199 protein-coding genes, 5 tRNA genes, 1 pseudogene and 2 riboswitches (1 of these 207 cut by a window edge) are annotated in these 228873 nt (G+C 71.4%); of the genes and pseudogenes, 58 read left to right on the forward strand and 147 right to left on the reverse strand.

The genetic code is table 11. From position 1 onward, the window contains the following. The 8 genes from QOM21_RS10785 to rpsB all read right to left on the reverse strand — a co-directional run. Positions 1–672: the beginning of an ABC transporter permease gene (locus QOM21_RS10785; RefSeq protein ID WP_407555628.1), read on the reverse strand. It extends 1089 nt beyond the left edge of the window; only the first 672 of its 1761 coding nucleotides appear in the window; the start codon lies at positions 670–672; the stop codon falls past the left edge of the window. Then, on the reverse strand, positions 648–1727 hold the full coding sequence (locus QOM21_RS10790) for a thiamine ABC transporter substrate binding subunit (protein WP_407549692.1): 1080 nt from the start codon (positions 1725–1727) through the stop codon (positions 648–650). The genes QOM21_RS10785 and QOM21_RS10790 overlap by 25 nt, the downstream gene beginning before the upstream one ends. A gap of 104 nt (positions 1728–1831) precedes the next feature. Beyond that, positions 1832–1952, reverse strand: a riboswitch (TPP riboswitch). A 33-nt stretch (positions 1953–1985) separates the two neighbouring features. Next, entirely contained in the window at positions 1986–3092 is a 1107-nt protein-coding gene (rlmN, locus tag QOM21_RS10795; RefSeq protein WP_407549694.1) for a 23S rRNA (adenine(2503)-C(2))-methyltransferase RlmN, read from the reverse strand. A gap of 280 nt (positions 3093–3372) precedes the next feature. Next, positions 3373–4548, reverse strand: coding sequence for a phosphatidate cytidylyltransferase (locus QOM21_RS10800; protein WP_407549696.1), 1176 nt, complete (start codon positions 4546–4548; stop codon positions 3373–3375). Continuing rightward, positions 4548–5105, reverse strand: a complete 558-nt coding sequence (frr, locus tag QOM21_RS10805) for a ribosome recycling factor (protein ID WP_393895633.1) — start codon at positions 5103–5105, stop codon at positions 4548–4550. The genes QOM21_RS10800 and frr overlap by 1 nt, the downstream gene beginning before the upstream one ends. A gap of 175 nt (positions 5106–5280) precedes the next feature. Then, complete coding sequence (pyrH, locus tag QOM21_RS10810; protein ID WP_393895634.1) at positions 5281–6051, reverse strand: UMP kinase; 771 nt, start codon at positions 6049–6051, stop codon at positions 5281–5283. A 162-nt stretch (positions 6052–6213) separates the two neighbouring features. Continuing rightward, positions 6214–7050, reverse strand: a complete 837-nt coding sequence (tsf, locus tag QOM21_RS10815; protein WP_407549699.1) for a translation elongation factor Ts — start codon at positions 7048–7050, stop codon at positions 6214–6216. Positions 7051–7157: 107 nt separating this feature from the next. Next, complete coding sequence (rpsB, locus tag QOM21_RS10820; RefSeq protein WP_407549701.1) at positions 7158–8063, reverse strand: 30S ribosomal protein S2; 906 nt, start codon at positions 8061–8063, stop codon at positions 7158–7160. Between the two features lie 733 nt (positions 8064–8796). Between rpsB and QOM21_RS10825 the strand changes: the two genes are divergently transcribed. Continuing rightward, the gene (locus QOM21_RS10825) at positions 8797–9630 is read left to right on the forward strand and encodes a murein hydrolase activator EnvC family protein (RefSeq protein ID WP_407555629.1); all 834 of its coding nucleotides are present in this window, start codon (positions 8797–8799) and stop codon (positions 9628–9630) included. A gap of 382 nt (positions 9631–10012) precedes the next feature. On the opposite strand, the gene QOM21_RS10830 is transcribed toward QOM21_RS10825, so the two are convergent. The 17 genes and pseudogenes from QOM21_RS10830 to QOM21_RS10910 form a co-directional block, all read right to left on the reverse strand. Beyond that, positions 10013–10552: a TetR/AcrR family transcriptional regulator gene (locus tag QOM21_RS10830; protein ID WP_407555630.1), complete on the reverse strand. Its 540-nt coding sequence runs from the start codon at positions 10550–10552 to the stop codon at positions 10013–10015. A 104-nt stretch (positions 10553–10656) separates the two neighbouring features. Then, positions 10657–11493, reverse strand: a complete 837-nt coding sequence (gene whiG, locus QOM21_RS10835; RefSeq protein ID WP_407549703.1) for an RNA polymerase sigma factor WhiG — start codon at positions 11491–11493, stop codon at positions 10657–10659. Between the two features lie 360 nt (positions 11494–11853). Further along, positions 11854–13158, reverse strand: coding sequence for a DNA-processing protein DprA (gene dprA / locus QOM21_RS10840; RefSeq protein ID WP_407549705.1), 1305 nt, complete (start codon positions 13156–13158; stop codon positions 11854–11856). Positions 13159–13257: 99 nt separating this feature from the next. Next, positions 13258–14868, reverse strand: a complete 1611-nt coding sequence (locus QOM21_RS10845) for a YifB family Mg chelatase-like AAA ATPase (protein WP_407549707.1) — start codon at positions 14866–14868, stop codon at positions 13258–13260. Further along, positions 14868–15224: pseudogene (locus QOM21_RS10850) on the reverse strand (YraN family protein); the annotation flags it as partial. The gene QOM21_RS10845 and the pseudogene QOM21_RS10850, both read right to left, overlap by 1 nt. A gap of 782 nt (positions 15225–16006) precedes the next feature. Next, positions 16007–16315: a DUF2469 domain-containing protein gene (locus QOM21_RS10855; protein ID WP_003980220.1), complete on the reverse strand. Its 309-nt coding sequence runs from the start codon at positions 16313–16315 to the stop codon at positions 16007–16009. A gap of 38 nt (positions 16316–16353) precedes the next feature. Further along, complete coding sequence (locus QOM21_RS10860; RefSeq protein WP_407555631.1) at positions 16354–16872, reverse strand: NUDIX hydrolase; 519 nt, start codon at positions 16870–16872, stop codon at positions 16354–16356. 76 nt (positions 16873–16948) lie between these two features. Further along, the gene (gene lepB, locus QOM21_RS10865) at positions 16949–17677 is read right to left on the reverse strand and encodes a signal peptidase I (protein ID WP_407549709.1); all 729 of its coding nucleotides are present in this window, start codon (positions 17675–17677) and stop codon (positions 16949–16951) included. 54 nt (positions 17678–17731) lie between these two features. Continuing rightward, on the reverse strand, positions 17732–18505 hold the full coding sequence (lepB, locus tag QOM21_RS10870; RefSeq protein ID WP_407549711.1) for a signal peptidase I: 774 nt from the start codon (positions 18503–18505) through the stop codon (positions 17732–17734). A 94-nt stretch (positions 18506–18599) separates the two neighbouring features. Beyond that, a complete protein-coding gene (lepB, locus tag QOM21_RS10875) occupies positions 18600–19658 on the reverse strand; it encodes a signal peptidase I (protein WP_407549713.1) in 1059 nt (352 codons plus the stop codon). Continuing rightward, positions 19651–20415 carry a signal peptidase I gene (gene lepB, locus QOM21_RS10880; RefSeq protein ID WP_407549714.1) on the reverse strand — a complete coding sequence of 255 codons (765 nt, stop codon included), beginning with the start codon at positions 20413–20415 and terminating at the stop codon, positions 19651–19653. The genes lepB (QOM21_RS10875) and lepB (QOM21_RS10880) overlap by 8 nt, the downstream gene beginning before the upstream one ends. 96 nt (positions 20416–20511) lie before the next feature. Further along, positions 20512–20859 carry a 50S ribosomal protein L19 gene (gene rplS, locus QOM21_RS10885; protein WP_393895657.1) on the reverse strand — a complete coding sequence of 116 codons (348 nt, stop codon included), beginning with the start codon at positions 20857–20859 and terminating at the stop codon, positions 20512–20514. A gap of 132 nt (positions 20860–20991) precedes the next feature. After that, a complete protein-coding gene (trmD, locus tag QOM21_RS10890; protein ID WP_407549717.1) occupies positions 20992–21801 on the reverse strand; it encodes a tRNA (guanosine(37)-N1)-methyltransferase TrmD in 810 nt (269 codons plus the stop codon). Further along, a complete protein-coding gene (gene rimM, locus QOM21_RS10895; RefSeq protein WP_407549719.1) occupies positions 21801–22346 on the reverse strand; it encodes a ribosome maturation factor RimM in 546 nt (181 codons plus the stop codon). The genes trmD and rimM overlap by 1 nt, the downstream gene beginning before the upstream one ends. 84 nt (positions 22347–22430) lie before the next feature. Further along, positions 22431–22670 carry an RNA-binding protein gene (locus QOM21_RS10900; protein WP_033266910.1) on the reverse strand — a complete coding sequence of 80 codons (240 nt, stop codon included), beginning with the start codon at positions 22668–22670 and terminating at the stop codon, positions 22431–22433. Positions 22671–22672: 2 nt separating this feature from the next. Further along, entirely contained in the window at positions 22673–23116 is a 444-nt protein-coding gene (rpsP, locus tag QOM21_RS10905; RefSeq protein WP_398557210.1) for a 30S ribosomal protein S16, read from the reverse strand. A gap of 156 nt (positions 23117–23272) precedes the next feature. Beyond that, positions 23273–23863 (reverse strand): hypothetical protein, encoded by a 591-nt coding sequence (locus tag QOM21_RS10910; RefSeq protein ID WP_393895661.1) that lies wholly within the window; start codon positions 23861–23863, stop codon positions 23273–23275. A gap of 571 nt (positions 23864–24434) precedes the next feature. Between QOM21_RS10910 and QOM21_RS10915 the strand changes: the two genes are divergently transcribed. Continuing rightward, positions 24435–25292, forward strand: a complete 858-nt coding sequence (locus tag QOM21_RS10915; protein ID WP_407549722.1) for a methyltransferase domain-containing protein — start codon at positions 24435–24437, stop codon at positions 25290–25292. 105 nt (positions 25293–25397) lie between these two features. Here the strand turns inward: QOM21_RS10915 and ffh are convergent, their stop codons facing one another. From ffh to QOM21_RS10940, 5 genes are all read right to left on the reverse strand, one after another. Further along, positions 25398–26948 (reverse strand): signal recognition particle protein, encoded by a 1551-nt coding sequence (gene ffh / locus QOM21_RS10920; RefSeq protein WP_407549724.1) that lies wholly within the window; start codon positions 26946–26948, stop codon positions 25398–25400. Between the two features lie 128 nt (positions 26949–27076). Further along, on the reverse strand, positions 27077–29590 hold the full coding sequence (locus QOM21_RS10925) for a [protein-PII] uridylyltransferase (RefSeq protein WP_407549726.1): 2514 nt from the start codon (positions 29588–29590) through the stop codon (positions 27077–27079). A 256-nt stretch (positions 29591–29846) separates the two neighbouring features. Beyond that, entirely contained in the window at positions 29847–30185 is a 339-nt protein-coding gene (locus tag QOM21_RS10930) for a P-II family nitrogen regulator (protein WP_393895665.1), read from the reverse strand. Then, positions 30182–31522, reverse strand: a complete 1341-nt coding sequence (locus QOM21_RS10935; protein ID WP_407549728.1) for an ammonium transporter — start codon at positions 31520–31522, stop codon at positions 30182–30184. Before QOM21_RS10935 ends, QOM21_RS10930 begins: the two co-directional genes overlap by 4 nt. Positions 31523–31835: 313 nt before the next feature. Then, positions 31836–33329, reverse strand: a complete 1494-nt coding sequence (locus QOM21_RS10940; RefSeq protein WP_407549730.1) for a hypothetical protein — start codon at positions 33327–33329, stop codon at positions 31836–31838. A 463-nt stretch (positions 33330–33792) separates the two neighbouring features. Here QOM21_RS10940 and QOM21_RS10945 point away from each other — a divergent pair, with 463 nt between their 5' ends. Further along, the gene (locus tag QOM21_RS10945) at positions 33793–34461 is read left to right on the forward strand and encodes a bifunctional DNA primase/polymerase (RefSeq protein WP_407549732.1); all 669 of its coding nucleotides are present in this window, start codon (positions 33793–33795) and stop codon (positions 34459–34461) included. Positions 34462–34638: 177 nt separating this feature from the next. Here the strand turns inward: QOM21_RS10945 and ftsY are convergent, their stop codons facing one another. After that, positions 34639–35856, reverse strand: coding sequence for a signal recognition particle-docking protein FtsY (gene ftsY, locus QOM21_RS10950; protein ID WP_407549734.1), 1218 nt, complete (start codon positions 35854–35856; stop codon positions 34639–34641). Between the two features lie 581 nt (positions 35857–36437). On the opposite strand from ftsY, the gene QOM21_RS10955 reads away from it, so the two are divergent. Further along, the gene (locus QOM21_RS10955; protein ID WP_407549735.1) at positions 36438–37913 is read left to right on the forward strand and encodes a purine-cytosine permease family protein; all 1476 of its coding nucleotides are present in this window, start codon (positions 36438–36440) and stop codon (positions 37911–37913) included. A gap of 105 nt (positions 37914–38018) precedes the next feature. Next, positions 38019–39005 carry an LLM class flavin-dependent oxidoreductase gene (locus QOM21_RS10960; protein WP_407549736.1) on the forward strand — a complete coding sequence of 329 codons (987 nt, stop codon included), beginning with the start codon at positions 38019–38021 and terminating at the stop codon, positions 39003–39005. A gap of 155 nt (positions 39006–39160) precedes the next feature. Here QOM21_RS10960 and QOM21_RS10965 read toward each other — a convergent pair whose 3' ends face one another. From QOM21_RS10965 to QOM21_RS10980, 4 genes are all read right to left on the reverse strand, one after another. Further along, positions 39161–40579, reverse strand: a complete 1419-nt coding sequence (locus QOM21_RS10965) for a sugar porter family MFS transporter (protein ID WP_407549737.1) — start codon at positions 40577–40579, stop codon at positions 39161–39163. A 234-nt stretch (positions 40580–40813) separates the two neighbouring features. Continuing rightward, positions 40814–44743: an AAA family ATPase gene (locus tag QOM21_RS10970; protein ID WP_407549738.1), complete on the reverse strand. Its 3930-nt coding sequence runs from the start codon at positions 44741–44743 to the stop codon at positions 40814–40816. Between the two features lie 304 nt (positions 44744–45047). After that, positions 45048–45251 (reverse strand): hypothetical protein, encoded by a 204-nt coding sequence (locus tag QOM21_RS10975; RefSeq protein ID WP_393895674.1) that lies wholly within the window; start codon positions 45249–45251, stop codon positions 45048–45050. Between the two features lie 380 nt (positions 45252–45631). After that, complete coding sequence (locus QOM21_RS10980) at positions 45632–45913, reverse strand: acylphosphatase (protein WP_407549739.1); 282 nt, start codon at positions 45911–45913, stop codon at positions 45632–45634. A gap of 131 nt (positions 45914–46044) precedes the next feature. On the opposite strand from QOM21_RS10980, the gene QOM21_RS10985 reads away from it, so the two are divergent. Next, positions 46045–46965 (forward strand): CAP domain-containing protein, encoded by a 921-nt coding sequence (locus QOM21_RS10985; RefSeq protein WP_407549740.1) that lies wholly within the window; start codon positions 46045–46047, stop codon positions 46963–46965. A 49-nt stretch (positions 46966–47014) separates the two neighbouring features. Here the strand turns inward: QOM21_RS10985 and mutM are convergent, their stop codons facing one another. The 9 genes from mutM to QOM21_RS11030 form a co-directional block, all read right to left on the reverse strand. Then, a complete protein-coding gene (gene mutM, locus QOM21_RS10990; RefSeq protein ID WP_407549741.1) occupies positions 47015–47977 on the reverse strand; it encodes a bifunctional DNA-formamidopyrimidine glycosylase/DNA-(apurinic or apyrimidinic site) lyase in 963 nt (320 codons plus the stop codon). A gap of 73 nt (positions 47978–48050) precedes the next feature. Beyond that, positions 48051–48893 carry a ribonuclease III gene (gene rnc, locus QOM21_RS10995; RefSeq protein WP_407549742.1) on the reverse strand — a complete coding sequence of 281 codons (843 nt, stop codon included), beginning with the start codon at positions 48891–48893 and terminating at the stop codon, positions 48051–48053. A gap of 19 nt (positions 48894–48912) precedes the next feature. Beyond that, positions 48913–49086 carry a 50S ribosomal protein L32 gene (gene rpmF, locus QOM21_RS11000; RefSeq protein ID WP_003951102.1) on the reverse strand — a complete coding sequence of 58 codons (174 nt, stop codon included), beginning with the start codon at positions 49084–49086 and terminating at the stop codon, positions 48913–48915. Positions 49087–49088: 2 nt separating this feature from the next. Beyond that, on the reverse strand, positions 49089–49730 hold the full coding sequence (locus QOM21_RS11005) for a YceD family protein (RefSeq protein ID WP_393895837.1): 642 nt from the start codon (positions 49728–49730) through the stop codon (positions 49089–49091). 152 nt (positions 49731–49882) lie between these two features. After that, the gene (locus QOM21_RS11010; RefSeq protein ID WP_407549743.1) at positions 49883–51049 is read right to left on the reverse strand and encodes an ATP synthase F0 subunit B; all 1167 of its coding nucleotides are present in this window, start codon (positions 51047–51049) and stop codon (positions 49883–49885) included. Between the two features lie 128 nt (positions 51050–51177). After that, entirely contained in the window at positions 51178–51660 is a 483-nt protein-coding gene (coaD, locus tag QOM21_RS11015; RefSeq protein WP_393895838.1) for a pantetheine-phosphate adenylyltransferase, read from the reverse strand. A 26-nt stretch (positions 51661–51686) separates the two neighbouring features. Then, positions 51687–52286 (reverse strand): 16S rRNA (guanine(966)-N(2))-methyltransferase RsmD, encoded by a 600-nt coding sequence (rsmD, locus tag QOM21_RS11020; RefSeq protein WP_407549744.1) that lies wholly within the window; start codon positions 52284–52286, stop codon positions 51687–51689. 173 nt (positions 52287–52459) lie between these two features. Next, positions 52460–55630, reverse strand: a complete 3171-nt coding sequence (locus tag QOM21_RS11025) for a helicase-related protein (RefSeq protein ID WP_407549745.1) — start codon at positions 55628–55630, stop codon at positions 52460–52462. Between the two features lie 152 nt (positions 55631–55782). Then, positions 55783–57450 (reverse strand): DAK2 domain-containing protein, encoded by a 1668-nt coding sequence (locus QOM21_RS11030; RefSeq protein ID WP_407549746.1) that lies wholly within the window; start codon positions 57448–57450, stop codon positions 55783–55785. A 233-nt stretch (positions 57451–57683) separates the two neighbouring features. Between QOM21_RS11030 and rpmB the strand changes: the two genes are divergently transcribed. After that, positions 57684–57869 carry a 50S ribosomal protein L28 gene (gene rpmB / locus QOM21_RS11035; RefSeq protein ID WP_018087178.1) on the forward strand — a complete coding sequence of 62 codons (186 nt, stop codon included), beginning with the start codon at positions 57684–57686 and terminating at the stop codon, positions 57867–57869. A 133-nt stretch (positions 57870–58002) separates the two neighbouring features. Here the strand turns inward: rpmB and thiD are convergent, their stop codons facing one another. Next, a complete protein-coding gene (gene thiD, locus QOM21_RS11040; RefSeq protein ID WP_407549747.1) occupies positions 58003–58824 on the reverse strand; it encodes a bifunctional hydroxymethylpyrimidine kinase/phosphomethylpyrimidine kinase in 822 nt (273 codons plus the stop codon). Between the two features lie 74 nt (positions 58825–58898). Further along, the gene (locus tag QOM21_RS11045; protein ID WP_393895684.1) at positions 58899–59867 is read right to left on the reverse strand and encodes a thiamine-phosphate kinase; all 969 of its coding nucleotides are present in this window, start codon (positions 59865–59867) and stop codon (positions 58899–58901) included. 161 nt (positions 59868–60028) lie between these two features. On the opposite strand from QOM21_RS11045, the gene QOM21_RS11050 reads away from it, so the two are divergent. Continuing rightward, positions 60029–60262: an Lrp/AsnC ligand binding domain-containing protein gene (locus QOM21_RS11050; RefSeq protein ID WP_407549748.1), complete on the forward strand. Its 234-nt coding sequence runs from the start codon at positions 60029–60031 to the stop codon at positions 60260–60262. Positions 60263–60271: 9 nt separating this feature from the next. After that, complete coding sequence (locus QOM21_RS11055; protein ID WP_407549749.1) at positions 60272–60760, forward strand: DUF3515 domain-containing protein; 489 nt, start codon at positions 60272–60274, stop codon at positions 60758–60760. A 30-nt stretch (positions 60761–60790) separates the two neighbouring features. On the opposite strand, the gene QOM21_RS11060 is transcribed toward QOM21_RS11055, so the two are convergent. From QOM21_RS11060 to QOM21_RS11070, 3 genes are all read right to left on the reverse strand, one after another. Then, on the reverse strand, positions 60791–61927 hold the full coding sequence (locus QOM21_RS11060; RefSeq protein ID WP_407549750.1) for a D-alanine--D-alanine ligase family protein: 1137 nt from the start codon (positions 61925–61927) through the stop codon (positions 60791–60793). 150 nt (positions 61928–62077) lie between these two features. Beyond that, positions 62078–63079 (reverse strand): NAD(P)H-dependent glycerol-3-phosphate dehydrogenase, encoded by a 1002-nt coding sequence (locus QOM21_RS11065; protein WP_407549751.1) that lies wholly within the window; start codon positions 63077–63079, stop codon positions 62078–62080. Continuing rightward, positions 63076–63957: a lysophospholipid acyltransferase family protein gene (locus tag QOM21_RS11070; RefSeq protein ID WP_407549752.1), complete on the reverse strand. Its 882-nt coding sequence runs from the start codon at positions 63955–63957 to the stop codon at positions 63076–63078. Before QOM21_RS11070 ends, QOM21_RS11065 begins: the two co-directional genes overlap by 4 nt. A 138-nt stretch (positions 63958–64095) precedes the next feature. Here QOM21_RS11070 and cofC point away from each other — a divergent pair, with 138 nt between their 5' ends. Further along, entirely contained in the window at positions 64096–64821 is a 726-nt protein-coding gene (gene cofC, locus QOM21_RS11075; RefSeq protein WP_407549753.1) for a 2-phospho-L-lactate guanylyltransferase, read from the forward strand. On the opposite strand, the gene QOM21_RS11080 is transcribed toward cofC, so the two are convergent. From QOM21_RS11080 to leuC, 5 genes are all read right to left on the reverse strand, one after another. Further along, a complete protein-coding gene (locus QOM21_RS11080) occupies positions 64802–65005 on the reverse strand; it encodes a hypothetical protein (protein ID WP_407549754.1) in 204 nt (67 codons plus the stop codon). The two genes, cofC and QOM21_RS11080, sit on opposite strands and share 20 nt — an antisense overlap. Before the next feature lie 115 nt (positions 65006–65120). Beyond that, positions 65121–65792 (reverse strand): HU family DNA-binding protein, encoded by a 672-nt coding sequence (locus QOM21_RS11085; protein ID WP_407549755.1) that lies wholly within the window; start codon positions 65790–65792, stop codon positions 65121–65123. Positions 65793–65917: 125 nt separating this feature from the next. Next, positions 65918–66163 carry a hypothetical protein gene (locus tag QOM21_RS11090; protein WP_393895693.1) on the reverse strand — a complete coding sequence of 82 codons (246 nt, stop codon included), beginning with the start codon at positions 66161–66163 and terminating at the stop codon, positions 65918–65920. 135 nt (positions 66164–66298) lie between these two features. Then, positions 66299–66892, reverse strand: coding sequence for a 3-isopropylmalate dehydratase small subunit (gene leuD, locus QOM21_RS11095; RefSeq protein WP_407549756.1), 594 nt, complete (start codon positions 66890–66892; stop codon positions 66299–66301). A 5-nt stretch (positions 66893–66897) separates the two neighbouring features. Next, positions 66898–68328, reverse strand: a complete 1431-nt coding sequence (leuC, locus tag QOM21_RS11100; RefSeq protein ID WP_407549757.1) for a 3-isopropylmalate dehydratase large subunit — start codon at positions 68326–68328, stop codon at positions 66898–66900. A gap of 172 nt (positions 68329–68500) precedes the next feature. Between leuC and ndgR the strand changes: the two genes are divergently transcribed. Then, positions 68501–69217, forward strand: a complete 717-nt coding sequence (ndgR, locus tag QOM21_RS11105) for an IclR family transcriptional regulator NdgR (protein WP_350254233.1) — start codon at positions 68501–68503, stop codon at positions 69215–69217. Positions 69218–69283: 66 nt separating this feature from the next. Here ndgR and QOM21_RS11110 read toward each other — a convergent pair whose 3' ends face one another. Continuing rightward, a complete protein-coding gene (locus QOM21_RS11110) occupies positions 69284–69763 on the reverse strand; it encodes a DUF4188 domain-containing protein (protein WP_407549758.1) in 480 nt (159 codons plus the stop codon). Between the two features lie 78 nt (positions 69764–69841). On the opposite strand from QOM21_RS11110, the gene QOM21_RS11115 reads away from it, so the two are divergent. Then, positions 69842–70483 (forward strand): MerR family transcriptional regulator, encoded by a 642-nt coding sequence (locus QOM21_RS11115; RefSeq protein WP_407549759.1) that lies wholly within the window; start codon positions 69842–69844, stop codon positions 70481–70483. Between the two features lie 70 nt (positions 70484–70553). Here QOM21_RS11115 and QOM21_RS11120 read toward each other — a convergent pair. The 9 genes from QOM21_RS11120 to QOM21_RS11160 all read right to left on the reverse strand — a co-directional run bounded on the left by QOM21_RS11120 (position 70554) and on the right by QOM21_RS11160 (position 74566). Next, positions 70554–70626: transfer RNA gene (locus QOM21_RS11120), tRNA-Glu, on the reverse strand. Between the two features lie 42 nt (positions 70627–70668). Continuing rightward, positions 70669–70740: transfer RNA gene (locus tag QOM21_RS11125), tRNA-Gln, on the reverse strand. A 16-nt stretch (positions 70741–70756) separates the two neighbouring features. Then, positions 70757–70829: transfer RNA gene (locus QOM21_RS11130), tRNA-Glu, on the reverse strand. A gap of 63 nt (positions 70830–70892) precedes the next feature. Further along, a tRNA-Glu gene (locus tag QOM21_RS11135) sits at positions 70893–70965 on the reverse strand. A gap of 49 nt (positions 70966–71014) precedes the next feature. Further along, positions 71015–71086: transfer RNA gene (locus tag QOM21_RS11140), tRNA-Gln, on the reverse strand. An 87-nt stretch (positions 71087–71173) separates the two neighbouring features. Continuing rightward, complete coding sequence (locus tag QOM21_RS11145; protein WP_407549760.1) at positions 71174–71899, reverse strand: HAD family hydrolase; 726 nt, start codon at positions 71897–71899, stop codon at positions 71174–71176. A 139-nt stretch (positions 71900–72038) separates the two neighbouring features. After that, a complete protein-coding gene (gltX, locus tag QOM21_RS11150; RefSeq protein ID WP_407549761.1) occupies positions 72039–73526 on the reverse strand; it encodes a glutamate--tRNA ligase in 1488 nt (495 codons plus the stop codon). Then, positions 73519–74292, reverse strand: a complete 774-nt coding sequence (locus tag QOM21_RS11155) for a fumarylacetoacetate hydrolase family protein (protein ID WP_407549762.1) — start codon at positions 74290–74292, stop codon at positions 73519–73521. Before QOM21_RS11155 ends, gltX begins: the two co-directional genes overlap by 8 nt. A 79-nt stretch (positions 74293–74371) precedes the next feature. Then, the gene (locus QOM21_RS11160) at positions 74372–74566 is read right to left on the reverse strand and encodes a hypothetical protein (protein WP_407549763.1); all 195 of its coding nucleotides are present in this window, start codon (positions 74564–74566) and stop codon (positions 74372–74374) included. Between the two features lie 606 nt (positions 74567–75172). Between QOM21_RS11160 and QOM21_RS11165 the strand changes: the two genes are divergently transcribed. From QOM21_RS11165 to QOM21_RS11200, 8 genes are all read left to right on the forward strand, one after another. After that, complete coding sequence (locus tag QOM21_RS11165) at positions 75173–78850, forward strand: nitrate- and nitrite sensing domain-containing protein (RefSeq protein WP_407549764.1); 3678 nt, start codon at positions 75173–75175, stop codon at positions 78848–78850. Between the two features lie 9 nt (positions 78851–78859). Then, complete coding sequence (locus QOM21_RS11170) at positions 78860–79273, forward strand: roadblock/LC7 domain-containing protein (RefSeq protein ID WP_249636908.1); 414 nt, start codon at positions 78860–78862, stop codon at positions 79271–79273. Positions 79274–79367: 94 nt separating this feature from the next. Continuing rightward, the gene (locus tag QOM21_RS11175; RefSeq protein ID WP_030087818.1) at positions 79368–79778 is read left to right on the forward strand and encodes a DUF742 domain-containing protein; all 411 of its coding nucleotides are present in this window, start codon (positions 79368–79370) and stop codon (positions 79776–79778) included. Then, positions 79759–80343 carry a GTP-binding protein gene (locus QOM21_RS11180; protein WP_398557253.1) on the forward strand — a complete coding sequence of 195 codons (585 nt, stop codon included), beginning with the start codon at positions 79759–79761 and terminating at the stop codon, positions 80341–80343. The genes QOM21_RS11175 and QOM21_RS11180 overlap by 20 nt, the downstream gene beginning before the upstream one ends. Positions 80344–80744: 401 nt before the next feature. Continuing rightward, positions 80745–83849, forward strand: coding sequence for a nitrate- and nitrite sensing domain-containing protein (locus tag QOM21_RS11185; protein ID WP_407549765.1), 3105 nt, complete (start codon positions 80745–80747; stop codon positions 83847–83849). A gap of 10 nt (positions 83850–83859) precedes the next feature. Then, on the forward strand, positions 83860–84273 hold the full coding sequence (locus QOM21_RS11190) for a roadblock/LC7 domain-containing protein (RefSeq protein ID WP_098749732.1): 414 nt from the start codon (positions 83860–83862) through the stop codon (positions 84271–84273). Between the two features lie 84 nt (positions 84274–84357). Next, positions 84358–84981: a DUF742 domain-containing protein gene (locus tag QOM21_RS11195; RefSeq protein WP_407549766.1), complete on the forward strand. Its 624-nt coding sequence runs from the start codon at positions 84358–84360 to the stop codon at positions 84979–84981. Then, complete coding sequence (locus tag QOM21_RS11200; protein ID WP_073760799.1) at positions 84962–85540, forward strand: ATP/GTP-binding protein; 579 nt, start codon at positions 84962–84964, stop codon at positions 85538–85540. Before QOM21_RS11195 ends, QOM21_RS11200 begins: the two co-directional genes overlap by 20 nt. Positions 85541–86478: 938 nt before the next feature. Here QOM21_RS11200 and QOM21_RS11205 read toward each other — a convergent pair. From QOM21_RS11205 to QOM21_RS11220, 4 genes are all read right to left on the reverse strand, one after another. Beyond that, entirely contained in the window at positions 86479–87132 is a 654-nt protein-coding gene (locus tag QOM21_RS11205) for a DUF4360 domain-containing protein (protein WP_407549767.1), read from the reverse strand. A 239-nt stretch (positions 87133–87371) separates the two neighbouring features. Continuing rightward, complete coding sequence (locus QOM21_RS11210) at positions 87372–87581, reverse strand: acyl-CoA carboxylase epsilon subunit (protein WP_407549768.1); 210 nt, start codon at positions 87579–87581, stop codon at positions 87372–87374. A 56-nt stretch (positions 87582–87637) separates the two neighbouring features. Then, complete coding sequence (locus QOM21_RS11215) at positions 87638–89221, reverse strand: acyl-CoA carboxylase subunit beta (protein ID WP_407549769.1); 1584 nt, start codon at positions 89219–89221, stop codon at positions 87638–87640. Positions 89222–89416: 195 nt separating this feature from the next. Further along, positions 89417–91873, reverse strand: a complete 2457-nt coding sequence (locus QOM21_RS11220) for a polysaccharide lyase 8 family protein (RefSeq protein ID WP_407549770.1) — start codon at positions 91871–91873, stop codon at positions 89417–89419. A 204-nt stretch (positions 91874–92077) separates the two neighbouring features. Here QOM21_RS11220 and QOM21_RS11225 point away from each other — a divergent pair, with 204 nt between their 5' ends. Then, on the forward strand, positions 92078–92701 hold the full coding sequence (locus QOM21_RS11225) for a YceI family protein (RefSeq protein WP_407549771.1): 624 nt from the start codon (positions 92078–92080) through the stop codon (positions 92699–92701). A gap of 92 nt (positions 92702–92793) precedes the next feature. On the opposite strand, the gene cimA is transcribed toward QOM21_RS11225, so the two are convergent. From cimA to ureA, 6 genes are all read right to left on the reverse strand, one after another. After that, positions 92794–94434: a citramalate synthase gene (gene cimA, locus QOM21_RS11230; RefSeq protein ID WP_407549772.1), complete on the reverse strand. Its 1641-nt coding sequence runs from the start codon at positions 94432–94434 to the stop codon at positions 92794–92796. Positions 94435–94820: 386 nt separating this feature from the next. Further along, complete coding sequence (locus QOM21_RS11235; RefSeq protein WP_407549773.1) at positions 94821–96164, reverse strand: MFS transporter; 1344 nt, start codon at positions 96162–96164, stop codon at positions 94821–94823. 157 nt (positions 96165–96321) lie between these two features. After that, a complete protein-coding gene (locus tag QOM21_RS11240) occupies positions 96322–96930 on the reverse strand; it encodes a TetR/AcrR family transcriptional regulator (RefSeq protein WP_407549774.1) in 609 nt (202 codons plus the stop codon). Positions 96931–96962: 32 nt separating this feature from the next. Beyond that, positions 96963–98003 carry an agmatine/peptidylarginine deiminase gene (locus QOM21_RS11245; protein WP_407549775.1) on the reverse strand — a complete coding sequence of 347 codons (1041 nt, stop codon included), beginning with the start codon at positions 98001–98003 and terminating at the stop codon, positions 96963–96965. A 156-nt stretch (positions 98004–98159) separates the two neighbouring features. After that, positions 98160–99854: an urease subunit alpha gene (locus QOM21_RS11250; RefSeq protein ID WP_407549776.1), complete on the reverse strand. Its 1695-nt coding sequence runs from the start codon at positions 99852–99854 to the stop codon at positions 98160–98162. Beyond that, positions 99851–100561: an urease subunit gamma gene (gene ureA, locus QOM21_RS11255; protein WP_407549777.1), complete on the reverse strand. Its 711-nt coding sequence runs from the start codon at positions 100559–100561 to the stop codon at positions 99851–99853. Before ureA ends, QOM21_RS11250 begins: the two co-directional genes overlap by 4 nt. Positions 100562–100789: 228 nt before the next feature. Between ureA and QOM21_RS11260 the strand changes: the two genes are divergently transcribed. Continuing rightward, complete coding sequence (locus tag QOM21_RS11260) at positions 100790–102259, forward strand: cytosine permease (protein WP_407549778.1); 1470 nt, start codon at positions 100790–100792, stop codon at positions 102257–102259. Positions 102260–102344: 85 nt separating this feature from the next. Here the strand turns inward: QOM21_RS11260 and QOM21_RS11265 are convergent, their stop codons facing one another. Beyond that, positions 102345–103430, reverse strand: a complete 1086-nt coding sequence (locus tag QOM21_RS11265; protein WP_398557268.1) for a branched-chain amino acid aminotransferase — start codon at positions 103428–103430, stop codon at positions 102345–102347. A 361-nt stretch (positions 103431–103791) separates the two neighbouring features. After that, a complete protein-coding gene (locus tag QOM21_RS11270) occupies positions 103792–104832 on the reverse strand; it encodes a 3-isopropylmalate dehydrogenase (protein ID WP_407549779.1) in 1041 nt (346 codons plus the stop codon). 129 nt (positions 104833–104961) lie between these two features. Between QOM21_RS11270 and QOM21_RS11275 the strand changes: the two genes are divergently transcribed. After that, positions 104962–106569, forward strand: coding sequence for a purple acid phosphatase family protein (locus QOM21_RS11275; protein ID WP_407549780.1), 1608 nt, complete (start codon positions 104962–104964; stop codon positions 106567–106569). Between the two features lie 83 nt (positions 106570–106652). On the opposite strand, the gene QOM21_RS11280 is transcribed toward QOM21_RS11275, so the two are convergent. The 3 genes from QOM21_RS11280 to QOM21_RS11290 form a co-directional block, all read right to left on the reverse strand. Then, entirely contained in the window at positions 106653–106784 is a 132-nt protein-coding gene (locus QOM21_RS11280) for a hypothetical protein (protein ID WP_099055466.1), read from the reverse strand. A 365-nt stretch (positions 106785–107149) separates the two neighbouring features. Continuing rightward, complete coding sequence (gene pruA / locus QOM21_RS11285) at positions 107150–108781, reverse strand: L-glutamate gamma-semialdehyde dehydrogenase (RefSeq protein WP_407549781.1); 1632 nt, start codon at positions 108779–108781, stop codon at positions 107150–107152. A gap of 149 nt (positions 108782–108930) precedes the next feature. Beyond that, positions 108931–109857, reverse strand: coding sequence for a proline dehydrogenase family protein (locus tag QOM21_RS11290; RefSeq protein WP_407549782.1), 927 nt, complete (start codon positions 109855–109857; stop codon positions 108931–108933). A gap of 326 nt (positions 109858–110183) precedes the next feature. On the opposite strand from QOM21_RS11290, the gene QOM21_RS11295 reads away from it, so the two are divergent. After that, positions 110184–111584 carry a PucR family transcriptional regulator gene (locus QOM21_RS11295; protein ID WP_407555632.1) on the forward strand — a complete coding sequence of 467 codons (1401 nt, stop codon included), beginning with the start codon at positions 110184–110186 and terminating at the stop codon, positions 111582–111584. A gap of 31 nt (positions 111585–111615) precedes the next feature. Here QOM21_RS11295 and QOM21_RS11300 read toward each other — a convergent pair whose 3' ends face one another. The 8 genes from QOM21_RS11300 to QOM21_RS11335 form a co-directional block, all read right to left on the reverse strand. Beyond that, the gene (locus tag QOM21_RS11300; protein WP_407549783.1) at positions 111616–112227 is read right to left on the reverse strand and encodes a TetR/AcrR family transcriptional regulator; all 612 of its coding nucleotides are present in this window, start codon (positions 112225–112227) and stop codon (positions 111616–111618) included. Between the two features lie 166 nt (positions 112228–112393). Then, entirely contained in the window at positions 112394–113377 is a 984-nt protein-coding gene (locus QOM21_RS11305) for a PRC and DUF2382 domain-containing protein (protein ID WP_407549784.1), read from the reverse strand. A gap of 304 nt (positions 113378–113681) precedes the next feature. Further along, a complete protein-coding gene (gene serA, locus QOM21_RS11310; protein WP_407549785.1) occupies positions 113682–115274 on the reverse strand; it encodes a phosphoglycerate dehydrogenase in 1593 nt (530 codons plus the stop codon). A gap of 254 nt (positions 115275–115528) precedes the next feature. Beyond that, positions 115529–116527: a ketol-acid reductoisomerase gene (gene ilvC, locus QOM21_RS11315; RefSeq protein ID WP_393895731.1), complete on the reverse strand. Its 999-nt coding sequence runs from the start codon at positions 116525–116527 to the stop codon at positions 115529–115531. A 146-nt stretch (positions 116528–116673) separates the two neighbouring features. Next, positions 116674–117198 carry an acetolactate synthase small subunit gene (gene ilvN, locus QOM21_RS11320; RefSeq protein WP_393895732.1) on the reverse strand — a complete coding sequence of 175 codons (525 nt, stop codon included), beginning with the start codon at positions 117196–117198 and terminating at the stop codon, positions 116674–116676. A gap of 44 nt (positions 117199–117242) precedes the next feature. Then, complete coding sequence (locus tag QOM21_RS11325; RefSeq protein ID WP_407549786.1) at positions 117243–119111, reverse strand: acetolactate synthase large subunit; 1869 nt, start codon at positions 119109–119111, stop codon at positions 117243–117245. A gap of 208 nt (positions 119112–119319) precedes the next feature. After that, a complete protein-coding gene (locus QOM21_RS11330) occupies positions 119320–122247 on the reverse strand; it encodes a putative bifunctional diguanylate cyclase/phosphodiesterase (RefSeq protein WP_407549787.1) in 2928 nt (975 codons plus the stop codon). Positions 122248–122539: 292 nt separating this feature from the next. Then, complete coding sequence (locus QOM21_RS11335) at positions 122540–123517, reverse strand: 2-hydroxyacid dehydrogenase (RefSeq protein ID WP_407549788.1); 978 nt, start codon at positions 123515–123517, stop codon at positions 122540–122542. Positions 123518–123605: 88 nt separating this feature from the next. Here QOM21_RS11335 and QOM21_RS11340 point away from each other — a divergent pair, with 88 nt between their 5' ends. From QOM21_RS11340 to QOM21_RS11350, 3 genes are all read left to right on the forward strand, one after another. After that, complete coding sequence (locus QOM21_RS11340; protein ID WP_407549789.1) at positions 123606–124640, forward strand: aldo/keto reductase; 1035 nt, start codon at positions 123606–123608, stop codon at positions 124638–124640. 191 nt (positions 124641–124831) lie between these two features. Then, complete coding sequence (locus tag QOM21_RS11345) at positions 124832–126013, forward strand: PQQ-dependent sugar dehydrogenase (RefSeq protein ID WP_407549790.1); 1182 nt, start codon at positions 124832–124834, stop codon at positions 126011–126013. Between the two features lie 64 nt (positions 126014–126077). Beyond that, positions 126078–126266 carry a DUF6191 domain-containing protein gene (locus tag QOM21_RS11350; protein ID WP_407549791.1) on the forward strand — a complete coding sequence of 63 codons (189 nt, stop codon included), beginning with the start codon at positions 126078–126080 and terminating at the stop codon, positions 126264–126266. A gap of 41 nt (positions 126267–126307) precedes the next feature. Here the strand turns inward: QOM21_RS11350 and QOM21_RS11355 are convergent, their stop codons facing one another. The 5 genes from QOM21_RS11355 to QOM21_RS11375 all read right to left on the reverse strand — a co-directional run bounded on the left by QOM21_RS11355 (position 126308) and on the right by QOM21_RS11375 (position 135357). Next, a complete protein-coding gene (locus QOM21_RS11355) occupies positions 126308–129487 on the reverse strand; it encodes an AAA family ATPase (protein ID WP_407555633.1) in 3180 nt (1059 codons plus the stop codon). A gap of 129 nt (positions 129488–129616) precedes the next feature. Then, positions 129617–129817, reverse strand: coding sequence for a hypothetical protein (locus tag QOM21_RS11360; RefSeq protein ID WP_407549792.1), 201 nt, complete (start codon positions 129815–129817; stop codon positions 129617–129619). Positions 129818–130003: 186 nt separating this feature from the next. Next, positions 130004–130675: a hypothetical protein gene (locus QOM21_RS11365; RefSeq protein WP_407549793.1), complete on the reverse strand. Its 672-nt coding sequence runs from the start codon at positions 130673–130675 to the stop codon at positions 130004–130006. Between the two features lie 96 nt (positions 130676–130771). Continuing rightward, complete coding sequence (locus tag QOM21_RS11370; protein ID WP_407549794.1) at positions 130772–133009, reverse strand: MMPL family transporter; 2238 nt, start codon at positions 133007–133009, stop codon at positions 130772–130774. 236 nt (positions 133010–133245) lie between these two features. Next, entirely contained in the window at positions 133246–135357 is a 2112-nt protein-coding gene (locus tag QOM21_RS11375; RefSeq protein WP_407549795.1) for a phosphocholine-specific phospholipase C, read from the reverse strand. A 258-nt stretch (positions 135358–135615) separates the two neighbouring features. Here QOM21_RS11375 and QOM21_RS11380 point away from each other — a divergent pair, with 258 nt between their 5' ends. From QOM21_RS11380 to QOM21_RS11390, 3 genes are all read left to right on the forward strand, one after another. Continuing rightward, positions 135616–135891 (forward strand): DUF2087 domain-containing protein, encoded by a 276-nt coding sequence (locus QOM21_RS11380; RefSeq protein WP_407549796.1) that lies wholly within the window; start codon positions 135616–135618, stop codon positions 135889–135891. 265 nt (positions 135892–136156) lie between these two features. Then, positions 136157–136822, forward strand: coding sequence for an LPXTG cell wall anchor domain-containing protein (locus QOM21_RS11385; RefSeq protein ID WP_407549797.1), 666 nt, complete (start codon positions 136157–136159; stop codon positions 136820–136822). A 263-nt stretch (positions 136823–137085) separates the two neighbouring features. Continuing rightward, positions 137086–138819, forward strand: a complete 1734-nt coding sequence (locus tag QOM21_RS11390; protein ID WP_407549798.1) for a chitinase — start codon at positions 137086–137088, stop codon at positions 138817–138819. Positions 138820–138911: 92 nt separating this feature from the next. Here QOM21_RS11390 and QOM21_RS11395 read toward each other — a convergent pair whose 3' ends face one another. The 14 genes from QOM21_RS11395 to gdhA form a co-directional block, all read right to left on the reverse strand. Then, positions 138912–139817 (reverse strand): LLM class F420-dependent oxidoreductase, encoded by a 906-nt coding sequence (locus tag QOM21_RS11395; protein ID WP_407549799.1) that lies wholly within the window; start codon positions 139815–139817, stop codon positions 138912–138914. A gap of 175 nt (positions 139818–139992) precedes the next feature. Beyond that, positions 139993–141501 (reverse strand): Asp-tRNA(Asn)/Glu-tRNA(Gln) amidotransferase subunit GatB, encoded by a 1509-nt coding sequence (gatB, locus tag QOM21_RS11400; protein ID WP_407549800.1) that lies wholly within the window; start codon positions 141499–141501, stop codon positions 139993–139995. Positions 141502–141517: 16 nt separating this feature from the next. Continuing rightward, positions 141518–141751 carry a hypothetical protein gene (locus QOM21_RS11405; RefSeq protein ID WP_398557371.1) on the reverse strand — a complete coding sequence of 78 codons (234 nt, stop codon included), beginning with the start codon at positions 141749–141751 and terminating at the stop codon, positions 141518–141520. An 11-nt stretch (positions 141752–141762) separates the two neighbouring features. Further along, positions 141763–143256 carry an Asp-tRNA(Asn)/Glu-tRNA(Gln) amidotransferase subunit GatA gene (gene gatA / locus QOM21_RS11410; protein WP_407549801.1) on the reverse strand — a complete coding sequence of 498 codons (1494 nt, stop codon included), beginning with the start codon at positions 143254–143256 and terminating at the stop codon, positions 141763–141765. Positions 143257–143261: 5 nt separating this feature from the next. After that, positions 143262–143558, reverse strand: coding sequence for an Asp-tRNA(Asn)/Glu-tRNA(Gln) amidotransferase subunit GatC (gene gatC, locus QOM21_RS11415; protein WP_407549802.1), 297 nt, complete (start codon positions 143556–143558; stop codon positions 143262–143264). A gap of 361 nt (positions 143559–143919) precedes the next feature. Beyond that, on the reverse strand, positions 143920–144417 hold the full coding sequence (locus QOM21_RS11420) for a hypothetical protein (protein ID WP_407549803.1): 498 nt from the start codon (positions 144415–144417) through the stop codon (positions 143920–143922). A gap of 200 nt (positions 144418–144617) precedes the next feature. After that, a complete protein-coding gene (locus tag QOM21_RS11425; RefSeq protein ID WP_407549804.1) occupies positions 144618–146726 on the reverse strand; it encodes a putative bifunctional diguanylate cyclase/phosphodiesterase in 2109 nt (702 codons plus the stop codon). Positions 146727–146882: 156 nt separating this feature from the next. Then, positions 146883–149099, reverse strand: a complete 2217-nt coding sequence (gene ligA / locus QOM21_RS11430; RefSeq protein ID WP_407549805.1) for an NAD-dependent DNA ligase LigA — start codon at positions 149097–149099, stop codon at positions 146883–146885. Between the two features lie 31 nt (positions 149100–149130). Beyond that, complete coding sequence (locus QOM21_RS11435) at positions 149131–150144, reverse strand: methionine synthase (RefSeq protein ID WP_407549806.1); 1014 nt, start codon at positions 150142–150144, stop codon at positions 149131–149133. A gap of 139 nt (positions 150145–150283) precedes the next feature. Beyond that, positions 150284–151702, reverse strand: a complete 1419-nt coding sequence (locus QOM21_RS11440; RefSeq protein WP_407549807.1) for an MFS transporter — start codon at positions 151700–151702, stop codon at positions 150284–150286. A 149-nt stretch (positions 151703–151851) separates the two neighbouring features. After that, entirely contained in the window at positions 151852–152292 is a 441-nt protein-coding gene (locus tag QOM21_RS11445; RefSeq protein WP_407549808.1) for a MarR family winged helix-turn-helix transcriptional regulator, read from the reverse strand. 70 nt (positions 152293–152362) lie between these two features. Further along, positions 152363–153052 carry an SDR family oxidoreductase gene (locus QOM21_RS11450; RefSeq protein WP_407549809.1) on the reverse strand — a complete coding sequence of 230 codons (690 nt, stop codon included), beginning with the start codon at positions 153050–153052 and terminating at the stop codon, positions 152363–152365. Positions 153053–153118: 66 nt separating this feature from the next. Further along, entirely contained in the window at positions 153119–153661 is a 543-nt protein-coding gene (locus QOM21_RS11455) for a TIGR00730 family Rossman fold protein (protein WP_407549810.1), read from the reverse strand. Positions 153662–153805: 144 nt separating this feature from the next. After that, positions 153806–155182 carry an NADP-specific glutamate dehydrogenase gene (gdhA, locus tag QOM21_RS11460; protein ID WP_407549811.1) on the reverse strand — a complete coding sequence of 459 codons (1377 nt, stop codon included), beginning with the start codon at positions 155180–155182 and terminating at the stop codon, positions 153806–153808. Positions 155183–155399: 217 nt separating this feature from the next. Between gdhA and QOM21_RS11465 the strand changes: the two genes are divergently transcribed. After that, a complete protein-coding gene (locus QOM21_RS11465; protein ID WP_407549812.1) occupies positions 155400–156122 on the forward strand; it encodes a hypothetical protein in 723 nt (240 codons plus the stop codon). Here the strand turns inward: QOM21_RS11465 and QOM21_RS11470 are convergent. The 11 genes from QOM21_RS11470 to QOM21_RS11520 form a co-directional block, all read right to left on the reverse strand. After that, positions 156089–156694 (reverse strand): shikimate kinase, encoded by a 606-nt coding sequence (locus QOM21_RS11470; protein WP_407549813.1) that lies wholly within the window; start codon positions 156692–156694, stop codon positions 156089–156091. The genes QOM21_RS11465 and QOM21_RS11470 overlap by 34 nt on opposite strands. Beyond that, positions 156691–157875: a chorismate synthase gene (gene aroC, locus QOM21_RS11475; protein WP_407549814.1), complete on the reverse strand. Its 1185-nt coding sequence runs from the start codon at positions 157873–157875 to the stop codon at positions 156691–156693. Before aroC ends, QOM21_RS11470 begins: the two co-directional genes overlap by 4 nt. Beyond that, positions 157872–159059, reverse strand: a complete 1188-nt coding sequence (locus tag QOM21_RS11480; RefSeq protein ID WP_407549815.1) for a 3-hydroxybenzoate 6-monooxygenase — start codon at positions 159057–159059, stop codon at positions 157872–157874. The genes aroC and QOM21_RS11480 overlap by 4 nt, the downstream gene beginning before the upstream one ends. 1 nt (position 159060) lies before the next feature. Further along, positions 159061–160404: a 3-phosphoshikimate 1-carboxyvinyltransferase gene (aroA, locus tag QOM21_RS11485; RefSeq protein WP_407549816.1), complete on the reverse strand. Its 1344-nt coding sequence runs from the start codon at positions 160402–160404 to the stop codon at positions 159061–159063. Then, complete coding sequence (gene tkt, locus QOM21_RS11490; RefSeq protein ID WP_407549817.1) at positions 160401–162566, reverse strand: transketolase; 2166 nt, start codon at positions 162564–162566, stop codon at positions 160401–160403. Before tkt ends, aroA begins: the two co-directional genes overlap by 4 nt. Beyond that, complete coding sequence (locus tag QOM21_RS11495) at positions 162566–163294, reverse strand: SDR family oxidoreductase (RefSeq protein ID WP_407549818.1); 729 nt, start codon at positions 163292–163294, stop codon at positions 162566–162568. Before QOM21_RS11495 ends, tkt begins: the two co-directional genes overlap by 1 nt. Positions 163295–163505: 211 nt before the next feature. Further along, on the reverse strand, positions 163506–163841 hold the full coding sequence (locus QOM21_RS11500) for a hypothetical protein (RefSeq protein ID WP_407549819.1): 336 nt from the start codon (positions 163839–163841) through the stop codon (positions 163506–163508). Continuing rightward, positions 163838–165730: an anthranilate synthase family protein gene (locus QOM21_RS11505; protein WP_407549820.1), complete on the reverse strand. Its 1893-nt coding sequence runs from the start codon at positions 165728–165730 to the stop codon at positions 163838–163840. Before QOM21_RS11505 ends, QOM21_RS11500 begins: the two co-directional genes overlap by 4 nt. Next, positions 165723–166370: an isochorismatase family protein gene (locus tag QOM21_RS11510; RefSeq protein ID WP_407549821.1), complete on the reverse strand. Its 648-nt coding sequence runs from the start codon at positions 166368–166370 to the stop codon at positions 165723–165725. The genes QOM21_RS11505 and QOM21_RS11510 overlap by 8 nt, the downstream gene beginning before the upstream one ends. A 30-nt stretch (positions 166371–166400) precedes the next feature. Then, positions 166401–167174 (reverse strand): 2,3-dihydro-2,3-dihydroxybenzoate dehydrogenase, encoded by a 774-nt coding sequence (locus QOM21_RS11515; RefSeq protein WP_407555634.1) that lies wholly within the window; start codon positions 167172–167174, stop codon positions 166401–166403. A gap of 53 nt (positions 167175–167227) precedes the next feature. Next, on the reverse strand, positions 167228–168397 hold the full coding sequence (locus QOM21_RS11520; RefSeq protein WP_407549822.1) for a 3-deoxy-7-phosphoheptulonate synthase: 1170 nt from the start codon (positions 168395–168397) through the stop codon (positions 167228–167230). A 265-nt stretch (positions 168398–168662) separates the two neighbouring features. Between QOM21_RS11520 and QOM21_RS11525 the strand changes: the two genes are divergently transcribed. The 3 genes from QOM21_RS11525 to QOM21_RS11535 all read left to right on the forward strand — a co-directional run bounded on the left by QOM21_RS11525 (position 168663) and on the right by QOM21_RS11535 (position 171781). Next, on the forward strand, positions 168663–169679 hold the full coding sequence (locus QOM21_RS11525; protein WP_407549823.1) for a 3-oxoacyl-ACP synthase III family protein: 1017 nt from the start codon (positions 168663–168665) through the stop codon (positions 169677–169679). Between the two features lie 67 nt (positions 169680–169746). Next, positions 169747–170538 carry an arylamine N-acetyltransferase family protein gene (locus QOM21_RS11530; RefSeq protein ID WP_407549824.1) on the forward strand — a complete coding sequence of 264 codons (792 nt, stop codon included), beginning with the start codon at positions 169747–169749 and terminating at the stop codon, positions 170536–170538. Between the two features lie 43 nt (positions 170539–170581). After that, a complete protein-coding gene (locus tag QOM21_RS11535; RefSeq protein ID WP_407549825.1) occupies positions 170582–171781 on the forward strand; it encodes an MFS transporter in 1200 nt (399 codons plus the stop codon). Positions 171782–172369: 588 nt separating this feature from the next. Here QOM21_RS11535 and QOM21_RS11540 read toward each other — a convergent pair. Beyond that, complete coding sequence (locus QOM21_RS11540; RefSeq protein WP_407549826.1) at positions 172370–173827, reverse strand: MFS transporter; 1458 nt, start codon at positions 173825–173827, stop codon at positions 172370–172372. A 217-nt stretch (positions 173828–174044) separates the two neighbouring features. Between QOM21_RS11540 and QOM21_RS11545 the strand changes: the two genes are divergently transcribed. The 5 genes from QOM21_RS11545 (at position 174045) to QOM21_RS11565 (ending at position 178015) form a co-directional block, all read left to right on the forward strand. Beyond that, positions 174045–174803, forward strand: a complete 759-nt coding sequence (locus QOM21_RS11545; RefSeq protein WP_407549827.1) for an SDR family NAD(P)-dependent oxidoreductase — start codon at positions 174045–174047, stop codon at positions 174801–174803. Positions 174804–174817: 14 nt separating this feature from the next. Continuing rightward, positions 174818–175306: a cupin domain-containing protein gene (locus QOM21_RS11550; protein WP_407549828.1), complete on the forward strand. Its 489-nt coding sequence runs from the start codon at positions 174818–174820 to the stop codon at positions 175304–175306. A 117-nt stretch (positions 175307–175423) separates the two neighbouring features. Next, entirely contained in the window at positions 175424–176392 is a 969-nt protein-coding gene (locus QOM21_RS11555; protein ID WP_407549829.1) for an amidohydrolase family protein, read from the forward strand. 124 nt (positions 176393–176516) lie between these two features. Further along, positions 176517–176789, forward strand: a complete 273-nt coding sequence (locus QOM21_RS11560; RefSeq protein WP_393895776.1) for a response regulator transcription factor — start codon at positions 176517–176519, stop codon at positions 176787–176789. Next, complete coding sequence (locus tag QOM21_RS11565; RefSeq protein ID WP_407549830.1) at positions 176789–178015, forward strand: MFS transporter; 1227 nt, start codon at positions 176789–176791, stop codon at positions 178013–178015. Before QOM21_RS11560 ends, QOM21_RS11565 begins: the two co-directional genes overlap by 1 nt. A gap of 86 nt (positions 178016–178101) precedes the next feature. Here the strand turns inward: QOM21_RS11565 and wrbA are convergent, their stop codons facing one another. Then, positions 178102–178722, reverse strand: coding sequence for an NAD(P)H:quinone oxidoreductase (gene wrbA / locus QOM21_RS11570; protein ID WP_407549831.1), 621 nt, complete (start codon positions 178720–178722; stop codon positions 178102–178104). A 305-nt stretch (positions 178723–179027) separates the two neighbouring features. On the opposite strand from wrbA, the gene QOM21_RS11575 reads away from it, so the two are divergent. Further along, positions 179028–180143, forward strand: a complete 1116-nt coding sequence (locus QOM21_RS11575; RefSeq protein ID WP_407549832.1) for a transaldolase family protein — start codon at positions 179028–179030, stop codon at positions 180141–180143. A 210-nt stretch (positions 180144–180353) separates the two neighbouring features. Here QOM21_RS11575 and pabB read toward each other — a convergent pair whose 3' ends face one another. Together pabB and QOM21_RS11585 are read right to left on the reverse strand one after the other, a co-directional pair. Further along, positions 180354–182441, reverse strand: a complete 2088-nt coding sequence (gene pabB, locus QOM21_RS11580; RefSeq protein ID WP_407549833.1) for an aminodeoxychorismate synthase component I — start codon at positions 182439–182441, stop codon at positions 180354–180356. Next, entirely contained in the window at positions 182441–183148 is a 708-nt protein-coding gene (locus tag QOM21_RS11585) for a 50S ribosomal protein L11 methyltransferase (protein ID WP_407549834.1), read from the reverse strand. Before QOM21_RS11585 ends, pabB begins: the two co-directional genes overlap by 1 nt. Positions 183149–183428: 280 nt before the next feature. Between QOM21_RS11585 and QOM21_RS11590 the strand changes: the two genes are divergently transcribed. Continuing rightward, positions 183429–185369 carry a helix-turn-helix domain-containing protein gene (locus QOM21_RS11590; RefSeq protein ID WP_407549835.1) on the forward strand — a complete coding sequence of 647 codons (1941 nt, stop codon included), beginning with the start codon at positions 183429–183431 and terminating at the stop codon, positions 185367–185369. 25 nt (positions 185370–185394) lie between these two features. Here QOM21_RS11590 and QOM21_RS11595 read toward each other — a convergent pair whose 3' ends face one another. Next, the gene (locus QOM21_RS11595) at positions 185395–186744 is read right to left on the reverse strand and encodes an IS701 family transposase (protein ID WP_407549836.1); all 1350 of its coding nucleotides are present in this window, start codon (positions 186742–186744) and stop codon (positions 185395–185397) included. A 195-nt stretch (positions 186745–186939) separates the two neighbouring features. After that, a complete protein-coding gene (locus QOM21_RS11600; protein ID WP_407549837.1) occupies positions 186940–187227 on the reverse strand; it encodes a hypothetical protein in 288 nt (95 codons plus the stop codon). Between the two features lie 87 nt (positions 187228–187314). On the opposite strand from QOM21_RS11600, the gene QOM21_RS11605 reads away from it, so the two are divergent. From QOM21_RS11605 to QOM21_RS11615, 3 genes are all read left to right on the forward strand, one after another. Further along, positions 187315–188130 (forward strand): Scr1 family TA system antitoxin-like transcriptional regulator, encoded by an 816-nt coding sequence (locus QOM21_RS11605; protein WP_407549838.1) that lies wholly within the window; start codon positions 187315–187317, stop codon positions 188128–188130. Beyond that, the gene (locus QOM21_RS11610) at positions 188127–188381 is read left to right on the forward strand and encodes a DUF397 domain-containing protein (RefSeq protein ID WP_407549839.1); all 255 of its coding nucleotides are present in this window, start codon (positions 188127–188129) and stop codon (positions 188379–188381) included. The genes QOM21_RS11605 and QOM21_RS11610 overlap by 4 nt, the downstream gene beginning before the upstream one ends. Positions 188382–189162: 781 nt before the next feature. Next, positions 189163–189438 carry a hypothetical protein gene (locus QOM21_RS11615; protein WP_407549840.1) on the forward strand — a complete coding sequence of 92 codons (276 nt, stop codon included), beginning with the start codon at positions 189163–189165 and terminating at the stop codon, positions 189436–189438. Positions 189439–189450: 12 nt separating this feature from the next. On the opposite strand, the gene mnmA is transcribed toward QOM21_RS11615, so the two are convergent. Beyond that, positions 189451–190581, reverse strand: coding sequence for a tRNA 2-thiouridine(34) synthase MnmA (gene mnmA / locus QOM21_RS11620; RefSeq protein WP_407549841.1), 1131 nt, complete (start codon positions 190579–190581; stop codon positions 189451–189453). Positions 190582–190626: 45 nt separating this feature from the next. On the opposite strand from mnmA, the gene QOM21_RS11625 reads away from it, so the two are divergent. From QOM21_RS11625 to QOM21_RS11640, 4 genes are all read left to right on the forward strand, one after another. Beyond that, positions 190627–191325 (forward strand): N-acetylmuramoyl-L-alanine amidase, encoded by a 699-nt coding sequence (locus tag QOM21_RS11625; RefSeq protein ID WP_407549842.1) that lies wholly within the window; start codon positions 190627–190629, stop codon positions 191323–191325. Between the two features lie 356 nt (positions 191326–191681). Next, entirely contained in the window at positions 191682–192236 is a 555-nt protein-coding gene (locus tag QOM21_RS11630; RefSeq protein WP_407549843.1) for a hypothetical protein, read from the forward strand. Between the two features lie 123 nt (positions 192237–192359). After that, positions 192360–192833, forward strand: coding sequence for a carboxymuconolactone decarboxylase family protein (locus QOM21_RS11635; protein WP_407549844.1), 474 nt, complete (start codon positions 192360–192362; stop codon positions 192831–192833). A 149-nt stretch (positions 192834–192982) separates the two neighbouring features. Further along, the gene (locus QOM21_RS11640) at positions 192983–193270 is read left to right on the forward strand and encodes a hypothetical protein (RefSeq protein WP_407549845.1); all 288 of its coding nucleotides are present in this window, start codon (positions 192983–192985) and stop codon (positions 193268–193270) included. On the opposite strand, the gene QOM21_RS11645 is transcribed toward QOM21_RS11640, so the two are convergent. Further along, positions 193263–194432 (reverse strand): cysteine desulfurase family protein, encoded by a 1170-nt coding sequence (locus QOM21_RS11645; protein WP_407555635.1) that lies wholly within the window; start codon positions 194430–194432, stop codon positions 193263–193265. The genes QOM21_RS11640 and QOM21_RS11645 overlap by 8 nt on opposite strands. Positions 194433–194577: 145 nt before the next feature. Between QOM21_RS11645 and QOM21_RS11650 the strand changes: the two genes are divergently transcribed. Next, positions 194578–195408 carry an alpha/beta fold hydrolase gene (locus tag QOM21_RS11650; protein WP_407549846.1) on the forward strand — a complete coding sequence of 277 codons (831 nt, stop codon included), beginning with the start codon at positions 194578–194580 and terminating at the stop codon, positions 195406–195408. 49 nt (positions 195409–195457) lie between these two features. Here the strand turns inward: QOM21_RS11650 and QOM21_RS11655 are convergent, their stop codons facing one another. Continuing rightward, complete coding sequence (locus QOM21_RS11655; protein ID WP_407549847.1) at positions 195458–196306, reverse strand: thioesterase family protein; 849 nt, start codon at positions 196304–196306, stop codon at positions 195458–195460. Between the two features lie 139 nt (positions 196307–196445). On the opposite strand from QOM21_RS11655, the gene QOM21_RS11660 reads away from it, so the two are divergent. Then, the gene (locus tag QOM21_RS11660) at positions 196446–197078 is read left to right on the forward strand and encodes a trimeric intracellular cation channel family protein (RefSeq protein WP_407549848.1); all 633 of its coding nucleotides are present in this window, start codon (positions 196446–196448) and stop codon (positions 197076–197078) included. 19 nt (positions 197079–197097) lie between these two features. On the opposite strand, the gene QOM21_RS11665 is transcribed toward QOM21_RS11660, so the two are convergent. The 9 genes from QOM21_RS11665 to QOM21_RS11705 all read right to left on the reverse strand — a co-directional run bounded on the left by QOM21_RS11665 (position 197098) and on the right by QOM21_RS11705 (position 207765). Continuing rightward, complete coding sequence (locus QOM21_RS11665; RefSeq protein ID WP_407549849.1) at positions 197098–198507, reverse strand: M1 family metallopeptidase; 1410 nt, start codon at positions 198505–198507, stop codon at positions 197098–197100. Positions 198508–198643: 136 nt separating this feature from the next. After that, a complete protein-coding gene (locus tag QOM21_RS11670) occupies positions 198644–199675 on the reverse strand; it encodes an ABC transporter ATP-binding protein (protein WP_407555636.1) in 1032 nt (343 codons plus the stop codon). 113 nt (positions 199676–199788) lie between these two features. Next, entirely contained in the window at positions 199789–200877 is a 1089-nt protein-coding gene (locus QOM21_RS11675) for an ABC transporter ATP-binding protein (protein ID WP_407555637.1), read from the reverse strand. Between the two features lie 41 nt (positions 200878–200918). Then, the gene (locus QOM21_RS11680; protein ID WP_407549850.1) at positions 200919–201929 is read right to left on the reverse strand and encodes an ABC transporter permease; all 1011 of its coding nucleotides are present in this window, start codon (positions 201927–201929) and stop codon (positions 200919–200921) included. Positions 201930–202007: 78 nt separating this feature from the next. Continuing rightward, positions 202008–203759 (reverse strand): ABC transporter substrate-binding protein, encoded by a 1752-nt coding sequence (locus tag QOM21_RS11685; RefSeq protein ID WP_407549851.1) that lies wholly within the window; start codon positions 203757–203759, stop codon positions 202008–202010. Positions 203760–203840: 81 nt separating this feature from the next. Then, the gene (locus QOM21_RS11690; protein ID WP_407549852.1) at positions 203841–204839 is read right to left on the reverse strand and encodes an ABC transporter permease; all 999 of its coding nucleotides are present in this window, start codon (positions 204837–204839) and stop codon (positions 203841–203843) included. Positions 204840–205219: 380 nt separating this feature from the next. Continuing rightward, positions 205220–206023: an enhanced serine sensitivity protein SseB C-terminal domain-containing protein gene (locus QOM21_RS11695; protein WP_407549853.1), complete on the reverse strand. Its 804-nt coding sequence runs from the start codon at positions 206021–206023 to the stop codon at positions 205220–205222. A gap of 60 nt (positions 206024–206083) precedes the next feature. Then, positions 206084–206881, reverse strand: coding sequence for an enhanced serine sensitivity protein SseB (locus tag QOM21_RS11700; RefSeq protein ID WP_407549854.1), 798 nt, complete (start codon positions 206879–206881; stop codon positions 206084–206086). 179 nt (positions 206882–207060) lie between these two features. Continuing rightward, positions 207061–207765, reverse strand: coding sequence for an AAA family ATPase (locus QOM21_RS11705; RefSeq protein ID WP_407549855.1), 705 nt, complete (start codon positions 207763–207765; stop codon positions 207061–207063). A gap of 228 nt (positions 207766–207993) precedes the next feature. Further along, positions 207994–208088: riboswitch (glycine riboswitch) on the forward strand. 150 nt (positions 208089–208238) lie between these two features. On the opposite strand from QOM21_RS11705, the gene gcvT reads away from it, so the two are divergent. From gcvT to QOM21_RS11725, 4 genes are all read left to right on the forward strand, one after another. After that, positions 208239–209366 carry a glycine cleavage system aminomethyltransferase GcvT gene (gene gcvT, locus QOM21_RS11710; protein ID WP_407549856.1) on the forward strand — a complete coding sequence of 376 codons (1128 nt, stop codon included), beginning with the start codon at positions 208239–208241 and terminating at the stop codon, positions 209364–209366. A 109-nt stretch (positions 209367–209475) separates the two neighbouring features. Then, positions 209476–209853, forward strand: a complete 378-nt coding sequence (gcvH, locus tag QOM21_RS11715; protein WP_407549857.1) for a glycine cleavage system protein GcvH — start codon at positions 209476–209478, stop codon at positions 209851–209853. 110 nt (positions 209854–209963) lie between these two features. Then, the gene (glyA, locus tag QOM21_RS11720) at positions 209964–211223 is read left to right on the forward strand and encodes a serine hydroxymethyltransferase (protein ID WP_407549858.1); all 1260 of its coding nucleotides are present in this window, start codon (positions 209964–209966) and stop codon (positions 211221–211223) included. Between the two features lie 469 nt (positions 211224–211692). After that, a complete protein-coding gene (locus QOM21_RS11725; RefSeq protein WP_407549859.1) occupies positions 211693–213075 on the forward strand; it encodes an L-serine ammonia-lyase in 1383 nt (460 codons plus the stop codon). 37 nt (positions 213076–213112) lie between these two features. Here the strand turns inward: QOM21_RS11725 and QOM21_RS11730 are convergent, their stop codons facing one another. The 5 genes from QOM21_RS11730 to QOM21_RS11750 all read right to left on the reverse strand — a co-directional run bounded on the left by QOM21_RS11730 (position 213113) and on the right by QOM21_RS11750 (position 217889). Beyond that, the gene (locus QOM21_RS11730; protein ID WP_407549860.1) at positions 213113–213622 is read right to left on the reverse strand and encodes a hypothetical protein; all 510 of its coding nucleotides are present in this window, start codon (positions 213620–213622) and stop codon (positions 213113–213115) included. A gap of 91 nt (positions 213623–213713) precedes the next feature. Further along, positions 213714–214580, reverse strand: coding sequence for a phosphatase PAP2 family protein (locus QOM21_RS11735; RefSeq protein WP_407549861.1), 867 nt, complete (start codon positions 214578–214580; stop codon positions 213714–213716). A 53-nt stretch (positions 214581–214633) separates the two neighbouring features. Further along, entirely contained in the window at positions 214634–215239 is a 606-nt protein-coding gene (locus QOM21_RS11740) for a phosphatase PAP2 family protein (protein ID WP_407549862.1), read from the reverse strand. 336 nt (positions 215240–215575) lie between these two features. Next, a complete protein-coding gene (locus tag QOM21_RS11745; RefSeq protein ID WP_407549863.1) occupies positions 215576–217054 on the reverse strand; it encodes an ATP-binding protein in 1479 nt (492 codons plus the stop codon). A gap of 1 nt (position 217055) precedes the next feature. Next, positions 217056–217889 (reverse strand): response regulator transcription factor, encoded by an 834-nt coding sequence (locus QOM21_RS11750; protein WP_407549864.1) that lies wholly within the window; start codon positions 217887–217889, stop codon positions 217056–217058. Positions 217890–218207: 318 nt separating this feature from the next. Here QOM21_RS11750 and QOM21_RS11755 point away from each other — a divergent pair, with 318 nt between their 5' ends. The 4 genes from QOM21_RS11755 (at position 218208) to dgt (ending at position 221677) form a co-directional block, all read left to right on the forward strand. Further along, positions 218208–218762: a GH25 family lysozyme gene (locus QOM21_RS11755; RefSeq protein WP_393895817.1), complete on the forward strand. Its 555-nt coding sequence runs from the start codon at positions 218208–218210 to the stop codon at positions 218760–218762. A gap of 43 nt (positions 218763–218805) precedes the next feature. Continuing rightward, the gene (nadE, locus tag QOM21_RS11760) at positions 218806–219636 is read left to right on the forward strand and encodes an ammonia-dependent NAD(+) synthetase (protein WP_407549865.1); all 831 of its coding nucleotides are present in this window, start codon (positions 218806–218808) and stop codon (positions 219634–219636) included. Positions 219637–219900: 264 nt separating this feature from the next. Next, positions 219901–220260: a hypothetical protein gene (locus QOM21_RS11765; RefSeq protein WP_407549866.1), complete on the forward strand. Its 360-nt coding sequence runs from the start codon at positions 219901–219903 to the stop codon at positions 220258–220260. Positions 220261–220351: 91 nt separating this feature from the next. After that, a complete protein-coding gene (dgt, locus tag QOM21_RS11770; protein WP_407549867.1) occupies positions 220352–221677 on the forward strand; it encodes a dGTP triphosphohydrolase in 1326 nt (441 codons plus the stop codon). Positions 221678–221770: 93 nt separating this feature from the next. Here dgt and QOM21_RS11775 read toward each other — a convergent pair whose 3' ends face one another. The 7 genes from QOM21_RS11775 to QOM21_RS11805 all read right to left on the reverse strand — a co-directional run bounded on the left by QOM21_RS11775 (position 221771) and on the right by QOM21_RS11805 (position 228767). Then, the gene (locus QOM21_RS11775; protein ID WP_407549868.1) at positions 221771–222601 is read right to left on the reverse strand and encodes a cytochrome c biogenesis CcdA family protein; all 831 of its coding nucleotides are present in this window, start codon (positions 222599–222601) and stop codon (positions 221771–221773) included. Beyond that, positions 222598–223371: a DsbA family protein gene (locus tag QOM21_RS11780; protein WP_407549869.1), complete on the reverse strand. Its 774-nt coding sequence runs from the start codon at positions 223369–223371 to the stop codon at positions 222598–222600. Before QOM21_RS11780 ends, QOM21_RS11775 begins: the two co-directional genes overlap by 4 nt. Before the next feature lie 56 nt (positions 223372–223427). Then, a complete protein-coding gene (locus tag QOM21_RS11785; RefSeq protein ID WP_407549870.1) occupies positions 223428–223904 on the reverse strand; it encodes a hypothetical protein in 477 nt (158 codons plus the stop codon). A 438-nt stretch (positions 223905–224342) separates the two neighbouring features. Further along, entirely contained in the window at positions 224343–224870 is a 528-nt protein-coding gene (locus tag QOM21_RS11790; protein ID WP_407549871.1) for an ATP-binding protein, read from the reverse strand. Positions 224871–225145: 275 nt separating this feature from the next. Further along, on the reverse strand, positions 225146–225913 hold the full coding sequence (locus QOM21_RS11795) for an enoyl-CoA hydratase/isomerase family protein (protein WP_407549872.1): 768 nt from the start codon (positions 225911–225913) through the stop codon (positions 225146–225148). A 95-nt stretch (positions 225914–226008) separates the two neighbouring features. Next, complete coding sequence (locus QOM21_RS11800; protein ID WP_407549873.1) at positions 226009–227247, reverse strand: Ig-like domain-containing protein; 1239 nt, start codon at positions 227245–227247, stop codon at positions 226009–226011. Between the two features lie 224 nt (positions 227248–227471). Next, the gene (locus QOM21_RS11805) at positions 227472–228767 is read right to left on the reverse strand and encodes an Ig-like domain-containing protein (protein WP_407549874.1); all 1296 of its coding nucleotides are present in this window, start codon (positions 228765–228767) and stop codon (positions 227472–227474) included. Between the last annotated feature and the right edge of the window lie 106 nt (positions 228768–228873).

The following is a 228873-nucleotide window of genomic DNA, read 5'->3' on the forward strand; positions in this document are numbered from 1 at the left end:
CCCGAAGGAGGTGAAGGTGAAGAGGAAGACCATCAGGGCGGCGGCCGCGACGGCCGGTCCCAGCGCGGGCAGCGTCACCCGCCGCCAGGCCGCGAACCGTCCGGCGCCCAGCACCCGGGCGGCCTCTTCCTGACGGGGGTCGAGCTGCCCCCACAGGCCGCCGACGGTCCGTACGACCACCGCGTAGTTGAAGAAGACATGCGCCAGCAGGATCGCCCACACCGAGGTGTCCAGCCGTACGCCCCACAGGTCGTCCAGCAGGCCGCCCCGCCCGACCAGCGCGAGGAACGCCGAGCCGACGACGACGGTCGGCAGCACGAACGGCACCATCACGACGGCCCGCAGCAGCTGTTTGCCGGGGAAGTCGAAGCGCGCGAAGACATACGCGCCGGGCAGCGCGATCAGCAGCGTCAGCGCGGTGGAGGCGGCCGCCTGCCAGACGGTGAACCACAGGACGTGCAGCAGGTCCGGGTCGCCGATCACCTCACCGATCCGGGAGAGCTGCCACTGCCCGCCGTCCTTCAGCCCCCGCCCGACGATCGAGACGACGGGGTAGGCGAAGAACAGCGCGAAGAAGGCGAGCGGCAGGGCCATCAGGCCGAGCCGCACCGCCGTTCCCCGCGCGGTGTTCCCGCGGCGGCCGTGGGCTACTTCAGAACGAGCGAGGACCACTGCTTGATCCACTGTTCGCGGTTCTCGGTGATGTTCTCGGGGGCGAGCGTCGCCGGCTTGTCGATCGTCGCGCCGTACTTGGTGAACACCTCGGGCAGCTCGGCGTCCTCGCGGGCCGGGTTGACGAACATCTGCAGCGGCACGTCCTCCTGGAACTGCTTGCTCAGCAGGAAGTCCAGCAGCGCCTTGCCGCCCTTCTCGTTCCGCGCGCCCTTGAGCAGGCCGCCGAACTCGATCTGGCGGAAGCAGGTGCCGGTCGCGACGCCGGTGGGCGCCTGCTCGGGCTGCGGCTTCTTGTCGAGGACCTCGGCCGGCGGGCTGGACGCGTAGGAGACCACCAGCGGCTTGTCGCCCTTGCCCTTGGCGGCGGCGGAGCCCGTGAACCGCTCGTAGTACGCCTGCTCCCAGCCGTCGACGACCTCGACGCCGTTGGCCTTGAGCTTCTTCCAGTAGTCCTGCCAGCCGTCGGCGCCGTACTTCGCGATGGTGCCGAGCTGGAAGGCGAGGCCCGGCGAGGACGTCGCGGCGTTCTCCGTCAGCAGCAGCCCCTTGTACTCGGGCTTGATCAGGTCGTCGAAGCTCTTCGGCGGCGCGATCTTGTGCTTCTCGAACCAGGCGCGGTCGTAGTTGACGCAGGTGTCGCCGTAGTCGAGGGGGGTGACGCGGTGCTCGGCCTTGTCGAGCTGGAGCTCGCCCGGGACGCTGTCCAGGCCCTTGGCCTTGTACGGGCTGAAGATGCCCTCGTCCAGGCCGCGGGAGAGCAGGGTGTTGTCGATGCCGAAGAACACATCGCCCTGCGGGTTGCCCTTGGACAGGATCGCCTGGTTGACGGCCTTGCCGGCATCGCCGCCCTTGAGCATCTTGACCTTGTAGCCGCTCTTCTTCTCGAAGTCGGCGAGCACCGACTTCGACACGTTGAAGGAGTCGTGGCTGACGAGCGTCACGGTCTTGGCGTCCGTGTCGCTCCCACCGCCGGAGCCGCCGCATGCGGCGAGGGCGCTCATACCGACCGCGGCGGCGAGGGCGGTCGCGATGACCTTGCTGGTGGTGCTCACTGATTTCCTCCTGGCTGGCCAGGAAGAGACGCGGCCCCGCCCGGGGTCCACCGCCGGGGGCGTCGAAGGACGTACCGGGCAGCGACCGGGGCGGGGCGCAACAGCATGAGTGACGACCGAACTTCCTACCCGGAATGACCCGGGCGAGGTTCAAGGGTCTGCGGGCACCGTATGACTACGACGCGTCCGCACTCTCAGCGCTGTGGCGCTCCCCTGTCGGAATGTGCATTTGTTCGATCACACGGTACCAGCGAGCGGTCAGCGTTCCGAGGCCGCGAGCTGCCCGCAGGCCCCGTCGATCTCCTGGCCGCGGGTGTCCCGCACGGTCACCGGGACGCCGTGCGCCTCGATGGCCTGCACGAAGGCCCGCTCGTCCTCGGGCCGCGAGGCGGTCCACTTCGAGCCGGGCGTCGGGTTCAGCGGGATCAGGTTGACATGGACGCGCTTGCCCTTGAGCAGCCGTCCCAGCAGGTCACCGCGCCACGCCTGGTCGTTGATGTCCCGGATCAGCGCGTACTCGATGGAGATGCGCCGCCCGGACTTCTCCGCGTACTCCCAGGCCGCGTCCAGCACCTCGCGGACCTTCCAGCGGGTGTTGACGGGCACCAGTTCGTCCCGCAGCTCGTCGTCCGGGGCGTGCAGCGACACCGCGAGCCGGCACTTGAACCCCTCGTCGGCGAACCGCAGCATCGCCGGCACCAGGCCGACGGTGGAGACGGTGATGCCGCGCTGGGACAGCCCCAGGCCGTCCGGCTCGGGGTCCGTCAGACGCCGGATGGCGCCGACCACCCGCTTGTAGTTGGCCAGCGGCTCGCCCATGCCCATGAAGACGATGTTGGAGAGCCGCGCCGGGCCGCCGGGCACCTCGCCGTCGCGCAGCGCCCGCATCCCGTCGACGATCTGGTGCACGATCTCGGCCGTCGAGAGGTTGCGGTCCAGCCCGGCCTGGCCGGTGGCGCAGAACGGGCAGTTCATGCCGCAGCCGGCCTGCGAGGAGATGCACATGGTGACCCGGTCCGGGTAGCGCATCAGCACGGACTCGACGAGCGTGCCGTCGTGCAGCTTCCACAGCGTCTTGCGGGTGGTGTCGTCGTCGCACGAGATGTGCCGCACCACGTTCATCAGGTCCGGCAGCAGCTCCGCCGCCAGCTTCTCGCGCGCCGCCGCCGGAATGTCGGTCCACTGCGCCGGGTCGTGCGCGTAGCGGGCGAAGTAGTGCTGCGACAGCTGCTTGGCACGAAAGGGCTTCTCACCGATCGCGGCGACCGCCTCACGGCGCTCGGCAGGTTCAAGATCGGCAAGGTGCCGCGGGGGCTTCTTGGCCCCGCGCGGCGCGACAAAGGTGAGTTCTCCGGGTGCAGGCATGGTCCGTCCAGTGTGGCAGATCGCCCGCACCGCCCCGGTCCCCGGCGGAGTGGGGGCCGTCACCCCGGGCGCCGTGACCACCTCGGGCCTCATCGGACAGCGGCGCCAGGTCGGCCCCGGGCAGGACCACGGGCAGCCGGCACGCCATGGGCAAGCCCCCGGAAGCACCACCGCGCCCCGGACAACGAGAAACCGCCCGGGCGCTATCGCCCGGGCGGTTTCCCATAAAGCTGCTCTCCAGCCGCTTCCTGCCGCGTGCCGGTTGTCCTGCCCGTCCCCGTCAGCCGGCGCCCACGAAGATGACGAACAGGAGCCAGACGACCGGGGCGGTCGGCAGCAAGGAGTCGAGGCGGTCCATGATGCCGCCGTGGCCCGGCAGCAGGGTGCCCATGTCCTTGATCCCGAGATCGCGCTTGATCATGGACTCGCCGAGATCGCCGAGGGTGGCGCTGGCCGCGACCGCGAGGCCGAGCAGCAGGCCCTGCCACCAGGCACCGTCCTGGATCAGGAACTCCATGCACAGCGCGCCGGCGACCATCGCGAAGGCCACCGCGCCGAGGAGTCCCTCGCGGGTCTTGCCGGGGCTGATGCGCGGCGCGAGCTTGGTCTTGCCGAAGCGCCAGCCGACCGCGTACGCGCCGGTGTCGCTGACGACCGTCAGCAGCAGGAACGTCAGCACCCGCTGCGGGCCGTCGTCCTCGGCGGCGAGCATCAGGGCCACGAACGTCGCGAGGAACGGGACGTAGAACGCCGCGAAGATCCCGGCGGTGACGTCCCGCAGGTAGTTCTCGGGCGCGTCCGTCATCCGCCAGACCAGGACGGCCAGCGCGGTGAGCGACATCGCCACCCACGCGCCCTCGGCGCCCCGCACATACCCGGCGATCACCATGGCGGTGCCGCCGATCGCGAGCGGCACCAGCGGTACGCGGATGTCCTTGCGCTCCGCCAGCCGCGAGGTCAGCTCCCACAGGCCCACGACCACGGCGATCGCTATCACGCCGATGAACAGGGGCTTGTAGACGAAGAGGGAGGCGGCGATGACCACGCCGAGGCCGACACCGACTCCTATCGCGGCGCGCAGATTGCGGCCCGCGCTCTTCTTCTGCGGCTTCTCTCGGTCCTGCGAGCTCTCGGGCCCGGGAGAACCGGGGAAAGAGGTGGGCATGGGCTCCTGCGGCTTTTCGTCGCGGAACAGGGGGCCGCTCAGCCGAGCAGCCCCCCGGTCGTCCCGGTGATCCCGGTCGTCCCGGATGTCCCGGGGGTCCCGGTCGTCGTCCTGGTGTCCGCCTGCGTCGGGCACGATGGGCATGGGCCGAGTCTGCGCCGCGTCGCCCGCGTCGTGCACGGGACCCGCCGGGGCGGGGGGCGCGGCGCCGCGCAGTGCGGCGGCCGGGCCCTGATCGGGTGGTCCCCAGCGACCGGCGCCGGGCGGGGCCCCCCAGGATGACTCGTTCATCAGACCTCGAGGAGCTCGGATTCCTTGTGCTTGAGCAGCTCGTCCACCTGCGCGACGTACTTCGCGGTGGTGTCGTCGAGCTCCTTCTCCGCGCGGCGCACCTCGTCCTCGCCGGACTCCTTGTCCTTGACGAGCTTGTCGAGGGTTTCCTTGGCCTTGCGGCGCACGCTGCGAATCGAGATCTTCGCGTCCTCGCCCTTGGTCTTGGCGACCTTGATGTACTCCCGGCGACGCTCCTCGGTGAGTTCGGGGAACGTCACACGGATGATGTTGCCGTCGTTGCTCGGGTTGACGCCGAGGTCGGAGTCGCGAATGGCCTGCTCGATGTTGCGCATCGCGCTCTTGTCGAACGGGGTCACCACGGCCATCCGCGGCTCGGGCACCGAGAACGACGCCAGCTGGTTGATCGGCGTCATGGCGCCGTAGTAGTCCGCCACGATCTTGTTGAACATCGCCGGGTGCGCACGCCCGGTGCGAATCGCGGCGAAGTCCTCCTTGGCGACCACGACGGCCTTCTCCATCTTCTCCTCGGCCTCGAGGAGGATCTCTTCGATCACCACTTGCTCCTGGTCATATCGGTAAGAAGCAGAGCCTCGCCCCTGCCGCGCGTCTTCTCCTGCACGGTGTCCGACCGGCAGGCGGTTGTCCATCCCCGTACCGGGGTCTTCCCCCGGCCGGGAGTTGCCGCCCGTACAGGCCGATGCCCGTACGGAATCACGGCAGTTGGGGCCGTCAGGCCCGGGTGCCCTGATCGCTGACGAGCGTGCCGATCTTCTCACCCTTCACCGCGCGCGCGATGTTGCCCTCGGCGAGCAGTTCGAAGACGAGGATCGGGAGCTTGTTGTCGCGGCACAGCGTGATGGCGGTGGCATCGGCGATCTTCAGGTCGCGGGTGATGACCTCGCCGTATTCGAGGGCGTCGAACTTGACCGCGTCCGGGTTCTTCTTGGGGTCGGAGTCGTAGACCCCGTCCACGCCGTTCTTGCCCATCAGCATGGCCTCTGCGTCGATCTCCAGGGCGCGCTGGGCGGCGGTGGTATCAGTGGAGAAGTACGGCATGCCCATACCGGCGCCGAAGATGACGACCCGGCCCTTCTCCAGGTGGCGCACCGCGCGCAGCGGGATGTACGGCTCCGCGACCTGGCCCATGGTGATGGCGGTCTGGACGCGGGAGTCGATGCCCTCCTTCTCCAGGAAGTCCTGGAGGGCCAGGCAGTTCATGACCGTGCCGAGCATGCCCATGTAGTCGGAGCGTGCCCGGTCCATGCCGCGCTGCTGGAGTTCGGCGCCGCGGAAGAAGTTGCCGCCGCCGATCACGATGGCGATCTCGTATCCCTCACGCACCACGGCAGCGATCTCGCGGGCCATGGCGTGCACGACGTCGGGGTCGACGCCCAGTCCGCCGCCGCCGGCGAATGCCTCGCCCGACAGCTTCAGCAGGAAGCGTTGCCTGCCGCCGTGAACGGCTTTGTCCGTGTCCGCGCCATCGGCACCGTGATTCATTGAGCTCTCCTCGTGCACATACGAAGAAGGCCATTGCCGTGGGTCTGGGTCAGATCCCTGTGCGGCAATGGCCTCCTCGTCACATCTGCGGCCGGCCGGTGAGCGGCCGACTGCGTACGACCCTAGCGGGGTCGCAGGTCATTCGCTGACTTCGCGGCAGGCTCAGGCGCCGACGCGGATGCGCGCGAAGCGCTTCAGCGTGACACCGGCCTCGTCCAGAACCTTCTGGACGGTCTTCTTGTTGTCCTTGGCGAACGGCTGCGCGAGCAGCGTGTTCTCCTTGAAGAAGCCGTTGACGCGACCCTCGACGATCTTCGGAAGGGCGGCCTCGGGCTTGCCCTCCTCCTTCGCGGTGGCCTCGGCGACACGGCGCTCGTTCTCGACGACGTCGGCGGGGATGTCGTCCTTGGACAGGAACTTCGGGGCGAAGGCCGCGATGTGCTGCGCGATGTCCTTGGCGACCTCGGCGTTTTCCTTGTCCAGCTCGACCAGGACGCCGACCTGCGGCGGGAGGTCGGGCATGGTGCGGTGCATGTACGCGGCCACGAAACCGTCGGTGAACTGCGCGAAGCGGTCCAGGACGATCTTCTCGCCGAGGGTGGCGTTGGCCTCGTCCACGTACGCCTGGACGGTCTTGCCGGCCTCGATCTCGGAGGCGAGCAGCGACTCCAGGTCGGCGGGCTCGGTCTTGGCGACGTGCGCGGCGAGCGTGTTGGCGACGGCCTGGAACTTCTCGCCCTTGGCGACGAAGTCCGTCTCGCACTTCAGCTCGAGCAGAACGCCGGCCGACTTGTCCTCGGCGATCAGGGAGACGACGGCACCGTTCTCGGCCGAGCGGCTCTCGCGCTTGGCGACGCCCTTCTGGCCCTTGACGCGCAGGATCTCCACGGCCTTGTCGACGTTGCCGTCGGCCTCGTCCAGGGCCTTCTTGCAGTCCATCATGCCGGCGCCGGTGAGCTCGCGGAGCTTCTTGACGTCAGCGGCGGTGTAGTTCGCCATGGTCTGTGAATCTCTTCTCGAAATCTCGACAGTCGAAAGATCTACGGGTGGACGGCGGGGGCGGCGCTCGTGGCGCCGGCCCCCGCCGTCATCAACCTGTACTGAGGTCAGGCCTGCTCGGCGTCCGCGGCCGGCTTCTCGGCCTCGGCGGCCGGGGCAGCCTCGGCCGCGGGGGCCTCGGCAGCAGCCTCGGCGGGCTTGTCCTCGGCCTTGGGGGCCTCGTCGTCGGCCTTCTTCTCACCCTCGAGCAGGTCGCGCTCCCACTCGGCCAGCGGCTCGGCGGCAGCCTTCTCGCCGGGCTTCTGGTCGCCGGTGGCGGCACCGGAACGGGCGATGAGGCCCTCGGCGACGGCGTCGGCGATCACGCGGGTGAGCAGGGTGACGGAGCGGATCGCGTCGTCGTTGCCCGGGATCTTGTAGTCGACCTCGTCGGGGTCACAGTTGGTGTCGAGGATCGCGACGACCGGGATGTTGAGCTTGCGCGCCTCGCCGACGGCGATGTGCTCCTTCTTGGTGTCCACGATCCAGACGGCGCTGGGCACCTTCTGCATCTCGCGGATACCGCCGAGGGTCTTCTCCAGCTTGGCCTTCTCGCGGGAGAGGACGAGGAGCTCCTTCTTGGTGAGGCCGGAGGCGGCCACATCCTCGAAGTCGATCTGCTCGAGCTCCTTCAGGCGCTGCAGGCGCTTGTAGACGGTCGAGAAGTTGGTCAGCATGCCGCCGAGCCAGCGCTGGTTCACGTAGGGCATGCCCACGCGGGTCGCCTGCTCGGCAATGGCCTCCTGGGCCTGCTTCTTCGTGCCGACGAACATGACCGAGCCGCCGTGGGCGACGGTCTCCTTGACGAACTCGTAGGCGCGGTCGATGTACGACAGCGACTGGAGCAGGTCGATGATGTAGATGCCGTTGCGCTCGGTGAAGATGAAGCGCTTCATCTTCGGGTTCCAGCGCCGGGTCTGGTGCCCGAAGTGGACGCCGCTCTCCAGCAGCTCCCGCATCGTGACGACGGCCATGGCCGTACTCCTTGTTGTACTCGGTTCCACTGCGGCCGGTCGGCCGCGGTGCCTGACGCCCCTACGCGCCTGCCGAGGAGGGAACCTTGCGGAACCTTCCGAGGACCGAGGAGCGCGGCCACCGTGCTGCCCGAGAGGGACTGGTGCACTGATGGCGGGGCGTGCGAAGTCGACCCGGTGACCCGGATCGCCACAAGAAGTGTACGGGACAGCGGATGCACTGGGCGACACGCACCTTTTCGTGCCCCGGGCGAGTGACACCGTTGTCCACAGCCGCCAGGTTTTCCACAGCAACGGCCCAAGATCCACACGCCGCGGCGGAGTACGCCACCGTCGACACATGCAACAACATCCCAGCTCAAGCACCACCACGATCACGACCACGATCGCGACCGCAGCCATGGCCACAGCCACAACTGCAGTCACCTCCGGGGCCGGAAAGCACGGACTCCGGAGCGACTCGGGAAGCACTCGGACCGGCGCGGGGGATCTGGAGGTCGACTTCCACCCTTTACCGGGCGCGAGGCCGGCTCGGTTGCCGGGCACCTGGCCACCTCGGCGAAGCGCCATCCTGCCGCGCACCCCCGGTACAGGCGCGCCGACAAAAAGGTGGGCGCACGCTCCGGAACTCACCCGTTCTGGGGCCGGCTGCTCATTTCCCGTGCGCGGGACGACTGCCTGGGCGGTCGTAGCGGCAGGCGCGGCGCTCATAGCGGCGGGCCCGGAAATCGGGATGGGGGTGGGAGTGGTGCCCGCATCCGCCGCCCCCGCCCCCGCTCCTGCCCATGCCAGGGACGGCGCCACGGGTGGGGCTGTGGAGCCGACGGAACGCGTCGCCGGGGAACGTGTCGCAGGGGAACGTGTCGCAGGGGAACGTGTCGCAGGGGCCGGCTCCCCATCGACGCCCGCCCCAAGGCCGGCGGACCGAGCCTGGCCCGTCAACGGACCCGCGGGCTTGCAGCCCATAGTGGTGCGTGGGTGGGACCCACCTCCGTCGCCGTGGGCAGCAGGACATCGCGGAGTGGATCTCTCGGCATCCACCGGAGTACCGGTCCGCGCAGCAGCGCCCGGCAAAGTGGCCTTCGCCGGGACGGTCGCCGGGCGGGGAGTCCTCACCATCGAACTCCCCAGCTCAGACCGTCCCCCCTTGCGCACCACCTACGAACCGGTGCGCCCGACGGTACGGAAGGGCGCGAGCGTCAGGGCGGGCCAACCGGTCGCAGTGCTCCAGCGCGGTCCCTTTCACTGCCGCGGACCGTGCCTCCACTGGGGCCTGCGCCGCGGAAAGGAGTACCTGAACCCGCTGTCACTGCTCCCTCCGTCGATGCTCCACGGCAGCCACTCGCACTTGCTCCCGATCTTCGGCGTCCCCCTCCCTCTGAGCCGTACAGATGCCGTGCGGCCCGAGAATTCAGTCCACACCTCAGCGACGACCGCAGGAACGCGCACGAAGGCTGCCCTGCTGGCAACGGTCGCCCTCACAGCCGCGGCCCTCTGGGCCATCCGCCGCTTGTCCCCACATCGATGCGCGGGCCGCAGCCGCAGCCGCAGCCGAGGGGAGGGCTAGAGACGCCGCAGCCCAGGAATCCCGTGCCGGGCCCCTGCCCCGTCGCCTGGGGCATAGGCCCTGACCAGCGGTAATGAGAGGTACGAGTGCCCCCATCGCTCAGACGTCGGCGATGGCTAACCAAGCCGGCCCTGAGGCCGGCAACCACCCACGGCCGCACCAGGGCACTGCGGGCTGCGGGCTGCGGGCTGCGGGCTGCGGGCTGCGGGCTGCGGGCTGCGGGCTGCGGGCTGCGGGCTGCGGGCTGCGGGCTGCGGGCTGCGGGCTGCGGGCTGCGGGCTGCGGGCTGCGGGCTGCGGGCTGCGGGCTGCGGGCTGCGGGTCCAACGAATGTGGGGGTGGTGGGAGGCGGGGCGGGGGGGGAGGGCCCCCTGGGGGGTGCTTCAGCCTCGGACGCCGCGGAGGACCATCGCCACCGCCGCCTCCGTGATCTGGTCGGGCTCTTCCGCCGCGCCGAGTTCGATGCGGCGTACGGCGGCGTCGACGATGCCTTGGAGCAGCATCGCCGCGAGGCGGGGTTGCTCGTGGCCGAGGTCTGCGAGGGCTTCGACGATCATCGCGATGAGTCCGCCGTGGGCGGCTCGGATCTTCTCGCGCGCGCCCGCGTCCAGTTCACCGGCCGAGATGGCGACGACGGCTCGGTGGCGTCGGTCGCCGACCAGCGCCAGTTGTCGGCGCACGTACGCCTCGATCTTCTCCTCGGCCGTGTCCGCGCCCGCCATCGCCGCCTCGACCTCGGCGGCCCATACGGGGAAGTCGACGGCGCACAGCTCTTCGACGACCGCGGCACGCGAGCGGAAGTACTCGTACACGGAGGAGCGCGCGAGTCCCGTGCGCTCGGCGAGGGCGGGGAAGGTCAGCGCTTCCGTTCCGCCTTCGGACAGCAAGGTGCGGGCGGCGTCCAGAAGGGCGCCGCGCTGCATCGTCCGGTGCTCGGCCACAGAGGCCGCTCGAATCCTTGGCACGTCACCACTCTACGGACGGCGGGCCCACCGTGGCACTCCGCGTCGCATCTCTGTGGCAAGGATCAGCGTCCGACGTCGGCGAGTTTCGCTCTGAGCTGCAGTACGGACTTGGTGTGGATCTGGCTGACCCGGCTCTCCGTGACACCGAGGACGTTGCCGATCTCTGCGAGGGTGAGGCCCTCGTAGTAGTAGAGGGTGACCACGGTCTTCTCACGCTCGGGGAGGGTGTTGATGGCCCGTGCCAGCAGACGCCGCAGCTCTCGGTCCTCGGCGACCTCGACGGGGTTGTCGGCGGCCGTGTCCTCCAGCGTGTCCATCAGGCTGAGCCGTTCACCGCCCTCGCCGCCGGCGTGGAGGAGTTCTTCGAGGGCGACGACGTTCGCCAGGGAGAGCTGGCTGAACACGCCATGGAGGTCCTCGAGCGCGATGCCCATCTCGCGGGCGACCTCAGCCTCGGAGGGTGTGCGGCGCAGCTGCGCTTCGAGGGTTGCGTAGGCGCGCTCGACGGCGCGGGCCTTCTGTCGTACGGAGCGCGGGATCCAGTCCAGGGCGCGCAGTTCGTCGATCATCGCGCCGCGGATGCGGGTGATCGCGTAGGTCTCGAACTTGATGGAGCGTTCGGGTTCGAACTTTTCGATGGCGTCGATCAGTCCGAAGACTCCGGAGGAGACGAAGTCGGCCTGTTCGACGTTGGGTGGCAGTCCGACGCTGACCCGGCCTGCGACGTATTTGACCAGGGGTGAGTAGTGCAGGATCAGCTGCTCCCGCAGTCGCCCGTCACCCGACGCCTTGTAGGAGCGCCACAACTCGTCGAGCGCAGTGGGCGCGGAGGGGCGCACGCTGCCGCGCGCGGCGGGTGGTACTGCCGCGCGGTCAGACCCGGAGGTGTGCTGGGGCATTCGTCGCCTTGAGCCGTTCTGCCGAGACGCTGGTGGGTGAGTGTGTGAAGGGGGGATTGCCTGTGAGCGTAGCGTGACCGAAGTGTCGCGGTGCGCGAGGATCGGGGGTTCGGGCGTGCGCAGATACGTTCCGCTAGCCGCACCTCGTCGTTACCTCGCACAGCGTGGCGACAGCCGGTCAGGGGGTCGGACGCGTGTTCCCGGGGGGTGCGCGGCGGGATGCGGTGACGTGGCCGGCGGGACCCGGGCGGCCGGTTGCGCCACATCGCTATGCCCCCGTGGGTCGACTCCGCATGCCGAAGCGAGGCAAACCTGGATTCTGCGGTCATTCCCCTCACCCTTTCACCCGTTCGCCCCAGGTCAAGTACCGCCTCGCCGGGAACCTGCGGTGTGCTCGGCGCGTCGCGCCAACTCCCAGCGGTCACCGCACCTTTGAACGAATCCGAGGGACTGCAGCTCGAAGAGTTTGCTTTGTGCGAGGTCGCGCGGGGTGCCGGATTCCCGTGCCAGGTGGGCAGTGTCCGTGCCGCCGCGCGCGGGCAGCGCTTCCAGTACGCGGGCCGCGACGGGGTCCAGCAGGTCGCGGCTGAGGGTCGGTCCGCGGCGTTCGGGGGCGAGGTCGCCGATGCTGCCGACGAGTTCGACGACGTCGTCGGCGTCGGTGACCACCACTGCTTCGCCGCGCAGGAGTTGGTGGACTCCTGCGGACAGTGCGCTGGTCACGGGGCCGGGGATGCCCATGGTGTAGCGGCCGAGTGCTGTGGCGCGTCGGGCGGTGACGAGGGAGCCGCTGCGGAGTTCGGCTTCGACGACGACGGTGCCTCTGGTGAGTGCGGCGATGACGCGGTTGCGTTGGACGAAGCGGCTGCGGGTGGGGTGGTCGCCGGGCGGTAACTCGGCCAGGAGGATTCCTTGTTCGGCGATCCGTCCGATCAATTCGGTGTGTCCTCGGGGGTAGGCGTAGTCGACGCCGGAGGCGAGTACGGCGATGGTGGGGCCGTCGGCGGCCATGGCGCCGCGGTGGGCTGCTCCGTCGACTCCGTAGGCGGCTCCGGAGACGACTGTCCAGCCGCGGTCGGCCAGGCCGGCGCCCATGGTTGCGGCGAGGTGGGCGCCGTATTCGGTGCAGGCTCGTGCGCCGACGATGGAGACCGAGCGCAGGGCCCATAGCCGGAGGTTGGCGCGTCCGCGTACCCACAGACCGATGGGGCGGCTGTCTCCCAGGTCGTCGAGTTGGCCGGGCCATTCGTCCTCGCCCGGGCAGAGGAACCGGCCGCCGAGTGCGGTGACGGCGGCGATGTCAGCGGCGGGGTCGGTGCGTTCCGCGCGAAGCCTCAGGCCGGCGAGCTTGTCCCGGCCGGCGCCTTTGGGCGGGTCGGCGTCAGGGGAGGACAGCGCCTGCCAGAGGGCCACCGGGCCCATTTCGCGCAGCCAGCGGCCGGCGGTTTCGTCGCCTGGTTCGAGGATGCGGGTGAGTGCCGCGCGGGCCGTGCGCTGCGGCGTGTCGGGGTCGTGTCGGGCCGGCTCCTCGGCGTGTGGTGAGCGGGGCGCAGGGTGCGGGGCGGTTCGGCGTGTCGCGCCTTCGTTCTCGCTGCTGCTCGGGCGGTGTCGGGTGGTGTCGTCGGCATCGTGTGTGGCGAAGCCCCATGCGTCGGTCCCGCTCATCTCTCCCCCGTTCTGCGGCCGTTGTGGCTGCGTGATTCTCCGGTCCGCGTGGCCGCTGCGGCCGTTGTTTGCGGGACCGCAGCGGCTCGCGGGTTGCGCTCATGCTCCGGCGGTCGCCGTCACCGCTCCTCGCCGTACGCCGGTGCGGAGTTCCAGTGCCCAGTTGACGTCTTCGGTTGTCGGGCGGTCGTGGCCGGCGAGGTCCGCCGCCGTCCAGGCGACGCGAAGGACACGGTCGAGGCCACGAGCGGTCAGCAGGCCGCATTCGAGGTCGCGTTCGACTTGGGCGAGTGCACCGGGGTGGACCTGCCAGCGGGTTCTCAGTTCGTGCCCGGGCACTTCGCTGTTGGTGCGCCAGGGGGTGTCGGTGAAGCGCGCCGCTGAGCGTTCGCGGGCAGCGCGTACGCGGTCGGCGACCGTTGCGGTGGATTCGGCGCCGCGGCCGAGGGCGATGAGTTCGGAGCGTGCGACGGGTTCCACGGCGATGCGTAGGTCGACGCGGTCCATCAGGGGTCCTGACAGGCGGGCGCGGTAGCGGCGGATGGAGGAGGGCCTGCATTCGCAGCCGCCGCCGATGGTGCCGTGCCGGCCGCAGGGGCAGGGGTTGGCCGCGAGGGCGAGGAGGAAGCGTGCGGGCAGGCGCATCATGCCTGCGGCACGGGCCACGACGACGTGTCCGGATTCCAGTGGCTGCCGCAGGGCGTCCAGGACGCGTGCGTTGCATTCGGCGGCCTCGTCGACGAAGAGGACGCCGTGGTGGGCGAGCGATACGGCGCCGGGGCGGGGCAGTCCGCTGCCGCCGCCGACGAGGCTGGCCATGGTCGCTGAGTGGTGCGGGGCGCAGTAGGGCGGGCGGTTGACGAGCGGTTGCCCTGGCGGGAGGGTGCCGGCGACCGAGTGGACGGCGGTGACTTCCAGGGATTCCTTGGGTGACAGGGGTGGCAGCAGCCCGGGGAGGCGTTCGGCGAGCATGGTTTTCCCGGCTCCGGGTGGGCCTTTGAAGAAGATGTGGTGGCGTCCTGCGGCGGCCACCTCCAGGGCCCGGCGGGCGGTGTGCTGGCCGGCGACGTCCGACAGATCGAGGGTGCGGTCACCGGGTGGCAGTCCGGCGCCGATACCGGTACCCGGCACGATCAGCCCGGCGAGCAGGGGGTCGGGGCGGCCCTCGCCGGGGGTGTCGTCCTCTTCTGGGACCGGTTCGTCGGTGAGGACGGCGATGAGCTGGCGCAGGCTGCGGACGCCGAGGACGGAGATGCCGGGGACGAGGGACGCCTCGGCAACGGTTCGTTCCGGTACGACGACCTGGCGGTATCCGGCCTCGGCCGCTGCCAGGACGGCCGGCAGCACGCCTCGCACGGGGCGGACCCGGCCGTCCAGGCCCAGCTCGCCGATCATCATCAGGTCGGTGAGTTCCCTAGGGTCGAGGCGCTCGGCGGCGCCGAGGACCGCGCAGGCCACGGCGAGGTCGAATCCGCTGCCGCCTTTCGGGACGGATGCGGGGCTGAGGCCGACGGTGAGCTTCTTCTGTGGCCACTCGGCACCGGAGTTCACCACCGCGGCGCGTACACGGTCCTTGGACTCCACGAGGCTCTTGTCGGGCAGTCCGACGAGGGTGAAGGCGGCGACACCTGGTTCGAGGTCGGCCTGGACCTCGACCACGACGCCTTCGACTCCGACGAGGGCGACGGAGCAGGTGCGGGCGAAGCCCATCACGCCACCCCCCGTGCGTGGTCGACGACCGGGGCGCCGCGGGCGGGGAGCAGCACGCCGACGACGTCGATGCGCACGCCTCCGGGCGGCGGTCCGCCGTGCCGCTCCAGCCAGCGCTCGGCCAGCAGGCGCAGGCGCTGGGTCTTCTCGGGACGAACCGCTGCCATGGGGTGCTCGTACCAGCCGGCGCGGCGGGTCTTGACCTCGCAGATCACGAGGGCGTCGCCGTCGGCTGCCACGATGTCGATCTCGCCGTCGCGGCAGCGCCAGTTGCGGTCCAGGATGCGCATGCCGGCCTGGATGAGGCACCGGGCGGCGAGGTCTTCGCCGTAGCGTCCGAGAGCCCGCCGGGCGTCCGGGCGCTTAGGAGGGGCCGCGTGGGGTTCGGCCGCGTTGGACTTGCTTGGCGGGGGCGCTGGGTGTCCGTCGGCCTCGGGGCGGCGTGCCCTGGCCTCATGGCGGCGCCCTGGAGTGGGGTCGGGCCCGTTCCGGGCATCAGGTCCCGGATCTGGCTGCGTCCTGCGGCGGCCTCGGCTCAGGTTTCGGGTCCTGGGCTCGACTCGGCCCCGCTCCCCCGCTGGCCCGTGGCTCCCCGGCGGTGGGCACCCGGCGGGCGCCTCCTCGCCGCCTACCGCTCCGCCGCAGCTGCCCCTGCCGCTGCCCTGAGCCCCGGCATCACCAGCCACTCCCCGGCCTAACGGCATCCCCCTGGCCCCGTGACCATGTCCCCCGGACCCGCCCTCGTTCCGAGCCCCGGCGCTCCCGTACGCACTCGATGCCCCGTACGCCCTCGACGGCCCGAACGTGCTCGACGTCCCGTACTCGCTCGAAGCCCCGTCCGGACCGAGCCCGATTCCTTCGGCCTGTGCTCCGTACCTGGCCTGCCGGCCGGCCTGCATGGCGTTCATGCGGCACCACCTCCGGCACCGACTGTGAAGTCTTCGCACTGAGCTGTTGGATCTTGGTGGATAACCCTTCAGCTGTGGATAACCCGGTCACCCACAGTGGTGATCAGCGGCGCACGCGCAGCACAGCCGGCCGCCGGCAACTCGCCAGGCAACCGGCCGGCCGGAAACAGCCCACATCCCGAGCAGTCCGAGCCCAGCCCTTGGGCGGACCGAGCCCCCGGTACGGCCCCTCAGCTCCCCGGCAGATCGAGATCGCTCTTGTTGAGCTCCTCGATATTCACGTCCTTGAACGTCAGTACGCGCACCTGCTTGACGAAGCGAGCCGGGCGGTACATGTCCCAGACCCAGGCGTCAGCCATCGAGACCTCGAAGAACACCTCGCCCTGCACCGAGTGCACCTGCATCTCGTAGTCATTGGTGAGGTAGAACCGTCGCTCGGTCTCGATCACGTACTTGAACAGACCGACGACGTCGCGGTACTCCCGGTAGAGCTTCAGCTCCATCTCGGTCTCGTACTTCTCGAGGTCCTCGGCGCTCATGGCAGATCCCCTTCAGCCGTGCGTCCCCCTATTGTGCGTCAGACCCTCTCGGTCTCCAGGAGCACCGGCGCACTGGGGGGCCCTTCGTCGAGCAGCGTGCGCAGCAGCTCGGCGAGTCTGGTCGGATACACCGTCTCATGCGACGCGGACAGTTCCTCGAAAGTCCACCACCTCAGTCCCGAGACGCTGCGTCGCTCCAGGTCCGTCTGCCCCCTGGTGTCGGTCTCAGTCCGGTCGGTCCGTCCCAGGTAGTACCACTCGTCCTGCTCCCATTGACGTCCGTCGAAGGGGAAGGAGCAGCGGCGTTTCCACAGGACGGGGCCGAGGGCTGCCCGGGTGATTCCGGTTTCCTCGGCGAGTTCGCGGCGCGCCGCCTCTTCGCGGGTCTCGGTGCCTTCCACGCCGCCGCCAGGAGTGAACCACCAGGTCTCGGTGGGGCGGGCCGGTTCGAAGCCGTGCATGAGCAGGATCCGGTCGTCGGGATCGAGCAGGATGACGCGGGAGACCTGGCGCACCTCGGCCTGCCGGCCCGCGGCCGTCCCGTCGCGATCGGCCACCCGGTCGCGGTCAGCTGCCTCAGCCTGGTCAGCGGCCTCCCGGCCGGCTTCCGTGCCCGTCGCCTTCTCGTCGCGATCAGCCACGGTTGCGGCCCTTGCGCCGGGTGAGGGGGCCGTGGGCGGCGCCGCCGAGGATCAGGACGGTGCCGGCGATCACCGCGTAGGTGATGGGCCGCAGCGGACCGGGCTGTGAGGTGCCGCCGGGCAGCTCGGAGAAGGCCTCAGGGCGGTCCATCATGCCGACGCTGCCGACCGGCCAGGCGCGGGCGTCCACGCGGGCGCTGACGGCGCTGCGCGGCACGGAGCCGTGGTCGCCGTCCGTGAGGTGGACGCGAGAGTCGAGGGAATCGCTGCGGTGGTCGCCGAGCAGGAAGAGCTGGCCGGTGGGGACCTTGGCCTTGAAGCCGGTGGGTGAGGCGGGCCCATCGCTCTGCAGATACGGTTCCTCGACCGGAACGCCGTTGACGGTCAGGCGGCCTTCCTTGGTGCAGCAGGAGACCTTGTCGCCGCCGACGCCGACGACGCGCTTGACCATCGGCAGGTCGCCCCACACCGAGTCCTTGAAGACGACGACGTCGCCCCTGCGTATCTCGGAGCCGTCGACCCGTTCGGCCAGGACACGGGCCCCGGCCGCGATCGTCGGTGCCATCGAGTCGGTCGGAACCGTATACGGGCGGTAGATCAGTGCCCCCCATACGAAGCCGCCCAGGAACAGCGCACAGCCGACGGCCACGGCCAGACCGGACAGCACACTGCCCGTGGTCCGGCCGCGGCCGTCGGTCCTGCGTTCCGTACTGCTGCTCATCCCAGCGCTCCCACCCCGCGGTACCGGCCCGCGTCGAAGATCTGGGACGGCACCCTACCTGGGGGTACGTTCCGCGGTCAGCCTCCGGCGGCGCCACAGCACGATCGGGACCGCTCCGATGAGCCCGAGCGCGGCCGGCGCCGCAGCCATCGACTTGTTGATCCCCGGCTGGTCGAAGGTGTCCGGGACCGGCAGCGTGGACCAGCGGTTGATGGGCCAGGCGATGGTGAAGGCACGGCCGACGACCTCGTCCACCGAGACGGTGCCGTTGCCCTTGAGGTTCTGGTGGTAGCGGGAGTCGAGGGAGTCGTCCCGGTGATCACCCATGACCCAGATCCGGTCCTTGGGGACGTGGATCGGGCCGAACTCCCGGTCGCCGCAGGGGGTGGCCCCGGGGAAGACGTAGGAGTCCTCCTTGAGGGCCTTGCCGTTGACCTTCACCGGGCCGGTGCCATGGCACTCGACGGTGTCCCCACCGACCGCGATCACCCGCTTGATCAGGTCCTTCTCCTCGGCCGAGGGCATCAGACCGATGAAGCTGAGGACCTTTTGCACGGGGTTCGGCTCGGGGGTCGGTGCTTCGTTCAGCCAGCCGCCCGGGTCGTGGAAGACCACGACCTCGCCGCGCTCCGGCTTCGAGCCGAACCACGGCGTCAGCTTGTCGACGAGGACCCGGTCGCCACGCTGCAGGGTGTCCTGCATGGAGTCGGACGGGATGGAGAACGCCTGCACCAGGAACGTCTTGATCAACAGCGCGAGGATCAACGCGATGCCGATGAGAATCGGCAGCTCTTTCCAGAAGGCGCGCGGCTTTTTCCCCGTCGTCATGCTGCCGCTCTCCTCCTCGGCCGCCGACCGGTCCGTCGGTGATGACTGCTGCGCCTGCGACTGATGCACGGAACTCGTCGCCGCCTGCGGAATGTCACCGCGCCCCGCCGGCTCCTCGGGCTCTTCGGTTCCGGACCGCGCGCCGACCGCCAAGTCCCCCACATCTGCTCCTTACTCCACGCTCACGCCCGCCCGTCAACCGGTGCAGGCCCACCACTCCCATAACGAGCGGGAGTTCCGCAGGGGTCGGGAGTACGGCCAAAGTCTCGGAGGACACCCTATGTGGCGCACCGGCTCCGGACGCCCTGGCGCCCGGCGAGTCGTGCACGGTTGAGAAGGTGTCCGGCTCTTCGAGTTGTCGCCAGTGGCTGAACGGCCAGGCGATCACCACGGCGCGGCCGACGACATTTTCCTCCGAGACGGTGCCACGGTACGGCTCGTCGAGGTGGAAGCGCGAATCCGCGGAGTCGGAACGGTGGTCGCCCATCACGAAGATCCGCCCGATGGGAACGTTCACGGTGAATTTCAGCGTGGACGGCGGATTTCCGGGGTGGACGTACGGTTCGGTGAGCGGCTTGCCGTTAACCGTCACGCGGTTCTGCTTGTCGCAGCATTTGACGGTGTCGCCGCCCACGCCGACGACGCGTTTGATGAGGTCTTGTTCATCGGCGGACGGCAGCAGTCCGATGAAGGTCATGAATTCCTTGAACTGCTTCACGCCCGGTCCGTCTTCGGCGGTTTGCGCCTGCTCGCCCTTGAGCCAGCCTCCCGGGTCCTTGAAGACGACGACCTCGCCGCGCTCCGGCTTCGAGCCGAACCACGGCGTGAGTTTGTCGACGAGAACCCGGTCGCCGATTTTGATCGTCTGCTCCATGGAGCCCGACGGAATCACGAACGCCTGCACAAGGAAGGTCTTCAGCACCAGCGCGATGGCCAGGGCCACCCCGATCAGGATGGGGATTTCCTTGATGTAGGAGCGTTGCCTGCGGCGCTTGATGCGCTTCGCCTGCCGTCGTCGCTCGGCGCGCCCGCCGGTCGCCCGGCGGGCTCCAGGGCCGTCTGCGGGCTCCCCGGGCTCTGCGGGGGCTCCTTTGGCGTGGCGGGTTCCTGTGCTGTTCTGCTGCCCGTGGCGGGGCCGCCCCCGATTACCCATGGGGGCCTGCCGGGGCCGGTATGTCGTCGAAGGCCCGCGGCCGGTCGAGGGTGGTCCAGCGGCCCACCGGCCAGGTGATCCAGTCCGCCCGGCCGATCACCTTGTCGACGGGTACGGTGCCGCCGCCCGCCTCACCGAGGTGGTCGCGGGAGTCACGGGATCTGGCACGGTGGTCGCCCATCACCCACAACTTCCCCTCCGGCACCTCGATGTCGAACTCCACCGAGGAGGGTGCGTTCCCCGGGTAGAGGTAGCCCTCGGCCACGGGCTCACCGTTCACTTCGATCCGCCCCCGTTTGTCGCAGCAGGTCACACGGTCACCGCCGACCCCGATCACGCGCTTGACGTAGTCGGTCTCGGCGGGCCGGGCCAGGCCCAGCGCCGCGCCGGCACCGCGCAGCAGTGCCGTGACCGGATTCTCCCCCGGCTCGCTGTGAACGAAAGACCCGGTGCCGTCGAACACCACCACATCGCCCCGCCGCGGGTCGTCGCCGAAGCGGTAGGCCAGCTTGTTGACCAGCACCCGGTCGCCGATCCGCAGGGTGTTCTCCATGGAGGAGCTGGGGATCAGAAAGGGCTGCGCGACGAAGGCGCTGAGCAGCAGCAGGAAGGCCGCGCACAGGGCGAGGAGGGTGACCGGCCGCTGCCGCAGCCCGGCCGAGCGGGCCAGGAAACGCGCGGAGCGCGACCTCTGCTCCGGCCCCTGGTCGGGGGCGGGAGAGCGGTCGCGCTCCGAGAGCTGTGCGTCGTTGTCCATCGGGCCCTGAGCCTATCCGGCCGGGTCCGGACGTCGGACGTGAGCTTGGCTTTGCGTTGCTCCGGCGCAAAAAATCGCGGTCCGGGGCGGCACGACTCAGTTGTCGCGCTTCTCCTTGATCTTCGCGGCCTTGCCGCGGAGCTCACGGAGGAAGTACAGCTTGGCGCGACGGACGTCACCGCGGGTCACGACCTCGATCTTCTCGACGATCGGGGTGTGCACCGGGAAGGTGCGCTCCACGCCGACGGAGAAGCTGACCTTGCGGACCGTGAAGGTCTCGCGCACGCCGGCGCCCTGACGGCGGATGACGACGCCCTTGAACTGCTGCACACGGGAGCGGTTGCCCTCGATGACGCGGACGTGGACGTTGACGGTGTCACCCGGGCGGAAGGCCGGGACGTCGGTGCGCAGCGATGCGGAGTCGACGGAGTCGAGAAGGTTCATGACCTACTGCTTTCTTCGCTGATGCCACAGGTCATCAACGGGATATCGGGATGATGTTTCGGATGCCGTTCCGTCGGGCGGGCGTCGTTCCCCCTGTGGCAGGGGCGCGCGCCGGACGCACACAGCAGCGGCTTATTCTTCCACGCCGTCACTCGAACGCCCAAATCGGCCGTCGTCGCGGACGGACCAGCCCAGGGCGGCGAGGATCGCGCGGTCGTGCTTGTCGAACGCCGAGGGGTCGGCGCGCTCGATCAGATCGGGGCGGTTGCGGTCGGTGCGGCGGAATGCCTCGTCGCGTCGCCAGCGGGCGATCTTGCCGTGGTGTCCGCTGACCAGGACATCGGGGATGCCGTGACCGCGCCACTCCGGGGGCTTGGTGTAGACGGGGCCTTCCAGGAGGTCGGCCATCGCTCCGGGGGCGAAGGAGTCGTCCTGGTGGGAGGCGGCGTTGCCGAGGACGCCGGGCAGCAGGCGGGCGACCGCCTCGACCATGACCAGGACCGGGGCCTCGCCGCCGGCCAGGACGTAGTCGCCGATGGAGACCTCGCGGACGTCGAGGCGGGAGCCGTACTCCTCGATGACGCGGCGGTCGATGCCTTCGTAGCGAGCCGGGGTGAACACCAGCCAGGGCTTGGCGGAGAGTTCGACGGCGAGCTGCTGGGTGAAGGGCTCCCCGCTGGGGGTGGGCACGACGATCACCGGTTCGCCGTCTCCGGAGGCGAGCACCTCGTCGAGCGCCTCGCCCCAGGGCTCGGGCTTCATGACCATGCCGGGGCCGCCGCCGTAGGGGGTGTCGTCGACGGTGTTGTGCTTGTCGTGCGCCCAGTCCCGCAGGTCGTGGATGCGGACATCGAGCTGTCCGCGGGCTCGGGCCTTGCCGACGAGGGAGACGTTCAGCGGCTCGAGGTATTCGGGGAAGATCGTGACGACGTCGAGCCGCATCAGGTGTCCTCGCGGCCGGTGGCGACCTCGGCCTGACTGTCGTCGAGGAGGCCGGGCGGCGGGTCGATGACGGCGCGCTGCTCCTCCAGGTCGATCTCCGGCACGATCTCGCTGACGAACGGGATCATGACGTCGCTGCCGTCGGGCCGCTTGACGATCAGCAGGTCCTGGTACGGCAGGTGGGAGACCTCGGAGATGCGGCCGACGGCCGTGCCGTCGCGGGTGACGACGTCGAGGTCGATGAGCTGGTGGTCGTAGAACTCCTCGGGGTCCTCGGGGACTTCCTCGGGGTCGACCTCCGCGATCAGCAGGGTGTTGCGCAGCGCTTCGGCGGCCGTGCGGTCCTGGACGCCCTCGAAGCGCAGCAGCAGCCGGCCGCTGTGGACCCGGCCGGTCGCGATGGTGAGCGGTCCCACGGACGAGGGTTCCGTGGCGAGGACGGCTCCGGGTGCGAGCCGCAGCTCGGGCTCGTCGGTGCGCACCTCTACGGTGACCTCACCCTTGATGCCGTGGGCGCGGCCGATCCGTGCGACTACCAGCTGCACTATGGCTTTCCTTTTCTCATGCGGCGACGACAACGGGCCGGGGTGGGCCGTAGCCCTCCCCGGCCCGTGCCGGTGAATCGATGCTCAGTGGACCTGGTCCACGTCGACGAGGTCGACGCGGATGCCTCGGCCACCGATGGCGCCCACGACGGTCCGCAGCGCGCGGGCGGTACGGCCGTTGCGGCCGATCACCTTGCCGAGGTCGTCGGGGTGGACCCGTACCTCGAGCACGCGCCCGCGGCGCAGGGTGCGCGAGGCTACCTGCACGTCATCGGGGTTGTCGACGATGCCCTTGACGAGGTGCTCGAGGGCCTCCTCGAGCATGCTCAGGCCTCGGTCGACTCGGAGGTGGACTCGGCCTCAGCAGCCTCGTCCGCCTTCTTGTCAGCCTTCTTCGCCTTCGGGGTGATGGCCTCACCCTTGGGCTCGTCGCCGGAAGCCTTGGCAGCGGCCTCGAAGAGGGCGCGCTTGTCGGCCTTCGGCTCGGCGACCTTCATGGGCGCCGGGGCGGGCAGGCCCTTGAACTTCTGCCAGTCGCCGGTGACCTTGAGGATGGCCATGACGGGCTCGGTCGGCTGCGCGCCGACACCCAGCCAGTACTGGACACGCTCGGAGTCGACCTCGATGCGCGAGGGGTTCTGCACCGGGTGGTACAGGCCGATCTCCTCGATGGCCCGGCCGTCACGGCGGGTACGGGAGTCGGCGATGACGATGCGGTAGTGAGGCGCGCGGATCTTGCCCAGACGCTTCAGCTTGATCTTGACTGCCACGGAAGTGGTGTCTCCTGGTCTTGACGTGGTTGGGCACAACGGGATGCCACGTGGGGTTGCGGTACTCGGTATGCCCGATGGACGCGTCAGCCGGAGGAGAGAGGGGTCCTGTGCGACTGTCGAGTACAGCTAGCCATTGTGCCACACGCCCCGGGGTCAGCCGACCGCGGCCACCTCGGGGATACGGAAGGGCTTGCCGCAGCCGCCGCACACGATCGGCGCCTGGGCGAGAACCGAGGGGACGACCCGGACATTGCGTCCGCAGTCGCAGACGGCCTTGACGCGGACACCGCCTCCGGAGGAGCCGTGCCGGGCCGCGGGGCCGCGGAAACTGCGGGTGGTGTCGGTGGCCGTGGCGGCGGTGTGCGCCTTGAGGGCCCTGGCCAGTCGTTCGATGGTGGGGCGGTAGCGCCTTCTTGCTTCGGGGTTGAGCGTGACCAGGGAGAAGCCGCTGCTGGGATGCGGCTCGTCGACGTGGTCCAGGCCCAGCTCCTCCGCGATCGTCAGGAACCTGCGGTTGTGGTAGCGGCCTGCGCGGGAGGTGTCGCGGATGCCGCGGGCGGCGGCGATGCCGTGGACTGCCTCGTGGAGCAGCCGTTCGAAGGAGAGCTCCGCGCCACAGGCGGACGAGGACTCCCCGATGAGGGATTCGGGCGCGGCCAGATCCGGCAGCTCGGGGTGGTGCCGTTGAATATCGGCCCACGCGAGCGCCAGTTCGGCGGCGAGAACAGGCGGTGTCGTGCTCACGTCGTGACAACGAGCCGGGGAGGTCCAGTGTTCCGATTCCGGGGCATCCCAAATAATTTGCACGTACCAGTCAGTTTCTGGTCATGGGTTATGCCGAGGGCCGGGTGCGCCGATCTGCGGAGAAGGCGCCCAGCGGCTACCAAGCCGGTACGTACCCCCGCGTACGCCGCACGGCGTAGTGCGGTCGTATGCCCGGACGGCGAGCACGGCCGCGATGGTACGGGTGATCTCCCGTGTCCGCGCGGCCGGCCCCGGGGGCGTGTTCTGCCGTGCGCCGTCGCGGACCGGGACCGTGTGCCCCACCGTAGGGGTACTCGGCTCGGGGTTCTGCTGCGGGAGGCGCAGGTGGCGGTCCTGCCGTGGCGAAACCCGGCGCGCCGGGGCACCCTGGAACGGCGCTCCAGGGAGCGGGCCCGGCGCATACGGGGGCGCGCGGGAGACAACCCCGGCGCAACCCCTGGACGGCCGGACGGATGCGCAGTTGTCTGGAACTCGGGGGCGCACAACGCGCGAAAACGGGGGCGATCGGCACTGAACAGCTTCGGGTTCTCGGCGAATAGGGGCGCATTCGATGTCACCCACGCTCGTACGGCACGACCTTCCGAACTCCGGTCCCATGGGATCCGATGACCTTCCCGCACCGACCGGCACCAAGGCGCGCGCCCGTGACTGGGCCGAGATTCAAGAACGCATGCTGGTGCCGCTGTACGAAGCCGCTTACGACCGCCTGGGGGTCGGTTCCGGCACCCGGCTGCTGGGGCTGGGTTGCGGTTCCGGTCTGGCGCTGTTGCTCGCCGCGGGGCGTGGGGCGCAGGTCAGCGGTGTCGATTCGGACGAGTGCCGGCTGGAGCTGGCCCGTGAGCGGCTCACGCCGGACGGTATGCCGGAGGTCACCCGGCTGGTCAGCGGCGGCCTGGAGGACGCGGCGGTGGACGCGGCGCCGTTCAATGTGGTGACGGCGTTCCATCCGGTGGGCTGTGTCAGCACCGTGCAGGGGCTGACGGATTCGTTGACGGCGGCGGCCGGGCTGGCGGAGCGCGGCAGCGCGATCGTGCTGGGCGGCTGGGGGCCGGAGGAGCGGTGTGCGACGGCCGGGGTGCTGCGGGTGGCGCAGCGGCTGGCCGAGCCGTTGTTGCGGGCGGCGGGCGGCTGGCGGCCCAGCCGCCGGGACGATCTGGAGGATCTGGCGGAGCGGGCGGGGCTGCGGCCGGACGGTTCGGGCCGGGTGGCCTGCCCGTTCGGGTACGCGGATCTGGCGAGTGCGGTGCGCGGGTTGCTGTCGACGGGGCTCTTCGACGCGGCGTTGGAGGTCACCGAGCAGCGGCTGGTGGAGAAGGAGTTGACGGAGGCGCTGCATCCGTATCAGCGGGCGGACCGGACGGTCTGGATGCCGAATGTGTTCCGGTATCTGATCGCGCGGACGCAGTAGCGGCCGGAGGGTTCGGCGGAGGGCGCCGCCGGACGGCTGCCGTGCATGCGCGAGCCCCCGGTCGCCTGGAGGTGGCCGGGGGCTCGCGGATGGCAGGGACCGGGGTCAGCCCATGAACTTCTTGAATTCCTCGGGGAGTTCGAAGTCCTTCTGGTCCTGGCCGCCCTGGGGCAGGCCCAGCGGGTTGCCGGACTGGGCGGCCTCGCGGCGGGCCGCCGCGGCCTCCTCGTCGGCCTTGCGCTTCATCGGGTTACCGCTCTTGCGCTTGCCCTTGGCCTGCTTGACCTGCTTCTTCTTCTTGGCGCCGCCGCCACCCATGCCGGGCATCCCGGGCATGCCCGGCATGCCGCCGCCCTGGGCCATCTTCGACATCATCTTGCGGGCGTCGAAGAAGCGCTCGACGAGGTTCTTGACGGCGCTGACGTCGACACCGGAGCCCTTGGCGATACGGGCGCGGCGGGAGCCGTTGATGATGGTCGGTTCGTGCCGCTCGGCGGGCGTCATCGACTTGATGATGGCGGCCGTGCGGTCGACCTCGCGCTCGTCGAGGTTGTTGATCTGGTCCTTCATCTGACCCATGCCGGGCAGCATGCCGAGCAGCTTGGAGATGGAGCCCATCTTGCGGACCTGTTCCATCTGGGCCAGGAAGTCGTCGAGGGTGAACTCCTTGGGGCCCTTTTGGAGTTTGGCCGCCATCTTCTCGGCCTCGGCCTGGCTGAAGGTCTGCTCGGCCTTCTCGATGAGCGAGAGCATGTCGCCCATGCCGAGGATGCGGGACGCCATGCGGTCCGGGTGGAACGCGTCGAAGTCGTCCAGCTTCTCGCCGTTGGAGGCGAACATGATCTGCTTGCCGGTGACATGCGCGATGGAGAGCGCCGCGCCACCGCGGGCGTCGCCGTCGAGCTTGGAGAGCACCACGCCGTCGAAGCCGACGCCGTCGCGGAACGCCTCGGCGGTGTTGACGGCGTCCTGGCCGATCATCGCGTCGACGACGAAGAGGACCTCGTCGGGGCTGACCGCGTCGCGGATGTCCGCGGCCTGCTGCATCAGCTCCTGGTCGATGCCCAGGCGGCCGGCGGTGTCGACGATGACGACGTCGTGCTGCTTGCCGCGGGCGAACTCGATGGAGTCCTGGGCGACCTTGACGGGGTCGCCGACGCCGTTGCCCGGTTCGGGCGCGTAGATCGCGACGCCGGCGCGCTCGGCGACGACGGAGAGCTGGTTGACGGCGTTGGGGCGCTGGAGGTCACAGGCGACGAGCAGCGGCGCGTGGCCCTGGCCCTTGAGCCAGCGTCCGAGCTTGCCGGCGAGGGTGGTCTTACCGGCGCCCTGGAGGCCGGCCAGCATGATGACGGTCGGCGGGGTCTTGGCGAAGCGCAGCCGGCGGGTCTCGCCGCCGAGGATGCCGACGAGCTCCTCGTTGACGATCTTGATGACCTGCTGGGCGGGGTTCAGCGCCTGGGAGACCTCGGCACCGTTCGCGCGCTCCTTGACCTGCTTGATGAAGGCGCGGACGACGGGCAGCGCGACGTCGGCCTCGAGGAGGGCGATACGGATCTCGCGCGCCGTGGCGTCGATGTCCGCCTCGGAGAGGCGGCCCTTGCCCCGGAGGTTTTTGAAGGTACTCGCCAAGCGGTCGGAAAGCGTATCGAACACGGCGGTCGTCGATCCTCGGGGTCGGGGGCGGAGGCAATCGCCTCCTAGGGTATCCGGCCCGGCAAGCGGGCCACCCCTGCCCGCCGGTAGCGGGGGCCGGCGGGCGGGCGCGGGCGTGGTGGCCCGGGTCACTCAAGGGCGGTCTGTACGGCGCGGGCGACGGCTGTGGCCCGGTCCGGGGGCAGGGGGTCGCCCTTGGTGTCGGTGACGTAGAACGCGTCGACGGCGTTGGCGCCGAGGGTGCTGACGTGGGCGCTGCGGACGGTGACGCCGGCGTCCTCCAGGGCGCGGCCGATGCGGTGCAGCAGGCCGTGGGCGTCCTGGGCGCGGACCTCGATGACGGTGGCGGTGCGGGAGCTGCCCGCAGGGACGGTGACGCGGGGTGGCGGGGCGAGGACGGCGCGCGAGCGCCGGGCGTAGGCGCGTTCGCGTTCGGCGAGACGGGCGGGGATGTCGAGGGAGCCGTCCAGGGCGCGGATCAGGTCGGCGCGGAGCAGTACGGCCTGGGGCAGGGAGCCGTATTCGGCGGCGACCCGCCAGCTGAGGAGGAGAACCGGGCCCTGGCCGATGGGGTCGAGGACGCGCAGGTCGGCGGCGCGGACGGTGAGGCGGTGCAGGGCCAGGACGCCGGCCGCGGCGGGGAGGACGCCGGGTTGGTCGGGGACGGCGATGAGGAGTTCGACGCCGACCGGCTCCTGGCCGTCCTCGGGCAGTTCGGCGCCTTCGGTGTCGGCCGGGGCCTCGCTGCGGGCGTGCAGGGCCAGGACGGGGCCGCCGGTTCGGCCGGCCTCTATGGCCAGCCGCTCTTCCTCGGCGGTCGGCTCGTCGGCGCCGCGGTTGTCCGGTGCTTCTTCGCCCGCGAGCTGTGCGGCGACGCGTTTGACGAGGTCGGTGACGAGTCCGTCGCGCCAGGTGCTCCAGGCCGCGGGGCCGGTGGCGAGCGCGTCGGCCTCGGTCAGGGCGTGCAGCAGTTCGAGGGTGCCGGCGTTGCCGACGGCGTCGGCGACGGCTGCGACGGTCGCGGGGTCGTCCAGGTCGCGGCGGGTGGCGGTCTCGATGAGCAGCAGGTGGTGGCGGACGAGTGTGGCGATCACGGTGACGTCGCGGGTGTCGAAGCCGAGCCGGGTGGCCACGTCGCGGGCGATGGTCTCGCCTGCCACGGAGTGGTCGCCGGGCCAGCCCTTGCCGATGTCATGCAGCAGCGCGGCGACGAGGAGCAGGTCGGGGCGGTGCACGCGCCGGGTGAGGGCGGCGGCTCGTACGGCGGTCTCGACGAGGTGGCGGTCGACGGTCCAGGTGTGCACGGCGTTGCGCTGGGGGCGGCAGCGGACGCGTTCCCAGTCGGGCAGCAGCCGGGTGATGAGGCCCTCGGCTTCGAGGGACTCCCATACGGGCACGGTGTGGGCGCCCGCGCCGAGGAGGGTCACCAGCTGTTCGCGGGCTTCGGCGGGCCACGGTACGGGCAGGGGCCGGGCGGCGGACGCCAGCCGGCGTACCGCGTGCATCGACAGGGGCAGGCCGGCCTGTGCGGCGGCGGCCGCGGCGCGCAGGGCCAGGGCGGGGTCGCGTTCGGGGCGGGCGGTGCGGGCCAGTACGGCTTCGCCCTCGTGCTCGACGACGCCTTCGGCGAGGGGGGAGCGTTCGCCCTTGCCGGGGGTGCGGCTCGACAGGAGGCCGCGGAAGAGGGGTTTGACGGACCGGGCGCGCAGGACCCGGCCGACCTCGCGCCAGGTGACGTCGCCGGCGTAGGAGAGGGTGCGGGCCGATTCGTAGACCTCGCGCAGCAGGGTGTCGGCGTCGAGGAGGCCGAGGGACGCGGCGACCTGGTCCTGTTCCTGGAGGGAGAGCCGGTCGGTGGCGCGTCCGGTCACCAGGTGGAGGGCGTCGCGGGTGTCGAGGAGCCGGGTGCGGGCGGCTTCCAGGCCGCCGCGTGGGGCGTCGGCGAGCCAGGAGGCGGCGACGGCCCGCAGGGCGGTGGCGTCGCGCAGTCCGCCGCGGGCTTCCTTGATGTCGGGTTCGAGGAGGTATTGCAGTTCGCCCTGCCGGTCGGCGCGTTCCTGGCACAGCTCGTGGAGTTCGGGCAGCCGCTTGGGTGCGCTCGCGCGCCAGTCGGCGTAGGCGGCGGTGCGCAGTCCGGAGGTGAGGTCGGGGTCGCCGGCCAGGTGGCGGGCGTCGAGCAGGCCGAGCTGCACCTTGAGGTCGTCGCGGGCGGCCTTGCGGGCCTCGGCGGGGGTGCGTACGGAGTGGTCGAGGTCGAGGCCGAGATCCCAGACGGGGTACCAGAGGAGGTCGGCGAGGGCGGCGACGGCGGGGGTGCCGGCGCGGCCGTCGTGCAGCAGCAGGAGATCGAGGTCGCTGCGGGGGGAGAGTTCGCCGCGGCCGTAGCCGCCGACGGCGACGAGGGCGGCACCCTGGACGCCGGAGGTGTGGACGGCGCCGTCGAAGAGTTCGGTGAGCCAGTCGTCGGTGAGCCGGGCGAGGGCGGCGCGGCGGTCGGGTCCGGTGGCTGCGTCGTCCTGGAGGAGCCTGCGCCGGGCAGCGGGGTAGCCGCCTTCGGTGCCGGTGGCGGGGTCGGTCTCCGGGGCGGTGTGCGGGTCCGGCGTGCGGGCCGGTCCTGCCGTGTCCTCGACGCTGTCGGTCAACTCGGGCGCTCCTTGGTCGTGTTGTCCCCCGCTGCCGCCGGGCCCCGTTCTTCAGTCTGGGCCGGGGCGGAGCCTGCGGCCATTCGCCGCGCGGGCCGCTCCGCCCGCGCGCCGGGCGGTTCCCCCGGGAGTGCCCCGGCTCCGGCTCCGGCGGCGGGTGCCGCGCGGAGGCCGGAGCCGGAGCCGCGTACCGGTTCCCGGTGTCGGCGGCCGCGTCCCCGGGGTGTGGACGGCGGCGCGTGGATCGTGCGGGTGGTCAGAGCGCGTCGGGGCCGCGCTCGCCGGTCCGTACCCGGACGGCCTCGTCGACGGGGACGCTCCACACCTTGCCGTCGCCGATCTTGCCGGTGCGGGCCGCGTTGACCACGACCTCGACAACCTCTTCGGCGTCCGCGTCGTCGACGAGTACCTCGACGCGGACCTTGGGCACCAGGTCGACGGTGTACTCCGCGCCGCGGTACACCTCCGTGTGCCCGCGCTGCCGCCCGTAACCGCTGGCTTCGGTGACGGTCAGGCCGTGCACGCCGAATGCCTGCAGGGCGTCCTTCACCTCGTCGAGCCGGTGCGGCTTGATTACTGCCGTGATGAGCTTCACGCGTCCACCTTCTTTGTCAGGGCCTCGCCGAGTGCCGGGCCCTTACGGGCCACCGTGCCACCGCCCGCGCCGGTGAAGTCGTACGCCGTTTCGGCGTGCGCGGCCTGGTCGACGCCGGCCATCTCCTCGTCCTCGCTGACCCGGAAGCCCATCACCAGGTCGATGACCTTGGCAAGGACGAACGAGACGACGAGGGAGTACAGCAGCACGCAGACCACGCCGATCGTCTGCTTGCCGAGTTGTTCGAAACCGCCGCCGTAGAAGAGGCCCTTGGCGTCGCTCTGCACACCGCCGGTGGCGAACAGGCCGACCAGCAGGGAGCCGGCGACACCGCCAACGAGGTGTACTCCGATGACGTCCAGCGAGTCGTCGTAGCCGAGCTTGTACTTCAGGCCGACGGCCATGGCGCACAGCACACCGGCGATGACGCCGACCGCGATGGCGCCGAGGGGGCTGACGGCGCCGCAGGCCGGGGTGATGGCGACGAGTCCGGCGACCGCGCCGGAGGCGGCGCCCAGGGTGGTGAAGGAGCCGTGGCGCAGCTTTTCGTAGGCGAGCCAGCCGAGCATCGCGGCGGCGGTGGCGACCTGCGTGTTGACGAAGGCGACCGCGCCGATGCCGTCGTCGTTGCCGAGCCAGGAGCCGGCGTTGAAGCCGAACCAGCCGAACCACAGCAGGCCGGCGCCGAGCATCACCAGGGGGAGGCTGTGCGGCCGCATCGGGTCCTTCTTGAAGCCGATGCGCTTGCCGACGACGAGGATCACGCCGAGCGCCGCGGCACCGGCGTTGATGTGCACGGCCGTGCCGCCCGCGAAGTCGATGACGCCCAGGTCGAAGAGCCAGCCGCCCTCGGCCCACACCCAGTGGGCGACGGGGAAGTAGACGATGGTGACCCACAGGGCGATGAACAGGGCCCAGGCGGTGAACTTCACCCGGTCGGCCAGCGCACCGCTGATCAGCGCGGGCGTGATGATCGCGAACATCAGCTGGAAGACCGCGAAGACATAGACCGGGATGGTGGTGGCGCCCCACAGTTCGGTCAGGCCGATCCCGCTGAGACCGGCGTAGTCGCCGTTCCAGCCGATGAAGCCGCCGCTGTCGGTGCCGAAGGCCAGTCCGAAGCCGTAGAGGACCCAAAGAATCGTCACGATGCCCAAACTGATGAAGCTCATCATCAGCATGTTGAGCACGCTCTTGACCCGGACCATGCCGCCGTAGAAGAAGGCGAGGGCCGGGGTCATGATCATCACCAGTGCGGAGCAGATCAGCATGAACCCGGTGTTGGCCGGGCTCAGTGTGACCTTGTCTGCTGCGAGCGTCAGGATGCCTGGGGGCATCGGCGTCTCCTCGTCGTCGATGCGGCCCGTGCGGGCGAAACTTTGGTGGGCCGACTTCGCCATGAGGTTGTCGCAGCGTGGTTTCGGCCAAACCTTGTCGGTGTTTCACCGCAGTGACGAAGACGGCCCCTGTGTTACGCCCCGATGAACGGCGAGATCATTGCCTCCCCCACCCGTTCAAGGCGCCGAAACCGGTCACCGACGACGCCGGAAAAAGGGCCCGGCCACGGCTGCCACCCGCGTGACCTGGCATGGGGGAGCCGAGTCGGGCTGTACGGGGTGGTGGGCCGTGGCCGGGGTCCGGGGGCTGCCCTCAGACGGCCTCCGCCGCGGTCTCGGGCAGCTGGCGGGAGAGCTCCTCGGTCAGCTGGATCACCTCGGCGACGCCTTCGAACTCCCTGGCCGCGGTGTCCACCGTCTTGCGCAACCGGGTGTTGACCCGCTCGGAGCGGACCTGCCGGGCGAACGGGATCGCCTGCTGGGCCATCGCGGCGCAGGCCTCCGGCTCCTTCTGCAGCAGCCGGACGGTGGCCATCCCGATCAGGTTCAGCGCATACGAACGCTGGTGCTCGGCGTCCTGACCGAACAGCTCGACGGCGCGCTCCATGACGGGCTCGGCCAGGGAGGCGTAGGTGGGGCTGCGGCCGGCGACGTAGGCGAGGTCCCGGTAGGAGTGGGCGTTCTCGGCGTTCAGTTCGGCCTCGGAGAAGAAGCGGATCCAGTCCGGCTCGGGCTCACCGGGCATCGCGTCGGAGAAGGTGTCCTCGGCCATCCGGACCGCGCGCTTGACCTTGCTGGGCTGGCCCATGCCGGCGTACGCGCGCGCCTCCATCGCATACAACATCGCCTGGGTGCGCGCGGTGGCCGTGTCCCGGCTGCCGTACTGCGCGAGATGGATCAGCTCCAGGGCGTCGTCCGGCCGGCCGAGGTGGATCATCTGGCGGCTCATGCTGGAGAGGATGTACGAGCCCAGGGGGCGGTCGCCGGCCTCCTTGGAGGCGTGCAGGGCCAGCACGAAGTACTTCTGCGCGGTCGGCTGGAGCCCGATGTCGTAGCTCATCCACCCGGCCAGTTCGGCGAGTTCGGCGGCGACCTTGAACAGCCGCCTGGAGACCGGCTCGGGCTGTGGCTCCTGGAGGAGGTCGGTGACCTCGTGCAGCTGGCCGACCACCGCCTTGCGGCGCAGGCCGCCTCCGCACTGCGCGTCCCACTGGCGGAACATCGCGGTCGTCGACTCCAGCAGGTCGAGCTCCGGCTGCGACAGCCGGGCGGGCCGCCGGGGGCGGTCCTGCTGCGGCGCCGCGCCGCCCTGCCCCGCGGGCACCGGCACCAGCCAGCGCTGCATCGGCTCGATGAGGGTGGGGCCCGCGGCCAGCGCCAGCGAGGTGCCCAGGAAGCCTCGGCGCGCCAGCATCAGGTCACTGCGCGAGAACTCACTGATGAGGCTGACCGTTTGCGGCCCGGCCCACGGCAGGTCCACCCCGGAGACGGACGGGGACTGGTGCGCGGAGCGCAGCCCCAGCTCCTCGACGCCGACCACGCAGCCGAAGCGCTCCGAGAAGAGTTCGGAGAGGATCCGCGGGATGGGCTCGCGGGGCTGTTCGCCGTCCAGCCAGCGGCGGACCCGGGAGGTGTCGGTGCTGATGTGGTGGGCGCCCATCTGTCGCGCCCGGCGGTTGACCTGTCGTGCGAGCTCTCCCTTGGACCAACCGCTGCGCACGAACCACGAGCCCAACTGCGCGTTGGGACGTTTGACGGTGTCGGTGCCGCCTGTACCGCCGGATCCGGCGGTGCCGCCGTCGCCCACTGGAACGCCCCCACTCCGATAGTCGCCTCGTCGCGAACCACCCACAGCATGCCGCCTGTTGCGACGCCTGTCCGGGGTACATCTACCCGAGCACGGTTTCCGGCCACACCTCCGGCCGGTGCGGGAACGGTGAATTGCCACCGGCATACCCGTGCGAACGATGCCTCTCCGGGGTTCGTGCACCGAAAGTAATCCTACGATCACGCCCCTCGCGAGGGCGATCGGGGAAACGCCACCATTCGCCACCCCTTCGAATGAACTCCCCGACGGGCTCTCACGATTGACTTGACACGGGTTGAACAGGGCCGGTTGGAGCGGGGCGCGGGAGGGTGTGCGCACCGCGCCGCACCACCCCGTGCACCCCACCGCACCAACGGCACCGCGGACCGTCGACGGAGCGTCACGACTCCACCGCCGGCCGCCGCCTCGTAACCACAGACACGCACCACCCGTTGGAGGGGGCATGGGCTTCACGATCGCCGGCATCCGGGAGATTCGATCCGGCTCGCGACGCCGCGCCCGCTCGTCCGAGAGCACGGCCGTGGCGGAATACACCGGGCTGTGGGGCTGGGCCGTCGTCCCGGGAGCCCGCGCGGCACGCGCCGGCGGCGGACGTACGGACTGCTCGTGCGGCGTCGCCGACTGCCCCTCCCCCGGTGCCCATCCGCTGGACTTCGGCCGGGAGCTGGCGGCCGGGGCGACGCTGGAGGAGGCCGCCGCGGCCTGGGCGGAGACACCGGGCGCCGCCGTGCTTCTCCCGGTGGGCAAGTCGTTCGACATCCTCGACGTGCCGGAGGCCGCGGGCCGCGTCGCCGTGGCGCGCCTGGAGCGGATGGGGCTGCCGCTCGGCCCGGTCGCGGTCACCCCGACGGGCCGCGCGCTGTTCTTCGTCGCTCCGGGGGCCGCGGCCGAGCTGCCCGACCTGCTCTACCGGATGGGCTGGGACGACGCCGACCTCGACCTGCGGCCGTTGGGCGCAGGCGACCACGTCACCGCGCCCCCTTCGGACCTCGGCGGCCACGGCCCGATGCGCTGGCTGCGCCCGCCGTGCCTGGACACCGCGGGCCGCCCGCCCCAGGCCCGTCTCCTGCTGGGCACCCTCGCCTACGTGTGCAACCGCTCCGGCGCCTGATCCCTGCCCCGTTGCACCGAAAGGCCCGTGGTCCGTGCGGGCTGCGCTGCCGGTGGCCGACGCCCGCCCGGACGAGGTGGCCGAAATTGTGCGGCGGCCCCCGGTGCCCGCGAGGAGCGGGTGCCGGGGGCCGAGGACGGGCGCGGGGGCCGCGGGTGGGCGGCCGGCGCGGCGGCGTCAGTCGAGCAGGGCGTCGACGAACGCCTCGGGCTCGAAGGGCGCGAGGTCGTCCGCACCCTCGCCCAGGCCCACCAGCTTGACCGGTACGCCCAGCTCGCGCTGGACGGCGACGATGATGCCGCCCTTGGCGGTGCCGTCGAGCTTGGTGAGCACCACGCCGGTGATGTCCACGACCTCGGCGAAGACCCGCGCCTGGACCAGGCCGTTCTGGCCGGTGGTGGCGTCCAGGACGAGCAGCACCTCGCCGACCGGGCCGTGCTTCTCGACGACGCGCTTGACCTTGCCGAGCTCGTCCATCAGACCGGTCTTGGTGTGCAGCCGTCCCGCGGTGTCGATGAGGACGACGTCGGCGACCTCGGCGATGCCTTCCTTCACGGCGTCGTAGGCCACCGATGCCGGGTCGCCGGCCTCCGGGCCGCGGACCGTACGGGCACCGACCCGCTCGCCCCAGGTCTGCAGCTGGTCGGCGGCTGCGGCGCGGAAGGTGTCGGCCGCGCCGAGGACCACGGACTTGCCGTCGGCGATCAGGACGCGGGCGAGCTTGCCGGTGGTCGTGGTCTTGCCGGTGCCGTTGACGCCGACGACCATGACGACGCCCGGGATCTCCTCGCCGCCGTTGCCGATGGCGTTGTCGGTGTGCACCGAGCGGTCGGCGTCGGTGCCGATGAGGGTGAGCAGTTCCTCGCGCAGCAGCGCGCGCAGCTCCTCGGGGGTACGGGTGCCGAGGACCCTGACGCGCTCGCGGAGCCGTTCGACCAGTTCCTGGGTGGGCGCGACGCCGACGTCGGCGGTCAGCAGGGTGTCCTCGATCTCCTCCCAGGTGTCCTCGTCGAGGTGTTCGCGGGAGAGCAGGGTCAGCAGGCCCTTGCCCAGGGTGTTCTGCGAGCGGGAGAGCCGGGCGCGCAGGCGCACCAGTCGGCCCGCGGTCGGCTCGGGGACCTCGATGGCCGGGGCGGCGGGCGCCTCGGGGGCCGCGACCGGCGCCTCGGCCGTCGGCAGTCCGACCTCTTCGATGGTGCGACGCTCTTCGTCGCTGGGGGTCTCGGCCTCCTCACCGACCTGCGGCTCTGCGGGAGGCGCGGTAACGGAGGGCGTGGCAGGGGTGGCCGGCGGGGACGGCGGCAGCTGCTTCTTCTTGCGGCCGCTGACGACGAGCCCGCTGATCGCGCCGAGCACGACCACGGCGATGACTACAGCAAGGATGACGATTTCCATAACCCCTCCAGTATCAGTCACACGCCGCTTCGGGGGACTGCACGCGCCGAACCTGGATGTGCGGTGTCCGGGTTCCCGTTTCCCCCGGGACCGCCCGGGACGCGCCGGAGGGCGAATCCGGATGCCCCAGGCTCTGGTTCCGGGGCTGTGTCGACGGGCAGCGCGGTGGACACGACCGGCCGGAAGCGGACCCCGCGGGCCGGGCCCGGCGGGCATCACGGAGGAGCCTGCGCGAGCCGTCGGCGAGCCCGTGACGAGACCTGCGCCGGTCGCGCCGGTCGACGACCCGGCGAACCTGCTGGAGCGGACCGAGCGCCGGGGCCCAGGCAGGCGGGCCGCGGGTTCCCGTGCCTGATCAGCGGGGTGCGACTGGGTTCTTCGACGAGGATGGGTCCGGCCCGTCCTCGTTGTGGGATCCAAAGGGATGTACGAGCAGAAGTTGGATCAAAGTACGATGGTCCACGGCCACGCAACGCGCGTAGAGTCCTGGCAATCAACCGGCCAGGCACCACAGCCGCTGCCTGCACCTCCTCCCCCCGGGGGTGCCTCCCAGATCCCCCGCGCACGGAGAGACCTGCACCATGGGCACCATGTCCGCTCACGAAACCGAAGGCGCCGTCGAGACACGAGGCATCGAGCCCGTCCCCGACAACGAGCGCCAAGGCCGCGTCCGCGAGCTCTTCCCCACCTGGGTCGCCGCCAACATCAGTGTGCTGTTGCTCACCATGGGCGCCTCGCTCGTGGTCAACAACGCCTTGAACTTCTGGCAGGTCCTGCTGGTGGCCGTGGTCGCCGCGGCCGTCGCCTTCGGCATGGTGGGCGTCCTCTCCGTCTCCGGCAAGTGGGGCGGAGCGCCCGGCGCGATGCTCTCCCGGGCCGCCTTCGGCGTCCGGGGCAACTACTTCCCCGGCGCGATCCTGTGGGTCGCCCGCTTCGGCTGGGAGACGATCAACGCGGTCGCCGGCGCGTACGCGGTGCTGACCGTGCTGCGTCTGCTGTTCGGCGTCGAGAGCAACAACGTCCTCGTCGTCATCACCCTGCTCGCCTTCGTGGCGGTCACGTTCCTGGTGAGCGGCATGGGCCGCAAGGCGCTGAACGTCTGCAACAAGTACTCGACGTACCTCTTCGGCCTGTTCAGCATCATGGTGCTGGTCTACCTGGTGGCCACGATGGACTGGGAGGCCGTCTTCGCCAAGAAGGCAGGCACCACCGCCATGGTGATCGCCGGTATCGGCACGATCGCGGCCGGCGGCATCAGCTGGGTCCCCACCGGACCGGACTTCGCGCGCTACCTCCCGCACTCCGCCTCCGGCAAGAAGATCGTCGGTGCGACGGTTTCCGGCGCGGCCCTGGTGCTGCTCCCCATGGTGCTGATGGGCGGCGTGATGGCCGTCTCCAACCCCAAGCTCGCCGGTCAGAACACCGACCCGATGTCCTTCCTCGGCAACATCCTGCCGACGTGGCTCGCGGTGCCGTACCTGATCACCGCGCTGGTCGGCATGGTGCTGATCAACAGCCTCTCGATGTACTCCGCGGGCTTCACGGCCCAGACGATGGGCGTCAAGCTGCCGCGCGCCATGGCGGTCAGCATCAATGCCGTCATCAGCCTGGTCGGCGGCCTGTTCATGATGCTGGTGGCCAAGGACTTCATCGGGCAGTTCATCGCCTTCCTGACGCTGCTCGCCGTCTCCTTCTCGGCCTGGATCGGCGTCTACGCCGTCGACATGGCCCGCCGGCGCAGGATGGCGGTCCGCTACGACGCCGCCGCCCTGATGGACACCGGCCGCACCAGCCGCTACTGGTACGCCGGCGGCTACTGCTGGCAGGCCATGACGGCCTGGGCGGTCGCGCTCGCCGCGGGCATCTGCTTCACCAAGGTCCAGTGGTTCACCGGCCCGCTGGCCACCACCTGGATCGGCGAGAACGGCCTGGGCTGGGCGGCCACGATCGTGATCGCAGCGGCGGTCTTCGCGGCCCTGCCCACCGCCAAGGAGAACGTCACCCCGGCCGTGCCCGGGGAGCCCGCGTCGCCCCGGCAGCCGGTCGGGGCCCGCTGACCCCGCGCCCGGCCCGGCGGCTCCTCGCGCCGCCGACCTAGTGATCTGACGCTACGTCAGCTAACGTCCCCTTCGCCCATCTCCCTGGCGAAGGGGACGTCCGCCATGCCCGTCACGGTCCTGCGCTTCAACCTCGTCGACCCCGCCCCCACCCCCACCGCTCTGTCCGCGCGCTACCGGGCGGCCGTCGAGATGGCCGCCTTCGCCGACGACCGCGGCGTCAGCATGATCCAGACCGAGGAGCACCACGCCACCGGAAACGGCTGGATGCCCTCCCCGCTCACTTTCGCGGGCGCCGTGTTCGGCGCCACCCGCCGGATCGGCGTCACCGTCTCCGCACTGATCACCCCGCTGCACGACCCGCTGCGGCTGGCCGAGGACCTCGCCTGCCTCGACCTCCTCGGAAACGGCCGCCTGGTGACCGTCGCCGGGCTCGGCTACCGCCCCGAGGAGTACGCCGCGCACGGCAAGGACTGGCACCGGCGCGGCGCGCTCCAGGACGAGGTGCTGGAGACCCTGCTGTCCGCCTGGACCGGCGAACCGTTCACCTATCAAGGCCGTACGGTCCGCGTGACCCCGCAGCCGTACACACAGCCGCACCCACTCCTGCTGATCGGCGGCAGCTCGCGCGCCGCCGCCCGTCGCGCCGCCCGCCTCGGCCTTCCCCTCTTCCCCAGCGCACACCTCCCGGAACTGGAGGCGTACTATCACGCCAAGCGCGCGGAGTTCGGCACCGAGGGCTGGGTACTACTGCCGCCGGCGCGCACGTCGTTGCTGCATCTCTCGGAGGATCCGGACCGTACCTGGGCGGAGTACGGCCGCCATCTGCTGCACGAGGCCCGGACGTACGCGTCCTGGCAGTCCGCCGACATCCACTCCGCAGTCCGCTCCGCGGCGAACGACGTCGAGGCCCTGCGCGAGGAGGGCGTCTACCGGATCGTCACCCCGGACGAGTGCGTTCGGCTCGCTCACGAGGCGGGCGCCCAGGGCTCGTTGATCATGCACCCGCTGTGCGGCGGGATGCCCGTCGACGAGGGCTGGCGATCGCTGCATCTCTTCGCCGAACGCGTCCTGCCCCGCATCAAGGACTGAGTCGGCGCCCGCCTCCGGCCCGTGGCTCGGAAGCGGACTCACCAAAGGCCCTGGGGCGACGACGCCGAGGTCCTCGCCCGGAAAAAGCTACTGCCCCGGCTCACTGAGGAGCCGGGGCAGTACCCAGAACTGAGGAGAAGGACTGGCGGGGGGGGTTAGCCCATCTCCTCCAACGCCTTGCCCTTGGTCTCCTTGACGTACCGCAGTACGAAGGGGATCGAGAGCAGAGCGAAGACCATGTAGATCACGTAGGTGCCCGACAGGTTCCAGTCGGACAGACTCGGGAAACTGGCCGTGATGGCCCAGTTCGCGATCCACTGCGCGCAGGCGGCGACGCCCAGCGCGGCGGCCCGGATCCGGTTCGGGAACATCTCGCCCAGGAAGACCCAGACCACGACGCCCCAGGAGAGCGCGAAGAAGAGCACGAAGGCGTGTGCGGCGATCAGCGCGACGGTTCCCTCGGTGCTCGGCAGGGTGCCGGCCGCGGTCTTGGCGGCGAACGCCCAGGCTTCCAGGCCCAGGGCCACGGCCATACCGACCGAGCCGATCAGCGCCAGCGGGCGGCGGCCGATCCTGTCGACGAAGAGCATCGCGATGACGGTGCCGATGATGTTGATGATCGACGTCGTGAAGCTGTAGAAGAACGAGCTGCTCGGGTCGATGCCGACGGACTGCCACAGCGTCGAGGAGTAGTAGAAGGCGACGTTGATGCCGACGAGCTGCTGGAAGACCGACAGACCGATACCGACCCAGACGATCGGCAGGAAGCCCATCTTGCTGCCGAGCAGGTCCTTGAACGTCGACTTGTGCTCACGGCGCATCGCGTCCTGGATCTCGACGACCCGGGTGTCGAGGTTGACGGTGTGCCCCTCGACCTCCGAGAGCACCTCCTTGGCGCGGGTGATCTTGCCGACGGAGATCAGGTAGCGGGGCGACTCGGGAATCACGAAGGACAGCAGTCCGTAAATGATGGCCGGCACGACCATCACACCCAGCATCCACTGCCATGCCTCGAAGCCGGCGAGCTTGCCGCGCTGGTCACCGTCGGCGAGGTTGAGGATGCCCCAGTTGACGAGCTGGGAGAGGGCGATGCCCACGACGATCGCGGCCTGCTGGAACGAGCCGAGACGGCCGCGGTAGGCCGACGGCGAGACCTCGGCGATGTAGGCCGGGCCGATGACCGAGGCCATACCGATCGCGATGCCGCCCAGGACCCGCCACATGGCCAGGTCCCACAGGGCGGTCGGGAGGGCGGAGCCCACGGCGCTGACCGTGAACAGCACCGCGGCGATCTGCATCACCCGGATACGGCCGATGCGGTCGGCGATCCTGCCGGCCGTGGCGGCGCCGATGGCGCAACCGATCAGCGCGATGGCGATCACCTGGGCGAGAACGGCGGATCCGACGTCGTAACGGCTGCGGATCGCCTCGACGGCACCGTTGATCACGGAGCTGTCGTAACCGAAGAGGAAGCCGCCCATCGCGGCAGCCGCGGTAATGAAGATGACATGGCCGAGGTGGTCCGGGTGGGCCTTGCGGCCTTCCGGGACCGTCGGCTGCGCGGTGCTGGTCAACGTGTACTCCAGTGGCCCGGCTGCGCTGCCGGGCGTAGGGGGCTGGCCCTACAAGTGGTGCATAGGTTGGGGGTACCCACCACTTGAAGGTAAAAGCAACGTTGCCGAGACTATGCCTTCAAGTTTCGAAGTCAATAGGGTGTAATCAATTTGTTTCCCGGTCCCGCGAGGGGCGTTTCGTTCAAGTTGTGAACAGATCCGCACGCAGACGGCTCATTCCCGGCGTGACCCGGCTCAACGCAGCCGCTGGCTGATGACCTTTGACACTCCGTCACCCTGCATCGATACCCCGTAGAGCGCGTCGGCGACCTCCATGGTCCTTTTCTGGTGCGTGATCACGATCAGCTGGGAGCTCTCCTGCAGCTCCTCCATGATCCGGATCAGCCGCTGCAGATTGGTGTCGTCCAGCGCCGCCTCGACCTCGTCCATCACATAGAACGGACTGGGCCGCGCCTTGAAGATCGATACCAGCAGCGCCACGGCCGTGAGCGACCTCTCACCACCCGACAACAGGGACAGCCGCTTGACCTTCTTGCCCGGGGGCCGCGCCTCGACGTCCACACCGGTGGTCAGCATGTTGTCCGGGTCGGTGAGGATCAGCCGCCCCTCGCCCCCCGGGAAGAGCCGGGAGAAGACGCCCTCGAACTCGCGCGCGGTGTCCTGGTACGCCTCGGTGAAGACCCGCTCCACCCGCTCGTCGACCTCCTTGATCACCTGCAGCAGGTCCGTGCGCGTCTTCTTCAAGTCTTCAAGCTGTTCGCTGAGGAACTGGTGCCGCTCCTCCAGGGCCGCGAACTCCTCAAGAGCCAGCGGGTTCACCTTCCCGAGCTGCTGATACGCCCGCTCGGCCGCCCGCAGCCGCTTCTCCTGCTCGGCCCTGACGTACGGCACCGGCTGGTTGCGCGGGTGCCCGGGATCCTCCGGCAGCACCTCGCCCTCGGCGGGCGGCGACGGAGCGACCAGCTGGTCGGGGCCGTACTCCGCCATCAGCCCGGCCGGCTCCACCCCCAGCTCCTCCAGCGCCTTGGTCTCCAGCTGCTCGATCCGCATCCGCTTCTCGGCACCCAGCACCTCGCCCCGGTGCATCGAGTCCGTCAGCTTGTCCAGCTCGGACTTCAGCTCCCGGCCCTGATTGCGCTCGGCGACCAGCGCCTGCTCGCGCTCGGCCTTGGCGCGCTCCGCGGCGCCCCGTTCCTCCTCGGCCCGGACGACCGACACCTCGACGTGCGCCAGCAGCTGCCGCGTGCCGGAGGCGACCGCCCCGGCCACCTCGGCCTCGTGCCGCAGCCGGGCACGCCGCTGCTCGGCCCGCGCCCGCGCCTCGCGCTCGGCGCGCGCCCCCCGGTCCAGCGCGTCCGCCCGCCCGGCGAGAGCCTTCACCCGCTCCTCGTGCGTACGCGCCTGAAGCCTGGCCTCCATCTCCGTCTGCCGTGCGTTGGCCCCGTCGGCGGCCAGACGGTCCCGTACGGAGGTGTCGGGCTCCTCATCGGTCACGCCCGGGGCCTCCTCGGCCACCGCCAGCCGCTCGGCGAGCTCCTCGGCCTCCTCCGTGGCCCGCTGCAGCGCCTCCTCGGCCCTGGCCGCCGCCGCACCGGACCGCTCGGCCTCGCCCGCCGCCGCCCGTGCCTGGCCGCCGAGCCGCCCCAGATCGCCGGCGATCTTGGACTTCTCCCGGTCCGCCGCGCGCCGCCGCTCCCCCAGCTCCTCGACGAGGGCGGCACGATCCGTACGCCGTTCCTGCGCGGCCCGCTGCGCCTCGGCCAGCTCCTCACAGCGGCCCGCCAGCTCCTCCAGCTCGGCCGCGGCCTCGTCGACGGAGGCCTGTACCTCCAGCAGGCTCGGCGCACCGGCCGAACCGCCATGGGCGAAATGGGCCCCGAGAAGATCACCCTCGCCGGTCACGGCGATCAGCTCCGGGCGCGCGGCCACCAGATCCTCGGCGTCCTCCAGCGTGCCGACCACCACCACGTCCCGCAGCAACCGGCCCACGGCGGCCGTCAACTCCCGCGGCCCTCCGACCAGTTCGGCGGCACCTACCGGCTCGGAACGCGGGCCCGGTACGCGGTGATCGGCCGGCGCGGGGATACGGCCGGCAGCAGCGCCGACCTCGCCCGCGGGGCCGGCAGGCGCACCTCCCTCCGCACCTTCACCAGGTGCCTCGGGCGCATCGTCCGCCCCCGTCGCCTGTGGGCCGATGACCGCACGGCCGGCCAGGCCGCCACCCTGCCCCGGCCTCGCATCGCCGGGGTCCGGCTCGCCCGCCGGTCGCGCCGGGCCGGGCACGCGCGGCACCCCGCCCGAAGCCGCCCCCACGGCATCGGCGGACGCGGCCGCACCACCCGCCTCATCTGTCTGCCCCTCGCCCCCGGTCCCCGGGGAGGACGCCACCGGCTGCCCGTCCACCGTCCCCGCGGCCGTGCGCGCCGCGAGCTGCTCGGTGTCCGCCACGGCCCCCAGGACCATCGCCGCCCGCCCCGCGTCCTGCTTGCGCAGCAGCCGGATGGCCTCGGCGGCGGTGGCGGCGTCGGTCACGGCGATCGCGTCCGCGGCCGCGCCCAGCGCCGCCGCCACCGGGATCTCGAAACCGGGGGTGACCTGCAGCAGTTCCGCCGCGGGACCGAGCACCCCGGTCAGCCGGTCCGCCGCGGCCAGGAGCGCGCCCGTCCCGTCCTTGCGGCGCAGCCCGAGGGCCAGCGCGTCGTGCCGGGCGGCGGTCGCGGCGCGCTTCCGCTCCGCCCCGGTCAGCGCCTCCCGAGCGGCGGTCAGCGCGCTCTCCGCCTCCGCCAGCTCCTGCCGGGCCGCGTCATGGCGGGCCGCGATCGCCTCGTCGTCCGCGTCCAGGCCGTCGACCTCGGCCTTGAGCTGCTCGTACGCCTCCTGTGCGGCGGCCGCCCGCTCCCGGGCGCCGTCGCTGGCCTCGGCGAGCCGGCCGATCTCCGCCTCGGCCGAGGCCGCCCGGCCGCGCGCGGCGGTGACCTGGCCGCTCAGCCGTGCCAGGCCCTCGCGGCGGTCGGCGATGGCACGTGCGAGGTCACGCAGCCGCCGTTCCTCCTCCGCCAACTGCCGCTCCAGCCCGGCGCGGTGCTCGACGGTGTCCTCCAGCGCCCGGCTCGCCGCCTCCAGAGCGGCCTCCAGCTCGGCTTCCTGCTCCCGGATCCGGGCGGCCTCGCGCTCCATGTCCTCGGGGTCGCGCCCGCGCCGCTCGTCGGGTGGGGGCGCCGTGGCGCTCTTGACGCGCGCCTCGGCCAGCGAGATCGTGCCGCGCACCCGTTCGGCGAGTTGGGACAGTTCGTACCAGGTCTGCTGTGCGCGCTGCACCCGCGGCGTCAGCGTGCGGACCTCTTCCTCCAGCACCGCCTCGCGCTGCTGGGCCGCGCGCAGCCGGGCCTCCGCGGCGTCCTTGCGCTCCTTCAGGGCGGCCTCGTCGGCGATTTCGGCGCGCAGCGCGGTGCGCATGGTGACGAGGTCGTCGGCGAGCAGCCGAAGGCGGGCGTCGCGCAGGTCGGCCTGGATGACGGCGGCCCGCCGTGCGACGGCGGCCTGCCTTCCCAGCGGCTTGAGCTGACGCCGCAGCTCGTCGGTGAGGTCCTGCACGCGGGCGAGGTTGGCCTGCATCGAGTCCAGCTTGCGCAGCGCCTTCTCCTTGCGCCGGCGGTGCTTGAGGACGCCCGCCGCCTCCTCGATGAAGGCCCGGCGGCCCATGGGGTCGGCGTGCAGGACGGAGTCGAGCTGCCCCTGGCCGACGATGACGTGCATCTCACGGCCGATGCCGGAGTCCGACAGCAGTTCCTGGATGTCCAGCAGCCGGCAGGTGTCGCCGTTGATCTGGTATTCGCTGCCGCCGTTGCGGAACATGATCCGGGTGATGGTGACTTCGGCGTACTCGATGGGCAGCGCGCCGTCGGAGTTGTCGATGGTGAGCGAGACCTCGGCCCGACCCAGCGGCAGCCGGCCGGTCGTGCCGGCGAAGATGACGTCCTCCATCTTGCCGCCGCGCAGCGACTTGGCCCCCTGCTCGCCCATCACCCAGGACAGCGCGTCCACGACATTGGACTTGCCGGAGCCGTTGGGACCCACGACGCAGGTGATGCCGGGCTCGAACCGGAGCGTCGTGGCGGAGGCGAAGGACTTGAAGCCTCGCAGGGTCAGACTCTTGAGGTGCACGCCTTTGGACTCTACCGGCCACCTGTCCGGGAGCGGCCCCAACATTCCGTGGCCGGTGCCACGGCCCTGCGCCGCCGGCCGGCCGGGTACGGGCCCCGGGTATACGGACGGCGTTCACTTTCGGTTTCACCGGTCAAGGCGCAGGGCACATCATGCGGTAAGAGAGACGCCGCGCGGCTGGTGCGGCCACTGAGAACAGATGGCGGGGGAATGACGAAGGGACGCCGAAGCGTCCCTTGCAGATCTTGAACAGAGCGGTGCGTCAAGCGGCTGTCGAGCAGCCCGACCGGCCCTTGGGTTGAGGTCAGGTGAGCGCGGGCTCCGCCTGGGGTACGTCGATGTCGAGCATCGAGTCGTCGTGCCGTGCGGCAGCTGCCAGCCTGTCGTTCTGGGCCTGCATCCGAATGAGCTCGGATTCCAGGTCCTGGACGCGCTGCTGAAGCCGTCGCATCTCGGAGTGGACTCGGGGGTCGGAACCGCCGACGTAACCGAGAAGCGCCTTTGCCATGATGGATGGTCCTCCACAATGAGTGACCGACCGAAGCGGTGTGGGTCGTGAGGGATTCGCACCCGCGGTGCTTGTCATTACTGGTGCACTCAATGCCAAACAGCTAAGGTGCGCGGGGATTCCAGAGTCTCACCAAAAGGTTTGAGGGTCAACACGATCACACCCCGTATCGTCGGGCACCTGAGAGTGCGCGGCCGTGAAGGCGCTGCGCCGACTCTCCAGAAAGGTCCCGCGGGGCGTGGAGATCATCCGTACAGCGGCAGCCTTGCACGGGTCGGGCGAGTTGGCAACCACCAGGGGTTATCTCCTGTGAGCTGCTGACAAAGGCCGGCCCCGAGATCACTGCCGCGGGCCCCGCGGCACCCTTTTCGGGGGCACGCTCAGCGAATCGCGAAGGTGTCGTAACCGCCCCGCGGCGTGTCCCATATCTCAGTGACTCCGTCGACCCGGCCGGGCGTGTCTCCGGCCCGCAGCCATTCCAGCAACTGATCGCAGCGGCTCTTGGGGCCCTCGGCGACCACCTGGACGCGGCCGTCGCCGAGATTGAGCGCGAATCCGACGAGGTCACCGATGCGCAGCGCGTTCGCGCGGGTGAACCAGCGGAACCCGACGCCTTGGACTTGACCGCGCACCCAGGCGGTCAGACGGACATCTTCGTTCATGTGTGCACGTTAACCGGCCAATTGCTCCGTGGCCGCATTGGCCCCTTGCGTCATGGCGTACAGTCCCCCGACAACGAAACTCACCCGTTCGGGTGAACCATGTTGAGCTGAGGACGGAAGGAAGACAGCGGATGGGCCGCCATCGACGCTCTGCTCCCCCCACGCCCGAAGCCCTGCGCACACCGCCTGTTGACACCCCGGCAGCCGAGTCCGTCGCTCCGGCCTCGGCCCGGCACCGCGGTCATCGTGCGGTGCGGGCAGGCCGGAGGGCGCCCGTTCGCACCGGCCTGCTCGGTGCATCCGCCGCCATGGCGATGGGTGCTGTCGCGGTCGCCTCCGGACTGATCCCCGGCAGCGGTCAGTTCGAGGTGGGGTCGGACGGCGACGGCGAGCGGATACGTGCCCGCGCGCTGCAGGACACCGACCAGCAGGGCGGCCGCTCCGCGACGCCCACGGACCGCGGCGGCGACGCGGCCAGCCGCGGCGGCGCACGCCCGAAGGCTCCGGAGACCGACCGGCCGTCGTCCGCGGCGGCCCCTTCGACCTCGCCCTCCCCCAGCCGGACGGCCTCGTCGCCGAGCAAGACCCGTTCGCAGCAGCCCGCTCGGAGCTCCGACCGGAGCACCTCCGCGGCGCCGAAGCTCTCGGCGACGCCGTCGAAGACCTCGGACGGGACCTCGTCCGCCGAGTCCCAGGTGCTGTCGCTGGTCAACGAGGAGCGCGCCCAGGCGGGCTGCTCCCCGGTGACCGCGGACAAGGAACTGGGCACTCTGGCCCAGCGGTTCAGCGACGACATGGCCGCGCGCGGGTTCTTCGACCACACCGATCCGGACGGCGACACCCCCTGGGACCGCGCCCGGCAGATGGGCATAAGCGATCTCGGCGGTGAGAACATCGCCCGTGGTCAGGCCGACGCGCAGGCCGTGATGGAGTCCTGGATGGACAGCCCGGGCCACCGCGCCAACATCCTCAACTGCGACTACAAGACCCTCGGTGTCGGCGTCCACGTCGGCTCCGGTGGCCCGTGGTGGACACAGGACTTCGGCTTCTGACGCGTCAGGACCGGCAGGGCATGTGCCCGGCCGGTCCGATCGTCCTCGCTCAGCCGATGCGGGTGGGACGGGGCGGGCGCTGGCAGCGGGGGCAGAAGTAGCTGGAGCGGTTCATCCAGGGGCGGCGGCGGATCGCGGTGCCGCAGCGGCGGCAGGGCTCGTCCTCGCGTCCGTAGGCGTCCAGGGAGCGTTCGAAGTAGCCGGACTCCCCGTTGACGTTGACGTAGAGGCTGTCGAAGCTGGTCCCGCCGACGGCGAGCGCGGCGTTCATCACGTCCCGCACATGACCGAGCAGCTCCACCGTGCGGGGCCGGGTGAAGGTGGCGGTCGGCCGCTCGTAGTGCAGCCGGGAGCGCCACAGCGCCTCGTCGGCATAGATGTTGCCGACGCCGCTGATCAGCGACTGATCCAGCAGCGCGCGCTTGACGGTGGTCCGGCGGCGGCGCAGCGCGTCGTGGAAGGCGGCGTCGTCGAAGGCCGGGTCGAGCGGGTCCCGTGCGATGTGTGCGATCACGTCGGGAAGGTGGTCCGCGTCGCCGGGCACGGTGTCGTGCAGCGAGAGCCCGCCGAAGGTCCGCTGGTCGACGAAGCGGAGCTCGGTGTCGGCTGCCTCCGTGCCGGCGGGTGAGGACTCCGGGGTGAAGCGGATCCGGATCCGCAGATGCTTCTCGTCCGGGGCGTCCCCGGGCTGGACCAGCAGCTGGCCGCTCATCCCGAGGTGGGCGAGGATCGCCAGGCCGTGGGTGACGGACGGCGAGATCATCGGGGTGATGCCCTCGGCCGCGGTCTGCGCGGCGGGACCGCCGCCGGTCACCGGGAGCCAGAGGTATTTGCCGCGGCGGCGCGCCTCGCCGAGGCGCAGGCCCTTCAGACGTGCCGCGAAATCGGTCGCGCCCGCGGTGTGCCGGCGGATCGCGCGCGGGTGCAGGACCTCGACGGTGTCGACCGTGCGGCCGCTGACCCAGCGCTGGAGTCCGCGGCGTACGACCTCGACCTCGGGCAGCTCGGGCAAGACGGCTCCTCGGGAAAGGCTTCTGACCCTGTCCGAGGCGGCGGGGCCGTCCGGACAGGGTCAGAAGGGGAATTCAGTGTGCCGACGACGGGGTGTCGTCGGAAGCCGGAGCAAGGTCCTCGGCCGGCGGCGGCGTACCGTCGCCGGAAGCCTCCTTGGCCTTGGCCGCTTCGTCCGCCGCGGCGCGAATCGCACGCCACGCGGACTCCGCCGCCTGCTGCTCGGCTTCCTTCTTGCTGCGGCCGGTGCCGGTGCCGTACGAGACACCACCGACGCGGGCAGCAGCAGTAAAGGTCTTCTCGTGGTCGGGGCCGGTCTCACTGACCAGGTACTCCGGGACGCCGAGACCCTCGGTCGCGGTGAGTTCCTGGAGGCTGGTCTTCCAGTCGAGGCCCGCGCCCAGACTGGAGGACTTCTCGATGAGCGGGTCGAAGAGCCGGTGTACCAGCTCGCCGGCCGCTTCGAGGCCCTGGTCGAGATAGACCGCGCCGATCACCGCTTCAAGGGTGTCGGCGAGGATGGAAGCCTTGTCCCGGCCGCCCGTGCCTTCTTCGCCCTTGCCGAGGCGGATGAAGGCGCCGAGGTCGAGGCCGCGGCCCACCTCGGCAAGCGCACGCGAGTTGACCACCGCGGCCCGCAGTTTGGCCAGCTGGCCTTCCGGCAGATCGGGGTGGATGCGGTACAGCGTGTCCGTGACCACCAGGCCGAGCACCGAATCCCCGAGGAATTCGAGCCGCTCGTTGGTGGGCAGACCGCCGTTCTCGTACGCGTACGAACGGTGCGTCAGTGCACGCACCAGAAGGGCGGACTCGAGCTTGTACCCGAGCCGCCCTTCCAGAAGCGTGTGGGACGAGGCTGTGTCCGCCGGTGTCGGTTCCTCCCCGCGCTGGCGAGGGGACGAATTGGCGTCTGACATGGAGCCTGTCACCAGCCGCTCAGACCTCGAGGACCTGGCGCTTGTTGTAGGTGCCGCAGCTCGGGCACGCGATGTGCTGCTGCTTCGGCTCGTGGCAGCGCTCGCACGCCACCAGGGTGGGGACCGCAGCCTTCCACTGCGACCGGCGGTGGCGCGTGTTGCTGCGCGACATCTTCCGCTTCGGAACAGCCACGGCTACTTCTCCTGCTTCTCGTCGACGTGCGCTGATCGAGGCGCGTCGCCGCTCATGTTGTCCTTCTCGCCGTCCTGGTTGGTCCCGGCGAGTCCCTGCAGTGCCGCCCAACGAATGTCGACGGCGTCGTGATGGTGGTCCGGGTCGTCCGCGAGCCGCACTCCGCACTCGGAGCACAGGCCGGGGCAGTCGTCCTGGCACACCGGCTGCAGCGGCAGTGCGAGCACCACCGCGTCCCGCAGCACGGGTTCGAGGTCGAACATGTCGTCCTCGAGGAAGAGGGTGTCCTCCTCGTCCTCGGCGTCGTCGCCGGATTCCGCGGGGCGGGTCCGGGCGTCGGCGTCGGGGTAGGAGAACATCTCCTGGAAGTCCGCGTCGAGCTCTCGCTCCAGCGGCTCCAGACACCTTACGCACTCCCCCTTCACGGTTGCACGGGCGGTGCCTGTGACAAGCACCCCGTCCATGACCGATTCCAGGCGGAGGTCGAGTTCGATCGGCGCGCCCTCGGGCACTCCGATGACCTCATTGCCGAGATCCCGGGGGGCCTCGGCAGTGCGGGAGAGCCGCTTGAGCGTGCCGGGACGACGACCCAGCTCGCGTGTATCGAACACGAGCGGGGAACGGTGGTCGAGGCGGGCGTTGATGGCTTCCTGCTTTCTGTACTGCGGAACGAGCCGCCCGATTTCCCGGATCGGAACCCGGGCAGCAAAGATCGCGGACGTACGCGCGACCGAACAGCCAGGATACTTGACGGGCCCCGTTTGACCCAATCCGCTGCCTGCCGCCCGCCGGACCTCTACTGACGCCCCTCTTCGTACTCCCGGAGCTGATCGAGGTTGATCATGCTGGTGTCGAAGAGGCTGGTCTCGTCCAGGGCGCCGGCCTGGGCGCTCTGGTCCTGCGGGGCGTGCTGAGGCTGCTGGGGCACCTGCTGCTGGAGGTAGCCGGTATTGGGGTCGTAGCCCTGCTGCTGCCAGCCGTAGCCGTACGGGTCCTGCTGCTGGACGTACTGGGCCTGCTGGGCTTGCTGAGCCTGCTGGTAGCCGTAGACGTCCTGCTGCTGGTAGCCCGGGTCCTGGTAGTAGCCCTGCTGAGGCTGGAGGGGCTGCTGATGGTCCTGGTATTGCTGGTGCTCCGGGTGAAGCTGGTGGTCCTGATGCTGCTGGGGCTCGGGGATGGGCGGCGGCGCCTGGGGCTGCGGCGGGGCCTGGGCCGGCGCCTGATCCGCTCCGATGCCCGCCAGACCGGCCAGATATTCGGCGTCGGCCTGCGGCTGCCCGGACTGCGGGTCCCCCTGGGCCGCCATGTGGGCACCGAGCTCGTCGACCGCCCGCGCGCCCTGGAGCTTGTCGCGACCGCGCCCGACCGCCTCCAGCGTCTTGGTCAGCACGGCCTGGAAGGCGCCGAACTTGGCGTCCACGTAGGCGTCGGCGCGCTGCCTGAGGGTCTCCGGGTCGGAGCTCCGCTCCGGGGCACGGGTGCCGTCCTCCTCCGGGTAGCCGGGCTCGTAGGAGCCCGGGTCGCGGCCGAGCAGCTTTTCGCGGCCGCGGTCGACGGACCCGATGGTCTTGGTGAGCACCACCTCGAAGTTCGCGAGCTTGCTGTCGACGTAGTCGTCGGCCTCGGCGCGGATCTCCTCGGCCTCCCGGCGGGCCTCCGCGAGGATCCGGTCCGCCTCGTCCTGGGACTGCCGGGCGACCTCGGTGTCGGAGATCAGGGAGCCGCGGTGGGCGTGGGCGGATTCGATGATCCGCTCCGCCTCGGCGCGCGCCTCCTCGACCAGCTGCTCCCGCCCGCCGATCAGCTCCTGCGCCTGCGCGAGGGAGCCGGGCAGTGCGGCGCGCACCTCCTCCAGCATGGCGAGCAGCTCCGCGCGGTTGACCACGCAGGAGGCCGACATGGGCATGGACCGGGCGCTGCCGACGGTCTCGACGATGTCGTCGAGCTTCTTCTGCACGTCCACCTTGGACTCGCCACTCTCTGAAGGGATGGAACGACGGAACGGGACGACTGTACGGCCACGAGCCCTCGGCCCGACACCTGCTGACGTCTCATCAGCCGTGCGGGGCGCTCACCGCGCCCCGAGCCGCGTCACTGCTTCTTCTTCAGGCGTTCGGTGAGGGCTTCGTAGACGAACTGCGGGACCAGGTGGGCGACGTCGCCGCCCCAGGCCGCGACCTCCTTGACGAGGCTGGAGGAGAGGAAGCTGTAGGTGGGGTTGGTGGGGACGAAGAGCGTCTCGACACCGGAGAGCCCGTTGTTCATCTGGGCCATCTGGAGCTCGTAGTCGAAGTCGCTGACGGCGCGCAGTCCCTTGACGATCGCGGGGATGTCGCGCTGCTTGCAGAAGTCGACGAGCAGGCCGTGGAAGGCTTCGACCTCGACGTTGCCGTACTCGGCGGTGGCCCGGCGGATCAGGTCGATCCGCTCCTCGACGGTGAACAGCCCCTGCTTGGACTGGTTGATCATCACGGCGACGTGAACCACGTCGTACAGCTTGGAGGCACGGGCGATGATGTCCAGGTGCCCGTTGGTGATGGGGTCGAACGACCCCGGACAGACGGCGCGGCGCAACTCGTTTTCCTCGCTCTCCGAACTGGTCATGACACGCTGTTTGACGTCGACTCGGTGGACGCCGAAGCGGCGCGACCGTACCAAAGCGTCCCCTCGCCGTAACGACGGGCCTTGATCGCTTCGAAACCGTCCGGCCAGGGGAAGGTGCCGCCTCTGGTGCTCCGCTCCACGGTGACGAGTGCCTCCGCCGCAAGCCACCCCTGACCACGGAGTGTGAGCAGAATCTCGCGGAGATCCGCGTCCGTCACCGCGTACGGAGGGTCCAGGAACACGACGTCGTAGGGGTCTCCCGGTGCCGGAGTCGCGGCGGTCTGCTCGGCCTTGCCGACCCGTACCTCGACGCCGGGCAGGCCGACCGCACGGACGTTGTCCCGGATGGTGCGGGCGGCGCGGGCATCGGCCTCGACGAGCAGGACGTGCGCGGCGCCGCGGGAGAGGGCTTCCAGGCCGACGGCGCCGGAGCCGCCGTAGAGGTCGAGCACCCGGGCGCCGGCCATCGGTCCGTCGAGCGACTCCCAGGTGGAGAACAGGCCCTCGCGTGCCCGGTCGGAGGTGGGGCGGGTGCCGTTTCCCGGCGGTACGGCCAAGCGGCGGCCGCCGGCCGTACCGGCGATCACGCGGGTCATGGGCCCGTCCTTACGTTGTGCGGGTCGGTGTGCGGAGCCCGCGGGCTCCCGTTCTCCCACGATATGGCGTCGGGTACCGCCCGGCGCCCGTCCGGGCCTCCCCGTGCCCGCGGGAGCGGTGATCGATCTCACCCGGGCGGCGGCCGCGGGCCCGCGCACCGCCGCGGAGGGCGTCAGCCCTTGTCGAGGTACTGCTCACGGTCGTCGTCCAGCAGGGCGGACAGCGCGATCCGCAGCTCCGGATAGCCGGCGAGTTCGGGATCGTCGGTGACCAGGGTGGTGGCCTCCTCCCTGGCGGCCGCGATCACCTCCTCGTCCTCGATGACGGTCAGCATCCGCAGCGAGGTCCGCACGCCGGACTGCGCCTGCCCCAGGACATCGCCCTCGCGCCGCTGCTCCAGGTCGATACGGGAGAGCTCGAAGCCGTCGAGGGTGCCGGCCACGGCGGCGAGCCGGGCGCGGGCCGGGGCGGCCTCCGGCATCTCGGTGACCAGCAGGCACAGGCCCGGTGCGGATCCCCGGCCCACGCGGCCGCGCAGCTGGTGCAGCTGGGAGACGCCGAAGCGGTCGGCGTCCATGATCACCATCGCGGTGGCGTTGGGGACGTTCACGCCGACCTCGATGACGGTCGTGGCGACGAGCACGTCCAGCTCGCCGGCGGCGAACCGGCGCATCACGTCGTCCTTGTCGTCCGGCGCCATCCGGCCGTGCAGCACCGCCACCCGCAGGCCCTGGAGCGGGCCCTTGGCGAGCTGCTCGGCGACCTCCAGGACCGCGAGCGGCGGCCGCTTCTCCTCGGCGTCCTCCGGTGTCCCCTGCTGTGCGGCGGCTCCCTTGTCTCCCTTGGCCCCCTTCTTGGCTCCCTTGGGGGCATCCTCCTCGTCACCGATGCGCGGGCACACGACGTATGCCTGGTGGCCGCCCTCGACCTCCTCGCGGACGCGGTCCCAGGCCCGTGCGAGGAAGTGCGGCTTGTCCTGGGCGGGCACCACATGGCTGGCGATCGGTGAGCGTCCGGCGGGGAGTTGATCCAGGACGGAGGTCTCCAGATCGCCGAAGACGGTCATGGCGACCGTGCGGGGAATGGGCGTCGCCGTCATCACCAGCAGGTGGGGCGGCTGCTTGCCCTTGTTGCGCAGGGCGTCGCGCTGCTCGACGCCGAAGCGGTGCTGTTCGTCGACGACGACCAGGCCGAGGTCGTGGAACTGCACCTTGTCCTCGATCAGGGCATGAGTGCCGATGACGATGCCGGCTTCGCCGGTGACCAGGTCGAGCAGTGCCTGGCGCCGGGCCGCGACCCCCATCGAGCCGGTCAGCAGCACCGCTTTGGTGCCCTGGTCGGCGCCGCCGAGCATGCCACCCTCGGCCAGTTCGCCCATCATCTCGGTGATCGAGCGGTGGTGCTGCTGCGCGAGGACCTCGGTGGGCGCGAGCATCGCGGCCTGGCCTCCGGAGTCCACCACGGCGAGCATGGCGCGCAGCGCGACCATGGTGTTGTGCGTGACGGTGAAGTGGTCGGTGACGTAGGCGCGGTCGGGGTGGGCGACGCTGATGCACTGCACGGGGCGGCGTCCGACGCGTTCCACGGCCTGGACGGTGCGCCGGAAGCGGCGGTCGCCCGCGGGCCACGAGGCGCTCCGGCCGGACACCGTGCGGAACGGCGGGTGCGTGTCCGGCAGTGCCAGGAGGACGTCGTGGGCATCCCCGGAGGGCCGCAGGCGTGCGTGGCCGCCCAATGAGCGCACGAGCCAGGCGAGGTCGTCGGCCAGCGGGCGGGGGGCGGCCCGGAACACCGCGGGCTCCTCGTCCTGCGCGTCGCCGGGTTCCTTCGGCGCGAGGGTGCCCGCGGCGTCCATCAGCCCTTGGAGCAGGGCGAGCCGGTCCTTGAGCGGGGCGTTGCGGTAGGCGTCCGGCACCGCGGGACCGTGCGGCGCTGCGGCCTGCCGGTCGCCGGCCAGCGCGCACCCGAGGTCGTACGGGTCGAGCGGACGGTCCTCCCCGCCGTCCAGGTCGACCGGGACCGCCGGGAGGATCGACCAGGTGGGCCGGCCGCCGGCGGCGTCGAGATCGGCCCGCAGTTCGCGCGTCGTCAGCACGCGGGTCCTCGGCCGGTGTCCTGCAGCCGGGATTCCGGCCGTCGGGTGTCCGGCGGTCGGGTGTCCGGCGGTCGGGTGTCCGGCGGTCGGGTGTCCGGGCGCATCGGGCCGAGGAGCGTCCTCGGCCGCGACGATCCAGAGGTGTTCGTCGTCGCATTCGACGGAGCTGCCGTCGGACAGGACCAGGCGCCATACGTCCCGTTCGCCCTGCGGGAAGACGCCGTCCACCACGGCGAGCTCGCCGCTCGGCACCACCACCTCGCTCCCGACGGCCATCTCCCCCATGGGGCGGAACCCCTGGGGTGTCAGCACCAGGGCGTCCAGCGGCTGGGCCTTGCCCGAGCCCACCTCGCCCTGCAGCAGGCGGTGCATGGGGTGGTCCGTCGCCAGGTCGTCGAAGATCTCCCGGCTGACCTTCTGCTGGCCTTCGGTGAGGGTGAAGGGCAGCTTGGCGTCGAAGGCATCCAGGATGCCGTCGGCGACCAACGTCCGGGGAACGGCGGGGAGTTGGGTCTCCGCCAGGCGGCGCCGGGCGAGCGCGACCTGGAGGACGAACGCCTCGTCCCACTTCAGCCGGGCACGCGCGTCGGCGATGTCGGCCTTGCTGCGCGGGCGGTGGATCTTCAGCAGGGCCTCGGTGAGCGGCACGAGGGCGCGGCCCTCGCGCAGCGCCTCCGGCAGCGGGTCGACGGCGTCCTGCGCGCTGGGCAGCACCGCGTCGACCGCCTTGGCGAGCTTCCAGGACGCCATCTGCTGGCAGGCCGGGTAGATCGGCATGAGCTGCTGGGCGAAAGCGTCAACGGCGCCGGCGTCGGAGTCGCTGTCGCGGTCGAGGAGTTCGTACTCGGGGTGGGCGAGCTGGAGCTTGCGGTTGAAGACCGAGACCTTGCCCGCGAACATGGCCCGGCGGCCTGGTGTCAGCTCCTTGTGCGGCTTGTGGATGCCCTTGCCGAAGAAGACCAGCTGCAGACGGCCGCTGCCGTCGGTGAGGGTGACCTCCAGGCGCTGCCCTCTGCCGTGGTTGAACTTCAGCACCCTGGCGTCCGCGACCTGGGCGACGACCGTGACGTGTTCGTCCAGCGGCAGGTCCGCGAGCCGGGTCAGCTCACCACGCTCGGCATAGCGCCGGGGGTAGTGGTGCAACAGGTCCCCGACCGTGTGCAGGTCGAGATGCTCGGCCATCACCTTCGCGGTGGTGCCACCGAGGATTTTCTTCAGGGGTTCGTCGAGCGCTGCCACGTCGTCCATTGCACACCACACCACTGACAACGGGCGACAATCGCCGCCTTGCCGCCTCGGGTGTTCGGCGGGGGCCTTCACCCTTCACGCCCGGCGCGAAGAACTCCCGGCTTCCCGGCGCCCCGCCCCGGCCGATCGGGCTTTCCGCCGCCGGACAGGCGCTATTCGACGCCGATGAGCAGCGGAGCCGCGTACTGCCCGCCCTCGTAGACGACGGTGTCCACGGCGAGATGCCGCTCGCGCACATGCCGCTCCAGCCGCTCCCCGAGCGCCTCGGGAACCTCCGCCCCCAGGACGAGGGTCACCATCTCCCCGCCCGCGGAGAGCATCCGGTCGAGCACCGTCATCGCGATCTGTGCCAGGTCGGCTCCGATGACCGCGACATCTCCGTCGATCAGGCCGAGGACGTCCCCGGCCTGGCAGACGCCCGCCATCGTCCAGGACTGCCGCTCGGCGACGGCCAGCTCGGCGTAGCGGGTGGCTCCCGCGGCGGACGTCATCGCCACCGCGTCCTCGTCGAAGCTGCGGCCCGGCTCGTGCACGGCCAGCGCCGCGAGGCCCTGGACGGCGGAGCGGGTGGGGATCAGTGCGACGCGTACGCCCTCGGTGCGGGCCTCCTCGGCCGCGGCGGCGGCGGTGTGCCGCAGGTCGGCGTCGTTGGGCAGCAGCATCACCTCGCGGGCGTGCGCCTGCCGGATGGCCTGGACGAGTTCACCGCTGGCGGGCGGCTCCCCGGGGCGTACGGACACCGTGGTGGCGCCGGCCTCCGCGCAGAGTCCGGCCAGTCCGTCGCCGGGCACCACCGCGACGACCGCCCGTGCCGCCATCACGGGCTCCTTGGCCCGGGAGGCGCCGTCGAAGTGGGTGATGCGGATGCGGTAGGGCCGACCGGCCTCGATGCCGGCCTCGACGGCGGCGCCCGCGTCGTCGACGTGCACATGGACGTTCCACAGGCCGTCGCCGCCGACCACCACGAGCGAGTCGCCGAGGCCGTCGAGCCGGGTGCGCAGCCGTGCGACGGCGCTGTCGTCGGCCTCCAGGAGGTAGATCACCTCGAACGCGGGCCCGCCGTCGTCGGGAGCCGCGCAGCCGCCGGCGTCCCCCGCGTCGGGCACCTCGCAGCCGGCCGCCTCCGGGAGCGGGGCATCCGCCCGTACGACGACGGGCGCGGCGGAGACCTCACCGGACAGGGCGTCGGCGAGGGCCCCGAGCACGGCGACCAGGCCGCATCCGCCGGCGTCCACGACGCCGGCGCGGCCGAGGACCGCGAGCTGTCCCGGGGTGGCCCGCAGCGCGGCGCGGGCACCTTCGTGGGCGGCCCGTGCGACGTCCGCCGCGTCGCCGTCGGCCCGCTCCGCGGCGTCCGCTGCGGCCGTCGCGACGGTCAGTACTGTGCCCTCGACCGGGTGCGCGACCGCCTCGTACGTCGAGGCCGCGGCCCGGCGCAGGGCCTTGCGCAGCGACTCGGGTGAGGTGTCCGGTCCCTTGCCCCCGGTGGTGTCCGCGGCAGCCAGGACTTCCGTCATGCCGCGGAGCAGCTGGGCGAGGATGGTGCCGGAGTTGCCGCGGGCGCCGATCAGCGCGCCGTGTGCCATGGCGCCGATGGCGTCGGCGAGACGGGGCGAGGTGCCGGTGGAGGCGTGCCCGTCGAAGGCGGCTTCCACCGCGCGGGCGGCGGATTCCAGGGTCAGATAGAGGTTGGTGCCGGTGTCACCGTCGGCGACCGGGTAGACATTGATCGCGTCGATGCGCTCGCGTTCCCGGCCGAGTGACTCCAGGGCCAGCCCGCACCAGGCGCGTACCGCGGTGGCGTCGAGCGGGTACGGCACGTTCGTCCTCCTGGGTCACGGGATGCACCGCACAGTAGCCGCGCTCCGACTGGGAGGCCGGGGCGGGGCCCGGGGCGCTCATGGTAGTTTCGTTGTACGCGAGCGGTCGTTGTATGCTGCTCCGGTTGCCCGATGGAAATCGGGCCATTCCTCTCCTGGCGAAGCCGGTCGGTCAATGCACTCGGCTCGTCGGGATTTCACCGTAAGTGCATCTGAAGTCTTTGGAGTGACCCGTGGCTGCCAACTGCGACGTCTGTGGCAAGGGGCCGGGCTTCGGCAAGAGTGTCTCGCACTCGCATCGCCGTACCAACCGTCGTTGGAACCCCAACATCCAGACGGTGCGTGCAGTGATCGGGCGCACGCCGAAGCGGCTGAACGCCTGCACCTCGTGCATCAAGGCCGGCAAGGTCTCGCGCTGACGTCTTAGCCGTAGCGCAGCCCAGCCGGTTGCTTGGGAAAGCCGGTCCATCGAGAGATGGACCGGCTTTTGCCTTTCCCGGGGGCGGGCGCACACCGGGCGGGGCGAGCCCCCGCCCGTTCCGTACCCGGCCGTCAGTGCGCGCCGCGGATGCGCCAGCCATGATCGACGGGGCCGATGCCCGCGCCCAGCCGGAAGCCTGCCGCGATGGCGCCGGTGACGTAGTCCTTGGCGGCCGCGACCGCCTGCGGGACGCTCTCTCCCTTGGCGAGCTGCGCGGCGATGGCCGCGGCGAGGGTGCAGCCGGTGCCGTGGGTGTGCCGGTTGTCGTGGCGAGGGGCGCGCAGCCAGTGCTCCTCGGTGCCGTCGGTGAGCAGGTCCACGGCGCTGCCGCCGTCCTCCTGCCCCGGGCCGGGCGGCAGGTGTCCGCCCTTGATGAGGGCCCAGCGCGGCCCGAGCTCCAGGATCGCGGTGGCCGCCTGCCTCATGTCGGCCTCCTGCGCGACCTGGATGCCGGTCAGCTGCGCGACCTCGTCGAGGTTGGGGGTGGCGACCGTGGCCGTCGGCAGCAGCGCGGTGCGCACGGCGTCGAGGGCGCTTTCGGCGAGCAGCGCGTCGCCGTGCTTGGAGACCCCGACGGGGTCGACGACGACCGGCACCCGCAAGGGGGCGAGGAGTTCCGCCACGGTCTCGACGAGCACGGCCGAGGAGAGCATTCCGGTCTTGACCGCCTGGACGCCGATGTCGTCGACGACGCTGCGGAACTGGGCCCGCACCGCCTCGGCGGGCAGCTCCCACGCGCCTTGGACACCGAGCGAGTTCTGCGCGGTGACGGCGGTGAGCGCGCTCATGCCGTGGGTGCCCAGCGCCAGCATCGTCTTCAGGTCGGCCTGGATTCCCGCGCCGCCGCCGGAGTCGGAACCGGCGACGGTCAGGACACGTGGAGGTATCTGCATGCCGTCGAATCTACTCGGCGGCGTACGCCCGGCCGGCGGCCGCCCGGGGACCGGACGCCGCCGCTGCGGGTGGGCTACTCGGCTTCCCCGTTGTCCCCGAAGTGGTCCCAGCCGGCCTTCGCCCAGGGGGCGCCGTCCACCGTCACCTGGGGCAGCGCGGAGGGGTTGAGCACCTCTCCGATGACCTTCCACCGGGCGGGCAGCTTCACGTCGGGCGGGAAGGTGGCCACGATCGCGTGGTCCTCACCGCCGTTGAGCACCCACTGCATCGGGTCCACGCCGCAGGCCGTGCCGATGTCGGACATCTGCGAGGGGATGTCGATCTGGGCGGAGCGCAGGTCGATCCGGACCTTGCTGGCCTCGGCGATGTGCCCGAGGTCCGCGACCAGTCCGTCACTGACGTCCGTCATGGCGGTGGCGCCGAGCCCGGCGGCCGCGGGGCCCGCGTGGTACGGCGGTTCGGGCCTGCGGTGGGCTTCCACGAACGCCCGCGGCGAGCGGAATCCGCGCGAGAGGACGGCGTGCCCGGCGGCGGACCAGCCGAGCCAGCCGGTCACCGCGACGACGTCGCCGGGCTGGGCGCCGGCCCGCGTGACCGGCTCCTGGTTGCGCAGATCTCCGAGCGCGGTGATGGCGACGGTGATGGTGTCGCCGCGCACGACGTCGCCGCCGACCACCGCGGCGCCCGCCACCTGGCATTCGTCGCGCAGCCCGTCCATCAGCTCGGAGGCCCAGGTCGCGGGAAGCTCCGCGGGGACGACCAGGCCGAGGAGGATCGCGGTGGGCACCGCGCCCATCGCCGCGATGTCGGCGAGGTTCTGCGCGGCCGCCTTGCGGCCGACGTCGTAGGCGGTGGACCAGTCGCGGCGGAAGTGCCGGCCCTCCAGGAGGATGTCGGTACTGGCCACGACCCTTCGGTCGGGCGCGGTGACCACCGCGGCGTCGTCTCCCGGCCCGATCCGTACGGCCGGAGTGGTGGTGAGCCGGGAGGTGAGCTCCCTGATCAGCCCGAACTCCCCCAACTCGCCCACGGTGCCCTTCATGCTGTTGCCCTTCCCACGCGTACGGACGTTCCGTACTCCGCTGACGCCGGTGCCGCACTTGCCGTGTTCACCGCGCGGGTCTCCCCGCTCCGCTCGGTGACGCGGTACCGTGGCGTCCCTTCTTCCCACATGATCCTCGTAGCCGCCGCCCTGGAGGTCCCGTGGTACAGGCGTACATCCTGATCCAGACCGAGGTCGGCAAGGCCTCGGCGGTGGCAGAAGTGATCACGCGGATCCACGGCGTGCTCCAGGCCGAGGATGTGACCGGTCCCTACGACGTCATCGTGCGCGCACAGGCCGACACGGTCGACGAGCTGGGTCGCATGGTGGTCGCCAAGGTCCAGCAAGTGGAGGGCATCACGCGCACCCTGACCTGCCCGGTCGTCCATATCTAGCTCCCCCGTATGCTCGGCCGGGTGATCTCTTCGCGCCGCCGGTATGTGGCTTGGCCCCTGCTCACCGTCCTCTTCGCGGCGGTGGGCTGTTCCTCGTCGGACGTCGCCGTCCCCTCCCCCGAGGATGAGGCCGCGCGGCACTGCAAGGCCCTGCACAAGGAGTTGCCCTCGGCCGTGAACGGCCTGGAGCGCGGTACCGCGGAGCCCGTCTCCGACTTCACTGCCATCTGGGGCGATCCTGCCGTGCAATTGCGGTGCGGTGTGCCGAAGCCCGACGTGTTGACGTACGGGAGTGAACATTACAACCCTCGCGCCGACGCCGCGGAAGTCGACGGCGTCGAATGGCTCTTCGAGAAGCAGGCGGACGGATATCGCTTCACGACGGTGTTGCGAAAGGCTTTCGTCGAGGTGACCGTTCCGGGAAAGTACGCCCCCGAGGTGAATGTGCTGACCGCGTTCGCGCCCGCCGTGAAGAAGACCGTCCCCAAGGGGGTGTAGGCCGGCGCCGTGACGGCGCCGGCAGCGCGGTCAGCGCAGGCCCGTGGAACGCTGCAGGGCCGCCTGGATGAGCCGGTCGATCAGCTCCGGGTAGCTCACACCGCTCTCCTGCCACATCCGCGGGTACATCGAGATGGGCGTGAAGCCGGGGAGCGTGTTGATCTCGTTGATCACGAACTCGCCGTTGTCCTGGAGGAAGAAGTCCGCGCGGACCAGGCCCTCGCAGGAGGCCGCCTCGAAGGCCGCGACCGCCAGCTCCTGGACCCGGGCGGTCTCCTCGGCGCTCAGCGGCGCCGGCACGATACCGGCGGCGGAGTCGATGTACTTCGCCTCGAAGTCGTAGAAGTCGTGGGCCGTGACCGGCGGGATCTCGGCCGGCACGCTCGCCCGCGGGCCGTCCTCGAACTCCAGCACCCCGCACTCGATCTCGCGGCCGCGCAGCAGCGACTCGACGAGGATCTTGGGGTCGTGCCGCCGCGCCTCCTCGATGGCGTCGTCCAGGCCCGAGAGGTCGTCGACCTTGGTGATGCCCATCGACGAACCGGCACGGGCCGGCTTGACGAACAGCGGCCAGCCGTGTTCCGCCGCGAAGTCGACGATCTTCTTGCGGGCGGCGGCGGGGTCCTGCTCCCACTCCCGCGGGCGGACGACCTCGTACGGGCCGACCGGCAGCCCGAAGGAGGCGAACACCCGCTTCATGTAGTCCTTGTCCTGGCCGACCGCGGAGGCGAGCACGCCCGAGCCGACGTAGGGCACTCCGGACAGCTCCAGCAGCCCCTGGAGGGTGCCGTCCTCGCCGTACGGGCCGTGCAGCACGGGGAAGACCACGTCGACCTCGCCCAGCGCCTTGGGCACCGAACCGGGCTCGCTGTAGACGACCTCGCGGTTGGTCGGGTCGACCGGGAGCACGACGCCGCCCTCGGTGGACTCGGCCAGTTCGGCCACATTGGGCAGCCGACGGTCCGAGATGGCCATCCGCGCGGGGTCGTCGGCGGTCAGCGCCCAGCGGCCGTCGGACGTGATGCCGATGGGCAGCACGTCGTACTTCTCACGGTCGATGGCGGCCAGCACGGCTCCGGCGGTGACCACGGAGATGGCGTGCTCGGAGCTGCGTCCGCCGAACACGACGGCGACGCGGGGCTTGTGGGAGAAGGTCTCGCTGCTCATATCGGGTCGAGGGTACCTGCTGACCGGCCCGGAGTCAGTGCTGCGGCGGCCGTTGGTGGCGCCGCGCCGCCGGCCGGGGGGCACGAGGGTGGGCACGACGCCTCCCGGCTGCCCTCCCGGGCGCTCCCCGGTCCTTCCCGGACCGACGGCTCAGTGCCGCTCCGGCTTGGCGGTGCGCGACATCAGGTCCTTGAGGGCCACCATCGGCGGCTTGCCCTCGTGGACGATGTCCACGACGGTCTCGGTGAGCGGCATGTCGACGCCGTGCCTGCGGGCCAGGTCCAGCACGGACTCACAGGACTTGACGCCCTCCGCGGTCTGCTTGGTGACCGCGATGGTCTCCTCCAGCGTCATTCCCCGGCCGAGGTTCATGCCGAAGGTGTTGTTGCGCGACAGTGGCGAGGAGCAGGTGGCGACGAGGTCGCCCATCCCGGCCAGGCCCGCGAAGGTGTGCGCGTCGGCGCCCATCGCCAGGCCGAGGCGGGTGGTCTCGGCCAGGCCGCGGGTGATCAAGGAGCCCTTGGCGTTGTCGCCCAGGCCCATGCCGTTGGCGATGCCCACGGCCAGCGCGATGACGTTCTTGACCGCACCGCCGAGTTCGCAGCCGACCACGTCGGTGTTGGTGTACGGGCGGAAGTACGGGGTGTGGCAGGCCGTCTGCAGACGGCGGGCGACCGCTTCGTCGACGCAGGCGACGACGGCGGCGGCGGGCTGCCGGGCGGCGATCTCCTTGGAGAGGTTGGGTCCGGTCAGTACCGCGACGCGCTCCGGCGGGACCTTGGCGACCTCTTCGATGACCTCGCTCATGCGCTTGGCGGTGCCCAGTTCGACGCCCTTCATCAGGGAGACCAGGACCGTGTCGGCAGGCAGCAGGGGCGCCCACTCGGCGAGGTTGGCGCGCAGTGTCTGGGAGGGCACGGCGAGCACGGTGAAGTCCGCGCCGCGGGCCGCTTCCGCCGGGTCGGTGGTCGCCCGTACCGACTCCGGAAGCTCGACGCCGGGCAGGTAGTCGGGGTTGGTGCGGCCGTTGTTGACGGCGTCGACGAGGGCGGCGCGGCGTGCCCACAGGGTCACCTCGCATCCCGCGTCGGCGAGCACCATCGCGAATGCGGTGCCCCAGGACCCCGTGCCGTAGACGGCGCAGCGCGTCACTTGCCTTCATCCTCCTGTGCCTGCTGGGTGCTTCGGGTCTGCGATCCGGCGGACGGTTCGGCGGCGCTCGCGGGCGTCGCGGCCCGCTCTCCCCCGGCTTCCGCGGCACCGGCCTCCGCCGCGGTGGCGGCCTTGGCGGCCGCGCGGGCGGCTCGCCGCTCCCGGGCGATCGCCTTGCGGTAGTCGTACACCTCGGCGGGGACCGGCTCGCCGCGGATCTCGGCCAGCTGCTGGGTGACCGCGGCCATGATCGTCTCCGTGACGGCCCGCAGCACCTCGGCGGTGGGCTCCTGGCCGTAGAACTCGCTCAGGTCGACCGGCGGTCCCGCCTTCACCCGCAGCGTCTTGCGCGGCAGGAGCCGGAGCTTGTCCTCCTTGGCGTACGGCGGCATGGCCTCGTTGGCGCCCCACTGGGCGACGGGGATGACCGGCGCCTTGGTCAGCAACGCGACCCGGGCGGCACCGGTCTTGCCCTGCATGGGCCACATCTCGGGGTCGCGGGTGAGGGTGCCCTCCGGGTAGAAGGCGACGCATTCGCCCCGGTCGATCGCGGTGACGGCGGCCCGGAAGGCCGTCGCGGCGTCGGTGGTTTCCCGGTAGACCGGGATCTGGCCGGTGCCGCGCATCATCACACCGACAAAGCCGCTCTTGAAGAGTCCGGCCTTGGCGAGGAATCGCGGGACCCGCCCGGTGTTGTACTGATAGTGCGCATAGGAGAGCGGGTCGAGATACGAGTTGTGGTTGACCGCGGTGATAAATCCGCCGTCGGCCGGAATGTGCTCCATTCCCTGCCAGTCCCGCTTGAACAGAACCAAGAGCGGCGGTTTGCAGATGACCGCGGCCAAGCGGTACCAGAAGCCGATTCTGCGGCGGGACACTGGGACACCCTCCTTGTGGACTGCTGCGCTGCTGCGAGCCGGCAGCCGCACAAGTGTCGCCCCAGGTACCCGCTATGTCGAGAACACCGTAACCCCGCCGCTCCCGAACGGCGGCGGCAGCGGGTCAGAATGATCCCGATGCGAAGAGACGGAGCGGATGTGGGCTGGAGTCTGGTGGTCCCGTTGAAACCGCTGGTGCGAGCCAAGAGCAGGCTCTCCCGGGCCACCGGGGAGGAGTTTCGGCCCCGGCTGGCGCTCGCCTTCGCCCTGGACACCGTCACCGCGGCGCTGGCCTGCAAGGACGTCCGGGATGTGGCGGTTGTCACGGACGATCCGTTGGCCGGTGAGCGCCTTGCGGCCCTGGGGGCGCGCGTCGTACCCGACACTCCGGCCCGGGGGCTGAACGCCGCCCTGGCACACGGCGCCGCCGCCGTACGGGCGCGCCGGCCCGGCGCCGCCGTGGCCGCCCTGAACGCCGATCTGCCCGCGCTGCGCCCCGCCGAGCTGGAACTGGTGCTCCATTCCGCCGCGCTATTTCCGCGCGCATTTCTCGCAGATGCCGCGAATATCGGAACAACGCTTCTGACCGCGACTTCCGGGAAGGAATTGGAACCGGCATTCGGAGGGCCATCCCGGGCACGTCACCTCGCATCCGGGGCGCGGGAGATCGTCGTGGTGGGGGTGCCGTCGGTCCGCCGGGACGTGGACACCGGCGAGGATCTGCGCGCCGCACTGGCGCTGGGCGTGGGCCCCCACACCGCGCGCGAGACCTCGCAGCTGGGGGGCGGGGAGGCCGCCGGCGCGGGCGGCACGGCCGCGGCCGAGGGGCAGCCGTCGCCGCGGCTCAGAACGTCTGGAGCGTGACGAGGACGACGCGTCGCCCGTCCCCTTCGCCCGTGACGTCGATACGGACCCGCTGGCCGGGCCTCAGCAGCCGCAGGCCGCCGGCGTCGAAGGCCGCCGCGTCGAAGGGCAGCGGGGTGCCGTCGTCCAGCAGCACGCTGCCGGAGTGGCTCTCGGAGTCGTAGGTGTACGCGGTGGCCTGCATGGGCCAAAGCCTAGACGCCGGGCAGGACCGGGGCCCCGCCCGGCCCCCGAACGCACCGCGGGCCGGGCTCCCCGAAGGGAGACCGGCCCGACGCGTGACGGTCGCCGCTGCCGCATTACCGCTTGCGGGCGGTGGTCTTCTTGGCGGTGGTCTTGCGCGCCGTCGCCTTCTTGGCGGGGGCCTTCTTCGCCGTGGCCTTCTTGGCGGGGGCGGTCTTCTTGGCGGTGGCCTTCTTCGTGGCCGTGGCCTTCTTGGCCGGGGTCGCCTTCTTGGCGGTGGTCTTCTTCGCCGTGGCCTTCTTCGCCGTGGTCTTCTTGGCGGGGGCCTTCTTCGCCGTCGCCTTCTTCGCGGTGGCGGTGGTCTTCTTCGCCGTGGTCGCCTTCTTCGTGGCGGCCTTCTTGGCGGTGGCCTTCTTGGCCGCGGCCTTCTTGACCGTCGTACGGGTGGAAGTTCCACCCGAGAGGCTGCCCTTGGGGGCCTTCTTGACGGCCACGTCGTTCTTGGGGAGCTTCTTCGAGCCGCTGACCAGGTCCTTGAAGCCCTGTCCGGCGCGGAAACGCGGCACCGAGGTCTTCTTGACCCGGACGCGCTCACCCGTCTGCGGGTTGCGGGCGTAGCGGGCCGGACGGTCGACCTTCTCGAACGAGCCGAATCCGGTGACCGAAACGCGGTCGCCGGAGACAACGGAACGAACGATTGCGTCCAGAACCGCGTCCACGGCGTCCGCGGCGTTCTGACGGCCGCCGAGCTTGTCGGCAATGGCTTCTACGAGCTGCGCCTTGTTCACGTCTTCCCCTTCGGAGACATTGCTGGAACGAAAGTGTCCAAGCTTTTTCGCACGTTAGGCAGATATATACCGCAAATCAAACACGAAACGGGCTAATCACCCTTGTGCCGCAACGAACTCGACCTTCACGGACTTCCGTCGGGGCGCACATCTTCGGGATAACGACCTTCGTCGAGGTCTGCCATGAACCACTCCAGACGCCTTGCCGCGTCCGCAAGATCGTGTTTAGCCGCGGCCGTGATGACGAGCAGCTTCCGGGTCAGCGCCATCCGTACGCCCTCCGGGACTTGCAGTGTCCGCACTCTTGCGTGTGCGACCTTGAGGCGGTCGGCGACGTCACCGTAGAGCTCGAGTTGGTCGTCGCGTTCCATGCGCTAATTGTGCCATCTGCGGCGAGTTGTCGCTTCACGGGGCCTCAACAGGCGCCTCCACAAGCCGATGCGCCCCCTGCCAACTGCACAGGGGGCGCATCGTACGCAATAATGCTTTGAGCCAAAAACCCGAGGTCAGACCTCTACCGTACGCGGCTTGAACGACGGCCTGTTCGCCTCGTAATCCACGATGGACGACTCCTCCCGAAGGGTGAGGCTGATGTCGTCCAGCCCCTCCAGCAGCCGCCAGCGGGCGTTCTCGTCCAACTCGAAGTCGGCGCTGACGCCCTCGGCCCGCACCTGCCGGTCGACCAGGTCCACCGTCACCTCGGCGGTCGGGTCGGCCTCCAGCAGCTTCTGCAGCGTGTCGACGGTCTCCTGCGGCAGGACCACCGTCAGCAGCCCGTTCTTGAGGGAGTTACCCCGGAAGATGTCCGCGAAGCGCGAGGAGATGACGGCCTTGAAGCCGTAGTTCTGCAGGGCCCAGACGGCGTGCTCACGCGAGGAGCCGGTACCGAAGTCGGGGCCGGCGACCAGCACCGTGGCGCCCTTGTACCGCTCCTGGTTGAGGACGAACCCGGGGTCCTTGCGCCAGGCCTCGAACAGCCCGTCCTCGAAACCGTCGCGGGTGACCTTCTTCAGCCAGTGCGCGGGAATGATCTGGTCGGTGTCCACGTTGCTGCGGCGCAGCGGGACGGCCCGGCCGGTGTGGGTGGTGAAAGCTTCCATGGTTCTCAGACTCCCGCGGGCACAGAGACGTCGGCGTCGGACAGGTCGGCCGGTGAGGCCAGATGGCCGAGAACCGCCGTTGCGGCGGCGACCTGCGGCGAGACCAGGTGGGTGCGCCCGCCCTTGCCCTGCCGGCCCTCGAAGTTGCGGTTGGAGGTGGACGCGGCGCGCTCACCTGGGGCCAGCTGGTCGGGGTTCATACCCAGGCACATCGAGCAGCCCGCATGCCGCCATTCGGCCCCCGCCGCGGTGAAGACCTTGTCCAGGCCCTCGGCCACGGCCTGGAGGGAGACCCGGACGGAGCCGGGGACGACCAGCATCCGCATCCCCTCGGCGACCGAACGGCCCTCCAGGATCTGAGCGGCGGCGCGCAGGTCCTCGATCCGGCCGTTGGTGCACGAACCTACGAAGACGGTGTCCACCTTGATCTCGCGCAGCGGCTGACCCGCCGTCAACCCCATGTATTCCAGGGCCTTTTCGGCGGCGTAGCGCTCCGAGGCGTCCTCGTACGAAGCAGGGTCGGGGACGTTCGTCGAAAGCGGCGCACCCTGGCCCGGGTTGGTGCCCCAGGTAACGAACGGCGCCAGCGCGGAGGCGTCGATGACGACCTCGGCGTCGAAGACCGCGTCGTCGTCGCTGCGCAGCGTCTCCCAGTACGAGACAGCCGCGTCCCAGTCCGCGCCCTTGGGAGCGTGGTCGCGCCCCTGCAGGTAGTCGAAGGTGGTCCTGTCGGGGGCGATCATGCCGGCCCGGGCGCCCGCCTCGATCGACATGTTGCAGATGGTCATGCGGGCTTCCATCGACAGTTTCTCGATGGCCGAGCCGCGGTATTCCAGGACGTAGCCCTGGCCGCCGCCGGTGCCGATCTTCGCGATGATCGCCAGGATCAGGTCCTTGGCCGTCACGCCGTCGGGCAGCTCGCCGTCGACGGTGATGGCCATGGTCTTGAAGGGGGCCAGCGGCAGCGTCTGGGTGGCCAGGACGTGCTCGACCTGGCTGGTGCCGATGCCGAACGCCAGGGCCCCGAAGGCGCCGTGGGTGGAGGTGTGGCTGTCACCGCAGACCACGGTGGTGCCGGGCTGGGTCAGTCCCAACTGCGGTCCCACGACGTGGACAACGCCCTGCTCGACGTCGCCGAGCGGGTGCAGCCGGACGCCGAATTCCGCGCAGTTCTTGCGCAGCGTCTCCAGCTGGGTACGCGAGACCGGGTCGGCGATCGGCTTGTCGATGTCGAGGGTGGGGGTGTTGTGGTCCTCGGTGGCGATGGTGAGGTCCGTGCGGCGCACCTGGCGACCGGCCTTGCGCAGGCCGTCGAACGCCTGCGGGCTGGTGACCTCGTGCAGCAGGTGGAGATCGATGAAGAGGAGGTCGGGCTCGCCTTCCGCGCGCCGGACGACATGGTCGTCCCAGACCTTCTCCGCGAGTGTCCGTCCCATCGCTTTCCCTCCGGCCGGCCGCTTTGCCGGCCTAACTCGACTGTGCGCGTGCTGCCCGCAACCCCTTGCCGGGCCTTACGCCGGGCCCTGGTCGAGGGCCACACCTACAGATTGACGACTTCCCCGGAAAATTGAACTTGCGTTTCACACTGTGAGACGCGAGTATCGTTGCATGGACAACTCTAGCGGCGTCGGCGTTCTCGACAAGGCAGCTCTGGTATTGAGCGCTCTGGAGTCCGGTCCGGCCACCCTCGCCGGGCTGGTCGCGGCGACCGGGCTTGCACGACCCACGGCACACAGACTGGCCGTGGCTCTGGAACACCACCGCATGGTGGCGAGGGACATGCAGGGCCGGTTCATCCTCGGTCCGCGGCTCTCCGAGCTCGCGGCAGCGGCGGGCGAGGACCGCCTGCTCGCGACGGCCGGACCGGTGCTCACCCACCTGCGCGATGTGACGGGCGAGAGCGCCCAGCTCTATCGCCGGCAGGGCGACATGCGTATTTGCGTGGCAGCGGCGGAACGGCTGTCCGGACTGCGGGACACCGTCCCGGTCGGCTCCACGCTCCCGATGAAGGCGGGCTCCGCCGCGCAGATCCTGATGGCCTGGGAGGAGCCCGAGCGGCTGCACCGCGGCCTGCAGGGCGCGCGCTTCACGGCCACGGCACTCTCGGGCGTACGGCGCCGCGGCTGGGCCCAGTCGATCGGCGAGCGGGAACCGGGCGTCGCGTCCGTCTCGGCGCCCGTCCGGGGCCCCTCGAACCGCGTGGTGGCCTCCGTGTCGGTCTCCGGCCCGATCGAGCGGCTGACCCGCCACCCGGGCCGGATGCACGCCCAGGCGGTCATCGACGCCGCGGCGCGCCTCTCCGAGGGACTGCGCCGCACCAGCTGAGGCCGCGGCCGGGCCCCGTCCGGCCGGCCCCCGCGGGCCGGCTCGACAGGGCCCCGGCGCGTCCGCTCAGGCGGCCAGCCGGTCGGCGGCCTGCAACCCGTCCCGCAGCGGGACGACGCCATGGGCTTTGCCCAGCCCGTAGGGCGGCATGTCGCCGTAGATCGACTCGTAGGACCCCTCGGGCACCACATAGGTCTCGTGCCAGATCCCCACGTGCCGCTCGCCCTTGCGGGCATAGCGGTTGATCTTTGCCCAGGCGGGCCGGTGCAGCTTGTCCGGCGCCGTGGCGTAGGCGAGCAACTTCTCCTTGGACTCCCAGTACTGGACGACGTAGTAGGTCCTGGGCGACCCGGACAGCAGCTGGTGGCCGAGCAGCCCCGCGGAGGGGTCGCGCGACAACTCCCGCAGCATCCGCGGCATGGCGAGGAAGACGGGCAGCCATCGGTGCACCGCCCAGAAATGGTTGATCCGCATCCCGATGTGGAAGACCACGACATCGCCGCGGGCGGCCGCCGTGGTCCGGCCGGGTTGGGTCCTGCTGCGCATGACGACTCCCTGGCTCATTGGATAGTGGAGCTATCCGGTGGTTGGATAGTGGCACTCTCCCAGTAGGAGGCACAAGGGATGCGACTCTCCGAACTCAGCGCGCGCAGCGGCATCTCCACCGCCACGATCAAGTACTACCTGCGCGAGCAACTCCTGCCGCAGGGACGGCGGATCACCGCGACACAGGCCGAGTACGACGAGTCCCATCTGCGCCGGCTGCGTCTGGTGCGCGCCCTGACCCAGGTCGGCAAGGTCCCGGTGGCGGCAGCCCGCGAGGTCCTCGCGGCCGTCGACGACGAGAGCCTGAGCCGCACCATCCGGCTAGGCGCGGCCCTGTGGGCACTGCCGCAGCCCCCGGAGGCCGACCCCGAGGCTCAGGCGACGGCGCAGGCGGACGAGGAGGCGCGGCGCCTGCTGGACGAACTCGGCTGGGACCACGCCCTGGAGATCGGCCCGCGCTCCCCCGCCTACCGCACCCTGGTCACCGCGATGGCGAGCCTGCGGCAACTGGGATACGTCACCGGTGTCGCCGAACTCACGCCGTACGCACGGAAGATGGAGGAGGTGGCGGGCCACGACCTCGATGTCCTCGAAGCGCTGCCGGAGGAGGTCGAGCAGGTCGAGGCGGCCGTCGCCGCAGCGGTGCTCTACGAGCCGGTGCTGCTCAGCCTGCGCAGGCTGGCCCAGGAGGAACTGGCCACCCGCCGCTACGGCCAGTGAGTCGGGAGGTGAATGGGGGCCGCGAGGCATGACAAAGGCCCCCGCCGAAGCGAGGGCCTTGCCGTTCACGTACCCCCGACCGGATTCGAACCGGCGCTACCGCCTTGAGAGGGCGGCGTGCTAGGCCGCTACACAACGGGGGCCTGTTTTCTTGCAGTTGAGCCATGTCCTGAGGACACTCTGCGCTGGGCTACCAGGACTCGAACCTAGACTAACGGAACCAGAAACCGTCGTGCTGCCAATTACACCATAGCCCATGGTGGTTTAGACCAGTACCCCCGACCGGATTCGAACCGGCGCTACCGCCTTGAGAGGGCGGCGTGCTAGGCCGCTACACAACGGGGGCCCTAGCGATCCTTGCGTCGTTGCATCCGGGAGCGACCCGAAGGAAACGGAGAGAAAGGATCTGTACCCCCGACCGGATTCGAACCGGCGCTACCGCCTTGAGAGGGCGGCGTGCTAGGCCGCTACACAACGGGGGCCTGGTACTGCGATCAAGAAACCTTCCACGCTTACGGAGAAGACTTCTTGCTGGGCTACCAGGACTCGAACCTAGACTAACGGAACCAGAAACCGTCGTGCTGCCAATTACACCATAGCCCACCAAAACTCAACCCCCGAGCGGGGGTTTGTTTGGTTTGCGCCCTCCGGCCAGGCCTTTCGGCCCTCTCGGGCGGCGCAGGAAGAACATTACCCGATGGGAGACGGCGCACCAAAACCGATAAGCCCGCGCAACAAGTCGGGCAGTTCCGCGAGACTCGCGATGCGCCGCACACCGTCGGGCAGGTCAGCGCCGGTGCCCGTGCGGTCCAGCCAGACGGCGGCGAGACCGGCGTCCCGGGCACCGAGCGCGTCGATGTCGAGCTTGTCGCCGACATAGACGACGTCGGAGGGTGCCAGGCGGAGCGTCTCGCAGGCCACCAGGAAGGCCTCGGGGGCCGGTTTGGCGTGTCCCAGGGCGTCGGCGCACAGCACGGCTTCGAAGCGGCTGCGGATGCCCAGGGCGCTCAGCTTGCGCTCCTGATTGGCCGTCGAGGAGTTGGAGAGCACGGCCTGGCGGACCAGGGGGGCGAGCGTTTCCAGGGCCGGTCCTGCGTCCGGGAAGAGGGTCCACGCCGCCTCGTACCGGGCGATGTAGCGGCCGAACCAGGCGTCCGCTTCGGCGTCGGAGAGGGGCGCGCCCAGGAACGTCCGGGCGCGGCCGCGGCGGTGGTCGAGGAACCCGACCTCACCGGCCAGGAAGCGGGCGAACTCGCTCTCCATCGCCGCGCGCCACCGCTCCAGCGCCGGCTCGGCGCCGCCGTAGGTGTCCAGCAGCCCTTCGGCGCGGAAGTGCCGCAGGGCGCCGGCGCGGTCGGAGCCGGTGTAGTCGAAGAGGGTGTCGTCGACGTCCCACAGGACGGCGTGGACGGGCATGGCGGTCTCCTCAGGATGTCCTGCCCATTGTGGCGTTCGGGCTTCGGACGTGCCGTGTTTTCCGGTGGCCGTCCCGGCCGGGGAACGACTGAGGGGGTGGCCGCCGGATCGGCGGCCACCCCCTCAGGGCGTCGGATGCTCAGGCGGTCAGCTTGGCCAGCGCCGCGTCGATGCGGGCCAGGGTGCGCTCCTTGCCCAGGACCTCCAGGGACTCGAAGAGCGGCAGGCCGACCGTGCGGCCGGTGACGGCGACCCGGACCGGGGCCTGCGCCTTGCCGAGCTTGAGGCCGTGCTCCTCACCGGCGGCCAGGACGGCCTCCTTGAGGGACTCGGGGCTGGACCAGTCCGCGCCTTCGAGCTTCTCGCGGGCCGTCCTCAGCAGGGCGTCGGAGCCCTCCTTCATCGCCTTGGCCCAGGACGCCTCGTCCTCCACCGGGGTGTCGAGGAAGAGGAAGTCGACGTTGGGGGTGATGTCCGAGAGGACCGTCAGACGGGTCTGCGCGTGCGGGGCGATGGCCTCGAACCGGGCGCGGTCGAACTTCTCCGGCGCCCAGGGGGCGTGCGGGGCCTGCAGCCAGGGCTCACAGGCGGCGATGAAGTCCTTGACGTCCAGCATGCGCAGGTGGGTGCCGTTGATGGCCTCGCACTTCTTGAGGTCGAAGCGCGCCGGGTTGGCGTTGACGTCCTCGATGTCGAAGGCCGCGACCATCTCGTCCATGGTGAAGATGTCGCGGTCCTCGGACAGCGACCAGCCCAGCAGGGAGAGGTAGTTGAGCAGTCCCGCGGGGAGGAACCCGCGCTCGCGGTAGAGGTTGAGGGACGCCTGCGGGTCGCGCTTGGAGAGCTTCTTGTTGCCCTCGCCCATGACGTAGGGCAGGTGGCCGAAGGAGGGGATCTCCTTGGCCACGCCGAGCTCGATCAGCGCCTTGTAGAGGGCGATCTGCCGGGGGGTGGAGGAGAGCAGGTCCTCGCCGCGCAGGACGTGGGTGATCTCCATCAGCGCGTCGTCGACAGGGTTGACGAGCGTGTAGAGGGGCGCGCCGTTGGCACGGACGATGCCGTAGTCCGGGACGTTCTCCGGGGTGAAGGTGAGCTCGCCGCGGACCAGGTCGGTGAAGGTGATCGGCTCGTCCGGCATCCGGAAGCGGACGATCGAGGTGCGGCCCTCGGCCTCGTAGGCGGCCTTCTGCTCGGTGGTCACCACGCGGCACTTGCCGTCGTAGCCGGAGGGCTTGCCGGCCTTGCGGGCGGCGTCGCGGCGGGCGTCCAGTTCCTCGGTGGTGCAGTAGCAGCGGTAGGCGTGCCCGGCGGTGAGGAGCTTGTCGGCGACGTCCTTGTAGAGGTCCATCCGCTGCGACTGGCGGTAGGGGGCGTGCGGGCCGCCGACCTCCGGTCCCTCGTCCCAGTCGAAGCCAAGCCAGCGCATGGCGTCCAGCAGCTGGCCGTAGGACTCCTCTGAGTCGCGGGCCGCGTCGGTGTCCTCGATACGGAAGACGAGGGTGCCCTGGTGGTGCCGGGCGAAGGCCCAGTTGAACAGGGCGGTGCGGACCAGGCCCACGTGGGGGTTGCCGGTCGGGGAGGGACAGAAACGTACGCGGACGGGGGAGCCGGGGGTCGCGTTAGCCACGCTTGATCACCTTGTTGGTGAGAGTGCCGATGCCTTCGATGGTGACGGCGACCTCGTCGCCGACGTTGAGCGGGCCGACCCCGGCCGGGGTGCCCGTGAGGACGACGTCGCCGGGGAGCAGCGTCATCGCCTCGGTGATGTGGACGATGAGGTCCTCGACGGGGCGGACCATCTCGCTGGTGCGGCCGAGCTGGCGCTGTTCGCCGTTGACGGTGCACTGGACGGCGAGGCCGCCGCTGATGTCGGAGAGGTCCAGGCCGGTCTCGACCCAGGGGCCGAGCGGGCAGGAGCTGTCGAAGCCCTTGGCCCGCGCCCACTGCTTCTCCCGCTGCTGGACGTCCCGCGCGGTGATGTCGTTGGCGCAGGTGTAGCCGAGGATGACGTCCTTGACGCGCTCGCGCGGCACCTCGCGGCACATGCGGCCGATGACGACCGCGAGCTCCGCTTCGTGGTGCACCTCCTGGGAGAAGGAGGGGTACGCGACGGGGTCGCCGGGGCCGACCACCGAGGTGGAGGGCTTGAAGAAGGTGACCGGCACGTCCGGGACGGCGTTGCCCAGCTCGGCGGCGTGGTCGGCGTAGTTGCGCCCGATCGCCACGACCTTGTTGGGCAGTACCGGCGGCAGGAGGCGGACCTTGTCGAGGGGGACCTTCTGGCCCGAGCGCTCGAATTCCGCGAAGGGATGCCCCTTGATGACGTCGAGTTCGTCGCCTTCGACGACGCCGAAGCCGACGTTGCCGTCGATGGAGAATCTGGCGATGCGCACGGGTTGCCGCTGCCCCTCATTGATCATTGGCCGGAGTTGACACTCCAGGCTATCGCGGGGGCACGGCCGGTCCGCCGCGTTACGAGGCCGGGGCGCCCTGCTCGGGCGCGTCCATCAGGACGGTGCGGCGGGGGTTGGCGGTCTGGGCGGGCAGTTCGAGACCGTGTTCCGTTGCCTGGAGGGCCTCGGTGCCGAGCTCGTCGGCGTCCTTGAGGTGGGCCAGGGTGGTGCGCCGCGGGTTGGCTATGTTGCGGAACATCATCGTGGTCTTCACTGCGTCACGCCTCGCGTTGGTGAGATGGGGCCGGCCGCTTCGGGAAGCCGAAGCGGTGTCGCCTTGTCGTTTCAGGCAACTATGTAAAGCGTCAGGCTAAGCGCGCTATTCCCCGTGACACGCAGCGTTTCTCGATGATCTCCCTGTGAGTTTGCTCACGAAGTGTGTGACAAATGCCGCATTTCCCATGATCAACAACCATGGGCGAAAGGGACATTGGCGCATTGAAGCGCACGTTCCGCTCCCGATCACCGCACCTGGGACAGGGCCCACAGGGGAACGACTCGCGGGCAAAAGTCCGTTATCTGGGGCGCAATCCTCTACGTGTCGTCACACGTTCCATACATTGCGTCACCCATGTCACAGCCAATGGCTCCGCTCTTGTTGGAGATCCTGCACTGTGCTGGAATTCCACGGACCGCCGCACGTTTCAGCCGGCGCGCAGGGCGTTGAAAACAACGCCGCGCGGTGGTGCCGCTCTCTCGGCCAGAGAGGGCAGCCCGCCGGTCACTCACGACCGCCATGGGGGACTTAGCGGTCCCCTACGACTCGACACCGTCCCGCCGTTCACGCGGAGGGACGCCTGGTCCAGAGGTTGCGACGCTAGTGCAGGGACGTTTCAAGAGGGATGGCAGCGCTGCGGCGGACCCGGAGCTGCGCGGCGGGACCGACCGCGCCTCCTCGCCCCAGCGCGCCCAGGGCAACAAGCCGGTGGGCGGCAACAACGTGCCGTCCGACCGCAACGGCCAGGCGCCGGGCGACAGCTCCACGGAGAGCCCGATGCCCAAGGCGCCCAAGGGCAGTGGGCCCGGCAACCGCATGGCGCTACGCAACTGGCGCATCAGCACCCGCCTGGTCTCCCTGCTGGCGCTCCCTGTCGTCGCCGCCACCACCCTCGGCGGCATGCGCATCACCAGTTCGCTGGAGAACATCGACCAGCTCGACAAGATGCAGCTGCTCACCGAGATGACGCGGCAGGCGACCGAGCTCGCCGACGCGCTCCAGGTGGAGCGGGACAAGTCGGCCGGTCCGCTGGCCGGCAGCGGCAACACCAAGGACGACGCGAACGTCGTCGCGCCGCGTGAGGCCACCGACCGGGCCAAGATCTCGTTCAACCAGGCCACCGGCGACATCCAGGGCGAGGACGCCACGATGGCCGGTGTCCGGGCCACCGTCCTGGAGATCGGGCGCCAGCTCAACACCCTCAACGAGATCCGCAGCAACGCCTACGAGGACGACGACAACACCGCGCGGACGGTCAACAGCTACAACCAGCTGATCACCTCGCTGCTGTCGCTCTCCCAGGACATGGCGCAGGCGACCAGCAGCCCCGAGATGATCCGCAGTACCCGTGCGCTGGCGGCGTTCTCGTCCGCCAAGGAGTACGCGTCGATCCAGCGGGCCATGGTCAGCGCCGGCCTCGCCCACAAGGGCGGCCCCGAGCTCTCCGCCAACGACCGGGTCGCCGGTCACACCGCGGAGGAGAACGAGAAGGCCGCCCGGGACCGCTTCTCGCAGATCTACACCAACAACGCCGGCGCGCTCACCCGTGGCCTGGACGGCAACAACGACGAGATCAAGGCCGCGGTCGCGTTCGCGCACCGCGCCTTCGCGAGCGGCAGCGGCATCCGCAGCCAGGAGTACAAGTACCTCGACTGGTACGACTCCGACACCGTCAAGATCGACGAGATGTCGCGCATCGAGACGACGCTGCTGTCCGAGATGGAGCAGAAGTCCCGCGAGCTGCGCAACGACGCCACGCAGGACGCCATCCTCAACGGTGCGCTGATCCTCCTCGTCCTCGGTGTCTCGCTGGTCGGCGCATTCGTCGTGGCCCGGTCCATGGTCCGCTCGCTGCGCCGGCTGCAGGACACCGCGCAGAAGGTCGCCCAGGACCGGCTGCCCGAGCTGGTCAAGCAGCTCTCCGACGCCGACCCGCAGGACGTGGACACCTCCGTCGAGTCGGTCGGTGTGCACAGCCGGGACGAGATCGGACGGGTGGCCGCGGCGTTCGACGACGTCCACCGCGAGGCCGTCCGGCTGGCGTCCGAGCAGGCGCTGCTGCGGGGCAACGTCAACGCGATGTTCACCAACCTCTCCCGTCGCAGCCAGGGCCTGATCCAGCGCCAGCTGTCGCTGATCTCCGAGCTGGAGTCCCGCGAGGCCGACCCGGACCAGCTGTCCTCCCTCTTCAAGCTCGACCACCTCGCCACGCGTATGCGCCGGAACGGTGAGAACCTCCTCGTCCTCGCGGGCGAGGAGCCCGGGCGCCGGTGGACGCGGCCGGTTCCGCTGGTCGATGTCCTGCGTGCCGCCGCCTCCGAGGTGGAGCAGTACGAGCGGATCGAGCTGAACGCCGTACCGCAGACCGAGGTCGCCGGCCGGGTCGTCAACGACCTCGTGCACCTCCTCGCCGAGCTGCTGGAGAACGCCACGTCGTTCTCCTCGCCGCAGACCAAGGTCAAGGTGACCGGCCACGCGCTGCCCGACGGGCGGGTGCTGGTCGAGATCCACGACACCGGTATCGGGCTGTCGCCCGAGGACCTGTCGGCGATCAACGAGCGGCTCGCCAGCCCGCCGACCGTGGATGTCTCGGTGTCGCGGCGGATGGGTCTGTTCGTGGTCGGCCGGCTGTCGCTGCGTCACGGCATCCGTATCCAGCTGCGGCCCTCCGACTCCGGCGGCACCACCGCGCTGGTCATGCTGCCGGTCGATGTCGCCCAGGGCGGCAAGAAGCCGGCGCCCAGCAGCGCCAAGAGCACTGCGTCCGACGCCGGTGGCACTCCCTCCAGCCGACTCGCCGGCCTCCAGCCGCGCGGTCAGGTCGGTGCGGGCCCCGGCCCCGGCGGGCGCCCCGCGCTGCCCGGCCGAGGCGGCCCCGGCGGCGGTGCGCCCAACGCCTTCGGTGCCCAGGCACCGGCAGGACGCGGCCAGGCTCCGGGCGCTCCCGCACAGGGCGGCAACCGTCCGCCCGCCGGGCGTCCCGGTGGCGCCGACGGGCGTCCTGGCGGCGACGGCCGTCCCTCCCTGCCGACCCGTGGTTCTGACAACGCGCAGTCGCCGACCGTGGCGCCGCCCACCGGCGCGCCCCGGCGCGAGGAGCGGCCGCAGCTGCCGCCGCGGGGACCCGCGGCCGAGCTGACCGGCGGTTCCGGCAGCCAGAGCGACCCGGGCAACCAGCAGGGCACCACGAGCTGGGGTGCGCGCCGTGAGCGCGGCGCCGCCGACGACTGGCCGCTGGCCCCGCGCGACGCCCAGGACCGGCCGCGTGGTCACGAGGACCCGGAGACCTCCGGCAGCTTCGAGCGGCCCGCGCCCGCCGGCGGCCCCGGCGACACCGCGGCGTTCGCCCGCCCCGACTTCGACGGCCCGCCGCCCGGCGCGGACGGCCCGCAGGGTGGACGCGGCCCGGCCGGTACCGGCGGCTACGGCCGTGGTGCGGGCAGCGGCTCCGCGGACACCGGGCAGTACGAGACCGACCGGTTCCCGCAGGTCGACAGCGACACCGGGCAGTACGAGACCGGCCAGTTCCGGCAGGTCGACAGCGACACCGGGCAGTACGACACCGGCCAGTTCCCGCAGCCCGACAGCGACACCGGCCAGTACGACACCGGGCAGTTCCCGCAGCAGGACGCCGCGCGCGGTGCGTACGGCGACGACTCCAGGGGCACCGGTCAGTACCCGTCGCGCCAGGACAGCGGTGCGCCGGCCCCCGACGTGCTCGGCAGCGGCGACGCGGGCCCGGGTGACGGCCGTACGCCGATCTTCGACACCATCGAGTCGAACTGGTTCAGCCACCCGGCGGCTGCCGCCGCCGGTGTGCCGCCGCAGCAGAGCGACGAGGCCGCGGCCCCGCGCCTGCCGCGCCGCGGTTCCGCGCAGGACAACGCCGGGCGCGACGACACCGGGCGCTCCGGCGCTCCGGCCAACGGCGCCCGCAACGGTGCGGTGGCCGGCGGCGGCGCGGCGGAGAGCACGCCGCAGTGGCGTACCTCGCCGAACGACGAGCGATGGCGGCAGGCGGAGCAGGTCCGTCAGCCGGCCGCGGGCGGAGTCACCACCTCCGGACTGCCCCGGCGCGTCCCGCGTGCGAATCTCGTCGCGGGCACCGCGCAACAGCAGCAGTCCACCCAGACCGGTCCGCAGGTCTCGCGTGCGCCCAGTGACGTGCGCGGGCGGCTGACCAATCTCCGTCGGGGCATCCAGCAGGGCCGGCAGGCCGGAGGGACTTCCTCCACCGGCAATCACCACGTTGTCGACCCCACTCACCAGCAGGAGCGTTAGTTGAGTCCGATGAGCCAGGCGGCGCAGAATCTGAACTGGTTGATCACCAACTTCGTGGACAACACCCCTGGGGTGTCCCACACGGTGGTGGTCTCCGCGGACGGACTGCTCCTCGCGATGTCCGAGGGCTTCCCTCGTGACAGGGCCGATCAGTTGGCGGCGGTGGCCTCCGGCCTCACCTCGCTGACGGCCGGCGCGTCCCGCATCTTCGAGGGCGGGAGCGTCAACCAGACCGTGGTGGAGATGGAACGCGGTTTCCTCTTCATCATGTCCGTCTCCGACGGCTCCTCGCTGGCCGTTCTCGCGCACCCCGAGTGCGACATCGGTCTCGTCGGATACGAGATGGCCCTGCTGGTCGACCGCGCGGGCACCGTCCTGACGCCCGATCTGCGAGCCGAACTGCAGGGCAGCCTGCTGCACTGAGGCGGTCCCCAGCGTCTCGCCGCCCACCGCCCACTACGCCGCACCCCCCACCGGCCCAACCCGACAACATCCGTTGTCCCCGCCCGGAGGATCAATGACCCCGCCACCTGCCACTTCCGGCCCGTACGGCGCCTACAGCCAGGCGCCGTACGGGAGCGAAGGTGACCAGCCGCTGGTGCGTCCGTACGCCATGACCGGAGGCCGGACCAGGCCGCGCTACCAGCTCGCCATAGAGGCGCTGGTCAGCACGACCGCCGACCCTTCCCAGCTGCCCGGGCTGCTGCCCGAGCACCAGCGCATCTGCCACCTGTGCCGCGAGGTCAAGTCGGTGGCGGAGGTCTCGGCGTTGCTGCACATACCGCTGGGTGTGGCTCGGATTCTCGTTGCGGACCTGGCAGAGGCCGGGATGGTGGCGATCCACCAGCCCGGCGGCAGCGGCGAGGCCGGCGGCACGCCGGACGTGACCTTGCTGGAGAGGGTGCTCAGTGGACTTCGCAAGCTCTGACGGCGGCTCCCAGGGCCGCGCGACGACCTCCGCCAAGATCGTGGTGGCGGGTGGCTTCGGCGTGGGCAAGACCACGTTCGTCGGTGCGGTCTCGGAAATCAACCCCCTGCGCACGGAAGCCGTGATGACTTCCGCATCGGCGGGTGTCGACGACCTCAGCCACGTCCAGGACAAGACCACGACGACCGTGGCGATGGACTTCGGACGTATCACCCTGGACCAGGACCTGATCCTGTACCTCTTCGGTACGCCGGGTCAGGACCGCTTCTGGTTCATGTGGGACGACCTGGTCCGTGGCGCGATCGGCGCCGTCGTGCTGGTGGACACCCGCCGGCTCGCCGACTGCTTCCCGGCCGTCGACTACTTCGAGAACAGCGGCCTGCCGTTCGTCGTCGCGCTCAACGGCTTCGAGGGGTATCAGCCCCACACGCCGGAGGAGGTCCGCGAGGCGCTGCAGATCGGCCCCGGGACCCCGATCATCACCACCGACGCCCGGCACCGCAGCGAGGCCAAGAGCGCGCTCATCACGCTCGTCGAGCACGCCCTGATGGCCCGCCTGAAGTAGTCGCCGACGACGGCCCGCAGCGCTACCGCGCGGGCCGTCGGGCCCTCGGCTCCGGGCGGGCGCGTTCCCCCGCCCCGGGCCGGTTCCCCTTTGCCGCGAGTGGATCTGTGTCCTTCGACACGCCCGCGGAAGGTGTTCATAACGTTTCGACAGTGAATCAGGGCGCTTTCGACACCCCTCGCGCATGCCCGGCTTCGCTGTGCGCACATTTCGCTTGGCTTTTGGCGGGGCTCGCCCTTAACGCCCCTTTTATCTCGCGCATTTCCGTGCCCTCCCCAGCTTTACCCAGTGTTTGGAAGGCACCGCCCTGACGTGCTGAAATTCGCTGAACTCCGGAGTAGTAACGCTCAGAAGAAACGGCACAGCAGGTCAGGTGCCGGCGCCGAGAGGTTGTTGGTCGAGTGAGGCGAAGCAAGTCGAGCCCCGAGCCGCAGGAACCGCGGCGGGGCAACTTCACCCCGCCGCCGCGAGGTGGCGTACCGGCTTTCGACGCGCCCGAGGATACGGTCGCGACGCCTCCGGTCAGTGGTGGGAAATGGTCCCCCGGCAACTGGCGGGTCACCACCCGCCTGAACGCAATCCTGCTGATTCCCGTCCTGGTCGCGCTGGTATTCGGCGGCCTGAGGGTGAACAGCTCCTTCGCGACCTGGCAGGACGCGAAGGACGCGGAGGACACCGCGAAGCTCGTGCGGGCAGCGCTCTCCTACGGCAACGCCCTGATCGACGAGCGTGACCGCACCGCCGAGCCCCTTCTGAAGGGCCAGCGGAACGACCCGGTCGTCGAGGAGGCGCGCAACACCACCGACGACGCCGCGGACACCTTCCGCAAGGCCGTCACGGCGATGCCGGACAAGGAGGGCCTCAAGCGCCGCCTCGCGGCGTTCGAGAAGGCCGAGCCGAAGCTGGAGGGCCTGCGCAAGGCCGCGTACACCTCGAAGCTGCGCGGCGCGCAGACCGAAGAGGGCTACGTCCAGATCCAGCACCCTCTGATGGAGTTTGCGAACGAACTCGGTCTGGGCACCGGCAACATCACGTCCTACGGCCGCACCGTCTACGCCGTCTCGCTGGCCAAGGCCGCCGTTTCGCTGCAGCGCGCCATCGGCTCCCACCTCCTGATCGACCCGGCGGCCCCGCAGGGCGGCCGGGAGCACAAGCTCCAGCTGACCGCGTTCGCGTCGTACCGCTACCTGGAGGGCATCGCCATCGGCGAGTACACCTCCGGTGGTACGCCCGAGGACGTGGCGCGGCTGAACAAGGACGCGGCCGCGCTGAAGAAGTCGGCGCAGCAGAAGGTCGCCCGGGCCAAGGAGCAGGCGCAGGCCGCCGGCCAGCCGTTCCGCACCCCGCCGACCATCGACTCCATGTCCACCGCGATCGCCTCCGGCGCCGCACCCGAGCGGCTGGGCCTCAAGGGCGTCACCTCCGAGACCTGGTTTGCTGCTGCGACGGCCAAGTTCGACATGTACCGGTCGATCGAGAGCGATCTGGCGGACAAGGCCGTGAACGAGGCGGCGCACATCTCCGCCGACGCGCGGCGGTCCACCTTCACCGACTCCGGCATCGTGCTGGCGGCGCTGATCATCGCCTTCCTCGTGGCCGGCATGATGGCCCGCCGGATGAGCCGCAACATGCGCCAGCTGCGCAACGCCGCCTTCGGTATCGCCGAGCAGCGGCTGCCGATGCTGGTCGACCAGCTCTCGCGCACCGACCCGGGCCGGGTGGACACCCGCGTCCAGCCGATCGACATCTCCACCACCGACGAGATCGGCGAGGTCGCCCGCGCCTTCGACCAGGTGCACCGCGAGGCCGTCCGGCTCGCCGCCGAGCAGGCGCTGCTGCGGGGCAACGTCAACGCGATCTTCACCAACCTCTCGCAGCGCAACCAGGGCCTCATCGAGCGCCAGCTGACGCTGATCACCGACCTGGAGAACAACGAGGCGGATCCGGATCAGCTGGAGAACCTCTTCAAGATGGACCACCTCGCCACGCGCATGCGGCGCAACGGCGAGAACCTCCTGATCCTCGCGGGCGAGGACCCCGGCCGCCGCTGGAACCAGCCGGTGCCGCTGATCGACGTCCTGCGGGCGGCGACCTCCGAGGTGGAGTCGTACGAGCGAATAGAGCTCACCGGCGTCCCCGAGAGCGAGATCCACGGCACAGCCGTGACCGACCTCGTGCACCTGCTCTCCGAGCTGCTGGAGAACGCCACCACGTTCTCCTCCCCGCAGACGAAGGTGCGGGTCGCCGCGACGCGGCTGCCCGACGGCCGCGTGATGATCGAGATCCACGACAAGGGCATCGGGCTCACCCCCGAGGACTTCGCGGACATCAACCACAAGCTGGCCAACCCGCCGAGCGTGGACGCCGCGATCTCCCAGCGCATGGGCCTGTTCGTGGTCGGCCGGCTGGCCGACCGGCACGGTATCCGGGTGCAGCTGCGCCCCTCCGGCGAGCAGGCGGGCACCACCTCGCTCGTCATGCTGCCCGAGGCGATCACCCACGGTGGTGGCGGCGAGGAGCAGTACGACGACGACTTCACGGTGTCGCGGATCGTGCCCGAGCATCAGCAGGCGGCGTACGAGAGCAGCCACCGCACCGCCGCTGAGCTGGGCTTCGACGACCACGGCTTCGGCCAGCCCGCGGACGGCGCGGAGCTGGACCCGGTGGGCCGCTCGCTGTTCCGTGAGGAGCGCCGTGCGGCACTGGAAGCGCAGGCAGGCGGCGAGCCGATGGCCGAGCGCCCGCCCTTCCCGGGCGACAGGCAGTCCGCCGGTGGCTACCAGAACTACCCCGACCAGGCATATGCGGAAGCCGATCAACCGCTCTACGACGATCGGTCTTTCGGCGCCGATGCCTTCCAGCAGCCGGGCATCTCGGAGACAACTGGCCAGCAGCCGTACGTCTCGCACGATTCCGCCCGCCAGGACGACTGGTCCGAACGCCCCGCGTACAACAGCTACTTCGGGACCGAAGCGGAATCTGACCGGAATACAACTGCGGCTCCCGTAGATGCGTCCGAGCGCGTAACATTCGAGCGTCCGGGCCCCTTCACGAGTGACTCCCGCTCGCGGACCGACGCCGGCCTTCCGCGCCGCGGAGGCGGCTCGCCGCAGGCTCAGCAGGAGTGGCAGCAGCACGAGGAGCCGGTGGCGCCCCCGCAACAGCGGAGCGCGCCGGAGAACGGCCAGGACGGCTCCGGATGGCGCACGTCCAACGACGAGCGCTGGGAGCGCGCGGAGCGGCTGCGTGAGCCGGCGGCGGGCGGAATCACTTCTTCCGGCCTCCCCCGGCGGGTGCCCAAGGCCAACCTGGTCGAGGGCGCAGCGGAGCAGACCCCGCAGGGTGGCCCCCAGGTCTCCCGCGCCCCGGAGGACGTCCGCGGCCGGCTGAGCAATCTCCGCCGCGGTGTCCAGCAGGGACGCAGCGCCGGTTCCGATACCTCCGGAGCCCCCCAGAATGACCAGCAGGGCTTCGGCCCCGGCAGCACCTACGATCAGGAGCGTTAGTGTGAGCCCGATGAGCCAGGCGGCGCAGAATCTGAACTGGTTGATCACCAACTTCGTGGACAACACCCCTGGGGTGTCCCACACGGTCGTGGTCTCCGCGGACGGTCTCCTCCTCGCCATGTCCGAGGGGTTCCCTCGTGACAGAGCCGATCAGTTGGCGGCGGTGGCCTCCGGCCTCACCTCGCTGACGGCCGGCGCGTCCCGCATCTTCGAGGGCGGGAGCGTCAACCAGACCGTGGTGGAGATGGAACGCGGTTTCCTCTTCATCATGTCCGTCTCCGACGGCTCCTCGCTGGCCGTTCTCGCGCACCCCGAGTGCGACATCGGTCTCGTGGGTTACGAGATGGCCCTGCTGGTCGACCGTGCAGGCAGCGTTCTCACGCCGGATCTGCGGGCCGAACTGCAGGGCAGCCTGCTCAACTAGCAGACAGGCAGTGCGTTTCCCGCCACCGCGCCATAGGGTGCGGTGGCGCGACCGGCGTCAGACAGGCAAGTTGGAGGAGGAGACGTGGCAACGCCCCCGAGCGGATACCCGTACGGGTCCGGACAGCAGTCCGAGCCCCAGGGCGAGACCCATAACAACCGCTTCAACTTCCCGTCTGCGCCGAGCCGCCGGCAGCAGCGGCCCCAGCCGCCGCAGCCACCGCATCCGCAGCAGCAACAGCAGCACCGGCCCTACGGCTCCCAGCCGTACGAGCCTCCGGCGTACGACCAGCCGCAGCCGCCCCGCATCCAGCCGGTGCAGCCCCAGCGGCGCCAGCCCGAGCCGTCCGCCCCCACCGGGGGCGCGCACAATCCGCTCGTGCGTCCGTACGCCATGACCGGGGGCCGGACCAGGCCGCGCTACCAGCTCGCCATCGAGGCGCTGGTCAGCACGACCGCCGACCCTTCGAAGCTGCAGGGGCAACTGCCGGAGCACCAGCGCATCTGCCACCTCTGCCGCGAGATCAAGTCAGTTGCCGAGATCTCCGCCCTCCTCTCCATCCCCCTCGGCGTCGCCCGGATCCTCGTCGCCGACTTGGCGGAGGCCGGACTCGTCGCCATCCATCAGCCCGGCGGGGACGAGTCCGCCGGCGGACAGCCAGATGTGACACTGCTCGAAAGGGTGCTCAGTGGACTTCGCAAGCTCTAGCGGTGCAGCCCGCTCCACCACCTCCGCGAAAATCGTGGTGGCGGGCGGCTTCGGCGTGGGCAAGACCACGTTCGTCGGGGCCGTCTCAGAGATCAACCCGCTGCGCACCGAAGCCGTGATGACCTCCGCCTCGGCGGGCATCGACGACCTCACGCACGCGCCGGACAAGACCACGACGACCGTGGCGATGGACTTCGGACGTATCACCCTGGACCAGGACCTGATCCTGTACCTCTTCGGTACACCCGGTCAGGACCGCTTCTGGTTCATGTGGGACGACCTGGTCCGTGGCGCGATCGGCGCCGTCGTGCTGGTGGACACCCGCCGGCTCGCCGACTGCTTCCCGGCCGTCGACTACTTCGAGAACAGCGGCCTGCCGTTCGTCATCGCCCTCAACGGCTTCGACGGTCACCAGCCGTACACGCCGGACGAGGTGCGTGAGGCGCTGCAGATCGGGCCGGACGCGCCGATCATCATCACCGACGCACGGCACCGCAGCGAGGCCAAGAGCGCGCTCATCACGCTCGTCGAGCACGCCCTGATGGCCCGCCTGCGCTAGCCCACGTACGGGCTCCCCGTGCCCGTACGTGTCGCTTCACGACGAAAGGCCCCCACGCCGGTCCGGTGCGGGGGCCTTCGTCGTGGGTGGGGGTGGTTTGCGGGCGCGGTCGCGGGTGCGGGTCCAGTTGCGGATGCGGGCGTGAGGGTGGGCGGTCGGGGGTGGCGGGCGTGGGCCGCTTGGTGTGCGACTGCCGTGGGTAGTCCCCCGGTGGGGGAATCACGACCCCGTACGGGCCCGGCGCCCGCCTCCCGTAGGGGCACAGGGCACTGGGCGCGTAGCCGGCCACGGGACCGCCGGGCACGCCCGTCTGACGCAGGGCCGCGGGACACCCGGCCGCCCACGGAGCCGCCGCGCACACCCGCCTGGCGCAGGCCCGCGGGACACGCCGCCGGCCACGCCACGGAGCCGCCGGGCGCCCGCGACGGTGCCGTAGCGCGTCCGCCACTGAGCCGCCGGGCCGCGCCGCGGAGGGACCGGGCACCTACCCCACAGCAAGCCCGCCACGATGCCGCCAGGCACACGTACCGCCGCCGGCCCGCCACGCGGAGGCCGACCGCTCCCCCGCGGCGCCTTCCTTCGGGCACCGATCGCCGCACGGCCGCCGCACAGCCGCCACCGCTCCAGCCCGCCGCTCAGCCGCCGGCCGCTCCGGCCCGTGCGAGCAGCCGCCGGGCACACCCCCGAAAGCCGCCCCTCCCTCCCCCGCGCGTCCTCCGCGAGCTCCGAGGCAGCCGCAGCACCTCCGGGACCGCCGGGACCTCCGGGACCTCCGGGCACCGCAACCACCCGAACTCAGCGCGGACGTGCAGATCTTGGCGAAATCGGCCGGTAGTCGTTCGTGAGCGCCCTCCCCCGCGTGGCCGGGATCGGGGCAGGGCCCGCACGCCTCAGGAGTGCGGGCCCCTCTCAGCGCTCCATCAGCTCAGCCGCCGCCATCAGCGCCGTGCGGGGCATTCCTTCCAGGCGAAGTGGTACAGCGTGTTGATGCTGCCGTCCGTGGAGTCCATGGCCATATAGCTCGTGGCCCTGGGGTCCGCGGCCTTGGCGTCGACCCGCAGCTCGGTGTTGATGTTGAAGTAGCGCTCTTCGCCGCACGGCGCGTAGACCAGCGACTCCACATCGGTCTCGTCCGACGCCTGCCAGTTGGTGTCGTACGGCCCGGTGAAGGTGTGGCTCTTGCGGGCCGTCTCCGTCTGGCCCTGGAAGTAGTAACTCGCCTGTTCCAGGCCCTTGGCGCCGGTGGCCAGCGATGCGTAGCCGCGGTAGTCGGCCTTGGCGATCGCGTAGGTGAAGCCTTGCGGCACATGGACGTTCAGTGCGATCTGGCAGTTCTTGCGGGAGTCGGTGGGTCTGCTTCCGGCCCCCGCCTGGGCGAGGTATTCGCTGTAGGTGACGGTGAACGCGGTGTTGTCGGGCGCGATGGCCACTGCCGCGCTGCCGGGCCGGCAGCCCGAGCCGTTGACGGTGGCGACGGTGATGGTGATCTTTCCGGTCGGCGGTTCGTCACCGATCCGTGCCGATGTGGGGGATGCCGATCCGGCGAGGAGCAACGATGCGACCGCGACACCAGCACTGAGGGTGCTGAGCATGGGCATTTCCTTCCGGTCGTCCTAGGGCCCGTCGTCCGGGAACCAGGAGAGGATGACCAGCGCATGCCAGCACGGGGATCTCCACTTGAACAGCTGTTCGTCCACGGGTTGGGGTGAACCTACGCCTTGATCCGGCCGCCGGCGGCACCCGGTGCCATCGTCGGCCGGCTCCGCACCCGCGGACGCCGAAAGGTCCCGCACCCACCCGGGTACGGGACCTTTCGAGGTCTGTCAGCGGTTCAGCGCTGCCAGCTGGTGGCGCCGTGGAAGCCGTTCTGCCGCTCCAGGCGGCGCCAGCGGGCGGCGGTGGCGCGCGGGCCCACCGGGGCTGCGGCCGGCTGGTGGGCGGCGCGGGCCAGGAGTACGGCGGTCAGGGCGGCCAGCTCTTCCTCGCTGGCCTGGCCCTTCTCCACGCGGATGGGGTCGGTGAGGCGGTCGGCAGATTTCACGGTGTCTTCTTCTCCGTCGTCGCGGTGGCGCAGGGCCGGGTGCGGTTGCGGTGGGACTACTGGGGCGGGTTGCCGTGCTTGCGGGCGGGCAGGTCCGCGTGCTTGGTGCGGAGCATGTCCAGGGAGCGGATCAGCGTGTGCCGCGTCTCGGCGGGGTCGATGACGTCGTCGACCAGGCCGCGCTCGGCCGCGTAGTACGGGTGCATCAGCTCGGACTTGTACTCCTTGACCATGCGCACCCGCATGGCCTCGGGGTCGTCCGCCTCGCCGATCTGCTTGCGGAAGATGACGTTGGCCGCGCCCTCGGCGCCCATCACGGCGATCTCGTTGGTGGGCCAGGCGTAGGTCAGGTCGGCGCCGATGGACTGCGAGTCCATGACGATGTAGGCGCCGCCGTAGGCCTTGCGCAGCACGATGGAGATGCGCGGCACGGTGGCGTTGCAGTACGCGTACAGCAGCTTGGCGCCGTGGCGGATGATGCCGCCGTGCTCCTGGTCGACACCGGGCAGGAAGCCGGGGACGTCCAGGAGGGTGATGATCGGGATGTTGAAGGCGTCGCAGAGCTGGACGAAGCGGGCGGCCTTCTCGGACGCCTCGATGTCCAGGACACCGGCCAGCGACTGCGGCTGGTTGGCGACGATGCCCACCACACGGCCGTTCAGCCGCGACAGCGCGCAGATGATGTTGGTCGCCCAGCGCTCGTGGACCTCGAGGTATTCGCCGTCGTCGACGATCTCCTCGATGACCTTGCGCATGTCGTAGGGGCGGTTGCCGTCGGCCGGGACGAGGTCGAGCAGGGCGTCGCCGGAGCGGTCGGCGGGGTCCTCGCACTCGACCGTCGGCGGGTTCTCACGGTTGTTGGCCGGCAGCAGGGAGAGGAGGTAGCGGACCTCCTCCAGGCAGGTCACCTCGTCGTCGTAGGCGAAGTGGGCCACACCGGAGGTCTCGGCGTGCACGTCGGCGCCGCCCAGTCCGTTCTGGGTGATCTCCTCACCGGTGACCGCGCGGACGACGTCCGGGCCGGTGATGAACATCTGCGAGGTCTCGCGGACCATGAACACGAAGTCCGTCAGGGCCGGGCTGTAGGCGGCGCCGCCCGCGCACGGGCCGAGCATCACGGAGATCTGCGGGATGACGCCCGAGGCCTTGGTGTTGCGCTGGAAGATGCCGCCGTAGCCGGCGAGCGCCGAGACGCCTTCCTGGATACGGGCGCCGGCGCCGTCGTTGAGCGACACCAGGGGCGCGCCGGCCTGGATGGCCATGTCCATGATCTTGTGGATCTTGGTGGCGTGGGCCTCGCCCAGCGCGCCGCCGAAGATCCGGAAGTCGTGGGCGTAGACGAACACGGTCCGGCCGTGGACGGTGCCCCAGCCGGTGATCACACCGTCGGTGTAGGGCTTCTTCGCCTCCAGGCCGAAGCCGGTGGCCCGGTGCCGCCGCAGGGGCTCGACCTCGTTGAACGAACCCTCGTCCAGCAGCAGCTCGATCCGCTCGCGGGCCGTCAGCTTGCCCTTGGCACGCTGAGCTTCGGTGGCACGCTCGCTGGGGCCTCGCCGAGCCTGCTCGCGGATGGCATGCAGTTCGGCGACGCGCCCGCGGGCGTCGTTGGCGCCGGCGGGCACATCTTCGACAGTGGTCATGCATCGACGGTACGTGGGTCGGGGCCCGAGGACCGATGTCGGTTTCGTACAACGTCAAGTGCGATTTGGTGGGCAAGCAGCACAGATTCGTCCTGTGGGCTGCCTGCGCCCGAGGCTCCATACGGGTGGTTGGGTGCTGCCGGATCTGTGAGAGCCCGACAAACGAGGGGCCGGAGGTGGCCGGTGCGGGGCCGGTCAGGGCAGGGCGAGGGTGCAGGTGTGGGTGGCACAGCCGGTGCCGGGAGTGATGCGCAGCCGCAGGGCGCGCCCGGTGGCCAGGACCGCTACGGAGGGGTCGTGGTCCAGGACCGCGCGTACCGGCCGGTTCCAGGTGATCTCCACCAAATCGCCGCTGCGTTCCGGAGCGGACACACACAGTCGCGCCGTCCGGGCGTGTCCGCGCGGGCGGGCCTCCTCGCCGGGAGTGGCCCGGCGCTCGCGGACGAGGACGCTCGCCGGGCCGCTGCTGGTGAGGGGGCCGGCGCTGCCGGCGCGCCAGAAGTTGGCGGCGGTCACTCCGAGGGAGGCGACGGCGACGGCCTGGCGGTTGCCGTCGTTGGCGAGCAGGGTCAGCCAGTGCCGGTCGGCGGCCCGGGCGGCGAGGGTGCGCGGTCCCGCTCCCGGCATGAGGAGGTAGGCGTAGCCGGCGTCGGTGGGGTCGGTGCCGTGGTCGTGCCAGAGGGTGAGGTAGCGGCGGGTGAGCGGCTCCGGGGAGGAGCCGGTGTTGATGTCGTGCCAGGAGCCGGTACGGGCCTCGCGGCGCGCTTTCAGGGGGGCGCCGCCGGGGAAGACGTAGCCGCCGTGGCCGGCGAGGTGTGCCCAGTGGGCGCGTCGGAAGCCGGTGGTCGCCCCGAGCGTGCCGGGCTGTCGTACGCCGTCGACGGTGAGGGCGGCGGTGCCCGTCTCCCCCAGGGCGCGGTTGTCGACGATGGTCTCGGCGGGGACGCCGTCGGTGGCGGTGATGCCGGCGCCGAGGCAGATGACGGTGTCCGCGAGGCAGAACCACGACTTCTTGGCGGTGAGGGTGGAGGCGAGGCCGCGTACGTCCTGTCCGATGGCGGCGAATTCGCCGTCCGTGGTGCCGCCGACCCAGCGTGCGGCGGGTTTCGGCTCGCCCCAGCCGCCGCCTTCGTTGTCGGCGAGCGGTGTGGTGGAGACGGTGGTGCCGGGGAGGCGGTAGGGGTCGACGGTGGGCCAGAAGGCGTCGGTGTACTGGTCGCCGCCGAAGTCGGCGCCCCACCAATAGAGCATGCCGGCGCCGGTGTGCCAGCCGCGTGGGTTCTCCCCGTTGCCGTTCTCGTAGTACGTGATCCGGTCCGAGGCCATGGCCAGGCCGGCGGCCCATCCGGGGCGGCGGTGCACGGCGCGGTCCATGGCCGGGAAGAGGCGGTGGCCGACGGGTTCGGGGGCGGCGGGTGTGTCGCTGTCCGCGATGGCGCCGAGCCGGGCGAGGTCGGCGACGGTGTACTGGCGGTCGGTGCGTACCGGCAGCGTGCGGTCGCGCTCGATCCAGCCCTTGACCATGGCGTTCCAGCGGGCGCGTTCGGCGGCGCTCGCGCCCTGGCCGAGCAGGGCGACGGCGGCGATCAGCGCGTGGCCGTGGAAGTGGTCGCTGCGCATGATGCGCCGTTCGTCGTCGCGCAGAGAGCCGCGGCTGATCGCGCGCCCGTTGACACTGTCCATCATCAGGCCGTTGTGGAGCAGCGGCGCGTACGCGTGCTCGACGCTGTCGAAGACGACCTGGCGTGCGGGGTCGGTGACCTCCCAGTCCGAGCCGCGGAGCAGGGTGAACAGCCGGCCCAGTCCGTCGAGCAGGACGTAGCCGTAGGTGCCCGAGTAGGCGACCCAGGTGTGCTGGACGAAGGAGCCGTCGGCGTAGAGGCCGTCGCCCTTGGTGACGTAGGGGAAGACCGGGGAGAGGGCGTCGCGGGCGAGGGCGATCTTGGCGGGGGCGCGGCCGAGGACGCCTCGGAGTGCGACGACGCGGCAGAGGTCGACGCGGTTGGCGCCGGTGCTGGTGCCGGTGTAGTCGCCGATCGCGGTGTCGGGGACGAAGTGGTCGACCGCGGCGAGGCAGCGGGCGCGCAGGTCGTCGGTGAGTCCGCCCTGGGGCAGGCGCTCGTCGAGGATGGCGAGGGTGTCCAGGAGGAGTCTGGGGCTGCCGATCTGCCACTCCCACCAGTTTCCGTAGCGGGTGGTGTGGGGGTTGTAGACGGTGGTGTCGAGGTGGTCGAGGCCGGTGATGATGTCGGCCGCCAGGCCGGCGTCGCCGGTGAGGCCGGTGCCGGGCTGGGCGTATGCCTCGGCCATGGTGTGCAGCCGGAGGTAGCTCCGGGTGATGCCGGCCGGGGGGTCGTAGGCGCAGTCCGGCCAGAGCGAGACGGCGGTCGGCCGCATGGCGGTGCGGAAGGTGCCGGCGAGGGTGCCGGTCTCGCGGAGGGCGGCGGCGTAGGGCGGGGCGGTGGGGTCGAAGCCGGTGCCGAGGGAGAGGTCGACCCAGCGGCCGCGCAGGTCGTCGTAGGTGTCCGCCGGGGCGGCGTGCGGGGCCGCGGAGGCAGCGCCGGCGCCGAGCCCGAGGCTGAGCGCGCCTGCCGTGGAGGCGGTGAGGAATCCCCTGCGGGACCAGGCGGAGGAGGCGGGCTCGGTCGGCACGGGCGGTCCTCTCGTTGACGTCAACCGGCTTGTGGCGCAGTTCACTTGAGGGCGTGCGGATGGTCTAGCACGGCGTCACGCGCAGCGGCAATGACCGTGCGGCGGCCCCTTCCGACACTCCCCGGATCCACAGAGGTTGAAACTTGAACTAAAAGTGCTACGCTGAATCTCGTTGAACGTTAAACAACAACCCGAGGAGGAGCCATGGCTCTGTTCACCCGCAAGCGCACCGAGTCCGCCGACCGCACCGCGACCGCCGTGCTCCCCGCGGACCCCGCGCTGACCGCCCTGACCGGCGACTACGCGATCGACCCCGCGCACAGCAGCATCGGCTTCACCGTCCGGCACGCGATGGTCACCAACGTCCGCGGCGCGTTCGCCGGACACGAGGGCACCCTGCACCTGGACGGCGCCGACCCGGCCCGCTCCACCGCCTCCCTCGACGTCACGATCGCGAGCATCGACACCGGGATCGCCGACCGCGACGCCCACCTGCGCGGCGCCGACTTCTTCGACGCGGAGAACTTCCCGCTGATGACCTTCCGCAGCACCGCCGCCGAGCAGGTGGACGGCGACCGCTACCGCATCACCGGCGACCTGACCCTCAAGGACGTCACCAGGCCGCTCACCATCGACCTGGAGCTCCACGGCGCGGCCACCGACGTCTACGGCGCCGAGCGGGTCGGCTTCGAGGGCAGCGCGGAGATCCTGCGCTCCGACTGGGGCCTGACCTGGAACGCGGCGCTGGAGACCGGCGGCGTGATGGTCAGCGACAAGGTCAAGCTCACCTTCGACATCTCCGCGGTCAAGGCGGCCCCGCAGGACTGAGGCCGCGACGGTCCGGGACACGACGACGGCCCCGCGCCGGCCCCTCCCCCGAGGGCCGTGCGGGGCCGCGGTCATGCCGTCCCTGCGGTGCGTTACTCCTGCGGCTCGACGCCGGCCCGCAGCAGGCCGTACGCGTACGCGTCGTCCAGCGCCTGCCAGGAGGCGGCGATGACGTTCTCCGCGACACCGACCGTGGACCACTCGGCCCGGCCGTCGCTGGTGGAGACCAGGACGCGGGTGATCGAACCGGTGCCCTGGGTGCCCTCCAGGATGCGGACCTTGTAGTCCACCAGCTCCATGTGGGCCAGCTGCGGGTAGATCCGCTCCAGGCCGACCCGCAGCGCCCGGTCCAGCGCGTTGACCGGTCCGTTGCCCTCGGCGGTGGTGACGATCCGCTCGCCCTTCGCCCACAGCTTCACGGTCGCCTCGTTGGCGTGCGTGCCGTCCGGGCGGTCCTCGACGATCGCCCGCCAGGACTCCACCCGGAAGTAGCTGGGCCGCCGTCCGTCGACCTCCGCCCGCAGCAGCAGTTCGAAGGACGCGTCGGCGGCCTCGTAGGTGTAGCCCGCCAGCTCGCGCTCCTTGACCCGCTCGACGACGCGGCCGACCAGCTCGCGGTCGCCGCTCAGGTCGATGCCGAGCTCCTTGCCCTTCAGCTCGATCGAGGCCCGGCCGGCCATGTCGGAGACCAGCATCCGCATGGAGTTGCCGACCAGCGCGGGGTCGATGTGCTGGTACAGGTCCGGGTCGACCTTGATCGCGGAGGCGTGCAGCCCGGCCTTGTGGGCGAAGGCGGAGACGCCGACGTAGGGCTGGTGGGTGGAGGGGGTGAGGTTGACGACCTCGGCGATGGCGTGCGAGATCCGGGTGGTCTCGGGCAGCTTGCCCTCGGGCAGGACCCGGCGGCCGTACTTCAGCTCCAGCGCCGCGACGACCGGGAAGAGGTTGGAGTTGCCCACCCGCTCGCCGTAGCCGTTGGCGGTGCACTGGACGTGCGTGGCACCGGCGTCGACGGCGGCCAGGGTGTTCGCCACGGCGCAGCCGGTGTCGTCCTGGGCGTGGATGCCCAGACGCGCCCCGGTGTCCGCGAGGACGGTCCGCACCACGGCCGTGACCTGCGCGGGAAGCATCCCGCCGTTGGTGTCGCAGAGCACCACGACATCGGCGCCCGCCTCACTGGCGGTCCGCACGACCTGCTTGGCGTAGGCCGGGTCCAGCGCGTAGCCGTCGAAGAAGTGCTCGCAGTCCAGGAAGACCCGGCGGCCCTGGGACCGCAGATACGCGACGGTGTCCCGCACCATCGCCAGGTTCTCCTCCGGCGTGGTGCGCAGGGCGAGCTCGACGTGCCCGACGTGGGACTTGGCGACGAGCGTGATGACCGGGGCCTGGGATTCCAGGAGCCCTGCGACCTGCGGGTCGTCCTCGACGCGTACGCCGGCCTTGCGGGTGGCGCCGAAGGCGACCAGCTCTGCGTGGCGGAAGTCGATCTCCTCGCGGGCGCGCTGGAAGAACTCGGTGTCCCGGGGGTTGGCGCCGGGCCAGCCGCCCTCGATGAACCCCACGCCGAAGTCGTCCAGGTGCCGGGCGATGGTCAGCTTGTCGGCGACGGTGAGGTTGATGCCCTCACGCTGGGCGCCGTCGCGCAGCGTCGTGTCGAAGACATGGAAGGCGTCGGACACCGGGCCGTCGGACCGGGGGCTCGGGGACGGGGAGGGTTCGTGTGCGTCCGTCATGCTGGTCTGGCTCCTGTCGGGATCTCGGTCTACCGGAATGACCGGCTCCACCGTCCCTCCATGATCCCTCGCGCTCCGCCTCCGGTGACGGGTGGGCCGGAAACGAAAAAACCTCTCGCGGGTGCGAGAGGTCTGCGCGCGGGTCTGGGACGACGATGGCCGCGCCGTACTCGGTTCGTACGGGGCGGTCACTGCGGACCGGCGCGCCTGCTGCCAATAATCATGGCGAACGAGAGCACGGGGGCAGTCTGGCACGGGGGTGCGCCGTGGGGGTAACCGGTCTCACGATGCGGGCGGCGCGGTCCGGCGGCGGCTTCCCGAAGGGGCCGCCACGGGCCCGCCGTGTCCGGAGCCGGCGGCTCGTCGGCTCCGGACACGGCGGTCGTTCAGACCTTGGCCTCGCTCGCCGAGCCGGGACCGGCCGCCGCCTGCGCGCCCGTTCCGGCGGCCTCGTCCTTGCCGACCCGGTGCAGGTCGATGGTGCGGGTCTCGCGCATCGTGACGTAGACGATCAGCGAGACGGCGGCGCAGCCGGCGACGTACCAGTAGTAGCCGGACTCGATGCCCCCCTCCTTGAACCACAGGGCGACGTACTCCGCGGTGCCGCCGAACAGGGCGTTGGCGATGGCGTACGGCAGGGCGACGCCCAGCGCGCGGATGCCGGTCGGGAACAGCTCGGCCTTCACACAGGCGTTGATCGAGGTGTAGCCGGTGACGATGACCAGGGCCAGCAGCGACAGGCCCAGGGCGGGCCAGAAGCTGCCGGCGTGCTGCAGCAGCGTCATGATCGGCACGGTCAGGAACGTCGAGCCGACCGCGAAGGTGATCAGCAGCGGTCGGCGGCCGATCCGGTCGGAGAGCTTGCCCGCCAGCGGCTGGAGGCACATGAAGACGAACAGCGCGCAGAAGCTGACCAGCGAAGCGGTCGGCTTCTCCATACCGGCACTGTTGGAGAGGTACTTGGTGAGGTAGGTCGTGTACGTGTAGTACGCGACCGTGCCGCCCATGGTCAGCGCGATGACCAGGAACGCCTCGCGCTTGTGGGCCAGCAGTGCCTTGATCGTGCCGCGGTCCGGGTCGGTCCTTGCGGTGTCGTCCTCGGCGTAGACCTCGGTCTCCAGCATGTTGCGGCGGAGGTAGAAGACGATGCCGGCGCCCAGTGCGCCGACGATGAACGGGATACGCCAGGCCCAGCTGTGCAGCGCGTCCTCGGACAGGGTGCGCTGGAGCGCGATCTGCAGACCGAGTCCGAGCAGCTGCCCCGCGGTCATGGACACGTACTGGAAGCTGGAGGCGAAGCCCCGCTGACCAGGCGCGGACGCCTCGGTGAGGTACGTCGCGCTGGCCGCGTACTCGCCGCCGACGGAGAGCCCTTGCAGCATCCGGGCGACCAGCAGGACCGCCACGCCGCCGTAGCCGGCGACCGCGTACGTCGGCGCGATGGCGATCAGGATCGCCGAGGCGGACATCAGCGTGACGGTCAGCGTGAGCGCCGCCTTGCGGCCCTTGCGGTCCCCCACCCGGCCGAGCACCCAGCCGCCCACCGGCCGCATGAAGAAGCCCACCGCGAAGATCCCCATGGTGTTCATGAGGTTCGCGGTGTCATTCCCCTCCGGGAAGAAGGAATCCGCGAAATACACCGCAAAGCTGGCGTAAACAAACCAGTCGAACCACTCGACCATGTTGCCGGCCGAGCCGACCCAGATCTTTTTCCATTGCTCTCGTCCCATAGCCGCTCACGGTCTCCGACCCCGGGTCGCACGGCAAGAGGCACTCGGGCAACGATCGCGATTACTTGCGTACGTTGCGGTCACGGGCGGCGCGCGGGCGCGGCACCGCGCCGCGGGCCGACGGCGGCGGCACGGCCGAACGGGATGCCGCCCGCCCTCACACCGTCAGCGACTCGTCCAGGAACTCCCGTACGTGCTCGCGTACTTCCTCGCGGTCCGTGCCCGGCAGGCCGACGACGAGCTGGGATCCGAAGCCGTCGAGCAGGGCGCGGGTGCGGGTGGCGAAGCGTTCTGCGTTGACGGAGCGGAACTCGCCCTTCGAGACGCCCTCGACGAGCAGGGCCACCAGGTCGCGGTGCCAGGCCAACTCCAGTTCGAGTTGGCGTTCACGGGTCTCTTCGTCGGCGTTCTGCGAGCGGTTCCAGACCTCCAGCCACAGGGTCCAGCGCGGGTCGCGATGGCCTTCGGGGAGGTAGAGGTCGACGAGGGCGTCGAGGCGTACGCGGGCCGGGACGCGGCGGGAGAGGGCCGTCCTGCGCTCGGCGCCGAGCTGCTCCTCGCTCCACTGCAGGGTCTGGAGGAGCAGCTCGTCCTTCGTGCCGAAGTAGTACAGGATGTGGCCGCTGCTCATGCCGACCTCGCGGCCCAGCCCCGCCATGGTCAGCCGGTCCAGGCCCTCCGCGGCGATGGTGGTCATCGCCGCGGCGAGGACCTGTTCGCGGGGCTGGGTGAGCCGCCGCCGGGGACGGCGCACGGGACCGGACACGGTGACCTCCGGGGTCGGCGGGGCCTGTTGGGTCAGACCTTGGGCTGCTGCTGGGTGATGCAGTGGATACCGCCACCCGCTGCGAAGATCGTACGGGCGTCCACAAGTGTCACGGTGCGGTCGGGGAAGAGCCGGCGGAAGATCCCGGCGGCGTGCTCGTCGCGCGGGTCGTCGAAGCCGCAGAGCACCACCCCGTCGTTGCAGAGCAGGTGGTTGATGTAGGAGTAGTCGACGAGTTCGCCGTCCTCCTCGATGACCGTGGGCGCGGGGACCTCGACGACCTCCAGCTGCCGGCCGCGGGCGTCCGTGGCGGAGCGCAGCAGCTTGGCGATCTCGGCGCAGATCGCGTGGTCGGGGTGGTCGGGGTCGGGCTGGGTGTGGACGAGGACGACGCCGGGGCGGGCGAACGCCGCGACGATGTCGACATGGCCGCGGGTGCCGAACCGGCCGTAGTCGGCGGCCAGGCCCCGCGGCAGCCAGATCGCCTTGGTGGTGCCGAGGTGGGCGTGGATCTCGGCCTCGACCTCCTCGGCGGTGCGGTCGGGGTTGCGGCCCGGGTCGAGCTGGACGGTCTCGGTGAGCAGCACGGTGCCCTCGCCGTCGACGTGGATGCCGCCGCCCTCGTTGACGAGCGGGGTGGCGTAGCGGCGGGCGCCGGCGAGGGCGGCGACCTGCTCGCCTATCTTCGCGTCGTGCTCCCAGCTGGCCCATTCCTGGGCGCCCCAGCCGTTGAACACCCAGTCGGTGGCGGCGAGCCGGCCGTTGCCGTCGGTGAGGAAGGTGGGGCCGATGTCGCGCATCCAGGCGTCGTTGAGCGGCCGCTCGACGAGCTCGATGTCCGGGCCGAGCAGGGCGCGGGCGCCCTCGGTCTGGCCGGGTCCCGCGACGACGGTGACCGGCTCGAAGCGGCGTACGGCGCGGGCCACCGCGGCCCAGGCCCGGCGTGCCTTGGCCAGCGTCTCGCCGCCCTCTTCGCCGAAGGTGAAGTTGGGGCCGGGCCAGGCCATCCAGGTGCGCTCGTGCCGGGCCCACTCCGGGGGCATGCGGAAGCCGTCGGCGGCAGGGGTGTTCATGCGGGGATCCTCACGGGTCGCGGTGACGGTTGGTGTGGGAGTAGCCGGGTGATGGGCCCGAGGCCGCCGGGCAGCGGTCGCGCCGGGCGCACCCCCGGTGGGTAAGCCGGGGGTGCGGGGGCCGCCGGCCTGCGGGGCGCGCCGGCGGTGCCTTGCCTACAGGAAGTACAAGCGGGAGAGCGAGACGGTGTCCGCCGGTTCCGAGCGCATCGGGTCGCCGTCGAGCGTGACGAGTCCGCTGCGCCCGTCGACCTGCACCTGTCCGACACGGGAGTTGTGGACGAGGTCGCCGGGGCCGATGCCGCGGGTGCCGCGGACGGCGACGCGTCGGCGGCGGGTGGGCATGCCGTCGTTGCCGCCCTCGGCCGCGGCGCGGGCGACGAAGGCGACCGAGATCTCGGCGGGGGTGGCGCCGTGCGCGCCGAACTGCGGGCCGAGCACCAGGGGTTCGCAGGTGTCGGTGGCGGCGTTCGGGTCGCCGGTGACGCCGTAGGCCGGGAAGCCGGACTTGAGCACCAGCTGCGGCTTGGCGCCGAAGAACTGCGGCTTCCAGAGCACGATGTCGGCCATCTTGCCGACCTCGATCGACCCGATCTCGTGCGAAAGGCCGTGGGCGATGGCGGGGTTGATGGTCAGCTTGGCGACGTAGCGCAGCACGCGCGCGTTGTCGTCGTGGGCGCCGTCGCCCTGCATGGGGCCGAGTTCGGCCTTCATCTTCCCCGCCATCGCGAAGGTACGGCGTACCGTCTCGCCCGCGCGGCCCATGCCCTGGGCGTCGGAGGAGGTGATGCCGATCGCCCCGAGGTCGTGCAGCACGTCCTCGGCGCCCATCGTCCCGGCCCGGATGCGGTCCCGCGCCATCGCGGCGTCGCCCGGCAGGTCGGTCTTCAGGTCGTGGACCGAGACGATCATGCCGTAGTGCTCGGCGACCGCGTCCCGCCCGAAGGGGAGGGTGGGGTTGGTGGAGGAGCCGATGACGTTGGGGACGCCGGCCATCTTCAGGACGTTGGGGACGTGTCCGCCGCCGCAGCCCTCGATGTGGAAGGCGTGGATGGTCCGGCCGTCCAGGACGCGCAGGGTGTCCTCGACGGAGAGGCATTCGTTGAGGCCGTCGCTGTGCAGGGCGACCTGGACGTCGTGTTCCTCGGCGACGCGCAGTGCGGTGTCCAGCGCGCGGGTGTGGGCGCCCATGTCCTCGTGGACCTTGAAGCCGCAGGCGCCGCCCTCGGCGAGCGCCTCGACCAGCGGGGCCTCGCCGGAGGAGGAGCCGCGGCCGAGGAAGCCGATGTTGACCGGCCAGGCGTCGAAGGCGCTGAAGGCATGGCCGAGCGCCCAGGGGGAGTTGACGCCGACGCCCCAGACCGGCCCGAATTCCTGGCCGATGATGGTGGTCACGCCGGAGGCGAGCGAGGCCTCCATGACGCGCGGCGACAGCAGGTGGACGTGGGTGTCGACGGCGCCCGCGGTGGCGATCATGCCTTCGCCGGAGACGATCGAGGTACCGGTGCCGACGACGACGTCGACGCCGTCGAGGGTGTCGGGGTTGCCCGCCCGCCCTATGGCGTGGATACGTCCCTCGCGGATGCCGATGGACACCTTGCGGATGCCCTGGACGGCGTCGATGACCAGCACGTTGCTGATGACGACATCGCAGGTCTCGCGGAGCGAGGTGGCCTTGAGGTGCAGTCCGTCGCGAGCGGTCTTGCCGAATCCGGCGAGGAATTCGTCGCCGTGCTTCTGGGCGTCGGACTCGACGCGTACGACGAGTCCGGAGTCGCCGAGAACGACGCGGTCGCCGGCCCGCGGGCCGTGCACCGACGCGTACTCGTGGGGATCGATGCTGCCGGTCATGTCTGCTCCTCCGCTCCCAGGTAGCCGCAGGCGGCAGCCCGCCGCAGCGCTTCCGTCTTCGCGCCCGGCGCGTCCAGCGGGCCGTCGACGAGACCGGCGAAGCCGATCGCGATCCGCTCGCCGCCGATCGGCACCAGGCCGACCTCCTCGGCGCCGCCCGGGTCGAACCGCACCGACGAGCCGGCCGGTACGCACAGCCGCATGCCGTAGGCGGCACCGCGGTCGAAGTCCAGCCGGGGGTTGGCCTCGAAGAAGTGGAAGTGGGAGGTGACGCTGACCGGCACGGTCGCGGTGTTGCGCACGGTCAGCCGGAGGGCCGGCTCCGGCTCGGGGTCGGCCGGTCCCGGCAGCACCGCGCCGGGCACGGCCGTCTCCGCCCGCACGTCGGCGGGCACCGGGGCGCCGCCGTGGATCGGGTCGCTGACCACCGCGAGGCGGGAGCCGTCGTCGAAGACGGCCTCGACATGCACCTCGGTGACCACATCGGCCACTCCCGGCAGCACGTCGTCCGGGCCGAGCACGCCGCGTGCCGCCTCGATGGCCTGAGCGAGGCGGCGCCCGTCCCGCGCCGCCTCGCAGACTGTGTCCGCGATGAGCGCGGTCGCCTCGGGCACGTTCAGCTTCAGTCCGCGGGCCCTGCGCGTCCGCGCCAGCTCGGCCGCGTTGAACAGCAGCAGCCGGTCGCGTTCCGTCGGGGTCAGCCGCATTCCGTCACCTCCAGCTCGATTAGAGCAACACTCTAACCCGTGATCGGTCAAGCCGAAAGCATTGACCTCGGGCGTGGTGATGAGTCACATTGAGCGCTGCTCTAATTTATGCCGCGCTCAGAGCGCAGGCCCGGAGCCTCACACACACCACACAGAGAAACGGGCGCTTCGAGACGCGCCCCGAGCACCGCTCACCCACCTGTTGTCCGGCCTCTCAGGGGAGCCCTCATGCCGATCGAACAACGCGGAGTCGACACCATTCCGGACGAGGAACGCACCAGCGGACCCCGCGACCTCGTCTCCATCCTGCTCGGCTCGAACCTCGCCCTCGGCGTAGTGATCTTCGGCTGGCTCCCGGTCTCCTTCGGCCTGGGTTTCTGGCCGTCGGTGAGCTCACTCGTCCTGGGCACCGTCCTCGGCACCGTGCTGACCGCGCCCCTCGCGCTGGTGTCGCTGCGCACCGGCACCAACCTCTCCACCAGCAGTGGAGCCCACTTCGGTGTCCGCGGCCGGCTGATCGGCTCGGTGATCGGACTGCTCCTCTCGCTCGGCTACACGGCCCTGACCCTGTGGGTCGGCGGCGACGCGGTGGTCGGCACCCTCTCCCGGCTCCTCGGCCTGCCCAGCAGCGGCTTCACCTACGCGGCCGTCTACGCCGTGCTCGCCGCCTGCACGGCGCTGGGCGCGGTCTACGGCTACCGGCTGCTGCTGCGGCTGAGCCGCGTCCTGGCCGTCGGGATGAGCGCGCTGCTCGCCATCGGCCTGATCGCCTACGCCCCGGACTTCACCACCGCCGCACCGGCGGCCCCGGAGTACCTGCTCGGCGGCTTCTGGCCGACCTGGCTGCTGGCCGTGGTCTCGGCCGGACTCAGCGGCCCGATCGCCTTCATCACGCTGCTCGGCGACTACACCCGCTACATCTCGCCCCGCCGGCACAGCTCGCGCAAGGTCTTCTGGTCGACCTGTCTGGGCCTGATCGCCGGCCTGCTGGTGCCCCAGCTCTTCGGTACGTTCACCGCCCTCGCGGTGGGCGCGGGCGAGGACTACGCGGGTCCACTCGTCGCCGGGGCGCCGTTCTGGTTCCTCGCCCCGCTGTTCCTGGCCGCCTCCGCCGGTTCCGTCGGCAACGCCGGGCTGATGCTGTACTCCATGGGCCTGGACCTGGACGCGATCCTGCCGCGCGCCAGCCGCACCCAGGCCACGTACGTCGTCGCCGCCCTGGCCACGGTCTTCGTCTTCCTCGGCCACTTCGCATGGGCCGCGCAGGACGCCATGACGTCCTTCGTGCTGCTGCTGACGGCGGTCGGCACACCGTGGGCGGTGATCACCGTCATCGGCTTCCTGCGCTGCCGGGGCGAGTACGACCCGGACGCGCTGCAGGTCTTCAACCGCCGTACGCGCGGCGGGCGTTACTGGTTCCGCGCGGGCTGGAACCCGCGCGCCACGGCCGCCTGGGCCGCGGGCTCCCTGATCGGTGTCGCCGCGGTGGACACCCCGCTCTACACCGGGCCGCTGGTCGCCTGGACCGGCGGGATCGACTTCAGTTTCCTGCTGTCCGCGGGCGTCGCCGGCACCCTGTGCCTGCTGCTTTCGAGGCGGGAGCACCTCGCGCCGGCGGCGGAGGCCACGGCAGAGGCACGGACTGCGGAGGACGAGCCGGACAGCGAGCCGGACGCCGCCGTGGCCCCGGCGGGCTAGGCGAGGCACCCGGCGATCGCGCACCGCACGCGAAAGGGCCGCCCGGCAGGTCATCCTGCGCCGGGCGGCCCTCGTGCGTGCGGGCTCAGCCGAGCGGGTGCATCCACCCGTGGGTGTCGGCGCCGGCGCCGGTCTGGATGTCCAGCAGCGCCTTGCGGAGCTTCATGGTGACCTCGCCCGGCTCCCCGTCCGCGATCGTCCAGGAGGCGCGGGTGGACTTCACCGAGCCCACCGGCGTGATGACCGCGGCGGTACCGCACGCGAAGACCTCGGTGAGCGCGCCGTCCTCGGCCGCCGCCTTCCAGTCGCCGACGGAGATCCGGCCCTCGGCGACCTCGTACCCCAGGTCGGCGGCGATGCTCAGCAGCGAGTCACGGGTGATGCCGGGCAGCAGCGAGCCGGTCAGCTCGGGAGTGATGATGCGGTTGCCGAACACGAAGTACAGGTTCATGCCCCCCATCTCCTCGATCCAGCGGCGCTCGATCGCGTCCAGCCACACCACCTGGTCGCAGCCGTGCTCGGCGGCCTGGGCCTGGGCGACCAGGGAAGCGGCGTAGTTGCCGCCGGTCTTGGCCGCGCCGGTGCCGCCCGGGGTGGCCCGGACGTACTCCTCCGAGAGCCACACCGAGACCGGCTTCACGCCGCCGGGGAAGTAGGCACCCGCCGGGGAGGCGATGACGATGAAGAGGTACTCGTTGGCCGGCTTGACGCCGAGCCCCACCTCGGTGGCGAACATGAAGGGACGCAGGTAGAGCGACTCCTCGCCGGCGGCCGGCACCCACGCCTTGTCCTGCGTGACCAGCGCGTCGCAGGCGGCGATGAAGGTGTCGACGGGCAGCTCGGGCATGCCGAGGCGGCGCGCGGAGGACTGGAAGCGGCGGGCGTTGGCGTCCGGCCGGAAGGTGGCGACGGTGCCGTCGGGCTGGCGGTACGCCTTCAGGCCCTCGAAGATCGTCTGCGCGTAGTGCAGCGTCATGTTCGCCGGGTCGATGGACAGCGGCGCGTAGGGCACGAGCTCGGCGTCGTGCCAGCCGCGGCCCTCGGTCCACTTGATCGTCACCATGTGGTCGGTGAAGTAGCGGCCGAAGCCGGGGCCGGCCAGGATCCGCTCCCGCTCCGCGTCGGACAGCGGGTGCGAGGAGGGCTTGAGCTCGATCGTGGGCGTCGTCATGAATGCGTGTCCTTCACTGCGTGTTCCGAATACCGCGGGTCACCGGGCCGGCCCTCCGGCCGGGGGGCTGAGGGGTCCAGGGGGCACCCCCTGGGTCGTGCGGTACCGGTGCGGTTGTGAGGGCCGCGCTCACGACGTGCACAGGACGTACCCGCATGGTTACTGGGACGTCCGAGTTTCCTCGCGGACAGCGGCCCCACGTCCGATTATCGCTCGTGGGGCTCCGCGGGGGGAAAACGTGTGCGCGGTCCGGGTCCGATGGTCGCACCCAACCGGGCGGTAGCCCAGGCCGGGACAGCACGACGGCGCCGGGACCCGTGGTCCCGGCGCCGTGCGTGATGCGGATCGTTGCGCTGCGGGATCAGCCCGCTACGCGTGCGGCGAGCACGTCGCCGATCTCGTCGGTGGTGCGGGCCGCGCCGTCCCGGGCCTCCAGGTCGGCCGCGACGGCCTCCTCGATGCGGGCGGCCTCGGCGTCGAAGCCGAGGTGGCGCAGCAGCAGCGAGACCGAGAGGATCGTCGCCGTCGGGTCGGCCTTGCCGGTGCCCGCGATGTCCGGCGCGGAGCCGTGCACCGGCTCGAACATCGAGGGGAACTCGCCGGTCGGGTTGATGTTCCCGGAGGCGGCGAGGCCGATGCCGCCGGTGACGGCCGCGGCGAGGTCGGTGAGGATGTCGCCGAAGAGGTTGTCCGTGACGATCACGTCGAACCGCTCGGGCTGGGTGACGAAGAAGATCGTCGCCGCGTCGACGTGCAGGTAATCGGTGGTGACCTCGGGGTACTCCTGGCCGACCTTGTCGAAGATGTTCTTCCACATGTGTCCGGCGTAGACCAGGACGTTGTTCTTGTGGACCAGCGTCAGCTTCTTGCGGGGGCGGTTGTTGGCCCGCTCGTAGGCGTCCCGGACCACGCGCTCGACGCCGTAGGCGGTGTTGAGGCTGACCTCGGTGGCGACCTCGGCGGGGGTGCCGGTGCGCAGGCTGCCGCCGTTGCCGGTGTACGGGCCCTCGGTGCCCTCGCGGACCACGACGAAGTCGATGTCGGGGCGGCCGGCGAGCGGCGTGGTGGTGTTCGGGAAGAGCTTCGAGGGGCGCAGGTTGACGAAGTGGTCGAACGCGAAGCGGAGCTTGAGCAGCAGACCGCGCTCCAGCACACCGGAGGGTACGGAGGGGTCGCCGATCGCGCCGAGCAGGATCGCGTCGTGGTTCTTGAGGGACGCCAGTTCCTCGTCCGGGAGCGTGTCGCCGGTCGCGTGCCATCGCTTGGCACCAAGGTCGTACTCCTTGGTTTCCAGCTTGACGTCCTGCGGGAGGACCGCGGTCAGGACCTTCAGGCCCTGGGCCACGACTTCCTGGCCGATACCGTCACCGGGGATCACTGCGAGGCGAATGCTGCGAGACATGTCTGGACCCTACTCTCCGTCCCATTGATTGACACGTAACGTCCGTCATACGGACACATGGGGAAGCGGTCAACCTGCGTTCACTCCGGCGCCCCGCTCCCGCAGGGTGGCGCTGGGACATTCGGGGGCATGACTGGTACTTCCCGGGGGGCCGGCCCCCTGCCCTCGCACACCCCTCGCGTCGGTATTCCGGAGCGGCTCGCGGCCCGGATGAGCATGCCCGAACAGCACGAGTACCTCCGCACGAAGCTGACCCGGCGGGGGCTGCTGCGGACCTCGGCCGCCACCGCGGGCGTCATCGCGGGCTCGGGCCTGCTGTCGGGTTCCGCGCAGGCCGGCTCCCCGACTCTCCTGCCGTCGCCGGCCGCCACGGCGGTGGACGGGTCGATGGTCGCGCCGTTCGGGCGGCATCTGGCCTTCGGCGCCGAGCCCCGCAGCCAGATGCGGGTGAGCTGGCAGGTGCCGCTCGCGGTACGCCGGCCGTATCTGCGGGTGGGCCTGAAGCCGTGGGACCTGGGGCACAGGATCGAGGCCGAGGTGCGTGATCTGCACACCCCGTCGCTCTCCGCGAAGCTGCCGGCGGTGCAGCAGTTCTACCTGCATGCGGCGCTGGACGGCCTGCGGCCCGGCACCACGTACTACTACGGCGTCGGGCACGACGGGTTCGACCCGGCCGACCCGCGGCACTTCTCGACCGTCGGCACCTTCAGGACCGCCCCGGCGCGCGCCGAGCCGTTCGTCTTCACCGCCTTCGGTGACCAGGGCGTGAGCTACGACGCCCTCGCCAACGACCAGTTGATCCTGGGTCAGAACCCGGCGTTCCACCTCCACGCGGGCGACATCTGCTACGCGGACTCCGACGGCCAGGGCACGGAGCACGACACCTATGACGCACGGGTGTGGGACCAGTTCCTGGCCCAGACCGAGTCGGTGGCCAAGTCCGTGCCGTGGATGGTGACGACCGGCAACCACGACATGGAGGCCTGGTACTCCCCGCACGGCTACGGCGGCCAGAACGCCCGCTGGACGCTGCCGGGCAACGGCCCGGACGCCCGCAACGCCCCCGGCGTCTACTCCTTCACCTACGGCAATGTCGCGGTCGTCGCGCTGGACGCCAACGACGTGTCGTACGAGATCCCCGCCAACCAGGGCTACACCGACGGTGCGCAGACCCGCTGGCTGGACCGCCGGCTCGGGGAGCTGCGGGCCGCCGACGGCATCGACTTCGTCGTGGTCTTCTTCCACCACTGCGCGTTCTCCACCACCAGCTCGCACGCCTCGGACGGCGGGGTGCGGGACGCCTGGCTGCCGCTCTTCGACAAGCACCGCGTCGATCTGGTCGTCAACGGCCACAATCACGTCTACGAGCGGACGGACGCCCTCAGGAGCGGCCGGGTGGCCAGGAAGGTGCCGCCGGGCGGGAGCGTCGACGCGGCCCGCGAGGGCATCGTCTACGTCACCGCGGGCGGCGCGGGCAAGGCGCTGTACGACTTCCCCGTGCCGGACAGCTACGAGGGGCACGAGCACCACCTCGACGAGGTCGAGACCTATCACTGGACCAAGGACCGGACGAAGGCGAAGGACAGCGTGTCCTGGTCGCGGGTGCGCTACACCGGGTTCTCGTTCATCGCCGTCGCCGTCGAGCCGGGGCGCCACCCCCGGATGAAGGTCACCGCCCTGGCCGAATCCGGCGAGCGCGTCGATCACTTCGAGGTGACCCGCTCGCGCGGGCGGTGAGCCGGGCAACAGGGCGGTAGGGCGGCCCGCCGCCGCAGAGGGGCGGCGGGCCGACGTGCTGACGAGCCGGTGTGCGAGCGGAATCAGTGCCCGGTGGAGCCGCCGTTGTCGCGGCGGTCGAGCGCCCGCTGGAGGGCGGCTGCCGCGTTCCTGCGGTCGGCCTCGTTGGTCGTACGGGCGGAGTGACGGGTCCTGCGGACAGCAGTCTCGGCCATGATTCACGTCTCCAATGCCAAAGAGCCCCGAGAAAGGTGGGATGCGTCGATCCAGAAGCGGCCGTCAGGGGCGTGGGCCTCGGCGCGGCAGGGATCACCTGCGCTCGCGCACCGGGCCGCATCCGCCGTCGCTCGATGGAGCGATACGTTCGGCTCCTACAAAGCTAGGACAGCTCGGCCGTGATGTCTGCACAATTACTTGGGCTTCCTACTATCTGAGACGGACACCCCGCGAACAGCCTCCTTCGAGGGGCGCGGCGGGCCCGCCGGCCCGGACCGGGGCCACACACGACGGACCGCCCCGGGCCTGGAGAGGCCCGGGGCGGTCCGTGCGGTGCTGCGGCGTGCGACGCCGCGGACGGGCGTCAGCCCATGTGCGGGTAGCGGTAGTCCGTCGGGGGCACCAGCGTCTCCTTGATGGAGCGGGTGGACGTCCAGCGCATCAGGTTCTGCTTGGCGCCGGCCTTGTCGTTGGTGCCGGACGCGCGGCCGCCACCGAAGGGCTGCTGGCCGACGACAGCACCGGTGGGCTTGTCGTTGATGTAGAAGTTGCCGGCCGCGAAGCGCAGCTTCTCGCAGGTCGCGGCGGCAGCGGCACGGTCCTGGGCGATGACGCAGCCGGTCAGGCCGTAGGCGGAAGCGGACTCCATCTGCTCCAGCATCGCGTCGTACTCGGCGTCCTCGTAGACATACACACCGAGGATCGGGCCGAAGTACTCGTCCTTGAAGATCTCGTTCTCCGGGTCGGTGGAGACCAGGACCGTCGGGCGGACGAAGTAGCCCTCGCTGTCGTCGTACGTGCCGCCGGCGATGACCTCGACGGTCGGGTCGGCCTTGGCGCGGTCGATCGCCGCCTTGTTCTTGGCGAAGGAACGCTCGTCGATGACGGCGGACATGAAGTTCGTCAGGTCGGAGACGTCACCCATGGTCAGGGAGTCGACCTCGGCCGCGAACTCTTCCTTGAGGCCGGCGTTCCACAGGGAGGCCGGGACGTACGCGCGGGAGGCCGCGGAGCACTTCTGGCCCTGGAACTCGAAGGCGCCACGGGTCATGGCGGTCTTCAGCACGGCGCGGTCCGCCGAGGGGTGGCCGACGATGAAGTCCTTGCCGCCGGTCTCGCCGACGAGGCGCGGGTAGGTCTTGTACTTCTCGATGTTGTTGCCGACCGTCTTCCAGAGGTACTGGAAGGTCTTGGTCGAACCCGTGAAGTGGATGCCCGCCAGGTCGGGGTGGTTCAGGGCCACCTCGGAGACGTCCTTGCCGTCGCCGGTGACGAGGTTGATGACGCCCTTGGGCAGTCCGGCCTCCTCCAGCACCTGCATCAGCAGCACGGCGGCGAGCGTCTGCGTCGGGGACGGCTTCCAGACGACGACGTTGCCCATCAGGGCGGGCGCGGTCGGGAGGTTGCCGGCGATGGCGGTGAAGTTGAACGGCGTGATCGCGTAGACGAAGCCCTCAAGGGGGCGGTGGTCCGAGCGGTTCCACACGCCGGGGGAGTTCGCCGGCGGCTGCTCGGCCAGGATCTGACGTGCGAAGTGCACGTTGAAGCGCCAGAAGTCGATGAGCTCGCACGGCGTGTCGATCTCGGCCTGCTGGGCGGTCTTGGACTGGCCCAGCATGGTGGCCGCGGCCAGCGTCTCGCGCCAGGGGCCGGAGAGCAGGTCGGCAGCCTTGAGGATGATCGCGGCGCGGTCGTCGAAGGCCATGTCGCGCCAGGCCGGGGCGGCGGCCAGGGCCGCGTCGACGGCGTCCTGGGCGTCCTTGACCGTGGCGTTGGCGTACGTGCCGAGCTTCGCCGCGTGGTTGTGGGGCTGCACGACGTCGAAGCGCTCGCCACCGCCCAGCCGCCGCTCGCCACCGATGGTCATCGGCAGGTCGATCGGGTTTCCGGCCAGCTCCTTGAGCTTGGCCTCCAGGCGGGAACGCTCCGGGGTGCCGGGGGCGTAGGTGTTGACCGGCTCGTTAACCGGCACGGGGACCTGGGTCACAGCGTCCATAGCGGCCGTGTCTCCTTCGATTTCGCTCGTCGGTTTCGTACGTCGGTAAAGCTGCGGCCGTGGCCGCGTGGGTGGGCGGCTGCGGGCTCTGCTGTCCGGGGCTGGCCCCGGGCTTCCAGCATCCACCCCTGCCCGCCGCCGCGGGGGGATCAGCCGCGGGTCGCGAGCGATCGCAGGAAGAACGCCATGTTCGCCGGGCGCTCCGCGAGCCGCCGCATGAAGTATCCGTACCAGTCCGTGCCATAGGGGACATACACCCGCATGCGGTGCCCCTCGGCGACCAGCCGGGTCTGCTCGGCCTCCCGGATGCCGTAGAGCATCTGGTATTCGAAGTCGGCCGGCTTGCGTCCGTTGCGGTGCGCGAGCTCCTGGGCGATGGCGACCATCCGCGGGTCGTGCGACCCGATCATGGGATAGCCCTGCCCGGCCATCAGGATCTTCAGGCAGCGCACGTACGCCTTGTCGACCTCCCGCTTGTCCTGGAAGGCGACGGTCGCGGGCTCCTTGTACGCGCCCTTGACCAGCCTCACCCGGGAGCCTTCCCCGGCGAGGGCGTGGCAGTCGTCCTCGGTACGGAAGAGGTAGGACTGCAGCACCGCACCCGTCCGGGGGAAGCGCTCGCGCAGCTCGGCGAGGATCGCGAGCGTGGAGTCGACGGTGGTGTGGTCCTCCATGTCGAGGGTCACCGTCGTACCGGCCTCGGCGGCGGCTTCGACCACCGGAGTGACGTTCTTGAGCGCCAGCTCGTGTCCACCGGGCAGGGCCTGGCCGAAAGCGGAGAGCTTGACGGACATCTCGGCCCGCTCGCCGAGGCCCTGCTTCGTGAGCGCCTCGGTCAGGTGCAGGTAGGCGTCGCGGTTGCGCAGCGCCTCCACGGGGTCCGTGATGTCCTCGCCGAGGTGGTCGAGAGTGACCTCCATGCCGCGCGCGGCAAGGGTCCGGACGGCCGCCATGGACTCGTCCAGAAGCTCGCCTGCGACGAAACGGTTCACCACAGGGCGGGTGACCGGAGCGGCCGCGACGATGCGGCGGATGCTGTCGCTGCGCGCTGCGGCGAGAAGCACGGGACCCAGCATGGGGCACCTCCACGATTCAGGATGACGGATGCCGGGCGGGCGCCGGGCTGGCGGGCAACGGCAAGATGAGCCACCTGAAACTTAAGGATCTCGCCATCTTCCTGCCATCGACAGCTGTCACGCCTTCGTGGTCGGGATCTCAGACAGATGTATGAGAATGGGAGCGGGAAGGGGCGCAGTGCCTCTCCTGTGGCCTATGGGACGGGACAGGCAAGACGAACGAGAGGGGTAGGAGGGACGAGAGCGCCGCCGATGTGCCGGTGCGATCGGTGGTACCAGTGGTGGCGGTCACGACTGAGGCGACGGAAAGAGGGGCCTGGCGGCGGATGCGCGGCGACTACCAGCAGCTCGTGGACGAGATCTCGTCGGCGCTCAGCGCCCCGGCGACGCTGGAGGACCGGGACTTCGGGCTGATCGCGTTCGGCGCACACGAGGGCGACGACGACGAGGTGATGGACCCGGTACGCACCCGGTCGATCCTCCAGCGGCGGTCGTCGGCGGCGGTCCGTGCCTGGTTCGAGGCGTTCGGTATCGCCCGCGCCAAAACCGCCCTGCGCATCCCGCCCGACCCGGCGGCGGGCGTCTTCAAGGGCCGGATCTGTCTGCCGGTGCGGCATCGCGGCATCGTGCACGGCTACGTCTGGCTGCTGGACGACGGACACCTCACCGACCTCGCGCTCGGCGGCGAGGGCGCGCCGCCCGACCCCCGGATCGCCCAGGCCATGGAGACCGCCGCCCGGATCGGCGCCCTGCTGGCGGACGAGGCCCGTGCCGGTTCCGAACTGGGCGACCTGCTGCGGGAGTTGCTGTACTCCGCGCCGGGCGGCCGGGCGTCCGCGGCCGCCTCCCTGGACGATGCCCTCCGGGACAGCCTGCGGTTCACGCCCGGCGTCCCGCTCACACTGGTCGCCGTGCTGCCGTGGGACACCACGGACACCGACGCGGCGCCCCTGCCGAGCCTGCCAGGACTCCTCGCGGCCTGCGCGCTGCCCGCGGGCGCCGGACTCCCCGACGCCGGGGGCGCGGCCTCTTCCGCCGCCGCTGCCGCGGACGGCCGCCCCGAAGGGCGCGGCACCGGGTCCGACGGCGCCACCGGCGGCGTCGCGGCCGGCCGCACCCCTCCGGCGGCGCCCGCGCCGGCACTGGCCGCACTGGTACGGCTGCGCTCTCCCAACTCCCTCACCCCCGCGCACACGGTGGCGGAGCATCTGCTGCGTTCGCCCCGGGCAAGCGCGGCTCCGGCAGCCGCGGGCCGGCCGGGCAACGCGGACGGCCGGACGAAGCGGGACACCGCGCGTAACGGCGCGGCGGCCGCCGGGTCGGGCGCGGCCGGAATCGGCACCGCCACCCAGGAGTTGACCGATCTGCCCGCAGCCTGGCGGGAAGCCCTCGACGCGGCCCGCGCGGCCCGCGCCGAGCCGCGCCTCGGTGCCGTCGCGCAGTGGGACACCCTCGGCGCGTACCGGCTGCTGACCGCCTTGCCGGACGCGACGGCCGACCCGGCCGTCAGGCCGCTGCTCGCCCCGGCCCACACCGAACTCGCCCGGACCGCCGAGGCGTTCCTCGACTGCGCGGGCCAGGCCGGGCGGACGGCGCAGCTGCTGGGCATCCACCGCCAGACCCTCTACTACCGCCTGGGCCGGGTGGAGAAGCTCACCGGCCTCGATCTCGCCGAGGGCGAGGACCGTCTGCTGCTGCACATGGCGCTCAAGTCGGCGCGCCTGTAAGGGCGTCGGCCCGGACGGGGCCTCTCCGCGGCTACTCCCCTGCCGGCCGGGGCCTGCCAAGCACCTGGCCGGCGGTGATCCGGCGCAGCGCGTCGGCCAGGTCGCGGCCGGTGGGCATCGCGTCCGGCGTGAGCAGCGACTGCACCATCAGGCCGGTGAGCAGCGCCTGGTAGAAGGAGCCGACGACCTGGGCGGCCTCCGCGTCGACCTCGGTGTCCGGCACCCCTTCGAAGACCGCGACGAGCCCCTCGCCGCCCTCCGGCCGGGCCTCCCCGATCGCCGCGCGCAGCCCCTCGTCGCGCGGCAGCAGTCCCAGCACCTCGACCTGCGAGGCGATGAACTCCCTTTCGGTGGCGATGTGCCGGAGGATCTGGTCCCAGACCGCGGCGAACCGCTCCAGGGGCTCGGCGTCCGGGGCCGCCACGGCGTCGAGCGTGGAGGCTTCGGCCACTCCGGCGCCCCACTCCTCGACGGACGCGATGAGCGCCTTGCGCATCAGGGCGTCCTTGGAGCCGTAGTGATAGCCGATGGAGGCGAGGTTGGCGCCGGAGGCGGCCACGATGTCGCGGGCGGTGGTGCGGGCGTACCCCTTCTCCACCAGGCACCGCTTGGCGCCCTCCAGAAGATCTTCGCGGTGTCCCATACGGGCAGCCTACCGGGACGGCATACGCCCGTACCAGACGGTTGTATTAGACGTACGTACAGGTGCGGTGAGCGGTCCCGGATGCCTCACCGGCAGAGTTGCCGGCGGAGGCCGGGAATGCAGCCCCGGCCTCCGCCGCTCCCCCGGTCGAGACGCCTCCGGAAAGTCACCGGAGCCGGTCCGGCCCAGGCCCCTTCTTGCCACCCTTGGGGTGCTTCATGCCGTCGTCGAACTCCAGCTCCTCCTTGCGGACTTCGGTGTTGACGTCCTGCTGCTCGGTCACCCGCTCGGTCTCCAGGTGGACGCGCTCGACCGGCACCGTCCGCTTGCTGACCACGGCCTGTTCCTCGTGCAGGACGACCTCGACCTCACCGTCGCCGAGCTTCGACGGGGTGCTTCCCGCCTTGCGCTCCTCGTCGGTGATGCGCTCGCGGACCATGCGCACTTCCTCGTGGGACACCGGGACCGTCCGGTGCACCTCCTCGGTGACCACGTGCTTGCGCAGATGTGCCCGGCCGCTCTCGTGCTCCTCGGTGCCGATCTGCATCTGCTCCTCGGAGAGCACGATCTCTTCCCTCTGCTCCTTGCTCATGGCGTCCCCCTCGTCGCGCCCGCGCGACGTCGCCATCGAACCGGCGCCCGCCCCGGCCATCGGGCGGTCCGTGCGCGCCGGCGGCTCGGTCACCAGCTTGTTGCGCTCGCCCTCCATGGGGCGCCCCTGCGGCCTCTCCCCCATGGCGGTGCCCTTCGCTCCGGCGCTCATCCCGGCCCCGGGGCCCGTGGACATGGTGTCGGAACGCGAGGTGTCTCCGCCCGCGGGCCCGGCGCCCGGCCTGGTCAGCCCGTAGTGGCGATACAGCTCGGCCTCCTCGGAGGGATCGAGATGGCCCTCGGCGTCGATCCGCGGCGCTTCCTTGATCCGGTCCTTGGTATGCGGCACGCGCAGTTCGCCCTCCGTCCGCCGCGCCCCGGCGAGCGGCACGAAGGTCTCCTTCATCCCGAAGAGCCCGGTACGCACCGTGATCCACTCGGGGGCGTTGGTGGCGTCGTCGCGGTAGACCTGCTGGACCGTGCCGACCTTGGCGCCCTCCTCGTCGACCACATGCAGACCGGTCAGGTCCTGAGGGGTGTCACCCAGGGGTGCATTCATGGCGTCTCGTCTCCTTCCGCACGCGCCGGCGGGGGCACGCGCAGTTCCCATTGCGCGACGCGAAGACCCCCTCAGCGAGTCGGGACGTGCGGTGCCCGGCGGGCCCCGGCGGCCCCTGGACGGTGTTGGCGGGCCCCGCACCTTCGACACCCGATACGCCATTCGAGTGAATGGTTTGCTCCTGTCATCCGTAGCGGGCGGACGGAGAGATATTCACCGGACCGGAGTACACCCCGGCACGCGAACGGGCCCGGACTCCGCCGAAGCGGGGCCCGGGCCCGTCGAGCTGCGAAAATCCGGCGGATCAGCTGCCGAGGTTCACCGCGCGCACGGAGGTCGCACCGATCTCCTCCGCGATCTCGGCGAGCACGCTCGCCGGGATCGTGTCGTCGATGGTCAGCGCGACCAGCGCCTCGCCGCCGACATCGGCACGGGAGACCTGCATGTTGCCGATGTTGATACCGGCCTCGCCCAGGATCCGGCCGACGGTGCCCACGACACCCGGACGGTCGCTGTAGCGCAGGAACGCCATGTGGTCGGCGAGCGCCAGGTCGATGGAGTGCTCACCGACCGCGACGATCTTCTGGGTGTTCTTGTGGCCGGAGAGCGTGCCGGAGATCGAGATCTCGTCGCCACCCGCGAGGGTGCCGCGCACGGTCACCACATTGCGGTGCTCGGGCGACTCGCTGCTGGTCGTCAGCCGCACCTCGACGCCGCGCTCCTGCGCGAACAGCGGGGCGTTGACGTACGACACGGTCTCGTCGACGACGTCCTCGAACACGCCCTTGAGCGCGGACAGCTCCAGCACCTTGACGTCGTGCTGGGTGATCTCGCCGTAGACCTCGACGTCGAGCCGCAGCGCGACCTCGCCGGCCAGCGCGGTGAAGATCCGGCCGAGGCGCTCGGCCAGCGGCAGACCCGGCTTGACGTCCTCGGCGATCACGCCGCCCTGGACGTTGACCGCGTCCGGCACCAGTTCGCCGGCGAGCGCGAGGCGCACCGACCTGGCGACCGAGATACCGGCCTTCTCCTGAGCCTCGCCCGTCGACGCGCCGAGGTGCGGGGTGGCGACGACCTGGTCGAACTCGAAGAGCGGCGAGTCGGTGCAGGGCTCGGACGCGTAGACGTCCAGGCCGGCGCCGGCGACCCGGCCCTCCTTCAGGGCGGTGGCGAGCGCCGCCTCGTCCACGATCCCGCCGCGCGCGGCGTTGACGATACGGACCGACGGCTTGACCTTGTGGAGGGCCTCGTCGCCGATCAGACCGACCGTCTCGGGGGTCTTGGGGAGGTGGACGGTGATGAAGTCCGCGACCTCGAGCAGCTCGTCGAGGGTGAGGAGCTTGACGCCCATCTGCGCGGCGCGGGCCGGCTGGACGTAGGGGTCGTAGGCGACGACCTTCATGCCGAAGGCCGACATCCGCTGCGCGACCAGGACGCCGATCCGGCCGAGGCCGACGACGCCGAGGGTCTTCTCGCTGAGCTCGACGCCGGTGTACTTGCTGCGCTTCCACTCGCCGTTCTTCAGGGCGGTGTTGGCCTGCGGGATGTTGCGGGCGGTGGCGACCAGCAGGCCGCAGGCGAGCTCGGCGGCGGTGACGATGTTGGAGGTCGGCGCGTTCACGACCATCACGCCGGCCTTGGTGGCGGCGGAGACGTCGACGTTGTCGAGGCCCACGCCCGCACGGGCGACGACCTTCAGCTTCCTGGCGGCCGCGATGGCCTCGGCGTCGACCTTCGTCGCGCTGCGCACGAGGATGGCATCGACATCGGCGATCGCGGGCAGCAGCTCGGCGCGGTCCGCGCCGTTGCAGTGCCGGATCTCGAAGTCCGGACCGAGAGCGTCGACGGTGGCGGGCGACAGTTCTTCGGCGATCAGTACGACAGGTTTCGAGCTCACGTGGTCTTCAGTCCTCACTAGTCCTTCGCGGACGGCCGTCCCGACGGCCGAAGGCGGTGAAGGGGGCAGCCGCGTGGAAGACGCACGACGCTGTGAGCCTGACGCGCTTGTGGTTTGAGTGTAGTGGCGGTTCGGGGCACGTCCTGCGCCTCGGCGTCAGGATCACCCATGCGTGTTCGACGCGGTGGACAAGGCGGCGGCGCCTCATGGACGAGGGGGCCGCGAGGTGCGTCGCGGCCCCCTGTCCCACGGGCTCACGCCTCGTCGTCGACCCAGCTCATCAGCTTGCGCAGCTGCTTGCCGGTGGTCTCCAGGAGGTGGTCCTCGTCGGCCTTCTTGTACTCGTTGTACTTGGGCAGACCGGCGTTGTACTCCGCCATCCAGTTGTTGGCGAAGGTGCCGTCCTGGATCTCGGCGAGGACCTTCTTCATCTCGGCCTTGGTGTTCTCGTTCACGATCCGCGGGCCGGTGATGTAGTCACCCCACTCGGCGGTCTCCGAGACCGACCAGCGCATCTTCTCCAGACCGCCCTCGTACATCAGGTCCACGATCAGCTTCAGCTCGTGCAGGCACTCGAAGTACGCGATCTCGGGCTGGTAGCCGGCCTCGACCAGCGTCTCGAAACCGGCCTTCACCAGCGCCGAGGCACCACCGCACAGAACCGCCTGCTCACCGAACAGGTCGGTCTCGGTCTCCTCGGTGAACGTGGTCTTGATGACGCCGGCACGCGTGCCGCCGATGCCCTTGGCGTACGACAGCGCCAGCGCGAAGCCCTTGCCCGTGGCGTCCTGCTCCACCGCCGCGATGCACGGCACGCCACGGCCTTCCTCGTACTGACGACGCACGAGGTGACCGGGACCCTTGGGAGCGACCATGCACACATCGACACCGGCCGGAGCCTTGATGAAGCCGTAGCGCACGTTCAGACCGTGGCCGAAGAACAGCGCGTCGCCGTCCTTGAGGTTGTCCTTGATGGACTCCTCGTAGACCTTGGCCTGGATCGGGTCCGGCACCAGGATCATGATGACGTCGGCCTCGGCCGCCGCCTCGGCCGGCGTCACCACACGCAGGCCCTGCTCCTCGGCCTTGGCCTTGGACTTCGACCCCTCGTGCAGACCGACGCGCACATCGACGCCCGAGTCGCGCAGCGACAGCGCATGGGCGTGGCCCTGGCTGCCGTAGCCGATCACCGCGACCTTGCGGTTCTGGATGATGGACAGGTCGGCATCGTCGTCGTAGAACAGCTCGGCCACTTCGGGTATCTCCTTGGATCTAGCTGGTTGCCCACACAGTACGTCGGGCGGGGTGAGGAAGGTTCGCGGGTCTCGCCATGCGAGCGGCGGGGCGGCGCCGTGTCACTCGGACACGACGCCGTGCGGTCCACCAGAGGGGCCGTGGGTCAGGCCGAACGGTCCAGGGCACGCAGCGAGCGGTCCGTGATGGACCGGGCGCCACGCCCTATCGCGATGGTGCCGGACTGCACCAATTCCTTGATGCCGAACGGCTCCAGCATCTTGAGCATCGCCTCCAGCTTGTCGCTGGATCCGGTGGCCTCGATGGTGACGGCCTCCGGGGAGACATCGACCGTCTTGGCGCGGAAGAGCTGGACGATCTCGACGATCTGCGAGCGGGTCTCGTTGTCCGCGCGGACCTTGGCGAGGACCAGTTCCCGCTGGATCGCGGAGCCCGGCTCCAGCTCGACGATCTTCAGAACGTTGACGAGCTTGTTGAGCTGCTTGGTGACCTGTTCGAGCGGCAGCGACTCGACGGTGACCACGATGGTGATGCGGGAGATGTCGGGGTGCTCGGTGACACCGACCGCGAGGGAGTCGATATTGAAGCCGCGGCGGGAGAACAGGGCGGCGATCCGGGCCAGGATGCCGGGGGTGTTCTCCACCAGGACGGAGAGCGTGTGCTTGGACATGGTCGGTCTTCTCTCTTCTTCCGTGCGTCCGTGACGTCCTGGGATCAGTCGTCTTCGTTGTCGCCGAAGTCGGGACGCACGCCCCGGGCGGCCATGACCTCGTCGTTGGACGTGCCGGCGGCGACCATCGGCCACACCTGCGCGTCCTCGTGGACGATGAAGTCGACCACGACCGGACGGTCGTTGATCGCGTTCGCCTTGGCGATGACCGCGTCCAGCTCGGCCGGGTCCTCGCAGCGCATCGCGACACAGCCCATGGCCTCGGACAGCTTCACGAAGTCCGGGACGCGGGTGCCGCCGCTGGACTTGCCCTCCACCGCGACGCCGTCGTCGGGGCCGCTGTGCAGCACGGTGTTGGAGTAGCGCTGGTTGTAGAACAGGGTCTGCCACTGGCGGACCATGCCCAGCGCGCCGTTGTTGATGATCGCGACCTTGATCGGGATGTTGTTCAGCGCGCAGGTGACCAGTTCCTGATTGGTCATCTGGAAGCAGCCGTCGCCGTCGATCGCCCAGACCGCCCGCTCCGGCTGCCCGGCCTTGGCGCCCATCGCGGCCGGCACGGCGTAGCCCATGGTCCCGGCGCCGCCGGAGTTCAGCCACGTCGAGGGCTTTTCGTAGTCGATGAAGTGGGCGGCCCACATCTGGTGCTGGCCCACGCCCGCCGCGTAGATCGTGTCGTCCGGGGCGAGCCGGCCGATCCGCTCGATGACCTGCTGCGGCGACAGGCTGCCGTCCTCGGGGAGGTCGTAGCCCAGCGGGTAGGTCTCCCGCCAGCGGTTGAGGTCCTTCCACCAGGCGGTGTAGTCGCCCTTGTGGCCGGCGTCGTACTCCGCCTTGACGGCCACGATCAGGTCGGCGATGACCTCGCGGGCGTCACCGACGATCGGCACGTCCGCGGCGCGGTTCTTGCCGATCTCCGCCGGGTCGATGTCGGCGTGCACGACCTTCGCGAACGGCGCGAAGGAGTCCAGCTTGCCCGTGACACGGTCGTCGAAGCGGGCGCCGAGCGTGATCAGCAGGTCCGACTTCTGCAGTGCGGTGACGGCGGTGACCGCGCCGTGCATACCGGGCATGCCGACGTGCTGCGGGTGGCTGTCGGGGAAGGAGCCCAGCGCCATCAGGGTGGTCGTCACCGGCGCGCCGGTCAGCTCGGCCAGCACCCGCAGCTCGGCGGTGGCACCGGCCTTCATGACGCCGCCGCCGACGTAGAGCACCGGGCGCTTGGACTCGACGATCAGCCGGGCGGCCTCGCGGATCTGCTTGGCGTGCGGCTTGGTGACCGGGCGGTAGCCGGGCAGGTCGGTGTGCGGCGGCCAGACGAAGGTGGTCTGCGCCTGCAGCGCGTCCTTGGCGATGTCGACCAGGACCGGGCCCGGGCGGCCGGTGGCCGCGATGTGGAACGCCTCGGCGATCGTCCGCGGGATCTCGGCCGGGTCGGTGACCAGGAAGTTGTGCTTGGTGATCGGCATCGTGATGCCGCAGATGTCCGCCTCCTGGAAGGCGTCCGTGCCGATCGCCTTCGAGGCGACCTGGCCGGTGATCGCGACCAGCGGGACGGAGTCCATGTGGGCGTCGGCGATCGGCGTGACGAGGTTCGTGGCACCGGGACCGGAGGTCGCCATGCACACCCCGACCTTGCCGGTGGCCTGCGCGTAGCCCGTGGCGGCGTGACCGGCGCCCTGCTCGTGGCGCACCAGGACGTGCCGCACCTTCGCGGAGTCCATCATCGGGTCGTACGCCGGGAGGATCGCACCGCCGGGGATACCGAACACGGTGTCGGCCCCGACCTCCTCCAGCGAACGGATGAGGGACTGCGCGCCCGTGACGTGCTCGACGGTGGTGGGCTGCTGCGCCCCGCCGGAGTTACGGGCCCGCGGCTGCGGATGGTGGGCCCCGGAGGCCTGCTCGGTCATCTGCGTCTCTTCTCGAAGCTGAGGGTTTTGACGGGATTTGTGAGGTTGCTGTGCAACAAAAAACCCCCCGTGCCAGGTGGCAAGCGAGGGGAGCGCGTCGGTGCGGTAGCTGGGGCTTCGTCAGGTCCCAGCGTCAGCCGACGCGCTGTCCAAGTACGAGAATTCGGGTGCGCATGGCACTGACCCTCCCCCCGGCGCGCCATGAGTGTCAAGTGGGTGGGACGGAGGTCTCACTATTTGAGCGCAATGGCGGATGGGCGAGGGTATCGGGCCCGGCCACGCCGCCCCGTCGAACGGGCAGGCCGGTGCCGCTGAGGACCACCGCCCGGTCCTCTCCGGGGAAGTCCGGGACCGGGTAGCCGCCGACCGTCAGGGCGCGTCGCAGCCGGTGCTCGTCCAACGGCCCGGAGAAGGCCATGCCCTGGCCGTGGGTGCAGCCCATGGAGCGCAGGGCGAGGACCTGTTCGGGAAGATCGACGCCGTCCGCGACGGACTGCATCCCCAGGTCCGCGGCGATCCGCAGCAGACCGGCGGTGATCTTGTGCAGCCGGGGGGACTCCACGACGCCGTCGACCAGCCCCCGGTCCAGTCTCAGGACGTCCACGGGAAGCCTGCGCAGTGCGCTGATGGCGGCGTACCCGCTGCCGAAGCCGTCCAGCGCGATCCGGACACCCAGCCGCCGCAGCGCGGCGAGCCGGCGCTCCAGTTCGTCCAGCGGGATACGGGGATCACTTTCGGACAGTTCCAGGACGAGCGCGCCCGAGGGCAGGCCGTGCCGGGTGAGCAGCGCCTCGATGGTCTTGGGGGGCAGACCTGTCCGGTCGTCGTCCAGCAGCCGGCGGGCGGAGAGCCGAACGGCCACCGGGACCGCATGCCCGGCGCGGTGCCGTGCCGCGGCCTGCTCGACGGCCTCTTGCAGCTGCCAGCGGCCCAGCTCGGCGGTGCGCTCGCCGTCCTCGGTGGGCCGGCCGCGCTCACCGGCTCTGAGGAGCTCGGCGGGGGTGAAGAGGATGCCCTGCGCGGAGCGCCAGCGGGCGTGTGCGGCGACGGCGGTCACCCGCCCGGTGGCCAGTTCCACCACCGGCTGGTGCAGCAGCGCGAATTCACCTTCGTGCAGCGCCGTGCGGAGCTTGGTGGCGAGTTCGGCGCGGGGTGTCACCTCGGTCTGCATGTGTGGGGCATAGAGCTCCACGCGGCCCTTGCCGGCCTGTTTGGCGCGGTACATCGCGAGGTCGGCGTTGCGCAGCAGGCCGGCCGGGGTGACGCCGGGTTCGGCGAAGGCGACGCCGATGCTGGCGGCGACACGGACGTCGCGGCCCTCGATGCGGTAGGGCTCGGAGAGCTTGATGCGCAGCCGGTCGGCGATTTCCAGAACGCGCAGCTCACGGGCGGCATGGTCGTGGGTGCCGTCGCCCGTGATGAGCGCGGCGAACTCGTCGCCGCCCAGCCGCGCCGCTATGTCCCCCGAGCGCACGGACTCGCCCAGTCTGCGGGCGGCCTGGATCAGCAGTTCGTCGCCCGCCTGGTGCCCGATGGTGTCGTTGACCTGCTTGAAGCCGTCGAGGTCGATGTAGAGCACGGCGGTGTCGTGGTCGGTGGAGCGGCGGCCGGTGACGGCCTTGCTGACGCGCTCGGTGAACAGCGCCCGGTTGGGCAGGTCGGTGAGCGCGTCGTGCGAGGCGTTGTGCTGGAGCTGGGCCTGGAGGCGGACGCGTTCGGTGACATCGCGGGAGTTGAAGATCAGGCCGCCGTGGTGGCGGTTGACGGTGGACTCGACATTCAGCCAGCCGTCCCCGCCGGTGCGCTGCTCGCCGGCGCGGAAGCGGCACTCGATGCGGGTGGTCGGTTCGACGTCCGGCGGCGCGGCGAGGAATCTGCGGACCTCGTGCACCACGCGGCCCAGGTCCTCGGGGTGGATCAGGGAGGCCAGCTCGGAGCCGACCAGTTCCTCGGCGTCGCGGCCGTAGACGCCCGCCGCGGCGGGGCTCACATAGCGCAGGACGCCGGTCGGGGCGGCGATCATGATGACGTCGCTCGATCCCTGGACGAGGGAGCGGAAGTGGTTCTCCTTCTGCGCCAGCTCCTGGGTGAGCGTGATGTTGTCGAGCAGCATGATGCCCTGGCGGACGACGAGGGCGAGGACGACCGTGCAGCCGGTGAAGAGCACCACGCGGTCGATGCGCCGGCCGTCGAGGACGTTGGTCAGGATGCCCAACGTGCAGACGGCGGCGGCGAGATACGGGGTCAGCGCGGCGAGCGACCCCGCGATGGGGCGGCTGCCGGAGGGCTGGGCCCGGCGGGTCGCGCGCTTGAAGTCGTCACCGGCGAACTCCGATGTCGTCCGGCGGGCGACCCATGGCGCGTACGCGAGGAGTATCGACCCGGCGAACCAGCCGGCGTCCAGGATCTGGCCGGAGCGGTAGTGGTCGCGCAGCAGCGGGGAGCTGAACAGCGCGTCGCACAGCACCGTCAACGCCAGTGCGGCGATGGCGGTGTTGACGGCGGAGCGGTGCACCGAGGAGCGCCGGAAGTGGAGCGCGAGCACCATGCTGACCAGCACGATGTCCAGCAGCGGGTAGGCCAGCGACAGGGCGCTCTCGGCGACACTCCGCCCCTGGAAGTGGGTGGTGTGGGCGAGCGCGAGGCTCCACGAGAGGGTGAGCAGGGAGCCGCCGATGAGCCAGGCGTCCAGGCTGAGGCAGACCCAGCCCGCTCTGGTCACCGGGCGCTTGGCGAGGACCAGCAGACCGACGATGGCGGGCGGGGCGAACAGCAGGAAACAGAAGTCGGCGAGGGAGGGGCTGGGGACCCGCGCCTCCAGGACGACTTCGTACCAGCCCCATACGCCGTTGCCGATGCCGGCCATGCCCGAGGAGACGGCGAACAGCACCCAGGCCGGGCGGAAGCGGCTCTCGCGCTTGCGGGCGTACAGTCCGCAGGAGACGGCCGCCACCAAGGCGGCGACGCTCAGCCCGAAGTCCCCCATGAAGACGGCGACTTCACGCGACCCCCAGCCGAACGCGGCACCGACGGCATAGCCGCCGCAGACACCGGCAAGGGCGATCTGGGGCACCACGCTCGGCGGCCCACCGGTCTGTGTCGGCGGCCTGGAGAGCACCGCTCCCGGGGCGCTCACCGCGCTCTCCCGGTCGTCCGTCGGCAGCGTCGTCGTGCCCGGCGGGCCCGGGGGTCCCGCATTCTCTCCGTGGGTGCTTGTGGATCGCGCGTCTCGCGAATCAACCATCGGCCGTACATCGCCCGTCGCCCCCCTCGAGTTCCGGATCCTTCGCTCGGCGCCGCATACGCACCGACGTCGTCCCCGCTCGGGACGATACACCAGTTCCGTCACTCAGGGACATAGTCTCTCTACGGAGCGTGACTACCTGCGGGATTGCGGATACACCCTGCAGTCGTACGGCCTCGTAGAGCTACCCGCAACCGTTCCCCTTAGCCGTGGCGACCACGTTCCGCACGGCCTCGCCGGCCGCGAAAAGCGTCAACTGCTCCCGCAGGAGCCGCTTCGCACGGGGCAGGAAGGCAGAGCTGGGGCCACCGACGTGTGGAGTGATGAGTACGCCCGGAGCGTGCCACAGCGGGTGGCCGGCCGGCAGCGGTTCCGGATCGGTGACGTCGAGTGCCGCCCGGAGCCTGCCCGACTCCAGCTCGGCGAGCAGCGCCGAGGTGTCGACGATCCCGCCGCGGGCGATGTTCACCAGCAGTGCGCCGTCCTTCATCCGCACCAGAAAATCGCGTCCGACCAGGCCACGGGTCTCTTCGGTGAGCGGGGTGGCCAGCACGACCACGTCCGCGTCGGGCAGGAGGGCGTACAACGAGGAGAGTGGATGCACGGGGCCGCGCAAAGTCTCACGTGCGGTGCGCGCGACGCGCGCCACCCGCGCACACTCGAAAGGAGTGAGCCGGTCCTCGATGGCACTGCCGATCGAACCGTAGCCCACAATGAGGACGGACTTGTCCGCGAGGGCCGGCTGGAAGCCCTGCCGCCACTCCCCCGCGTCCTGGCCCCGTACGAAATCGGGGATGCCGCGCAGCGCCGCCAGCGTCAGGGTGAGGGCGAGTTCCGCGGTGCTGGCGTCGTGCAGCCCGCGGGCGTTGCACAGGCGGGCACCGGACGGCAGCTGGGGCAGCGCGGGCAGCATGTGCTCGATGCCCGCCGTCAGCGTCTGCACGACCTCGACCCGGTTCATCATCGGCAGCGGGGCCAGGCAGCGCTCGGCGCCCTTCATGTAGGGGACGGCGTAGAAGACGCACCGGGCGGGGTCGGCCGGATAGTCGGGTCCGGCGTCCCAGTGGACGTAGTGGAGCCCCTCGGGGAGGCCCTCGATCTCGTCGGGCGGGATGGGGAGCCATACGTCGCGCACGTCGGTGCGCTGCTCTGCAGAAGCCATGGCCAGAGGCTATGCGAAGAGGCGTTCGCCTCAGACGTTAGTTTGGACAGGCCCTTGACCGGGGGCGAGGGGACGGAGGCACAACCAGGTGGAGCGCAGGACAATCGGTGCGGCGGCGCTCGAAGTGGGTGCTATCGGGCTCGGCTGTATGCCGATGAGCTGGGGATACAGCGAGTCGCAGCGCAGCGGGGAGGGCTCGCTGCGGGCCGTGCACGCCGCGCTCGACCGAGGCTGCAGCCTGCTCGACACCGCCGATATGTACGGGCCTTTCACCAATGAGCTGCTGGTGGGGCGGGCACTGAAGGAGCGGCGCCAGGACGCGTTCGTGTCGACCAAGTGCGGTCTGCTGGTCGGCGAGCAGCACATCGTCGCCAATGGGCGGCCCGGCTATGTGAAGCGGGCCTGCGACGCGTCGCTGCGGCGGCTGCAGACCGACTGCATCGATCTCTACCAGTTGCACCGGGCCGATCCCGAGGTGCCCGTCGAGGAGACCTGGGGGGCGATGGCGGAACTGGTCGCGGCCGGCAAGGTGCGGTCGCTGGGGTTGTGCGCGGTGGGCGCGCGGGCGGTCCGGCCGACCCGTGCGGCCCGGCAGTCGATGGCCGGTGGCGGGGCGCGCGCCGGCTCGCGGATGCATGACGGCACGCTGCGCCAACTGGAGCGTATGCAGCAGGTCTTCCCGGTCAGCAGTGTGGAGGCCGAACTGTCGGTGTGGTCACCGGAGGCGCTCGAGACGCTGCTGCCCTGGTGCGAGTCGCGTGGGGTCGGTTTCCTGGCGGCGATGCCGCTGGGCAGCGGCTATCTGACCGGCACCCTCACGCCGGGGCAGGGCTTCGAACCGGAGGACCTGCGGGCCCGCCACCCCCGTTTCACCGCCGAGATGATGGCGGCGAACCAGCCGGTGGTGGCCGGGCTGCGGCGGGTCGGCGCCCGGCACGGCGCGACGCCGGGGCAGGTGGCGCTGGCGTGGGTGCTGGCGCAGGGACGGCATGTCGTCCCGGTGCCGGGCACGAAGAAGGAGCGGTGGGCGGCGCAGAACGCCAAGGCCGCCGATCTGGTGCTCGGCCCCGAGGACTTGGCGGAGATCGCGACGCTGCCGCCGGCCCGGGGGTCTTGGTACTGAGCCTCGGCGGGGGCCGCCACGTCTGACGGTCCCCCGTGCGGCGCCGGGCCCCGCCGCGTGTCCGGCTCGCGCCGCCCCCGCTGTCGGCAGATCATGGCTGGTGGAGGTGGGCCCGGAAGCCCGAAGGCGCGGCGGTGGGGCGCGCGATGTGGTGTCCTTGTCCACGCCCTGTCGACGAGAGGACCCCTGCCGTGCAACGCCGTTCCCAGACCGCCGTGTTGGCCGCCGCTTCGCTGCTCCTGGCGGCGGGCTGCTCCTCCGGTGGTGAGAAATCCGAGAACGGCGGGGACGCCTCCTCCGCCCCGCCCCGGAGCCCCGGCGCCTCGGCGCCGGCCTCGCCCAGCGCGTCACCGTCGCCGTCGGTGGCCGCCAAGGGGTCGGTGAAGGTGACCGCCACGCTGACCACCGGCCTGGAGTCGCCGTGGGGCGTGGCGCCGCTGCCCGGTGGTGATCTGCTGGTCGCCTCCCGGGACACCGGCAAGATCGTCAAGGTGGCGGCGGACGGCGGGAAGAAGACCGAGCTGGGCTCGGTGCCGGGGGTGGATCCCGGTGGCGAGGGCGGCCTGCTGGGAATCGCGGTGTCCTCGACGTTCGGCGCGGATCACCAGGTGTACGCGTACTTCACCACCGCGTCCGACAACCGCATCGCGCGGATGATCTACGACGAGAAGCGGCCCGCGGGCAATCAGCTCGGCGCCCCGGACACCCTCTTCAAGGGCATCCCCAAGGGGCAGATCCACAACGGCGGGCGGATCGCGTTCGGCCCCGACAAGATGCTCTATGCCGGGACGGGCGAGACCGGCGACACCGGGCTGGCGCAGGACAAGGACTCTCCGGCCGGCAAGATCCTGCGGATGACGCCGGACGGCGAGCCCGCGCACGGCAATCCCCAGGCGGATTCGGTGGTCTACGACTACGGCCACCGCAATGTGCAGGGGCTGGCCTGGGACGGCGACAAGCGGCTGTGGGCCTCGGAGTTCGGACAGGACACCTGGGACGAGCTCAATCTCATCGAGCCGGGCAAGAACTACGGCTGGCCCGAGGTGGAGGGCAAGGGCAAGGGCGACGCGGGATCGGCGTTCGTGGATCCGGTCGCCCAGTGGAAGACCGCGGACGCCTCGCCCAGCGGCATCGCCTACGCCAAGGGCTCGATCTGGATGGCCGGGCTGCGCGGTGAACGGCTGTGGCGGATCCCGTTGGACGGGAAGAAGGCGGCGGCCGATCCGCAGGCGTTCCTCGACGGCGAATACGGGCGGCTGCGGACCGTCGTGGCGGCCGGGGACGGCGGGTTGTGGCTGGTCACCAGCAACACCGACGGGCGGGGCGACCCCCGCAAGGGCGATGACCGGATTCTCCACCTCAAGGTGAGCTGATCCCTTTTCGGCGGGCCTGCCTACACTCGGAGCAGGGGGGCGGGCCACGTCGCGAGGGGGCACGGTGTTCAACGTCGTCGAGGAACTGTTCGCACCCGGCCGCAAGCACACGGACGAGGAGCGGCAGAAGATGTCGCTCGTCGTCGACGACGTGGGGGACGGCGACCCCGGGGAGGGGCCGATAGACCTCGCCTCCGGCACGGTCGTCGTCCGCGCGCCGCGGAGCCGGGAGGCCCCGGACGGCCCGAGCTGATCCCGCCCGCCGCTCCCCCGGTGGCGTGCGGGCCCTGGCCGCTACTGGGCGGCCGCGGCACCGCCCCGTGCCGGCTCGCCGAACAGCCTCAGCCGGTGGGCCACCGCCCCCGCCTCGCCGCGGCCGGAGACGCCGAGCTTGGCGAGGATGTTGGAGACATGCACGCTGGCGGTCTTCGGGGAGATGAAGAGGGCGTCGGCTATCTGGCGGTTGCTGCGGCCGTCGGCGACCAGACGCAGCACGTCCCGTTCGCGAGGGGTCAGGCCGAGCGATTCCGCGGGTACGGCGCCGGCGGGTGCTCCGGCCGGCTCGGAGTCGCTCCGTGCGGCGTCCGGAGCCGTGGCCGCCGCAAGCCCCGGGAGCGGCACTCTCGCGCGCTGGGCGAGGAGTTCGAGCTCGTCGGCCAGGGGGCGGGCGCCCAGCTTTCCCGCGGCGGTGTGCGCCTGGGCGAGCAGGAGGACGGCGGCCTCGCGGGGCGTACGGCCTTGCAGGCCCGCCGTGGCGCGCTCGGTGCCGTGCAGCAGGGACTCGGCCCAGCGGTAACAGGCCCAGGCGAGTTCGTGCGGGCGCTCCAGGGGTTCGTAAGCGGCGACCGTCTCGGCCCAGGCGTCCGGCGCCTCCCGGCCTTCGGCGCGCAGCAGTTCGGCGTCGACGGCGAGGCCGTGGGCGCGGCAGACCGGGGAGAGCCGGGGCAGTCTCTTGGCGGCGTCGCGGATCCTGGTGAGGACATCGGCCCGGCCGGGTTCGGCGGCGGGCAGGCCGCGGGCATCGGACTCGGCGGCGGTCGCGGACCACAGCAGCGGCCAGGCGTAGCGCTGGATGCCGGGCGGGAAGCCGGTGTCCAATGCCTGCCGGAGGATGGCGCGGGCGTCGAGGATGCGGCCCTGACGGGCGGCGATGCGCAGGGCGTGGCGGGCCATGGGGACGACGTGCTGCGGCTGGGGGTCGTGGGTGCCGTAGTGCTCCTGGGCGACGGCCAGCTCCCGCTCGGCGTCGGCCGACTCGCCCCGGTCCAGGGCGAGGGAGGCCAGGCGGTTGGCGGCCAGGGCGAGCGGCCGTGGGCTCTGGGCGAGGTGGCGGGCCTCGGCCGCGGCGCGTCCCGCCTCCTCCCAGCGGCCGAGGGACTGCAGCGATTCCGCGCGGTTGCCCGCCACCCAGCTGGTGCTGTCCTTGAGGCCGTAGTGGCTGGTCAGTTCGAGGCCGCGGTCGGTGACCTCGACGGCCTCACGCGAGCGGCCGACGCCTTCCAGAAGCGACGGGAGGTTGACGTGCCCGCGCCCGATGACGGCGAAGTAGCCGCGGTCGACGGCGAGGTCGAGTGCGGTACGGAAGTCGGCCAGGCCGTCGTCGACCTCCCCTGATTCGACGCGCAGGCCGGCCAGGGTCAGCCGGGAGTTCAGCTCGGCCTCTTCGTCGCCCACCGACTTGGCGAGTTCCACGGCGCGTTCGGCCTTGGCGAACGCGCCGGGGCCCGGTTCGTGGAGCACCGCCCAGCTGGCGACATGGGCCATCACGGCGGCGTGGACGGAGGACGGTGGCAGGCCGCGCATCAGCTCCTGGGCGGTGCCCAGGTCCTCCCAGCCGTCGCCGCGGCCGGTGCGCTGGACGAGCCGGGAGCGCTGCACCAGGAACCAGGCGGTGCGCAGGGGGTCGCCCCGGCTCTCGCCGTGCGGAGAGCTTCCGGAGGCGTCGCCGCTCTCGCGCAGTGACCGCAGGGCGCGCTTGGTGATGGTGAAGGCGCGCTCGCTGTCGCCGGAGAGCCGGGCGGCGACGGCGATCTCGGCGAGCAGGTCGAGGAAGCGCAGGGCGTCGTCGTCGCAGCCGCAGGCCGGGTACGCCTCGGCGTAGTCGACCGGGCGCACCGCGCCGCGGACCTCCTTGGGGGCGTCGTCCCACAGTTCCAGGGCGCGGTCGAGCAGCCGGAGCTGTTCTGCGTAGGCGTGGCGGCGGCGGGCCTGGACGGAGGCGGCGAGGACGGCGGGCAGCGCCTTGGCGGGGTCGTGGGCCTTGTACCAGTAGCTGGCCAGGCGGGCGGCGCAGACGTCGGAGCGGACGAGTGAGGGGTCGGCTTCGAGGGCCTGGGCGTAGCGGCGGTTGAGGCGGGTGCGTTCGCCGGGCAGCAGGTCGTCGACGACGGCCTCGCGGACGAGGGCGTGCCGGAAGCGGTAGCCGGTGCCGTCCTGGGTCGGTACCAGGGTGTTGCTGCCGACGGCGATCCGCAGTGCCTCGATGAGGTCGTCCTCAGGCATCCGGCAGACGGCGGCGAGGAGTTCGTGTTCCACCGTGGAGCCGCCCTCGGCGGCGGTGCGGACCACGCGCTGGGCGTGTTCTGGCAGTGCCTCGACGCGGACCAGCAGCAGGTCGCGCAGCGGGTCGCTGAGGCCGTGCAGACAGCCGTCGGCGATGCTGCGGGCGAGTTCCTCGACGAAGAAGGCGTTGCCCTCGGAGCGGGCGAAGACCCGGTCGACGGTGGCTTCTTCCGGGGCGCTGCCGTTGATTCCGGCGATCTGGGAGCGGACCTCGGCCCGGTTGAAGCGGGCCAGCTCCACCCGGCGGACCGTGCGCATCCGGTCGATCTCGGCGAGGAAGGGGCGCAGCGGGTGGCGGCGGTGGATGTCGTCGGAGCGGTAGGTGGCGACGAGGAGGACGTTGGCGTCGTGCAGGGCGCGCAGGAGGTAGGCGAGGAGTTCGCGGGTGGAGCGGTCGGCCCAGTGGAGGTCCTCGATGACGACCACGATCACGCGGTCGCGGTCGCGCTCCCCGTCGCGGGTGCGGCGTGCCGCGAGCCGCTCCAGCAGGCGGGCGGTCAGCTCGAAGAGGCGGGCGCGGCCGGTCTCCTCGTCGTGGCTCTCGGCGGTTTCCCCCAACTCGGGGAGGATGCGGGCGAGTTCGCCTTCCTGCCCGGCCACGGCCGCGGCGAGTTCGTCGCGCAGGTGCCAGTTGAGGGTGTGCAGGATCGCGGAGAAGGGTGCGTAGGGCAGCCCCTCGGAGCCGATCTCGATGCAGCCGCCCGTCGCGACGAGTGCGCCCTGCGCGCGGGCGCTGTCGGTGAACTCCTCGATGAGCCGGGTCTTGCCCACCCCCGCCTCGCCGCCGATCAGCAGGGCCTGGGGCTCGCCGGATGCCCTGACGTGGGCGAGCGCGTCGCCCAGCGCGGCGAGTTCGGCCGTGCGGCCGACGAACACGGGACTGACGGACCTGGTCTCCACGTCGCCGAGCATGGCACACGGGTCCGACAATCCGGCACCGTATTTCGGCAGGCGAAACGCCCGGCCCGGTGCGCGGAGCACCTGGGGCCGGGCGTGCGGTGGCCGGTTCGGCCGGGAGCGGGCGGGCACCTGTGGCCCGGGTCAGGCGGCGGCGCGGCGTACGCGCGTGCGCCGGCCCCGCTTCCCTCTCACCCGCCCTTCGGTTTCGTTCGCTCCGGAGCGGGCTGCGGCGCCGTGTCCGGCGCGCTGCCCCTCGGTCGCCTGGCGTACCAGGCGCTGCCGGTCGGCCTCGCGGCGCAGTTCCTCGTAGCGGACGCGGATGTCGAGTTCGGAGGTGTACACGGTGACTCCCTGGCGATGGTGAGGCGGTGACCCGACGGCTTGTCGCTCGTCGATGCCCCAAGCCTCGTCGCCAAGGGGGGTACGCCACATCGGGAGGGTGCCCGATCTCCGTGCTCGCGCGTCCTTAGATTCCCGCGCCGGGGGCCGGGGGCTCCTTAGGGACCGGCCCCCGCGCCCGCGAGCGGCTTACTGGCCGGGGGCGGCACCCTTAGGAATGCTCGGCATGCTGCCGAAGAGGTCGAGGTACATGCCGGCGGAGATGAGGATGCCGAGGACGCCGAGGGCCAGTCCGCCCCAGGCCACGGCCCGCACCCAGGTGCTGCGCGGACGGGTCAGCACCACGGCGGCGACGATCACGGCGAGCAGCGCGAAGACGCCGTTCACCAGGGCGGTGGTGTGCCACGGGGTGCCGTAGACGGCGGAGATCTGGTCGGTGGCCTTGCCCGACTGGAGCTTGATCTGCCCCATCAGGGTCTGCCGCTCGGCCATCAGCGTGCCCAGCCAGGTGCCGGTCACGGAGGCGAGGCCGAGGCCGGCGGCGACGACGGCACCGGCGCCGGCGGCGACCGCGGTGGTGCCTGCGGGCGCGGTGGGCTCCTCGTGCGCGTCGAGCGCGTCGAGCGCGTCGAGCGCGTCGAGGTCGCTGTCGTCGTCGTGCTCGGTCAGGACGTCGGTCTTCTCGCCGGCGTCGGCGGTGTCCGCGGTGCTCTTGGTACGTGTGTCGACCTTGGTGTCCTTGGCGGCCTCACCGGTCACGTCGGTACCGGCTGCCTCCGTGGTCCCATCGGCCGCCGCGGCGGCCTGGGCCGGCACGGTCTCGTCGTCGGTTCGCTTGTCGGTCGTCCTGGTCGTTCCCATGGTCGCGACCGTAGGGGCCGCGTCTGAGAGTCCGATGAGAACCACCGGTCCTGTCGGCCGACCGGCGCTCCCAGCGACCCGCCACCCGACCGCGCGCTACGCCCTGACCAGGGGTTTCTCGGTGTCCCTTGGGCCCGGCAAGGAAACCGGATCGAGTGGTTCCGGCGGCGGTTCGATGCTGAGGCGGGGCAGCCGTCGATCCAGCCAGGCGGGCAGCCACCAGTTGGCGCCGCCGAGCATGTGCATCAGGGCGGGAACCAGCAGGGTGCGCAGGACGAAGGCGTCCAGGGCCACGGCGGCGGCGAGGCCGATGCCGAACATCGCGATGATCCGGTCGCCGCTGAGCACGAACGCGCCGAACACCGCGATCATGATGACCGCCGCGGAGTTGATCACGCGGCTGGTCTCGGCCAGCCCGACGCGCACCGCCCTGCGGTTGTCGCGTGTCAGCTGCCATTCCTCGTACATCCGGCTGACCAGGAACACCTGGTAGTCCATGGAGAGGCCGAAGAGCACCGACACCATGATGACCGGCAGGAAGGGCTCGATGGGGCCCGCGCTGCCCAGGCCCAGCAGTTCGCTCCCCCAGCCCCACTGGAAGATCGCGACGACGATCCCGAAGGACGAGGCGACCGCCGCGACGTTCATCACCGCGGCCTTGAGCGGGATGCCGATACTCCGGAAGGCCAGCAGCAGCAGGACCGAGCCCAGGCCGATCACCACGCCGACGAAGAGGGGCAGCTTGCCGACGATGACGGTCGCGAAGTCGTCGTAACTCGCGGTGACACCGCCGACGTGGACGTCCATCGTCGTCGCGCCCTCGGCCTCGGGCAGCACCTCGCCGCGCAGCCGTTCCACCAGGTCGGAGGTCTGCTGGGACTGCGGTGAGCTGGTCGGCACCACGGTGATCACACCGGTGCTGCCGCTGCCGTCGTACTCCGGGCCGCCGACCCGGTCGACCCCGGGGGTGGTGCGCAGCTCGTCGGGCAGCCTGTCGAAGGCCAGCCGGTCCTTGGCGCCGTCGAGGGAGCCGACGAGCGTCAGCGGGCCGTTGACCCCGGGCCCGAAGCCGCTCCCGGAGCCGCCGTCGGCGCCCCGGCCGCCCGCCAGCAGGTCGTATGCCTGCCGGGTGGTGGACGTGGCGGGGTTGTTGCCCTGGTCGGAGGTGCCCAGGTGCAGGCCGAAGGTGGGCAGGGCGAGGACCAGCATGACGGCGGCCGCCACCGCGCCCAGCAGCTTGGGGTGCCGCTCGACGAAGCCCGACCAGCGGGCGGCGAAGCCGGTGGGGTGCTCGGGCCGCGGCCCGAGCTCGGCCAGCCGCCGTCGTTCACGGCGGCTGAGCGCCCGCATCCCGATCACGCCGAGCAGCGCGGGCAGCAGGGTGATGGACGCGGCGACGGTCAGCAGGACGGTGAGCGAGGCGGCGAGCGCGACACCGTTGAGGAAGTTCAGCTGCAGGATCAGCATGCCGAGGAGGGCGATGCAGACGGTGGCGCCGGCGAAGACGACCGCCCGCCCGGATACGGCCACGGCCCGTTCGGCCGCCTCCCGCACGGGCAGACCTTCCCGGAGGCCCCTGCGGTGCCGGGTGACGATGAACAGGGCGTAGTCGATGCCCACGCCCAGGCCGATCAGCATGCCGAGCATCGGCGCGAAGTCCGCGACGGTCATGGCATGGCTGAGCAGGGTGATGCCGGCCGAGGCGGTGCCGACGGCGGCGAGCGCGGTGATGATCGGCAGGAAGGTCGCGGCGAGCGACCCGAAGGCGAGGAAGAGCACCACGGCGGCGGCGCCCAGCCCGATGATCTCCGCCAGCTGGGCCTTCGGGGCCTCGGTCAGCGCGACCCCGGCGCCGCCCACCTCGACCTGGAGGCCGTCGCCGGACGCGGCCTGCGCGGTGTCGACGACCTGCTCGACCTGGGCGGCGTCCAGGCTGTCGGTGGGGACGTCGAAGACGACGGAGGCGTAGGCGGTGTGCCCGTCCTGGCTGATCTGCTGCTCACCCTGCGGCCCGTAGGGCCCCTCGACGGTGGCGACGCCCGGCAGCTCGGCGATCTCGTCGAGGGTGTGCGCCATCTTCTTCTCGACGGCGCCGGCGCGGACCGTTCCGGAGTCGGTGTGCCACACGAGGGTGTCGCTGTCGCCGGAGCGGTCGGGGAACGCCTGCGCCATCAGGGCGGTGGCCTGCCCGGATTCCGTTCCGGGGACCTCGTAGTTGTTGGAGTAGGCGGACCCCGCCACCCCCGCCGCCGCGGCGACTCCCGCGAGGGCGGCGAGCCAGAGCACGATCACGACGATGCGGCGCCTGAGACACCACCGAGCCAGAGCGGTCACGGACCTCGTCTGCTTCCCGGGGTAGTGCGTCGATAACTCCCGGGTGACGGGTGGTGCCGAGCGCGTATGAACGGGGGCTCGGCGGGCCCTGGCCCCGGAGGGTGTCCGGGAGGTCTCATCGCGGTGACGAAAGAGTGGCGGCCCGCCTCTCTGGCAGGGTGACAGCCCGAAAAGATCCTTTGTCCCCTTTGTGGACTTCCCCACAAAGGGGACGGGACGGGGAACTCCGCCGCGGGTCAGCCCGTGACCGACTCCTTGCCGTTCTCGATGTGGCCCATCAGCCGGCGGTGGAAGGCACCGTCCTCGGCGATGTCGAGGGCCAGGTCGTACCACCCGTGCGCGTCCGCCGTGGCGTGCGCGACGGTCCGGGTGCTGCCCGCCTTGACCTTGAGCGTGCGGGGCGAGCTGTCGGAGTAGGCGAGCGGTGCGAGGGTGACGGTGAGGTCCGTGGCGCCCCGATTGACGACGGTCAGATGGATCTCGCGCCGGGCGGCGTCGATCCAGGACGTGATCTTGACGGCCGCCGCGGCGCCCGCACCCGTGCCGGCGAACTCCCGGCGGAACCCGTTCGGCCCGGTCACCGTGAAGCGGTAGGCGCCGCCCTTGACCGGCACCGCCCACTGTGCGGCCCCCGCCACGTCGCGGTGCTGCGGCGTGGCGTACTCCTTCGCGTACGGATGGAGGGCCAGGTGCGCGGCGGCCTTCCCGGTGTTGCGTACCGCCAGGCGGAAGAGCGAGGCCCCCGCGTCGAAGCCGCCGTCCACGTCGGGCTGGTACGGCAGCGCGCGGGCCGGCCGGCTGCCGTGCTCCTGCTGCGGCAGCGCCTGCCGCGCCGGCGGGCGCGGCGCCCACCGCCCGCTGAAGGCCGGGATCTCGCCCGGCTGCTCCACCGACGGCTGCCGGTGTCCGCGGGAGAAGTCGAAGGCACTGGTCAGGTCCCCGCAGACGGTTCGCCGCCAGGGGGAGATCTGCGGCTCCTCGATACCGGTCCACCGCTCCAGGAACCGGGTGATCGAGGTGTGGTCGAAGACCTGCGAGCAGGCGTAACCGCCGACCGTCCAGGGCGAGATGACGATCATCGGCACGCGGATGCCGAGCCCGGTCGGCCTGCCGTCCCAGAACTCCCCGTCCGTGCCGGCCGGCGGGACCGGCGGCGGCACGTGGTCGAAGAAGCCGTCGTTCTCGTCGTACGTCAGGAAGAGCGCGGTGTGCCGCCAGACGTCGGGGTTCTTGCCGAGCGCGTCCAGGACCTTGTAGACGATGGTGGCGCTCTCGACGGGTGAGGACGAGCCGGGGTGCTCGGAGTCGGCGGCCGACGGGACGATGTAGGAGACCTCCGGCAGGTCGCCGGAGGCGACGTCGGCGGCGAAGGCGGTCGCCGTCGTATCCGGCTCACCGCGCCGCAGCGCGCGCTCGAAGAGGCTCCGCTCGGCGCGGCTCAGCCCGCGCACGCCTTCCTCCAGCAACCCCTGGAGCCGCGCGCGCCCGGCCTCGTCGGCACCGGCCACCCTCCCGTAGAAGGCGGTCATGTTCGACGCGCCGTCCACCTTGGCGAGCGCCTTCTTCGCGACCGCCTTGAAGGTCGCGAAGAACTCCAGGTTGTTGTCGGTGAAGTTGTCCCACTCCTGGTAGACGCGCCAGCTGCGGCCGGCCTTCTCCAGGCGCTCGGCGTACGTCGTCCAGGTGTAGCCGGTGTGGGTGTCCTCCTCGTAGGCGTCGTTGCCCACCGCGCGCTTGCCGCTGCCCGGCTCGAATCCGGTCCAGCCGCTCACGAGGTGGTTGCGGTTGGGGCTGGTCGAGGAGTGGATGGCGGAGTGGTAGGCGTCGCAGACGGTGAAGGTGTCGGCGAGTTCGTAGTGCAGAGGGACGTCCTGCCGGTCGTAATACGCCATGGTCGCGGCGGTCTTGGCGGTGACCCAGTTGTTCATCCACCCGCCGTTCCACGCCTTGGAACCGCCGTCCCACCCATGGTCCAGCGCCCCGATGTACTGGAGCTCCTTCTTCTGGGCGGCGGCCGCGGCCCGCACCGGGAAGGGCAGCACCGTGCCGAGACCGAGCAGCCCCGGCTGTTCGTACACGCCGGCGCCGGAGGGCAGCTCGATCGCGTTGCGGTCGGCGAAGCCGCGGACCCCGCGGAGCATGCCGAAGTAGTGGTCGAAGGAACGATTCTCCTGCATCAGCACGACGACATGTCTGATGTCGCCGAGCCCGCCTCTCCCCCGCGCCGGCCGCGCCGCGTCGGCCGCCAGAGCCTGCTGCAGCGACGGCGGCAGCAGCGACCCGGCCATCGCGGCGCCCGCCGCCGCGCCCACTCCCAGCACCCGCCTACGAGATACCTCCGGTGCCACGCCCGACCTCCCACTCGACAGCCCTGCCCGAAGCCCCGTCACCAATGGTCGCCGTACAGGCCATTGAGGGGGCGCGAGGGGACGGTAGTGCACGGTTGTGGACCGCGATAGGTACCCGGGTGACAACTTTGGGAACAGATGACCCGCGAGCCGGGAGCGCGGCAGGCGAGCCTCGGACTCCCCGGAGGGCGGCCCTCACCGCCCTGCGACGCGGAAAATGCGTTGCCCGCGCGCGGGCGGGGCGTAAGGCTGCCCGGCATGTCGGAAAACAGTGCGGGCGGCGCCCACGGGGTGGCCGCCCTTTTCTCCGGGGGACGGCTGACCGCCATCCCCCGCAAGGCGGCCCGCCGGGAGCAGCTGCTCGTCCATCTCACCGAGACCCTGTTCGAGCGGGACCGGGAGTACGGCGAGCGGGAGGTCAACGAGGCCCTGCGCACGGTCCACGAGGACTGTTCGGCGCTGCGCCGCTATCTGGTCATCGCCGGACTGCTCTCCCGGACCAGGGACGGCAGCTCCTACCGACGGGTCCACTGAGGCAAGGCGGCGGATGCGGCGACCCGCCGAGGGAGCCAGGCAGGGCAGCCGGGGGTGGATCCGCAGGTGACCGGCGGCCCGAACGCCCGCTCTCCAGGGGCACTCGGGCCGCGGGATCCCCGTTCCCAATCGTTACCCGGGACTAATGGGGCGTGTGACGCCTTCTGCGGCATAAGCGCTGTGCCAAGCCTTGACCGTCCCCTGAGGCGGCAGGAAGCTGAGCCGCCCCCCACGGCAACCCACCTCATTCACCGTTGGACTGCCCATGCGCCCGCTTGTCTCCGCAGGTCTGCTCGCTGCCCCCGTCGCCGTGGCCCTGCTCCTCGCCCCGTCCGCCCACGCCGCTCCAGGCGACAACGGCACCGTGAAGATCCACGATGCCACCACGGGAGAGGAGCTTCGCAAGAACGAGCCTCACGTGTGCACCTTCTACCTCGACGCCTTCGGCTTCGACAGCGGCCAGGAAGTCGACTGGCGCATCGAGGCGTGGGCCCCGACCGCCGACGTCAAGGGCACGACCGTGAAGACCGGTTCGCTGACGCTCGGCAGCGACGGGCACGGCCGCACGCCGGACCAGTCGCTGCCCGACGGCCACTACAAGCTTTTCTGGAACTTCGACGGCGAGCACGGCCGGGCCAAGCACAAGGTCTTCTGGACCGACTGCGAGGACAACAGCCCGAGCGGTACACCGTCGCCGTCCGCGACCCCGTCCACCTCGTCCCGGCCGACCGCCACACCCACCGCGTCCGCTCCCGCCGACACCGTCCCCTCGTCGTCCGCATCGCCCACGACCTCCGCGTCCGCGCCGGCCGGCGACCTCGCCGAGACCGGCAACGGCGCGCCCGTCGGGCTGCTGGTCACTGCGGCCGCCGCACTCGTCGCGGCCGGGGGCTACCTGGTGATCCGCCGCCGCAAGGCACAGCAGCACTGACCTCGCGGCACCGGCTCAGCGTGCCCCCGCGTTCCGTACGAGCGCGGGGGCACGGCCGTGTGCGGACTCGACCGGGCGCGCGCCGCGCACCGACACCGTCGGCCCGCCCGCCTCTCGCGGCGGATGCCGGCACGCAGGCACCAACACCCGCCACTACGCGACCACTTGACAACAGCATTGGTCTGAACCATTTTGTGCGCAGAAGCGGTGGCCACCGTCTCGTGCAGTTCTCCCTGCGTTTCCCTTCGGCACCGGAGACAGCCATGCCACGCACCGAGCGCACCAGACCCTCCCGTCACAGACGCGTGTTCACCGCATCGCTGGCGGCCCTCGCCGCCGTGGTGCTGGGCGCCGCCGGCGTCCAGGCCACCGCCGCCCCGGCGAGCGCCGCCGCCCTGGCCGACGTCAACGTCGCGAAGAACGCCGGATACGAGTCCGGGCTCAGCAACTGGACCTGCTCCGGGGCGAGCGGAGCGTCCGTCAGCAGCCCCGTCCACAGCGGGACGAGCGCCCTGAAGGCCACCCCGACCGCGTCGGACCACGCCAAGTGCTCCCAGACGGTCGCGGTCAGGCCCGGCGCGACGTACCGGTTGAGCGCCTACGTCCAGGGCTCGTACGCCTACCTGGGCGTGTCCGGAACCGGCACCACGGATGTCTCGACCTGGACGCCCGGCAGCACCGGCTGGCAGCAGCTCGGTACCAGCTTCACCACCGGCCCCGGCACCACCTCGGTGACCGTCTACACCCACGGCTGGTACGGACAGGCCGCCTACCTCGCGGACGACCTCAGTGTCTTCGGCCCGGACGGCGGAGGCGGCACCGACCCCGGCCCGGAGACCCCGTCGGCGCCCGCCGGCCTCACCGCGGGCGCCGTGACCTCCTCCTCCGTCGCGCTGTCCTGGAACGCGGCCGCCGGAGCAACCGGGTACACCGTCTACCGCGACGGCGCCAAGGTGCAGGCGGTGAGCGGCACCTCGGCGACCGTCACCGGCCTGACCGCCGCCACCGGCTACCGCTTCCAGGTCTCCGCCACCAACGCCGCGGGCGAATCGGCCCGTTCCGCGGAGATCACCGCCACCACCTCCCCCGCCGGCGGCAACCCCGGCCCGTCCGTCCCGAAGCACGCGGTCACCGGCTACTGGCAGAACTTCAACAACGGCGCGACGGTCCAGAAGATCAGCGATGTGCCGGGCCAGTACGACATCATCGCGGTGGCCTTCGCCGACGCGACCACCACACCCGGCGCGGTCACCTTCAACCTCGACTCCGCGGGCCTGGGCGGCTACACCGTCGACCGGTTCAAGGCCGACATCAAGGCCAAGCAGGCGGCCGGCAAGTCCGTCATCATCTCCGTCGGCGGCGAGAAGGGCACCGTCTCCGTCAACGACGCCGCCTCCGCGAACAACTTCGCCAACAGCCTCTACAGCCTGATGCAGGAGTACGGCTTCAACGGCGTCGACATCGACCTGGAGAACGGCCTCAACCCGACCTACATGACGCAGGCCCTGCGCTCCCTGTCGCAGAAGGCGGGCAGCGGGCTCGTCATCACGATGGCCCCGCAGACCATCGACATGCAGTCCACCTCGGGCGGCTACTTCCGGACGGCGCTGAACATCAAGGACATCCTCACCGTCGTCAACATGCAGTACTACAACAGCGGTTCGATGCTCGGTTGCGACGGCAAGGTCTACTCCCAGGGCACCGTCGACTTCCTCACCGCGCTGGCCTGCATCCAGCTCGAAGGCGGCCTCGACCCCTCACAGGTGGGGCTGGGCCTGCCCGCCTCGACCCGCGGCGCGGGCAGCGGCTATGTCTCCCCCGGGGTCGTGAACGCCGCCCTGGACTGCCTGACCCGCGGCACCGGTTGCGGCTCCTTCAAGCCCGCCAAGACCTATCCGGGGCTGCGCGGCGCCATGACCTGGTCCACCAACTGGGACGCGGCGAGCGGCAACGCGTGGTCGAACGCGGTCGGCCCGCACGTTCACGGTCTGCCGTAGCCCGCAGGCACACCGGCCGCCGTGCCGGGACCGCGTCCGCCGGCACGGCGAGTGCCGGCGGACGCGCACCGCGCGGAGCGGCCCGGCCGGTGTCATCCCGTGGTCAACACCGGTGCCAGCTGCCGCAGTTGATCGAGACCCAGGTCCCCGGGCGGCGCCAGCGGCTGAATCGCCACATGATCGGCACCCGCCGCGTGGTGCTCCCGCACCCGCCGGTGAATCGCCTCCACGTCGCCCCAGGCCACGACCGCGTCCACCAGCCGGTCGCTGCCGCCCCCGGCGAAGTCGTCGTCCTCGAAGCCCAGTCGGCGCAGGCTGTTCACATAGTTGGGAAGCGTGAGATAGAAGCGGGCGTGGTGCTCACGCGCCAGCGCGCGAGCCGCCGCCGGGTCGGTCTCCAGCAACACGGCCTGCTCGGGGGCGAGCAGCGGCCCGGACCCGAGGACCTCGCGAGCCTGCGCGGTGTGCTCGGGCGTGACGAAGTAGGTGTGCGCCCCGGCAGCCCGCTTCCCGGACAGCTCCAGCATCTTCGGCCCCAGAGCGGCCAGCACCCGGGGCGGCGGTCCGTCGGGCAGCGGCGCGTCGTACTCGGTGGCGTCCATGCCCTCCAGATACGACCGCATGGCCGCCAGCGGCCTCTCGTAGACATGCCCCCGCCGGCCGACCTGCGGTGCGTGACTGGCGCCCAGTCCGAGGACGAACCGTCCGGGATACGCCTCGGCGAGGGTGTTGGCCGCGGCGTTCATCGCCGTCGCGTCGCGCCCCCAGATGTTCGCGATGCCGGTGGCCACGACCATCCGCCGCGTCGCCGCCAGCAGCAGTCCGGCGTGCGTCAGCGCCTCCTTGGTGGCGCGCCCCTCCCCGAACCACAGAGCGCCGTACCCCAGCCCCTCGATCTCCGCCGCCGCCTCCCGGGCCACCTCGGCCGTCACCAGGCCGAGCCCCGCGTGCCAGACCCCGACCCGGCCGAGCCGTGCGGCGAGAGTGTGCTGCTGCATCGTGCGTTCCTCCACTGTGCGGGCAAGACTGTTGCTCTCGTCCCAGCACGGGGAACCGCTCGGGCATTCCTGGCGCACCCGCCCTCCCCCGAATGCCCAACGGCCCCCGAAACGGCTCGATGCGGCCCCCGCGACGGGGACCGCATCGAGTACGCCGCTGCGCGGCAGCCGGAGGTCAGCCCTCGACGCCCAGCTTCTCCAGGATCAGCTCGCGCACACGCGCCGCGTCCGCCTGGCCGCGGGTGGCCTTCATGACCGCGCCGACCAGGGCGCCCGCCGCGGCGACCTTGCCGCCGCGGATCTTGTCGGCGATGGCGGCGTTGCCCGCGATCGCCTCGTCGACGGCGGTGCCCAGCGCGCCCTCGTCGGAGACGACCTTCAGGCCGCGCTTCTCGACGACGGTGTCCGGGTCGCCCTCGCCTGCCAGCACACCCTCGATGGTCTGGCGGGCCAGCTTGTCGTTGAGGGAGCCCTCGGCGACCAGTGCGGCGACCCGGGCGACCTGCTCGGGGGTGATGGGCAGGGCGGCCAGGTCCACGCCGTCCTCGTTCGCGCGGCGGGCCAGTTCGCCCATCCACCACTTACGGGCCGAGGCGGAGTCCGCGCCGGCGTCGACGGTGGCGGTGATCAGGTCGACCGCGCCGGCGTTGAGGATCGACTGCATGTCGTGCTCGGAGATGCCCCACTCCTCGCGCAGCCGGTTGCGGCGCAGACGCGGCAGCTCCGGCAGCGTGGCCCGCAGTTCCTCGACCCACGCGCGCTCGGGGGCCACCGGCACCAGGTCCGGCTCGGGGAAGTAGCGGTAGTCCTCGGCGTTGTCCTTGATGCGGCCGGCGGTGGTGGAGCCGTCCTCCTCATGGAAGTGCCGGGTCTCCTGCACGATCGTGCCACCGGAGGAGAGCACCGCCGCGTGGCGCTGGATCTCGAAGCGGGCGGCACGCTCCACGGAACGCAGCGAGTTGACGTTCTTGGTCTCCGAGCGGGTGCCGAACTTCTCGGTGCCCTGGGGCCGCAGCGACAGGTTCACGTCGCAGCGCATCTGGCCCTGCTCCATGCGGGCCTCGGAGACGCCGAGCGCCTTGATGAGCTCGCGCAGCTCGGCGACGTACGCCTTGGCGACCTCGGGGGCCCGCTCGCCCGCGCCCTCGATGGGCTTGGTGACGATCTCGATGAGCGGGATACCGGCGCGGTTGTAGTCCAGGAGGGAGTGCGAGGCACCGTGGATACGGCCCGTCGCGCCACCGACGTGGGTGGACTTGCCGGTGTCCTCCTCCATGTGGGCGCGCTCGATCTGGACGCGGAAGACCTCGCCGTCCTCCAGCTGTACGTCGAGGTAGCCGTCGAAGGCGATCGGCTCGTCGTACTGGGAGGTCTGGAAGTTCTTCGGCATGTCCGGATAGAAGTAGTTCTTCCGGGCGAAGCGGCACCACTCGGCGATCGAGCAGTTCAGGGCCAGGCCGATCTTCACGGCCGACTCGACGCCGATCGCGTTGACGACCGGCAGCGAGCCGGGCAGGCCCAGGCAGGTGGGGCAGGTCTGCGAGTTGGCGTCGGCGCCCAGGGTGGTGGAGCACCCGCAGAACATCTTGGTCTTGGTGCCGAGTTCGACGTGCACCTCAAGACCCATCACGGGGTCGTAGGTGGCCAACGCGTCCTCGTACGACACCAGTTCGGTGACTGTCACGGTGAAACTTTCCCTCTCAGCCCAGCAGGACGTCGTCGTCGCCCAGACGCTTCAGTTCGCGATAGAGGATCGCCAGGCCCGTGACGATCGCGGCGGCCGAGACGGCGGCGTCGACCAGGCGGAGCGTGTCGCTCTCCTTGCGGGCCAGCTTCGCCTGCTTGGCGACGCTGATGGCGCCGAACGCGGTGCTGCCGATCGACAGGTACAGACCGCCCTTGGACTTCTTGAAGTTCTTGGCCTTCTTGGTCATGGCGTTCGCGCTCACAGTGAAGGTGCCTCCTCGAGCAGTGGGTGGCCCCACTTGGCGGTGAACGCGGCCTCGACCGCGGCACCGACCTTGTAGAGCCTGTCGTCGGCCATAGCAGGGGCGATGATCTGCAGACCCACCGGCAGCCCGTCCTCGGGAGCCAGTCCGCAGGGCAGCGACATGGCCGCGTTGCCTGCCAGGTTGGTGGGGATGGTGCACAGGTCCGCGAGGTACATCGCCATCGGGTCGTCGGCGCGCTCGCCGATCGGGAAGGCGGTGGTGGGCGTGGTCGGCGAGATGATGACGTCGACCTGCTCGAAGGCCTTCTCGAAGTCCTGGGTGATCAGCGTCCGCACCTTCTGGGCGGAGCCGTAGTACGCGTCGTAGTAGCCGGAGCTGAGCGCGTACGTGCCGAGGATGATGCGGCGCTTGACCTCGTCGCCGAAGCCGGCCTCACGGGTGAGGGCGGTGACGTCCTCGGCGGACTTCGTGCCGTCGTCGCCGACCCGCAGGCCGTAGCGCATGGCGTCGAAGCGGGCCAGGTTGGACGACGCCTCGGACGGCGCGATCAGGTAGTACGCGGCGAGCGCCAGGTCGAAGGACGGGCAGTCCAGCTCGACGATCTCGGCGCCCAGCTCCTTCATCAGCGCGACGGACTCGTCGAACCGCTGGAGCACACCGGCCTGGTAGCCCTCGCCGCGGAACTGCTTGACCACACCGACGCGCATGCCGCGGACCTCGCCGCTGCGGGCCGCCTCGACGACCGGCGGGACCGGCGCGTCGATGGAGGTGGAGTCCAGCTCGTCGTGGCCGGCGATGACCTCGTGGAGCAGCGCCGCGTCCAGGACCGTACGGGCGCAGGGCCCGCCCTGGTCGAGGGAGGACGAGAAGGCGACCATGCCGTAGCGGGAGACGCCGCCGTAGGTGGGCTTGACGCCGACCGTGCCGGTGACGGCGGCGGGCTGGCGGATGGAGCCGCCGGTGTCCGTGCCGATGGCGAGCGGGGCCTCGTACGAGGCGAGGGCGGCGGCGGAGCCGCCACCGGAGCCGCCGGGGATGCGGGTGAGGTCCCAGGGGTTGCCGGTCGGGCCGTAGGCGCTGTTCTCGGTGGAGGACCCCATGGCGAACTCGTCCATGTTGGTCTTGCCGAGGATGACGACGTCGGCGGCCTTGAGCTTCTTGGTCAGCGTCGCGTCGTACGGCGGGATCCAGCCTTCGAGGATCTTCGAGCCGACGGTGGTGGGGACACCTTCCGTCGTGAAGATGTCCTTGAGCGCGAGCGGGACGCCGGCCAGCGGGCCGAGCTTCTCGCCGCGGGCCTTCTTCTCGTCCACGGCGCGGGCCTGGGCGAGCGCGCCCTCGCGGTCGATGTGCAGGAAGGCGTTCACCTTCTCGTCGACGGCCTCGATGCGCGCCAGGTGGGCCTCGGTCACCTCGACGGCGGTGACCGCGCCGGAGGCGATCCGGTCCGCGATCTCGGCGGCGGTGAGCTTGATCAGGTCGGCCATGTCGGTCACTCCTCCCCCAGGATCTGCGGCACCTTGAAACGCTGCTGCTCCTGGGCCGGGGCGCCGGAGAGCGCCTGCTCGGGGGCCAGCGACGGACGGACCTCGTCCGTGCGCATGACATTGGTCAGGGGCAGCGGGTGGGAGGTCGGCGGTACGTCTTGGTCGGCGACCTCGGAGACGCGGGCGACCGCGCCGATGATGTCGTCGAGCTGTCCGGCGAAGTGGTCGAGCTCTTCGTCCTTCAGCTCCAGACGTGCCAGCCGGGCGAGGTGGGCGACCTCCTCGCGCGTGATGCCAGGCATGCAGCGATCCTCTGGTGTTCTTGGCGGAGTGTTTCTATGGACTTTTTCGGCCCAATCCTATGGCGTCGGCGACAGCTCCCGCGAAACGCTTCTCCGCGGGCCGTCGCCGGGTCCCCGCCACGCTCCCGCAAGCGGGGTGCAGAAGATCCGCAAGAGGGCCACAAGGGGCCTGAAGAGGACAGCAGGCGGCGGCGGGCGGCGGCGGAGAGGCTGCGGCCGCCCGCCGCGGCACCACCGGCCGGGCCGGGGCGGCCGCTGCCGGTCCCCGGGGGCGCCGGCGGCCCCTGACCGCGTGGCCGTCCTCGCGGCCCAGGCCCGGCGGCCGGGGCCCGGCGGCCCGCCCGGCGCGGCTCCGTTCGCCCTACGAGCCCTCAGCGGGCGGCGGGGGCTCTACGGCCGGGGCCTCGGCCGTCGACGGCTCGCCCTCCTCAGTCGCCGCCTCGGTCGGCTCGGCGGGTTCTGCGGGATCTGCGGGATCGACCGGCTCGACGGGGGCCGGTGCGCGGTCGGGAGCGGGGGCGGACACCGCGGACCCGGCCCCGGACTCCGGCTCGGACTCGGCAGCCGGCCCGGACGCGGCAGCCGACTCGGACTCGGGCGCGGGGGGTGCGGCGCCAGGAAGGGACTCTGTTTCGCACACTGCCTCTGCCTCGCTCTGAGAACCGGGCTCACTACCGGGCACCGGCTCGTGATCGGGCTCGGCCTCGTCCTCGCTCTCGCGGGCAGGCTGCTCCCGTTCGGCATGCCCGTCCGTGGGCCCGCCCTGCTCGTCGGAATGGTCGGCCCCATTGGGCTGCTCGGGCACGTCCGGCTCGTCGGGCAGGTCCAGCTCCCCCGGCTCGCCCCGCTCGTCGGGCACGTCCGGCTCGGAGCTGAGGGGGCCGTGCGGAGTCGCCTCGTGTCCGCTCGGCGCGTGGTCGTGCGGTCGGGGTGTGCCGGGCTCCGTGGGCCCGTGGGGTGCGTCGTGGCTCCCCGGCGGGTGCCGGGGTGCCGGGGGCGAGAGTGCCGGGGGCTGTGCGGGGGTGTCGGAACGTGGACACGGGACGGCCGATGGCCGGGTCAGTTCAGGACCTGTCCGGAAGGGCTCTCTGCTGCCTTCTCCGCCGCCAGGGCGGCCGTCTCCGACTCGCGGTGCCAGCCGTGCTCACCGCGTGCCCTCAGCCACGCCGTGGTCTCGTCCGGTGGCATCGCCGCGGCCACCAGCCAGCCCTGGACGGCGTCACAGCCGAGGTCGCGCAGCCGCTCCCAGGTCTCGTCGTCCTCGACACCCTCCGCGACGACCAGCAGGCCGAGGGAGTGGGCGAGGTCGAGGGTGCAGCGGACGATCTCGGCGTCCTCGTTGTCCACGGCCAGCCGCGCCACGAAGGAACGGTCGATCTTGAGTTCGCTGACCGGCAGGCGCCGGAGATGGACGAGGGAGGAGTAGCCGGTGCCGAAGTCGTCGAGGGACATCTTCACGCCGTGGGCGGTCAGCCCGGCGAGGGTGTCGGCGGCCCGCTGCGGGTCCTCCAGGAGGACGTGCTCGGTTATCTCCAGCTGGAGCGCGCCCGGTGGGACCCGGTGGCGGGCGAGGCGCGCGGCGACCGCTCCGGCGAAGCCCGGGGAGTGCACGTCGCGGGGGGAGACGTTGACGGCGACGGGCACCTCCAGGCCCATCGCCCGCCAGCGCGCCACCTGGGCGAGCGCGGTCTCCAGGACGTACTCCGTCAGCCGCGGCATCAGGCCGGAGGACTCGGCGATGGCGATGAACTCGTCCGGTGGCACTCTGCCCCGGTCCGGGTGCACCCAGCGGACCAGTGCCTCCAGGCCCGCGACATGGCCGTCGAAGCCGACCTTGGGCTGGTAGTGCAACTCGACGTCACCGGCGTCCAGGGCGCGGCGCAGGTCGCCCAACAGGCCGAGTCGGTCGGGGGTGTTGCCGTCGCGCTTGGCTTCGTAGAGCTCCACGCCGCTGCGGTCGCGCTTCGCCTGGTACATCGCCACATCGGCGCGCCGCAGCAGCCCTTCGGCGTCGAGGGCGTGGTCGGGGAAGACGGCGACGCCGGCGCTGGCTTCCAGCACCAGCGTCAGGCCGTCGAGGTCCAGCGGGGATCCGAGGGCCGCGACGAGGTTGCGCGCCACCCGCTGGGAGCTGGTGAGGGAGTCGGTGGTCGGCAGCAGGACGGCGAACTCGTCGCCGCCGAGCCGGGCCGCCTCGGCGCCGCGCGGCAGGGCGTGCCGCAGCCGGTCGGCGATCTGCAGCAGCAGGCGGTCGCCGGCGAGGTGGCCGAGGGTGTCGTTGACGGAGCGGAAGCGGTCCAGGTCGATGAGGACCAGCGCCGAGCGGGCGCCGACGCGTTCGGCCTCGTCCAGCGCGGTCCAGGTGCGCTCCAGCAGCCACTGGCGGTTGGGCAGGCCGGTGAGCGGATCGCGCAGCTGCTCCTCGGCGCGGGCCCTGGCGATCCACAGGGTGGAGTCCAGGGCGATGAGCGGGACGGCGAACAGGGGCAGCAGGAGCGGTGCGTGGACGGCGCAGATGGCGATCAGCGGGGAGATCCCGAGCAGCGCGACGCCGACGAGAGCCTGCCGCACCACGGCTGTTCGGGCGATGGTGGGCAGTCCGCCGGTGTGCGGGGTCAGGGTGAGCCACAACAGGCCCCGGCTGACGAGGAGATAGCCGCCGGCCGCGGTGACGACCTCCGGAAGCACCGACAGGTCCCAGGCGTCCGGCGTCCAGGGCTGCCGGACGCTGGAGACGACGCCGAACGCGGCCAGGCCGAGTGCCGCGGCGCCGATGCCGAGGAGGTCGACGGCGCCGTGCACCACGGCCTGTCGCCAGCGGTGCCGGCGGGCGGCGCCGACGAGCACGACGACGGCGAGGCTGACCAGGACGGCGGGCAGCCAGCCGTAGAGGAGCAGGACGGCGAGGGCGAGCGCCGCGCCGGAGCCCGTGCCGCCCCACCAGCGGTCGCGGCCGAGGGCGACGAGGTGGCCCACGATGACGCCGGTCAGGACCGCCAGCGACCAGCCGACGGAGCCTCCCGGGAAGAGCGCCTCACCGTCGCCGAGGGTCCGGACCACACCCGTGACGAGCGCGAGGCCCGCCACGGTGACGAGGGTCGCGGGCAGCGCGGGCACGACGAGCCGGCGCAGCCGCGACGCCGGAGCGGCGCTGTCGGTCGGTTTCATTCCGATACCTCTCACAGCCGGCTGTGCCCGCGCCACGGCAGGCGCACATCCCAACAGTAGGCCGCGGAAGGCCGCCGCGGGCAGCGATCGGCAGTGGTTGCCCGAATGCGACCTGGCCTCGCGGATCAATCTGATATGCGCCGATGGGCTGACTCCTCACTCCTCCTCAGGCGGAGTGACAGCTACCGCTCGTGCTGCGTCGGGGCCCTGCTCCAGCAGCACGGCGAAGCCGTCATCATCCAGCACTGGGACCTTCAACTGCATCGCTTTGTCGTACTTCGAGCCGGGGTTGTCTCCGACCACCACGAAACCGGTCTTCTTCGAAACGGATCCGGTCACCTTCGCTCCGAGACTCTGGAGGGCCTCTTTCGCGCCATCTCTGGTGTGTGACTGAAGTGTGCCCGTTACGACGACGGTGACGCCTTCCAGGGGGCGTGGGCCTTCCTCGCCCGATTGCTCCTCTTCCATCCGGACGCCCGCGGCCCGCCAGCTCTCGATGATTTGCTGGTGCCACTCCTCCGCGAACCACTGCTTCAACGAGGCGGCGATGGTGGCCCCGACACCGTCGACGGCGGCCAGCTCCTCCTCGCTCGCGTCCCGGATGCGGTCCAGCGAACGGAATTCGCGGGCCAGTGCCTCCGCCGCCACCGGACCCACGTGCCGGATCGAGAGCCCCGTGATGATCCGGGCCAGCGGACGCTCCTTGGCCGCCTGGATGTGCTCCAGCATGGCGAGGGCGTTCTTCTTCGGCTCGCCCTTCTGGTTGGCAAAGAAGGTGACGACCTTCTCCTCGCCGGTCTTCGGGTCGCGCTTGGGCAGGCCGGAATCCGGGTCGAGGACATAGGACTTGATCGGCAGCAGCTGCTCGATGGAGAGGCCGAACAGGTCGCCCTCGTCCTTCAGCGGCGGCTCGGCGGGCTCCAGCGGCTGGCTGAGAGCGGTGGCCGCCACATAGCCGAAGTTCTCGATGTCCAGGCACTTGCGGCCGGCCAGATAGAACAGCCGCTCGCGGATCTGGGCGGGGCAGGACCGGGCGTTGGGGCACCGCAGGTCGATATCGCCTTCCTTGGCGGGCTGCAGGGCCGTCCCGCACTCGGGACAGTCGGCCGGCATCACGAACTCCCGCTCGGTGCCGTCCCGCAGGTCGACGACCGGGCCGAGGATCTCGGGAATGACGTCTCCGGCCTTGCGCAGCACGACGGTGTCCCCGATGAAGACGCCCTTGGCCTTGACCACGTCCTGGTTGTGCAGGGTGGCGAACTCCACCTCGGAGCCCGCGACCGTCACCGGCTCGACCACCGCGTACGGCGTGACCCGACCGGTGCGGCCGACGCCGACCCGGATGTCCACGAGCTTGGTGTTGACCTCCTCCGGCGGGTACTTCCAGGCGATCGCCCAGCGCGGGGCCCGGGAGGTCGAGCCCAGCCGCCCCTGGAGCCGGATTTCGTCGAGCTTGACGACCACGCCGTCGATCTCGTGCTCGACGGCGGTGCGGCGGGTGTCGGCGTCGCCGTAGTGGGCGATGAACTCGCGTACCGCTTCGAGGGAGTCGACCACCCTGTTGTGGGCTGCGGTGGGCAGACCCCATTCGTGCAGCAGGTCGTAGCCCTGCGACTGGCGGTCGATGTCGAGGCCGACGCGGGCCCCGGTGCCGTGCACGACCATGTGCAGCGGGCGGCCGGCGGTGACCTTGGGGTCCTTCTGGCGGAGCGAACCGGCCGCGGCGTTGCGCGGGTTGGCGAACGGCGGCTTGCCCTCGGCCACCAGGCGTTCGTTGAGTTCGAGGAACTTCTCCATCGGGAAGTAGACCTCGCCGCGGACCTCGACCAGCTCCGGGATCCGGTCGCCCTGGAGGCGGTGCGGGATCTCGGCGATGGTGCGGACGTTGGGGGTGATGTCCTCGCCGGTGCGGCCGTCGCCGCGGGTGGCGGCGCGGGTCAGCCGGCCGTGCTCGTAGGTGAGGTTGACCGCGAGGCCGTCGACCTTCAGCTCGCACAGGAAGTGGTAGCCGGCGCTCTTCGGGTCGCCCCCCAGCTCTCCCGCGAGCCGCTCGGCCCAGGCCGCCAACTCGTCGTTGTCGAAGGCGTTGTCGAGGGAGAGCATCCGCTCGCGGTGCTCGACCTCGGTGAACTCCGTGGCGTACGCCCCGGCGACCTTCTGGGTGGGCGAGTCCGGGGTGCGCAGCTGCGGGTACTCGGCCTCCACGGCCTCCAAGGAGCGCAGCAGCTTGTCGAACTCCGAGTCGCTGACGACCGGGGCGTCCTTCACGTAGTAACGGAAGCGATGCTCCTCGATCTGCTCAGCGAGCTGCGCGTGCTTCTCCCGAGCCGCCGCGGGCACCTCGGATACCGCTGCGTGCTGTTCGCCAGCCACCGTCTTGTCCTCCCGTGGTCCTTGAGTGCCGTCACTCAGGGTTGTCTGCGAGCGATCTCGCCGCTCGGACGCAGTGGGCGAGAGCCGAGCGGGCATATCCGGGCGAAGCGCCCGCCAGTCCGCACGACGGGGTGACGACCACGGACTCCGCGAGGGTGTCCGGTGCCAGCCCCAGCCTGCGCCACAGCGTCCTGACACCCATGACGCTACCGGCAGGGTCTGACAATCGGCTGTCCACGCCGGGCACCACGCCCGCGAACAGTGCCGTACCGCCCTCGACCGCCTCCCCGATCGCCTCCTCCTCACGCTCGGTGAGCAGGGAGAAATCGAACGAGACGCCCGTGGCGCCGGCCCGCCGCAGCAGCCCGAACGGCACCTCGGGGGCGCACGAGTGGACGACCACGGGGTCGCCCTCCGCGGCGCCGATGAGGTCGCGCAGGGCGCCTTCGACCACCACCCGGTCCACGGCCCGGTGGGTGCGGTAGCCGCTGGCGGACCGCACCCGTCCCTGGAGCACCGCCGTGAGCGACGGCTCGTCCAGTTGCAGGACGACCTGGGCGCCCGGCACCCGCCGCCGTACGTCCGCGAGGTGCCCGCGCAGACCTTCCGTCAGGGACTCCGCGAGGTAGCGGCAGGCGCCGGGGTCGCTGAGCGCCGCCTCGCCGTTGCGCAGTTCCAGCGCGGTCGCCAGCGTCCACGGGCCGACGGCCGAGACCTTCAGCGGCCCTTCGTAGCCCTGGGTGAACTCCTCCAGGGCGTCGAGGTCTTCGCCGAGCCAGGATCCGGCGCGCCGGGTGTCGCGCCCCGGGCGGTCGCTGATCCGCCAGCCGCTGGGCTCGACATGGGCGTAGACCTCGACGAGCATGCCGATGGTCCGGCCGATCATGTCGGCGCCGGGGCCCCGGGCCGGAAGTTCGGGCAGGTGGGGGAAGGTCTCGACGGAACCGGTGACGGTTTTCGCCGCTTCGCGCGCGTCACCGCCCGGCATCGACCCGATGCCGGTCGCCGCGCCCGCGGCCCACTTGTACGTGCTGTTCTCGCTCACCCGGGAAGGGTATGCGGCGGGGTGGGACCGGCAGGGCAGGCGGGGTGGGGGAGACAGGGCGGGCAGGGTGGGAGAGACAGTGCGGGCAGGGTGGGAGAGACAGTGCGGGCGGGGTGGGACCGGCAGGGCGAGTGGGGTGTCAGCCGCGGGTGCGGATGCCCAGCAGGGCTACGGCGGCCGCGGTGGCCAGGGCGGCGGCCGTCAGTACGAAGGCGAGGCCGGCGCCCTCGTATCCGCCGCCCGCCGCGGTGAGCACCGCGCCCATTCCGGCGATGCCGACCAGGGAGCCGACCTGCCGGTTGGCGTTGAGGGTGGCGCTGCCGATGTCGGCGTGCTCGCGGCCCGCGGCCTCCATCAGGACGCCGGTGAGCGCCGGGGAGCTGACGCCGGCGCCGAGGTTGGCGACGGCGAGGACCACCGCGATCGCCCAGTAGGGCAGGCCGGGCGCGAGGAGCGCGACGAGCACGGCGTACCCGGCGGCGGAGAGGCCGAGGGAGGCGGTGAGCGCGGTGCGGTTGCCGAGGCGTGGCCCGATCCGTGCGTAGAGGATGTTGCCGAACGGGAGGACCAGGACCGCGGGCAGCATCTGCAGGCCGGCGGCCACCGGGGTCGCGCCGCGTGCGGTCTGGAGGAAGAGTCCGAGGACGAACAGCGTCCCGTAGAAGGCGAAGTTGAAGAGGAAGCCGACGAGGTTGGCCGCGGAGAAGCTGCTGTCCGCGAAGAGGGAGACCGGCAGCACGGGATGCCGCGCGGACCGCTCCCGTACCGCGAATCCGGCGCCCGCCAGCACGGTGACCGCGAAGGCGCCCAGCACCCACGGGTCGGACCATCCTTTGTCCGGCCCCTCGATGAGTCCGTAACTGAGCGAGCCCAGGGTGAGCAGGCCCAGGAGGTGTCCGGCGCCGCCGAGCGCGGAGGGGCGCGCCGGTACGGCCGCGATGAAGCGGCGGGTGAGGAGCAGGCCGGCGATGCCGATGGGGAGGTTGACGAGGAAGATGCTGCGCCAGCCGAGGGTGCCGACCAGCAGACCGCCGATGGTCGGCGCGAGGCCGACGGAGGTGGAGACGATCGCGGACCAGACCCCGAGGATCCTGGCCCGGCGGCCCGGCTCGGGGAAGGCGTGCATCAGCAGGGACAGCGAGCTGGGCATGAAGAGCGCGGCGCCCGCGCCCTGGGCGACGCGGGCCGCCACCAGGACGGCGCCGCCGGGGGCCGCGGCGCCCAGGAGGGACGCGGCGGTGAAGACGGCGAGGCCGACGAGGTAGATCCGGCGGGCCCCGAACCGTTTGGCGAGCGAGCCGGCGAGCATCAGGAGCGAGGCGAAGGCGAGGACGTAGCCGTCGACGACCCAGGTGAGGCCGGACATGGTGAGGCCGAGCCGGGCACGCAGGTCGTCGGCGGCGACGTTCATGATGCCGGTGTCCAGGCTGGCCATCACGAATCCGAGTGCCAGCACGAGGAGTTGGGCTCCGCCGCGGGGCTCCGTGCGGGGCCGCCGGGCTGCCGCGCCGTGCCGTTCGTCCGCCGGCGCGTGCGGCACCGCGTTGTCAGTGATCATGAGATTTAGTTAAAGCTGTAGCCATCTCCGGAGGCAATGGTTACAGCTATAACTTTACGCAATGCAGACGCTTCAGCGGGCGCGTACGAAAGGCCGGGGCCCCGGAGGGATGCTCCGGGGCCCCGGTCGGGTTCGGTGGGCGACGGGCGTCAGCCCGCCCGCCCCAGCGCCTTCAGCAAGTCGTCGCGGAGCGCGGACCGCTCCGCGTCCGAGAGGTGGTCGAGCGGCGACTCGGTGCCCATCCGCCGCAAGAGGTCGAGCCGCAACTCCCGGCCCGCCTCGGTCAGTACGAGCTGCTTGGCGCGACCGTCCAGGGGGTGCGGCTGCCGCACGACCATGCCCTGCTTCTCCAGCTTGGAGATGACGTAGGTGACGTTCGGCGGCTCGCAGCACAGCACCGCCGCCAGCTCCCGCGCCGTCCGGGGCTCCCCGAGCTCCTCCAGCGCCTTGGCCTGCGTCGGCGTGAGGTCCAGCTCGGCGATCCGGCCGCGCTGATGGGCGTCGAGCCGGCGGCTCAGCTCGGTGACGAGCCCCCGGATCTCCCGGAACCCGCACCCCGCCGCCGCGGTCGACTTCGCTTCAGTGGTCACCTGTGCAGCGTACGTCGCCGCGCCGGGAAACCACCGGGCCGTACGACGGCAGCGGGGCTCGGCGGCGGGCTCAGCGGCCCGGCCGCACCGACACGTCGTTGATCTCCGCGTCCCGCGGCAGGTCGATGGCCGCCAGGACCGTCGAGGCGACCGACTCCGGGTCGATCCACCGCGACGGGTCGTACTCCTTGCCCTCCTGCTGGTGGGTGCTCTCCTGCATCGGAGTGGCGGTGCGCCCGGGGTAGACCGAGGTCACCCGGACGCCGTTGCCGTGCTCCTCCGCCCGGAGCGAGTCGGCCAGCGCCTTCAGCCCGTGCTTGCTCGCGGCGTACGCGCCCCACTGCGCGTTGGCGTGCAGCCCCGCACCGGAGTTGACGAAGACGACGTGCCCCTGGGCGAGCCGGACCATCGGCAGCATCAGCCGGGTGATCTCGGCGGGCGCGACGAGGTTGGCGGCGAGCTGCCGCTGCCATGCCTTGGCGGGAAGGTCGCCGACCGCACCGAGTTCGATGACGCCGGCGATGTGCTGGAGCGAGTCCAGCCGGTCCGGCAGCGGCTGCTGGCCGAAGGCCCAGGACAGCTTCTCGGGGGTGGCCAGGTCGCCCACGAGCGTCTTGGCGCCGGGGAACTGCGCGGCCAGCTCCTTGGCCCGGACGGCGTTCCGCGCCAGCAGCCACAGCTCCTCGCCGCGCTCCGCAAGCCGCCGTGCGACCGCCGCTCCGATGCCCGACCCTGCGCCCGTGATCAAGTGCGTACCCATGCCACCGATCCTAACGAGGCGTACGGGGGCGGCGGGGCCGCGCCCGGGGAGGGCGGCCCCGGCGGATCAGCCCTGTACGCCCGCCTTCTCCTCCAGGTAGGCCAGGGCGCCGACACCGTCCTCCGCGAAGAAGACGAGGTCGGTCAGCGGGATCGGCAGGAAGCCCTCGGCCTCCATCCGCAGGAACTGCTGCTTCAACCCGTCGTAGAAACCGGCCGCGTTGAGCAGCACGACCGGCTTGGTGTGCAGCCCGTGCTTGCGCAGCTCCAGGATCTCGGTGGCCTCGTCGAGCGTGCCCGTGCCGCCGACCATGACGACGACGGCGTCGGCGCGGGCCAGCAGCTGCGCCTTGCGCTCGGCGAGGTCCTTGGTGACGACCATCTCGTCCGCGCCCTCGTACGCCTTGTGCGCGAGGAACTCCACGGAGATACCGACCAGCTGCCCGCCCGCCGCGCGCACACCGTCGGCCATCACCTTCATCAGGCCGGTGTCCGAGCCGCCCCAGACCAGCGTGTGGCCGCCCTTGCCGAGCAGCGTGGCGAACTCGCGGGAGGGGGTGACGTAGCGCTCGTCGAGGTCGGCGGCGGAGCAGAAGACGCAGATGTTCATACGCCGAAGCCTACGAGCCGCGTGGGGGCCGCGGTACGGCACCGGGTGAAGCCGTACCGCGCCCCCTGGGGCGCCCGTCGCCGGGCCGCCCGCGAAGGGCCCGGCCCGGGGGCGCCGGGCCGGCCAAGATCCGAACGAACGGCCCTAGATCAGGCCCTGGTCCAGCATCGCGTCCGCCACCCGCTCGAAGCCGGCGATGTTCGCGCCCGCCACGTAGTCGCCGGGCAGCCCGAACCGCTCGGCGGTCTCGTAGCAGGTGTCGTGGATGGTGCGCATGATCGTCGCGAGTTCGCCCTCGGTGCGTTCGAGCGCCCAGGACTCCCGTGCGGAGTTCTGCCGCATCTCCAGCGCGCTGGTGGCGACGCCGCCCGCGTTGGCGGCCTTGCCGGGCCCGAAGGCCACACCGGCCTCCTTCAGGAGCGTCACCGCCTCCGGGGTGGTCGGCATGTTGGCGCCTTCGGAGACCGCCTTGACGCCGTTGCGCAGCAGGCTCCGGGCCGCGTCCGCGTCCAGCTCGTTCTGGGTGGCCGAGGGCAGCGCCACCTCGCACGGCACGTCCCACACCCGCCCACCGGGCACGTACGTGGCCGACGTCCCTCGACGCTCGGCGTAGTCGCTGATCCGGCCGCGCTCGACCTCCTTGATCTGCTTGAGCAGGTCGAGGTCGATGCCCTTCTCGTCGACGACGTAGCCGCCCGAGTCCGAACACGTCAGGACATTGCCGCCGAGGGCCTGGACCTTCTCGATCGTGTAGATGGCGACGTTGCCGGAGCCGGAGACGACGACCTGCTGGCCGTCGAGCTCCTCGCCGCGCCGCTTGAGCATCTCCTCGGTGAAGAGCACATTGCCGTAACCGGTGGCCTGCGTACGGCCCGTGGAGCCGCCCCAGGCCAGGCCCTTGCCGGTCAGCACGCCGGCCTCCCAGCGGTTGGTGATCCGCCGGTACTGCCCGAAGAGGTAGCCGATCTCACGGCCGCCGACGCCGATGTCCCCCGCGGGGACGTCGGTGTGCTCGCCGAGGTGCCGGTGCAGTTCGGTCATGAACGACTGGCAGAACCGCATCACCTCGGAGTCCGACCGGCCGTGCGGGTCGAAGTCGCTGCCGCCCTTGCCGCCGCCGATGTTCAGGCCGGTGAGGGCGTTCTTGAAGATCTGCTCGAAGCCGAGGAACTTCACGATTCCGAGGTTCACGGACGCGTGGAAGCGCAGTCCGCCCTTGTACGGGCCGAGCGCGCTGTTGAACTCCACCCGGAAGCCGCGGTTGACGTGCACCTTTCCGGAATCGTCCTGCCAGGGCACCCGGAACATGATCTGCCGCTCCGGCTCGCAGAGCCGCTCCAGGATCTTCGCCTCGGCGAACTCCGGCCGGGCGGTGAGCACGGGGGCCAGGGTCTCCAGGACCTCGAGAGCGGCCTGGTGGAATTCCGGCTCGCCGGGGTTGCGGCGCACCAGCTCCGCGTGCAGGGAGGACGGCCCGGTGGACACCGTGCGGCGGCCGGTCTCAGCTTGAACGGTCGACATTGACTTACGTTCCCTTCGTGGCCCTACGAAAGGCCGCCCGCGGCCCGGATTGCCGAGGCATCCGGCGCGACGGCCCTCTGACGTCTGGTCGCTGGGGCGACCATACTTGCCGGTCCTGGAGCCGCGAACGAGGGCGGACACCCCCACCGAATGGCATGTTCATGCGGTGACAAGATGGGCCGTTCCTGCAATCGATCGTGCGAAGGGCCCGCCCACCGTGAGTCACCAGCCGCCGCAGACACCCCAGTACGGCCCCCCGCAGCAGCCACCGTCCGGGATGCCCTTGCACGGCGGCACCCCCCATCCGCCGACTCCCGCCGGGCCCCGCGGCCGCACCGGAATCATCGCTGCCGTCGTCACCGCTGTGGTGATTGTCACCGGCGGCATCGTGGCGTGGTGGCTGCTCGGCTCCGAGGAGTCACCACGCGACGACTCCGCGGCGCGCGGCCTCAGCGCGCCGAAGGTGGTGAAATCGGCCGCTACCGACCTGCTCTATGACAAGAACACCACGCAACAGCTGTACCCGGCGGCGAAGCAGGACGCCTCGAAATACCCGGAGTTCAAGGGCCTGACGCAGGTCGACTCGGTCTACGTGCCGAAGGACGCGCCGGCCGACCGGCTGGCGGTGCACACCGCGGCGGGCACGGTCTCCGACCCTGCTCGGCGGATCGAGGCCGCCTTCGCACCCAACCGGATGGCCGCCGGGCCGAAGAACTTCCCCCTGCCGTCCGCGGACGCGCGGGAGGGGCTGCTGCGCTGCGGCGTCGTCGCCGGGGACGGCGACTACCTGCCGCTGTGCGTATGGGCCGACAGCGGTTCGGTCGGTGAGGTGCTGCCGTTGGGCGAGGCGCCCACCTCCCTGAAGAAGGTGGACCTGAACGCGTTCGCACACCGGGCCGGCGACTTCTACCGCGCCATGCGGGGCGGCTCCGCGGGTTGAGCGGGCCTCGTTCGCCCTTCCCTCGCCGCGGCCTCAGCCCGGGCCGGGGCGAGGGCGTCGAGGATCCTTTCCGCGACCGTGTCCGGGCTGAGCCCGTCGCTGCGCACCACCGTCCGGGCCACCTCTTCGTAGAGCGGCCGGCGCTCCGACATCAACCCCCGCCAGCGGGTACGGAGGTTGACGGCGAGCAGCGGCCGGGAGGCGTCCCCCGCCATCCGGCGCACCGCCTCGTCGGCGTCCACCTCCAGGAAGACCACCGGGAGGCCCGCAAGCAGCTCGCGGGTGTCGGCGTCGAGGATGGCGCCGCCGCCGAGGGCGAGCACGCCGGTGTGGTTCTCCAGGGCGACGCGTACGGCTTCCCGCTCCAGGTCCCGGAAGTGCGGCTCACCCTCGTCGGCGAAGATCCGAGCGATCGGTCTGCCCGCCGCCGCGACGATGTCCGCGTCCGTATCGCGGAAGGTGGTGCCCAGCAGTTGGGCCAGCGACCGCCCGGCCGTGCTCTTGCCGGCGCCCATCGGGCCGACGAGCACGGCCGCCGGGCCGGGCCCGATCGCCTGGGCCTGCCCGGTCACCGGACGGCCAGGTTGTCGAGGTAGCTGCGGACGTTGCGACGGGTCTCCGGCACGCTGTCACCACCGAACTTCTCCACCACCGCATCCGCCAGCACCAGCGCCACCATCGCCTCGGCCACGATCCCCGCCGCCGGCACCGCACACACATCCGAACGCTGATGATGCGCCTTCGTCGCCTCACCCGTGCTCACATCAACGGTCGCCAACGCCCGCGGCACCGTCGCAATCGGCTTCATCGCCGCACGCACCCGCAACAATTCACCCGTCGTCAGACCACCCTCGGTACCACCCGAGCGACCCGAAGTACGCCTGATGCCCTCACCCGTCGACACGATCTCGTCATGCGCCTTCGAACCCGGCACCCGCGCCAGATCGAAACCGTCCCCCACCTCAACACCCTTGATCGCCTGAATCCCCATGAGAGCGGCCGCCAGCCGGGCATCCAACCGACGGTCCCAATGCACATGCGAACCCAGACCCACAGGCACGCCATAAGCCAGCACCTCGACCACACCACCCAGCGTGTCGCCGTCCTTGTGGGCCTGATCGATCTCCGCGACCATCGCCTTGCTCGCATCCGCATCCAGACAACGCACCGGATCCGCGTCCAGCCTCGCCACGTCCGAGGGCTCAGGCACGACGCCGTACGGCGCCTTCGCCGCCGCCAGCTCCACCACATGCGAAACGATCTCGATGCCGGCGGTCTCCTTGAGGAAGGAACGCGCCACCGCACCCAACGCCACCCGCGCCGCCGTCTCACGAGCCGACGCACGCTCCAGGATCGGACGCGCCTCGTCGAAGCCGTACTTCTGCATACCGGCAAGATCAGCATGACCAGGACGCGGGCGGGTCAGCGGCGCGTTACGCGCCAGCGCCGCCAGCTCCTCCTCATCCACCGGATCGGCCGCCATCACCTGCTCCCACTTCGGCCACTCGGTGTTGCCCACCATGACCGCGACCGGCGAACCCAGCGACAAACCGTGCCGCACACCGCCCAGGAACGTGATCTCGTCCTGCTCGAACTTCATCCGGGCACCACGGCCATACCCCAGCCGCCGCCTGGCCAACGCATCCGCCACCAACTCCGTGGTGATCGGGACGCCGGCCGGAAGGCCCTCCAGCGTCGCCACCAATGCGGGGCCGTGCGACTCCCCCGCCGTCAGCCAGCGCAACCTGCTCAACGTGCCACCCCGGTCCCGAAGTCCCTTTCGCCGTGCAGCCATTGGACGGTGTCGTACAGGTCGTCGGCGGTCATCGCGGCGAGCATCGCGTTGCGCTCCTGCGCGGCCTCGCCCGCCGGGTGGTAGAGCCGCCGTCCCATCTCCCGGGCCACCAGCTGCGTCTTCGCGGTGCGCTCGCGGCGGACGGCTGCGTACTTCTCCAGCCGCTGCACCACGTCGTCGGCCGGCCCGTCGAGCAGGTCACCCAGGACCACCGCGTCCTCCAGTGCCTGGCAGGCGCCCTGGGCGGCGTATTGCAGCATCGGGTGGGCCGCGTCGCCGAGCAGCGCGACCCGGCCGTCGGTCCAGGTGTCGGCCGGATCCCGGTCGCACAGCACCCAGGACTTCCAGTCCTCCCCCAACTCCAGCAGCCGTCGGGCGACTTCGCCCAGGTCGGGGAACTCGCCGAGCACCCGATCGCGTGCGGCGGGCACGCCGGCCACCGCCTCGGTGGCCCCGTCGTCCCGGGTGGCCGCGAGGTTGAGGAACTCGCCGCCGCCGATGGGGTAGTGGACGAAGTGCCACTTCGGTCCTGCCCACAGGGTGACGGTGTTCCAGCGCAGCTCTTCGGGAACGCGTTCCATCGGGATGACGGAGCGGTAGATCGTGTGCCCGGAGACCCGCGGTTCGCCGTCGCCCAGGAGCTGGGCGCGGACGGTGGAGCGGATGCCGTCGGCCCCGATGAGGGCGTCGCCGGTGACCAGTTCGCCGGTGTCGAGCACGGCCGTGACCGAGCCGGCGTCCTGTTCGTGGCGCAGGACCCTGCTGTTCGCGCGCAGTTCGATGGCGGGGTTCGCCCGGCATGCCTCCAGCAGCGGTGCGAACAGGCAGGTGCGGTGCACCACGGCGTAGGGGTTGCGGAAGCGGGTGCGGTAGGGGCCGGTGAGCGGCATCGACTGCACCTGGCGGTCGGTGGTGCCGTCCATGAAGCGCAACTCGTCGATGAAGACGGCGCGTTCGCGGACCGCGTCGCCCACGCCGAGCCGGTCCAGGGCGTGGAAGGCGTTGGGGCCGAGCTGGATGCCGGCGCCGAGTTCGGTGAAGTCCCAGCGCTCCAGGACGGTCACCCGGTGCCCGTGCCGCGCCGTGGCCAGCGCCGCCGCGAGGCCGCCCACGCCGCCGCCGGCGATCAGTATCTTCGCCATGTCATGCCTTTCGTTGCGTAGTCGTCCGCGCGCCGTGTTCCTCCGGGTGTCCCGGATCGGCGGCGCGGGGTGCGGCGGGCGCGGTGAACTCGTGTGGATACGCGGGGTGTTCCGCGAAGCAGCGCCGCAGTGCCGTGTGGAATCCGGGGAAGGTCTTGGTGACGCAGCCCGGGTCGTCGAGGGTGAGTCCGGGGGCCCGCAGGCCGAGGACGGAGAAGGCCATCGCGATCCGGTGGTCGCGGTGGCAGGCGATCGGGGCCGCCCGCACCCTGCCGGGGTGCACGGTGATCCGGTCCGGCCCGGTCTCGGCGGTGATGCCCAGCGCCCGCAGGTTTCCGGCGACCGCCTCGATGCGGTCGGACTCCTTGAGGCGGGCGTGCCCGATGCCGCGGACGGTGACGGGGGCGTCCGCGAGCGGGGCGATGGCGGCCAGGGTCATGAAGGTGTCGGAGATCTCGCCCATGTCGACGGTGAAGCCGCCGCGCAGGGGGCCGGTGCCGGTGACGGTGGTGGCGTGCTCCGCGATGTCCACCCGGGCGCCCGTCCTGCGCAGGACGTCCACGAAGCGCAGGTCGCCCTGGAGGCTGCCGCGGCCGAGGCCGGGGACGGTGACGGTGCGTCCGGTGACGGCGGCCGCGGCGAAGAAGTACGAGGCGGTGGAGGCGTCCGGCTCGATGTGCAGCGCCGTGGCGCGGTAGCGGCCGGGGCGGACGGTGAACGTGCCGTCGGTGTCCTCGGTGGCCCCGGTGACGTCGGCGCCGAAGTGCCGCATCAGGGCCAGCGTCAGGTCGATGTAGGGGCGGCTGACCAGTCCGGTCACCCGCAGGGTCAGCGGGGTGCGCAGCAGCGGCGCGGCCAGCAGCAGGCCGCTGAGGTACTGGCTGCTGAGCGAGCCGTCGAGGGACAGCTCGCCGCCGTCCGTACCGGTGGCGTCGACGGTCAGCGGCAGTCCGCCGCCCGGCGCGAGGGTGACCTTCGCGCCGAGCCCGCGCAGTGCGTCGGCGAGCGGGCGCAGCGGGCGGGCCCGCAGTTGGGCGCTGCCGTCGAAGGTGTAGCGGCCGGTGCCCGCCGCCGCGAACGGCGGCAGGAAGCGGGCGGCGGTGCCGGCGTCGGCGCACCGGATGTGCCCGCCGCCGGCCGGGCCGCGGCCGATGCCGCCGACGCCCCAGGCGCCGTCCTGCCCGTCGGTGGTGATCCGTGCGCCCAGTGCGGTGAGCGCGTCGCGGAAGGCGACGGTGTCGTCGCTGACCAGCGGGGCGTGGAGGGTGGAGTGGCCGTCGGCGGCCGCGGCGAGGAGCAGTGCCCGGTTGGTGATGCTCTTGGATCCGGGGAGCTCGACCTTCATCGTGCGGTCCTCCGGTCGCGGGCGCGCACCCGGGCGAGGGAGGCGCGGGCGGCCGCGGCGACCCTGACCGCGGTGAGTCCGTAGCTCTCGTAGAGGGCGCGGTAGGGCGCGGAGGCACCGAACCGGTCCAGGCCCATGGCCTCCCCGGCGTCGCCGACCAGGGCGTGCCAGCCCAGGACCGACCCGGCTTCGACGGAGACCCGGGCGGTGACCTCGGGCGGGAGCACCTCGTCGCGGTAGGGGCGGCTCTGTTCGCCGAACCACTCCAGGCAGGGCAGGGAGACCACGCGGGCGGCGATGTTCTCGGCGTGCAGCAGGCGTTGGGCTTCCAGGGCGATGTGCACCTCACTGCCGGTGCCGAGCAGGAGGACGTCCGGGGTGGTGGGGGTGCCGTCCGCGGTGCGGGCCTCGGCGAGGACGTAGCCGCCCCGGGCCGCACCGGCGGCCGGTGCGAGGCCGCTGCCGGGTGCGCGGTCCAGGACCGGCAGGTTCTGCCGGGTGAGGCAGAGTCCGGCGGGGCGGTCGGTGTGCTCCAGGACGGTGCGCCAGGCGACGGCGGTCTCGTTGGCGTCGGCCGGGCGGACCACGTCGAGCCCGGGGATGCCCCGCAGCGACCACAGGTGCTCGACGGGCTGGTGGGTGGGGCCGTCCTCGCCGAGGCCGATGGAGTCGTGGGTCCATACGTAGGTGACGGGCAGCCGCATCATGGCGGCGAGCCGGACGGCGGGACGCATGTAGTCGGAGAAGACGAGGAAAGTGCCGCCGTAGGGGCGGGTGCCGCCGTGCAGGGCGATGCCGTTGAGGACGGCGCCCATGGCGTGTTCGCGGATGCCGAAGTGCAGGGTGCGCCCGTAGCGGTGGCCGGGGAAGGCGGCGGTGGCCAACTCCTCGGGTATGAAGGAGGGTTCGCCGGCCATCGTGGTGTTGTTGGATTCGGCGAGGTCGGCGGAGCCTCCCCACAGCTCGGGCAGTGTCCCGGCCAGCGCGCTGAGGACCGCGCCGGATGCCTTGCGGGTGGCCATCTCCTGGCCGGGGGCGAACTCCGGCACGTCGTCCGACCAGCCGGGCGGCAGGGTGCGGGCGGTGATCCGGTCGTGAGCGGCGGCCCGCCGGGGGAAAGCGGACCGCCAGTCCTGGTGGCGCTTCTCCCATGCGGCGCGGTCCGCGCGGGCGCGGACGGTGACCTGGCGGGCCCGTTCGAGCACGTCGGCGGGCACCTGGAAGGAGCGCTCGGGGTCGAGCCCCATGGCGGCCTTGGTGGCGGCCGCCTCGTCGGCGCCCAGCGCGGCGCCGTGGATCTTGCCGGTGTTCTGCTTGCCCGGGGAGGGCCAGCCGATGACGGTGCGCAGCGCGACGAGCGAGGGGCGGCCGGTCTCCTCGCGTGCCGCGCTCAGCGCCGTGTGCAGCGCCGGTACGTCCTCGTGGTAGCCGTCCGGCGTCGTCCAGTCCACGCGCTGGACGTGCCAGCCGTAGGCGGCGAACCGGGCGAGGACGTCCTCGGACTGGGCGATCTGTGTGTCGTCCTCGATGGAGATGCGGTTGTCGTCGTAGAGCACGACGAGGTTGCCCAGCTTCTGGTGGCCGGCGAGGGAGCAGACCTCGTGGCTGAGTCCTTCGGCGAGGTCGCCGTCGGAGGCGAAGGCCCAGATGGTGTGGTCGAAGGGGCTGTCACCGTCCGGGGTGTCCGGGTCGAACAGTCCGCGTTCGCGGCGTGCGGCCATCGCCATGCCGACCGCGTTGCCCAGCCCCTGGCCGAGCGGCCCGGTGGAGGTCTCCACGCCCGGGGTGTGGCCGTATTCGGGGTGGGCGGGCGTCAGGCTGCCTTCGGTGCGCAGGGACTTGAGGTCCTCAAGGGTCAGCCCGTAGCCCGAGAGGTAGAGCTGGGTGTAGAGGGTGAGGGCGGCGTGTCCGCAGGAGAGCACGAAGCGGTCGCGGCCGGCCCATGCGGGGTCGGCGGGGTCGTGCCGCAGCAGCCGCTGGAAGAGCAGGTACGCGGCCGGGGCGAGGCTCATGGCGGTGCCCGGGTGGCCGTGGCCGGCCCGTTCGACGGCGTCGACGGCCAGGCCGCGGGCGATGTCCACGGCGCGGCGGTCGAGTGCGGTCCACTCCAGCGGGGCGGGAGCGGTGGGGGCCGGGTTCGGGGCGGGGGGAGCGGTGGTCATCAGGCGGCTCGCTTCCGGTCGAGTACGAGGTCGTGTCCCACGACGAAGGCCGACTCGTCGGAGCAGAGCCAGACGACGGAGTCGGCGACCTCGTCGGCGGTGGCGTGGTCCTGGCCGGCCGGCCGGGGCCCGGTGGTGCCCGGTTCCTCGGCGGGGCCGGGGCTGATGGCGTTGATGCGGATGCCGTCGGCGATGTACTCGCCGGCGGCGGCGCGGGTGAGGGTCGTCAGCGCGGCCTTGGAGGCGGCGTACGCGCCGAGCCCCGGGCGGACGCCGTTGCTGAGGAGGTTGCAGGCGGTGTTGACGATGACGCCGCCCCGGTGCTCCTTCATGTAGGCGATCTCGTGCTTCATGGACGTCCACACACCGGTGAGGTTGTGGGCGAGCAGCTCGGTCCAGACGGTCTCGCAGGTGTCGGCGACCGGTCGGGCGGGGCCGGTGACGGTGACGTTGTTGAAGGCGATGTCGAGTCCGCCGCAGCGCTCCACCGTGACCGCCACCATGTGGGCGGCGGCGTCCTTTCCGTCGCGGGTCACATCGGTGACGATGCTCTCGGCGCGGCCGCCGCCGTGGCGGATCGTGCGCACCGTGGCGTCCAGTTTCCGGGCGTCGGTACCGGCGACCACCACGGTGGCACCCTGGCGGGCGAAGGCGAGTGCGCCGGCCCGGCCGATTGCGTCATCGCCGCCGGCGACGAGCGCGACCTTGCCCTCGAATCGTGCAGGCATTGTCCTTCTCCTGTTTCCGCTGGGCCGGCGTCAGCCGCCGGTGTGCGTGGTATGAACTCTCGCCGTGGGGCGCCTTTCCGGACAACGACGACGACGGCACTTCGTCAAAAGCGCGTTACTTGATCAGATCGGCCCGCCGGGGCACCGGATTTCCCGGGGCGCCACGGCGGGCCGGGTGCGGGGAATCCCGGATTCCGGGATTCCCCGCGGGTCATGACGGGGCGTAGGCCAGCCCGAGGCCCGTCAGATCGGGGATGGTGTGGGCGCCCTCGGTGGCCGCCTCGACGTCGAATCGGTGCACCACCGTGGGCGGATAGCCGATGAGGTCGGCGGCCCCGGTGGGCAGCTGGATGCTCGCGGCCGCCTCCGATTCCCACAGGAAGACCGCGCCCCAGCCCCCGCCGCCGGCCTCCGACATCCAGAATTTCAGGCGGAGACCGGGGAATTGGGAATAGCGTTCCACCGCCTCCGTCCGCAGGAATTCCCGCAGCGTTTCCGGGGTCTGTTCCGATTCCGCGAGATCCCACCAGGCGATGACGGCTTTCACGAGGCGGTCACCTCCTCGGTCCGCAGCACGTCCTGGAGGAGTCCGCCGACGATGCGGAGACCGTCCTCGGTCAGCACGGATTCGGAGTGGAATTGCATCGAGGCGAATCCCTGGCCGCGCAGCGCGTGGATCTCACCGGTGTCCGGGTCCCGGCTGACCTCCACCACTCCGGCGCGGGCGGTGTCCGCCTTGTCCTCGGCGCTGTGGGCCGCGAAGGTGTTGTAGAAGCCGACCCGCACCCGGGAGCCGAACAGGTCGATGGCGCGCTGCGCGCCCTGGTTGGGGACCTCGCGGCGGACGAGTTCGAAGCCCAGCAGCGTGCTGAGAACCTGGTGGCTGAGGCAGACCGCGAGGAACGGCCGCTGTTCGTCGAGGAGTTGGCTGATCGCCGTACGCAGATGGGCGATCTTGGGGTGGCGGGCATCCCGGGGGTCGCCGGGGCCGGGCCCCATGACGACCAGGTCGTAGCCGTCGAAGCCGTACGGCTCGTCGAAGCGGCGCACGGTCACCTCAAGTCCCATCGACCGCAGTTGGTGGTCGATCATGGAGGTGAAGGTGTCCTCCGCGTCGACGACGAGGACCCGCCGCCCGGTGAGGCCGGCGACGGCGTTGACCGCGCGTTCCTCCTCCCCCGCGAGCCAGAAGCCGGCGATGGTGGCGTTGCGTTCGGCGAGCGCGGCGCGCACCGTCGCGTGGCCGCCGAACCGCCCCCGCCCCGGTTCGGCGAGCGCGGCGAGCAGTCCTGCGGCCTTGGCGCGGGTCTCGGCGACCTCGGAGAGCGGGTCGGAGTGGCGTACGAGGGTCGCCCCGACGCCGATCCTGAGCCGCCCGCGCCGGTCGATCTCCGCGGTACGGATCAAGATCGCCGAGTCCAGGGTGCGTGCGCCGTCCGCGTCCCGTCCGATGAGGGCGGCGATGCCGCTGTAGTAGCCGCGTCCCTCCGGTTCGTAGCGGGCCAGCACCCGGGCCGCGCTCTCCAGGGGGCTGCCGGTGACGGTGGGGGCGAAGAGCGTCTCGTGCAGGATCTCGCGCACGTCCCGGGTGGTGTGGCCCTCGATGAAGTACTCGGTGTGCGCGAGCCGCGCCATCTCCCGCAGGTACGGCCCCACGACCCGGCCGCCGCTCTCGCAGATCCGGGCCATCATCTTCAGCTCTTCGTCGACGACCATGTACAGCTCGTCGGCTTCCTTGCGGTCGGCGAGGAAGTCCATGACCTCGGGCAGGCTGGGCCCGGCGGGCGGGTAGCGGTAGGTGCCGCTGATGGGGTTCATCACGGCCTTGCCGCCGTGCACGCTGATGTGCCGCTCGGGCGAGGCGCCCACGAAGGTGCGCTCGCCGGTGTGCACGAGGAACGTCCAGTACGCGCCGGCCTCCCGCTCCAGCAGCCGCCGGTAGAAGGTCAGTGCGCTGTGCGGGCCGTAGCCGGTGATGTCGGCGACGAAGGACCGCTTGATGACGAAGTTCGCGCCCTCGCCGGTGCCGATCTCCTCCGCGATGACCCGGCGGACGGTGTCGGCGTAGGCGTCGTCGTCGATGTCGAAGTCGCCGTCGGTCAGCTCGATCGGGGCGTCGGGGATCCGGGACAGCACCTCGGCGACCGCCACCGTCTCCTGCTCCTCGATGGCGAGGGTGAGCAGCGGCGCGCCGTCGTCGGGGGCCTCGAAGCCGCGCTCGGCGAGCTGGCGGTAGGGGACGATGGCGAGCACTTCCTGGCGCCGGCCGGAATCCGCCGGCGGGTCCGGCAGCGGAATGTCGGCGATGGTGCCGGCCTCCGACGCCGTTCCGGCGAAGACCTCCAGCAGGCCACGGCCGGTTACCTCGGGGCGGTGCAGCAAGGCGAACGCCGGTGGTCCGGCGGCCAGGACGCGCCCCAGCAGGTCGTCAGTCATGGGCCCCCCTTTCGAGTTGGGTGACGATGTCTTTGGTGGTGGCGACGGCGGCGCAGCGCCGCGCCGCGTACTCCAGTGCCATCCGGTGATCGGCGGCCGAGAAGTCGGCCACCGCGTCCGCGGCGAGGAACGGCTGGATGTCGTGGGTGAAGGCGTCGACGGCGCTCATCAGCACACCGACGTGCGCGTACACCCCGCACACCACGAGCTGGTCGCGGCCCGACTCCCTCATGCGGTCGAGCAGGGGGGACTTGTGGAAGGCGCTGTAGCGCCATTTGGTGAACACCCAGTCGCCGGGCCGCGGGGTCAGCGGCTCGACGACCGTGCGGTCCTCGGGCCCCGGGGTCATGCCGGGCCCCCAGAAGTCCCGGAGCAGACCGCGCTGTTGCCCGGTCATGCCGCCGGGCTGCGCGGTGTAGGCGACCGGCATGCCCAGTTCGGCGGCGCGCTCGCGCAGCAGGGCCGCGTGGTGGACCAGTGCGTCGCGAACCGTCTCGGGGAACGGCCGCAGGAAGTAGCGCTGCATGTCGTGGACGAGCAGGACGGCCCGGTCGGGGTCCGCCGTCCAGCCGACGGTGTTCTCGGGCAGATCGCCCGGTCCCGGCATCGGATAGGGCTCGATCGGGGGGATTCCCGCCATGTTTTCCTCCAGGGGCTCCATGGCCGCGGGTCAGACGCCGAGCGCGGCGCCGCCGTCGACGGTGAGGTCGTGCATGGTGATGTGGGCGGCCTGGTCGGAGAGCAGGAAGGCCACCGCGTCCGCCACGTCCTCGGGACGGGCGATCTTGCCCAGCGGGATGCCCACGCGGTATGCCTCGGGCCGGCCGTCGATGGTGGACCGTGGGCCGGACTCGTCCTGCCACATCGAGCTGAGCATCGGCGTCTCGGTGGAGCCGGGGGCGACCAGGTTGCAGCGGATGCCCTCCTTGGCCACCTCCAGGCCCAGGCACTTGGTGAACATCGTGGCCGCGGCCTTGGAGGCGGCGTAGGCGGCCATCTCGACCCGCGCGGTGCCGGCCGCGTTGGACGCGACGGTGACCAGGGCCCCGCCGCGGCCCCGCCGGATCATCCGGTTGACCACCGCGCGGGAGACGAAGAAGACGCCGGTGGTGTTGACCGCGAAGGTGACGGCCCAGTCCTGGTCGGTAAGGGCGCGGGCCTCCGAAAGGCGCAGCACGCCCGCGGCGTTGACCAGGAAGTCCAGCGGGCCGAGGGTGTTCTCGACCCGGTCCACGACCGCCTCGACGTCGTCGCTCGAGGTGACGTCGCCGGCGAACGCGGCCGCCTCCAGGCCGTCCGCCCGCAGTTTGTCGACCACATCTGCGAGCCGTTCGGCGTCCCGGTCCACCGCGGCCACCTTCGCGCCGCGCTCGCCCAGGGCGCGCACGACCGCCGCGCCTATCCCGCCGGCCGCCCCCGTGACGAGGGCGACCCTGCCTTCCATTTCCATTTCTCGCTACCTCCATTGCCTACTGCGAGGCGAATTCCAGCTCACGGTCAGCCGCGCCATGCGGACGCCACCGCTACCGCCTGGGACGGGTTGAGACGGGGGTCGCAAAGGGTGGTGTACTTCTCCCCGACGCCGGGAATCTCCGACTCGCCGACCGCGCATTCCGTGACCTGGTCCGGAGTGGTTTCCAGGTGCATTCCGCCGTCGACGCCGCCGGCTTCGGAAACGGCGCTCTGGAAATCCGTCACCTCGCGGATGACGGTTTCCACACACCGCGTCTTCAGGCCGACGGGACTGTTGACGGTATTTCCGTGCATCGGGTCGGTCAGCCAGATCACCGGGTGTCCGGCGGCCCGTACGGCACGTACCAGCGGCGGCAGCACCGCCCGTACCGCGTCCGCGCCCATCCGTGCGATCAGGGTCAGCCGGCCCGGCTCGCGCCGCGGGTCCAGGCGCTCGCACAGCGCGAGGATCTCCTCCGGCGTCATCTGCGGTCCGACCTTGCAGGCGACCGGGTTGTCCACGGCGGCGAGCAGTGCGACGTGCGCACCGTCCACCTGGCGGGTCCGCTCGCCGATCCACGGCCAGTGCGCGGAGCCGAGCAGCAGCCCGCCGTCCGGCTGCTGCCGCACCATCGACAGCTCGTAGTCCAGCAGCAGCGCCTCGTGGCTGGTCCAGACGGGCGGGTCGACCTGGCGGCGTCGCCCGTCGCCGGACCAGCCGAGCTTCTCGGAGACCAGCCGGGCGGCGGTCAGCCCGGAGAGCATGCGGGTGGGGTCGGGGCGGCGCAGCTCCGGGTCGGGTTCCGGGCCGTTGACCATGTGCCCGCGGTAGACGGGCAGTTCGACGCCGCCGACGACCTCGGTGGGCCGGGAGCGCGGCTTGCCGTACTGCCCGGCGATCCGGCCGACCCGGATCACCGGCTTGTCGGTGTTGAGCTTCATGGTGCCGGCGAGCATGTCCAGCAGCGCCGTCTTGCGCGCGACGTCGCCCGGCGTGCTCTCGGCCGGGTCCTCGGCACAGTCCCCGGTCTGGATCACCTGGAGTTCGCCCGAGGCGACCCGGGCGAGCAGCGCCCGCAACGCGCGGACGTCCTCCGGCCGGACCAGCGGGGGTGCGCTCTTCAGTTGCGCAACGACCGCGCGGAGACTTTCGGTGTCCGGCCAATCCGGCTGTTGGTGCGCCGGCAATGAATGCAGGCGTTCGAGACTACGCACTTCATTCCTCCCGTTTGAGTAGCGGCGGCAAGTAGCCACTTGCCCGGAAGTCTGTGGCGCGTATTAGTCGAACACCAATCCAAAATGGGTTACTTAGTCAAGTGAGGGCTGCGTCACGAAAGGCGCAGTGCCGCGGACTTCTGACACAGTCGTCGCCAGTTGACAAAGTAATACGCCGCAAATTGACACTCTTTCACCGGGTGACCATCGTTGGCGAGGAAATGAGGGGACGGTTCTTCTCACCGACGAAGGATGCGAGATGACAATGGCAACGACTGCGGAAGACGGCCGGTACGGCGGACCATCGCCCGTCGGCGTGCTCGGCACCGGCTCGTATCTCCCAGGTCATGTGGTCGGCAACGACGAGGCGGGCGAGGCGGCGGGCGTCGACGACGCGTGGATCACCCGCAAGACCGGTATCCGCGCCCGGCGCTGGGCCAAGCCCGACGAGGCGACCTCGGACCTGGCCGCGGCGGCCGGGCGGGCGGCCCTGCGGAGCGCCGGCATCAGTGCCCGGGACCTGTCGCTGATCGTGGTGGCGACCTCCACCCCCGACTCCCCGCAGCCGCCGACCGCGGCCGTCGTCGCCGACCTGATCGGGGCGACCCCGGCCGCCGCCGCGTTCGACCTGAACGCCGTGTGCAGCGGCTTCGTCTTCGCCCTCTCCGTCGCGCAGCGCACCGTGCAGCCCACCGGCGGGCACGCGCTGGTCATCGGCGCGGACATCTACTCCCGCATACTCGACCGCACCGACCGCCGCACGACGGTGCTGTTCGGTGACGGCGCGGGCGCCGCGGTGCTCGGCCCCACGGCCACCGGCGGCGGCATCCTCGCCACCCGCCTCGCGACGTTCCCCGGCTACCGGGACCTGATCGAGGTGCCGGCGGGCGGCAGCCGCCGGCCCGCCTCGGAGTACACCCTCGCCGACGGCGCGCACTACTTCCGCATGAACGGCCGCGCGGTGCGCGAGTTCGTCGCGGAGCACGTGCCGCCGGCCGTGCACGAGCTGCTGCGCAGGGCCGGCGTCCGGCCCGACGAGATCGACCATGTCATCCCCCACCAGGCCAACGCGGTGATGCTCGACGAGCTCGGGCGGTCCCTGGAGCTGCCGCGCGCCCGCCTGCACACGACGGTCGTCGACTACGGCAACACCGGTGCCGCTTCGGTACCGATCACTCTCGACGCGGCCGTCACCTCCGGTGCGGCCCGGCCCGGGGACCTCGCGCTGCTCGCCGGTTTCGGCGGGGGCATGGCGGCCGGGCTCGCCCTCGTCCGCCTCTGACCCCGTCCGCCCGGCGCCCGCACCACCGGCGCACCGACCTTCCCGACCCGCGAACCGAGGAGCATCCATGCTGACCCCCGAGGCCGTCGACGCGTATCTGCACCGTATGGGCACCAAGCGGCCCGAGCGTGCGACCGGCGCGGCGCTGCGCGAGCTGCACGAACGCCACGTGCTGTCCATACCGTTCGAGAACATCGACTTCAATCTGCGGCTGCCCGTCGACATCGGCGCCGACGCCGTACCGAAGATCACCGAGCAGCGGCGCGGCGGCGGCTGCTACGAGCTCAACGGCGCCTTCTCCGAGGTCCTGCGGGCCCTGGGCTACGACGTCACCGTCATGGCGGGGCGGGTGCTGGAGAACGGCGAACTCGGCCCTCTCATGGGGCACTTGATCCTGCGCGTCGTCGCCGAGGACTCCCCCGAACCGTGGCTGGTCGACGTCGGCTACGGCCGTGGCTTCCGCCACCCGCTGCGGCTCGACTCGCGTGCGCCGCAGGAGGACCCGCAGGGCACCTTCGAGCTCAAGGACGCCCCCGAGGGCGACATCGACGTCTACCGCAACGGCTCCCACCAGTACCGCTTCGAGCCCCGCCCGCGCGTCGTGGACGACTTCCGGCCGACGCTCTGGTGGTTCCAGAACTCCGCCGACTCGCCGTTCCTCACCCAGCTCTTCTGCACCCGGCCCACCGCCGAGGGCCGGGTCACCCTCAGCGGCCGCAAGCTCGTCCGGGTCGTCGACGGGCAGCGCACCAAGGAGGAACTGCCGGACGACGCCGCGGTATTCGACGCCTACCGCACGCACTTCGGGTTCGAGCTCGATGCCCTGCCCCACCCGCCGGCCGCCCCCGCAGCCGGCTGAGCCATGCCTCACCAGGCCGAAAGAGCCTAGAGAGAGATCCCTGATGTTCCTGAAATTCTTCGCCCTCACCATGTCGCTCTTCGTCATCGGCACCGGCGAGCTGCTGCCCGGCGGGGTGATCGAAGACCTCTCCGCCGGGCTGGGCGTGTCCCTGCCCACCGCGGGGCTGGTCATCACCGCCTACGCCGCGACGGTGGTCTTCGGTGGCCCGCTCGTCACGGGGCTGACCACCCGGATGTCGCGTCGCGGTCTGCTGCTCGCCCTGATGGTCACCGCCACCGTCGGCAACGCCATCGCGGCGTTCGCCCCCACCTACGGTGTGCTCATCGTCGGCCGCGTCATCGCCGCCCTCTCGCACGGCACGTTCGCGGCGGCGAGCTTCGTCGTCGCGGCGAGCCTGGTGCCGCCGGAGAAGGCCGGCTCGGCCGTCTCCAAGGTACTGCTCGGCTTCAACCTGGCGTCGGTGCTGGGTGTTCCGCTCGGCACCCTGATCGGCCAGCAGTTCGGCTGGCAGGCGCCGTTCCGTACGACGGCGGTGCTGTCCCTGCTCTGCGTGGTCATGCTCGCGGTGCTCATCCCCGGCGGTGCCGAGGGCGCGCCCACGTCCGTCCGCGACGAGCTGCGGGTCTTCGCCAAGAAGGAGATCCGCACCGGCATCCTGACCACCGCGCTGGCCACCGGCGGCTTCTTCACCGTGGTCACGTACATGGTGCCGCTGGCCACCCAGGTCGGCGACTTCCCCGAGTCGTCGGTGCCGGTGATGCTGGTCGTCTACGGCGTCGGTTCGATCGTCGGCAACTGGGTCGGCGGCCGGCTCGCCGACCGCGCCCTGCTGCCCACGCTCGCCGGCACCCTGGCCGCGCTGACCGCGACCAGTGCGCTGTTCTGGGTGGTCGCCCCGGTGACGGCCCTGGCCTGGGCCTTCTTCTTCCTCTTCGCCGTCGCCACCTTCGCGATCCTGCCCGCGCTCCAGGGCCGGGTGCTCAGCGCCGCGGCCGAGGCCCCCACCCTGGCGGTCACCGTGAACGTGTCGGCCCTCCAGGTCGGCGCCACCCTCGGCTCCTGGTACGGCGGCCGGGTGATCGATGTCTTCGATGTCCGGGCCATCACGCTCGCCGCCGCCCTCCTGGTCCTGCTGGCCACCGCCATCGGAACCCGCAGCTGGCTCAAGGCCCGCACGCCCGCTCTCACCCCCGCACCGGCCGCCGCCCCCGCACACCCCGTCGAGGCCGGCACCTCCTGACCATCCACCACCCCCGAGCGCAGGCCCCCGCGAACGCCGCGGGGGCCTGCGCGCTTTCCCGGGGCGGCGGCAGCCACCGCAACGGCAGAGCGGGAATTGGGCAGCTTGTCACCCGCTTCGACGACCTCAACCAGCCGCTCGCGTCGGACAGTTCGCCGACCGAGCCGGTGCAGCGCTTACGGCGGCAATCGCGGCGCACAGGCTGCGGTTGCCTCCCTGCTCATCGGCGGCCGCTCGCCCTTGCGTCGCGCACGCCTCCGCCCAAAGCCGTACCGAGCCACGATGCACGCGTCCGTGAGCACTCCCCTTCACGGCCCGGCCAACTCCGGACTGCCGCGCAGAGCGCTCCCCCGCACCTCGACGGGCCCCCGGGCGGTCGGCGGTGAGCCGGGCACCGACCCCAAGCGGCTCGAAGGTTCACCGCACCGCAGCCCGGTACGGGTCCGCCAGGCACCCCAGCCGCCGGCTTCACGCACGACAGGGCACCCCGGACGCTGAGCCACACACCGGCCCCCAACGCCCCCGGCCGCGCCCCCTGTAATGGGGGCGCGGCCGGTTCGGGCGCGGGGAGGATGCGCGGAGGCGTGCTCAGGGTGTCGGGGCGGGCGTGCGGCGGACCCGTAGCCAGAGCGCCAGCAGGGCGCCGGCCACGGCGAGTCCGGCGGCGACCCACAGCCCCGCCGCGTATCCGGAGGTGAGCGCGTCGGCGCCGGTGGGTGCGGAGGCCGCCGCGGTACGTTCGGCGGCGACCGCGGTGAGCACCGCCGCGCCGATCGCGTTGCCCGCGGCCATCGTCGTCTGCACCCAGCCGGAAGCGCTGCCCGCGACGTCCTCGGTCAGCCCGCCGGTGCACACCACGTACAGGGACGGCAGGGCCGCGCCGAGGGCCGCGCACCACACCACCGACGGGAGGATGAACGCGGTCAGCAGCGGCCCGTCGGCGTCCAGGGCGAGCGCCCACCAGGCGCCGGCCGCGGCCTGCACCGCGAGTGTCCCGATCAGGGTGGTGACCGCGCCGAGCCGGGCGATGAGCCGGCCGGACAGCTGCGAGGCGATCAGCGCGGCGACGTTGGGCGGGACCAGCAGGGCCGCGGCGGGCACCGGGTCGAGCCCGCGTGCCTGCTGGAGGTACAGGCTCGCGACGGTGAAACCGCCGAGCAGGATCGCCCCGGCGAGCAGGTTCGCGGCGTTGCCGAGCACGACGTTGGGCATCCGGAACAGCACCCGCGGAACGAGCGGGGTGCGGGCCGTGCGCTGACGTACCGCGAACGCGCCGAACAGCAGGGCCGCGCCCGCGAGTTGCAGCAAGGTGGTGGGTGCCAGCCAGCCCTGCGCGCCGCCGCGTACGGCCGCGTGGATGACGAGGGTCAGGCCACCCGTGCAGGCGAGCGCCCCGGTGAGGTCGATGCCGCCGGTGGTCGTGGGGCGGCCCTTGGGGAGCGCCCGCAGCGCGAGGGCGAACACCACGATGCCGATCGGGATGTTGATCAGGAAGGCCAACTGCCAGGCCACGGCGGAGAACAGGCCGCCGAGAAGCACACCGGCCGCCCCGCCCACCCCGTTCATGCCGCCCCACAGGACCATGGCCCGGTTGCGCGGCGGGCCTTCCTCGAAGAGGTCGGTCACCAGCGCGAACGCGGCGGGCGAGACCAGGGCGGCGCCCAGGCCCTGGGCGACGCGGGCGGCGATCAGGTGCCAGGACTGGGTGGAGACCGCGCAGGCGAGCGAGGCCAGCGTGAAGACCACCAGGCCGCAGCAGAACAGCCGCCGGCGGCCGAAGGTGTCCGCGGCCTTGCCGCCGACCAGCAGGAACCCTCCGTACGCCAGCATGTAGGCGTCCAGCACCCAGGCGATGGAGGACGGCGAGAAGGCCAGGTCGCGCTGGATGGAGGGGATGGCCGAGACGACCATGCTGCCGTCCAGGATCACCATGAACTGGATGACGGCGAGCAGGAAGAAGACCGGCCAGGGGGGACGCGCGGAGGGTGCTTCGCGACCCGCGGACGGGCCGCGTGGTCGGACGTCGGTAGCGGCGATTTCAGCCATGCGGAAACTCCCGGTCAGGCAGTGGGGAACCCCGCTCGTGCGCGAGGGGGTGGAACACCCCTCAGCGTCACGCGCCCGAGGACCCCGGCACATCACGTGTTCGTGGGATGTGTGCGGGCCGCCGCCGGGCCACTGTTTCGGTGCCGGGCCGCGTCGCCCGGCACCACCTGACACCCCATGACACGCATGTCACCCATGCACAGCTGAGGAGTTCACCATGGCAGCACGCTTCGCCGGGAAGGTCGCCCTGGTCACCGGCGGCGGTTCGGGCATCGGCCGCAACACCGCGCTGGCCTTCGCCCGCGAGGGGGCCGCCGTCGTCGTCACCGGCCGGACGGCCGACACCGTCGGGCAGACGGTCAAGCTGATCGAGAGCGAGGGCGGCACGGCGAGCGCGGTCGTCGCGGACGTCTCCGTGCCCGAGGACGTGGCCCGCGTCGTGGCGACCGTCGCCGAGCGGCACGGCGCCCTGGACATCGCCTTCAACAACGCCGGCACCTTCACCGCGGGCAGCCTCGCCGAGGTCCCCGACGAGGAGTTCGCCCGGGTGCTGGCCACCAACCTGACCAGCGTGTTCCTCTCCATGAAGCACGAGATCGGCTTCATGCGCGAGCACGGTGGCGGCGTCATCGTCAACAACGCCTCCAACCTCGGCCATGTGACGATCCCGGGGCTTGGCACCTACTCCGCGTCCAAGGCCGCCGTCTCCCAGCTGACCCGGTCCGCGGCGAAGGAGTACATAGCCGACGGCATCCGGATCAACGCCGTCAGCCCCGGCCCGATCGACACTCCGCTGTGGCCGCTGCTGCCCGGCGAGACCGAGGCGGAGCGCGCCGGCCGGATGGCGACCGGGCTGCCGCTGGGCCGGGCCGGGACGCTGGACGAGGCGACCTCCGCGGTGCTGTGGCTGGCCGCGCCGGAGTCCGGTTTCGCGGTGGGCCACGACCTGGTCATCGACGGCGGCGTCAGCGCGTAGGGAGGGGGCCGGCGATGAGCTTCGATCACGAGCGGGCGCCCCGCGCCATCTATGTACCGCCGGGGGCCGGCCTGAGCCGCTGGGTCTTCGGCGACCGCTACACCATCAAGGCCGATGTGCACACCACCAACGGCGCCCTGGGGCTGATGGAGGGCATCGTGCCGCCCGGCGGCGGCCCGCCGCCGCACATCCACCACAAGGAGGACGAGGCGTTCTACCTCCTCGAAGGGGAGCTGGAGCTCGTCAACGGCGACCGCCAACTGACCGCAGAGGCAGGATCGTTCGTCTTCGTTCCGCACGGCACGGTGCACGGCTTCAAGAACGTCTCCGACCAGCCCTGCAAGATGCTGATCATGTTTCTGCCGGGCGGGGTGGAGCAGTTCTTCGCCGAGGTCGGCACACCGGCCGACGAGAACACACCGCCGCCCCCGCCGAGCCAGTACGAGAACGACGTGGAGAACGCGATGCGCATCGTCTCCAAGTACGGCGCGACGTACGTATAGCGACGTACGTACAGCGCCGCCCGCCCACACCGCACGGAAGGGTGCCGGGGCCGCGGAACACGCCGGTCCGCGCCCCCGCACCGGAAACCGCGCCCCGCACCGGAAGAGGGAGCCGTAATGCACGATCTGCCGTCACTCATCGATGTCCACCACCATGCGATTCCGCCCGCCTATGCAAAATCGCTGGGAAATCGGGTGGCGATTCCCGGGGTCGATTATCCGACCTGGTCCCCGGAGGAAAGTCTGGAGGTGATGGACCGCAACGGCATAGGTACCGCTGTTTTGTCGATCACCGCGCCCGGCGTGACGTTTCTCGACGACGACGCGGATCCCGCCGCCGCCCGCCGGATGGCCCGGACGGTCAACGAATACTTCGCCGGGCTGATCGAGGCGCACCCGGACCGCTTCGGAGCGTTCGCGGTGCTCCCGCTGTCCGACCCCGCGGCCGCCAAGGACGAACTCGGCTATGCGATCGACGAGCTGAAGCTCGACGGGGCGGGGGTGCTCACCAGCTACCGCGGCCGCTATCTCGGCGATCCGGCGTTCGAGCCGGTGCTGGCGGAACTGGCCGACCGCGGGGTTCCGGTGCATGTGCACCCGGGCACACCGCCCGCCCGCGACCTGGCGACCTTCGACCTTCCGCCGTCGCTCTACGAATTCACCTTCGAGACCACCAGGACCGTCGCGAGCCTGCTGTTCAACGGCGTCCTGGACCGGCAGCCGCACCTGAAGATGATCGTCTCGCACGCCGGCGGCACGCTGCCGTTCCTGGCCAAGCGCCTGACGTACGGACCGACCATCGGCTCCTATCTGGCCGACCGGGCGCCCGCCGACGTCATCGCGACGCTGCGCCGCCTCTACTACGACATCGCGATGTCGGCGAACGAGTTCTCGCTGCCCGCCCTGCAGAAGCTCGCCGATCCGGAGCGCATTCTCTACGGCAGCGATTTCCCCTTCATGCCGGCCGCGCACACCGCGGAGAACACCGCCGGCTTCGCGGAATATGACGGCTGGTCGGAAAAGGACCGGGTTGCCGTGGGCCGCTCGAACGCCCTTTCCCTCTTTCCCCGGCTGACCCGGAGTTGACCTAGTCCGGGCCACTTGACGAAGTGGGCGCGTCCGCGTTGTCCGCACTTCCCGTCCGCACCGAGACTCAGGCGTGCAACAGTCGTTCACGCCGCTCTGCGGAATTCACGGACGGGATTTCTCGATGTCCATTCAGCCACTTTCCAAGGCGCGGCGTACGCCCACCCGCGCATTCGGGTGGGACAGTCTCACCCGGTCGGAACTGCGGGTCGCCCGGCTGGTCGCCGAGGGCCTCACCAACCGGGCCGTCGCGCGGCGGCTGGGCATCTCGCCGCACACCGTGGACACCCATCTGCGGCACGCCTTCACCAAGTTGGACATCGGCTGCCGGGTGGCACTGACCCGGTACGTCCTGACCCACGACACCGGCCCTGACGAGGGCCGCGAGGCCGCGTAATGGCCTCCGCCGCGCCGGTCGCCCCGGATGTCCCGGCCGTCGGGGCACCGGCACCGGCCCCCGCGCCGGCGCCCGCGGCACCGCGGGGGCGCTCCGCCGCCCGGCTGCCCGGCCTCCATCTGGCGGCGGCCGTCGGCAACGCCGACTGGCACCTCACCGCTCCCCTGCTGGCCGTGCTGGCCACGTCCCTGCACACGGATCTGGCCACGGTCACCGCCGCGATCGGCGCCTACTCGCTGGGCCAGGGCCTGGCCCTGCCGCTGTGGGGACGGCTCTCCGACCGGTACGGGCCGCGCCGGGCCCTGCGCTGGGGCCTGACCGCCGCCGCCGTGGCCGCCGCGGCGGCCGCGTTCGTCGACAGCCCCGCCCTGTGGGTCGCCGCCCGCGCCGCCTGCGGCGCGGGCTTCGCCGCGGTCGCGCCCTGCGCCGGGCTCTACCACGACGCTCTCGGCGACACCACCGTCCGGCAGCGCGCCTACGCGCGGATGATGACCCTCACGGCGGGCGCCGCCATCGCCACGCCCGTGCTGGCCGGGCTCGCGGCCCGGTCCATCAGCTGGCGGCTGGTGTTCGCCGTCGTCGCGGTACTCGCCGCCCTGCTCACCTGGTACGCGCGCGCCCTGCCGCCCGGGGCCGCCACCGGTGCCGTACGGGTACGCCGCCCGCTGACCGGCCTCGTCCGCTCCCCCGGTCTGTGGGCGCTGGCAGGGCTGGGCACGGCCGAGGGGCTCGTCATGCTCGGGCTGCCCGCCCTGCTGGCCCCCACGCTGACCGCGGTCCGCCCCGGCGGCGACGCCGCGCTGCTGGTCACGGTGGTGTACGGAGCGAGCGTCTGCGCCGGCTCCGTCGGGATACGGCTGCGCGCCCCTGCCCGTCCCGCCCGGCTGCTGGCCCTGGGCGGCGGCGCGAGCCTGCTGGCGGCGGCGCTGCTCGCGGTCCGGCCCACGGTTCCCGTGGTGTTCGCCGCCGCGATCCTGCTGGGCTGCGCCTGGGGCCCCCTGCACACCACGCTCCAGACCTGGGCGCCGCGCATGCTGCCCGCCGGAGCGCGCGGCACGGCCACGTCCGTCCTGGCGATGTCGGGCGTACTGGCCTGCGCGGCGGGCGTCGCCCTGGCCGCGCCGATGATCGAACGGGGCGCGTTCACCGCTCTGTTCGCCGCCCTCGCGACGGTTGCCGCGGTCCTCTGCGGGGCCTGTGCGGCGGCCGGCCGCCGGTGGCGATGAGCCTGCCCGGGAGGCGGCGCGGCTGAGGGGCCCGGGCTACTCGCCCGGGCCCCTCAGCCGCAGCCGCTCTCCGTCGCGGTCGCGCCTCAGCCGACCCCGAGCCCTCCGCGCTCCAGCGCCGAGGCGATTTCCACGCAGCGGCGTGCCTGGTAGGCGACGGCTGCGAGGTTTTCGTCGTGCACGGCGCCCGGCTGGTTGCCGGAGACGCTGCTGGCGCCGTACGGGTTGCCGTTGTGCGCGGACCACTGGACCGGGTCGGCCCAGCCGGTCGGGACGATGAGCGCGCCCCAGTGGTAGAAGGTGTTGTTCAGCGCCAGCAGGGTGCTCTCCTGGCCGCCGTGGGCCTGCGCGGTGGAGGTGAAGGAGCCGGCCACCTTGCGCGCCAGCTTCCCCTCGGCCCACAGGCCGCCGGTGGTGTCGATGAACTGCTTGAGCTGGGCGGCCGGCAGGCCGAAGCGGGTGGGGGTGCCGAAGAGGATGACATCCGCCCAGTCCAGGTCGTCGACGGTGGCGAGCGGCACGTCCGCCGTCTCGGCTGCGTGTGCGGCCCATGCCGGGTTGGCCGCCACCGCGTCCGCGGGCGCCAGCTCCGCGACCTTGCGCAGCCGCACCTCGGCGCCCGCCTTCTGCGCGGACTCCGCGGCGGACCGGGCGAGTTGGTGGACATTTCCGGTGGACGAGTAGTAGACGACGGCTGCGGTGATCACGGTGGGCCTCCTCGGCATGCGGCCCGTCGGTCGGACGGGGCCAGGGGTGGAGCCCGAGAGTGCGGAAGGCGCCGGGGCTCCGGCCAGCCGGCGGAGCGCTCTTCGTCAGGTGCGGCGGGCATCTGGCGAAAAGCGTTCGGCACCTGACGAAGTAGCCGACCAGGTCCTGCCGTGCCCCTTACGGGGCCCCTATGGTCGTGACGAACCTGTCCCGCCCGCCCCCCGGACGTCTCGGCCGTCGGCTCCCGACCCGAACACCCGGCTGTCGGCTTCCGAACGTTGCCCTGAGGGGAGAACTGCGCCCCATGACGATGCGACGGCCCACCGGTGACTGCCTCAAACGGCTGCGGGGCGAAGGTGTGTCGGTCTGGCTGGACGGACTGAGCCGGGAGCTGCTGACGTCGGGCGAGCTGGCGAAGCTGGCCGCGGAGCGGCCGCTGGCCGGGCTCACCACCGCGGGCCACGACATCATCGACGACCTGACGGGCCCCGCCTACCGCGCCCAGCTCGACGACTTCACCGAGCGCGGCAGCCCTCCTCAGGAGGCGGCCCGCCGTCTGCTGGCCTTCGACGCCCGCGGGGGCTGCGATGTGTTCCTGCGTTCCTACCGGGCGAGTTCGGGCCGTACGGGCCTGGTCTCCATCGAGCCGGCGCCGGTACCCGACCGTGCCCTGGCGGCCGAGGCCCGCGCGGCGTGGTGGGCGGTGGACCGGCCCAATCTGCTGCTGAAGCTGCCGCCCACCGAGGAGTCGCTGGGCGCGGTCAGCGAGCTGGTCGCCGAGGGCGTCGGGGTGGATGTCACGCCGGTGTTCTCCGTCGACCGCTACGAGCAGGTGCAGGACGCGCTGTTCACAGGTCTGGAACGGGCACGGCGTAGGGGCCTCCGCCTCGGCGCGGTGCACACCGCCGTCTCGCTGCCCATCGCCCCGGTCGACGCGGCGGCCGACGCCCGGCTCACCGACGCCGGGGTGCCGCCCGGCCGCCCGCCCATGGGGCGCACCGCCCTCGCCCATGCCCGGCTGGTCTACCACGCCTACGAACGCGGGCTCGGCGGCGACCGCTGGCGCGCACTGGCCGCGGCCGGCGCCCACCCCCCACGGCTGGTGTGGACGGCGACCGAGGCGCGCGGCCCGGCGGGTCCCGATACCCGCTATGCCGACGGTCTGGTGGCCTGGGGCGTGACGAGTTCGATGTCCCGGCGCACGCTGGACGCGGTGTCGCGGCGGGCGCTGCTGAGCGGTGACACCCTCTCCGGGCGCCATGTCTCCGCCCGCCTCGATCTGGCCGCGCTCGCCGAGTTCGGGGTCGGCTTCGCGCGTCTCGCGGGCGATCTGGAGCGCTCCTGGCTGGCCGGCCGTCGCGCCGTGTGGGACGAACTGTGCGAGCGCGTGGCGAAGCTCTTGAGCGTCCCGGAGTTCTGAACGCCCCGGATGGCTACGGGGGTTACCACTGCTCGGCGGCACGGGCGAGGATTCAGGACAGTCGGCGCCCGTTGCGTCGGGGCGGGCGACCCGCACCCGCGCGGCAGGGCGGCGGACCGTCCGAGCGGGCCGGGGAACCGGAGCAGGGGCCGCACGGCCGTGGTGCGCCGTGAGCCCCTGCCCGGTCGGTCCGGTCGCCCGCCGCCCCGGTCAGGCCGGTTGCGGTACCGGGTGGCGGTCCGGGAAGGAGCCGCCGGACAGCGCGAGCAGCGGGGCCGACTTGACCGCGGTCTCCTCGAACTCGGCCGCGGGGTCGGACAGGGCGACGATCGCGCCGCCGGTGCCGTAGCGGACCCGGCCCGGTGTGAGGACGACGGTGCGGATGACGATGCTGAGGTCGGCGGCGCCCGAGAGCGAGAAGTAGCCGATGGCGCCGGCGTAGACGCCGCGCGGCCCGCCCTCCAGCCGGTCGATGATCCGCATGGTGCGGATCTTGGGTGCGCCGGTCATCGAACCGCCGGGGAAGGCGGCCCGGACGCAGTCCACCGCCGAGTGCTCCGGCCGCAGCCGGGCACGGACCGTGCTGACCAGCTGGTGCACCGTCTCGTACGTCTCGACCTGGAAGATCTCGTCGGCCCGCACGGTGCCCGGCACGGCGCAGCGTCCCAGGTCGTTGCGGACCAGGTCGACGATCATGAGGTTCTCGGAGCGGTCCTTCTCGTCGGCCCGCAATGCGGCGCGCAGCGCGTCGTCCTCGGCCGGGGTTTCGCCCCGGGGCCGGGTGCCCTTGATGGGGCGCGATTCGGCGACACCGTCGGCGCCGATGCGGACGAACCGCTCGGGCGAGGTGCTGAGCACCGACAGGTCACCGAAGGCCAGGTACGCGCCGAACGGTGCCGGGCTGGCCCGTCGCAGTGTCCGGTAGGTCTGCCAGGGGTCGGGGCCCCCGGCCCCCTCGATCATGTTGGTCAGGCACACCTCGTACGTCTCGCCCGCCGCGATCTCCTCCTGGCAGGCCGCGATGAGCCCCAGGTACTGCTCCCGGTCGTGCCGTAGCCGCAGCGCGCCGAGGGGGGCCGCGCCGGGGGCCGCTGGGAGGGTCCGGCCGGTGGTGTCGGCCAGCTTCCGTGCGGTGTCGGCCAGCCAGCCGCGGGCGGCGGCCGTTTCGCCGTCCTCCGCGAGGGCCAGCAGGTAGGTGACGCGCTGCAGGTGGTCGAAGACCACGGCGCGGTCGGCGAAGACCATGGTCGCGTCCGGCTCCGTGGAGCGGTGTGCCCGGTCTCCGCCGCACTGGGCCTTGAGTTCGTAGCCGAGGTAGCCGACCCAGCCCAGCGCGAAGTCGCAGGGCAGTGCGGGGCTCTTGACGTCCGTGCCGCGCAGGTCGCGGTCGAGCCACTCCAGGAAGGGCGCGGTGACCTGGGAGGTGCCGTGCGCGCCGGTGACGGTGACCGTGGTGTCGGAGACATCTGCGCGTGCCACGCGGGCCAGCGGGCCGGACGCGTCGCCCATGACGGAGAAGCGTCCGCGGTCGGCGTCCTGGCGTGCCGCGTCGAGCCAGAAGGGGTGCGGGCCGTCCCGGAAGAGCCGGTCGAAGACCACCTCGTCGCTCCAGCGGGTGGGCAGCGTCTCGACCAGGACCTCCAGGCGGCGCGGCGGCGCGGCGCTCCCGTCGCGGTCACCCGCGCGTGCCGCGGTGGCCGGCGGTACGGCGCGAGCCGGACGGTGATGATCGGCCAACTCCACGAAGTTCCGCATGAGTTGGTGTCCGTGCTCGGTGCAGATGGACTCGGGGTGGAACTGCACGCCCCACATGGGCCGCTGCCGGTGCCGCAGCCCCATGAGCACACCGTCGGGGGTCCGGGCCGTCGCCTCCAGTTCGGCCGGCAGGTCCGTGACGGTCAGGGAGTGGTAGCGCACCACCTCCATCGGCGACGGGATGCCGGCGAACAGTCCGGTGCCGTCGTGCAGGACGGGCGAGGTGCGGCCGTGCCGGGGCTCCGGGGCGCGGCGTACGGTGCCGCCGTGCCAGTGGGCCAGTCCCTGGTGGCCGAGGCAGATGCCCAGCAGGGGCAGTTCGCAGGTCTGGATGAGTTCCCGGCAGATGCCGAAGTCGCCCTCGCGGTCGGGGCTTCCGGGGCCCGGGGAGAGCACCACGGCGTCGAACCCGTCGAGCGTCTCGGGCCGCCAGGCCGGGTCGTCGTTGCGCATCACCACCGGCTCGTGGCCGGTGGCCTCGGCTATCCGGTGCACCAGGTTGTAGGTGAAGGAGTCGTAGTTGTCGACCAGGAGGATGCGCATCAGGCCGCCACCACCTGGAGGAGCAGGTGCTCCACGGTGTCCGGGCCGTCCTGGATCTCGCGGCGTCGGCGGGTGATCAGGGCGCGGCCGGTCTCCTCGGCGAGGGCGTGCAGGGCGTCCAGGTCGCCGCGGCTGCTGAAGTGCAGGAAGGCGGTGCCGCCGTCGGTGGTCCAGCGGGGGGCTTCGGCGAGGTAGCGGCGGTGCGCTTCGTATCCCGGGTCGACGTAGGCGCACTCCTGGGTGGTGCGGTAGCGGTAGTCGGCGGGCGCGAGGACGTAGTTGGAGTGCCAGAAGACCACGTCGAAGCGCTCGTTCTCGGGCAGCGCGGCGAACAGGTCGCTGTAGACCGGGCGCAGCCGGTCGGCGACGCCGTGCCGGCGGGCGTTGAGCTCGGTGTTGCGGACGGCGTGCGGGTTGATGTCGGACGCCACCACCCGGTCGCAGCCCATCAGCGCGGCCATCACCGCGACGATGCCGGTCCCCGATCCGACCTCCAGCAACGAGCCCCGGCGGGGCAGTTCCACGTCCTCGAAGCAGCCCAGGAATTCGAGGGAAACGCCGGTGGAGGGTGAGTAGTTGGGTGCGAAGACCTCGTCGAGCAGGTCCCACTCCCGGCCGCGCATCGAGAACACCTGCGGACGGTCCGCTCTGGTCCGGGCGTTCTCACTGCGTTCGAGCGACCGCGTATAGCTCTGTACTGCACGCATCGGTGCTTTCCCCCGTGCCGTTGGCTGGTTGGGCGCGGCCGGTTGCCGCGCTGCCGGTAAGCCTGTCGCACGGTGGGCCTTGGCCAGAAGGTCATCCGGCAACACTCTCCGAGGCCCTCTGCGGTGCCCGGAACACCCTCGACCGGACGGTTTTGTTCCACCTCAGCACTGCACACGTGCCTCACCCGGCACCGGGGTAAATCAACGTTGACTACCCCGGCGCGACCATCTACGTTCGAGCCAGGCGCGAGGGGATTTCGCTCCATCCGGGGGGTAGTTTGTGATTTCGCGTCCTGAGACGGCGGTCGGTGCGCTCACCGTCCTCGAACTGCTCGCCCAGGAAGCCCCGCCCAGCGCCTTCGACACCGTCGTGCATGACGCGCGGGCCGCCGGCTTGCCGGCCGATCAACTCACCCATATAGAACGCGCCAGGGAACTCGCGCTGAGCGTGCAGGCGCTCTTCCAGCACCGCGAGCAGCGCGAGGCCGGCCTGAACGCACTGGTCGAGACGGCACGTGACCTCACCCTGCCGTACACCCTCGCCGCCCTGCTGAAGGTCATCACGCAGCGCGCCCGCCGCCTGCTGCATCTGGACATGTCCTACATCAGCTTCCCGGCGGAGCGGGCGGGCGACTTCTACGTCCACAGCGCGGACGGTCAGACCACCGCGCTGACCGAGGGCATGCCCGTGCCCGGCACCTCCGGTCTGGCGGTGGACGTGCAGAACGGCTCCGCGCCCTTCTGGACACCGGACTATCTCTCCGACGACCGCATCACCCACTCCGACGAGGTCGACGGCGTCGTCCGCGCCGAGGGGCTGCGCGCGATCCTGGCGGTGCCCCTGCGGCACGCCGACTCCTTCTTCGGCGTCCTGTACTGCGCGGACCGCAAGGTCCGGCACTTCTCGCCGCACGAGATCGCCCTGATGACCTCGCTGGCCGACCTCGCGGCCGTCGCCATCGAGAAGTCCCGCACCCTCAACCGCGTTCAGGCCGAGATCGCCGAACTGGAAATGGACATCTCCGCCGCCAAGTCCGGCCTCGCCGACGCCGCGCGGGGCCACGGCGCGCAGGCCCGGCTGACCGATCTGGTGCTGGAGGGCGGCGATCTGCACTCCCTGGCCCGGGTGGCCGCCGAGGAGCTGGACAGCACCGTGCTGGTGCTCGGCCCGGACGGCGCCACTCTCGCCCCGGCCGGCGAGCAGCCCGAGTGCCTCCCGGATTCCCTGGCCAGGGCCGCTCTCGACGCGCACCACAACCGCCGCCCGGTCCCGTTGGCGGACGGCACCTGGGTCGCGGCGATCGCCGCGGGCGCCGAGGACCTGGGCACCCTGGTGGTGCGCCCGGCAGAGGGCCCGGCCGGTCTCGACGAGCGGCTGCTGGAGCACACCGCCAGGACCGCCGCGATCATGCAGCTGATGCTGCGCAGCACGACCATCGCCGAGAGCCAGATCCGCGACGCCTTCTTCGACGATCTGCTGGCGGTGCCCCCGGGGCAGAGCGAGCAGTTGGAGGAGCGGGCCCGCCGGCTGTCCGTCGATCTGAACCGGCCGCATGTCGTGGTGGTCGCCAGACCCGAGGGCGGGGCCCAGGGCAGGGCGCTCATCTGGGCTTCGTCCTACACCTACCGCAAGGGCGGGCTGCGCAGCATCCGTGACGGCGTGATCTCGCTGCTGCTGCCCGGGGAGGACGCGGGCGCCGCCGCGAAGGAGGTGTCCGACGCGCTGACGCCCCTGTTGGAGCACCCGGTGACGGTCGGCGCGGCGGGCCCGTTCACAGGTCTCGACCCGGTTCGCCCGGCACTCGCGGAGGCGATGCGCTGCCTGGACGCCCTGGCCGCGCTGGACTGCCAGGGCACCACCGCCTCCGCCCGCGATCTCGGCTTCCTCGGCGTACTGCTGGGCGATGTGCGTGATGTGGCGGGCTTCATCGGGGACGCCATCGGCCCGGTGATCGCCTACGACGCCCAGCGCTTCACCCAGCTCGTGCAGACGCTGGAGGCGTATTTCGACGCGGGCGGCAGCCCGACGTACGCCGCCGAGACGCTGCATGTGCATCCGAACACCGTCTCCCGGCGGCTGGAGCGCATCACCGAACTCCTGGGCCCCGACTGGCAGAAGCCCGCCGCGACCCTGGAGATCCAGCTCGCCCTGCGCCTGCACCGGGTGCGCGGCGCGCTGCGTCCGTACGACGACGGCGCCCCGGGGCAGCCGGCCCGCTGACCCGCCGGGCACCGGGCACACCGCCTCAGCCGGCGCGCAGGGCACGGTCCGCACCGCCGAGGATCCGGACGGCGTGCGCGGCGGAGGCCAGGGTGGTGTGCCGGTGCCAGCCCTCGTAGGACCTGCCTTCGAAGTCCATCAGGCCGACCTGCGGGGACACTTCGGCGACGTCGCGGTCCACGCGCAGCGCGAGCTTGCCCAGCCGCAGCAGCCGGGCCGGGCTGACGCCGCGCAGGTCGGTCAGCCAGCAGGCGCGCGGCCAGCCACGCGGCGAGTCCCATTCGCCGACCAGCAGCAGGGGCCGGGAGCGCGGCGCCTCCGCGAGCCGCACCTGGACGGCTGCGACGTCGCTGCGCCGCACGGTCCCCTCCAGCGGGTCGTGCCAGTCGACCGGCCGCCGCAGCGTACGGACCATGTGGAGCAGTCGCTGCGCGGAGAACTCCCGGTCGCCCAGGCCCGGCAGCACCGGGTCGGCGGAGGTGAGGAGGGTGGTGCCGGAGGCGACGGCCACCAGCGGCATCCCGCTGCCGCCGAACCGCCGGACGGCCTCGGGAAGATCGGCGTCCGGAAGGTCCAGGACGACGGGCCGGGGCCGGATGCCCGAGCCGCTGCCGAGCCCGGCCACCGTCGCCGCGGCGCAGTCCACGGGGGTGCCCGTCGGGCGCCCGCCCGCGGCGCCGGCCTTGTCGCCCGAGAGCAGCAGCTGCCAGTCGACGGGGATCGACGCGTCCTTGGTCGCGCCCCAGGCGCCCAGCGCCTGCTGCCCGTTGACGACCTGGCCGAGCCAGGGGATATAGCGCCGCTCCACTCCGACGGAGTGGTGGCCGGCCTTCGGGATGACGATCGGGCGCACCACCCATGCCTCGGGCCGCAGCGTACGGTCGACGTAGCGGGCCAGCGCCTCGCGCATCGGCCGCCAGTGCCAGGTGGAGGAGCTGATGAAGTGGTGCAGGCTCTGTTCGGCGGCCCGGTCCCCCACGAACGACGCGATGTTGCGGATCGACTTGCGGCCTTCGGCGGCCAGCAGCCCCCGCAGGTACTGCTCGCCCTTGCGCCGCTGGTCACTGCGGGCCAGCGAGGCGAACATCAGCCCGCCCAGCTCGGCGATCAGCTCGTCGGGCGCCCGCCCGGGCTCCGGGTAGGCGTCCAGGGCCTTCGCGGCCCGCTCGGCCCTGCGCCGCCCGAAGACGTCGCCGTCATACGTGTCGTACGCGTCCCGCGCGATCCCCGCGCCGCCGGGCATCACGTGGTCGGTGTGGTCGGCGCGGTCGGTCACTGCGTGGTCGGTCACCGCTTGGTCGGTCACCGCGTTGTCGAACGCCACGTCGTGCGGCGTCACGTCGGCGCGGGCAAGAATTCCGGCTCGTGCTCCCATCGGACTCCCCCTTCATCCGGTTCGGTGAGTCCACACTGCGGCGCCGCGCCCACCCCGGCCCAGGTGTGCCCGGCACACACCTTCGCCCTCTCCCTGCGCACCGGACCACCGAAGACCGCCCTGGCCAGGGCGTTTCCTAGGGAAGGAGGGGTGGTGGCCGGACCACCACCCCCGCTCCGGCCCGGCGTCCTGCGGTCAGTTCCGCGCGACCCGTAACGCGTCGCTCAGCGCCTCCGCCAGCCGCCGCGACAGAAAGCGGAATTCGCGGTCCGGGACCTTCGGGTCGGCGTGCAGGGCGCGCGCGTGCCGCAGCAGTTCCTCGCCGATGCCGAGCTGCATCTCCTCGATGCTGTCGGCGAGATCGGACACCGGGCCGCCCGCACCGTCGGTGATCAGGAAGCAGGGGCGGTCGTCCGGGGTGCTCCAGGGCAGCAGCCTCATCTGCGGCGCGCAAGGTTCGGATCGTGGTGGTTCGTTCGTCATGCGGGCAAGCCTTCCCGCCCGCGTCTAGCCTGACCACAGGAAAGCGCCTACTGTGCGCTACCGCTCCGCAACTGTGCGAGGTGTGCGATGCCCCACAACGACGAACCGCCCGTGAGCCTCCGGATCTTCGGCAAACAGTCCCGGTACTTACGCGAGCAACGCGGCATGACGCGCCGCGAACTGAGCGCGCTGGTCCCATACTCCGAGTCCCTGATCGCGATGGTCGAACGCGGCGAACGACCGCCCAAGCCGGGCTACGTCGACGCGATCGACGCGGCCCTGGGCGCCGACGGCCTGCTGCGCGTCCTGATCCCCGACGTGGCCGAGAAGCATCACCCGGCGTGGGCCGAGGAGTACGTCAAACTCCAGGCGGAGGCCCTGGCGTTGCACGCGTACTCCACCCACTTCCTGCACGGGTTGTTGCAGACGGAGGAGTATGCGCGGGCGGTGTTCCGGTCGCGACGGCCAAGCCTCGACGACGAGGAGATCGACAAGGTCGTGCAGGCCCGCCTCGCTACGCAGCAGCTCCAGACACGCAAGCCCGCATGCCGGATGACCTTCGTGCTGGAGGAGTCCGTACTGCTGCGAAAGATTGGCGGAAGGCACGTATGGCAAGGCGAGTTGCATCACCTGACCAAGCTGGGCGAGCTGCACAACGTTCAGATCCAAGTCATGCCACTCTCCCGGGAGACACACGCCGGCGTGGACGGTCCGATGACACTGCTGGAAACACCGGACCACCACACGATCGGCTACGTGGAAGGCCAACAGGGCAGCTATTTCCTGACAGAACCCGATGACGTCAGCGTGCTGAGCCACCGGTACGGGACAATCCGATCTCAGGCCCTCGACGCCGAGGCGTCGCGAGCCCTCATTCAGCGTCTGCTGTCAGGAGAGGCATGAACACCGAACTGGCTTGGTTCAAGAGCAGTTACAGCGGCGGCGACGGCGAAGCCTGTGTCGAAGTCGCCGTTGCCTGGCGGAAGTCCAGCTACAGCGGCAGCGAGGGCGAAGCGTGCGTCGAGGTGGCTGCCTGCCCCGGCACCGTCCACGTCCGCGACTCCAAGGACATCTCGTTGCCCTCGATCGCGGTCAGCCCCGCATCCTGGGCGTCCTTCGTCGCATACGCGCAGGTCGCACCGGAAGCCGTCTGACGGGACACCGGTGGGGCGGCACCAGGTTCCGCCCCACCGTCCGCCGGTGAGCCGGACGGCCAACCAAAGAACCCGGGCAGAGAACCCCACCCACCTACCGCCGCTCCAACCGCTCACCCCATCGGGTGAGTTGGGCACGGAAGCGTCCGGAATGCGGGTTACGCTCGCCGCAGAGCCACGCCCGACGTGGCACCACAACCGCACACAGAACGGCCCCCGGCGGGACGGCAATCCCGGTCCGAGGGCCTGATCACAAGGAAGCGAAACCCTTCCCCATGACTTCAGCGCAGTCTAACGCGCCCTCGTCCGCGCCCTCGCGCACTTCCGGCGGCGTCACCCACATCCGTACGCGCCAGACCTCTCACTTCACCGTCCTCGCCAACCGCCTTGCGCAGCGCGCCGGTAGCGCGGTCACGGTCGGCGTCGCCGCGTACATCCTGTCGCTCCCCGACGGCGCACCGATCACCATCGAGGCGCTCTGTACGCACTTCGCCGAGGGCAAGGTCACCATCGCCGAGGCGTTACGCGAGCTGGAGGACGAGGGCTGGCTGGAGCGACGCGTCGAAAGCGGCCCGCGCGGCCGGATCATCACCCGCACCTTCGCCTACGACCTCCCGGGGCAGCCGGGAGTGCCGAGCCTGCCGGAGGAGCGTGCGTCGACCCGCGTCGAGGAATCCGACCCCGCTCCCGCTCCGGCCGCCGAGCCGTTCCCCGAGCCGCCCCGCCAACCCTCCCGGGAAGCCGCCCCCTCTCCCTCGCCCCGGAAGCCGATCGCGAGGCCGTGGACCTCTTGGCCCGGCTCCCCCACCGCGACCGCCGTCTGCTGCTCTCGGAGCGCGAGATCACCGCGCTGGCCCCGGCCGTCACGGACTGGCTCGCTCGTGGCGTGCCCGCCGAAGAGATCACGGCCGCCCTCACGCAGGGCCTCCCGGCGCGGCTCACCCGCCCGAGCGGCGAGCACTACCGGGCGTCGCTGGAGGCGGAGTTCGGGGAGCCGGTGCCGATCGGCGCCCCGATCGACGCCGAAATCGACACCACGGCGCTTTACACGTACTGACCGGGCGCGGGTCTACTCGACCCCCGCCGCCACCCGTCGCTCCGTCGTCGCGATGGTCGCCGAGCCGACGACCCGGCTCCCGTCGTAGAGGACGATCGCCTGGCCGGGGGCCACGCCACGGACCGGCTCGGTGAAGGTGACCCGGAGTTCGGTGTCGTCCACCACCTCTGCCGTCACCTCCGTCTCGCCGCCGTGGGCGCGGAGCTGGGCGGTGTAGGTGGCGGTTCCGGCGGCCGGGGGGCGGCCGCACCAGCGGGGACGGATGGCGGTCAGCGCCGTGACATCGAGGGACTCGACGGGGCCGACCGTGACGGTGTTGTCGACCGGGGAGATGTCCAGGACGTAGCGCGGCTTGCCGTCGGCGGCCGGGTGGCCGATGCGCAGGCCCTTGCGCTGGCCGATCGTGAAGCCGTACGCGCCCTCGTGCGTGCCGAGGCGGTTGCCGGCCTCGTCGACGATGTCTCCCTCGGCCGCGCCCAGCCGCTTGGCCAGAAAGCCCTGGGTGTCGCCGTCGGCGATGAAGCAGATGTCGTGGCTGTCGGGCTTCTTCGCGACGAACAGGCCGCGCCGGGCGGCCTCTTCGCGGATCTCCGGCTTGGTGGTGAGGGTGTCGCCCAGCGGGAACATGGCATGCGCCAACTGCCGGTCGTCCAGCACGCCGAGGACGTAGGACTGGTCCTTCGCCATGTCGGAGGCGCGGTGCAGCTCGCGGGTGCCGTCCTCGCGCAGGACGACGGTGGCGTAGTGGCCGGTGCACACGGCGTCGAAGCCGAGGGCGAGGGCCTTGTCCAGCAGCGCGGCGAACTTGATCTTCTCGTTGCAGCGCAGGCAGGGGTTGGGGGTGCGGCCGGCCTCGTACTCCGCGATGAAGTCGTCGACGACGTCCTCACGGAAGCGCTCGGCGAGGTCCCAGACGTAGAAGGGGATACCGATGACATCGGCGGCCCGGCGGGCGTCGTGCGAATCCTCGATCGTGCAGCAGCCCCGCGCGCCGGTGCGGAACGACTTGGGATTCTCGGAGAGCGCGAGGTGCACGCCTGTCACGTCGTGGCCGGCCTCGGCGGCGCGGGCCGCGGCGACGGCGGAGTCGACACCGCCGGACATGGCGGCGAGTACGCGGAGGCGGCGGGGAGCGTCAGTCATAACCCCTCCAGGGTAGACGGAACCAGCGACAGGCCCGAAAGCGTTATGCAACGCATGGGGAAGACCGAGGGTGAGGGGGACCGGCCCGCGATCACGCGCAGGCGTGCGCTGTGGATCGGGGGCGGCGGCCTGGTCGCCGCGGGCGCGGCGGCATACGGCGGGCGCGCGGAGCTGGCGCGCTGGTGGTGGCGCCTCCCGGGCAACAGCAAACCGCGCAAGGCCGGCGAGGTGGACTACCGCGGCGCCCAGTGGGTGGAGGCATCCCCGGCGAACTGGCGGTTCGCGGACCGCCCCGATGACTACGAGGTCGACAGGGTGGTCATCCATGTCGTGCAGGGCAGCTTCGCGACGGCGCTGAAGGTCTTCCAGGACCCGCTGCACGGCGCGGCCGCCCACTACGTCGTGCGCAAGGACGGGCATGTGGCGCAGCAGGTCAGGGAGCTGGACGTGGCGTTCCACGCCGGCAACCGCGGCTACAACGAACGCAGCGTCGGCATCGAGCACGAGGGCTTCGTGGACCGCCCGGAGTCCTTCACGGCCGCCATGTACGCCTCATCGGCGCGGCTGACGGCCGCCATCTGCCGGCGCTACGGCCTCCCGGCCGACCGCGAGCACATCGTCGGCCATGTGGAAGTCCCCGGCACCGACCACACCGACCCCGGGCCGCACTGGGACTGGAACCGCTACCTCCGCCTCGTGCGGGCCGAGCTGCGCCGCGCCCCCACGCCCAAGCCGAGCGCGTAGGAGATCGGTCACATACGCATGCACCTCCGCCGCGCCGGCTCCCCGTGCCCGAGCGCCTCAGTCGCCGGGCGACGGGGGCAGCTGGCAGGAGGTGTCGGCGAGACCGCGGAATTCGGGCACCGATCCGGCGGCTCAGAGCCTGCCGGTCGTGCGCACCCCTGTCGTGCGTGGCTCTGACCGATGCGCGGAGGGAGGCCGTCGGCCCGGCACCGGGCCCCCGGCTGTGACGCACGCCCTGTCCCCGCTCCAGCGGCGGCCATACGCTGGCCTGCCCCGCTGCCGGGGCGTACGAGTGCGCGCGACCGGCTCACGGTCGGGAATCGGAGCCATGACCGGCACGCGCGAAGGACGGCCCCTTGTCCAGTGACCTCTCGCCCGTCATTGCCGCCTGCGCCCGCTGGCTGCTGACGGCGTTCCCGCCCGCGACCGGCTCGCTGAGCCACGCCCTCGCCGAGGCCCAGGCGCGGCAGGCGGCCACCATCGCCGCCGCCCTGCGCTACCCCACCGCAATGGACGCCGAACTGCTGAACCTTGTCGGCCCCGGCGGCTCCGACCGGCTGGACTCCGTCACCGGCACCGGCACCGGCACCGGCACCGATGCCCACCCCCGGGACACGGCCGAGTACGCCTGGCGCACCTGGGTGGACGAGACCGTCGTCAGCTGGGCTGCCTGCCTGCTGTCCGACCAAGCTCTCGCCGTCACGGCGACGGCATGCCTGGCAGGCACCCGCCACGGCGTCGAGTCCGTGGGCGACGCGCGCCGGCTGACGATCCCCGGCCCGCGCGATCACCATGCCGCGCCGCTGCTGCGCCACCCCGACCTCCTCGCCCCGATCGCGGACCTCCACCGCGACGCCCTGCTCGGCCTCCTGGACGCCGGCCCGGCCACCGCCTCACCGGAACCGACGTGACCGGCCGAAGCGGCTCCCCCACAGGACACCACATGTGATGCAGGTCACATTCCTTCCTGTCACATCGTTCCGATCAGCTCCGTCAAAGGTGTGTCACCACGAAATACGACGGAGGAACTCACCATGGACGCTCGCTTGAACCTCTTCGGCAACCCGGTCGCCGGCAAGTTCCTGAAGCACATCAACTCGGCGGGCAAGGTCATATCGGACTCGACGCTGCCGGACGCGACGGAGGAACTGGTCAAGCTCCGCGCCAGCCAGATCAACGGCTGCGGCTTCTGCACCGACATGCACAGCAAGGACGCCGCTGCCGCCGGGGAGACGTCCGTGCGTCTCCACCTGGTCGCGGCATGGCGGGAGGCCACGGTCTTCACCGAGGCCGAGCGCGCCGCGCTGGAGCTGACGGAGCAGGGCACCCGCATCGCCGACGCCGCCGGTGGTGTCACGGACGAGGCATGGGCGAACGCCGCCAAGCACTACGACGAGGAACAGCTCGCCGCCCTGGTGTCGCTCATCGCCCTCATCAACGTCTACAACCGCGTGAACGTCATCGTCCAGCAGCCCGCCGGCGACTACCAGCCCGGCCAGTTCGGATAACCACAGACACCTCGCGCGGCGACACCGTCTCGCGAGGGCAGCACGCCCCGGGCACCTCCCAACGAGGCCCGGGGCGCTGCTTTTCGGCACGAACCGGCGCCCGTCCGTGAGTTCGGCCCGCGGGCTGGAACCTGCGTCAGACCCGGGAAGTGGGGGCCCTGCTGCTGGGCGGGCGCACGGATGAGCACTTCGCCGACGTCTGGACCTCGCCCGCGGCCGCGGAGCGGATGCCCGAGGTCACCGCCTTCATGAACGCGGTGCCCAAGCCCGTGGTGGCGGGCAGCGGCCCGGTCACGCCCTGGGAGGGCACCCGCGTCATCGACGGCAGCGACCTGAACGCCGAGGTCGCCCGGCTCCGGGCCGCATCCGACGGCGACATCGCCATCTTCATCCCCCTGCGGTACCGACCACCGGTCTCCCGGACGGGCGCTAGCTGAGTCCCGCGCTGCGCGCGCGCTCCACGACCGGCCCGATGGCCTCCGCGAGCGCCGCGACATCCTGCGCGGTGGAGGTGTGCCCCAGCGAGAAGCGCAGGGTGCCGCGCGCCAGGTCCTGGGACATCCCCGTGGCCAGGAGGACATGGCTGGGCTGGGCGACTCCGGCCGTGCACGCGGAGCCCGTCGAGCAGGCGATGCCCTGGGCGTCCAGCAGCAGGAGCAGCGAGTCGCCCTCACAGCCGGGGAAGGAGAAGTGGGCGTTGGCGGGGAGGCGGCCCGCGGGGTCCGGGTCGCCGCCGAGGACGGCGTCCGGGGCCGCGGCGCGGACCGCCTTGACCAGGTCGTCGCGCAGCGCGCCGATGTCGCGGGCGAAGTCCTCGCGGTGCGCGACGGCGTGCCGCCCCGCGGCGGCGAAGGCGGCGATGGCGGGGGTGTCGAGGGTGCCGGAGCGTACGTGGCGCTCCTGGCCGCCGCCGTGCAGCACCGGAACGGGGGCGTACTCACGGCCCAGGAGCAGCGCGCCGATGCCGTACGGCCCGCCGATCTTGTGCGCGGAGACCGTCATCGCGGCCAGTTCCGAGGCAGCGAAGTCGATCTCCAGCTGGCCGAACGCCTGGACCGCGTCGGCGTGCAGCGGGACGTCGAACTCCTTGGCCACCCGGGCGAGTTCATGGACCGGCTGGATCGTGCCGATCTCGTTGTTGGCCCACATGACGGTGGCGAGCGCGACATCGTCCGGGTTGCGGTCGATGGCCGCGCGCAGCGCGTCGGGGTGCACCCGGCCGTAGGTGTCGACCGGCAGCCACTCCACCTGGGCGCCCTCGTGCTCCGCGAGCCATTCCACGGCGTCCAGGACGGCGTGGTGCTCGACGGGGCTGGCCAGGACGCGGGTACGGGCCGGGTCGGCGTCCCGGCGGGACCAGTACAGCCCCTTGACCGCGAGGTTGTCGGCCTCGGTGCCGCCCGCGGTGAAGACGACTTCGCTCGGGCGGGCGCCCAGTGAGGAGGCGAGGGACTCCCGCGCCTCCTCGACGGTGCGCCGAGCCCGCCGGCCGGCGGCGTGCAGGGAGGACGCATTGCCGGTGACGGTCAGCTGGGCGGTCATCGCCTGCACCGCCTCCGGAAGCATCGGAGTGGTGGCGGCGTGGTCGAGGTAAACCATGGTGCGCACGATTCTACGAGCAGGCGCCACGGGCTTCGGGGGCGCATCTCCGGCGCGCGGAGGCGCCGGGCCCGGCGGCGGGCGAACCGACTCCCTTCCGCGGTTCCCGTCGACATGAACGTAAGGAGTGTCTAGCCTTACACTCATGACACGCTGGCTTCTGGACCGCTCCTTCCACAGCTCCTCCGGCGAGGTGCGCTGGGCCGCGCTCGGCAAGGCACGCCCCGGCACCCCGCCGGTCGTCCTGCTGCACGGCACGCCGTTCTCGTCGTACGTCTGGCGCGACATCGCCACCGCCCTCGCCGCGCGCCACCAGGTGTTCGTCTGGGACATGCCGGGCTACGGCGCCTCGGAGATGCGGGAGGGGCAGGACGTCTCGCTCGCCGCGCAGGCCCGGGTCTTCGGCGAACTGCTGGCGCACTGGGACCTGAGCGAACCCGCCGTCGTCGCCCATGACTTCGGCGGCTGCGTGGCACTGCGGGCACATCTGCTGCACGGCGCGAAGTACGCACGGCTGGCACTCGTCGACCCGGTGGCACTGGCCCCCTGGGGCTCGCCCACCTACCGGCTGCTGGGCGCGCACCCCGAGGTCTTCGGGCAGCTGCCACCGGACCTGCACCGGGCGCTGGTGCACACGTACATCTCCTCCGCGAGCCACCCGGGCCTGCACCCGGCGGTCCTGGACCGGCTGGCCGACGACTGGTGCACGGAGGAGGGCCGGCCGGCGTTCTACCGGCAGATCCAGCAGAACGACCAGCGGTTCACCGACGAGATCGAGGGCCGCTACGGCGAGCTCGACCTGCCGACGCTGATCTGCTGGGGCGCGCAGGACAGTTGGATCCCGGCCGCCAAGGGCGAGCAGCTGGCCGCCGCCGTCCCGGGTGCGCGGCTGCGGCTGATCGAGGGGGCCGGGCATCTGGTCCAGGAGGACGCCCCGGCCCAACTCACCGCGGAGCTGGCGGAGTTCCTCGGGTGAGCGCCCCGGGCCCGGCGCCTGGCCGGCCCGGCTTCCCGACGCGGGAGACTCAGCCCTCCAGCAGGGCGCGCGCCAGCTGACGGGACTGCGCGACGAGATGATCCTCGGAGTCCCAGACCTCGGCGTCCTCCTCCAGGAAGCCGCCGGCCAGATTGCGGGTGGTGATCGCGACCCGCAGCGGTCCCGGCGCGGGGCGGCGACGGATGTGCGCGGTCAGCTCGACGGTGGGGACCCAGCCGGAGAGCCCTATCTCGAAGGCGGTCGGCGGCAGTGCGTCGACGGTCAGCAGGAGGGACAGCGGATCGGGCTCACGGCCGTCGGCGAGGCCGAACCACGCGCGCATCTCCCCCTTGCCGGAGGGGGCGCCGACGGCCCAGCCGGCGGTCGTCGGGTCCAGGCGGAGGGTGAGCCGCTCGGCGATGGCCGTGCTGCCCGGGATGGCCGGCTTCCCGTCGGGGGCGCTGTCGGTGCCCAGGCAGTGCTCGTAGGGCGGGATGGCCGGCGGCTTGGCGGTGGTGCGGACGTCGTCGGGCAGCGCATCGAGGTCGCCGTAGGCGGCGAGCACCCGCATCCGCTCGACCTCGGTGCCGTCCTCGGCGAACTGGACGAGGGTGGCGGTGCCGGTCGACATGGTGCGGCCGGAGCGGACGCTCTCGGTGCGGATGACGGCGGGCCCGGGGACCGAGGCCGTCAGGTAGTGCGCGGTGACCGAGAAGGGGTCCGGGTGCGGGAGGGCGTCGCCCAGCGCACGGCCCATGAGGGCCAGGAGATAGCCGCCGTTGACCGCCTGGATGATCGTCCACCCGGCGGAGAGCTCCGCGTCGTAGACGCCCTCGGCCCTGCGCGTGACCGCCGTATCGCGGTCGAACTCACTCTTACCTATGGTCACCAATGCCATGACGTGCACGCTACACCGGATGGTTACTGACCGGTAGTGTCAAATTTGAACGCTCACCTTCGGCGCCGCGTCCGCGCTCCGCCCGATCGGCCGGGCACGCGCCGACGGCGGCGGCCGCGCGGCCTGAGAACATGGCGCCATGCTTCACGTGCTCTATCTGGTCGGCGTCGCGGCGTTCGCGGCGAGCGGCGTGCTGGCCGCCTACCGCGCCAACATGGACCCGTTCGGCGGGCTGGTGCTCGCCTTCGCCGCGTCCATCTCCGGCGGCACGCTGCGCGATCTGATCCTCGACCGGCAGCCGCTGTACTGGACGCACGACTGGGTGCTGCTGACAGTGATCATCTGCGTCGGCGTCGGCACCATCGCCTACCTGCGCTTTTGGACACTGCCGGTCAAGTCGCTGCTCGTCGTCGACGCGGTCGGCCTGTCCGTCGTCACGGTGATCGGGGCGCGCGCCGCCATCGAGGCGGACGCCACCCCGCTTGCCGTGATCATCCTGGCGGTGCTGACCGGCGTCGCCGGCGAGGTCATCCGCGATGTGCTGTGCGGGGAGTTCCCGCCGCTGCTGCTGCGCGAGGACGTCTACGCGATCGCCGCACTGGCCGGCGGCTGCTGCTACCTGGGGCTGCACCACCTCGGCACGGGCGCCACCCCCGCCGCGGCGATCTCGGCGGGGGTGGTCTTCGCACTGCGGATGGCGGCCGTCTACTTCGGCGTCCACCTGCCCCGGCCGCAGTCGCTCGGCGGCCGCGGCCGGCCGGACTCCGACTGACGCCGGGTCCGGACCGCCGCTACTCGCCCGGCAGCGCCGGCTTGCCCGTGGTGTTCAGCCAGGTGTCGAAGAGATCGTCCAACTGCTGCCCGGAGATCTTCTCGGCGAGCGCGATGAACTGCGCGGTCCGCGCGTTGCCGTAGCGGTGCTGCGCGGTCCAGGCCGGCAGCAGCTCGAAGAACGCCTTGTCACCGATCCGCTCGCGCAGCACCTGCAGCGTCATCGCACCCCGGTCATAGACCGGGCCGGAGAACATGGTGTCCCGCTGCGGGTCGCCGACCTTCACCTGCCAGAAGTCATCGTCGGCCGGGACGTCCCGGTACTCCTCGCGGAGGGCGTCGTGGGCGCTCCGGGTGCCCTTGTGCTCGGCCCACAGCCACTGCGCGTAGCGGGAGAAGCCCTCGTTGAGCCAGATGTTCTTCCACTGCTCGACGGAGACCGAGTCGCCGAACCACTGGTGGGCCAGCTCGTGGACGATGGTGGTCTCGTTGCGCACCGCCGAGTAGACCGGCTTGGACTGCACCTCCAGCGAGAAGCCCGCCTGCGGCATGTCGTCGACGATCGCGCCGGTCTCCTCGAAGGGGTACGGGCCGAAGACCTCGGACCAGTAGTCGGTGGCCTCGGAGGTGATGCCGTAGACATCGACCTTGCCGGTGGGCAGCGTCGGGTCGGTGGCGACGTAGATCGGGACACCGCCCGGGGTGGTGCCCGTACGCACATCGAACCTGCCGATGGTGGCGGTGGCGAGATACGTCGCCATCGGGCGCTTCTCCCGCCAGTGGGCGTACGAGCGGCCGTGCGCCTCACCGGAGCTGATGAGGCGGCCGTTCGAGACACCGGTGAGGCCCTTGGGGGCGTCGATGCGGATATCGAACGTCGCCTTGTCGCCGGGGTGGTCGCTGGAGGGGAACCACGTCGAGGCGGCGTTCGGCTCACAGGCGACGAAGACACCGTCCTTGGTCTTCATCCAGCCGTAGTCGGAGCCGGAGATGATCGGGCCGCCGAGCGGCTTGGGGACACCGCCGTAGGAGACGGTGACCGTGAAGCGGTGGCCGCGGGGCAGCCGGGAGTCCGGCCGGATCCTTAACTCGTCGCCGGAGCGGCTGAACCCGGCGCGGTGGCCGTTCACCCGGACCGAGTCGACCGTCAGCTTCTGCAGATCGAGGTCGAAGGAGGAGAGGTTCTCGGTGGCCCTGGCGGTCAGCGTGGTGCGGCCGGTGAGGCGGCCGCTGTCCGGGTCGTAGCTGACACCCAGGTCGTAGTGGAGGGCGTCGAAACCGCCGTTGCCCAGTTGCGGGAAGTAGGGGTCGCCGGCCCCCGGGGCGCCGGCCGAGGCGCCCGGCCCGGCGGCGATGGTGGCGGCCGAGGCCACCGCCGTGGCGAGCGCGAGCCAGCGGGAAGTGCGACGCACAGAGCGGGAGAATGCCATGAGCCGTCCCTTCGAACACACGGATGATGTCTGAACAACCGCGCCGACTCTGCACTCTCCCGCCCGCGGTGGGCCCGGGACTTTGCCAATTCCTCAGTAGTTGATGATCATTTGGTGGCTCCGGGGGTGGCTCCGGCTACTTCTCCGGCACTGCGGTCGCCGGTGCTCCGGGAGCCCCGCCGCCACCGGACCCGGCCTCCGGTGCGTTCTCCGGGTGGTGACAGGCCACCTGGTGACCGGTCCTGAGCGCCACCAACGGCGGCTCGGTGGTCGCGCACACCTCCGTCGCCTTCCAGCAGCGGGTGCGGAACCGGCAGCCGGAGGGCGGGTTGATCGGCGACGGCACATCGCCCTTGAGCAGGATCCGGTCGCGCTGGGTCCGCCGCTTGGGGTCGGGCACCGGCACCGCGGAGAGCAGCGCCTTGGTGTAGGGGTGCATCGGCGACTCGTAGAGCGCCTTGCGGTCGCTCAACTCCACGATCTTGCCGAGGTACATGACCGCGATGCGGTCCGACACATGGCGGATCACCGACAGGTCGTGGGCGATGATGACGTAGGTCAGGCCCAGCTCCTCCTGGAGGTCGTCCATGAGGTTGACGACCTGCGCCTGGATGGAGACGTCCAGCGCCGACACCGGCTCGTCCGCGACGACCAGCTTCGGCTTGAGCGCCAGCGCCCGTGCGATACCGATGCGCTGCCGCTGACCGCCGGAGAACTCGTGCGGATAGCGGTTGTAGTGCTCCGGGCTCAGACCCACCAGCTCCAGCAGCCGCTGCACCTCCTTCTTCACCCCACCCTCGGGCTCGACGCCCTGGAGGCGGAAGGGGGTGCCGATGATCCCGCCGATGGTGTGCCGCGGGTTCAGCGACCCGTACGGGTCCTGGAAGATCATCTGGACGTCGCGGCGCATCGGCCGCAGCTTGCCCGGGGACAGGTGGGTGATGTCCCTGCCCTCGAACTCGATGGAGCCGCCGGTCGGCTCGTCGAGCCGGGTGATCAGCCGGCCCATCGTCGACTTGCCGCAGCCGGACTCGCCGACCACACCGAGCGTCTCCCCCGGCCGGACGTCGAAGTCGATGCCGTCGACCGCCTGCACCGCACCGACCTGCCGCTTGAGCAGGCCCTTGGTGATCGGGAAGTGCCGGACCAGACCGCGCACCCGCAGCAGCGGCTCGGCGTCCGGATCCTGCGGAGCGACCCGGCGGTGGCCGTCCTGCGCGGCCTCGTCCGCAGATCCCTTCTGCAGCGGGATCTTCTTGCTCTCGTCGTCAGTCGTCTCGGTCACAGCTTCGGCGCAATCTCTTCGGTCCAGATACGCTCCCGCTCCTCCTGCGACATGTGGCAGGCGGAGAAGTGCCCGCCCTCCACCTGGCGCAGTTCGGGGCGCACCGTGCGGGTGACGTTGTCCTCGGGGACGTCCGCGTACGGGCAACGGGGATTGAAGGCACAGCCGGACGGCACATTGATCAGGCTGGGCGGCGATCCCTTCACGGGGATCAGCCGGTCGGTCTGATCGCGGTCGATCCGCGGCATCGAGCCGAGCAGACCCCAGGTGTAGGGGTGCTGCGGCGTGTAGAAGACCTTCTCCGCGGGGCCGCGCTCCACGCAGCGGCCGCCGTACATCACCAGCAGGTCGTCGGCCAGCTCGGCCACCACACCCAGGTCGTGGGTGATGATGATGACCGCCGAGCCGAACTCCTTCTGCAGATCGCGGATCAGGTCCAGGATCTGCGCCTGGACGGTGACGTCCAGGGCGGTGGTCGGCTCGTCCGCGATCAGCAGCTCGGGGTTGTTGACCAGCGCCATCGCGATCATGGCGCGCTGGCGCATACCGCCGGAGAACTGGTGCGGATGGTCGTCGACCCGCTTGTCGGGCTGCGGGATGCCGACCCGGTCGAGCATCTCGACGGCCCGGCGGCGGGCGGTCTTCTTGTCGACGTCGTGGTGGACGCGGTACGCCTCCACGATCTGCTGGCCGACGGTGTAGAAGGGGTGCAGCGCCGAGAGCGGATCCTGGAAGATCATCGCCATCTCGCGGCCGCGCAGCCGGCGCACCTCGTCCGGATCGGCGGAGACCAGCTCCTTGCCGTCCAGCCAGATCTCGCCCGACATGTCGACCTTGCTGCGCTGCCGGCGGGACGCGCGGTGCAGTCCCATGACGGCGAGGGAGGTCACCGACTTGCCGGAGCCGGACTCGCCGACGATGCCGAGCGTCCGGCCCTTCTCCAGGGTGAAGGAGAGTCCGTCGACGGACTTCACGATGCCGTCGTCGGTCGGGAAGTGCACCTTCAGGTCCCGCACTTCGAGGAAGGCGGTCGGGGTCGCGGGCTCGGTGGGTTCGGCCACCGGCTCGGCCACGGGCGTGCTCACGGCCGGTCCGGCCGTCTCGGTCTTGTCCTCGGAGGAGTCGGTCACGAGAGCCTCACCCGCGGGTCGACGGCGGCGTACAGAACGTCCACCACCAGGTTGCATATGACGATGAAGAACGCGGCGAGCAGGGTGACGCCGAGAATGTTCGGCAGGTCGTTGGCGTTGATCGCCTCGACGGCGAAGGCGCCGACTCCCTTGAGTGAGAAGACCTGTTCGGTGATCAGCGCACCGCCGAGCAGCAGGCCCAGGTCCATGCCGAAGACCGTGATGATCGGGGTGAGCGCGGCACGCAGACCGTGCCGTACGACCACCTTGCGCTCGTGCAGGCCCTTCGCGCGGGCGGTACGGATGTAGTCCTCGCTCAGCGTCTCCAGCATGCCCGCTCTGGTGAGCCGGGCGTAGAGCGCGGAGTAGAGGAACGCCAGGGTGACCCAGGGCAGGACCAGGGTCCGCGCCCAGAGGAAGGGATCCTCCATCAGCGGTACGTAGTCGCTGCGCTCGAAGATCGGCCACTGGTAGGTGAAGAGGGCCAGCGCCAGGGCGCCGGTGAAGAACATCGGGAGCGAGACGCCGGCCAGGGCGACGCCCATGGCCATCCGGTCGAAGAGCGAGCCGGGGCGCAGCGCGGAGAGCACGCCGGTGGCGACACCGGAGACGACCCACACGATGGCGGCACCGGCGGCCAGCGACAGGGTCACCGGCAGCCTGGACTGGATCTCCGGCCAGACCTCGATGTGCGTCTTGAAGGAGTAGCCGAAGCACGGCACATGGCACTTGGCCACTTCCGGCCCGAACTTGTAGTCGACGCCGACGAAAATGCCCTTGAGGAAGTCCCAGTACTGCTCGTACACGGGCTTGTCCAGGCCGAGGTTCTTCTTCACCGCCGCGATGTCCGCGGCCGTGGGGGCCTTTCCGATGTACTGCTGGGCAAGCTGGTCGGTGCTCTGCCCGGCCAGTTTCGGCAGCAGGAAGAAGATGCCGAAAGTGACCGCGCTGACGATCAGCAGCAGGATCACTGCGCTGATCAACCTGCGGATGATGTACGAGAACACGGGGATGCGGCGTCGGTGCCGCGGGCCGGTAGCGACCGGCCCGCGGACACCAATGCCTTCACCTGCCTTCCAGGGCTGCTACTTCTTGACGCCGATGTTGAGGTAGTCGTACTGACCGCTGAAGGCCGAGGTGGACACCAGGTTGGTGGCCTTGGGCGAGCGGTACAGCAGGACCTTGAAGTAGGTGAGCGGAACGATCGCCGCCTGCTCCATCATCTTCTTGTCGATCTCGGCGTACGCCTTCTCGCGCGCGGCCTTGTCGGTGTCGGCGATGGCGCTGTCGAGCAGCTTGTTGATCGCCGGGTCGTCCAGCTCGGACAGGTTGGTGTTACCGGACTGGCTGATCGCCTTGCCGTTCGCGATCTGCTGCAGGTAGCCGTAGCCGGTCGGGAAGTCCGAGCCCCACTGCATCATGATCAGGCCGACGTTGTTCTTCTTGTTGAACTTCGGCACACCCGCGTAGTCCGAGAAGTACTTGCTGCTCGGGTAGCTCTGGATCTTGGCGTTGACGCCGATCTTCTTCAGCGAGTCGATGACCGTGGTGGCCGCGTCGATCTCGTCCTGGCGGTCGTTGCGCGCCACGATCGTGGTGTCCGTCTTGCCGGCGCCGCACTTGTCCCAGTGCTTCTTGGCCTCGGTGAGGTCGAGCTTGTCCCCGTCGTACTTCTGCGGGTACAGGTCGAACTTCTGGTAGCCGTCGATGTCCGTCGGCAGGACCGTGGAGGCCACCTCACCGCGGATCGGGCCACCGAGCGAGGTCTGCACGGCCTTCTTGTCGATCGCGTACTCGACGGCCTTGCGGCACTCGACGTTGTCGAACGGCTTCACCTTGGTGTTGATGGCCGTGTAGACGACCCGCTGACCGAGGGCGTTGTCGGTGTTCGCCTTCTCGTCGGGGTCCGTCAGCAGCTGGGCCTGGGTCTGGCCGTCGACGCCGCGACCGGCGAGGTCGACATGGGTGTTGCCGGAGCGCAGGTCCTTGTCGATGGTCGACTGGGCGACCTTCATCTTCAGGACGATCTTGTCCGGCAGCTGCTTGCGCAGCGGGTCGGTCTTGGCGGACCAGTGCGGGTTGCGGACCAGGGTGAGCTGCTTGCCCTCCTGGTAGCTCTGGAACTTGTACGACCCGGAGGAGACGACGGACTTGGTGTACTCCGCGCCCTTGTCCTTGGCCCGCGGCACCGGCGCGGTCTGCGGGGCGCTCACCAGGTAGTCGAACTCGGCGAACGGCTTCTTGAGGTGGAAGACGATCGTCTGGTCGTCGGGCGTCTCGACCGACTTCAGGCCGGCCTTGTCCTTGTCCTTGAAGGGACCCTTGTAGCCGCCGTCGTTGTCCTTGAGGAACTGCTGGAAGTAGTTCGGGCCCAGCGAGAGGGTGTCACGCGCGAAGTTGCTGCGCTCGACGGCGTACTTCACGTCCTTGGACGTGATCACCGAGCCGTCGTCGTACTTGACGCCCTTGCGCAGCTTGTACGTCCAGGTCTTGCCGCCGTCGGTGGGCTTGCCCATCGACTCGGCGAGGTCCGGGGTCAGCTCGTTGCCCTTCGTGCCGGGGCCCGGCTTGAAGGTGGTGAGCGGGCGCGCGTAGAGCCGGCTGAAGTTGTAGACGAAGGCGTAGTAGGTGTTGCCCGGGTCGAACGACTCGGGGGCGTCGCTCAGCGCGTAGTTGACCGTGCCGCCCTTCGCATCGGAGGCGTTGACGATCCCCTTGGTCGCGGCGTTGGCCTCGCCGGAGCCGTTCTTGGAGTCCTTGCTCCCACTGCAGCCGGCCAGCAAAAGGCCCGCACTGGTGAGGGCCGCGATAGCCGCGACCGGAACTGACCTTCGCATGATGGTCGGTGTCCCCTTCGTTCGTCGAGAAACGTCAAACAACTGTTGAGACATCTGGGCGGTGCGGGTGCCCGGCAGGCGTCACCGGCTGCGCGGGTCCAGCGCGTCCCTCAGACCGTCACCGAGCAGGTTGAACGCCAGCACGGTGACGAAGATCGCGAGGCCGGGGACGATCATGTACTGGGGATCGACCTCGTAGTACTTGACCGCCTGGTTGAGCATGCCGCCCCAGGAAGCCTGGGGCGGCTGGATGCCGACGCCCAGGAAGCTCAGCGCCGCCTCGAAGAGGATGTTGGAGGGGATCAGCAGCGTCGAGTAGACGATGATCGGACCCACCAGGTTGGGCAGCAGCTCCCGGAAGAGGATGAACGGCCCGCGCGCACCCATGCCGCGCGCGGCGTCCACGAATTCGCGCTCGCGCAGCGACAGGGTCTGCGCCCGCACGATGCGGCCCATGTACGGCCAGTTGAAGAAGCCGATCACGAAGATCAGCACGGAGATGTGCAGCGGCAGACCCTCCAGGCCGAACGCGCCGCCCTGCAGCGAGGCGGAGATCGCGATGGCGAAGAGCAGCAGCGGGAAGGCCAGGAAGACGTCCATCATCCGGCTGATCACCGCGTCCACGCGCCCGCGGTAGAAGCCGGCGACGACACCGAGGACGGTGCCGATGGCGACCGAGAGCAGCGTCGCACCGAAGGCCACGATCAGCGACACCCACGAGCCCTCAAGAATCCGGGCGAGCAGGTCGCGGCCGAACTTGGGGTCGACGCCGAAGGGATGATCGGCGCTCATACCGCCGAAGTCGCCCTTGGGCAGAGTGGTGTTGGGGTCGATCAGCGACTGGTTCGGGCTGTTGGGGTCCAGCCCCAGCAGGCTCTGCAGGGGGCGGGAGAGCGCGGCGACCACGACAAGCAGGATGACAACGATGGCACCGGCCACCGCGACCTTGTCACGCCGGAATCTCAGCCATGCGATCTGCCCGAGCGAGCGCCCTTCGATGCGCTTGCTCGCCACGCCTTTCAGCACCGCTTCCGGCTGCGCCTCAGCAGCCGCCCCGGTGGTCTCGATCGGTGCGGTCACGGTGCTTTTGACCCCTCTCGGCCGACGGTGGCCGGCCCAATGCCCGCCGCTGTAGCGGCCTGATTCACATCACTGGTGCACGTGGTGCGGGCATCGCGAGAGTTCGCAGTGTGAAGTTTCGGAGATTCACGCGACGCCGATCTGAATGACGCTCGTACAAAGGGCCGAAGCCCTCTGTTGCGGGAGTCTTCATCCGATTCGCGATCACTCACCAGTCCTGGCGGTGAAAGGATGCGCAACTGTGATGTGCTCCACGGCCTTCCGTTATACGGACAGCCGAACCGCCTGAGCGGAATGATCAGCCCTCGCGGGCCGTCTCAACCGGGGGGCGTACACGGGCAATTCAGCCCGAAGGGCGGCGCGTCGCGGCGCCGCCGACGTCAGTAGGGACGCGGAAACCCATAGCCGTAGGAGGGCGCGGGGGCGGGCGGCTGACCCGGGGGCTGGGCGTAGCCGTCGCGGTCGAAGAAGGCGCGCGCGGAGGCCCGCATCCACATGCAGACCGGGTCGTACTCGTCGTTCATCGCGACCGTCGAGACCGGCAGGCCGTCCGGAACCGCGCCGATCGATTGCTGGATCATCAACCGCGCCGACTCCACCGCCTGTTGGCCGGTGTCGTACAGATCGAGACCGATCGCCAGATACGGGGCGCCGAGGGCGGGCTGCACCCAGGCCCGGCGCAACGACCGCACGGCGGGCGTCCGGTGGGCGTTCTGCGCCAGGAGGGCGTAGAACTGCGGGATGTCGATCACCGGCTCGGAGATCCGCAGCGGTCCGGCCGGCAGCCGGTCGAGGCCACCGGCGATACGACGCAGATCCAGCCACGGAATGCCGACGCCGCCACCTGGAGCGTGCGGATTCAGCCACAGGCCCCAGCGGTCGGGGAAGAGCGAGGCGGCGATTTCGAGGCCGGTGACGAGCTCGTGGTCGCGGTTCCAGCCGGACGCGGCCAGCTCGGGCGCCGAGGTCACACACGGCGCGTAGCCGAGGCCGTCGACCTCCATGTTTCCGTACTGCGCGTCGGGCATACCGGCCCGGCCCTGCCACAGCAGCATCCAGACCTGGCTCGCGGCGAGCGCGTGCAGCAGCGCCTCATAGGCGTCGTAGCGACCGGGCGAGATCTGTTGCAGCATCTGCTCGACCTGTCCGGCCGCGGCCGCTCCCTGATGCGCACCCGCGCTCACGTGGTCCGTCCCTTCTGTCGGCAGGGCACGTGGGGTGCGCCCGCCCGTCATCCAACCAGCTTACGAGTGCTCCCGAGAGTAGAAGGGTCGCACCCGCTGGAGCATCCAGTCGGCGACCGGGTCCCCCAGGGCGATGTCCAGCATGACGAGCTGCACGGGCCAGCGCACGGGCACCGCGCCGAGCGCACGTCCCAGGGCGGACAGAGCCGCCTCGCGGGCGGTGCCGTCCTGGAGGGCGGCGGGGGTCGCCTCGACCTGAACTCCGACGAACAGCGCGGGCGTGTCGCCCTCGACACTTGCCAGGGCACGCCGGGCAGTCAGGACAAATCCGGCTGCGGAGAACTCCAGTCCCGCGGCGGCCAGGAAGTCCACCGGCTCGTCCTGCCAGTCCGGCTCGAAGAGCCGGACCCGGCCGCCGCTCGCCGGTCCGTCGCCCTCCGTCCGCCCCACCCGGCACAATTCGGCCACCGCGGGCGGGGGCAGCGGGACGCCGACCGTGCCGTCGGGGTTGACCGCGATACCGATCAGCGGCGGCAGCCCACGGGCGAACTCCCGGGCGGGCGCGACGGTGAAGGACATATGGGAACCGACGACCCGCAGGAACTCCTGCTCGGAGCTGAAGACCGGTACATACGCCGCGCCACCGATCTCGGTGGTCGGCAGATCCAGCCCGGCGGCGCCCGGCCCCGCGCTGTCCGGGCCGCCGCCGTTGGGCAGTGGCACCCACACCCGGCTGCGTCCCAGCACCTCCACGATCCGGCCACCGGCACCCGGGTGCCCGACCGAGGCGGCCAGCACCTCTTCCAGCTCATTCGCAGGCCAGGTCAGCTGCGGTATCCCCTGCTCCGGAAAGTTCATGTACACCCACCCGTTCCAAACCGCCCTATCTGGCCAAAGACCCTAGCGGCAGGCGCGGCGGCAGCCGAAGGGGGTGGTGGGCAGTCGATCTTCGCCGGCGTGCGTGGGCGGCCCGGCGCAGAAAACCGGCCCGGCCGAGGGACCACCTCGGCCGGAGGCCACCTCAGCCGGAGGCCGCCTCAGCCGAAGCCGACGGTCTCCAGCGCGCTCGCCGCCGGCCGGTCCAGCAGCACCGCCGAGGCGAACCCCTTCGGCAGCCGGCCCGCCTCGGCCCCGCCGACCAGCCGGCCCACCGCCCTGCGGTGCCGTGCGAAGGCGTACCCGGAGACTCCGCGCCCCCGCGACTCCTGCCCGGACAGCGCCACCTCGGGCGGGACGTCGAGCAGCACCAGATGCAGCCCGCGGCCGCCTCGCCGGGCCGACCGCGCGATCCAGCGGCGCACCCACGCCAGCGTCCCGCAGTCGTGCACCACGACGCTGTCGCCGGAGCGCAGCGCGCGGCGCAGCCCCAGATAGTGCGCGGCACGGACCAGCGGGCGGTACACCCCGTACGGCAGCCGGCGGAGCCTGCCGCGCTCCCAGCGCACCCGGACGTCCTGCGAGTCGATGCGGTGCACCGCGGCGCCCCGGCCGTCCAGCACCGGCACGATGCGGTGCATGAGCGTGCTCTTGCCGCTGCCCGGCAGCCCGGAGACCACCACGAGGTCACCGGCCGGGAAGCGCATCTCGGCCACCTTGCCGGTGTGACGTGTTCCCCTCAGGTCGATCACCTCCGCGCCGCGCCCCGGCCTGACCACGGCCAGGGGCGAGCGTGCGGGCCGGGGCACCGCGGCGCCCGCGACCCCCGACGTTGTCGCGAGTGCGGCATCTTTGTGCACCGTCATCGCCCCTCCCGGTCACTAGCGGGCCCGGCCGGTGTCCGTCCCTTTCCCGAAGAGTGTCAAGAAAAGGTAATACCCATCAAGGCGATTGCCCGATCCCCCGGGCCACGGCGGCCGCCCGGGGAGGTGCGACAACCAGGACTCCTGCATCCGGCGATCCCGTGCAATGATGTCGGCGCCACTGTGCACCGCTCAGCTCACCCGTGCACAGCCAACTCCATACCGGCCGCTTGAATCCGCGCGGGAGAGTCCTCGCCGCCACGGCGGGGCGCCGAAGGAGCAAGTCCTCCCTTGAATCTCTCAGGCCCCGATACCGCGCGGGCGAGGCAGATCTGAAAAGCGAGCCACCGCCCGGCTGACGGGTGGCTCCACCCAAGGTGCAAACCGGGTCCGTTCGCGGGATCCCGGTGAACCTCTCAGGTTCCGATGACAGATGGGGAGAACGTCTTGTCACCCATGCCTGGGAGCCCAGAACCATGACTGATGCCCCTCGCCGTACCGCGCTGGATGCCACGCATCGTGCGCTCGGCGCGACCATGACCGACTTCGCCGGCTGGGACATGCCGCTGCGCTACGCCAGCGAACGCGACGAGCACGTCGCCGTCCGCACCCGGGCCGGCCTCTTCGACCTCTCCCACATGGGCGAGATCACCGTCACCGGCCCGCAGGCCGCCGATCTCCTCGACTACGCGCTGGTGGGCAACATCGGCGGCGTCAAGACCGGCCGCGCCCGCTACACCATGATCTGCGAGGCGGCCGGCGGCATCCTCGACGACCTGATCGTCTACCGGCTCGAAGACCAGAGCTACATGGTCGTCGCCAATGCCTCCAACGCCCAGGTGGTGCTCGACGCGCTGACCGAGCGCGCGTCCGGCTTCGACGCCGAGGTCCGCGACGACCGCGACGCCTACGCCCTGCTCGCCGTCCAGGGCCCGGAGTCCCCCGGCATCCTCAAGGCGCTGACGGACGCCGACCTGGACGGCCTCAAGTACTACGCGGGTCTGCCCGGCACGGTCGCCGGCGTGAGCGCGCTCATCGCCCGCACCGGCTACACCGGCGAGGACGGCTTCGAGCTGTTCGTCCGGCCCGCGGACGCGGTCGCCCTCTGGGAGGCGCTGACCGCGGCCGGCAAGGACGTCGGGCTCGTCCCGTGCGGGCTGTCCTGCCGCGACACGCTGCGCCTGGAGGCCGGCATGCCGCTGTACGGACACGAGCTGACCACCGCGACCACGCCGTTCGACGCGGGTCTCGGCCGGGTCGTGAAGTTCGAGAAGACCACCAACGGCGGTGACTTCGTGGGCCGCGCCGCCCTGGAGGAGGCCGCCCGCCGCGCCGAGGCCGCGCCACCGCGCAAGCTCGTCGGGCTGATCGCGGAGGGCCGCCGCGTCCCGCGCGCCGGCTACGCGGTCGTCGCGGCAGACGGCACGGTCATCGGCGAGGTCACCTCCGGTGCGCCGTCGCCCACGCTGGGCAAGCCGCTCGCGATCGCCTACGTCGACGCGGCGTACGCCACACCGGGCGCCGAGGGTGTCGCCGTGGACATCCGTGGAAGCCATGAGCCGTACGAGGTCGTCGCGCTTCCGTTCTACAAGCGGGAGAAGTGACGCCGGTAGCGCTCTGCCTCCGGGCAGTTGTGAAACCGGCGCGCCTCACGCGTCTCACTGTGCAAGACCCCATTCACGTTCACACCCTCGCGTACAGGAGAATCGAGCCATGAGCAACCCCCAGCAGCTGCGCTACAGCAAGGAGCACGAGTGGCTGTCGGCCGCCGACAACGGCGTCTCGACGGTCGGCATCACCGAGCACGCCGCGAACGCGCTCGGCGATGTCGTCTTCGTGCAGCTTCCCGAGGTCGGGGACACGGTCACGGCGGGCGAGACCTGCGGTGAGCTGGAGTCGACCAAGTCGGTCAGCGACCTCTACGCCCCGGTCACCGGTGAGATCACCGAGACCAACGAGGACGTCGTGAACGACCCGTCGCTGGTGAACTCCGCCCCGTTCGAGGGCGGTTGGCTGTTCAAGGTGAAGGTGAGCGGCGAGCCGGACGACCTGCTCTCGGCTGACGAGTACACCGCCTTCGCCGCCGGCTGAGCCCTCCCGGCCCGCCGACCCGGCACCCCGCCACCGACCGAGCGGAAGCTCCCCCGGAACCCGTCCGGGAGGACCGCCACCGCGCCGCCTGACCCCTCCAGGAAAGACTCATGTCGCTTCTCAACAGCTCCCTCCATGAGCTCGACCCCGACGTCGCCGCCGCCGTCGACGCCGAACTCGACCGCCAGCAGTCCACCCTCGAAATGATCGCGTCGGAGAACTTCGCTCCGCTCGCCGTCATGGAGGCCCAGGGCTCGGTCCTGACCAACAAGTACGCCGAGGGCTACCCCGGCCGCCGCTACTACGGCGGCTGCGAGCACGTCGACGTCGTCGAGCAGATCGCCATCGACCGGATCAAGGCCCTCTTCGGCGCCGAGGCCGCGAACGTCCAGCCGCACTCCGGCGCGCAGGCCAACGCCGCCGCCATGTTCGCCCTGATCAAGCCGGGCGACACCATCCTGGGGCTGAACCTCGCCCACGGCGGGCACCTCACCCACGGCATGAAGATCAACTTCTCCGGCAAGCTCTACAACGTGGTGCCCTACCACGTCGACGAGAAGAGCAACCTCGTCGACATGGAAGAGGTCGAGCGCCTCGCCAAGGAGCACCGCCCCAAGCTGATCGTCGCCGGCTGGTCCGCCTACCCGCGGCAGCTGGACTTCGCCGAGTTCCGCCGGATCGCCGACGAGGTCGGCGCCTACCTCATGGTCGACATGGCGCACTTCGCCGGCCTGGTCGCCGCGGGCCTGCACCCGAGCCCGGTGCCGCACGCCCACGTCGTCACCACGACCACGCACAAGACCCTCGGCGGTCCGCGCGGCGGCGTGATCCTGTCCACCCAGGAGCTCGCCAAGAAGATCAACTCCGCGGTCTTCCCCGGCCAGCAGGGCGGCCCGCTGGAGCACGTCATCGCCGCCAAGGCGGTCTCCTTCAAGGTCGCGGCCTCCGAGGAGTTCAAGGAGCGCCAGCAGCGCACCCTCGACGGCGCCCGCATCCTTGCCGAGCGCCTCACCCGGCCCGACGTCACCGAGGTCGGCGTCTCCGTCCTGTCCGGCGGCACCGACGTCCACCTCGTCCTGGTCGACCTGCGCAACAGCGACCTGGACGGCCAGCAGGCCGAGGACCGCCTCCACGAGGTCGGCATCACCGTCAACCGCAACGCCATCCCGAACGACCCGCGGCCCCCGATGGTCACCTCGGGCCTGCGGATCGGCACCCCGGCGCTCGCCACCCGCGGCTTCCAGGCCGAGGACTTCCGCGAGGTCGCCGACATCATCGCCGAGGCCCTCAAGCCCAGCTACGACACCGAGGCCCTCAAGGGCCGCGTCACCGCCCTCGCCGGCAAGCACCCGCTGTACCAGTCGCTGTGACGCCCCGGCCCGCGCCCGTCGCCGCCGCAGTGGCGGCGGCTGACGCGGGCCCCGGCCGTGACGCGCGACGTCGCGCACGGCGCCCCTAGGGCGCCTCACGAGCGCGGTCCCGGCCCGCCGGGAGACCGGCGGGCCGGGACGGGCGCATTCCTCGCCGGATCACGGCCGCCTCCGCCAAGGACCGGCGGGCCGGCTCCGGCGCGCCGACCGGCCCGCGTCAAAACTGTTCATTTCGCCGGATGCCGGGCGCGATCCGGTGCCCGTCATCTGTGAGACGAGGCACAGCGCAGCGGGCCGCGGCCCGCACAGAGCGCCGACAACCGCTGTTTCCCGGGGCGCCGGGCATCCGCCGCTTTCCGTCAGGCGGCAGGACCGCGCGTCCGCGTTACGCTCGTCAGTCGGCGCAGAAACGTACCTCCTGCCCCATTGCTCCACCGTCCACCACGAGCAGACAAGGGAGTCCGCCACCGTGGCCATCTCCGTCTTCGACCTCTTCTCCATCGGCATCGGCCCCTCCAGCTCCCACACCGTGGGCCCCATGCGCGCCGCCCGGATGTTCGTCGGTCGCCTCAAGAAGGACGGTCTCCTCGCGCAGACGGCCTCGGTACGCGCCGAACTCTTCGGCTCGCTCGGCGCCACCGGCCACGGCCACGGCACGCCCAAGGCCGTGCTCCTCGGCCTGGAGGGGCACTCACCCCGCTCCGTCGACGTGGAGAGCGCGGACGGCGAGGTGGAGCGGATCCGCACGACCAAGCGGCTGCGGCTGCTGGGCGCCGAGATCGGGACGGACCACGAGATCGACTTCGACGAGTCGACCGAGCTGATACTGCACCGCCGCCGCTCCCTGCCGTACCACGCCAACGGCATGACGCTCTTCGCCTACGACCAGGCCGGCGCCCCGCTCCTGGAGAAGACCTACTACTCGGTCGGCGGCGGCTTCGTCGTCGACGAGGACGCCGTCGGCGAGGACCGGATCAAGCTCGACGACACCGTCCTGAAGTACCCCTTCCGCACCGGCGACGAGCTGATGCGGCTCGCCCAGGACACCGGTCTCTCCATCGCCGCCCTGATGCTGGAGAACGAGAAGGCCTGGCGCACCGAGGAAGAGATCAACGAGGGCCTGCTGGAGATCTGGGGCGTGATGCAGGGCTGCGTCAGCCGCGGCATGTCCCGCGAGGGCATCCTGCCGGGCGGCCTCAAGGTGCGCCGCCGGGCCGCGAACTCCGCCCGCCAGCTCCGCTCCGAAGGCGATCCGCTCGCGCACGCCATGGAGTGGGTCACCCTCTACGCGATGTCGGTCAACGAGGAGAACGCGGCCGGCGGCCGGGTCGTGACCGCCCCCACCAACGGCGCGGCCGGCATCATCCCCGCCGTCCTGCACTACTACATCAACTTCGTCCCCGGCGCCGACGAGGAGGGCGTGGTCCGCTTCCTCCTCGCCGCCGGCGCCATCGGCATGCTCTTCAAGGAGAACGCCTCCATCTCCGGCGCCGAGGTCGGCTGCCAGGGCGAGGTCGGCTCGGCCTGCTCCATGGCCGCCGGCGGGCTCGCCGAGGTGCTCGGCGGCTCCCCCGAGCAGGTGGAGAACGCCGCCGAGATCGGCATGGAGCACAACCTCGGCCTGACCTGCGACCCCGTCGGCGGCCTGGTGCAGATTCCCTGCATCGAGCGCAACGGCATGGCGGCGGTCAAGGCCATCACCGCGGCACGCATGGCGCTACGCGGGGACGGCCGCCACCACGTCTCCCTCGACAAGGTCATCAAGACCATGAAGGACACCGGCGCCGACATGAGCGTCAAGTACAAGGAGACGGCGCGCGGCGGCCTCGCCGTCAACATCATCGAGTGCTGAACGCCGCGGGCAGGCGGGAGAGGCCGTCGCCGGTCGGCTATTTGCCGATCTCCCAGGCGAACGGCGGGAGTTCGCGGGCCCTGGAGTAGATCTCCAGGGCGTGGTGCGCCGGGACGAAAGGGTGGACGCGGGCGCTTTCGAGGCCGGCGAGCAGGCGCGCGCAGTGGTGGACGCAGCCTGCCACCTCCCCGCCGTGGCACTCGACGATCGTCGCGGCGTCGTGCGGTCCTTCGCACGGCGTCGGGTCCTTGGCCGCGGCGGCCGCGCAGCGGCCCTGCGGGGTGCGCGCTTCGGGCCCCTGCGCCGGGGTACCCGGGTGCTTCGGCCCGTGGCGTGAGGGGTGCGGTGGGGGTTTCGTCGGCAGTGGTGCCGGGTGGGCTATCGGTGGGTCCGTCGGGCCGTTGCGAGGCTGTTCCATCGTGCCGTCCCCCTTGGTGGTGCCGCCTGCGGTGGTGACGCCGTACAGGTGCGTGCAGGGACGGATCGCCGCTGCCGACGGTGTGCCCGCGGCGGCCTCCCCCTCACCCAGGTGAGTGCTGCTCGGCACGGGAGGAGTCCATGCCGCCTTGGCCAAGTCGTGGACCGATCGTCACCGATTCATGGGCCGCGGCCGCCGGCCGCGCACGGCGGGTGTGCCGTCAGTCGAGCGGCGTGGCCGGCGGTACGGGTGGTGGGGGCGGGCCCGGGTGGCGGAAGGCGAAGGGCTCCGCGATCAGCGCCAACGACAGGAAGACGGCGGCCAGGAGCCAGCCGCCCAGGACGTCCGCCGGCCAGTGGACGCCCAGGTAGACGCGGGTGGCACCGACGCCGATCGCCCACAGCACCAGCACCGTGCACCAGGTGCGGGCCACGCCGGGGCGGGCACGGTGCAGTACACCCCAGGCCAGGAGCCCGGCGACCAGTGCGGCGTTGGTGGCATGGCCGGAGGGGAAGGCGTAGTCGGGGGCGTGCCCGACCCATTCGTCGGAGGGTGGACGCGGGCGGGCGAGCAGTTCCATCAGGCCGTAGCGGACCGCCTGCGCGACGGCGAGGACGACCACGGCGCAGGCCACCGTACGGAGCCGGCCGAGCGCGCCCCGGCCGGCCAGCAGACCGGCCACCACCGCGAGCAGATAGAGGACGGGGCCGCTGCCGGTCGTGGTGAGCACACGGGCGAGGGACCGCACCGGCTCCCCGTTGTGCGCCGTCGACCAGTCGTGGGCCGCCTGTTCGGAAGCGAGCGGGGAGCCGTCGCCCACGGTCACGACGATGGCGAGGGCGGCGAAGAGCGCCGCGCACACCGCCGCGAGGGCCAGCAGCGGACCGGGCCTGCGGGCGTCCGGCGGGCGGTGCGGGAGATGGACCGGGGGGTGCTGCGGGAGGTGGCGGGGGAAGGCGAGATGGAAGGGGTGGTGCGTGGTCTCCTGCGCGGGGCGGGTGCCCTTCGGCGTTCTCTGCACGGCGTCCTCCGGTCCCTTCTCCGGCTCTGGATCCTTCTCGGGTGCCGGTCCCCGCTGCGTCCTCATGTCCTCGGTCCGTTCCGGTCCTCGCTTCCGTCCGGGTCTCGGCGCGGACGGCGTCACCGGGCGGCCACCAGGGGGCGCAGCCTGGTGGTGCGGAGCCGGGTGACGGCGGGCGTCGCGTGCCGGGCGAGCGGCATCAGCGGCCGGGCGACGACCACACCGATGGCCAGGCCGGCGAGGACGTCGTGCGGGTAATGGGCTCCTACCCAGATACGCGAGAACGCCATCAACAGCGTGGCCGGGACGGCGATCCGCCCGAGCCGGGGCGCGCACGCGATCAGGGCGACCGCGGCGGCCGCGGCGATGGCCGCGTGGTTGCTGGGGAACGACCAGTCGGTCACGCCCGGACACAGCGCGACGGTGACCGTGTGCAGCGTCCGGCAGGGCCGCGCCTCGTCGAAGAGGGCCTTGACGGTGTCGTTGGCGAGATAGGCCAGGGTCACCACCAGGGGGCCGGCCAGCGCCCGCGCCATCTCCGCGGCGGTGCCACGGCGGGCCCGCCACCAGCAGATCAGCATCAGGATCGCGAAGAGGAACAGACCGTGGTCGGTCCCGTAGGAGACAAGGACGTTGACGGCGTGCGGGGCGCGCTGCGCGAGATCGGTGACCCAGGTGTAGAGGCCGCCGTCGATCGAGGCTCCGCCGAGGGCGAGGTTGCTCACAGGCTTCTCCTTGGCGGGTGGCGCGATGCGAGGCCCGGCGGTGGGCCGGGCCCTCGGCTGTCCGTTCGGCCGACTGCCCCTCTCCGGTCACGTATACGGTCTACCTGACGGTGGACGGCGGAAAGGTGATGATCCGTTTGATGTCGGACGGACCACCCGTGCAGCCGCGCCCCGCAGGGAGCCGGCGGCCGACGCGCTCGCCGCGCCGTGGGCGGCAGCGGAGCGTCCGAGCCCCGCGGCGGACAGGGGTACGCCTACTCGCCGCTACGGGGCTCCGCCGGGCCGACGGCGGTGGCGACACGCGAGGAAGGCCCGGTGCGGCGCGCCCCGCCGGCCTCAGTGGGCCCGCTGGGACCCATGACCCGCGCCCGTACCGATCGTGAAGCCGAGGACGGCGCCGCCGCCCGGTCGGTGGCCGGCGAAGGCGTGCCCGCCGTGCGCGGTGGCGATCTCGCGGACGATGGCGAGTCCGAGGCCGGAACCCGGCAGTCCGCGGGCGGCGGGGGCCCGGTAGAACCGGTCGAAGACCCGGGTGCGGTCGGAGTCGGCGATGCCGGGCCCGCGGTCGAGGACCTCGACGCGGGCGCCGGTGACGACGACCTCGATCGGCTGCGTGCCGCCCGGATCGAACTTGGCGGCGTTCTCCAGCAGGTTGGTGAGCGCGCGGTGCAGTGCTGCGGGCCGGCCCTCGACCGCCGCGGGCCGCGTGCTCCGCACGGTGATCTCACGGCCCGTGCGGCGGCGGGCCGAGGCGGCCCCCTTCTCCGCGACGTCGGCCAGGCTCACCTCGGCCAGCGGGTCGTCACCCCGCTGCCCGGCGGCCAGGTCCACCAACTCATTGACCAGATCGGTCAGTTCCCTCGCCTCGCCGGCCAGGTCGGTGAGCAGTTCCGCACGGGCCCGCGGCGGCAGCTCCTCGAACCGCTTCAGCAGCGAGATGTTCGTGCGCAGCGAGGTCAGCGGCGTGCGCAGCTCGTGGCCCGCGTCCTGGACGAGCCGCTGCTGGTCCTGGACGGCCGCGGCCAGCCGCCCGAGCATGTCGTCGAAGGCCCGCCCGAGCCTCGCGACCTCGTCCCGGCCCGCGACCGGCACCGGGACGTCGAGCCGGCCGTGCTCGGCCACGCTCTCCGCGACCGCGGTGAGCCGGACGAGCCGGCCGGTGATCCGGCGCGCCAGCCACCACCCGGCGGCCCCGGCGACCACCAGGACCGCCGCGGCCAGCAGTGCGGTGCGCCGCTGGAGCGCGGAGAGCAGGTCCTCGGTCCCGCTGAACTTCCGGGCCACCTGCACCGCCCCGCGGCCGTCGCCGAGGGCGACCGTCGCGACGTGGTACTCCCCGTCGCCGATGTCCGCCTCCCGCTGGGTGTGCCGGCCCGCCTGCGCGGCCGCGGCGACCCGGCGCTCCCGGGCGCCGGCCGGCAGGACGGGGGTCCCCGGGTCCGCGATCCGCCCGCCGGCCCCCAGCACCTGCACATCGGTGCGGGTGGGGCGGGTGAGGTCCTCGCGCGGACTGTCGCTGCCGGGGCCCGCGGCCGCGTAGTCCCCGGGCCGGAACGACCGCTCCTGTACCTGGCTCCGCAGGTCCCCGACCACCTCGGAGAAGGCCGACTTCTCGTCCACCCGGACCAGCCGGGCCGCCGCGTCGTAGCTGAGGAACCCCACGAGGGCGGTCACCGCCGCGGCCCCGGCGGCGAAGGTCACCGCGAAGGCGGTGCGCAGACTGGCCGGCTTGCGGGTGCGCAGCCAGGCGCCCACCCCGCGGCCGCGCTGGCCGCCGCCGTCCCGGGCCCGGTCCCGGCCCCCGCGTCCGGCCATCTCAGTCCTCCCGCAGCACATAGCCGACGCCGCGCACCGTGTGGATCAGCGGCCGGCTGCCCGGCACGTCGACCTTGCGCCGCAGATAGCCCACGTACACCGCGAGGTTCTTCGAGCCGGGCCCGAAGTCGTAGCCCCAGATGCGGTCGTAGATCGTCGAGTGGTCCAGCACGATCCCGGCGTTCCGCGCCAGCAGTTCCAGCAGTTCGAACTCGGTACGGGTCAGCTCCAGCTCGCGCTGCCCGCGCCAGGCGCGGCGGGAGGGGCCGTCGATCCGCAGATCGGCGACCTCGACGGCGCCGTCGGCAGCCGCCCCGGTGCCCTTCGCCGCGCCGCTGCCCGCCGCGTCACCGTCGGCACCGCCGCGCGTACCCGCTCCCGCCAGGTCCTCCTGTCGGGCCTCCCGGTCCTGCTCGCGGCCGCCGGCCGCCCGGTCGTCGCCGTGCGCGCCGCGGTCGCCGTCCGCGGGTGCCGTGCGCCGGAGCAGCGCCCGCAGCCGGGCGAAGACCTCCTCCACCTCGAAGGGTTTGACGACATAGTCGTCCGCGCCCGCGTCCAGCCCGGCGATCCGGTCCGCCGTCCCGACCCGGGCGGTGAGCATGAGGATCGGGGTGCGGTCCTGTTCGGCCCGCAGTGTCCGGCACACCTGGAGCCCGTCGACGCCCGGCATCATGACGTCGAGAAGGATCACGTCCGGCCGCTCGCGGTGCACGGCGTCCAGCGCCCGCAATCCATCGGCGACCGCGGTGACCTGGTATCCCTCAAGGATCAGGGCACGCTCCAGGGCGGTGCGGATGGGACGGTCGTCCTCGGCGAGCAGTACGGCGTAGGTCACCGGGCAAGTCTGCCAAGGCCCCGGCGGGGCGGCGGGAGCGGCCGGTCCGGCCCCGGGGCGCGGGCCCACCCGGCGGGACCGCGACGACAGTCCACCCGGCGGGACCACGCAGGCGCACGAGGAGAGCCGCCCGCCACTCCCCCGCTTCTTCGGCCCCACCGGCCACTCGTCGCACCAGCAGCCCCTCCTCTCACCAACTCACCCGTGGGAAAAGGAACTTCACGGCAGCGATCTGGCGTCTCCGGTCGTGAACATGCTGAACTGCTGGAACGCAGATGACGCTTCGAAATCGCAGGTCCGATCGGCAGGAGGCCGCTCATGCTGCATGGTGTCGATGTCAGCTCGTACAACGCCTCGTACTCGGCCGAGGGGTTGGACTTCGTGATCGTCAAGGCGACCGAAGGCCGCTCCTACATCAACCCGCACCAGTCCGCGCAGGCGGCCAAGGCCCGCAAGGCGGGCTGTGTGGTCGGCTTCTACCACTTCCTGTGGCCGGGGAACATCGCGGCGCAGGCGAAGTACTTCGTCGAGAAGTGCGCCTCCGTCCAGGGCGACATCCTCGCCGCCGACTGGGAGCGCACCGGCGAGGGGACCTACGCCAGCAACGCGCAGAAGGACCAGTTCCTCCTGGAGGTCAAGAAGCTGCGGCCCACCCACCGCGTGATGCTCTACTGCAACAGAGACTTCTGGCTCAACCACGACACGACGTCCTACGCGGCCGACGGGCTCTGGATCGCCGACTACGTCTCGGCCGGGCACCCCCGCATCAAGGCGAAGTGGCGCATCCACCAGTACACCGACCGGCCGCTGGACAAGGACGTCGCGGACTTCTCCAGCAAGGCCGCTCTCAAGAAGTGGGCGCACCCGTCATAGGATTTCCACCAGCACGCGGACAGACGCAACAAAAGGAGCAGCTGTGACCGACCCGGCGTCCAAGGCCCTGCAGCAGGAGATCGCCCGGGATCTCCAGGTGAGTGCGTCCTTCGACGCCGAGCGGGAGATCGAGCGCCGGGTGGCCTTCCTCACCGAGCAGCTGACGTCCACGGGCCTGCGCTCGCTGGTCCTCGGGATCAGCGGGGGCGTCGACTCCACGACGACGGGCCGGCTCTGCCAGCTCGCCGTGGAGCGGGCCCGTGCCGCCGGCCACGACGCGACGTTCTTCGCGATGCGCCTGCCCTACGGCACCCAGGCGGACGAGGAGGACGCGCAGCTGGCGCTGGACTTCATCCGGGCCGACCGGGAGCTGACCGTCGACATCGCCCCGGCGAGCGACGCGGCGCTGGACGCGGTGGTGAAGGGCGATGTGATCTTTCGCGACGCCGGCCACCAGGACTTCGTGCAGGGCAACATCAAGGCCCGCCAGCGCATGATCGCGCAGTACGCGGTGGCGGGCGCCCATGAGGGCCTGGTCGTGGGCACCGACCACGCGGCCGAGGCGGTCTCCGGGTTCTTCACCAAGTTCGGCGACGGCGCCGCCGACGTCGTGCCGCTCACGGGTCTGACCAAGCGCCGGGTGCGTGCGGTGGCGGCGGCGCTCGGCGCCCCCGACGCGCTGGTCTCGAAGGTGCCGACGGCCGACCTGGAGACCCTCGACCCGGGCAAGCCGGACGAGGACGCGCTCGGCGTGACCTACGAGCAGATCGATGACTTCCTGGAGGGCGAGCCCGTCAGCGACGAGGTCTTCGCGACCATCGTCCGCCGCTACCGCATCACCGGCCACAAGCGCGAGCTGCCCGTCGCGCCCTGAGCCGATTCCGCCGTACGGGCCGGCCCCGCTGACGGCCGGTCCCGGCGTAACGACCGATCCCGCCCCCTGCACGGTGCGCTCGCACCGTGCAGGGGGCGGGCCGCGTTTCGGCGTTCCCCTCACGGACCGGTCATCCGCCGGCCAGGGGCCGGTCACCGTCCCGGTGCTAAATGGTCGGCGGGAGCGGGCATGCATGCGGCCATGGGAAGCCGCGAAATGCGATCGGAAGATCAACTGTCAGTGGGGCCGCCTACGCTCCGGGGCATGGGTGACGCACCGCTACGCGAACTCCGGACCGCGCTGACCACCGCCGCCGACATCGCCTCGGCCCTGCAGGCCGCACCGACCCGGCGCGACGCCGACCAGCTGGTCGACGTGCTCCGGCAGGCGCTGGTCGCGGCCGGCTCACTGGGCGCCGAGACCGGGCCGACCGGCTGCGCCCTGCATCCGCACGGCGCCGTCGACCCCCTCCACGGCGACCCGGAGGACCCGCTGCCGCCGGAGTACGGCAAGTGCCTGCTCTGCAACGACCGCCGCCGCCGGGCCGACGCCCACCATCCCCACCCGCATGCCGGAGCCCGCCCGCATTCGCTGTCCCACCGCCGCCGCCGGCTGAGCGCGTAGCGCGGGCGCCCCGGGCGGCGGTGTGTCCGCATCCCGGGAGACCTTCGCCTGCGCACTCCGCCGGCACCCCGGCAGGACGTAACATCCGCGCATGCGACCTGCCACATACAGCGACGAGGATCTAGAGCAGCACTCCCTGCGGCGCCGGGTGCCCGACGACGGGCAGCGGTCCGGTTTCGCGCACGACGTCGACCGGATCCTGTACTCCACCCAGTGGCGGGCGCTGGCCGGCAAGAGCCAGGTGGTGGCGAGCGCCGAGCTGGGCGCGTACCACACACGCCTGACGCACTCCATGAAGGTGGCCCAGCTCGGGCGCCGGATGGCGGAGCGGCTGGAGCGCAAGTACGGCGGCCCCAACCCCGCCCTGGTCGAGGCGGCCTGCATGGCCCACGACATCGGCCACCCGCCCTTCGGGCACGCGGGTGAGATGGCCCTGCGCGCCACGATGGACGAGCTGCACTTCGCCACCGGCGTACTGGACAGCTTCGAGGGCAATGCTCAGACCCTGCGCGTACTGACCTTCCTCGCCGCCCACAAATACCCCGGACACCGCGGGCTGCACCTCACCCGTGCCTGCCTGGACGCCTCCACGAAGTACCCGTGGGAGCGGGCCCCCGTCGACCAGGACCCGGCGCGGCATGTGAAGTGGGGGGTGTACGTCGCCGACCGGGAGGCGTTCGCCTGGGTGCGCGGCGACCGCACCGACACCGCCGTGCCCGTCGAGGAACAGGTCATGGACTGGGCGGACGACGTCACCTACGCCTGCCACGACGTGGAGGACTTCTACCGCACCGGCCTGATCCCCCTGGCCGCGCTGTTCCCGCCGGACGGCGCCGCGGGCGGCGACACCGAGCGGGAGATCCGCCGCTTCCTGGACTATGTGCAGGCCAAGCGGAAGCGGGCCGGGGCGCCCTTCGACCGGGACGCGGCGATGCTGCTGATGTCGGACATCGGCAAACGGCTCGCGGTGCACGCGCCGTACACCGGCAGCCACGAGGACGCGGTCGCGGTCAACCGCCGCACCGCCGATCTGATCTCGTACTTCACCCGGCAGATCGAGCTGGAGGTGAGCGGCACGGCCGCGATCCGGTACGGCGCGCGGCTGGTCATCCCGGCGGAGCGGCGGGCCGCCTGCGATCTGCTCAAGGAGCTGGTGTGGTGCTACGTCATCGACCGCCCGGCACTCGCCACCCAGCAGCACGGCAAGCGCCGGGTGGTGAGCGAGCTGCTGCGCTGGAGCTACGACGCTCCCGAACTCCTGCCGCCGGACCGCACCGAGGAACTGGCCCTGCACGGCGACCGGCTGCGGGCGGCCGCGGACCATGTCGCCTCGCTCACCGAGGACCAGGCGCTTGCGCTGCACCGACGACTGTCCGGCACGGGCCTGGGCTCGGTCAACGACAACGTATGGCTGTAGGCACCTGGCGCCGGCCGGCCCGGCAGCCCGCGCGCGGCGGGACGCCGGGCCGGCCCCGGCAGGGGCCCACGAAACGGCCCCGTGGTGCCCTGCTCAGTCCTGCGGCTTCTTCGCCGGCCGCAGCGCGATACGCCCCAGCACCCCGGCGACAACCAGCGCGACGACCGCGACCAGCACGAAGTCCGGCACGCCGTTCCCGACCCGGGCCACCCACTCCTCGACACGGAACTCGGCGTCCGCGTCCAGGATTCCGGGCAGCGCGCCGGTCCCGTTGAAGAGCAGGAACAGCACGCCGACCCCGATGAAGAAAAGGCCGGAGAGCACCGACGTGGTGTGCAGCCGCAGCCGTCCGAGGGTGAGGGCGCGGCCGCGCAGCCAGCCGCGGCTCCCGAGGTCGAAGCGGTCCCACAACAGCGCGAGCAGGAAGAGGGGCAGCGCCATCCCGAGGGCGTACACGGCGAGCATCGACGCCCCGTACAGGGGCGAGCCGCTGACCGCCGTCACCGTCAGGACCGCGCCCAGGATCGGGCCCGCGCAGAAGCCCGCCAGGCCGTAGACGCAGCCGAGGAGGAAGGTGGAGACGGCCGACCTGGGGGTGATCTTCGCGGCGGCGGCCTGGGCGCGCTTCGAGGCGAAGCCCAGCCCGAGTATCTGCGCGACGCCCAGCGCGATGACCAGGCAGCCGCCCACGGCGATCAGCAGACCGCGATGGCCGTTGAACAGCCGCCCGGCCGCCGTGCTGGCCGCCCCCAGCGGCACCAGGGTGGTGGCGAGCCCCAGGTAGAACACGCCGGTACGGGCCAGCAGCCTGCCGGGGTGCGCCAGGGAGTACGCGAAGAACGCCGGCAACAGCAGCGCGCTGCACGGGCTGAGCAGCGCGAGCGCACCGCCCAGGAAGGCCGCGAGAAAGCCGATGTCGGTCACTTCTCGGCCCCCGCCGCCCGCTTCTTCGCGGTCGCCGCGGCGTCCCGGACGGCCTGCGCGAAGACCTCGGTGGGCTGGGCCCCGGCGACCGGCCGGCCGTTGACGAGGAAGGAGGGGGTGGACTGGACGCCCAGCCGGTAGCCCTCCTCCTGGTCCTTCTTCAGGGCACGTTCGGCGGCCGGGCTGCGCAGGTCGGTGCGGAACTTCTCGATGTCCCGCACCCCGCCGGCACGAGCCAGGTCGACGAGCTTGTCCTCGGCGAGCGCGTCGCCCTTGCGGGTCTCGGCGTACAGCTCGTCGTGCATCTGCCAGAACCTGCCCTGCCGGCCGGCGGCCCAGGAGGCGCGGGCGGCCCGCTCGGAGTCCGCGCCGTAGAGCGGGAAGTTGCGGAACTCGATGCGCAGGGTGCCGGCGTCGACGTACTTCTTGACGAGTTTGGGCTGGGTCTCGCGGGTGAAGCGCCCGCAGAACGAGCACTGGTAGTCGGCGTATTCGACGAGGACCACCGGAGCGTCCTTCGTACCGAGGGCGAGCGGGTCGCCGTCCTCGCGCCGGGTGGTCCGTGCGGCGAGGTCGTCGAACATCTTCTGCTGGGCGGAGTCCACCTCGGCGGAGGTGGCGGCGGCCTGCGGCTCGCCGGTACCGCCGGTGTCACGGCTGCCCTCGACGGCCTTGCCGACGGCGATGCCGAGGGCGACGACCGCCACGACGAGGGCGATGACCGCGCCGAGGGCGGCCAGTTTGCGGGTGGGAGAAGCGGACGTGGGCATGCGAAAGCTCCAGTCGTGCGGAGTGGACATACGGGCCGGTGCGTCGGGGCAGCGGCCTATATCCGCAGGACGGGCTGGAGCGCGTGAGGATCGGCGGTGGGCGCCCCGTCGGTCGGGGGCCGGGCGAGGGCGTACTGCGCGGGCGCGTCGGCGGCGAGCGGCGCCGGGCCCGCGGTCGTGGGCGCGAGCGGCTCCCCGCGGTGCGGTGCGGGCAGCGGGACGGACTCGTCGGGCGCGGGTGCGTGCCGGCCGGAGCACTTCTTCGCGGTGTCGGCCACCGCGAGGGGAGCGCCCCGGGACGCCCCGCCGCGCGGGCCTGCGGTCACGTCCCTTCCGGTCGCCGGTCGTTGGGCCTCCGCCGCGGGGGCGGCAGCACCTACCGCGGCAGCACCTACCGCAGGGGCAGCGGCGGCCGTCGCGGCGCGGCCTGCGAGCCACGCCTGGTCACCGCCGATCCGGCACAACAGGGGCCCGAAGGTGACCGCGAGGAGCAGCAGCAGGATCGGCGTGGCCGACCGGCGCACTTGCCGCATGTCCCCTCCTCGGTGCCTGGCGCGAGCGTGAGCGTCCCATCCTACGGACCGTCTCCGGGCCGCCGGGGGCCGACCGGCCGCGCCTGCGCCGTTCGCGCACGTCCCTCCCCCCGCCCGCACCATCACGCACGAACCACCGCCGAAATCGCGGACGTGGCCACAGAGATGGAGGCCGGTGGCACAGCTCACCTACGATCGACCGGCCTTTTATGCGTTTCATCCCGCTATGTACGTCGATGCCGCTTTGGTGGCTCGGCTTCCGGCCTGCCATGATCGAGCACGACGCCCCCGGTGATCCGGGACGTTCCCGATCCCACGGGCACACCCCTTCCGCCCGCCGGGTATCGGCCGACCGGGGCCTCGTCCGCGCACCCCGCGGGAGGCCCCGGTCCCCCTTTCGCGACAGCGGCCCGCCGGACTCCGCCGCGGGCGCTCGCCTCAGCGGTCGGTCACCCGCATCTCGAACCACGTCGTCTTGCCGCGCGGCAGCAGATCCACGCCCCAGCGGTCGGAGAGCTTGTCGACGAGGAAGAGGCCGCGGCCGCTGGTGTCCATCTCCTGAACGGGCATCAGACACGGCAGACCACGCGAGGGGTCGCGCACCTCGATGCGGATCCAGCCGCGACGGCGCAGCATGCGCAGCCCGAAGGTGCGGGCGCCGGTGTGGCGCACGGCGTTGCCCACCAGCTCCGAGACCAACAGCACGGCGTGCTCGGTGAGCTGGGGCGAGAGCGCCCACTGCCGCTGCAGCACGGAGGCGGTCAACCGGCGGGCGGTACCGGCGGATTCGGGGCGCGAGGGAAGTCTGACCTCGTCGACGGTCGGATCGCCGACCAGATCGAGCGCCACCGACACCGGGCCGCCGGGGGCGGACGCCATGTCCGCGCCCGCGTCGGGGAGTTCCCAGCACGCGGCGGCCGTGCCGCTCCGCGGCCGCGGCTGCTCCATTCCTTCGAGGCCCGCCATGCCCCCATCATGGCTGCTGCGCGGACGCACCGGGGGCGGAACCGACGGAATCCGTTGCCCGGAATCTCCGGCTCCGCCCCCTTGGCGGGACATATGCCAACGGCAGACAGGGCATCGTCACAGCCCGGCTGACCTGCGATGACCTCTCGCGTGCGAATGATCACGCGGGGTGGCCGCGAGGGTCCTGGCGGGCCGCGAAGAAATTGTCCGTGATTCCCCCACACGAGGCATGGACTCACGGTCAAACCTCATCCGCACCGTCAACACCAGCTGTTTCAGCGGAACTTGGCCTTGCCCGGACCTTCCTCGACGAAGCTGCGCATACCGGTCTCCCGGTCCTCGGTCGCGAACAGCCCGGCGAACCAGTTGCGTTCGATCGTCAGCCCGTTGTCGATGTCGGTCTCCAGACCCGCGTCGATCGACTCCTTCGCGGCGCGCAGCGCCAGCGCGGGGCCCGCCGCCAGCCGCGACGCCCAGGCGTGCGCCTGCTCGTAGACCTCGGCGGCGGGCACGACACGGTCGACCAGACCGAGGGCGAGGGCCTCGTCGGCCTTGACCTGCCGGCCGGTGAAGATCAGGTCCTTGGCCTTGGACGGGCCCACCAGCCGGGCCAGCCGCTGGGTGCCGCCGGCGCCCGGGATCAGCCCGAGCAGGATCTCGGGCTGGCCGAGCTTGGCGTTGTCGGCGGCGATCCGGAAGTCGGCGCAGAGCGCCAACTCGCATCCGCCGCCCAGCGCGTAGCCGGTGACCGCGGCGACCACCGGCTTGGGGATCCGGGCCACGGCGGTGAAGGAGTCCTGCAGCGCCTTGGACCGCACGATCATGGCCGGGTGGTCCATGGCCTGCATTTCCTTGATGTCCGCGCCGGCCGCGAACACCTTCTCGCCGCCCCAGATGACCACGGCGCGCACATCGTCGCGACGGGTGGCCTCCTCGGCCAGCTCGCGCAGCCGGTCCTGGGTGGCGATGTCCAGTGCGTTCATCGGCGGGCGGTCCAGGCGGATGATGCCCACGCCCTCGGCGACCTCGAGATTCACAGTCATGCCGAAAGGTTAGTACGCGTTAACGACGGTGGGCCCGGTGCACTTGGTCACAGCGCGCCCGGGCCCACCGCGCTCCCGCGGTCCGCTCCGCCGTCCTACTGGTCGGCCTTCCACTGCTCCCAGGAGAGGTTCCAGTCGCTGAAGCCGTTGTCCGGCTGGATCGTCTCGTCGTGCGAGTTCTTGACGATCACCACGTCCCCGATGAGGGAGTTGCCGAAGAACCAGGCCGCGGGGGTGGAGTTGTCCCCGCCGCCGCGCAGGTCGAACAGGCCGACGCAGCCGTGGCTGGCGTTGCGGCTGCCGAAGGTCGGCTTGCCCGACCAGTAGTTGCCGTGGATGAAGGTGCCGGAGTTGCTCAGCCGCATGGCGTGCGGCACGTCCTTGATGTCGTACTCGCCGCCGAAACCGACGGTGTCGCCGTTCATGCGCGTCACCGGGTGCTTCTCGCTGATCACCATCTGGCCGTTGTAGGTCTCGGTGCCGGGTGCGCCGGCGGTGATCGGGATGGTCTTGACGGTCTTGCCGTCCCGGACGACGGTCATCTTCTTCGCCGCGGCGTCGACGGTGCTGACCTGGCTGCGGCCGACGGTGAAGGAGATCTCCTTCGCCTGGGTGCCGTAGACCCCGGGGCGGCCCTCGACGCCGTCGAGGTTGAGCCTGAGGGTGACCTTGGTGCCGGCCGCCCAGTACTTCTCGGGCCGGAAGTCGAGGCGGTCGTTGCCGAACCAGTGGCCCTCGACCGGGACCGACGGCTTCGCCGTCACCTTGATGGCGTCCTCGACGGTCCGGGGGTCGGTGATCCCGCGGGTGAAGCGGATCGAGACCGGCATCCCCACGCCGACCTGCTGACCGTTCTCGGGGGTGTACTGGCCGATGAAGGTGTTCTTGGGAACGAGGGTGGTGAAGGTGGAGTGCTCGGCGGACTCACGGCCCTGGCCGTCCACCGCTATCGCGTCGACGGTGTACTTGGTCGAGGCGCCGAGATGGCCGCTCGGCTGCCACAGGGCGCCGCTGCCGGATATCTTCCCGCCGACCTCGTTGCCCTTGGCGTCCTTGACCTTGACGGACTTCAGCTTGCCCTTCTGGGCCGTCACCTTCAGCGCACCGCTGGTGGCGACGTCGTCCGCGCCGTCCTTGGGCGCTATCGTCACGGCCGCCTGCGAGGCGGCCTTGTCGGAGCCCGCCTTCCCGGCCGGCCCACCGCTGTCGGCGTCGTCACCCCCGCACGCGGTGACCGCGAACAGCAGGCCCCCGAGCAGCAACGCGAGCGGACCTCCGCCCCTGTGTCGCCGCCGCCGGCGCGCCGGCACCCCCGAATTCGGCTGCACATCCACGACTGGCCCCTTTTCCCCTCGCACGGCCCGCACGTCCCCCGCGCGCGGATGCGAACAGCCGCGCGCTTGCCGTTAGATAACCACACCGCGGTGACAGTGAACTGCTCACGCATGTCACCGTTTCGTCCCAAGTGTGCGGGGTGGCGCGAAGGCGTCGCACCGGCGGTCGGCGACGGAGGCATTCCTCCTGGAATCAGCCGTATCGCGAGGGCCCGTGGCCGGGTTCAGCCGAGCGCGCTTCCCCGCTTCCACTTCTCCCAAGGCATGTTCCAGCCACCGAGGCCGTTGCTCGGAGCGACGGTGCGATCCCGTGAGTTGCGCACCTCCACGGTGTCACCGACCCGCGAGTGGGCGAAGAGCCAGCCGGCCGGGGTGTGGGGACCGCCACCCTTGATGTCCTTCAGCCCCACGCAGCCGTGACTGGTGTTGATGCCGCCGAAGACCTGGGGCCGCGCCCAGTAGTTGCCGTGCAGGAAGGTCCCCGACCGGGTGAGCCGCATGGCGTGCGGGACGTCCGGAATGTCGTACTCGGCGCCGAAGCCGACGGTGTCCCCGTCCATCCGCGTCACCGCATGGCGCTCCAGGATCACCATCTTCCCGTTGTACGTCGGGTTCTGCGCGTTGCCCGCGGTGATCGGCAGGTTCGCCAGCACCCGCCCGGACCGGCGCACCGTCATGCGGTGCTTGGCGACGTCGACGGTGCTGATCTGGTCCCGGCCGATCCGGAAGCGGATGGTCTTGCGCTGCGTGCCGTAGGCGCCCGGCCCGGCCTTCACATCGCGCAGCCGCAGATCCACCGTGACCACGGTGCCCGGCCTCCAGCGCGCGCGGGGCCGGAAGTCCAGCCGCCGGCGGCCGAACCAGTGCGGGGCGATCTCCACCGCCGGCTCGGCCTTGACCGTGACGGCGCGCTCGACGGCGGCGCGGTCGACGATCCCCCGGTTGAAGTCCAGCGAGACGATGATGCCGGTGCCGACCGTGGTGTTGTTCTCCGGTGTGTAGAAGCCGATGAAGCGGTGCGGTGGCACATACGTGGTGAAGGTGGTGTGGCGGGCGGAGCGGCGGCCCGAGCCGTCCAGGGCCACCGCGTCGACGGTGTACTTCGACCCGAGTTCGAGCGGGCCCGGCAGCGGCCGCCAGCTCAGGCCGTCCGTCGAGAGGCGGCCGCCGACGACTGCCGCGCCGGCGTCCCCGGTCCGCCGGACCTCGACCCGCTCCAGCCGCCCGTCGGGCACCCGGACCTCGAACCGCCCGTCGGGCCGTACGCCCTGGGTGCCGTTGCCCGGCGTGACCCGGATCGTCTGCGCCGGGGAGCGTGGCTTGCCGCCGATCAGCGCGTCCGACCCCCCGCAGCCGGCCGTCGCCACCGCCGCGAGCGCGGCGACCAGCACCACGGCGGCGCGGCCGGCGCGGGCGGCCCGCCGCCGCTTCCGCGCCCGCCCGTCGGCCATGCCCTCCGCCGGGCCCCGCACGCGGCAGTTCCCTCGGACCTTCGGTCGACGCTTCTCATGGACGGTCATATACCGAATTGTGACTGATGATGGGTGAGTGGACGGGTACGCCATGAATCGGTATGTCCCGTTCAGATCGACCGGGCCCGGACGGGCGGAAAGCGTGAGGCAACGC

Origin of the sequence: Streptomyces sp. Pv4-95 (genome assembly GCF_045782725.1) — a bacterium.
Lineage (GTDB): Bacteria > Actinomycetota > Actinomycetes > Streptomycetales > Streptomycetaceae > Streptomyces.

Excerpts from the sequence above, each read along its gene's own strand:
- QOM21_RS11395 (WP_407549799.1), bottom strand. The coding sequence starts at position 139,817 with ATGCAGCAGCACACTCTCGCCGCACGGCTCGGCCGGGTCGGGGTCTGG.
- whiG (WP_407549703.1), bottom strand. The coding sequence starts at position 11,493 with ATGCCCCAGCACACCTCCGGGTCTGACCGCGCGGCAGTACCACCCGCC.
- QOM21_RS11060 (WP_407549750.1), bottom strand. The coding sequence starts at position 61,927 with ATGAGCAGCGAGACCTTCTCCCACAAGCCCCGCGTCGCCGTCGTGTTC.
- QOM21_RS11595 (WP_407549836.1), bottom strand. The coding sequence starts at position 186,744 with ATGGGAGCACGAGCCGGAATTCTTGCCCGCGCCGACGTGACGCCGCAC.
- trmD (WP_407549717.1), bottom strand. The coding sequence starts at position 21,801 with ATGCGGCTCGACGTCGTCACGATCTTCCCCGAATACCTCGAGCCGCTG.
- QOM21_RS11235 (WP_407549773.1), bottom strand. The coding sequence starts at position 96,164 with ATGGGACGAGAGCAATGGAAAAAGATCTGGGTCGGCTCGGCCGGCAAC.
- QOM21_RS11685 (WP_407549851.1), bottom strand. The coding sequence starts at position 203,759 with ATGCGAAGGTCAGTTCCGGTCGCGGCTATCGCGGCCCTCACCAGTGCG.
- QOM21_RS11325 (WP_407549786.1), bottom strand. The coding sequence starts at position 119,111 with ATGACCGAGCAGGCCTCCGGGGCCCACCATCCGCAGCCGCGGGCCCGT.
- QOM21_RS11560 (WP_393895776.1), top strand. The coding sequence starts at position 176,517 with ATGTCCATTCAGCCACTTTCCAAGGCGCGGCGTACGCCCACCCGCGCA.
- ureA (WP_407549777.1), bottom strand. The coding sequence starts at position 100,561 with ATGCGGCTGACCCCGACGGAACGCGACCGGCTGCTGCTGTTCAACGCG.
- QOM21_RS11115 (WP_407549759.1), top strand. The coding sequence starts at position 69,842 with ATGCGACTCTCCGAACTCAGCGCGCGCAGCGGCATCTCCACCGCCACG.
- tkt (WP_407549817.1), bottom strand. The coding sequence starts at position 162,566 with ATGACCACCGCTCCCCCCGCCCCGAACCCGGCCCCCACCGCTCCCGCC.
- QOM21_RS11515 (WP_407555634.1), bottom strand. The coding sequence starts at position 167,174 with ATGGAAGGCAGGGTCGCCCTCGTCACGGGGGCGGCCGGCGGGATAGGC.
- QOM21_RS11355 (WP_407555633.1), bottom strand. The coding sequence starts at position 129,487 with ATGCTCGGCGACGTGGAGACCAGGTCCGTCAGTCCCGTGTTCGTCGGC.
- QOM21_RS10960 (WP_407549736.1), top strand. The coding sequence starts at position 38,019 with ATGCCCGTCACGGTCCTGCGCTTCAACCTCGTCGACCCCGCCCCCACC.
- rlmN (WP_407549694.1), bottom strand. The coding sequence starts at position 3,092 with ATGCCTGCACCCGGAGAACTCACCTTTGTCGCGCCGCGCGGGGCCAAG.
- lepB (WP_407549709.1), bottom strand. The coding sequence starts at position 17,677 with ATGAGCAGCAGTACGGAACGCAGGACCGACGGCCGCGGCCGGACCACG.
- leuC (WP_407549757.1), bottom strand. The coding sequence starts at position 68,328 with ATGGGACGGACACTCGCGGAGAAGGTCTGGGACGACCATGTCGTCCGG.
- QOM21_RS11600 (WP_407549837.1), bottom strand. The coding sequence starts at position 187,227 with ATGACGAACGAACCACCACGATCCGAACCTTGCGCGCCGCAGATGAGG.
- QOM21_RS11045 (WP_393895684.1), bottom strand. The coding sequence starts at position 59,867 with ATGAAGGGCACCGTGGGCGAGTTGGGGGAGTTCGGGCTGATCAGGGAG.
- QOM21_RS11585 (WP_407549834.1), bottom strand. The coding sequence starts at position 183,148 with ATGCGTGCAGTACAGAGCTATACGCGGTCGCTCGAACGCAGTGAGAAC.
- QOM21_RS11440 (WP_407549807.1), bottom strand. The coding sequence starts at position 151,702 with ATGATCACTGACAACGCGGTGCCGCACGCGCCGGCGGACGAACGGCAC.
- ftsY (WP_407549734.1), bottom strand. The coding sequence starts at position 35,856 with ATGGAAATCGTCATCCTTGCTGTAGTCATCGCCGTGGTCGTGCTCGGC.
- QOM21_RS11610 (WP_407549839.1), top strand. The coding sequence starts at position 188,127 with ATGAACACCGAACTGGCTTGGTTCAAGAGCAGTTACAGCGGCGGCGAC.
- QOM21_RS11700 (WP_407549854.1), bottom strand. The coding sequence starts at position 206,881 with ATGAACTTTCCGGAGCAGGGGATACCGCAGCTGACCTGGCCTGCGAAT.
- QOM21_RS11625 (WP_407549842.1), top strand. The coding sequence starts at position 190,627 with ATGCAACGCATGGGGAAGACCGAGGGTGAGGGGGACCGGCCCGCGATC.
- QOM21_RS11565 (WP_407549830.1), top strand. The coding sequence starts at position 176,789 with ATGGCCTCCGCCGCGCCGGTCGCCCCGGATGTCCCGGCCGTCGGGGCA.
- QOM21_RS11385 (WP_407549797.1), top strand. The coding sequence starts at position 136,157 with ATGCGCCCGCTTGTCTCCGCAGGTCTGCTCGCTGCCCCCGTCGCCGTG.
- QOM21_RS11785 (WP_407549870.1), bottom strand. The coding sequence starts at position 223,904 with ATGCGGCAAGTGCGCCGGTCGGCCACGCCGATCCTGCTGCTGCTCCTC.
- QOM21_RS11365 (WP_407549793.1), bottom strand. The coding sequence starts at position 130,675 with ATGGGAACGACCAGGACGACCGACAAGCGAACCGACGACGAGACCGTG.
- ndgR (WP_350254233.1), top strand. The coding sequence starts at position 68,501 with ATGGACAACTCTAGCGGCGTCGGCGTTCTCGACAAGGCAGCTCTGGTA.
- QOM21_RS10900 (WP_033266910.1), bottom strand. The coding sequence starts at position 22,670 with ATGCTCGAGGAGGCCCTCGAGCACCTCGTCAAGGGCATCGTCGACAAC.
- QOM21_RS11275 (WP_407549780.1), top strand. The coding sequence starts at position 104,962 with ATGACTGGTACTTCCCGGGGGGCCGGCCCCCTGCCCTCGCACACCCCT.
- gatC (WP_407549802.1), bottom strand. The coding sequence starts at position 143,558 with ATGCCTGGCATCACGCGCGAGGAGGTCGCCCACCTCGCCCGGCTGGCA.
- QOM21_RS11650 (WP_407549846.1), top strand. The coding sequence starts at position 194,578 with ATGACACGCTGGCTTCTGGACCGCTCCTTCCACAGCTCCTCCGGCGAG.
- QOM21_RS11555 (WP_407549829.1), top strand. The coding sequence starts at position 175,424 with ATGCACGATCTGCCGTCACTCATCGATGTCCACCACCATGCGATTCCG.
- QOM21_RS10915 (WP_407549722.1), top strand. The coding sequence starts at position 24,435 with ATGTCACCCACGCTCGTACGGCACGACCTTCCGAACTCCGGTCCCATG.
- QOM21_RS11175 (WP_030087818.1), top strand. The coding sequence starts at position 79,368 with ATGACCCCGCCACCTGCCACTTCCGGCCCGTACGGCGCCTACAGCCAG.
- QOM21_RS11280 (WP_099055466.1), bottom strand. The coding sequence starts at position 106,784 with ATGGCCGAGACTGCTGTCCGCAGGACCCGTCACTCCGCCCGTACGACC.
- QOM21_RS10985 (WP_407549740.1), top strand. The coding sequence starts at position 46,045 with ATGGGCCGCCATCGACGCTCTGCTCCCCCCACGCCCGAAGCCCTGCGC.
- QOM21_RS11145 (WP_407549760.1), bottom strand. The coding sequence starts at position 71,899 with ATGCCCGTCCACGCCGTCCTGTGGGACGTCGACGACACCCTCTTCGAC.
- QOM21_RS11260 (WP_407549778.1), top strand. The coding sequence starts at position 100,790 with ATGCCGATCGAACAACGCGGAGTCGACACCATTCCGGACGAGGAACGC.
- aroA (WP_407549816.1), bottom strand. The coding sequence starts at position 160,404 with ATGAAGGTCGAGCTCCCCGGATCCAAGAGCATCACCAACCGGGCACTG.
- QOM21_RS10845 (WP_407549707.1), bottom strand. The coding sequence starts at position 14,868 with ATGGGCTTCGCCCGCACCTGCTCCGTCGCCCTCGTCGGAGTCGAAGGC.
- QOM21_RS11090 (WP_393895693.1), bottom strand. The coding sequence starts at position 66,163 with ATGGAACGCGACGACCAACTCGAGCTCTACGGTGACGTCGCCGACCGC.
- gcvT (WP_407549856.1), top strand. The coding sequence starts at position 208,239 with ATGACTGATGCCCCTCGCCGTACCGCGCTGGATGCCACGCATCGTGCG.
- QOM21_RS11605 (WP_407549838.1), top strand. The coding sequence starts at position 187,315 with ATGCCCCACAACGACGAACCGCCCGTGAGCCTCCGGATCTTCGGCAAA.
- QOM21_RS11575 (WP_407549832.1), top strand. The coding sequence starts at position 179,028 with ATGACGATGCGACGGCCCACCGGTGACTGCCTCAAACGGCTGCGGGGC.
- QOM21_RS11510 (WP_407549821.1), bottom strand. The coding sequence starts at position 166,370 with ATGGCGGGAATCCCCCCGATCGAGCCCTATCCGATGCCGGGACCGGGC.
- QOM21_RS11425 (WP_407549804.1), bottom strand. The coding sequence starts at position 146,726 with ATGAAACCGACCGACAGCGCCGCTCCGGCGTCGCGGCTGCGCCGGCTC.
- QOM21_RS10800 (WP_407549696.1), bottom strand. The coding sequence starts at position 4,548 with ATGAACGAGTCATCCTGGGGGGCCCCGCCCGGCGCCGGTCGCTGGGGA.
- QOM21_RS11390 (WP_407549798.1), top strand. The coding sequence starts at position 137,086 with ATGCCACGCACCGAGCGCACCAGACCCTCCCGTCACAGACGCGTGTTC.
- QOM21_RS11660 (WP_407549848.1), top strand. The coding sequence starts at position 196,446 with ATGCTTCACGTGCTCTATCTGGTCGGCGTCGCGGCGTTCGCGGCGAGC.
- rplS (WP_393895657.1), bottom strand. The coding sequence starts at position 20,859 with ATGAACCTTCTCGACTCCGTCGACTCCGCATCGCTGCGCACCGACGTC.
- QOM21_RS11635 (WP_407549844.1), top strand. The coding sequence starts at position 192,360 with ATGGACGCTCGCTTGAACCTCTTCGGCAACCCGGTCGCCGGCAAGTTC.
- QOM21_RS11765 (WP_407549866.1), top strand. The coding sequence starts at position 219,901 with ATGGGTGACGCACCGCTACGCGAACTCCGGACCGCGCTGACCACCGCC.
- QOM21_RS11380 (WP_407549796.1), top strand. The coding sequence starts at position 135,616 with ATGTCGGAAAACAGTGCGGGCGGCGCCCACGGGGTGGCCGCCCTTTTC.
- pruA (WP_407549781.1), bottom strand. The coding sequence starts at position 108,781 with ATGGACGCTGTGACCCAGGTCCCCGTGCCGGTTAACGAGCCGGTCAAC.
- QOM21_RS11535 (WP_407549825.1), top strand. The coding sequence starts at position 170,582 with ATGTTCCTGAAATTCTTCGCCCTCACCATGTCGCTCTTCGTCATCGGC.
- QOM21_RS11215 (WP_407549769.1), bottom strand. The coding sequence starts at position 89,221 with ATGACCACTGTCGAAGATGTGCCCGCCGGCGCCAACGACGCCCGCGGG.
- QOM21_RS11450 (WP_407549809.1), bottom strand. The coding sequence starts at position 153,052 with ATGGGTACGCACTTGATCACGGGCGCAGGGTCGGGCATCGGAGCGGCG.
- QOM21_RS11295 (WP_407555632.1), top strand. The coding sequence starts at position 110,184 with ATGCGCGGCGACTACCAGCAGCTCGTGGACGAGATCTCGTCGGCGCTC.
- QOM21_RS10830 (WP_407555630.1), bottom strand. The coding sequence starts at position 10,552 with ATGCAGCGCGGCGCCCTTCTGGACGCCGCCCGCACCTTGCTGTCCGAA.
- QOM21_RS11305 (WP_407549784.1), bottom strand. The coding sequence starts at position 113,377 with ATGAATGCACCCCTGGGTGACACCCCTCAGGACCTGACCGGTCTGCAT.
- ilvN (WP_393895732.1), bottom strand. The coding sequence starts at position 117,198 with ATGTCCAAGCACACGCTCTCCGTCCTGGTGGAGAACACCCCCGGCATC.
- QOM21_RS11795 (WP_407549872.1), bottom strand. The coding sequence starts at position 225,913 with ATGACTGTGAATCTCGAGGTCGCCGAGGGCGTGGGCATCATCCGCCTG.
- dprA (WP_407549705.1), bottom strand. The coding sequence starts at position 13,158 with ATGAGCGGGACCGACGCATGGGGCTTCGCCACACACGATGCCGACGAC.
- QOM21_RS10825 (WP_407555629.1), top strand. The coding sequence starts at position 8,797 with ATGGGGGTGGGAGTGGTGCCCGCATCCGCCGCCCCCGCCCCCGCTCCT.
- QOM21_RS10935 (WP_407549728.1), bottom strand. The coding sequence starts at position 31,522 with ATGCCCCCAGGCATCCTGACGCTCGCAGCAGACAAGGTCACACTGAGC.
- glyA (WP_407549858.1), top strand. The coding sequence starts at position 209,964 with ATGTCGCTTCTCAACAGCTCCCTCCATGAGCTCGACCCCGACGTCGCC.
- QOM21_RS11545 (WP_407549827.1), top strand. The coding sequence starts at position 174,045 with ATGGCAGCACGCTTCGCCGGGAAGGTCGCCCTGGTCACCGGCGGCGGT.
- lepB (WP_407549714.1), bottom strand. The coding sequence starts at position 20,415 with ATGGACAACGACGCACAGCTCTCGGAGCGCGACCGCTCTCCCGCCCCC.
- QOM21_RS11745 (WP_407549863.1), bottom strand. The coding sequence starts at position 217,054 with ATGGCCGGACGCGGGGGCCGGGACCGGGCCCGGGACGGCGGCGGCCAG.
- QOM21_RS11455 (WP_407549810.1), bottom strand. The coding sequence starts at position 153,661 with ATGAACATCTGCGTCTTCTGCTCCGCCGCCGACCTCGACGAGCGCTAC.
- QOM21_RS11250 (WP_407549776.1), bottom strand. The coding sequence starts at position 99,854 with ATGACCGGCAGCATCGATCCCCACGAGTACGCGTCGGTGCACGGCCCG.
- pyrH (WP_393895634.1), bottom strand. The coding sequence starts at position 6,051 with ATGAATCACGGTGCCGATGGCGCGGACACGGACAAAGCCGTTCACGGC.
- lepB (WP_407549711.1), bottom strand. The coding sequence starts at position 18,505 with ATGACGACGGGGAAAAAGCCGCGCGCCTTCTGGAAAGAGCTGCCGATT.
- gcvH (WP_407549857.1), top strand. The coding sequence starts at position 209,476 with ATGAGCAACCCCCAGCAGCTGCGCTACAGCAAGGAGCACGAGTGGCTG.
- tsf (WP_407549699.1), bottom strand. The coding sequence starts at position 7,050 with ATGGCGAACTACACCGCCGCTGACGTCAAGAAGCTCCGCGAGCTCACC.
- QOM21_RS11265 (WP_398557268.1), bottom strand. The coding sequence starts at position 103,430 with ATGACGACGCCCACGATCGAGCTCAAGCCCTCCTCGCACCCGCTGTCC.
- QOM21_RS11505 (WP_407549820.1), bottom strand. The coding sequence starts at position 165,730 with ATGACTGACGACCTGCTGGGGCGCGTCCTGGCCGCCGGACCACCGGCG.
- QOM21_RS11170 (WP_249636908.1), top strand. The coding sequence starts at position 78,860 with ATGAGCCAGGCGGCGCAGAATCTGAACTGGTTGATCACCAACTTCGTG.
- QOM21_RS11665 (WP_407549849.1), bottom strand. The coding sequence starts at position 198,507 with ATGGCATTCTCCCGCTCTGTGCGTCGCACTTCCCGCTGGCTCGCGCTC.
- QOM21_RS11190 (WP_098749732.1), top strand. The coding sequence starts at position 83,860 with ATGAGCCAGGCGGCGCAGAATCTGAACTGGTTGATCACCAACTTCGTG.
- QOM21_RS11495 (WP_407549818.1), bottom strand. The coding sequence starts at position 163,294 with ATGCCTGCACGATTCGAGGGCAAGGTCGCGCTCGTCGCCGGCGGCGAT.
- QOM21_RS10975 (WP_393895674.1), bottom strand. The coding sequence starts at position 45,251 with ATGGCAAAGGCGCTTCTCGGTTACGTCGGCGGTTCCGACCCCCGAGTC.
- QOM21_RS11205 (WP_407549767.1), bottom strand. The coding sequence starts at position 87,132 with ATGCTCAGCACCCTCAGTGCTGGTGTCGCGGTCGCATCGTTGCTCCTC.
- QOM21_RS11655 (WP_407549847.1), bottom strand. The coding sequence starts at position 196,306 with ATGGCATTGGTGACCATAGGTAAGAGTGAGTTCGACCGCGATACGGCG.
- rnc (WP_407549742.1), bottom strand. The coding sequence starts at position 48,893 with ATGTCAGACGCCAATTCGTCCCCTCGCCAGCGCGGGGAGGAACCGACA.
- cimA (WP_407549772.1), bottom strand. The coding sequence starts at position 94,434 with ATGACGGACGCACACGAACCCTCCCCGTCCCCGAGCCCCCGGTCCGAC.
- gdhA (WP_407549811.1), bottom strand. The coding sequence starts at position 155,182 with ATGTCGACCGTTCAAGCTGAGACCGGCCGCCGCACGGTGTCCACCGGG.
- QOM21_RS11525 (WP_407549823.1), top strand. The coding sequence starts at position 168,663 with ATGGCAACGACTGCGGAAGACGGCCGGTACGGCGGACCATCGCCCGTC.
- QOM21_RS11055 (WP_407549749.1), top strand. The coding sequence starts at position 60,272 with ATGCTCGGCCGGGTGATCTCTTCGCGCCGCCGGTATGTGGCTTGGCCC.
- QOM21_RS11405 (WP_398557371.1), bottom strand. The coding sequence starts at position 141,751 with ATGACCAAGAAGGCCAAGAACTTCAAGAAGTCCAAGGGCGGTCTGTAC.
- leuD (WP_407549756.1), bottom strand. The coding sequence starts at position 66,892 with ATGGAAGCTTTCACCACCCACACCGGCCGGGCCGTCCCGCTGCGCCGC.
- QOM21_RS11225 (WP_407549771.1), top strand. The coding sequence starts at position 92,078 with ATGGCTCTGTTCACCCGCAAGCGCACCGAGTCCGCCGACCGCACCGCG.
- cofC (WP_407549753.1), top strand. The coding sequence starts at position 64,096 with ATGCGAAGAGACGGAGCGGATGTGGGCTGGAGTCTGGTGGTCCCGTTG.
- QOM21_RS11780 (WP_407549869.1), bottom strand. The coding sequence starts at position 223,371 with ATGCCCACGTCCGCTTCTCCCACCCGCAAACTGGCCGCCCTCGGCGCG.
- QOM21_RS11290 (WP_407549782.1), bottom strand. The coding sequence starts at position 109,857 with ATGCTGGGTCCCGTGCTTCTCGCCGCAGCGCGCAGCGACAGCATCCGC.
- QOM21_RS11480 (WP_407549815.1), bottom strand. The coding sequence starts at position 159,059 with ATGGCGAAGATACTGATCGCCGGCGGCGGCGTGGGCGGCCTCGCGGCG.
- QOM21_RS11110 (WP_407549758.1), bottom strand. The coding sequence starts at position 69,763 with ATGCGCAGCAGGACCCAACCCGGCCGGACCACGGCGGCCGCCCGCGGC.
- mnmA (WP_407549841.1), bottom strand. The coding sequence starts at position 190,581 with ATGACTGACGCTCCCCGCCGCCTCCGCGTACTCGCCGCCATGTCCGGC.
- QOM21_RS11550 (WP_407549828.1), top strand. The coding sequence starts at position 174,818 with ATGAGCTTCGATCACGAGCGGGCGCCCCGCGCCATCTATGTACCGCCG.
- rsmD (WP_407549744.1), bottom strand. The coding sequence starts at position 52,286 with ATGACCCGCGTGATCGCCGGTACGGCCGGCGGCCGCCGCTTGGCCGTA.
- rpsB (WP_407549701.1), bottom strand. The coding sequence starts at position 8,063 with ATGGCCGTCGTCACGATGCGGGAGCTGCTGGAGAGCGGCGTCCACTTC.
- pabB (WP_407549833.1), bottom strand. The coding sequence starts at position 182,441 with ATGCGCATCCTCCTGGTCGACAACTACGACTCCTTCACCTACAACCTG.
- QOM21_RS11755 (WP_393895817.1), top strand. The coding sequence starts at position 218,208 with ATGCTGCATGGTGTCGATGTCAGCTCGTACAACGCCTCGTACTCGGCC.
- QOM21_RS11300 (WP_407549783.1), bottom strand. The coding sequence starts at position 112,227 with ATGGGACACCGCGAAGATCTTCTGGAGGGCGCCAAGCGGTGCCTGGTG.
- QOM21_RS11245 (WP_407549775.1), bottom strand. The coding sequence starts at position 98,003 with ATGAACACCCCTGCCGCCGACGGCTTCCGCATGCCCCCGGAGTGGGCC.
- gatA (WP_407549801.1), bottom strand. The coding sequence starts at position 143,256 with ATGGCCGACCTGATCAAGCTCACCGCCGCCGAGATCGCGGACCGGATC.
- QOM21_RS10955 (WP_407549735.1), top strand. The coding sequence starts at position 36,438 with ATGGGCACCATGTCCGCTCACGAAACCGAAGGCGCCGTCGAGACACGA.
- QOM21_RS11645 (WP_407555635.1), bottom strand. The coding sequence starts at position 194,432 with ATGGTTTACCTCGACCACGCCGCCACCACTCCGATGCTTCCGGAGGCG.
- QOM21_RS10945 (WP_407549732.1), top strand. The coding sequence starts at position 33,793 with ATGGGCTTCACGATCGCCGGCATCCGGGAGATTCGATCCGGCTCGCGA.
- QOM21_RS11790 (WP_407549871.1), bottom strand. The coding sequence starts at position 224,870 with ATGGCGGGCCTCGAAGGAATGGAGCAGCCGCGGCCGCGGAGCGGCACG.
- QOM21_RS11080 (WP_407549754.1), bottom strand. The coding sequence starts at position 65,005 with ATGCAGGCCACCGCGTACACCTACGACTCCGAGAGCCACTCCGGCAGC.
- QOM21_RS11335 (WP_407549788.1), bottom strand. The coding sequence starts at position 123,517 with ATGGCTTCTGCAGAGCAGCGCACCGACGTGCGCGACGTATGGCTCCCC.
- QOM21_RS10980 (WP_407549739.1), bottom strand. The coding sequence starts at position 45,913 with ATGAACGAAGATGTCCGTCTGACCGCCTGGGTGCGCGGTCAAGTCCAA.
- QOM21_RS11540 (WP_407549826.1), bottom strand. The coding sequence starts at position 173,827 with ATGGCTGAAATCGCCGCTACCGACGTCCGACCACGCGGCCCGTCCGCG.
- QOM21_RS11530 (WP_407549824.1), top strand. The coding sequence starts at position 169,747 with ATGCTGACCCCCGAGGCCGTCGACGCGTATCTGCACCGTATGGGCACC.
- QOM21_RS11270 (WP_407549779.1), bottom strand. The coding sequence starts at position 104,832 with ATGTCTCGCAGCATTCGCCTCGCAGTGATCCCCGGTGACGGTATCGGC.
- QOM21_RS11805 (WP_407549874.1), bottom strand. The coding sequence starts at position 228,767 with ATGACCGTCCATGAGAAGCGTCGACCGAAGGTCCGAGGGAACTGCCGC.
- QOM21_RS11735 (WP_407549861.1), bottom strand. The coding sequence starts at position 214,580 with ATGAGGACGCAGCGGGGACCGGCACCCGAGAAGGATCCAGAGCCGGAG.
- QOM21_RS10855 (WP_003980220.1), bottom strand. The coding sequence starts at position 16,315 with ATGAGCGCCGAGGACCTCGAGAAGTACGAGACCGAGATGGAGCTGAAG.
- dgt (WP_407549867.1), top strand. The coding sequence starts at position 220,352 with ATGCGACCTGCCACATACAGCGACGAGGATCTAGAGCAGCACTCCCTG.
- QOM21_RS11705 (WP_407549855.1), bottom strand. The coding sequence starts at position 207,765 with ATGACGGTGCACAAAGATGCCGCACTCGCGACAACGTCGGGGGTCGCG.
- lepB (WP_407549713.1), bottom strand. The coding sequence starts at position 19,658 with ATGGGTAATCGGGGGCGGCCCCGCCACGGGCAGCAGAACAGCACAGGA.
- QOM21_RS11025 (WP_407549745.1), bottom strand. The coding sequence starts at position 55,630 with ATGGACGACGTGGCAGCGCTCGACGAACCCCTGAAGAAAATCCTCGGT.
- thiD (WP_407549747.1), bottom strand. The coding sequence starts at position 58,824 with ATGCAGATACCTCCACGTGTCCTGACCGTCGCCGGTTCCGACTCCGGC.